The 230,686-nt window shown below is 41.9% G+C and carries 204 protein-coding genes, 2 tRNA genes and 14 pseudogenes (1 of these 220 cut by a window edge); 130 read left to right on the top strand and 90 right to left on the bottom strand.

Features of this window, described 5'->3' with window-relative positions; genetic code table 11:
• On the top strand, positions 1 to 267 hold the 3' portion of the coding sequence (gene uspA, locus AAC155_RS05095; protein ID WP_113041269.1) for a universal stress protein UspA. It extends 165 nt beyond the left edge of the window; the window shows 267 of its 432 coding nt (coding positions 166-432); its start codon lies off the left edge, out of view; its stop codon occupies positions 265 to 267.
• A gap of 261 nt (positions 268 to 528) precedes the next feature.
• Positions 529 to 1,872: an NADP-specific glutamate dehydrogenase gene (gene gdhA, locus AAC155_RS05090; RefSeq protein ID WP_113041267.1), complete on the top strand. Its 1,344-nt coding sequence runs from the start codon at positions 529 to 531 to the stop codon at positions 1,870 to 1,872.
• 37 nt (positions 1,873 to 1,909) lie between these two features.
• On the opposite strand, the gene rsmJ is transcribed toward gdhA, so the two are convergent.
• On the bottom strand, positions 1,910 to 2,653 hold the full coding sequence (rsmJ, locus tag AAC155_RS05085; protein ID WP_113041266.1) for a 16S rRNA (guanine(1516)-N(2))-methyltransferase RsmJ: 744 nt from the start codon (positions 2,651 to 2,653) through the stop codon (positions 1,910 to 1,912).
• A 6-nt stretch (positions 2,654 to 2,659) separates the two neighbouring features.
• A complete protein-coding gene (gene prlC, locus AAC155_RS05080; protein WP_113041265.1) occupies positions 2,660 to 4,702 on the bottom strand; it encodes an oligopeptidase A in 2,043 nt (680 codons plus the stop codon).
• 236 nt (positions 4,703 to 4,938) lie between these two features.
• Here prlC and AAC155_RS05075 point away from each other — a divergent pair.
• Both AAC155_RS05075 and AAC155_RS05070 read left to right on the top strand, forming a co-directional pair.
• Positions 4,939 to 5,033, top strand: a tRNA-Sec gene (locus AAC155_RS05075).
• Positions 5,034 to 5,196: 163 nt separating this feature from the next.
• Positions 5,197 to 6,389 (top strand): annotated as a pseudogene (locus AAC155_RS05070) (tyrosine-type recombinase/integrase).
• Between the two features lie 348 nt (positions 6,390 to 6,737).
• Here the strand turns inward: AAC155_RS05070 and AAC155_RS05065 are convergent.
• The 5 genes and pseudogenes from AAC155_RS05065 to AAC155_RS05045 all read right to left on the bottom strand — a co-directional run.
• Positions 6,738 to 7,649 (bottom strand): hypothetical protein, encoded by a 912-nt coding sequence (locus AAC155_RS05065; RefSeq protein WP_113041264.1) that lies wholly within the window; start codon positions 7,647 to 7,649, stop codon positions 6,738 to 6,740.
• Positions 7,624 to 7,962, bottom strand: a complete 339-nt coding sequence (locus AAC155_RS05060) for an Rrf2 family transcriptional regulator (RefSeq protein ID WP_113041263.1) — start codon at positions 7,960 to 7,962, stop codon at positions 7,624 to 7,626. The genes AAC155_RS05065 and AAC155_RS05060 overlap by 26 nt, the downstream gene beginning before the upstream one ends.
• Before the next feature lie 12 nt (positions 7,963 to 7,974).
• A complete protein-coding gene (locus AAC155_RS05055; protein WP_158536496.1) occupies positions 7,975 to 10,266 on the bottom strand; it encodes a S8 family peptidase in 2,292 nt (763 codons plus the stop codon).
• A 9-nt stretch (positions 10,267 to 10,275) separates the two neighbouring features.
• Positions 10,276 to 11,337 (bottom strand): AAA family ATPase, encoded by a 1,062-nt coding sequence (locus AAC155_RS05050; RefSeq protein ID WP_113041261.1) that lies wholly within the window; start codon positions 11,335 to 11,337, stop codon positions 10,276 to 10,278.
• A 250-nt stretch (positions 11,338 to 11,587) separates the two neighbouring features.
• Positions 11,588 to 12,055: pseudogene (locus AAC155_RS05045) on the bottom strand (helix-turn-helix domain-containing protein); the annotation flags it as partial.
• A 204-nt stretch (positions 12,056 to 12,259) separates the two neighbouring features.
• Here AAC155_RS05045 and AAC155_RS05040 point away from each other — a divergent pair.
• From AAC155_RS05040 to AAC155_RS04975, 13 genes and pseudogenes are all read left to right on the top strand, one after another.
• Positions 12,260 to 12,799, top strand: coding sequence for a hypothetical protein (locus AAC155_RS05040; RefSeq protein WP_191214742.1), 540 nt, complete (start codon positions 12,260 to 12,262; stop codon positions 12,797 to 12,799).
• A gap of 184 nt (positions 12,800 to 12,983) precedes the next feature.
• Positions 12,984 to 13,877, top strand: a complete 894-nt coding sequence (locus tag AAC155_RS05035; protein WP_113041260.1) for a GTPase family protein — start codon at positions 12,984 to 12,986, stop codon at positions 13,875 to 13,877.
• A 192-nt stretch (positions 13,878 to 14,069) separates the two neighbouring features.
• On the top strand, positions 14,070 to 14,759 hold the full coding sequence (locus tag AAC155_RS05030; protein ID WP_113041259.1) for a helix-turn-helix transcriptional regulator: 690 nt from the start codon (positions 14,070 to 14,072) through the stop codon (positions 14,757 to 14,759).
• Positions 14,760 to 14,820: 61 nt separating this feature from the next.
• Positions 14,821 to 15,102 carry a hypothetical protein gene (locus AAC155_RS05025; protein ID WP_228902798.1) on the top strand — a complete coding sequence of 94 codons (282 nt, stop codon included), beginning with the start codon at positions 14,821 to 14,823 and terminating at the stop codon, positions 15,100 to 15,102.
• Between the two features lie 42 nt (positions 15,103 to 15,144).
• Positions 15,145 to 15,966, top strand: a pseudogene (locus AAC155_RS05020) (DUF932 domain-containing protein).
• A 68-nt stretch (positions 15,967 to 16,034) separates the two neighbouring features.
• On the top strand, positions 16,035 to 16,505 hold the full coding sequence (radC, locus tag AAC155_RS05015; protein ID WP_113041258.1) for a RadC family protein: 471 nt from the start codon (positions 16,035 to 16,037) through the stop codon (positions 16,503 to 16,505).
• A gap of 12 nt (positions 16,506 to 16,517) precedes the next feature.
• A pseudogene (locus tag AAC155_RS05010) lies at positions 16,518 to 16,843 on the top strand (type IV toxin-antitoxin system YeeU family antitoxin).
• A 20-nt stretch (positions 16,844 to 16,863) separates the two neighbouring features.
• Positions 16,864 to 17,184 (top strand): TA system toxin CbtA family protein, encoded by a 321-nt coding sequence (locus AAC155_RS05005; RefSeq protein ID WP_113041257.1) that lies wholly within the window; start codon positions 16,864 to 16,866, stop codon positions 17,182 to 17,184.
• A 269-nt stretch (positions 17,185 to 17,453) separates the two neighbouring features.
• Positions 17,454 to 18,330, top strand: a pseudogene (locus tag AAC155_RS05000) (hypothetical protein).
• Between the two features lie 343 nt (positions 18,331 to 18,673).
• On the top strand, positions 18,674 to 19,297 hold the full coding sequence (gene ycaC / locus AAC155_RS04990) for an isochorismate family cysteine hydrolase YcaC (RefSeq protein WP_113041256.1): 624 nt from the start codon (positions 18,674 to 18,676) through the stop codon (positions 19,295 to 19,297).
• 898 nt (positions 19,298 to 20,195) lie between these two features.
• The gene (locus AAC155_RS04985) at positions 20,196 to 20,630 is read left to right on the top strand and encodes a hypothetical protein (protein WP_113041255.1); all 435 of its coding nucleotides are present in this window, start codon (positions 20,196 to 20,198) and stop codon (positions 20,628 to 20,630) included.
• Complete coding sequence (locus AAC155_RS04980) at positions 20,630 to 21,730, top strand: DUF6973 domain-containing protein (RefSeq protein ID WP_113041254.1); 1,101 nt, start codon at positions 20,630 to 20,632, stop codon at positions 21,728 to 21,730. Before AAC155_RS04985 ends, AAC155_RS04980 begins: the two co-directional genes overlap by 1 nt.
• Positions 21,731 to 21,846: 116 nt before the next feature.
• A complete protein-coding gene (locus AAC155_RS04975) occupies positions 21,847 to 22,296 on the top strand; it encodes a hypothetical protein (protein WP_113041253.1) in 450 nt (149 codons plus the stop codon).
• A 111-nt stretch (positions 22,297 to 22,407) separates the two neighbouring features.
• On the opposite strand, the gene AAC155_RS04970 is transcribed toward AAC155_RS04975, so the two are convergent.
• Entirely contained in the window at positions 22,408 to 23,307 is a 900-nt protein-coding gene (locus AAC155_RS04970; RefSeq protein WP_113041252.1) for a DNA-3-methyladenine glycosylase family protein, read from the bottom strand.
• 145 nt (positions 23,308 to 23,452) lie between these two features.
• On the opposite strand from AAC155_RS04970, the gene AAC155_RS04965 reads away from it, so the two are divergent.
• Together AAC155_RS04965 and AAC155_RS04960 are read left to right on the top strand one after the other, a co-directional pair.
• Entirely contained in the window at positions 23,453 to 24,487 is a 1,035-nt protein-coding gene (locus tag AAC155_RS04965) for an alpha/beta hydrolase family protein (protein WP_113041251.1), read from the top strand.
• An 885-nt stretch (positions 24,488 to 25,372) separates the two neighbouring features.
• Positions 25,373 to 25,678, top strand: a complete 306-nt coding sequence (locus AAC155_RS04960) for a Cro/Cl family transcriptional regulator (RefSeq protein ID WP_113041250.1) — start codon at positions 25,373 to 25,375, stop codon at positions 25,676 to 25,678.
• Positions 25,679 to 26,237: 559 nt separating this feature from the next.
• On the opposite strand, the gene AAC155_RS04955 is transcribed toward AAC155_RS04960, so the two are convergent.
• Entirely contained in the window at positions 26,238 to 27,206 is a 969-nt protein-coding gene (locus tag AAC155_RS04955; protein ID WP_113041249.1) for an IS30 family transposase, read from the bottom strand.
• A 370-nt stretch (positions 27,207 to 27,576) separates the two neighbouring features.
• On the opposite strand from AAC155_RS04955, the gene AAC155_RS04950 reads away from it, so the two are divergent.
• From AAC155_RS04950 to AAC155_RS04875, 16 genes and pseudogenes are all read left to right on the top strand, one after another.
• Positions 27,577 to 27,867, top strand: a complete 291-nt coding sequence (locus AAC155_RS04950; protein ID WP_113041248.1) for a hypothetical protein — start codon at positions 27,577 to 27,579, stop codon at positions 27,865 to 27,867.
• A gap of 725 nt (positions 27,868 to 28,592) precedes the next feature.
• Positions 28,593 to 29,693 carry an amidinotransferase gene (locus AAC155_RS04945; RefSeq protein WP_113041247.1) on the top strand — a complete coding sequence of 367 codons (1,101 nt, stop codon included), beginning with the start codon at positions 28,593 to 28,595 and terminating at the stop codon, positions 29,691 to 29,693.
• 5 nt (positions 29,694 to 29,698) lie between these two features.
• A pseudogene (locus AAC155_RS04940) lies at positions 29,699 to 30,730 on the top strand (fatty acid desaturase family protein).
• Positions 30,714 to 30,854, top strand: a complete 141-nt coding sequence (locus tag AAC155_RS04935; protein WP_158536495.1) for a hypothetical protein — start codon at positions 30,714 to 30,716, stop codon at positions 30,852 to 30,854. Before AAC155_RS04940 ends, AAC155_RS04935 begins: the two are co-directional and overlap by 17 nt.
• Positions 30,851 to 31,663 carry a 2OG-Fe(II)-dependent halogenase WelO5 family protein gene (locus AAC155_RS04930; RefSeq protein ID WP_113041246.1) on the top strand — a complete coding sequence of 271 codons (813 nt, stop codon included), beginning with the start codon at positions 30,851 to 30,853 and terminating at the stop codon, positions 31,661 to 31,663. Before AAC155_RS04935 ends, AAC155_RS04930 begins: the two co-directional genes overlap by 4 nt.
• Before the next feature lie 283 nt (positions 31,664 to 31,946).
• Positions 31,947 to 32,828: a DMT family transporter gene (locus AAC155_RS04925; RefSeq protein WP_113041245.1), complete on the top strand. Its 882-nt coding sequence runs from the start codon at positions 31,947 to 31,949 to the stop codon at positions 32,826 to 32,828.
• A gap of 245 nt (positions 32,829 to 33,073) precedes the next feature.
• Positions 33,074 to 34,666, top strand: a complete 1,593-nt coding sequence (locus AAC155_RS04920; RefSeq protein WP_113041244.1) for a serine hydrolase domain-containing protein — start codon at positions 33,074 to 33,076, stop codon at positions 34,664 to 34,666.
• A 210-nt stretch (positions 34,667 to 34,876) separates the two neighbouring features.
• A complete protein-coding gene (locus AAC155_RS04915; protein ID WP_113041243.1) occupies positions 34,877 to 36,466 on the top strand; it encodes a serine hydrolase domain-containing protein in 1,590 nt (529 codons plus the stop codon).
• Between the two features lie 370 nt (positions 36,467 to 36,836).
• The gene (locus AAC155_RS04910) at positions 36,837 to 38,429 is read left to right on the top strand and encodes a serine hydrolase domain-containing protein (protein ID WP_113041242.1); all 1,593 of its coding nucleotides are present in this window, start codon (positions 36,837 to 36,839) and stop codon (positions 38,427 to 38,429) included.
• 300 nt (positions 38,430 to 38,729) lie between these two features.
• The gene (locus AAC155_RS04905; protein WP_113041241.1) at positions 38,730 to 40,325 is read left to right on the top strand and encodes a serine hydrolase domain-containing protein; all 1,596 of its coding nucleotides are present in this window, start codon (positions 38,730 to 38,732) and stop codon (positions 40,323 to 40,325) included.
• A gap of 299 nt (positions 40,326 to 40,624) precedes the next feature.
• Positions 40,625 to 42,217 (top strand): serine hydrolase domain-containing protein, encoded by a 1,593-nt coding sequence (locus AAC155_RS04900; protein WP_191214745.1) that lies wholly within the window; start codon positions 40,625 to 40,627, stop codon positions 42,215 to 42,217.
• A gap of 329 nt (positions 42,218 to 42,546) precedes the next feature.
• The gene (locus tag AAC155_RS04895) at positions 42,547 to 44,139 is read left to right on the top strand and encodes a serine hydrolase domain-containing protein (RefSeq protein ID WP_113041239.1); all 1,593 of its coding nucleotides are present in this window, start codon (positions 42,547 to 42,549) and stop codon (positions 44,137 to 44,139) included.
• A gap of 463 nt (positions 44,140 to 44,602) precedes the next feature.
• Positions 44,603 to 44,953 (top strand): hypothetical protein, encoded by a 351-nt coding sequence (locus AAC155_RS04890; RefSeq protein WP_229015597.1) that lies wholly within the window; start codon positions 44,603 to 44,605, stop codon positions 44,951 to 44,953.
• 8 nt (positions 44,954 to 44,961) lie between these two features.
• Positions 44,962 to 45,507 (top strand): hypothetical protein, encoded by a 546-nt coding sequence (locus AAC155_RS04885; protein WP_240002814.1) that lies wholly within the window; start codon positions 44,962 to 44,964, stop codon positions 45,505 to 45,507.
• Complete coding sequence (locus tag AAC155_RS04880) at positions 45,435 to 45,941, top strand: deaminase (protein ID WP_316250771.1); 507 nt, start codon at positions 45,435 to 45,437, stop codon at positions 45,939 to 45,941. The genes AAC155_RS04885 and AAC155_RS04880 overlap by 73 nt, the downstream gene beginning before the upstream one ends.
• Before the next feature lie 84 nt (positions 45,942 to 46,025).
• Positions 46,026 to 46,205 (top strand): hypothetical protein, encoded by a 180-nt coding sequence (locus AAC155_RS04875; protein ID WP_113041238.1) that lies wholly within the window; start codon positions 46,026 to 46,028, stop codon positions 46,203 to 46,205.
• A gap of 190 nt (positions 46,206 to 46,395) precedes the next feature.
• On the opposite strand, the gene uxuA is transcribed toward AAC155_RS04875, so the two are convergent.
• From uxuA to AAC155_RS04860, 3 genes are all read right to left on the bottom strand, one after another.
• A complete protein-coding gene (gene uxuA, locus AAC155_RS04870; protein WP_113041237.1) occupies positions 46,396 to 47,574 on the bottom strand; it encodes a mannonate dehydratase in 1,179 nt (392 codons plus the stop codon).
• 84 nt (positions 47,575 to 47,658) lie between these two features.
• Positions 47,659 to 48,420, bottom strand: coding sequence for an FCD domain-containing protein (locus AAC155_RS04865; protein WP_113041236.1), 762 nt, complete (start codon positions 48,418 to 48,420; stop codon positions 47,659 to 47,661).
• Positions 48,421 to 48,538: 118 nt separating this feature from the next.
• Positions 48,539 to 49,519 carry a TRAP transporter substrate-binding protein gene (locus AAC155_RS04860; RefSeq protein WP_113041235.1) on the bottom strand — a complete coding sequence of 327 codons (981 nt, stop codon included), beginning with the start codon at positions 49,517 to 49,519 and terminating at the stop codon, positions 48,539 to 48,541.
• 297 nt (positions 49,520 to 49,816) lie between these two features.
• On the opposite strand from AAC155_RS04860, the gene AAC155_RS04855 reads away from it, so the two are divergent.
• Genes AAC155_RS04855 through AAC155_RS04830 form a run of 6 tightly spaced genes read left to right on the top strand, consistent with a single transcriptional unit; the run spans position 49,817 to position 56,182 of the window.
• Positions 49,817 to 50,323: a TRAP transporter small permease gene (locus AAC155_RS04855; RefSeq protein WP_011144575.1), complete on the top strand. Its 507-nt coding sequence runs from the start codon at positions 49,817 to 49,819 to the stop codon at positions 50,321 to 50,323.
• A 27-nt stretch (positions 50,324 to 50,350) separates the two neighbouring features.
• The gene (locus AAC155_RS04850; RefSeq protein WP_113041234.1) at positions 50,351 to 51,652 is read left to right on the top strand and encodes a TRAP transporter large permease; all 1,302 of its coding nucleotides are present in this window, start codon (positions 50,351 to 50,353) and stop codon (positions 51,650 to 51,652) included.
• Positions 51,653 to 51,691: 39 nt separating this feature from the next.
• Positions 51,692 to 53,173 (top strand): fructuronate reductase, encoded by a 1,482-nt coding sequence (locus tag AAC155_RS04845; protein WP_113041233.1) that lies wholly within the window; start codon positions 51,692 to 51,694, stop codon positions 53,171 to 53,173.
• Positions 53,170 to 54,594, top strand: a complete 1,425-nt coding sequence (gene uxaC, locus AAC155_RS04840) for a glucuronate isomerase (protein WP_113041232.1) — start codon at positions 53,170 to 53,172, stop codon at positions 54,592 to 54,594. Before AAC155_RS04845 ends, uxaC begins: the two co-directional genes overlap by 4 nt.
• Complete coding sequence (locus AAC155_RS04835; RefSeq protein WP_113041231.1) at positions 54,591 to 55,535, top strand: sugar kinase; 945 nt, start codon at positions 54,591 to 54,593, stop codon at positions 55,533 to 55,535. Before uxaC ends, AAC155_RS04835 begins: the two co-directional genes overlap by 4 nt.
• Positions 55,536 to 55,552: 17 nt before the next feature.
• Positions 55,553 to 56,182, top strand: coding sequence for a bifunctional 4-hydroxy-2-oxoglutarate aldolase/2-dehydro-3-deoxy-phosphogluconate aldolase (locus AAC155_RS04830; protein WP_113041230.1), 630 nt, complete (start codon positions 55,553 to 55,555; stop codon positions 56,180 to 56,182).
• An 82-nt stretch (positions 56,183 to 56,264) separates the two neighbouring features.
• Here the strand turns inward: AAC155_RS04830 and AAC155_RS04825 are convergent, their stop codons facing one another.
• Both AAC155_RS04825 and AAC155_RS04820 read right to left on the bottom strand, forming a co-directional pair.
• Positions 56,265 to 56,753 (bottom strand): GNAT family N-acetyltransferase, encoded by a 489-nt coding sequence (locus AAC155_RS04825; RefSeq protein ID WP_011144581.1) that lies wholly within the window; start codon positions 56,751 to 56,753, stop codon positions 56,265 to 56,267.
• Positions 56,744 to 57,016: a type II toxin-antitoxin system TacA family antitoxin gene (locus tag AAC155_RS04820; protein ID WP_011144582.1), complete on the bottom strand. Its 273-nt coding sequence runs from the start codon at positions 57,014 to 57,016 to the stop codon at positions 56,744 to 56,746. Before AAC155_RS04820 ends, AAC155_RS04825 begins: the two co-directional genes overlap by 10 nt.
• 1,262 nt (positions 57,017 to 58,278) lie before the next feature.
• Between AAC155_RS04820 and cpmA the strand changes: the two genes are divergently transcribed.
• From cpmA to cpmH, 8 genes are all read left to right on the top strand, one after another.
• Entirely contained in the window at positions 58,279 to 59,784 is a 1,506-nt protein-coding gene (gene cpmA, locus AAC155_RS04815; RefSeq protein WP_011144584.1) for a carbapenam-3-carboxylate synthase, read from the top strand.
• A gap of 2 nt (positions 59,785 to 59,786) precedes the next feature.
• Positions 59,787 to 60,536 carry a carboxymethylproline synthase gene (gene cpmB / locus AAC155_RS04810; RefSeq protein WP_011144585.1) on the top strand — a complete coding sequence of 250 codons (750 nt, stop codon included), beginning with the start codon at positions 59,787 to 59,789 and terminating at the stop codon, positions 60,534 to 60,536.
• A 13-nt stretch (positions 60,537 to 60,549) separates the two neighbouring features.
• Positions 60,550 to 61,371, top strand: a complete 822-nt coding sequence (gene cpmC / locus AAC155_RS04805) for a (5R)-carbapenem-3-carboxylate synthase (protein ID WP_011144586.1) — start codon at positions 60,550 to 60,552, stop codon at positions 61,369 to 61,371.
• Positions 61,372 to 61,447: 76 nt separating this feature from the next.
• Positions 61,448 to 62,632 carry a carbapenem biosynthesis protein CpmD gene (gene cpmD / locus AAC155_RS04800; protein WP_011144587.1) on the top strand — a complete coding sequence of 395 codons (1,185 nt, stop codon included), beginning with the start codon at positions 61,448 to 61,450 and terminating at the stop codon, positions 62,630 to 62,632.
• A complete protein-coding gene (cpmE, locus tag AAC155_RS04795) occupies positions 62,619 to 62,873 on the top strand; it encodes a carbapenem biosynthesis protein CpmE (protein WP_011144588.1) in 255 nt (84 codons plus the stop codon). The genes cpmD and cpmE overlap by 14 nt, the downstream gene beginning before the upstream one ends.
• 7 nt (positions 62,874 to 62,880) lie before the next feature.
• Positions 62,881 to 63,729 carry a carbapenem biosynthesis protein CpmF gene (gene cpmF / locus AAC155_RS04790; protein WP_113041229.1) on the top strand — a complete coding sequence of 283 codons (849 nt, stop codon included), beginning with the start codon at positions 62,881 to 62,883 and terminating at the stop codon, positions 63,727 to 63,729.
• Positions 63,719 to 64,255: a carbapenem biosynthesis protein CpmG gene (cpmG, locus tag AAC155_RS04785; RefSeq protein WP_011144590.1), complete on the top strand. Its 537-nt coding sequence runs from the start codon at positions 63,719 to 63,721 to the stop codon at positions 64,253 to 64,255. The genes cpmF and cpmG overlap by 11 nt, the downstream gene beginning before the upstream one ends.
• The gene (gene cpmH / locus AAC155_RS04780) at positions 64,252 to 64,803 is read left to right on the top strand and encodes a carbapenem biosynthesis protein CpmH (RefSeq protein ID WP_113041228.1); all 552 of its coding nucleotides are present in this window, start codon (positions 64,252 to 64,254) and stop codon (positions 64,801 to 64,803) included. The genes cpmG and cpmH overlap by 4 nt, the downstream gene beginning before the upstream one ends.
• A gap of 164 nt (positions 64,804 to 64,967) precedes the next feature.
• Here the strand turns inward: cpmH and AAC155_RS24390 are convergent.
• A pseudogene (locus AAC155_RS24390) lies at positions 64,968 to 65,109 on the bottom strand (IS5 family transposase); the annotation flags it as partial.
• Positions 65,110 to 65,370: 261 nt separating this feature from the next.
• Here AAC155_RS24390 and AAC155_RS04770 point away from each other — a divergent pair.
• Positions 65,371 to 65,925: a hypothetical protein gene (locus tag AAC155_RS04770; RefSeq protein ID WP_011144592.1), complete on the top strand. Its 555-nt coding sequence runs from the start codon at positions 65,371 to 65,373 to the stop codon at positions 65,923 to 65,925.
• 222 nt (positions 65,926 to 66,147) lie between these two features.
• Here the strand turns inward: AAC155_RS04770 and AAC155_RS04765 are convergent, their stop codons facing one another.
• Positions 66,148 to 67,035, bottom strand: coding sequence for a hypothetical protein (locus AAC155_RS04765; protein WP_113041227.1), 888 nt, complete (start codon positions 67,033 to 67,035; stop codon positions 66,148 to 66,150).
• Positions 67,036 to 67,387: 352 nt separating this feature from the next.
• On the opposite strand from AAC155_RS04765, the gene AAC155_RS04760 reads away from it, so the two are divergent.
• Both AAC155_RS04760 and AAC155_RS04755 read left to right on the top strand, forming a co-directional pair.
• Positions 67,388 to 67,621 carry a ribbon-helix-helix protein, CopG family gene (locus AAC155_RS04760; protein WP_229000188.1) on the top strand — a complete coding sequence of 78 codons (234 nt, stop codon included), beginning with the start codon at positions 67,388 to 67,390 and terminating at the stop codon, positions 67,619 to 67,621.
• Positions 67,618 to 68,016: a type II toxin-antitoxin system VapC family toxin gene (locus AAC155_RS04755; RefSeq protein ID WP_113025947.1), complete on the top strand. Its 399-nt coding sequence runs from the start codon at positions 67,618 to 67,620 to the stop codon at positions 68,014 to 68,016. The genes AAC155_RS04760 and AAC155_RS04755 overlap by 4 nt, the downstream gene beginning before the upstream one ends.
• A 295-nt stretch (positions 68,017 to 68,311) precedes the next feature.
• On the opposite strand, the gene glpD is transcribed toward AAC155_RS04755, so the two are convergent.
• The 7 genes from glpD to gntX all read right to left on the bottom strand — a co-directional run bounded on the left by glpD (position 68,312) and on the right by gntX (position 73,595).
• Positions 68,312 to 69,814: a glycerol-3-phosphate dehydrogenase gene (gene glpD, locus AAC155_RS04750; RefSeq protein WP_113041226.1), complete on the bottom strand. Its 1,503-nt coding sequence runs from the start codon at positions 69,812 to 69,814 to the stop codon at positions 68,312 to 68,314.
• A 240-nt stretch (positions 69,815 to 70,054) separates the two neighbouring features.
• Complete coding sequence (locus tag AAC155_RS04745; protein WP_112895580.1) at positions 70,055 to 70,813, bottom strand: DeoR/GlpR family transcriptional regulator; 759 nt, start codon at positions 70,811 to 70,813, stop codon at positions 70,055 to 70,057.
• A 17-nt stretch (positions 70,814 to 70,830) separates the two neighbouring features.
• The gene (gene glpG, locus AAC155_RS04740) at positions 70,831 to 71,679 is read right to left on the bottom strand and encodes a rhomboid family intramembrane serine protease GlpG (RefSeq protein WP_113041225.1); all 849 of its coding nucleotides are present in this window, start codon (positions 71,677 to 71,679) and stop codon (positions 70,831 to 70,833) included.
• A 9-nt stretch (positions 71,680 to 71,688) separates the two neighbouring features.
• Positions 71,689 to 72,024 (bottom strand): thiosulfate sulfurtransferase GlpE, encoded by a 336-nt coding sequence (gene glpE / locus AAC155_RS04735; protein ID WP_113041224.1) that lies wholly within the window; start codon positions 72,022 to 72,024, stop codon positions 71,689 to 71,691.
• Positions 72,025 to 72,043: 19 nt separating this feature from the next.
• The gene (locus AAC155_RS04730) at positions 72,044 to 72,190 is read right to left on the bottom strand and encodes a hypothetical protein (RefSeq protein WP_158536494.1); all 147 of its coding nucleotides are present in this window, start codon (positions 72,188 to 72,190) and stop codon (positions 72,044 to 72,046) included.
• Positions 72,191 to 72,276: 86 nt separating this feature from the next.
• Positions 72,277 to 72,852 (bottom strand): Fe-S biogenesis protein NfuA, encoded by a 576-nt coding sequence (gene nfuA / locus AAC155_RS04725; RefSeq protein ID WP_112878442.1) that lies wholly within the window; start codon positions 72,850 to 72,852, stop codon positions 72,277 to 72,279.
• A 59-nt stretch (positions 72,853 to 72,911) separates the two neighbouring features.
• On the bottom strand, positions 72,912 to 73,595 hold the full coding sequence (gntX, locus tag AAC155_RS04720) for a DNA utilization protein GntX (protein WP_113041223.1): 684 nt from the start codon (positions 73,593 to 73,595) through the stop codon (positions 72,912 to 72,914).
• 39 nt (positions 73,596 to 73,634) lie between these two features.
• On the opposite strand from gntX, the gene bioH reads away from it, so the two are divergent.
• From bioH to AAC155_RS04700, 4 genes and pseudogenes are all read left to right on the top strand, one after another.
• A complete protein-coding gene (gene bioH, locus AAC155_RS04715; RefSeq protein ID WP_113041222.1) occupies positions 73,635 to 74,411 on the top strand; it encodes a pimeloyl-ACP methyl ester esterase BioH in 777 nt (258 codons plus the stop codon).
• 280 nt (positions 74,412 to 74,691) lie between these two features.
• Positions 74,692 to 75,024 (top strand): type II toxin-antitoxin system RelE/ParE family toxin, encoded by a 333-nt coding sequence (locus tag AAC155_RS04710; RefSeq protein WP_112895583.1) that lies wholly within the window; start codon positions 74,692 to 74,694, stop codon positions 75,022 to 75,024.
• The gene (locus AAC155_RS04705) at positions 75,017 to 75,319 is read left to right on the top strand and encodes a helix-turn-helix domain-containing protein (protein WP_112895584.1); all 303 of its coding nucleotides are present in this window, start codon (positions 75,017 to 75,019) and stop codon (positions 75,317 to 75,319) included. Before AAC155_RS04710 ends, AAC155_RS04705 begins: the two co-directional genes overlap by 8 nt.
• Before the next feature lie 39 nt (positions 75,320 to 75,358).
• A pseudogene (locus tag AAC155_RS04700) lies at positions 75,359 to 75,706 on the top strand (pimeloyl-ACP methyl ester esterase BioH); the annotation flags it as partial.
• Positions 75,707 to 75,853: 147 nt separating this feature from the next.
• Here AAC155_RS04700 and AAC155_RS04695 read toward each other — a convergent pair.
• Positions 75,854 to 76,060: a hypothetical protein gene (locus AAC155_RS04695; protein WP_113041221.1), complete on the bottom strand. Its 207-nt coding sequence runs from the start codon at positions 76,058 to 76,060 to the stop codon at positions 75,854 to 75,856.
• A 370-nt stretch (positions 76,061 to 76,430) separates the two neighbouring features.
• On the opposite strand from AAC155_RS04695, the gene AAC155_RS04690 reads away from it, so the two are divergent.
• Both AAC155_RS04690 and AAC155_RS04685 read left to right on the top strand, forming a co-directional pair.
• The gene (locus AAC155_RS04690; protein ID WP_113041220.1) at positions 76,431 to 77,609 is read left to right on the top strand and encodes an MFS transporter; all 1,179 of its coding nucleotides are present in this window, start codon (positions 76,431 to 76,433) and stop codon (positions 77,607 to 77,609) included.
• Positions 77,610 to 77,812: 203 nt separating this feature from the next.
• Positions 77,813 to 77,989 (top strand): hypothetical protein, encoded by a 177-nt coding sequence (locus tag AAC155_RS04685; RefSeq protein ID WP_158536493.1) that lies wholly within the window; start codon positions 77,813 to 77,815, stop codon positions 77,987 to 77,989.
• A gap of 19 nt (positions 77,990 to 78,008) precedes the next feature.
• Here AAC155_RS04685 and AAC155_RS04680 read toward each other — a convergent pair whose 3' ends face one another.
• The 6 genes from AAC155_RS04680 to greB all read right to left on the bottom strand — a co-directional run bounded on the left by AAC155_RS04680 (position 78,009) and on the right by greB (position 84,637).
• A complete protein-coding gene (locus AAC155_RS04680; RefSeq protein WP_113041218.1) occupies positions 78,009 to 78,248 on the bottom strand; it encodes a FeoC-like transcriptional regulator in 240 nt (79 codons plus the stop codon).
• A 9-nt stretch (positions 78,249 to 78,257) separates the two neighbouring features.
• A complete protein-coding gene (feoB, locus tag AAC155_RS04675; RefSeq protein WP_113041217.1) occupies positions 78,258 to 80,570 on the bottom strand; it encodes a Fe(2+) transporter permease subunit FeoB in 2,313 nt (770 codons plus the stop codon).
• Positions 80,571 to 80,622: 52 nt separating this feature from the next.
• Entirely contained in the window at positions 80,623 to 80,856 is a 234-nt protein-coding gene (gene feoA / locus AAC155_RS04670) for a ferrous iron transporter A (RefSeq protein WP_112879608.1), read from the bottom strand.
• A complete protein-coding gene (locus AAC155_RS04665; protein WP_158536492.1) occupies positions 80,834 to 81,031 on the bottom strand; it encodes a hypothetical protein in 198 nt (65 codons plus the stop codon). The genes feoA and AAC155_RS04665 overlap by 23 nt, the downstream gene beginning before the upstream one ends.
• 237 nt (positions 81,032 to 81,268) lie before the next feature.
• Positions 81,269 to 83,593, bottom strand: coding sequence for a Tex family protein (locus AAC155_RS04660; protein ID WP_113041216.1), 2,325 nt, complete (start codon positions 83,591 to 83,593; stop codon positions 81,269 to 81,271).
• 570 nt (positions 83,594 to 84,163) lie between these two features.
• Positions 84,164 to 84,637: a transcription elongation factor GreB gene (greB, locus tag AAC155_RS04655; RefSeq protein ID WP_011144611.1), complete on the bottom strand. Its 474-nt coding sequence runs from the start codon at positions 84,635 to 84,637 to the stop codon at positions 84,164 to 84,166.
• 1,039 nt (positions 84,638 to 85,676) lie between these two features.
• Between greB and ompR the strand changes: the two genes are divergently transcribed.
• From ompR to AAC155_RS04605, 10 genes are all read left to right on the top strand, one after another.
• The gene (gene ompR, locus AAC155_RS04650; RefSeq protein ID WP_113041215.1) at positions 85,677 to 86,396 is read left to right on the top strand and encodes an osmolarity response regulator transcription factor OmpR; all 720 of its coding nucleotides are present in this window, start codon (positions 85,677 to 85,679) and stop codon (positions 86,394 to 86,396) included.
• A complete protein-coding gene (gene envZ, locus AAC155_RS04645; RefSeq protein ID WP_113041214.1) occupies positions 86,393 to 87,724 on the top strand; it encodes a two-component system sensor histidine kinase EnvZ in 1,332 nt (443 codons plus the stop codon). The genes ompR and envZ overlap by 4 nt, the downstream gene beginning before the upstream one ends.
• A gap of 216 nt (positions 87,725 to 87,940) precedes the next feature.
• Positions 87,941 to 88,981, top strand: a complete 1,041-nt coding sequence (pstS, locus tag AAC155_RS04640) for a phosphate ABC transporter substrate-binding protein PstS (protein WP_113041213.1) — start codon at positions 87,941 to 87,943, stop codon at positions 88,979 to 88,981.
• Positions 88,982 to 89,112: 131 nt separating this feature from the next.
• Complete coding sequence (gene pstC, locus AAC155_RS04635; protein ID WP_112879602.1) at positions 89,113 to 90,069, top strand: phosphate ABC transporter permease PstC; 957 nt, start codon at positions 89,113 to 89,115, stop codon at positions 90,067 to 90,069.
• Position 90,070: 1 nt separating this feature from the next.
• A complete protein-coding gene (gene pstA / locus AAC155_RS04630; RefSeq protein WP_113041212.1) occupies positions 90,071 to 90,961 on the top strand; it encodes a phosphate ABC transporter permease PstA in 891 nt (296 codons plus the stop codon).
• Positions 90,962 to 90,987: 26 nt separating this feature from the next.
• A complete protein-coding gene (gene pstB, locus AAC155_RS04625) occupies positions 90,988 to 91,764 on the top strand; it encodes a phosphate ABC transporter ATP-binding protein PstB (protein WP_113041211.1) in 777 nt (258 codons plus the stop codon).
• A 14-nt stretch (positions 91,765 to 91,778) separates the two neighbouring features.
• Positions 91,779 to 92,498: a phosphate signaling complex protein PhoU gene (gene phoU, locus AAC155_RS04620; RefSeq protein WP_113041210.1), complete on the top strand. Its 720-nt coding sequence runs from the start codon at positions 91,779 to 91,781 to the stop codon at positions 92,496 to 92,498.
• Positions 92,499 to 92,664: 166 nt separating this feature from the next.
• Positions 92,665 to 93,501, top strand: coding sequence for an ABC transporter substrate-binding protein (locus AAC155_RS04615; RefSeq protein ID WP_113041209.1), 837 nt, complete (start codon positions 92,665 to 92,667; stop codon positions 93,499 to 93,501).
• Positions 93,502 to 93,586: 85 nt separating this feature from the next.
• Complete coding sequence (locus tag AAC155_RS04610; RefSeq protein ID WP_112895597.1) at positions 93,587 to 94,324, top strand: amino acid ABC transporter permease; 738 nt, start codon at positions 93,587 to 93,589, stop codon at positions 94,322 to 94,324.
• Between the two features lies 1 nt (position 94,325).
• A complete protein-coding gene (locus AAC155_RS04605; RefSeq protein ID WP_113041208.1) occupies positions 94,326 to 95,069 on the top strand; it encodes an amino acid ABC transporter permease in 744 nt (247 codons plus the stop codon).
• A gap of 361 nt (positions 95,070 to 95,430) precedes the next feature.
• Here AAC155_RS04605 and cdiI read toward each other — a convergent pair whose 3' ends face one another.
• From cdiI to AAC155_RS04585, 5 genes are all read right to left on the bottom strand, one after another.
• Complete coding sequence (gene cdiI / locus AAC155_RS04600; RefSeq protein ID WP_146747585.1) at positions 95,431 to 95,781, bottom strand: ribonuclease toxin immunity protein CdiI; 351 nt, start codon at positions 95,779 to 95,781, stop codon at positions 95,431 to 95,433.
• On the bottom strand, positions 95,778 to 101,081 hold the full coding sequence (locus tag AAC155_RS04595; protein WP_158536491.1) for a DUF637 domain-containing protein: 5,304 nt from the start codon (positions 101,079 to 101,081) through the stop codon (positions 95,778 to 95,780). Before AAC155_RS04595 ends, cdiI begins: the two co-directional genes overlap by 4 nt.
• A 29-nt stretch (positions 101,082 to 101,110) precedes the next feature.
• Positions 101,111 to 102,790: a ShlB/FhaC/HecB family hemolysin secretion/activation protein gene (locus AAC155_RS04590; RefSeq protein WP_113041207.1), complete on the bottom strand. Its 1,680-nt coding sequence runs from the start codon at positions 102,788 to 102,790 to the stop codon at positions 101,111 to 101,113.
• Positions 102,791 to 102,964: 174 nt separating this feature from the next.
• A complete protein-coding gene (locus tag AAC155_RS24385; RefSeq protein ID WP_113041206.1) occupies positions 102,965 to 103,066 on the bottom strand; it encodes a helix-turn-helix domain-containing protein in 102 nt (33 codons plus the stop codon).
• Between the two features lie 84 nt (positions 103,067 to 103,150).
• Positions 103,151 to 104,614 (bottom strand): ArnT family glycosyltransferase, encoded by a 1,464-nt coding sequence (locus AAC155_RS04585; protein ID WP_113041205.1) that lies wholly within the window; start codon positions 104,612 to 104,614, stop codon positions 103,151 to 103,153.
• Between the two features lie 193 nt (positions 104,615 to 104,807).
• Between AAC155_RS04585 and yihI the strand changes: the two genes are divergently transcribed.
• From yihI to AAC155_RS04570, 3 genes are all read left to right on the top strand, one after another.
• Positions 104,808 to 105,317, top strand: coding sequence for a Der GTPase-activating protein YihI (gene yihI / locus AAC155_RS04580; protein WP_113041204.1), 510 nt, complete (start codon positions 104,808 to 104,810; stop codon positions 105,315 to 105,317).
• Positions 105,318 to 105,510: 193 nt separating this feature from the next.
• Positions 105,511 to 106,884, top strand: a complete 1,374-nt coding sequence (gene hemN / locus AAC155_RS04575) for an oxygen-independent coproporphyrinogen III oxidase (protein ID WP_113041203.1) — start codon at positions 105,511 to 105,513, stop codon at positions 106,882 to 106,884.
• Between the two features lie 428 nt (positions 106,885 to 107,312).
• Entirely contained in the window at positions 107,313 to 107,792 is a 480-nt protein-coding gene (locus AAC155_RS04570; protein WP_112895327.1) for an Hcp family type VI secretion system effector, read from the top strand.
• Positions 107,793 to 107,855: 63 nt separating this feature from the next.
• Here AAC155_RS04570 and AAC155_RS04565 read toward each other — a convergent pair whose 3' ends face one another.
• From AAC155_RS04565 to AAC155_RS04555, 3 genes are all read right to left on the bottom strand, one after another.
• Positions 107,856 to 108,080 (bottom strand): hypothetical protein, encoded by a 225-nt coding sequence (locus tag AAC155_RS04565; RefSeq protein WP_040151315.1) that lies wholly within the window; start codon positions 108,078 to 108,080, stop codon positions 107,856 to 107,858.
• An 8-nt stretch (positions 108,081 to 108,088) separates the two neighbouring features.
• Positions 108,089 to 108,841, bottom strand: a complete 753-nt coding sequence (locus AAC155_RS04560) for a hypothetical protein (protein WP_113041202.1) — start codon at positions 108,839 to 108,841, stop codon at positions 108,089 to 108,091.
• A 603-nt stretch (positions 108,842 to 109,444) separates the two neighbouring features.
• The gene (locus AAC155_RS04555; protein WP_228901250.1) at positions 109,445 to 109,765 is read right to left on the bottom strand and encodes a hypothetical protein; all 321 of its coding nucleotides are present in this window, start codon (positions 109,763 to 109,765) and stop codon (positions 109,445 to 109,447) included.
• A gap of 648 nt (positions 109,766 to 110,413) precedes the next feature.
• Between AAC155_RS04555 and AAC155_RS04550 the strand changes: the two genes are divergently transcribed.
• Positions 110,414 to 113,620 carry an Eco57I restriction-modification methylase domain-containing protein gene (locus AAC155_RS04550; RefSeq protein WP_113041200.1) on the top strand — a complete coding sequence of 1,069 codons (3,207 nt, stop codon included), beginning with the start codon at positions 110,414 to 110,416 and terminating at the stop codon, positions 113,618 to 113,620.
• Positions 113,621 to 113,645: 25 nt separating this feature from the next.
• Positions 113,646 to 114,935, top strand: a complete 1,290-nt coding sequence (locus AAC155_RS04545) for an ISL3 family transposase (protein WP_113041199.1) — start codon at positions 113,646 to 113,648, stop codon at positions 114,933 to 114,935.
• 7 nt (positions 114,936 to 114,942) lie between these two features.
• On the opposite strand, the gene glnG is transcribed toward AAC155_RS04545, so the two are convergent.
• From glnG to glnA, 3 genes are all read right to left on the bottom strand, one after another.
• On the bottom strand, positions 114,943 to 116,400 hold the full coding sequence (gene glnG / locus AAC155_RS04540; RefSeq protein WP_113041198.1) for a nitrogen regulation protein NR(I): 1,458 nt from the start codon (positions 116,398 to 116,400) through the stop codon (positions 114,943 to 114,945).
• 9 nt (positions 116,401 to 116,409) lie between these two features.
• Positions 116,410 to 117,459: a nitrogen regulation protein NR(II) gene (gene glnL / locus AAC155_RS04535; RefSeq protein ID WP_113041197.1), complete on the bottom strand. Its 1,050-nt coding sequence runs from the start codon at positions 117,457 to 117,459 to the stop codon at positions 116,410 to 116,412.
• Positions 117,460 to 117,612: 153 nt separating this feature from the next.
• Positions 117,613 to 119,022: a glutamate--ammonia ligase gene (gene glnA, locus AAC155_RS04530; protein ID WP_113041196.1), complete on the bottom strand. Its 1,410-nt coding sequence runs from the start codon at positions 119,020 to 119,022 to the stop codon at positions 117,613 to 117,615.
• 408 nt (positions 119,023 to 119,430) lie between these two features.
• Between glnA and typA the strand changes: the two genes are divergently transcribed.
• Positions 119,431 to 121,269 (top strand): ribosome-dependent GTPase TypA, encoded by a 1,839-nt coding sequence (gene typA, locus AAC155_RS04525; protein ID WP_113041195.1) that lies wholly within the window; start codon positions 119,431 to 119,433, stop codon positions 121,267 to 121,269.
• Positions 121,270 to 121,354: 85 nt separating this feature from the next.
• On the opposite strand, the gene AAC155_RS04520 is transcribed toward typA, so the two are convergent.
• The 3 genes from AAC155_RS04520 to AAC155_RS04510 all read right to left on the bottom strand — a co-directional run bounded on the left by AAC155_RS04520 (position 121,355) and on the right by AAC155_RS04510 (position 124,249).
• Complete coding sequence (locus tag AAC155_RS04520) at positions 121,355 to 121,924, bottom strand: disulfide bond formation protein B (protein WP_113041194.1); 570 nt, start codon at positions 121,922 to 121,924, stop codon at positions 121,355 to 121,357.
• Positions 121,925 to 121,938: 14 nt separating this feature from the next.
• Positions 121,939 to 122,091 carry a DUF5993 family protein gene (locus AAC155_RS04515; RefSeq protein WP_041380504.1) on the bottom strand — a complete coding sequence of 51 codons (153 nt, stop codon included), beginning with the start codon at positions 122,089 to 122,091 and terminating at the stop codon, positions 121,939 to 121,941.
• A gap of 703 nt (positions 122,092 to 122,794) precedes the next feature.
• A complete protein-coding gene (locus AAC155_RS04510; RefSeq protein WP_113041193.1) occupies positions 122,795 to 124,249 on the bottom strand; it encodes a carbon starvation CstA family protein in 1,455 nt (484 codons plus the stop codon).
• A 156-nt stretch (positions 124,250 to 124,405) separates the two neighbouring features.
• Between AAC155_RS04510 and yihX the strand changes: the two genes are divergently transcribed.
• The 3 genes from yihX (at position 124,406) to fabY (ending at position 126,504) form a co-directional block, all read left to right on the top strand.
• Positions 124,406 to 125,032: a glucose-1-phosphatase gene (gene yihX, locus AAC155_RS04505; RefSeq protein WP_113041192.1), complete on the top strand. Its 627-nt coding sequence runs from the start codon at positions 124,406 to 124,408 to the stop codon at positions 125,030 to 125,032.
• 44 nt (positions 125,033 to 125,076) lie between these two features.
• Positions 125,077 to 125,514, top strand: a complete 438-nt coding sequence (gene dtd, locus AAC155_RS04500) for a D-aminoacyl-tRNA deacylase (protein WP_112878920.1) — start codon at positions 125,077 to 125,079, stop codon at positions 125,512 to 125,514.
• A 72-nt stretch (positions 125,515 to 125,586) separates the two neighbouring features.
• A complete protein-coding gene (gene fabY / locus AAC155_RS04495) occupies positions 125,587 to 126,504 on the top strand; it encodes a fatty acid biosynthesis protein FabY (RefSeq protein WP_112878919.1) in 918 nt (305 codons plus the stop codon).
• Positions 126,505 to 126,552: 48 nt separating this feature from the next.
• Here fabY and AAC155_RS04490 read toward each other — a convergent pair.
• The 3 genes and pseudogenes from AAC155_RS04490 to AAC155_RS04480 all read right to left on the bottom strand — a co-directional run.
• Positions 126,553 to 126,738, bottom strand: a pseudogene (locus AAC155_RS04490) (NUDIX hydrolase); the annotation flags it as partial.
• A 21-nt stretch (positions 126,739 to 126,759) separates the two neighbouring features.
• Positions 126,760 to 126,924 (bottom strand): hypothetical protein, encoded by a 165-nt coding sequence (locus tag AAC155_RS04485; RefSeq protein WP_158536490.1) that lies wholly within the window; start codon positions 126,922 to 126,924, stop codon positions 126,760 to 126,762.
• A gap of 22 nt (positions 126,925 to 126,946) precedes the next feature.
• Positions 126,947 to 128,656 (bottom strand): AsmA family protein, encoded by a 1,710-nt coding sequence (locus tag AAC155_RS04480; RefSeq protein WP_229015689.1) that lies wholly within the window; start codon positions 128,654 to 128,656, stop codon positions 126,947 to 126,949.
• 401 nt (positions 128,657 to 129,057) lie between these two features.
• Here AAC155_RS04480 and AAC155_RS04475 point away from each other — a divergent pair, with 401 nt between their 5' ends.
• The 3 genes from AAC155_RS04475 (at position 129,058) to gltS (ending at position 132,390) form a co-directional block, all read left to right on the top strand.
• Positions 129,058 to 129,201 (top strand): hypothetical protein, encoded by a 144-nt coding sequence (locus AAC155_RS04475; protein WP_158536489.1) that lies wholly within the window; start codon positions 129,058 to 129,060, stop codon positions 129,199 to 129,201.
• Between the two features lie 48 nt (positions 129,202 to 129,249).
• Entirely contained in the window at positions 129,250 to 130,803 is a 1,554-nt protein-coding gene (locus AAC155_RS04470) for a 4-hydroxyphenylacetate 3-hydroxylase family protein (RefSeq protein WP_113041189.1), read from the top strand.
• Positions 130,804 to 131,181: 378 nt separating this feature from the next.
• Positions 131,182 to 132,390, top strand: coding sequence for a sodium/glutamate symporter (gene gltS / locus AAC155_RS04465; RefSeq protein ID WP_112895311.1), 1,209 nt, complete (start codon positions 131,182 to 131,184; stop codon positions 132,388 to 132,390).
• Positions 132,391 to 132,562: 172 nt separating this feature from the next.
• Here gltS and AAC155_RS04460 read toward each other — a convergent pair whose 3' ends face one another.
• A complete protein-coding gene (locus AAC155_RS04460) occupies positions 132,563 to 133,468 on the bottom strand; it encodes a LysR substrate-binding domain-containing protein (protein ID WP_158536488.1) in 906 nt (301 codons plus the stop codon).
• A gap of 164 nt (positions 133,469 to 133,632) precedes the next feature.
• Between AAC155_RS04460 and AAC155_RS04455 the strand changes: the two genes are divergently transcribed.
• The 4 genes from AAC155_RS04455 to AAC155_RS04440 all read left to right on the top strand — a co-directional run bounded on the left by AAC155_RS04455 (position 133,633) and on the right by AAC155_RS04440 (position 138,079).
• Positions 133,633 to 134,802 (top strand): MFS transporter, encoded by a 1,170-nt coding sequence (locus AAC155_RS04455; RefSeq protein WP_113041187.1) that lies wholly within the window; start codon positions 133,633 to 133,635, stop codon positions 134,800 to 134,802.
• Complete coding sequence (locus AAC155_RS04450; protein WP_113041186.1) at positions 134,789 to 135,760, top strand: TauD/TfdA family dioxygenase; 972 nt, start codon at positions 134,789 to 134,791, stop codon at positions 135,758 to 135,760. Before AAC155_RS04455 ends, AAC155_RS04450 begins: the two co-directional genes overlap by 14 nt.
• A gap of 154 nt (positions 135,761 to 135,914) precedes the next feature.
• Positions 135,915 to 136,682, top strand: coding sequence for a Fic family protein (locus AAC155_RS04445; RefSeq protein ID WP_113041185.1), 768 nt, complete (start codon positions 135,915 to 135,917; stop codon positions 136,680 to 136,682).
• A 563-nt stretch (positions 136,683 to 137,245) separates the two neighbouring features.
• Positions 137,246 to 138,079, top strand: a complete 834-nt coding sequence (locus AAC155_RS04440; RefSeq protein WP_229015582.1) for a class I SAM-dependent DNA methyltransferase — start codon at positions 137,246 to 137,248, stop codon at positions 138,077 to 138,079.
• Between the two features lie 275 nt (positions 138,080 to 138,354).
• On the opposite strand, the gene AAC155_RS04435 is transcribed toward AAC155_RS04440, so the two are convergent.
• The 3 genes from AAC155_RS04435 to AAC155_RS04425 all read right to left on the bottom strand — a co-directional run bounded on the left by AAC155_RS04435 (position 138,355) and on the right by AAC155_RS04425 (position 139,580).
• Positions 138,355 to 138,762 (bottom strand): type II toxin-antitoxin system RelE/ParE family toxin, encoded by a 408-nt coding sequence (locus AAC155_RS04435; protein ID WP_113041183.1) that lies wholly within the window; start codon positions 138,760 to 138,762, stop codon positions 138,355 to 138,357.
• Positions 138,763 to 138,764: 2 nt separating this feature from the next.
• Positions 138,765 to 139,034: a type II toxin-antitoxin system Phd/YefM family antitoxin gene (locus AAC155_RS04430; protein ID WP_011144651.1), complete on the bottom strand. Its 270-nt coding sequence runs from the start codon at positions 139,032 to 139,034 to the stop codon at positions 138,765 to 138,767.
• A gap of 279 nt (positions 139,035 to 139,313) precedes the next feature.
• Positions 139,314 to 139,580, bottom strand: coding sequence for a type II toxin-antitoxin system CcdA family antitoxin (locus tag AAC155_RS04425; protein WP_113041182.1), 267 nt, complete (start codon positions 139,578 to 139,580; stop codon positions 139,314 to 139,316).
• Between the two features lie 235 nt (positions 139,581 to 139,815).
• On the opposite strand from AAC155_RS04425, the gene AAC155_RS04420 reads away from it, so the two are divergent.
• The 5 genes from AAC155_RS04420 to AAC155_RS04395 all read left to right on the top strand — a co-directional run bounded on the left by AAC155_RS04420 (position 139,816) and on the right by AAC155_RS04395 (position 143,922).
• The gene (locus AAC155_RS04420; protein ID WP_011144653.1) at positions 139,816 to 140,070 is read left to right on the top strand and encodes a type II toxin-antitoxin system RelB/DinJ family antitoxin; all 255 of its coding nucleotides are present in this window, start codon (positions 139,816 to 139,818) and stop codon (positions 140,068 to 140,070) included.
• Positions 140,060 to 140,350: a type II toxin-antitoxin system RelE family toxin gene (locus AAC155_RS04415; protein WP_011144654.1), complete on the top strand. Its 291-nt coding sequence runs from the start codon at positions 140,060 to 140,062 to the stop codon at positions 140,348 to 140,350. Before AAC155_RS04420 ends, AAC155_RS04415 begins: the two co-directional genes overlap by 11 nt.
• Before the next feature lie 124 nt (positions 140,351 to 140,474).
• A complete protein-coding gene (locus AAC155_RS04405) occupies positions 140,475 to 140,696 on the top strand; it encodes a hypothetical protein (RefSeq protein ID WP_146748055.1) in 222 nt (73 codons plus the stop codon).
• A 786-nt stretch (positions 140,697 to 141,482) separates the two neighbouring features.
• Positions 141,483 to 142,661: an RCC1 domain-containing protein gene (locus AAC155_RS04400; protein ID WP_229015583.1), complete on the top strand. Its 1,179-nt coding sequence runs from the start codon at positions 141,483 to 141,485 to the stop codon at positions 142,659 to 142,661.
• 82 nt (positions 142,662 to 142,743) lie between these two features.
• Positions 142,744 to 143,922, top strand: a complete 1,179-nt coding sequence (locus AAC155_RS04395) for an RCC1 domain-containing protein (protein ID WP_113041181.1) — start codon at positions 142,744 to 142,746, stop codon at positions 143,920 to 143,922.
• 632 nt (positions 143,923 to 144,554) lie between these two features.
• Here the strand turns inward: AAC155_RS04395 and AAC155_RS04390 are convergent.
• The gene (locus AAC155_RS04390) at positions 144,555 to 144,815 is read right to left on the bottom strand and encodes a hypothetical protein (protein ID WP_011144656.1); all 261 of its coding nucleotides are present in this window, start codon (positions 144,813 to 144,815) and stop codon (positions 144,555 to 144,557) included.
• A 93-nt stretch (positions 144,816 to 144,908) separates the two neighbouring features.
• Positions 144,909 to 145,187 (bottom strand): hypothetical protein, encoded by a 279-nt coding sequence (locus AAC155_RS04385; RefSeq protein ID WP_011144657.1) that lies wholly within the window; start codon positions 145,185 to 145,187, stop codon positions 144,909 to 144,911.
• A 323-nt stretch (positions 145,188 to 145,510) separates the two neighbouring features.
• Between AAC155_RS04385 and AAC155_RS04380 the strand changes: the two genes are divergently transcribed.
• Together AAC155_RS04380 and AAC155_RS04375 are read left to right on the top strand one after the other, a co-directional pair.
• Complete coding sequence (locus tag AAC155_RS04380; RefSeq protein ID WP_158536486.1) at positions 145,511 to 145,708, top strand: hypothetical protein; 198 nt, start codon at positions 145,511 to 145,513, stop codon at positions 145,706 to 145,708.
• 214 nt (positions 145,709 to 145,922) lie between these two features.
• Positions 145,923 to 146,108 carry a hypothetical protein gene (locus tag AAC155_RS04375; RefSeq protein WP_146748053.1) on the top strand — a complete coding sequence of 62 codons (186 nt, stop codon included), beginning with the start codon at positions 145,923 to 145,925 and terminating at the stop codon, positions 146,106 to 146,108.
• Here the strand turns inward: AAC155_RS04375 and recG are convergent.
• Positions 146,093 to 148,174: an ATP-dependent DNA helicase RecG gene (recG, locus tag AAC155_RS04370; protein ID WP_113041180.1), complete on the bottom strand. Its 2,082-nt coding sequence runs from the start codon at positions 148,172 to 148,174 to the stop codon at positions 146,093 to 146,095. The two genes, AAC155_RS04375 and recG, sit on opposite strands and share 16 nt — an antisense overlap.
• 441 nt (positions 148,175 to 148,615) lie before the next feature.
• Here recG and AAC155_RS04365 point away from each other — a divergent pair, with 441 nt between their 5' ends.
• The 12 genes from AAC155_RS04365 to AAC155_RS04310 all read left to right on the top strand — a co-directional run bounded on the left by AAC155_RS04365 (position 148,616) and on the right by AAC155_RS04310 (position 160,312).
• Positions 148,616 to 149,182 carry a tyrosine-type DNA invertase gene (locus tag AAC155_RS04365; RefSeq protein WP_011144659.1) on the top strand — a complete coding sequence of 189 codons (567 nt, stop codon included), beginning with the start codon at positions 148,616 to 148,618 and terminating at the stop codon, positions 149,180 to 149,182.
• A gap of 425 nt (positions 149,183 to 149,607) precedes the next feature.
• Positions 149,608 to 150,237, top strand: a complete 630-nt coding sequence (locus AAC155_RS04360; protein ID WP_113041179.1) for a fimbrial protein — start codon at positions 149,608 to 149,610, stop codon at positions 150,235 to 150,237.
• Positions 150,238 to 150,365: 128 nt separating this feature from the next.
• Complete coding sequence (locus tag AAC155_RS04355) at positions 150,366 to 151,106, top strand: fimbrial biogenesis chaperone (RefSeq protein ID WP_113041178.1); 741 nt, start codon at positions 150,366 to 150,368, stop codon at positions 151,104 to 151,106.
• Positions 151,090 to 151,716: a fimbrial protein gene (locus AAC155_RS04350; protein ID WP_229015584.1), complete on the top strand. Its 627-nt coding sequence runs from the start codon at positions 151,090 to 151,092 to the stop codon at positions 151,714 to 151,716. The genes AAC155_RS04355 and AAC155_RS04350 overlap by 17 nt, the downstream gene beginning before the upstream one ends.
• 67 nt (positions 151,717 to 151,783) lie before the next feature.
• Entirely contained in the window at positions 151,784 to 152,506 is a 723-nt protein-coding gene (locus AAC155_RS04345) for a fimbrial protein (RefSeq protein ID WP_113041177.1), read from the top strand.
• A gap of 50 nt (positions 152,507 to 152,556) precedes the next feature.
• Entirely contained in the window at positions 152,557 to 153,246 is a 690-nt protein-coding gene (locus tag AAC155_RS04340) for a fimbrial protein (RefSeq protein ID WP_113041176.1), read from the top strand.
• A gap of 62 nt (positions 153,247 to 153,308) precedes the next feature.
• On the top strand, positions 153,309 to 154,046 hold the full coding sequence (locus AAC155_RS04335) for a fimbrial biogenesis chaperone (RefSeq protein WP_228985051.1): 738 nt from the start codon (positions 153,309 to 153,311) through the stop codon (positions 154,044 to 154,046).
• Between the two features lie 36 nt (positions 154,047 to 154,082).
• On the top strand, positions 154,083 to 154,877 hold the full coding sequence (locus AAC155_RS04330) for a fimbrial biogenesis chaperone (protein WP_113041175.1): 795 nt from the start codon (positions 154,083 to 154,085) through the stop codon (positions 154,875 to 154,877).
• A 75-nt stretch (positions 154,878 to 154,952) separates the two neighbouring features.
• Positions 154,953 to 157,691, top strand: coding sequence for a fimbria/pilus outer membrane usher protein (locus AAC155_RS04325; RefSeq protein WP_229015585.1), 2,739 nt, complete (start codon positions 154,953 to 154,955; stop codon positions 157,689 to 157,691).
• A gap of 117 nt (positions 157,692 to 157,808) precedes the next feature.
• Positions 157,809 to 159,182 (top strand): hypothetical protein, encoded by a 1,374-nt coding sequence (locus tag AAC155_RS04320; RefSeq protein ID WP_113041173.1) that lies wholly within the window; start codon positions 157,809 to 157,811, stop codon positions 159,180 to 159,182.
• A gap of 131 nt (positions 159,183 to 159,313) precedes the next feature.
• Entirely contained in the window at positions 159,314 to 159,805 is a 492-nt protein-coding gene (locus AAC155_RS04315) for a CaiF/GrlA family transcriptional regulator (protein WP_046974762.1), read from the top strand.
• Positions 159,806 to 159,838: 33 nt separating this feature from the next.
• Positions 159,839 to 160,312: a hypothetical protein gene (locus AAC155_RS04310; protein ID WP_146748052.1), complete on the top strand. Its 474-nt coding sequence runs from the start codon at positions 159,839 to 159,841 to the stop codon at positions 160,310 to 160,312.
• Here the strand turns inward: AAC155_RS04310 and spoT are convergent.
• Genes spoT through gmk form a run of 3 tightly spaced genes read right to left on the bottom strand, consistent with a single transcriptional unit; the run spans position 160,244 to position 163,332 of the window.
• Positions 160,244 to 162,361 carry a bifunctional GTP diphosphokinase/guanosine-3',5'-bis pyrophosphate 3'-pyrophosphohydrolase gene (gene spoT, locus AAC155_RS04305; RefSeq protein ID WP_113041171.1) on the bottom strand — a complete coding sequence of 706 codons (2,118 nt, stop codon included), beginning with the start codon at positions 162,359 to 162,361 and terminating at the stop codon, positions 160,244 to 160,246. The two genes, AAC155_RS04310 and spoT, sit on opposite strands and share 69 nt — an antisense overlap.
• 17 nt (positions 162,362 to 162,378) lie before the next feature.
• On the bottom strand, positions 162,379 to 162,654 hold the full coding sequence (gene rpoZ, locus AAC155_RS04300) for a DNA-directed RNA polymerase subunit omega (RefSeq protein WP_011144672.1): 276 nt from the start codon (positions 162,652 to 162,654) through the stop codon (positions 162,379 to 162,381).
• A 54-nt stretch (positions 162,655 to 162,708) separates the two neighbouring features.
• Entirely contained in the window at positions 162,709 to 163,332 is a 624-nt protein-coding gene (gene gmk, locus AAC155_RS04295; RefSeq protein WP_113041170.1) for a guanylate kinase, read from the bottom strand.
• Between the two features lie 459 nt (positions 163,333 to 163,791).
• On the opposite strand from gmk, the pseudogene AAC155_RS04290 reads away from it, so the two are divergent.
• Positions 163,792 to 163,953 (top strand): annotated as a pseudogene (locus AAC155_RS04290) (zinc ribbon domain-containing protein); the annotation flags it as partial.
• A gap of 79 nt (positions 163,954 to 164,032) precedes the next feature.
• On the opposite strand, the gene AAC155_RS04285 reads toward AAC155_RS04290, so the two are convergent.
• The 4 genes from AAC155_RS04285 to AAC155_RS04270 form a co-directional block, all read right to left on the bottom strand.
• Positions 164,033 to 165,205: an RCC1 domain-containing protein gene (locus AAC155_RS04285; RefSeq protein ID WP_113041169.1), complete on the bottom strand. Its 1,173-nt coding sequence runs from the start codon at positions 165,203 to 165,205 to the stop codon at positions 164,033 to 164,035.
• 236 nt (positions 165,206 to 165,441) lie between these two features.
• Positions 165,442 to 166,803: an RCC1 domain-containing protein gene (locus AAC155_RS04280; protein WP_113041168.1), complete on the bottom strand. Its 1,362-nt coding sequence runs from the start codon at positions 166,801 to 166,803 to the stop codon at positions 165,442 to 165,444.
• A 752-nt stretch (positions 166,804 to 167,555) separates the two neighbouring features.
• Complete coding sequence (locus tag AAC155_RS04275; RefSeq protein ID WP_113041167.1) at positions 167,556 to 168,245, bottom strand: hypothetical protein; 690 nt, start codon at positions 168,243 to 168,245, stop codon at positions 167,556 to 167,558.
• 537 nt (positions 168,246 to 168,782) lie between these two features.
• Complete coding sequence (locus AAC155_RS04270; RefSeq protein WP_229015586.1) at positions 168,783 to 169,703, bottom strand: hypothetical protein; 921 nt, start codon at positions 169,701 to 169,703, stop codon at positions 168,783 to 168,785.
• An 800-nt stretch (positions 169,704 to 170,503) separates the two neighbouring features.
• On the opposite strand from AAC155_RS04270, the pseudogene AAC155_RS24380 reads away from it, so the two are divergent.
• Positions 170,504 to 170,683: pseudogene (locus tag AAC155_RS24380) on the top strand (hypothetical protein); the annotation flags it as partial.
• 126 nt (positions 170,684 to 170,809) lie between these two features.
• On the opposite strand, the gene AAC155_RS04265 reads toward AAC155_RS24380, so the two are convergent.
• The gene (locus tag AAC155_RS04265) at positions 170,810 to 171,484 is read right to left on the bottom strand and encodes a hypothetical protein (RefSeq protein WP_113041166.1); all 675 of its coding nucleotides are present in this window, start codon (positions 171,482 to 171,484) and stop codon (positions 170,810 to 170,812) included.
• A gap of 977 nt (positions 171,485 to 172,461) precedes the next feature.
• Positions 172,462 to 172,740 (bottom strand): helix-turn-helix domain-containing protein, encoded by a 279-nt coding sequence (locus AAC155_RS04260; RefSeq protein ID WP_046974769.1) that lies wholly within the window; start codon positions 172,738 to 172,740, stop codon positions 172,462 to 172,464.
• 549 nt (positions 172,741 to 173,289) lie between these two features.
• On the opposite strand from AAC155_RS04260, the gene AAC155_RS04250 reads away from it, so the two are divergent.
• A complete protein-coding gene (locus AAC155_RS04250) occupies positions 173,290 to 173,643 on the top strand; it encodes a hypothetical protein (protein WP_229015587.1) in 354 nt (117 codons plus the stop codon).
• On the top strand, positions 173,640 to 174,230 hold the full coding sequence (locus tag AAC155_RS04245) for an AAA family ATPase (RefSeq protein ID WP_229015588.1): 591 nt from the start codon (positions 173,640 to 173,642) through the stop codon (positions 174,228 to 174,230). Before AAC155_RS04250 ends, AAC155_RS04245 begins: the two co-directional genes overlap by 4 nt.
• 56 nt (positions 174,231 to 174,286) lie before the next feature.
• Here the strand turns inward: AAC155_RS04245 and AAC155_RS04240 are convergent, their stop codons facing one another.
• Positions 174,287 to 174,445, bottom strand: coding sequence for an antitoxin PaaA2 family protein (locus tag AAC155_RS04240; protein ID WP_158536484.1), 159 nt, complete (start codon positions 174,443 to 174,445; stop codon positions 174,287 to 174,289).
• A gap of 307 nt (positions 174,446 to 174,752) precedes the next feature.
• Here AAC155_RS04240 and ligB point away from each other — a divergent pair, with 307 nt between their 5' ends.
• Positions 174,753 to 176,495, top strand: coding sequence for an NAD-dependent DNA ligase LigB (gene ligB / locus AAC155_RS04235; protein WP_113041164.1), 1,743 nt, complete (start codon positions 174,753 to 174,755; stop codon positions 176,493 to 176,495).
• Here the strand turns inward: ligB and AAC155_RS04230 are convergent.
• Positions 176,489 to 177,106 (bottom strand): trimeric intracellular cation channel family protein, encoded by a 618-nt coding sequence (locus AAC155_RS04230; protein WP_113041163.1) that lies wholly within the window; start codon positions 177,104 to 177,106, stop codon positions 176,489 to 176,491. The two genes, ligB and AAC155_RS04230, sit on opposite strands and share 7 nt — an antisense overlap.
• Before the next feature lie 133 nt (positions 177,107 to 177,239).
• Here AAC155_RS04230 and AAC155_RS04225 point away from each other — a divergent pair, with 133 nt between their 5' ends.
• On the top strand, positions 177,240 to 178,529 hold the full coding sequence (locus AAC155_RS04225; protein WP_113041162.1) for a DUF3748 domain-containing protein: 1,290 nt from the start codon (positions 177,240 to 177,242) through the stop codon (positions 178,527 to 178,529).
• 62 nt (positions 178,530 to 178,591) lie between these two features.
• Here the strand turns inward: AAC155_RS04225 and AAC155_RS04220 are convergent, their stop codons facing one another.
• The 3 genes from AAC155_RS04220 to AAC155_RS04210 form a co-directional block, all read right to left on the bottom strand.
• Positions 178,592 to 178,912: a YceK/YidQ family lipoprotein gene (locus AAC155_RS04220; protein WP_112878610.1), complete on the bottom strand. Its 321-nt coding sequence runs from the start codon at positions 178,910 to 178,912 to the stop codon at positions 178,592 to 178,594.
• A 234-nt stretch (positions 178,913 to 179,146) separates the two neighbouring features.
• Positions 179,147 to 180,400 carry a valine--pyruvate transaminase gene (locus tag AAC155_RS04215; protein ID WP_113041161.1) on the bottom strand — a complete coding sequence of 418 codons (1,254 nt, stop codon included), beginning with the start codon at positions 180,398 to 180,400 and terminating at the stop codon, positions 179,147 to 179,149.
• Between the two features lie 205 nt (positions 180,401 to 180,605).
• Positions 180,606 to 181,163 (bottom strand): DNA-3-methyladenine glycosylase I, encoded by a 558-nt coding sequence (locus AAC155_RS04210; protein WP_113041160.1) that lies wholly within the window; start codon positions 181,161 to 181,163, stop codon positions 180,606 to 180,608.
• A gap of 195 nt (positions 181,164 to 181,358) precedes the next feature.
• Between AAC155_RS04210 and glyQ the strand changes: the two genes are divergently transcribed.
• The 4 genes from glyQ (at position 181,359) to AAC155_RS04190 (ending at position 185,289) form a co-directional block, all read left to right on the top strand.
• The gene (gene glyQ / locus AAC155_RS04205) at positions 181,359 to 182,273 is read left to right on the top strand and encodes a glycine--tRNA ligase subunit alpha (RefSeq protein ID WP_113041159.1); all 915 of its coding nucleotides are present in this window, start codon (positions 181,359 to 181,361) and stop codon (positions 182,271 to 182,273) included.
• Between the two features lie 9 nt (positions 182,274 to 182,282).
• Complete coding sequence (gene glyS, locus AAC155_RS04200) at positions 182,283 to 184,352, top strand: glycine--tRNA ligase subunit beta (protein ID WP_113041158.1); 2,070 nt, start codon at positions 182,283 to 182,285, stop codon at positions 184,350 to 184,352.
• 119 nt (positions 184,353 to 184,471) lie between these two features.
• The gene (locus AAC155_RS04195; RefSeq protein ID WP_021325378.1) at positions 184,472 to 184,732 is read left to right on the top strand and encodes a type II toxin-antitoxin system RelB/DinJ family antitoxin; all 261 of its coding nucleotides are present in this window, start codon (positions 184,472 to 184,474) and stop codon (positions 184,730 to 184,732) included.
• Positions 184,733 to 185,212: 480 nt separating this feature from the next.
• A tRNA-Pro gene (locus AAC155_RS04190) sits at positions 185,213 to 185,289 on the top strand.
• A 100-nt stretch (positions 185,290 to 185,389) separates the two neighbouring features.
• Here AAC155_RS04190 and AAC155_RS04185 read toward each other — a convergent pair.
• The 5 genes from AAC155_RS04185 to AAC155_RS04165 all read right to left on the bottom strand — a co-directional run bounded on the left by AAC155_RS04185 (position 185,390) and on the right by AAC155_RS04165 (position 189,490).
• Positions 185,390 to 186,466, bottom strand: a complete 1,077-nt coding sequence (locus tag AAC155_RS04185; RefSeq protein WP_223121375.1) for a methyltransferase domain-containing protein — start codon at positions 186,464 to 186,466, stop codon at positions 185,390 to 185,392.
• 132 nt (positions 186,467 to 186,598) lie between these two features.
• Positions 186,599 to 186,979 carry a PadR family transcriptional regulator gene (locus AAC155_RS04180; protein WP_046974781.1) on the bottom strand — a complete coding sequence of 127 codons (381 nt, stop codon included), beginning with the start codon at positions 186,977 to 186,979 and terminating at the stop codon, positions 186,599 to 186,601.
• 203 nt (positions 186,980 to 187,182) lie between these two features.
• Positions 187,183 to 188,406 (bottom strand): cytochrome P450, cyclodipeptide synthase-associated, encoded by a 1,224-nt coding sequence (locus AAC155_RS04175; RefSeq protein WP_113041156.1) that lies wholly within the window; start codon positions 188,404 to 188,406, stop codon positions 187,183 to 187,185.
• A gap of 85 nt (positions 188,407 to 188,491) precedes the next feature.
• Entirely contained in the window at positions 188,492 to 189,268 is a 777-nt protein-coding gene (locus AAC155_RS04170) for a tRNA-dependent cyclodipeptide synthase (RefSeq protein ID WP_229015589.1), read from the bottom strand.
• Positions 189,269 to 189,337: 69 nt separating this feature from the next.
• Complete coding sequence (locus tag AAC155_RS04165; RefSeq protein ID WP_158536483.1) at positions 189,338 to 189,490, bottom strand: hypothetical protein; 153 nt, start codon at positions 189,488 to 189,490, stop codon at positions 189,338 to 189,340.
• 878 nt (positions 189,491 to 190,368) lie between these two features.
• Here AAC155_RS04165 and AAC155_RS04160 point away from each other — a divergent pair.
• From AAC155_RS04160 to AAC155_RS04125, 8 genes are all read left to right on the top strand, one after another.
• Positions 190,369 to 191,298, top strand: coding sequence for an EamA family transporter (locus tag AAC155_RS04160; protein ID WP_113041155.1), 930 nt, complete (start codon positions 190,369 to 190,371; stop codon positions 191,296 to 191,298).
• A gap of 586 nt (positions 191,299 to 191,884) precedes the next feature.
• Positions 191,885 to 193,492, top strand: coding sequence for a dipeptide ABC transporter periplasmic-binding protein DppA (gene dppA, locus AAC155_RS04155; RefSeq protein WP_113041154.1), 1,608 nt, complete (start codon positions 191,885 to 191,887; stop codon positions 193,490 to 193,492).
• 118 nt (positions 193,493 to 193,610) lie between these two features.
• A complete protein-coding gene (gene dppB / locus AAC155_RS04150) occupies positions 193,611 to 194,630 on the top strand; it encodes a dipeptide ABC transporter permease DppB (protein WP_113041153.1) in 1,020 nt (339 codons plus the stop codon).
• Between the two features lie 10 nt (positions 194,631 to 194,640).
• Positions 194,641 to 195,540: a dipeptide ABC transporter permease DppC gene (dppC, locus tag AAC155_RS04145; RefSeq protein WP_046974787.1), complete on the top strand. Its 900-nt coding sequence runs from the start codon at positions 194,641 to 194,643 to the stop codon at positions 195,538 to 195,540.
• A 12-nt stretch (positions 195,541 to 195,552) separates the two neighbouring features.
• The gene (gene dppD / locus AAC155_RS04140; protein ID WP_113041152.1) at positions 195,553 to 196,533 is read left to right on the top strand and encodes a dipeptide ABC transporter ATP-binding protein; all 981 of its coding nucleotides are present in this window, start codon (positions 195,553 to 195,555) and stop codon (positions 196,531 to 196,533) included.
• Positions 196,530 to 197,549 (top strand): dipeptide ABC transporter ATP-binding subunit DppF, encoded by a 1,020-nt coding sequence (dppF, locus tag AAC155_RS04135; RefSeq protein ID WP_113041151.1) that lies wholly within the window; start codon positions 196,530 to 196,532, stop codon positions 197,547 to 197,549. The genes dppD and dppF overlap by 4 nt, the downstream gene beginning before the upstream one ends.
• Positions 197,550 to 197,908: 359 nt before the next feature.
• The gene (locus AAC155_RS04130) at positions 197,909 to 198,616 is read left to right on the top strand and encodes a HAMP domain-containing protein (RefSeq protein WP_113041275.1); all 708 of its coding nucleotides are present in this window, start codon (positions 197,909 to 197,911) and stop codon (positions 198,614 to 198,616) included.
• Positions 198,617 to 198,794: 178 nt separating this feature from the next.
• On the top strand, positions 198,795 to 200,285 hold the full coding sequence (locus AAC155_RS04125; RefSeq protein WP_113041150.1) for an insulinase family protein: 1,491 nt from the start codon (positions 198,795 to 198,797) through the stop codon (positions 200,283 to 200,285).
• 42 nt (positions 200,286 to 200,327) lie between these two features.
• Here the strand turns inward: AAC155_RS04125 and AAC155_RS04120 are convergent, their stop codons facing one another.
• Both AAC155_RS04120 and yhjD read right to left on the bottom strand, forming a co-directional pair.
• Positions 200,328 to 200,534 carry a 2-hydroxymuconate tautomerase family protein gene (locus AAC155_RS04120; RefSeq protein ID WP_011144704.1) on the bottom strand — a complete coding sequence of 69 codons (207 nt, stop codon included), beginning with the start codon at positions 200,532 to 200,534 and terminating at the stop codon, positions 200,328 to 200,330.
• A gap of 55 nt (positions 200,535 to 200,589) precedes the next feature.
• Positions 200,590 to 201,582 (bottom strand): inner membrane protein YhjD, encoded by a 993-nt coding sequence (gene yhjD / locus AAC155_RS04115; protein ID WP_113041149.1) that lies wholly within the window; start codon positions 201,580 to 201,582, stop codon positions 200,590 to 200,592.
• Positions 201,583 to 201,764: 182 nt separating this feature from the next.
• Here yhjD and AAC155_RS04110 point away from each other — a divergent pair, with 182 nt between their 5' ends.
• Complete coding sequence (locus AAC155_RS04110) at positions 201,765 to 202,448, top strand: DUF6973 domain-containing protein (protein WP_113041148.1); 684 nt, start codon at positions 201,765 to 201,767, stop codon at positions 202,446 to 202,448.
• A 238-nt stretch (positions 202,449 to 202,686) separates the two neighbouring features.
• A complete protein-coding gene (locus tag AAC155_RS04105; RefSeq protein ID WP_113041147.1) occupies positions 202,687 to 203,235 on the top strand; it encodes a hypothetical protein in 549 nt (182 codons plus the stop codon).
• A gap of 338 nt (positions 203,236 to 203,573) precedes the next feature.
• Here the strand turns inward: AAC155_RS04105 and AAC155_RS04100 are convergent, their stop codons facing one another.
• The 3 genes from AAC155_RS04100 to AAC155_RS04090 all read right to left on the bottom strand — a co-directional run bounded on the left by AAC155_RS04100 (position 203,574) and on the right by AAC155_RS04090 (position 211,006).
• The gene (locus AAC155_RS04100; protein WP_113041146.1) at positions 203,574 to 208,016 is read right to left on the bottom strand and encodes a hemagglutinin repeat-containing protein; all 4,443 of its coding nucleotides are present in this window, start codon (positions 208,014 to 208,016) and stop codon (positions 203,574 to 203,576) included.
• Positions 208,017 to 208,081: 65 nt separating this feature from the next.
• Positions 208,082 to 209,749: a ShlB/FhaC/HecB family hemolysin secretion/activation protein gene (locus AAC155_RS04095; RefSeq protein WP_113041145.1), complete on the bottom strand. Its 1,668-nt coding sequence runs from the start codon at positions 209,747 to 209,749 to the stop codon at positions 208,082 to 208,084.
• 666 nt (positions 209,750 to 210,415) lie between these two features.
• Entirely contained in the window at positions 210,416 to 211,006 is a 591-nt protein-coding gene (locus tag AAC155_RS04090) for an inclusion body family protein (RefSeq protein ID WP_113041144.1), read from the bottom strand.
• 511 nt (positions 211,007 to 211,517) lie between these two features.
• Between AAC155_RS04090 and AAC155_RS04085 the strand changes: the two genes are divergently transcribed.
• The 6 genes from AAC155_RS04085 (at position 211,518) to AAC155_RS04060 (ending at position 223,107) form a co-directional block, all read left to right on the top strand.
• Positions 211,518 to 212,246 (top strand): LuxR family transcriptional regulator, encoded by a 729-nt coding sequence (locus AAC155_RS04085; protein ID WP_113041143.1) that lies wholly within the window; start codon positions 211,518 to 211,520, stop codon positions 212,244 to 212,246.
• A gap of 364 nt (positions 212,247 to 212,610) precedes the next feature.
• Entirely contained in the window at positions 212,611 to 213,021 is a 411-nt protein-coding gene (locus tag AAC155_RS04080; RefSeq protein WP_113041142.1) for a CorA family divalent cation transporter, read from the top strand.
• 36 nt (positions 213,022 to 213,057) lie between these two features.
• Complete coding sequence (locus AAC155_RS04075; protein WP_113041141.1) at positions 213,058 to 213,885, top strand: hypothetical protein; 828 nt, start codon at positions 213,058 to 213,060, stop codon at positions 213,883 to 213,885.
• Positions 213,886 to 214,053: 168 nt separating this feature from the next.
• Positions 214,054 to 221,913, top strand: coding sequence for a type I polyketide synthase (locus AAC155_RS04070; protein WP_113041140.1), 7,860 nt, complete (start codon positions 214,054 to 214,056; stop codon positions 221,911 to 221,913).
• Positions 221,913 to 222,935, top strand: a complete 1,023-nt coding sequence (locus AAC155_RS04065) for an arylesterase (RefSeq protein ID WP_113041139.1) — start codon at positions 221,913 to 221,915, stop codon at positions 222,933 to 222,935. Before AAC155_RS04070 ends, AAC155_RS04065 begins: the two co-directional genes overlap by 1 nt.
• Before the next feature lies 1 nt (position 222,936).
• Positions 222,937 to 223,107 (top strand): hypothetical protein, encoded by a 171-nt coding sequence (locus AAC155_RS04060; protein WP_228902698.1) that lies wholly within the window; start codon positions 222,937 to 222,939, stop codon positions 223,105 to 223,107.
• Between the two features lie 305 nt (positions 223,108 to 223,412).
• Here the strand turns inward: AAC155_RS04060 and AAC155_RS04055 are convergent, their stop codons facing one another.
• From AAC155_RS04055 to AAC155_RS04010, 10 genes and pseudogenes are all read right to left on the bottom strand, one after another.
• The gene (locus AAC155_RS04055) at positions 223,413 to 223,658 is read right to left on the bottom strand and encodes a hypothetical protein (protein ID WP_240002813.1); all 246 of its coding nucleotides are present in this window, start codon (positions 223,656 to 223,658) and stop codon (positions 223,413 to 223,415) included.
• A gap of 588 nt (positions 223,659 to 224,246) precedes the next feature.
• Positions 224,247 to 224,780: a hypothetical protein gene (locus AAC155_RS04050; RefSeq protein WP_113041138.1), complete on the bottom strand. Its 534-nt coding sequence runs from the start codon at positions 224,778 to 224,780 to the stop codon at positions 224,247 to 224,249.
• Positions 224,781 to 224,782: 2 nt separating this feature from the next.
• Positions 224,783 to 225,022 (bottom strand): AHH domain-containing protein, encoded by a 240-nt coding sequence (locus tag AAC155_RS04045; protein WP_113041137.1) that lies wholly within the window; start codon positions 225,020 to 225,022, stop codon positions 224,783 to 224,785.
• Between the two features lie 514 nt (positions 225,023 to 225,536).
• Positions 225,537 to 225,788 carry a hypothetical protein gene (locus tag AAC155_RS04040; RefSeq protein ID WP_229015786.1) on the bottom strand — a complete coding sequence of 84 codons (252 nt, stop codon included), beginning with the start codon at positions 225,786 to 225,788 and terminating at the stop codon, positions 225,537 to 225,539.
• A 128-nt stretch (positions 225,789 to 225,916) separates the two neighbouring features.
• Positions 225,917 to 226,294, bottom strand: coding sequence for a hypothetical protein (locus AAC155_RS04035; RefSeq protein ID WP_113041136.1), 378 nt, complete (start codon positions 226,292 to 226,294; stop codon positions 225,917 to 225,919).
• Between the two features lie 264 nt (positions 226,295 to 226,558).
• A complete protein-coding gene (locus AAC155_RS04030; RefSeq protein ID WP_113041135.1) occupies positions 226,559 to 226,789 on the bottom strand; it encodes a hypothetical protein in 231 nt (76 codons plus the stop codon).
• A 66-nt stretch (positions 226,790 to 226,855) separates the two neighbouring features.
• Positions 226,856 to 227,170: a hypothetical protein gene (locus AAC155_RS04025; protein ID WP_113041134.1), complete on the bottom strand. Its 315-nt coding sequence runs from the start codon at positions 227,168 to 227,170 to the stop codon at positions 226,856 to 226,858.
• A 453-nt stretch (positions 227,171 to 227,623) separates the two neighbouring features.
• Positions 227,624 to 227,830, bottom strand: a pseudogene (locus AAC155_RS24375) (RHS repeat-associated core domain-containing protein); the annotation flags it as partial.
• 124 nt (positions 227,831 to 227,954) lie between these two features.
• Entirely contained in the window at positions 227,955 to 228,272 is a 318-nt protein-coding gene (locus tag AAC155_RS04015) for a hypothetical protein (protein WP_113041133.1), read from the bottom strand.
• 10 nt (positions 228,273 to 228,282) lie between these two features.
• A pseudogene (locus AAC155_RS04010) lies at positions 228,283 to 228,858 on the bottom strand (EndoU domain-containing protein); the annotation flags it as partial.
• On the opposite strand from AAC155_RS04010, the gene AAC155_RS24370 reads away from it, so the two are divergent.
• Positions 228,847 to 228,933 carry a DUF7706 family protein gene (locus tag AAC155_RS24370; RefSeq protein WP_441343299.1) on the top strand — a complete coding sequence of 29 codons (87 nt, stop codon included), beginning with the start codon at positions 228,847 to 228,849 and terminating at the stop codon, positions 228,931 to 228,933. The pseudogene AAC155_RS04010 and the gene AAC155_RS24370 sit on opposite strands and share 12 nt — an antisense overlap.
• 39 nt (positions 228,934 to 228,972) lie before the next feature.
• Here AAC155_RS24370 and AAC155_RS04005 read toward each other — a convergent pair whose 3' ends face one another.
• Positions 228,973 to 229,323 (bottom strand): hypothetical protein, encoded by a 351-nt coding sequence (locus AAC155_RS04005; RefSeq protein WP_113041132.1) that lies wholly within the window; start codon positions 229,321 to 229,323, stop codon positions 228,973 to 228,975.
• Between the two features lie 392 nt (positions 229,324 to 229,715).
• Positions 229,716 to 230,686: pseudogene (locus AAC155_RS04000) on the bottom strand (RHS repeat-associated core domain-containing protein); the annotation flags it as partial.

The following is a 230,686-nucleotide window of genomic DNA, read 5'->3' as shown; positions in this document are numbered from 1 at the left end:
GGTGATATGCAGCAACGTATTACTGACGAGACCCGCAGTGCGCTGAAAGCTCTCTCTGCAAATTCAGATTATGACATTCAGGAAACCCTGAGTGGTAGCGGTGATCTGGGGCAAGTACTCGTTGATGCAATTAAGAAATATGACATAGATATGGTTGTTTGCGGTCATCATCAGGATTTCTGGAGCAAATTGATGTCTTCTGCTCGTCAGTTAATTAATACGGTGCATGTTGATATGCTGATTGTTCCTCTGCGTGATGATGAATGACAACAGATTGAAAAGTTATTCGATAAAATCGCCTGCTTATGCAGGCGTTTTTTTGGGTGAAATGGAGTGTTGTTTGGTTTATACCCGATGCAATCAAGAAATTTTTTTTACCTTTCTGCAAAAAAACTTCTTGAAAGATGAATATAGAACAGTGATATATTCAAAGGGCAAACACAACTTACCTCACATTTTCGACAAAAATAATTATTAGAAAATGGCTGGGGTCCCATCACAACCGAAGTAGAAATAAGGAATAACTAAATGAGCTGTTTACTATCTTTGTCTTCATTTCTTGGATCGATTCAACGCAGGGATGAATATCAACCAGAATATCTCCAGGCTGTTCGGGAAGTATTCACCTCTCTTTGGCCGTTTCTTGAACAAAATCCAAAATACCGCGAACACAGCTTATTGGAGCGTATGGTGGAGCCAGAAAGGGTTATCCAGTTTCGGGTTTGTTGGGTCGATGATCAGGGTAAAGTTCAGGTAAACCGTGCATGGCGAGTGCAGTTCAACTCAGCCATTGGGCCATATAAAGGTGGTATGCGTTTTCATCCATCGGTGAATCTCTCTATTCTGAAGTTCCTGGGCTTTGAACAAACCTTGAAAAATGCGCTGACAACCTTACCAATGGGTGGAGGTAAAGGCGGTTCAGATTTTGATCCTAAAGGAAAAAGCCAAGGCGAAGTGATGCGTTTTTGCCAGGCATTAATGACAGAATTGTACCGACATTTGGGGCCAGATACCGATGTGCCCGCAGGTGATATTGGTGTGGGTGGCCGTGAAGTGGCTTTTATGTCAGGGATGATGAAAAAGCTTTCTAACAACACGGCTTGTGTATTCACTGGCAAAGGTCTCTCTTTTGGCGGTAGTTTGATTCGCCCGGAAGCAACTGGTTATGGTCTGGTCTATTTCGTCAATGCCATGTTAAAACGTCATGGCATGGGGTTTGAAGGTATGCGCGTATCGGTTTCCGGTGCTGGTAATGTCGCGCAATATACGATTGAAAAATGTATGGCATTGGGAGCGAAAGTGGTAACCGCTTCGGATTCCGGCGGTACCTTAGTCGATGAGGAAGGTTTCACACCAGAGAAGCTGGCTCATCTTGAAGAGATAAAAAACCAACACTATGGCCGAGTGGAAGAATATGCCAGAGAGCGGGGTCTGACTTTCTTGAAAGGGTTACAACCGTGGTCTGTGCCGGTTGATATCGCTTTGCCATGTGCTACCCAGAATGAACTGGATTTAGATGCGGCTAAGGTTCTTATCAAGAATGGCGTTAAAGCTGTTGCTGAAGGGGCGAATATGCCAGCAACTATTTCAGCAACTGAAGCCTTTATTGAAGCCGGTGTGCTATTTGCACCAGGTAAAGCAGCCAATGCGGGTGGCGTGGCAACATCTGGTTTGGAAATGGCACAAAATGCGGCCCGTTTAGGTTGGAAGGCTGAAAAAGTGGATGCACGTTTGCATCACATCATGCTAGATATTCACCACGCCTGTGTTGAGTATGGTGGCGAGGGTAAACAGACCAATTATGTTCAGGGTGCGAATATTGCTGGATTTGTGAAAGTTGCCAACGCCATGCTTGCTCAAGGTATTCTGTAGGCTAAAAGATATCAGCCGCAATATACGGCTGATTTTTTTAACAAGGATAAATGTCAAAACGGTGGTTTTTCGTGGTGATAGCTGCTGATGCAGCAACTCCAGCTAAGGGTTCTGCATAATCAGGCCGCTTTACCACGACGCGGCGTTTTGCCAAAGCGCGTGCAGGGGATAGCAAACTATCAGCATCTTCATCAGCGCCAACCAGAGATTGGAACACTCGCATCTCTTTTTTAACCAGTGCACTTTTCTGCCTATGTGGATACATAGGATCAAGATAAACGACATCGGGCTGTGGCGTAATATCGGCCAGCGCTGTAATGCTGGAGGCATGGAGCAGTGTCATGCGTTCTTGCAGCCAGCTACCAATTTCTTCATCCTGATAACCCCGTTGCAGCCCATCATCCAGCAATGCTGCGACTACAGGATGGCGTTCCAGCATTCTTACATGGCAACCTAGTGATGCCAGTACAAAGGCATCGCGCCCCAGGCCTGCGGTAGCATCTACGACTGTTGGCAGATAATCTTTTTTGATCCCGATGGCCTTAGCGATAGCTTCACCGCGTCCGCCACCAAAGCGGCGGCGATGGGCCATTGCACCTGATACAAAATCGACATAGATGCCACCTAGCTTTGGTTCATCTCGTTTGCGAAGTTCAAGGCGTTGAGGGGTAAGGACCAACGCCATAATAGCGCTTTCGTTATGCACTAACTCCCAGCGCTCTACCAGTTGAGATAAGGCGCTGTTATCAGCGCCTTGTTCACAGATTAAACAGATTCCCACCTTAAATTATCCTTTAATACCGGCCTTGCGCAGCATTGCATCCAGTTTTGGTTCACGGCCACGGAAGCGTTTGAACAGCTCCATTGGTTCTTCGGAACCACCACGGGACAAAATGTTATCAAGGAAAGATTGCCCGGTTTCGCGGTTAAAAATGCCTTCTTCCTCGAAGCGGGAGTAAGCATCGGCTGCTAACACATCAGCCCATAGATAACTGTAGTAACCCGCGGCATAACCACCGGAGAAGATGTGGGTGAATGAATGTGGGAAACGGCCCCATTCAGGTGAAGGCACTACCGAGACCAATTTTTTCACTTCCTTTAAGGTCTTCATGGTCTGAGCACCTTTCTTTGGATCATACTCAACATGCAGACGGAAATCGAACTGACCAAACTCAAGCTGACGCAAGATCCGCATAGCCGCTTGATAGTTTTTCGCTGCTAAAAGATTATCCAACATGGATTGTGGTAGAGGCTCTTGGGTTTCATAGTGACCAGAGATAAATGCCAGTGCTTCTGGTTCCCAACACCAGTTCTCCATGAACTGGCTTGGCATTTCGACTGCATCCCACGGTACACCGCCAATACCGGAAACGCCGGCAGTTTCAATCTGGGTCAGCATATGCTGTAGACAGTGACCGAACTCGTGGAACAGCGTATTGACTTCATTGTGGGTGAACAACGCTGGTTTATTACCAACAGGTTTATTGAAGTTGCAGTTCAGATAAGCGACAGGTTTTTGCAGTTCACCGTTGGAACGACGCATTCTGCTGATACACTCATCCATCCAAGCGCCACCACGTTTATTCTCGCGTGCGTACAGATCCATATAGAAGCTACCGCGCAGCTCATTGGTGTCATCGTACAGATCAAAGAAACGGACATCTGGATGCCAAGTTTCTACATCATGGCGCTCTTTGGCGGTAATACCATAGATACGGCGAACAACTTCGAATAACCCTTCAACAGCCTTTTGTTCAGGGAAATAAGGACGTAACTGCTCATCATTGATAGAGAACTCGTACTGTTTTTGTTTTTCGCCATAGTACGTCATATCCCAAGCTTCCAGCTTGTGGGCACAATGATGCCATTTAGCAAAACCTTTTAATTCATCTACTTCTTCTTCGCCCTGTGGATGCGCGCGTTTTGTCAAATCATTCAGAAAATCCAATACTTCCTTCGGGGTTTTTGCCATCTTGGTTGCAAGGGATTGTTCAGCATAATTTTTGAAACCAAGCAATTGAGCCTGTTCGTGACGCAGCGCAAGGATTTCGGCGATCACTTCGCTGTTATCCCATTTACCTGCATTTGGGCCTTGATCGGATGCGCGGGTATTGTAGGCGTGGTAAATTTCCCGACGCAGTTCACGGTTATCTGCATAAGTAATAACCGGCTGGTAACTTGGTGCTTCTAAAGTCAGTAGCCAGCCTTTTTGTCCTTTAACTTCTGCTTGTGCTTTAGCGGCGGCAATCGCGCTTTCAGGCAGACCAGACAGATCTTTCACATTAGTAATTAATTTAGTCCAGCCCATAGTGGCATCGAGCACATTATTGTTGAATTGCGAACTTAAATCTGACAAACGTGCACTGATCTCGCCATAACGTTTCTGCTTCTCTTCGGGCAGACCAATACCTGATAGTTTAAAATCACGCAGTGCATTTTCGACAACTTTGCGTTGAGGCAGAAAGAGCTTCTCAAACTCAGCACTTTCACGTAATGACTTATAGGCTTGATATAATCCCTTGTGCTGACCTAACCAGGTACTGAATTCGGACAGTAATGGCAAACTTTCTTCATAGACGGCGCGTAATTCTGGGCTGTTCTTAACTGCATTCAGATGATTGACTGGTGACCATGCACGGGATTGTTTATCCCCTGCTTCGGCCAATGGTTGACACAGATTATCCCAGGTAAAAACGGTATTCTCGGCCAATATTTTTTCGACGGTTTGGCGATAATTGGCAATGACTTCCTTTACAGCCGGAACAACATGTTCTGGTTTAATAGAAGAAAATTTTGGTAAACCTGATGGAACGAGTAACGGATTAGTCATATAAAGCGTCCTGTTTATGTGTTGGATACATTGCTGAGCGGAGCAACCCTGTATCGTAATGGGTATCGGCTAATAAGATGTAGGTAAAATTTGGCAAACACAACGCGAATGTTGAGCTTATGAACAATAAAATTTAATGCTTTTTAGCAAATTGAGAATGATTTCAGCAAACGGATTCAGAAGCCAGATAATATGCGCTATGATGAGTCGCTTTTCATAATTCTTTGTATTTATATGGAAGATCATCGTCCCCGGTGGGGCGGCTGGACTTCAAATCCAGATGGGGCCGCCAGCGGTCTCTGGCAGGTTCGACTCCTGTGATCTTCCGCCAATTAGCCTTCCCTGAATTCCACCACAGTCAATAAATCCCTTATACTACCTGCCATTGCAATCAGTTATGTTCTCCTGAGGTCAACTCATGTCTACCAGAATCAAGTACATTCTGGGGGCATTATGGGGGGTATAAAAGATGCCCCTATTTTGAGGTGCCCCCAATGAAGTTAACAGCCCGACAAGTTGATACTGCTAAACGAAAGAAAAGCCTTACAAGTTATCTGATGGCGGTGGCCTCTACCTTGAGGTAGCAACCAGCGGCTCACGTTACTGGCGTTTGAAGTATCGTTACGCAGGTAAAGAAAAACGTCTGGCTTTTGGTGTATATCCAGAAGTCTCCTTGGCTGAAGCGCGTGATAAACGTGAAGCTGCAAAAAAGGTACTGGCAGCAGGTAACGATCCTGGTGAAGTAAAGAAAGCAGAAAAAATCGCTCAGAAGCTAGGCTTTGAAAACACTTTTGAGGCAATTGCGAGAGAGTGGCATCAGTTGAGAGGTGATCGCTGGTCATTGCGCTATCGGGACGAAATTATGGATACCTTCGAGAAAGATGTTTTTCCCTACATTGGTAAGCGTCCCATTGCAGAGATAAAACCGATGGAGTTACTTGAAACTCTGCGCCGAATGGAAAAACGTGGAGCGTTAGAAAAGATGCGCAAAGTCAGGCAACGCTGTGGTGAAGTATTCCGTCATGCGATCGTGACCGGACGCGCTGAATATAATCCAGCCCCTGATCTCGCTACTGCCCTTGCAACACCAAAGAAAACAAATTTTCCCTTCCTGACTGCCGAAGAACTACCGCACTTCCTTAGCGATCTTGCAGGGTATCCCGGCAGTATTATCACCAAAACGGCAACCCAAATTATCATGCTTACAGGTGTACGAACTCAGGAGTTACGTTTCGCCCGCTGGGAAGACATCAACTTTGAAAAGCGACTCTGGGAGATACCAGCTGAAGTAATGAAGATGAAACGACCACATACCGTTCCGCTGTCAGATCAGGTAGTGGCACTTTTTGAATCACTTAAGCCAGTTACCGGCATGTACCCTCTTGTTTTCGTTGGACGTAATGATCGTACTAAGCCGATCTCAAAGGAAAGCATTAATCAGGTGATTGAGTTATTAGGATACAAAGGAAGGCTGACGGGGCATGGTTTTCGTCACACAATGAGTACCATTCTGCATGAAGAAGGTTTTAACTCGGCGTGGATTGAAACTCAGCTTGCTCATGTGGATAAGAATGCGATTCGTGGGGCTTACAACCATGCGCAATATCTGGATGGAAGGAAAGAAATGATGCAGTGGTACGGAGATTATATTACTAAGTTAAGTAATCAAAGGTTATTAAAATTTTAAAGGTTGATTTTTAATTATATACTCAAGATACTTCAAAGTGCATGTTTGAAAAACGATTATGTTGTTGAATTTAAATGTTTTTATATCTGACGACTCAAGCATCTTGAAGTTCATTCGGTATAGATTAATAAGAAGAAAAAAATATTTCTCCATTCTTAATAAATGTTCACATCTATTAAGATGAAATTTAATGAAAAATAAAATTTAACATTGCAAAAGAGATCAAAGAAATTCACGAAAATTATATTTATTAAACTTTTTAAACACGTTGAATCTTATTTTTAGAATCTTCCAACCAATACGTGCCTTTACTGGCACGATTGATCGTCTAATAGTTTTCGACTTCCTCTAGGAGGTCGCCAATGGCGCTTCTTGCGCTTCTTGTGTTTTATTTTTTGCCTCAGCCACTATATCACTAAAAGAGCTTTCAAAATCATTCTCTTCACTTTCGATAATCTCTTCATTAGGAGTGGTCGATTTTGCATTAACTTTTAGATCAGTAACAATAGATGAAAACAGTTTTTTTCCTACAATGTTGTATAACTGCAAACCAATCGCCAATTTTTTCGACTCAAGACTCACATCTGAAGCTTTAATTGATTCCAACTCTTTAAACAGAGTATCAGATTCATCACCTGGAACATTTTGCATAAGCTGTAAGCAAAATGGGTGGACCTTTGATGATAAATCTTCATAACTGACATCATTAAGAATTTCAGTTATATCCTTAGATCTCCGCCCCGCTTGGTCTCGATCAACTTGCCTATCAATAATGTCTATCATTTTTTTTAATATCAAGTTGAGGCCTAAATCAATTTGTGATTGGGAATTTTCGGACCCAAGCTTAAGAAAGGAGCTACGCATTACAAAAAAACTACCAATAGAGGCATAAAGAACATTAGCGACTTGCTTACTCGCTTCATTCGTTGTTGTAAGATTTAGGCTTTCAGAAACTTGTTGATTGACACCAAAGGTATGTAATAAGAATAACCCAGCACAACAAATCAAGCCGTTAATGAATAAATAAAATGCCCCTGGAAGGCATTTCATTACTGAAACAGGTTCATCTTTATATCTTGAACCTAACTCGATAGCACTTAACAGAACACCAATTATAAAAACACAAAAGTATTCCATAATCCCCTCAAGACTGAAGAAGTTAGCAGGAGCAATCATCAATAAAATCAGCAAGATAGCCCTAGTCGGAAATGTGCTATCATCATATTTTTTGCTGTTATTTCGTAAGTTTAAGAATGGCATTCAGGCCTTCTCTGGTAAGTCTTATATTTAAATTATCTGGGCCAACATTATTAGAATCCCCGACACGTTCATGATTTATGATGCTGACGGATATATATCCTGATTTTTTTAAACCTTTAACAATTGTTGATAATGCATTGTAATTAATACCCATGATAGATTTTATTTGCTTAATTGTTGTAGTTGAGTTTGCATCATGAGATGTTAATACACCAATACATTTCAAAGCCTTATTTGAAAGCTCTTCATAAAAATCTAGGGTGCTTTTAGCCTCACTGTCTCGTAAAGCGGAGTAACTCATAATTCGTTTCATAAATTCTCCAAGTTAAACAATAACTTCTTCTTTAACATTAATGTCTAATGGCTTTAACAAATTATATTCATTGACAATATAATCATACAGTTTAGTCGTTTTTTTAGTTTTTAAGGTGACGACCAAAGAATAATTTAACTCTGGCAATGAACGCATTTCTTTATTGGATAATGCGTGACCTTCATCTCTAGTTAAATAGCGAATATCAAGACATGGCTCTAAGATACTTGTTGAGAAAAATGAATCACTCACTTTATAACATGTTTCCCACTTATGGGCGTCTCTTCTAAGTGTTTGTTCGTTACCATAAATTTTTGTTTTACTAAAAAGAGTTCTAGTAGCAGCTTCGGATGGTAATTTACCCGTAACTTTATCTAAAGTAAATTTTTTGCTATGCGGACGAAAAGTGACTTCAATTCCCGCGCGTGAATAACTCACTGGATGTTGATGATCGACCTCAGTATAAAAACAAATCGTTGCCTCCAATGCGACATTCGTCTTTATTTTTTGTAAAATACTAGGACACGGAATAGCGGCTCTTACACCACTACTTTTGTTCAAAATACCTTGGTAAATAATTGTAACTGAATCATCAGAACAAAATACAAAATTATGTAAATTTTTATCAACCCGCCCCCAACCACAACCTTTTTTATCATTGTTAGATTCCGCAGAGTGGATTAACAAACTTCTCAAAGTGGCAGGAGGTAACTTACCTAGAGTCATTCGATCTAATCGTGCAGCTAATCGAGTAACCAAGGGTGCTGCAAAACTTGTCCCATATTTCTTTTTCTCCTCAAAATCGTATAAACCAATAAGTCTAAGTTTTTCTCCTTGGTCAGAATTGCATCCACCAAAAAAAACAACATCCGGTTTAACATATCCTGGACGTCGACCAGGGCCGATACTACTATAATTTGCTCTAGACCATTTGTTTTTCTGAGAGTCAGTTGCGCCAATACTCATACCGTTAAGGATATCGGCCGGAGGCTGAATTCGAGCTAAATCCTCATCCTCTGGAAAATCATTAAGCATTCCTCCAGTGTTACCAGCCGCAATTATTAAGAGCACAGAACCATCAGCAGCAATTTTATCTAGAGTCGATGTCCAGAGATTCGGCTCATCATCTGGGCAAGGAACTTCCGGCCCTAAGCTTATATTGGCTATTTTATACTTTCTTTTAGAAAGGACTGAGCATATACGGTCAAGAACATCTACTAAACCAATATCTTCATCATCTTTTTCGCAATAGATTTTGTAGTGATCTAATGGAATGATTTCATGTTCATCTGAAGAAAGTTCTTCCATCGTTCCATACATCACAGCGGATGTTACAAGCTCGCCATGAGTAAATATTTTAGAATCACCATCGTTACTTCCTGTCAGATCAAAATATCTAAGATGCGTAGTTGATAGCTGGCTAGATATTAAACCGCCATCAAAAACTGCAACCAATGGTTGAGCATTTGCATTTTGAATCTCATGTTTAGATACAGCGATAGATTCTTTACCAGATACTTGTTTTTTTGCATCTGAGTTAACATCATCCATATCTAAAAAAGAATTAAATAAATTTATTTTAGATGCAGGCCTAACAACACGCACGAATACAAATTTAGCTAGTTCACTTATTTTAGAACAGTCAATTTTAACAAAACAAAATGCTAACCCACCAATAAACCTTATCTTACTTTTATCTATTTCACCATCCATCTTTTCGATAAAAGATATAAAACTTAAGACTTTATCTTTCTCTGTCTCGTCGGCATGCAAAACCACCTCATAAGTGTTATATTGCTCATCTTCTTTTGATTTTATTTTATCTTTGAATGAATATAATCGTAGCTCCTCTATTTTACCAATATCAGTACTAACCTCCTCGCTGAGATTATTTTCTTCAATATCGGCAAGAAGCTTCTCAAAAGAAGATTTTTTCCCGGATAAAAAATATAGCGAACTTGAGACGGATTGAGTCTTTTGAACTTTATTAACAGCAGTCTCAGGTTTAACAAAAACCTCTTTGCTACCAATACTAGTCAGTCCGTAGTCATTTAGCAAAGCTTTAGGATAATAGCTCTTAGCTAAAAAACTTGGATGAAGGGTTAAAGCTGTTACAATCGTATCATTAGGCTTGGCGTCAGCAGGAAGTTCATCTGCTTCAATCAGTGTATTTGCTAGTTTTGTTGCAACACGCCTAGAAGATATGTTGTAAGGATAAGGGTGAGGTTCATCACCAGGTGGTCTTCCTGAATAATCATTCGGAATAGCATATTTTTCACCATTACCTAAAATAACTTTTTTCATGTACATCCCTTATTCAGAAAGAGCTTTTTTTATCGTAGGCCTAGAAATATTTAATATTTCGGAAACCTTACGTTGTGAAACATTTGCTGTTACTAAATGCACAGCAATATTCTTTTTTTCTTCCAGCGTGAAATTATCTTTTTCTCCATTCTTTAAAAAAGATGTCGCTAATTGTGAAATCATATCTTTATTATCCAAAATAACTGATTTTTGGATAAGATTTATATCATTTCTGATATCACTATATGACATACCCTTGAACAAAATTGATAAATCAGCTATTTTTTTATTACCGGTTAAATTTAACAGAAACTCTTTTATTTCCTTGTCTTGCGGATATTTAAAATCGAGTTTTATTTCGAACCGTCTCCAGATCGCAGGATCAAGAAGCTCAGCATGATTAGTAGCCGCTATTAATATAGAAGTGCTAGGCCAATGATCTATTGCTTGTAATAACACAGTGACCAGTCGTTTAAGCTCGCCAATATCGCGTTCATCATCTCTTTTCTTTGCTAATGAATCAAATTCATCGAGCAATAAGATACATGGAGTATTAGATGCCTCTTTAAATATATTTATTAAATTATTACCTGACTGCCCTAATAAACTACTCATTATGGCAGCTAAATTTACTACTTTAATCGGCAATCCCATTTCACGAGCTAGCCATTCTGCTGTAAGTGTTTTTCCAACACCCGGCGGCCCTTTAAAAATAAGAGTTTTGATTGGCTCTAATTTATGTTGAGCTAGTTTTCTCGCATTTTTGTGCTCTTTAATAACTTGGCTTAGAGCCTCTTTGTTTTGTGAGCACAGCACTAATTTATTCAATTCATCATCATTCTTTTTTGCATCGAATAAAAACGTGTTATTTTCCTCACCTTTTATGAGGTGCGGATTGATCCTTTCTGGCGCTGAGCGTAATGAATTACCAATCATTTTTGATAATTGCTTACTTGACTCGGGGTCAGTTGTGCGCAGCTCACTGCTTAAAATATTAGCAATGATTTTCACTTGCTCCAACTTGCCTGACAGCGCTGAGTCCACCAACCGCACAATCAATTTACCATTCACGTAACCACCAATTCATTGATTTATAATGCAAAAAATAAAACATGGTATATTATAGTTCTTTTTCCTCATAAAGTTTACCAATTTTGTATACATTTTATGGCGAGAACGTACGGACAGTTACGCAGGAGTTCGATGCTGTCCTCTTATAGGACGCCCCCTCAGATGAAGAATGCAGTAAACTCACCTGGGACGGTTATCTATCAAGTTACAACTCTTAGGTATACTGCCCAAAACATCTTGATATGACGTTTTCAGGATCAGGTTGTTTCACCGTGGGTGCCGCTCTGCGCCAGACAATCCCCGCCTGAGCAAAGTAACGATAGAGGACATTTTGCGTCAGAGAGAGGTTGAGTCATTCATTAAGGGTATGAGTCATGAGCTCAAGGCTCCAGCGAGAGCGGAGATAGCCTAATTCTTGGGGGGATTGCTGTAATAAGACAAGCAATAAGTTATAGAGAGGGGAGAGATCCCAGACAGCAGGTCGGCCAACGGGTAAACTTTTGAGTCCTTCGAGCCCATATAACGTAAACCACTCAACCCAACGATTGACGGAAGAACGCGCGGCGTGAAGGGTTTTAGCAACATAAGTCACCGTCAATCCCTCATTGAGCATCAATAGCGCCGTCAATCGACGGGAATAGTTCTTATCGCGAGTTTTATGGATAAGTTTTCTCATTTTCTGGCATTCATCTTGAGGTATGGGTGCTATGATAGGCATCACTCAGTCCGTGTTGGGGTTTGGGATTTTTCGCAATTGATCAGATCGCAAAAATCGGACTGAGTTCCCTTCCAGTGATCTACTATTTTGAAAATTTATTTAGTTACACGATTTGGAAAAAAGGTAGTAGACGAAGAACTTTCATCAATTGGCAAACTAAAGTACTTTTATGGCAATTACGCTAAACAGCTGGAGTTTAGGGGGATGCATCATGAATTTCCCCTACTAAAGCTGTTAATTGAGGAATTATTACGCTTAGGGCACCATGACATTGTTAAATTTCTTCAAGGTATTCGGCGAGATTACGAGGGTCTTCTTCCTATCTATGTTGAATTAGTGGCTGCTATCATGTTTTATGCGATCTTAACAGGTGATCGTGACCGCTTCCTGATGCGTTTCATGAGGATTCAGCGTTGGTTTGACGATACGGCTTTATCCACAAGGCATCCATTTCGGGCATGGGGCAGGGACAACTACGAAAGATGCATGTACCTACTTCTAAGGCGATATCTACGGCACTTTTTTGGCGCAGCTATTGAGAGTCCCCAAGAAATTGTTGATCTCTACAACAGCTTTTTCTCACTTCAGGTTGTTGACGTCGGGGAGATGAGCCAAATCGTTAGCTTTTTCTATTTCATGGGCAGGCAGAGCAAAGAGACTACCTTTTTTATCATCCCAGAGTATGTGTTTGACACACTACCAGGGTCAGGCGACGCCTTCGGAAGTGGTCTTAAACTAAGTTGAAGAGGTGATGCAATACCATACACAAATAGCGCCAAAATTGTCGTTTTTGGCGCTCATTTTTCCACGCTTTGTGGCGACAATACAGTAAGTTAACTTACCACTACCATTCCAAAAAATTTCACACCCTCATTACCCCTTTGAAGTACCGAAAGACTTTCAGGTAATACATTCAAAGGAGCGCCTTATGTCCAAACACACTGATTCACAGGATGCGGTAAACGCATTCCAAGCCTGCCTTAGCTTCCTACCCTTCTCTACAACTGAACGCATCCTGAAGCAATTAAAGCAATCCATCGACTACGAGCCAGTGATTGGAATTATGGGTAAAACCGGCGCAGGTAAAAGCAGCCTTTGCAACGCACTATTCCAGGAGCAAATTTGTCTGACTAGCGAGCTTATGGCTTGTACCCGTGAGCCACAGCGCTTGGTCCTCACTGTGGGCGAACGCAGCATAACCCTTATCGATCTTCCTGGTGTGGGCGAAACTCCTGAGTTCGATGCTGAGTATATGGCGCTCTATCATCGTTTGTTTGTTGAACTGGATTTGGTTATTTGGGTATTACGGGCTGAAGACCGCGCTCGGGCAATAGATATTACAACGCACCGATTATTACTTTCTAATGGCGCTGATGCATCACGTTTCTTATTTGTGATAACACAGGCTGAATGTATTCCTCCGTTGCCAACTAACTCTGAGTGCAGGGATCGGCCTTCTCCAACACAATGCCTTTCATTGGCCGCCATCAGCGCCCAAATTGCGGGTCAGTTTCCCTCTTCTTATCCGGTAATAGCAGTTTCCGCTCATACTGGCTACAACCTGACTGTCCTTGTAGAGCTTATAGTGCATGCATTACCGATACAGGCTAGCAGCGCCTTTTATCGCCAATTGAAACCAGAGAACCTAACCACAGAGAGCAACGATGCTGTACGCCAGCGGTTTGGCGAGATGGCAGGAACTGCATTTGATACGGTGATAAACCCTGACTCTTTCCCATCAGGCTGGACCATCTTTTTGAGAACACTGCGCCAAAAACTAGTGCAACTTGCCGCCGTGTTGTGGGACAGAGTCTTTGGCTAACTCCATCTCCGTCAGGTTGTGTCGCTATGATGAATGTTTATCAGACAAAACCTTTCTTAACAATGCGTTATCGTGCCGCACTATTTTTCAGATTTCAGTACTTTAACCTATCTTTGCCGACATAACGTGTCCGGCCTGTGCTGCATAATAACCGAATGAAATAGAAACATATTTATTGCCCTGAGAGGCCATATGTCCGTCAACGAGCAAGACTCACGTTACGACCGACTGGCGATCAGATTATCGGTCATTATTAGCCGCCTGCTTTCGGGAGAAACACTCTCACTCAAATCTCTGGTGGATGAATTCGGTGTCTCTGAACGCACTTTACAACGTGACTTCAATCAGAGGCTAATCCACCTGGATATTCTGGATGAAAATGGACGATACCGTTTGAATGATTGCCAACCACCCGATTATTCATCTGGCGCATTCTCGTTTATCCGTACCACAGGGATTGCGCGGATAATCCCGGTGCAAGACAGGCAACTAATGAACCTGCTAATGAACGAGTCCGGGACTTCACCTTGTCTGATCTGGCATGCCCCCTTGAAATCCCATGTCGCGTTACCCGAGTTCTTTTCCCATCTTGTGCAGGCTATCAGCCAGAAACGACAAATCACTGTGTTGGTTGAAGGGGAGTGTCATGAAGCATTGGAGCCTTACCGTCTTATTCACTATGTGGAGGAATGGTATCTGGTGGTGTGCCAGTCGGGAAAAATCCGTGTGTTTGCTCTGACCAGTATTGGCGCTGTCACGCTTGATGAGGGGCGCTTTAAACGTCGCGAAGATATTTCATACCTGACTGCTGGTGAGTGCTTTATTGCGGCACTACCGCATTTTCCTCTTATCAGTGATGTTATTAACACATTTCGCTATTAGTCCCAGCTATCAGGAAGACCTGATTTAGCCTGTATATCTTATCTGTTATGGAGAACCTTTAATGAAAATAATCATACCTCTTAAAACTACGATACTGACAGTGATGTTAGGTGCCTCAGCTTTTAATGTTTCCGCAGCATGGCAAGTGAGTGGGACTTTTTGTCAGTCCTACACTGATGATGGACGAGTACTTGTTCGCGTAAGACCCGCAACAATAGGTTTGATTGAGCAGCAACCGCAATGCAACGGACGGGGCTCTACCGAACTATCAGGCTGTGCAAACCACCACTGCGACAAAAGATATCCAAAACATTATCAGCATGCTGAGGCCATACATCCCTAGGGAAGTATGGCCTTTTCGCTTTTATGCCCGAAGGAATTAATTATGACCCGATTAGCCAGCCGCTTTGGTGCGGTCAATTTAGTGCGCCGTGATCGCCCGTTAACCCAAGATGAACTGGCGCATTACGTTCCGAGTGTCTTCAGTGAAGAAAAGCATGAATCCCGCAGTGAGCGTTACACTTACATCCCTACCATTACCCTCCTCGACAACCTTCAACGCGAGGGTTTTCAACCGTTCTTTGCCTGCCAGACCCGCGTGCGAGATCTGAGTAAGCGAGAGCACACCAAACACATGCTGCGCCTGCGTCGCGAAGGACAAATTACCGGCAAACAGGTGCCAGAAATAATTCTGCTCAATAGCCATGACGGTTCAAGCTCATACCAGATGCTGCCGGGATTGTTCCGTGCGGTTTGCTAGAACGGGCTAATATGCGGTGAGAGTTTTGGCGAAGTGCGCGTACCGCATAAAGGAAATGTGGTGGAGAAAGTGATTGAAGGAGCTTATGAAGTGCTCGGAATATTTGACCGGGTAGAAGAGAAGCGCGATGCCATGCAGTCACTTCTGTTACCGCCACCCGCTCAGCAGGCAATGGCGAAAGCTGCATTAACCTATCGCTTTGGTGAAGAGCATCAACCAGTGACGGAATCGCAGATACTTTCGCCACGCAGATGGCAGGATGAAAGCAACGACCTTTGGACTACCTACCAACGCATTCAAGAAAACCTGATTAAAGGTGGGCTATCGGGACGAACCATCAAAGGTAAACGCGCACATACCCGTGCAGTGAAAGGTATCGACGGTGATGTGAAGCTCAATCGAGCACTGTGGGTTATGGCTGAGAATATGCTGCAACTTGCTTCATAAACTCTATCATGAAGGCTCTTTTGCCCCTACGACTAAACTCGTAGGGCTTTTTGCTTTAAGGAACAATTATGTCTGCACTCAATTTATTCCCGGAATTTCCTGTAAACGAGCAACGTGTTATTCACCGCGCACTGCGATTGCTGGAGAAGTATCAGCGTCAACCCAGTGAATCATTTACTAGCACCAGCGTTACTAAAACCTGGCTTCAACTCAGGATGGCACACCTTGAGCGTGAAGTTTTCATCGTGATGTATCTCGACAATCAGCACTGTTTGTTGGAACGAGAAACACTGTTTACCGGCACTCTGAGCCATACCGAGGTGCATCCCCGCGAAGTGGTGAAATCGGCCCTGAAGCATAATGCTGCTGCGGTAATTCTGGCGTACAACCATCCATCTGGTACGACAGAAATCAGCCAGCAAGATAAAAATATTACTCAGCGGATCGTGAAAGCGCTGGCGCTGGTGGAAGTGCGTGTGCTGGATCATCTCGTAGTCGGGAATGAGACAATTTCATTTGCTGAGCTGGGATTACTTTAAAAGGAGGTTTTCATGTCATTAATACCAGCCCATGAATGGGGACTACAAAGAGAAATTGTTCCACGGTTTGGTGCCAGATTAGTTCAGGAAGGCAACCGGCTGCATTATCTGGCTGACAGGGCTGGTTTAATGGGCAATTTCAGCGATACGGAATGCTTCAAATTGAATGACGCATTTCTGCACTTTATCAGCCAGATGGAATCGATGCTGACCACTGGTGAACTGACCCCCTGCCATCATCACTGTGTCACGCTCTACCACAACGGTTTTACCTGCGAAGCCGACACCTTGGCAGTTGCGGCTACGTGTACATCGCCGCTTATCCCACTCAACGCTAACTAATTTCACGAGAGCAAACATGAATACTCAACCTGCAACAACTCCACAGGCGGCGAAGCCATGTCTGTCGCCCGTGGCTGTCTGGCAAATGTTACTGACAAGCTTGCTGGAACAGCACTATGGCCTGACGCTAAACGACACGCCGTTCAGTGATGAAACTGTTATTCAGGAACACATTGAGGCCGGTATTACTCTGGCCGATGCCGTAAATTTTCTGGTTGAACGCTATGAGCTAGTTCGTATTGACCAAAAAGGCTTCTCTGTGCAAGATCAAGAACCTTGGTTAACATCTATGGATGTCCACCGAGCGCGATTTAAACTCAACATGGAACGTTTATAATTTAACCAGTTAACTGACAAGGAAAAACATGTGGGGGCATAATTGGGGGCATACTCACAAATCGCATAGAAAAATACTCAATAAATTCAACATGATTATCCATCTAATGCGACTCCTGTGATCGCCAATTGAGTTCTTTTGAACACCATCAAACTCAACAAATTGTTGTAACATTAATTGGGTAACGTGTGCATCGTTCAACGGATCGCCATTTGCATCTTCCTCTCATTGCCTTAAACTTTTCCTATCTTTGGTACAAGGAAAATCACATGTCGCACTACTGGTGGAAGGATCTTCTCGACCGGAACAACACTTGGCAGGGGCTGGAACTGCATAATCAGGCGGATCCCGCTGCGGTTGCAGCGATGGAAATGTGTAGCGGCCATAATGGCCGCATGACACTGTATATTCGCGAGACGCCGCTATTCTGGGCCTCGATGTTAAAAGATCATTCCGGCGTTTGGCTGGTGTTTAACACAGATCATCTGGACCAGCACGCACTGTTGCCGCCCATGACTTCGCAGGAGGTGGGGTCGATTCAACGTGCTGGGCCGCAAGCATGGACCGGTGGATGGTGCCGCTATTTTGCCCGTCATCTGCTAGAGTCCTCCGTTACGCTTTTGCCCGCCCGCCGCTGGTTGTTGCGGCCCATGTCACCCGTCGCGCCCACTGCGCCTTATACCCTTGAACGACAGATACCGGTTGAGTGCTGGTGTTTTCACGCGCCTGCCAGCGCCGGGAATATCGGTTGTGACTGGGCACTATACGGCGAAGATTTCCCCGATCTGATAACCCCTAAGCGCATCTCGCTGGTGGATTGGTGGTGGGGCGGCAATCGAAGAAGGGATCCCACCGCAGTTCCTAGTGCTCAGCGAACTCAGTGAACGGACGTTCGTGCCGGATCCAGAGTATCAGGTACGGGTGCTGCGGGCATTAGAAGTGCAGCAACGCAATAACTTCGGCTGCAATATCGATGGCATTAACCAGACACTAATCAATCTATATGATACGCGCTATCTCTATGCATCTACCCATAGCCGTGCCGTGCTGGGTGATGGCGAATCTTGGGAGAGGGAAGTGAAGGACTACCTACATAGACATCAGGCCAATGACTTTCTGGAGAAGATCCTACATCGGATCGCGTAATTCAGGGTAGGGAGACAACATTTATGCGTCTATGCGTCATGTTTTCAATGAGTACCGGGACACTATCCTCGCGTTTGTCGGCATCATTATCGTCAGCATCTCACTCGGTTTTGCTCTTTGGCAGGAGAGGGTAGAGATCAAACATCATCATGTTTCCGTTGAACCGCGAATAAATGCTTATTTCTCCAATGATGGTCGGAAAAATATGTGGGGGCATAATTGAGGACTCACGTCAAAATTGCATAGAGAAATAACCAATAAATCCAACTGAATGGTCTACGTTTAAGTAAGAAATGTTTCATCTGATTTTTTAGTAAAAACATCCCCAATGAAGGAGGTTAATATGGGTGTACCTTACGTCCGACTCGATAAAAATAAAGTAGCCGTTCTGCTGGTTGACCACCAGACCGGATTGATTTCTCTGGTACGTGATATTGAGCCTGACAAATTTAAGAATAACATTCTGGCATTAAGCGATCTTGCTAAGTACTTCCACCTTCCTACAATTCTTACCACTAGTTTCGAAACCGGACCAAATGGGCCACTGATCCCTGAGTTAAGGGAGCAGTTCCCTGATGCGCCTTACATTGCCAGACCTGGTAACATTAATGCTTGGGACAATGATGACTTTGTTAAGGCTGTTAAAGCAACAGGTAAAAAGCAGCTTCTTATTGCAGGTGTTGTCACCGAAGTGTGCGTAGCATTTCCGGCATTGTCAGCGATTGAAGAAGGGTTTGATGTTTTTGTTGTAACCGATGCATCAGGTACATTTAATGAAATGACACGAAACGCAGCATGGGATCGTATGTCACAAGCAGGGGTTCAGTTGATGACCTGGTTTGCAGTTGCGTGTGAGCTGCATCGTGACTGGCGAAATGATATCGAAGGACTGGCAAATCTATTCTCCAGCCATATTCCAGATTACCGTAACCTGATGACCAGTTTTAATCTTCTGACAAAGGAGTAACAACGATGTCATGCAACAGGAAGGGCTGAGTCATGATTACATTAATGGATAATTATGTTACAGGAACCCTATCCGATTACAGTGATAATCCTGCCTTGCAGACTTTCCGGGGATATTATTGATTCTAATAACTGACAGTATATAGTTAAAGGATCTCTATACAGAGGTCCTTTTTTGTTTTCATGAGAGGGGAATGTAAAGATGTAATATCCTTATAATTACAGTTCCATCTTATTAGGTAATTAAATTATTCATAGGATTATATACTGTGAAATATTATTGTGTTTTCATTGGAATGGATAGCGTAAATGAAACAATTAGGAAAAGTGAAAAATAATTTATTGAGCGACCAAGTTATAAATTCCATACTACATAGACTATTTTACATGAATATGAGTTTAATGATGATTATATAATAGGTAGAGTAAAAGGAATATGTATGTCTTATTTTTTATACAGCAGTTAATGTTGAGGGAAATAAGAAATTAAGAATGCCTCAGATTGAGGCATACATTAAAATTAGAGAATATTTTAATCAACTAGATAATAAAAAGGCATTAGCTCGAATACTTGAAGAAGTTAAGAGGATGATAAAAGTAAACGAGATTATAGAAAGAATGGTAGCTTTTTTTAGTGAGAGATGTTCAGCCTGATGAACTCATAACTGCTGTTTTTGAGAGTGAATACGATAGCATCGAAAACATTAATAAATATAATGAATTATTTTTTAATAAAGAAAGTTATTTTATAGTATAGGCAAAATTATTTTCACTTATTATGCTAATGCAATGTAGTATGTAAATTTTAATTTCTGCTGAGAAATTTATGTAATAGATTTTCTTAGCTAGTAAAAGATTTCATTAAATTTAAAAGTAAAATTAAAGAGAGATAGTTTTTTATGAGTAATAATGATAAACCTAATGTTGCGGTTGGTGGTTCAATGAATACTAAAATAGGTCCATATGATGTTCATATTGAAGGTGTTCACCCAATTTCATATTATGAAGGTAGTTCTCCCTTTGATTCTAATGATCAAAAAATTGAAATTCAGGATAAATTACAATTAGATTCAGAAACAAGTTTTTTGCCAAATTTTTCAGCAACTGGTGGTTACATGAGTTCTGGGCAAATGGTAAAGGCACTAACAGATGGTGCTAAATATGCTCCAATGGGAGGCATTGGCTTTGCGGATATAGTTAATACTTATAAAGATAAATATAACAAAGAGAATTGCCCTATTTGTGAAAAAAAAGATTGTCCGGTTTTAAAAAGAGATTGTGAGAATATATTGAGGGGGATAAAAAATTTGGCTCAGAGAAAAAAGCATTTTTGATGGGTAATCCAAATATCACCAGACCAATTATGGCTAATAGATACGTTTTTAATTCAACATTACCTGTTGTAATGAGTTATGTATCTAAGTTTGAAGGAAGAATTAATTCAAATGTAAATACTCTGAGAGAATTTTTTGATGATCGATTCTTTTTAGAGCAGAAGATAAATTCATTTAGATTACTACCAGTTAAAATTCAAGCTGTTTTACAAATATTTGTTTATGGAAGGGATGCAAGAGATTCAAAATATGATAAATTTTATAATAACCTTAAAGGATCTATAGGAGAAGTAAATTATAATAAAGCTATAAAAGAGCTACATGATAATATGCCGCTGACAGAAAGAAATCTTTTTGTTTTAAATGAATTAATAAAAGCAAATGGTAATATTAATAATGAGGTAGGGAAAATAAAAAAATTAACTACATACTTAGCTGATTTTGATAAAAAATATGGGTATGGAACAGGAGAAGATGCTAGCTATTCTGAAGACTGGTATGGTGCTTATACTGGTGAGAGCAATAACTTGCCTCAGAAAATGAAGGAAATCTTATTTGCGATGCGGCACCCTATTGCAGCCTATGATATTGGGCTCTACGAAAGAGGTGCTACCAATATCACGACTAATGCGGTACGTTTTTCAACCCAGGGGAATAGTAAAACGAACCCCAATGGTACATTACTGGATAATAAATATAAGGAAGGCTCCCAGGTCAATGCTTTCCGGCATACACTATGGCAAGCTACCATTGCTGCTCGGTATGGTGAGGAAGTCGCACTCCATGCAGGCAATGCTCATGAAAGTAATCCTAAAATAGATCTTAACATCCGGCAGTTTGCTGCCCTTAAGGACGCTGATCAGACAATTGATTTACTCAATAACCAGATAGGGCGTAGGATTGGCCTACAGAGCGGGAACTCGTCAATGAAAGCGCAGGCCAAGGCAGTGTTGAATCGCTTTCATAAAGAGGGACTGTATGTTACCAAGAAAAATGCGATGGGGTTTGAGATTGTCAAAGAAAAAATCACCGATGAGCAGTTTTCTTATATGAACTCGGTATTTGAAAGAGGAAATGAAGATGGCTTTTCACCTGAGTAACTATTGGCGATGCAATTGGAACAGCAGAAAAAATAAAATCATTTTTTTTTTCATGTACATTGCTGATAGTTTTTTTTGTGTTCAATAGTAACCGACAGTTTAGCATTGTGAAGAGTATGTTTGATTATGCTGATAAACATTGCCAGCAAAGCACAGACTGCGTGGTTAACATCAGCAAAATCACGCCGTTTAAATGGGACACTTTGTATGTTATTGATAGTGGCTGGAATCTTGACGAAATTAAGTCTGTCATTGGTGCTGAGTTAAAGGAAAGGACTGATATCTTTTCCAAGATTATCTTTGTTAAGGATGGGCAAGTGGTTTATTTCGAAGAGTATTATTATTATCCGGATTCAGGGGATGAAAAAATTTTGGTTCTCGATTTTGATTATGAGAATCAGGAAAAAGGGCTTATAGCTTATTATCGTGTTCCCAGAGAAGCTCCCAAAATTGTCATAAAAATGAAAGGAGACCCATCAGTAGAGGACAAAATTTACTATTTATTTTCTTCCGCTAATGAGCAGCAGGTTCAGAGGAACCCCTCATCATTCCGAAAACCATCATGATGCCTTGATGTTAAAAAAACGCATCATAATACCCGGTGATATTTGCCGGGTTTACTAAATAATAGCAACAATACACCATACCAGCTAAAGAAATGAAAACTAACAACAATATCAATACCCTGCACTTGATTCTTGTTGCCATAAATGTGCGGCTAATAGGGCTTTCCAGGGGGCGAAATCTGCCAACCATTTTTCTGCTTGTTCTGCGGAAACTTTTTCATTTTGATTGAATAATCTTTGGATATTACGTCTTACTGCGACGTCGCCATGCAATGAGCCATTTAAATAGTTAAATCCTCGTAACAGGGAATAGTTAATTGTCCACATACCAATGCCTTTTATAGCGAGTAGATTATCTATCAATTGCTGAATATCTGTCTCACTATTAGAGATTGCTAATGTTAATTCACCAGATTCAATTAATTGACTTAAGCGGAGTAATGCCTTGGCTTTGCTGACGGAAAATCCGCATTGGCGTAATTCATCTTCTGAATGGTTGACAATTTGTCTGGCGGTTGGAAAGCACCATAGCCCGGAAGAGTGCTGAACGCCCATTGCCTGAATAAATCTCCTGCGAATAGAGATGGCTGCACTGACGCTGATCTGTTGGCCTATAACCGCCCAACTTAATGCTTCAAACGGTGTGGCCGATTGATAAATTTTTAGACCTGATTGTCTGGCAATAAGTGAACCAATAACCGGGTGTTCTTTATATAAACACTCAAATAGATGAACTGGCTGTAGAAGCCCTAGCATATGTGATGCTAAAGTAGATAAGCGCTCATCAGGGCCTGTTGTGTCACCATCAATCTTAAGTTGTATATGTGCGGTTTTTGCATTAATCGCTATGGTTAATTCCGCAGGTTTGTCATCCCACATCATCCCTTTTTGAATTTTATTCTGTTCCACAATTTCAGCGATATTTTGTTTATCCCTTTGATGAAGAGCGAAAAAATCGTGGGTATGATAATTATCGGGTAATGTAATTTCTGTGGATAAAGTTGTTTGCATTTCTTCTCTCCAAAGGTATGGGTGTTTTAGTTAGCACTTTGGATAAAAAATCACTGAACCTTGTTTTTAAATTTTAAAATTTTTTCTGACAGGAACAATATCGTTAATTTGTGGTCTTTGTATATGTTAGTTAAAGGAGGGATTAATGAAAGCATATTATTTTAATTTACGACAGAGAATTTTGACATTTGCTCTGCTTTTTTCATGTTATATAGGTTTTGCTTACTCAAATACAAATGCGCATAAACAGTTTTTCCGTCATGATGGTAGTGAAATAACTTACTATCTTAAGCAAAGAGGTGGTAAGAATCTATTGGTGCTGATACAGGGCTCTGATTGTAATAGTATCGCCAATAATAAGTTTGTGAATAATACATTCAGCGATATTTATCCCGATAGTGATGTTCTGACTGTGGAAAAATATGGCATTAATGCATCACTCCCTTGGTCTGATGTTGTTGAGCGTTCAGATTGTCCTAAGGCTTATATTCGGTTGGATACGCCAGAGCAGCGAGTTAAGGATTATATTCAGATCATTGATTATCTGAAACATCAGAATAAATATAAAAAGATCGTCATTTTGGGTGGAAGTGAAGGAGCAGTGGTTGCTAATTTAATAACATCACAAGTCAATTATATTCATAGAACCGTGTCACTGAATGGTGGAGGTCGGTATTTCGCTGATGATGTTATTCATAGTATGAGGAGTGAGGTGCCACCAGAGCATATCGATGAAGCAATTAAAGAATTTAGGGATTTTCAGCAAAAAATAGCTACCGGGAATAATATGGGTCATATAGAGATGAGTAATCACGGTGCTAATTGGTGGAGAATCTCACTTGGTATTGATCAATATAAAGTGTTAAGTCAAACTAAAAGACCTATCTTGATTATTCAAACACTAAATGATAATTCCGTCAGCGCTGGCTCAGCGATAAAAATGGAAGAACAATTAAAGAAAGATAATATTACCTTTTATCAATACCCAGGTCTAAGTCATGGATTTAGGAATAGTGAAGGTGTTTTGCAGATTACTCCTATAGTTGAAGATATAAAGAATTGGTTATCTATACCCGTCGTCTTTCAAGTTGCCTCTTTGTTGGCTGCACTCACTCACCCCGGTCACATAGTTATCTATGCTCCCGGGGATTCGCTCCCTTGCCGCCGCGATGCATCTTGAAATCCATAGGGTATATACCCGTTATCCTTCAAGTTGCCTCTTTGTTGGCTGCACTCACTCACCCCGGCCACATAGTTTGTTATGCTCCCGGGGATTCACCCCCTTGCCGTCGCGATGCATCTTGAAATCCATAGGGTATAGGGATTATGGATAACCGTCTGTTATCTAAAATAGTATTAATTCGCCGATTTTTTCATATTGGGAAGTGATATTAAATTTGGAAATAAAACGTGGTATAGTCAAAATTGACACCACGTTTTTTTGTATTATTTTTGCGTAGTGATTGTTATTAATTCCATATCTCATTTGTTATTATAATGGGTGAATGGGATGTAATTATAATATTTACTATAAATCATCACTTGATTAATATACCGCTTGTTATTTCTACAAAATATAGTGTTAAAACGTTATGAATTATTTGTTGTTTATGAAATGATGTTCTCGACTTTAGCTTTTGTAGAGTAGAGGGAAATAGCTGTTTATTTTTCATTATTTTTCATTATTTTTCATTATTATTTATCTCTGTCATTATATTCGATTGAAAAAATTACTGAAATATCCTGCTCATTACAGGATGTAATATCTTTTTTATTTTCCATTGGGTAATAAAATATTGATTTTAAATTAATTAAATTTATTTTTTTATTTTATTGACAATACATTAATGGCATCTATAGTTATATGTATTAGATAAAGCATCAATATGGCATCAAAAATGCTATAGATATTATCTAAATGCTGGATAAATTCCTGATAAACACCTTATTTTCTAGTGAAAATGGTTACCGTTTTGTGTGGGCAAGATAAATAGCTTATTGTATATATTTTTGAGTGATATAAGTTATTTATCAATTAGTTAGATTAAATTTTGGAGTTTATATTATGATAATTAAGAAAGATATTTTATTAAATGAAGAGCTAATTGTCGATGATGAGCTTAAAGTGGGTAAAGTAGAGAAGGTCAATATTGATATTCTGTCACCCAGCTCAGTTATCGTTAGTCTAAATATTTTAGGCGTAGTTGATGATTTTCATCTATTACTCATTGATGGTGATAAAGATAAAGACAAGATTGTGCTGCTCTATCTTTCTCTTTTACGTGTTCTTCATGAAAAATTAGAAGTGAAAGTAAAAATCGCAAAAAGTAATCTTACTAAGATAAAATATATAGTAGGAGTTGAAATTTAAGAAGTATTTGTTAAATTTCTAAATGAGTGCGTAGAATAATATATTCTGTAGAATAATTGAATTTTGTTTGAAAGATATAATCATATAGAGCTGGTTTTATTAAATTCAAAAAGATATTTTCTGCTAGATGCACTTAGTCAAAGGCAGAATGGTAATATTATCGCTCTGCCTTTTTCTATTTTAATGAATTGTTATGGAATTAAAGAAATAATATCAGACAAATAAACGCAGTTTATTTGTCTGTGGTAATAATGATATAGAGGGAAGCTAAACTATCTCTATTTTACATACTATTAGTTTAATCTAAACGTGGAGAGCTATGAGTAATATTACCTGAAGGTCGGTATATAGTTATATGATCAATACACCAATTATAATTTCTATGATTTATTTTTTAACTCTGTGATTATACCAATAAATTTACCTTTTTAAGAAGGGTGATAAATATCCATATTATTATAATTTATATATGTAACTGTTAGATGTGGAAAAAGTTAATGATATATCAAAGTTCTCGTATGAAAGATCTGCTTGGATTCACATAATAAGTGCAACATCGTTAATCTGGAAGTAAACATGTTCGTATTCCCTTAAATAATTCATTTGGTGTTTTCCCACCTCGTGTTTTTCGGGGGCGATTATTTAACCGATTTGACACAAAATTTATTTCCTGCTCAGAGATTTTATTAAAATCGGTTCCCTTTGGAAAGTATTGTCTAATTAACCCATTGATATTCTCGTTGATCCCTCTTTCCCAAGGCGAATAAGGGTGGGCAAAGTAAATTTGGGTTTCTAATGTTTCACTGATGATTTCATGATCTGCGAACTCCAAGCCGTTATCGAATGTGATAGTCTTAACCTTTTGTTTTAACGGGTATAATACTTTCACTGCCGCTTTCACGACTTCTGATGCCCGTTTACTATCAACTTTAACAATAATTGTATACAGCGTTTTGCGGTCAACTAGTGTTAATAATGCACTTTTTTTATCTTTCCCAATTATCGTATCCCTTTCCCAGTCGCCAATACGGGCTTTTTTATCAACGAGTTCCGGACGCTCATCAATACTGACCCGATTTTTAATTTTGCCTCTTCTTTCATAGCGACCATAGCGTTTGCGATAGGGTTTTCTGGCTATTCGCAGATGTTGCCATAAATCACCCCCCTCTATTTTATCTTGATAAATCAACCTATAAATCGTCTCATGATGCAACGATATCCCTTTATGTTGCTTCAGATAATCAGCCACCTGTTCAGGACTTAAGTCTTTCCAAATTAATCGTTTTATCCATTTTTTTACTTCCGGCGTTATTTTCACGGCTTTCTTTGCAAAATGACGACGAGCCAATCCCTTCAAATGAGCCTGTTCAGGGCAGTATATCTGGACTTCTTGATTTCTCTTCAATTCTCTGCTGATGGTCGACGGGCTTCGCTTAAGTGACTCAGCAATGAAAAGCGGTGAAAAACCGGCTTCTTTTAAACTGGAAATCTGGTATCTTTCTGTTTCGGTCAGTTGTGTATAGGCCATAGCGCATTCTCCTGTGGCGGGAAAGATGCCTACTATAGCAACTGACCGCCCTTCTGAAAAATTGCGCTTATTAGTCGAATCCGCCCTGCATTTCTATTTTCTGTGACAATGTAGACGTATTTTAAAATTAAGCTATCACCTTTATTTGACAACGTATGAATGGCATCTATAGTTATATGTGTTAGATAAAGTATTAATGTAGTATTAAAAATGCTAACTACTATATCTGATGCGTAGATGACCTATTAATGCATATTGATTTTATAGTAGAAGTGTCCTTTATCTTATATTCCACAAGTAAACAGTTTGTTGTTCTGCATCTTGGGTAATATAAGTCTATTTATAAATTAATTATATTTTGGAGTTTGATATGGATAGTACAATTGTCAGTAATGCTGATATTGATAAAGGTCAAAATTCTGGTAAAATAGTTAAAATTGAACTTGCCCTCGCGAAAAGTAAGACAGAGAGAAATGTAGTAAAATTTTATATCTCAGGCGATGTTTGTGTATTGGATAGTGATGCCTTGACGGGCGATGATTTTACTCAGGCTTATCTTATTCTTGTACACGCTTATTATAAGGGTGAGAAAGTAACGATTGATGTTGATCAAACTAACTCTCAAGTAAATATCATTACTGGAATAAAAGTTGGTGTATAGTGGTCTATTAGTTCAGATAAATTATAATTTTCTGATTAATAGCCTCACTAAATACAGAGATATTACAAGCAGGAATTAAGAGAAGTATTTCCTTGGTAGAATGAAATTAATTTTATTAAAATGTAGAAAGATTCTCTACTAAATGCACTTAGTCAAAGGCAGAATGATAATATTATCGCTCTGCCTTCCTCTATTGGAATTAATTATTGAAAAATAAAACAACAATATCTCATAAATAAATTCCACTTTACTTATCTTCGGTAATATTATTATAAGTAAATAATTATATAGCAAACAATCACATTAACTCTATTTTACAATGCTTAAATTTAATTCCTTTACAAATTTAAATGTCCATATATTATTGCTCGAAGAAAAACTTATATTTTTATTTTAAAGTGATAAAACCACAGTGAAACTATAAAGTTGTTTTTTATATTATTACCTTAATTGAAAGTTTTATGATGAAAAAATAAATTTTTTAACAGTTTCTTACTGTTTTAAATAGCTAATGTTATGATTTTTTGTTGGATTTGTCAGATCTAAAAAAATCATAGTTAATTTGAATTTTTAAACGGAAAGAAATGTAAATCTATAATATTATGTATGATGATATATTGAAATTGAATTTTTTCTAAGAGATTTATATTGATTAAAACAGGGTCGCAATTAATACAATTGTTATAGTTTTAAAGCGACATAATATTAAAATATCAGGAGACGACATGCTTGATTCGAATTTAACAGATAATGATAGTAAGAATTCTTCCCCAGTTTGTTCTTTTAATGAATGGGATCCACTTGAGGAGGTTATTGTCGGTGTCGTTGATGGCGCCAGATTTCCCGGTTGGCATATGGCGATAGAGCCAATACTACCACCGAATCAGATTGCTAATTTTCATCGGTATGCAGGTCGGTCATTTCCGCAAGAGCAAATTGATGCAGCATCTAGAGAATTAGAAGAGTTTGTCCATATTCTTGAAGGTGAAGGCGTGACAGTACGTCGTCCGGATCCGCAAGACCAATCTCAGGTATTTGGTGCGCCAGGCTGGAGTAGTACAGGGTTTTATTGTGCAATGCCTCGCGATGTGCTGTTAGTTATTGGAAATGATATTATTGAATGCCCGCTAGCATGGCGTTCTCGTTATTTTGAGACAGCGGCATATAAGACTTTACTTAAAGATTACTTTAAGAAAGGGGCAAAATGGAGCGCCGGGCCAAAGCCACAGTTGACCGAGGAACAATATAATTTCGAATGGCATCAGCCTAATAGCAAGGAGCGTGTTCCCCTTGCGATAACTGAGTTTGAACCGACTTTTGATGCTGCGGATTTTATTCGATGTGGGCGAGATATCATTGCTCAAAAGAGCCATGTTACAAATGAATTTGGTATTGAATGGCTTCGTCGTCATATAGGTGATGAATATCGTATTCATGTTTTTGAATTTAACGATGATAGCCCTATGCACATTGATGCCACTTTTGTTCCTATGGCGCCAGGAAAACTGTTAATTCACCCAGAAAAAGTATTAAAAATTCCTGAATTGTTTAGGAACTGGGATGTATTACATGCGCCGAAACCGGTTATTCCTGATGACCATCCTCTGTATACGACCAGTAAATGGATCAACATGAATATTCTGATGTTGGATGAACAGCGAGTGATTGTTGAAAAGCAGGATGAACCAATGATCGCTGCGATGAAACGCTGGGGCTTTACGCCTATTCCATGTAATTTCAGGAATTTTAATACGTTCGGCGGTTCCTTCCATTGTGCAACAGTGGATGTAAGACGGCGTGGAACTTTACAGTCTTATCTTGACTAGGAATAATGATGGCTATCTGGAGATATTCCCTTTGGGATGCAGCAATGTTTGCATTAAGTATCTTGCATACGGTAGCCACTATTACGCTAGTTGTTTATTGGAATGGTTTCACTATTATGGGGTGGTTGACTCATGTTATTCTCCTGACATTGATGATAACTTACAACATAATGGTGATCTCGCATTTTTTTACCCATACTCCCTGGTTTGTTTCTAATACCATGAATATGTTTGTGTCTATATTGAATTCAATGAATATTGGGCAATCTATACAGTCTTATCATTTGTCCCATGTTCGTAATCACCACAAATATAATAACGACCGGGGAGTCGGCGAAAGTGGACCTCAGGATACTTCTTCAACCTTTATCAATGGAAAAGAAATAGGGGAACATAATGCTCTTTGGCGTTATTCTACCATTGGTGGAATATTTACTCTTTATAACAGTTTAATTCGTATGTTATGGGCTATATTTATATGGCATAAACCGCTTAGTAAAGCTGATAGAGGATATGAAAAACTTCTTTCAAGAGTAAAAGTTAGGAGAATGAAAGAGTTGTGGCAATTGAGACTGGATAGATTATTTCAAGCGATGTGGGTTATTATCTTATTCACTTGGTCTTGGGAATAGAGCTTATTTTGCTATCTACCTTCTCTATATTTTGCCTTTGTTCTGGTTAATATACAAAATTATTATGAGCATTATGGTGCATTGCCGGAAAATAAATTTGCAAATTCAGCGAGTTACTATGGTCGTGTCTATAATTTTTTGATGTTTAATGATGGCTATCACCAAGAACATCATATCTCAGGAAACACGCATTGGAGGCTATTACCTGATTTACGTAGGAAATATTCGACTCAGCTTTCTGCACAGAAGAGGGTTATTAGTCCGGTACCTGCAATATTGGGTTTTTTACATAGACGTAGATCGTTACTTCATAGATCTATAAACCCTATGGATTTCAAGATGCATCGCGACAGCAAGGGAGTGAATCCCCGGGAGCATAGCGAACTATGTGACCGGGGTGAGTGAGTGCAGCCAACAAAGAGGCAACTTGAAAGATGACGGGTATAAACCAAAAATAATGGGTGAATCGACTATAATGCAAAAAAATTCGAGATTAGAGGAGCAACGCTGGCAGAATCGGAGTTTATGATATATGAAACATCAAACAATATATCTATACACGCACTTTCTGCCCTTTTGGATGGTCGCCTTGCGGCTTGTCGGGTTCGTAATTTTCTTCCGTCAGAACAAAGCAGGAAAATAATTGAGAACTTTTGGCGTTCCCCGGCACGGACTCCTCGTTACGGAGAAGGTATTGAAGGTGTTGAGGGATATTTCATTGGAGCATCGCATATTGAAAAAGATACCCGCCAATATATTGAAGAAGCGGAACATTTCCGTTCTTCAATTAATGAGGTGTTTCAAGATACGATCAATCCAATTGATCATTTCATTGATCAAGTAATTCATTTTAGTAGTAATACCCTACGGGTAATACGTCCTGCAATGTATCATGGTGTTGCGGCGGGTAATGTAAAAATTGTGTATTGGAATAATTTTGGCGAATTTCTTTTATTACCTCATGATGATCTTGCACAGTTAAGTGATCCGAGCCAGAGTGATTTTGAGATCCAACAGATTAATCGTGTTATGGCGGTAAATTTTTACGCTGACGTTCCTCAAAATGGCGGACAATTAAAAGTATGGAATATTCAACCTGATGACCAATCGCGTAGTGCCCTTGGTTTAACTTACAGTGGTTTTCCATACCCGTCGGAGTTATTGGAAGATCATGCAAGTATGGTGATTAATATTGAGGCGGGAGATTTGGTATTACTGAATGGGAACTTGGTCCATGCGGTACTGAATAGTAATACTATCTCTGCACCAGAACGGCGTTTACTGATGACCTGTTTTATGGGATTACAGCAAAATGGTGATCTTATTTGGTGGACCTAACGTAACGTGCTCATGGAGATTGAAAACTGCTCACAGATATTTATCTATACCCTATGGATTTCAAGATGCATCGCGACGGCAAGGGAGTGAATCCCCGGGAGCATAGATAACTATGAGACCGGGGTGAGCGAGTGCAGCCAACAAAGAGGCAACTTGAAAGATGACGGGTATATAATCGTATAATATGATTGCCTCTGAGAGAGGGTTGATATTTAATCGGTGTTAGATTTGGCTGCTGCGTTGACTTGTGTACATTAAATGTAAGACAGGGTGTGGATTCTCTATGATTTCTAAAGCTCAATGGATCTCTTATAGCTCGACTTTGATTTTTGTTTTATTGTGGAGCAGTGGTGCGATTTTTTCTCGGTGGGGACTCGATCATAGTACCGCGTTTGCCATTCTCACGATGCGTTTTGCTATTGCGCTTATTTTTTTGATATTTCTGGGATTATTATTCAGGCATAAGGGCTATTATTTACCTGAGCATGGTACTCGCAAACAGATAGCAGGCACCGGTATTTTGTTAATTGGCGGTTATTCTATTTGTTACTTTTTTGCTTTGGATAATGGGATCACGCCTGGCGTTTTGGCTACAGTTATGGGAATTCAACCGATTATCACATTGTTGGTGATCGAACGTCGTTTCTCGGTTGTACGTTTAGCGGGTTTATTATTAGCATTACTGGGTTTGGTATTAGTGGTGTATCAAAGCTTGGTGCTGTCTCGGTTTTCTATTGCTGGTATTACTTTTGCCTTAGCCGCATTGGCTTGTATTAGTATTGGTGCGATTTTACAGAAACGAATTCATCAAGCTCCCTCTGCGGTTTTACCCCTGCAATATAGTGTTAGCCTACTACTTTGTTTATTGTTTGTTCCTTTCCAACCTTTTGAGTTTCAACTGGTGCCTGGCTTTATTATTTCATTGCTATGGTTAGGGTTAATTATCTCTGTTGTGGCTCAATTATTACTTTACCGACTCATTCGGGCAGGTAATTTGGTGAATGTAACCAGTCTTTTTTATCTCGTTCCTGGTGTAACCGCTGTAATGGATTATTTGTTTCTGGGAAATTCATTACCTGCTCTAAGTTTGTTGGGAATGGTAGCCATTTTATCAGGACTTGTATTAGTCTTTCGTACAAAGAGAGTCTCTCTTGCCACTGAATAAATCTGGGTTACCGGGCTTACAATTAGTCCGGTAATTGCTTTTTTATGAATGTTGAAATCAGTACTAGCACGAATTCATCTGTTCTGATGAGTAACCACAGTTACTTTCTGTTTCTCTTTATATATTAAATGATAATCATTATTACTTGGATGTTGGTTATTTCCGTCTTACAGTACTCACAACATATTTATTGCTATCAGACTGCATATATATGTCTTGTTTTATAATCTTATATAAGGAAATTCATGATGAAATCGATGATATCTAAAGATAATATTAATTTATTTATCAAAAAAATAGATGAACTGGTTAATATTGAAAATGAAAAAAAAGGTGGGGCTTTCGCAGTTGCTATTATCCACGATGATAAGATAATTTATCAGCGTCATATCGGGCAGGCGAGCATTGAACATGCTGTGGCTATACAGCCTAATACTAAATTCTATTTGGCGAGTGCTTCAAAACAATTCACGGCTTTTTGCATAGCCTTGCTGGAGAAAGAAGAAAAGCTCAATGTCAAGGATAAAGTCAGTCAATATTTGGATTATTTACCCGAGCATTTCTCTGATATTACCATTGAGCATCTTATTCATCACACCAGCGGGTTACGGGATGTATTTTTACTTTATAGTCTGGCAGGTAAAAACTCAAGTTTTGACTACTGCAATGCTGATTTAGTGAAAAAACTGATCCAACGACAACAGACACTAAACGCTCCCATTGGGGAATATAATATTTATAGCAACACGGGCTATTATTTGCTGGGGGAAATCATCAGAGTGGTTTCAGGTAAGTCGTTAAAAAAATATTCAGAAGAAAATATTTTCGCTCCATTAGAGATGAAAGATACCATTATCTGTGATGATATAACCGAGATTATCTCTAATCGGGCGATGGGTTACACTTATAATGAGAATTCGCAACAGTGGATAAGAAGCGATATCAATAATTCTGTGACGGGTAGTGCAGCGGTTCACTCCACCGTGAATGATTTATGTCGTTGGGCTAAAGCATTTTATTCGCCATCTATTGTTCAGGATTTACTGCCTCAATTATCTCGTACACCAGATTTAACCAATGGCAATCGTAACAACTATGCTTACGGTTTGATTATCGACCAACGCGCAGGGCAAAGGATAATACAACACAGTGGTACCTATGCTGGCTTCAGGGCTAATATTTGTATTTTACCAGATGCTAAATTAGGTATCGCGATGACTGCTGCAACCGATGTTGATGTTGGTAAATGGACGGATAAGCATATTGATATATTGTTTAATACCGAAGCTGAGCCAGAAAAACCACATTGCTTAACCAGTGATATTGATATCACCGGTATTTTCCGAGGGATAGAGCCTTACCCTTATATTATTACTAAAGAAGATGTTTATCTTTTAGGTAATTTATTTACAAAAGGTAACCCGATTATTTTTAACTCTGACGGTACATTCCAAGAACAAGGAAGTAAAATCCAGTTCAGGCCCGTCATTGAAAATGACAGTGTTATCGCATTGGAACATATTGATGAAATTGGTAACGTTTTTTATTTGAAAAAGATGAACAATGAAGATAGTGTTGATATTCAGTTATTGTCAGGGCGATATTATAGTCACGAAACAGAGGCAGTAATTAATATTATAGCGTCTGGTGATGATATTTATATTGATGGGATTATCCATCCGGTAAAAAAAGAGGTTTTGCGACGTATTTATGGGAATAGTTATTTCTCTCCCAGTACTGAATTTGTTGTTGATTTTGAATTTGATCCTGACACGAATAAATCTCGTTTTTATATCGGTAATTCACGTTGCTTGAATGTGGAATTCGTTGAAATTTAGTCACAGGTTAGTAAATATATACCCTATAGATTTCAAGATGCATCGCGACGGCAAGGGAGTGAATCCAACAAAGAGGCAACTTGAAAGATGACGGGTATAGAATTAATATTATGAGGACCTAAAGATATTTTCTATTAGATACACTTTGTTCCAGGCAGAACGATTATATTTATGTTCTGTCTGTTTTTTATAAATATTAGGAGATTAATCATGAAACTGACAATATCCACAGATAATATTAAATTATTTATCAAGAAAATAGATGAATTAGTTAATATTGAGGATAAAAAAAAGGGTGGCGCTCTCGCCGTTGCGGTTACCCACGGTAATAAAACCATTTATCAGCGTTATATTGGGAAAGCGAGCATTGAACATGCTGTGGCTATAAAACCTAATACTAAATTCTACTTAGCGAGTGTTTCAAAACAATTCACGGCTTTTTGTATAGCTTTGCTGGAGAAAGAAGGAAAGCTCAACGTCAAGGATAAAATCAAACAATATTTGGATTATTTACCCGTGCATTTCTCTGATATTGCCATTGAAAATCTTATTCATCATACCAGTGGGTTACGGGATATGTTTTTACTTTATGGTCTGGCAGGTAAAAATTCAGATCTTGACTACTGCCATGCTGATTTAGTCAGAAAACTGATTCAACGACAACAGGCATTGAATGTCCCCACAGGGGAATATTATCTTTATAACAACACGGGCTATTATTTGCTGGGGGAAATCATCAGCGTAGTTTCAGGCCAGCCGTTGAAAAAATATGTAGAAGAAAATGTTTTCGCCCCATTAAAGATGAAAGATACCTTTATCTGCGATGATATAACCGAGATTATCTCTGACAGGGCGATGGGTTACACTTATAATGAGAATTCTCAACGGTGGATAAGAAGCGATATCAACAATTCTGTGGTGGGTAGTGCAGGGGTTCATTCCACCGTGAATGATTTGTGCCGTTGGATGAGAGCGTTTTATTCGCCATCGATTGTTCAGGATCTGTTGCCTCAATTATTCCGTACACCAGATTTGACCAATGGAAATCGTAACAATTATGCTTACGGTTTGATTATCAGTCAACGCGAAGGGCAAACGATAATACAACACAGTGGTGCTTATGCTGGCTTCAGAAATAATATTTGTATTTTACCGGATGCTAAATTAGGTATCGTGATAACCGCTGCAATAGGTGTTAATGTTGCTAAATGGGTGGATCAGTATATTGATATATTGCTTAATACCGATGTTGGGCCAGAAAAGCCGCATTACCTAACCGATAATATTGATATCACCGGTATTTTCCGAGGGATAGAGTCTTATCCTTATGTTATTACCAAAGAAGATGTTTATTTTTTAGGTAATTTATTCGAAAAAGGTAACCCGATTACTTTTAATCCTGACGGTACATTCCAAGAGCAAGGAGGTAGAACCCGGTTCAGACCTATCATTGAAAATGACAATGTTATCGCACTAGAACGGATTGATGAAAATGGTAATGTTTTTTATTTTAAAAAAATGAATGATGAAGAGAATATCGATATTAAACTATTGTCAGGGTGCTATTATAGTTACGAAACAGAGGCGGTAATTAATGTTATATCGGCTGATGAAAATGTTTATATTGATGCGATTATCCATCCGGTAAAAAAAGAGGTTTTGCGGCATATTTATGGGAATAGTTATTTATCCCCAGGAACTGATCTTATTGTTGATTTTGAATTTGATCCAGATTCAAATAAATATCGTCTCTATGTCAGTAATTCGCGCTGCTTGAATTTGGAATTTGTTTCGGTTTAATTAACAGGTTAGTAAATGCAAATTTAGGACAGTATTTCGTTAGTAGGATAGGATTGATACTATTGTGAGAGTCTGGAGATATTTTATATTAGATGCACTTCATCCTAGGCAGAACGGTTATATTTATGTTCTGCCTGTTTTTTGTAAACATTAGATCTAAAATGATTTCTGAAATCAAATAACTATTTATAAAAGTTAGCTAATTTTGATTTTCACCCACAGTTACTTTATATTGTCATCCATACATTAAATGATAATCATTATCACTTGGGTGTTTCTTGTTTACGCCTTATAGTTCTGCCCGCATATGTTGTATCACCAGATTGTATATATGTGCCCTGCTTGTATAACTTTAAATATTAGGAAATTAATGGTGGAACTGACAATATCTACAGATAATATTAAATTATTTATCAATAAAATAGATGAACTGGTTAATATTGAAAATAAAAAAAAGGGAGGGGCTCTTGCCGTTGCGGTTACCCACGGCGATAAAACCATTTATCAGCGTCATATTGGGCAAGCTAGCATTGAACATACTGTAGCTGTAAAACCTGATACTAAATTCTATTTAGCGAGTGTTTCAAAACAATTCACGGCTTTTTGCATAGCTTTATTGGAGAAAGAAGGAAAGATCAGGGTTAAGGATAAAGTCGGACAATATTTGGATTATTTCCCCGCAGAATTTTCTGACATTACCATTGAACATCTTATTCACCATACCAGCGGGTTACGGGATAAATTTTTACTTTATCACCTGGCAGGTAAAAATTCAGACTTTGATCACCGTCATATTGATTTGGTGAGAAAATTGGTCCAACGGCAACAGGCACTTAATTTCACGTCTGGGGAGTATTATCTCTATAGCAACACGGGCTATAGTTTACTGGCGGAAATAGTCAGCGTAGTTTCAGGTAAATCGTTGAGGAAATATGCAGAAGAAAATGTTTTTGCCCCATTAAAGATGAAAGATACCTTTTTCTATGATGATATAACCGAGATTATTCCTGATCGGGCTATAGGTTATGCTTATAATAAGAAGCTGCACCAGTGGGTAAGAAACGATATCAATAATTCTGCTGTGGGTGGTGGTGGGCTTCACTCCACCGTGAATGATTTGTGTCGTTGGATGAGAGCATTTTATTCACCATCGATTGTTCAGGATCTGTTGCTTCAATTATCCCGCACACCAGATTTAACCAATGGCAATCGCAACAATTATGCTTACGGTTTGATTATCAGCCAACGCGAAGGGCAAACGATAATACAACACGGTGGTTCTTATGCTGGCTTCAAATCTCACGTTTATATTTTACCAGATGCTAAATTAGGTATCGCGATTACCGCTGCAATAGGTGTTGATGTTTCTAAATGGGTGGAACAGAATATTGATATCTTGTTTGGCACCGATATTAAGCCAGAAGAACTGTATTGCCTAACCAGTGATATCGATATCACCGGTATTTTCCGAGGGGAAGAGCCTTATCCTTATATTATTACCAAGGAAGAGACTTATTTGTTAGGTAATTTATTCGAAAAAGGTAACCCGATTATTTTTAACTCTGACGGTACATTCCAAGAGAAAGGGGGTAAAATCCGATTCAGACCCATCATTGAAAATGACAGTGTTACTGCACTGGAACAGATTAATGAAAATGGCAATGTCTTTTATCTTAAAAAGAGGATTGATGACGGAGGTATCGATATTCAGCGATTGGCAGGGCGATATTATAGTCATGAAACAGAAGCAACGATAACTGTTTCCCCTTCTGGCGATGGGATTTATATTGATGGGGTAGTTTATATTGGTAAAAAGGAGGTCTTGCGGCGGATTTACGGAAATAGTTATTTTTCTCCCAGTACTGAACTGATTATTGATTTTGAATTAGACCCTAATAGCAATAAACCTCATATCTATATCAGTAATTCACGTTGTTGGAAGATAGAATTCGTCACAGTTTAATTTATAAAATGATAAATTAGAATTAGGAGCGATATGGTTATAGTAGAATGGAATTAATACTATTGAGGAGATAGAGATATTTTCTATTAGGTGCACTTTGTTCCAGGCAGAAATATTATATTTAGTTCTGCCTGTTTTTTTAAACATCAGCTCCGATAATTACTTTATATTGCCATTCACATATTAAATGATAACCATTATCACTTGGGTATTTCTTATTTACGTCCTACAGTACTGTTTGTATATGTATTGATATCAGGCCGTGTATATTTTATTTTGTAACCTTAAATAAGGAGTTTCATGATGAAATCTACTATATCTACAGATAAGATTAAGTTATTTCTCAAGAAAATAGACGAATTAGTTAATATTGAAAATAAAAAGAAGGGTGGCGCTCTCGCCGTTGCAGTTATCCTCGGCAATAAAATCATTTATCAGCGTCATATCGGGAAAGCCAGCATTGAACATGCTGTGGCTGCAAAACCTAATACTAAATTCTATTTGGCGAGTGTTTCAAAACAATTCGCAGCTTTTTGCATTGCCTTATTGGAGAAAGAAGGAAAGCTCAGCGTCAAAGATAAAGTTGGGCAATATTTGGATTATTTCCCGATAGAATTTTCTGATATTACTATTGAACATCTTATTTATCATACCAGTGGATTACGTGATGAATCTTTACTTTATCGCTTGGCAGGTAAAAACTCGCGTTTTGATTACCATGATATTGATTTGATAAGAAAACTGACGCAGCGGCAACGAGCGCTTAATTTTACGCCTGGCGAATATTATACTTATAGCAACACGGGCTATCATTTGCTGGCGGAAATCGTCAGTGTGGTTTCAGGTAAATCATTGAGAAAATATGCAGAAGAAAATATTTTCGCTCCGTTAAAGATGAAAGATACTTCTTTCTATGATGATGTCACAGAGATTATTTTTGATCGGGCGATGGGTTACACTTATAACAAGGAACCGAACCGGTGGGCAAGATATGATCTCAATGGTTCGGTGGTAGGTGGCACAGGGGCTTATTCTACGGTGAATGACTTGTGTCGTTGGATAAGAGCATTTTATTCACCATCCATTGTTCAGGAACTGTTGCCTCAATTATCTCGTACACCAGATTTAACCAATGGCAATCACAATAATTATGCTTACGGCTTGATTATCAGCCAACGAGAAGGGCAAAAAATAATACAGCATGATGGTTCCTATGCTGGTTTCAAATCTGATGTTTGTATTTTACCTGACGCTAAATTAGGTATCGCTATTACCTCTGCAACGAATATTAATGTCATTCAATGGATTGAACAGTGTCTTGATGTGTTGTTTAACACGAATATAATTGAACCGGAAAAACCACATTGTCTAATCTGTGATATCGATATCACAGGAATTTTCCGAGGAGCAACGCCTTATCCTTATATTATCACCAAAGAGGATTGCTATTTATTGGGTAATTTATTCGGAAAAGGCGAACCGATTACTTTTAACTCTGATGGCTCATTCCAACAGCAGGGAAGTAAAACCCGATTCAGACCTATCATTGAAAATAATAGTGTTATCGCATTGGAAAAGATTGATGAAAATGGCAATGTTTTTTATTTTAACAAGATGACTGATGACGATGTTATCGATATTCAGAGATTGTTATGGAATTATTATAGTCATGAAATAGAAGCAACGGTGACTATTTCTGCTTCTGGAGATGAAATTTATATTGATGGGGTTACTTATTCTGAGAAAAAAGAGGTTTTACGGCGGATTTACGGTAATAGTTATTTCTCCACGAGTACTGAATTTGTTATCGATTTTGAATTTGACTCTGATATGAATAAGCCTCACCTTTATATCAATGACTGGGGTTGCTGGAGGGTAGAATTTGTTGCAGTTTAATTTTTAAAGTGATAAATCAGAATGAAGAATGGCATTGTTATAACAGGGTGTAATTAATGTTGTTGAGGGCCTAAAGATATTTTCCATTAGATGCATTTTGTTCCAGGCAGAAATATTATATTTAGTTCTGCCTGTTTTTTAAACATCAGCTTCGATAATTACTTTATATTGCCATTCACACATTAAATGATAACCATTATCACTTGGATATTTCTTATTTACGTCTTACAGTACTGTTTGTATATGTATTGATATCAGGCCGTATATATTCTATTTTGTAACCTTAAATAAGGAGTTTCATGATGAAATCTACTATATCTACAGATAAGATTAAGTTATTTCTCAAGAAAATAGACGAATTAATGAATATTGAAAATAAAAAGAAGGGGGGCGCTCTCGCCGTTGCGGTTATCCTCGGCAATAAAATCATTTATCAGCGTCATATCGGGAAAGCCAGCATTGAACATGCTGTGGCTGTAAAGCCTAATACTAAATTCTATTTGGCGAGTGTTTCAAAACAATTCGCAGCTTTTTGTATTACTTTGCTAGAAAAAGCAGGGAAGCTTTGCGTCAAGGATAAAGTTGGGCAATATTTGAATTATTTCCCTGCGGAATTCTCTGATATTACCATTGAACATCTTATTCACCATACCAGCGGGTTACGGGATGAGTTTTTACTTTATGAGCTGGCAGGTAAAAATTCGGACTTTGATCACCGCCATATTGATTTAGTCAGAAAATTGGCTCAACGGCAACAAGCGCTTAACTTTACTCCTGGGGAATATCATCTGTATAGTAATACCGGCTATAATTTGCTGGCGGAAATAGTCAGAGTGGTTTCAGGTAAATCGTTAAGAGAATATGCAGAAGAAAATGTTTTTGCCCCATTAAAGATGAAAGATACCTTTTTCTATGATGATGTCACTGAAATTATCGTTGATCGGGCAATGGGCTACACTTATAACGAGGATTCATGCCGTTGGATAAGAGATGATCTCAACGATACAGTGGTCGGTGGTTCAGGGCTTCATTCTACGGTAAGTGATTTGTGTCGTTGGATCAGAGCCTTTTATTCACCATCGATTGTTCAGGATCTGTTGCCTCAATTATCCCGCACGCCAGATTTAACCAACGGTAATCGCAACAATTATGCGTACGGTTTGATTATCAGCCAACGCGAAGGGCAAACGATAATAGAACACGGTGGTTCTTATGCTGGCTTCAAATCTCATGTTTGTATTTTACCGGATGCTAAATTAGGTATCGCGATTACCGCTGCAATAGGTGTTGATGTTTCTAAATGGGTGGAACAGAATATTGATATCTTGTTTGACACCGATATTAAGCCAGAAGAACCGTATAGCCTAACCAGTGATATCGATATCACCGGTATTTTCCGAGGGGAAGAGCCTTATCCTTATATTATTACCAAGGAAGAGACTTATTTGTTAGGTAATTTATTCGAAAAAGGTAACCCGATTATTTTTAACTCTGACGGTACATTCCAAGAGAAAGGGGGTAAAATCCGATTCAGACCCATCATTGAAAATGACAGTGTTACTGCACTGGAACAGATTAATGAAAATGGCAATGTCTTTTATCTTAAAAAGAGGGTTGATGACGGAGGTATCGATATTCAGCGATTGGCAGGGCGATATTATAGTCATGAAACAGAAGCAACGATGACTGTTTCCTCTTTTGGCGATGGGATTTATATTGATGGGGTAGTTTATATTGGTAAAAAGGAAGTCTTACGGCGGATTTACGGGAATAGTTATTTCTCTCCCAGTACTGAACTGATTATTGATTTTGAATTAGATACTGATGCCAATAAACCTCATTTTTATATCAGTAATTCACGTTGTTGGAAGATAAAATTCGTTGCGGTTTGACGGATAGAATGGAATTGACATTATTGAGATTTTAAAGATATTTTTATTTAGATATACTTTTTACCCGGCAGAACTATCATATTTATGTTCTGCCTGTTTTTTGAAAATATCAGCACCAAAATGATTATTGACAGCGAATAACTGTTTGCAAAGGTTAACCAATTTTGATTTACAGCCGTAGCTACTTTATATTGCCTTTAATATATTAAATGATAACCATTACCACTTGGATGTTTCCTGTTTACGTCTTACAGTACTGCCCACATATATATCGCTATTAGGCTGAATATATATGTTTTGTCTTATAACCTTAAATAAGGAAATGCATAATGAAATCTACCATATCTACAGATAACATTAATTCTTTTCTCAAAAAAATAGACGAACTAGTTAATATTGAAAATAAAAAAAAGGGTGGAGCATTCGCTGTTGCTGTTACCCACGGCAATAAAACTATTTATCAGCGCCATATAGGAAAGGCTAACATAGAACATACTGTGGCGGTAAAACCTAATACTAAATTCTATTTGGCGAGTGTTTCAAAACAATTCACCGCTTTTTGCATAGCTTTGTTGGAGAAAGCAGGAAAGCTCAGCGTCAAGGATAAAGTTGGACAATATTTGGATTATTTCCCTGCGCACTTCTCTGATATTACCATTGAACATCTTATTCACCATACCAGTGGATTACAGGATCAATTTGGGCTTTATAATCTGGCAGGTAAAAACTCGGACTTTGACCACCGTCATATTGATTTGGTGAGAAAAATGGTTCAACGGCAACAAATGCTTAATTTTATGCCTGGAGAATATTATCTCTATAGTAATACGGGCTATAATTTATTAGCGGAAATAGTCAGGGTGGTTTCAGGTAAATCATTGAGAGAATATGCGGAAGAAAATGTTTTCGCCCCATTAAAGATGAAAAATACCTTTTTCTATGATGATATAACCGAGATTATCTCTGATCGGGCAATGGGTTATGCTTATAACGAGGCGTTGCGTCAGTGGAGAAGATATGATCTCAATGATGCGGTGGTTGGTGGTTCAGGGCTTTATTCTACGGTAAATGATTTGTGTCGTTGGATAAGGGCATTTTATTCGCCATCGATTGTTCAGGAATTATTGCCTCAGTTATCCCATATGCCAGATCTAACTAACGGCGATCGTAACAATTATGCCTACGGTTTGATTATTAGCCAACGTGAAGGGCAAACGATAATGCGACATGGTGGTTCTTATAGTGGTTTCAAATCAGAAACGTGCATTTTGCCTGATGCTAAATTAGGTATCGCTATTACCTCCGCAGCAAATACTAATGTCTATAAGTTTATCAGGCAGTGTCTTGATGTGTTGTTTAATACTGGTGTTACTGAACCAAACAAACAGCCTTGCCGGACCAGTAATATTGATATTACCGGTATTTTCAAAGGAATGGAGCCTTTTCCTTATATTATTACCAAAGAAGATTGCTATTTATTAGGTAATTTGTTCGAAAAAGGCAATCCGATTATCTTTAACGCGGATGGAACATTTCAAGAAGAAGGTGGGCAAATCCGCTTCAAACCTATCATTGAAAATGAGCGTGTTATTGCATTGGAACAGATTAATGAAAATGGCAATATTTTTTATTTGAAAAAGATGATCGATAAAGGTGATATCGATATTCATCGATTGTCAGGGCGTTATTATAATCATGAAACAGAATCGATTATCAATATTGAAGTATTAGGTGATGAGATTTATATTGATGCAATTATCTTACCGGGAAAGAGAGAAGCTTTACGGTGGATTTATGGGAACAGTTATTTTCTTCCGGCGACAGAGTTGATTATTGATTTTGAATTTAACTCTGATACAAATGAACCTCGTGTTTATGTTAATGATGGATATTGTTGGAAGATAGAATTCGTCTTGGTTTAATTGATAGGGTTGTAAATATGAATTAAGAACCGTGTTTTTCTAGAAGGATAAGAAAATTAGATTGAGATCATAAAGATATTTTCTATCTAATCTATTTATTTTCAGGCAGAACTATTATGACGATGTTCTGCCTGTTCGACATGATTTTGATATTTTAATTGCTTCATGGATTGTTTTTGGTTTATATTCTCATCGCTCTTGATATGTTAAGGATACACCTTTCCTCTAATTAGAGATACAATTTAGTCTTTATTATAATAGAAGGGAGGTAAATTTATGAAAAAGGGTAAATTATGTGATGTTAATTCATATTTCCTAATCAGAATGTACAGGGTATAGTAAATAAAAAGACTATATTTAGCTACGAAATTATATTTGTTTGAATGTTATTGCCCGTTTTTTACAAATGTAATTAACGGTTATTTTAAATAGAGTAAAACGATAATAGGCAGAAATACTTAACATGATTAATATAAATAAAACATATCCATATGAGGATGATCAGATACCTTGTGATTTTGATTCTGAGGTCGTTATTGCGTTAGTTGGCGCTGTAGGAACAGATTTGGAAATAATTAGAGATTCTATAACAAAGAAACTTAATGCGTTCAGGTATGATGTACAGGAGATAAGAATATCTTCTGAAATCATTTCGGTATTAAGAGATATTCCGTCAACAAGGGATAATTATGAAAGGATAAGTTGCTTAATGTCGGAGGGTAATTATTTAAGAGAGTCTAGTCAGGATAGTTCTATACCCTATGGATTTCAAGTTGCATCGCGACGGCAAGGGAACGAATCCCCGGGAGCATAGATAACTATGTGACCGGGGTGAGTGAGTGCAGCCAACAAAGAGGCAGCTTGAAAGATGACGGGTATATATTAGCATTGGCTGCGGCAGCAAAGATAAATAAAGGAAGAAGAAAGAAAAACACTTTACCAACACCATCGGTCAGGAAAGCATATATTATAAATTCTCTTAAACACCCGGATGAGGTCAATGCATTAAGGGATATTTATGCAAATGGCTTTTTCCTGATAGGTGTATATACTGGTGAATCACAAATATTAAGAAATCTTATTGTTGATAAATGTATTGATGAGGTAAAGGCTAAAAAATTGATCGATCGTGATTCTAATGAGGGGAATAAATGGGGACAGCATACCAGAGATACTTATGAGTTATCAGATTTCTTTATAAATTATGATGGAAATAAAAATAGGACCGACAATAATATATGGAGAATATTAGATCTTATTTTTGGTAATCCATATGTCACACCAACCTTTGATGAATATGCTATGTTTATGGCTTTTTCTGCTTCTTTACGATCAGGGATCTTTCCCGTCAGGTTGGTGCGGTATTAACCAAAGATAAGAATATAATCTCAACTGGAGCTAATGATGTACCACGATTTGGCGGAGGATTATATTGGCCTGATTATGTAGGAGATGCAATTGAAAATGCTGAAAATGGTAGAGATTATAAGATAGGTGAGGATTCAAATGCGAAACAGAAAAGGTTAATTATTGAAGATGTACTTAAAGGTATTGTAGATGAACAAAAGGAAGTATTTAAGGAATATCTCCTAAAAAGTAAAATAAAGGATATTACCGAATATGGCAGGGTTGTGCATGCTGAAATGGAGGCAATCTTGGCATGTGCAAGAAGTAACATTAGTACTCATAATGGAATATTGTATTGTACTACATTCCCTTGCCATAATTGTGCAAAACATATCGTTGCCAGTGGTATAACACGAGTTGTCTATATTGAACCCTATCCTAAAAGCAAAGCTTAGGATGCAGATGCTACCATTATCTTATGTAGAAAAAGAGTCACAATCAGTAATTAACGTGGATAACTTAATAGAGGAGTTAGGAAAATGACCGAGAGAGAAGAGTTTCTAGCTTATTTAGCCGAAATGAGAAAAATAGTTGAGCAATGGCCAGATTGGAAAAAAGTTGGATTGAGAACTCCTCGTAATCCACATATATCCCGTAGAGATAATATTGCGTTAAAACCTGGAGGTTATACGACTTTCACTAAAAACAAATTGGTATAACTTATTCTTACTTAATTGAAAAACAGAGAGTTTGATAAGGGTTTTCTCACTGTTAGAAAACTAATTAAAATAATAGAATAAGGTTTTATTTCAACACCTTGATAGACACATCGATGTGGGAAAATATAAAAAGTAACCCTTTTTAGGGTTACTAGTAAATATAGTGAATAACTTAAACTCATTACTTATTTTAAAAAAACGCTCGCCTTAAACCTAATTCCAGACCGCGAATTTCTGCCAGACCTTTTAATCGGCCAATGCAGGAATAGCCGGGATTAGTCTGTTTTTTCAGGTCATCAATTATTTGATGACCATGATCAGGGCGCATAGGTATCAAACGGTTATCTCCAGCCTTCTTACGGCGATATTCTTCACGCAGGATTTCCATCACTACATTATACATATCCACATCACCTGCCAGATGAGCGGCTTCATGGAAAGTTTTACTGTTTTCTTCCCGTTGGGTGGAGCGCAGGTGAGTGAAATAGATTCGATTACCATAGCATTTAATTATCTCGACCAAATCATTATCACCACGAACGCCATAGGAGCCGGTACACATGGTAATACCGTTAGCCGGGCTTGGTTCAATGGTTGCTAACCATTCAATATCTTCAATAGTGGAAATAATACGTGGTAAGCCCAGAATAGGACGCGGCGGATCATCCGGGTGAATTGCCAGACGTAAACCATATTCTTCACATACAGGAACAATCTGGTGCAGGAAATAAGCCAAATGTTCACGCAGTTTATCGCGGGTAATATCTTTGTAGCGATCTAATTGCGCCTGAAATTCTGCTAACGTATAGCCCTCTTCGGCCCCCGGCAGACCGGCAATAATATTAGTGGTGAGTTTCTTAATATCAGCAGCAGACATGTTGTCGTAATAGACTTTTGCCTGAGCTTGTTCTTCGACGGTGTAATCAGCTTCTGCATCTGGACGTTTGAGGATATAGATTTCAAATGCGGCAAAGGCAATTTGATCAAAACGTAGGGCTTTAGAACCATCAGGGAGTGAGTATTCCAGATCGGTGCGTGTCCAGTCCAGCACAGGCATAAAGTTATAGCAGACGGTATCGATGCCACATTCCGCCAAATTTTTCAGTGAAGTTTTGTAGTTATTAATCCATTGCTGATAGCGACCGGTCTGAGTTTTAATCTCTTCATGGACAGGTACACTTTCAACAACTGACCAGATAAGCCCCTTATTTTCGATGAGGGTTGTACGGGCCAAGATTTCGTCTTTGTTCCAAACGTGTCCGTTAGGAATATGGTGTAATGCGGTAACGATGCCAGTTGCACCAGCCTGACGGATATCATCTAAAGAAACAGGGTCATTTGGGCCGAACCAACGCCAGGTTTGTTCCATTGTTATCTACCTTTGCATAACTTCAGAATGAAAAAAATCCACCAGAATAATTGGATATAAAAAATTATTAATTATGTCGTTAAATTAATTACGCCTCTTTGCTATTTCATAGGGATATGAATTAAAGAGATAACCGTCGAAATAGGGATCGTCAACATCAGACAATTCCAGTAAACGTAATTTCACATTCTCCAAATGTTGCCACATTGCTTGTTTGGCCGCCGCCGGATCTTTTTTGATCATGGCGGATAAAATGATCTGATGGTCATGCAGCCATTCTTTACGATAATCTTTATCGGTAATTCGAGTGTGCAGTTTCTGCCACATGGGATTATTTTCTCGCCATGCCCAAGATTGTTTAAGCAGTTCAACTAACATGCTGTTATGGGTTGCTTCCGCAATCGCCAGATGGAATTCTCTGTCGCCGGATTCATCTTCACCGGAGGCTAAATCTTCGGATTCCTTTTGCAAGGCTCGACGCATATTCGCAATGTTATTTGGTGTCACTTGCATGGCGGCAAATTCGGCAATATTACTTTCCAGTAATTGGCGAGCTTGTAATAACTCAAAAGGTCCTGCTGCGTTAACTGAGAATGAAGAGGAAGTGGGTAGGTGAGGGCGGTTAATAATATAGATCCCGGAACCTTTGCGGACTTCAATAAGGCTTTCTAGTTCGAGCATAATTAATGCTTCACGCACAACGGTTCTGGAAACCTGTAGTAATTCAGCAAGTTCTCGCTCCGGTGGTAAGCGATCCCCGATACGATATTGCTGGTTGGCAATCATCTCTCTTAATGAAATGCCAACTTCTTGGTAAGGACGTTTTGGCTCAAGTAAATGCTTCATGGTGTCACTATTGTTGTCGTGATTATCGATGGTATTGTATGGATAATAGTCAAAAATAGAAATTGGTCAACCAAAAATGCCGCTCAAGGGCGAAGGCCATTTGGCCTTCGCCAATGATTTATCTGACTGCGCGGATGCGCTCTACCATACGGTAAAGCATTGGGTCGCTTTTCTTAATGTCGTCGTACATCGGTTTGACCGCCTCTTCAAACGATTTTTGATCCACATCGACGAACTTAACGCCAATTTTCTCTGCATTCTGGCGCTCTTTCTCCTCTGATTTTTCCCATAATTTCGTCATATATTGAGAAGAGTTAATGGCCGCGTTTATAAGAATTTTTTGTTGTTCTGCTGACAGCTTATTTAGCGATTTAGTCGAAATAATAAGGACGTCTGGCACCATAGTATGGTTATCCAGCGAGAAGTATCGGGCAACTTCACTGTGACGGCTCAGGCTAAAAGAGGGAATATTATTTTCTGCGGCATCTACCACACCCTGTTGTAGAGCAGTATACAGTTCGCCGTAAGCCAGCGGAGTTGGGTTACCACCTAAATTTTTCACCATTGAAATGGCTGTTGGGCTAGGCTGAACCCGAATTTTCATGCCTTTTAGATCCTCTGGCGTGCGGATAGGTTTTTTGGCGTAGAAGCTACGAGCGCCGGCTTCATAGTAGGTTATGCCAATAAAGCCACGGTTTTTGCTGGATGCCAGAATCTCTTTACCAATCTCACCGTTTTTAATTTTTTCGTAATGGGCTTTATCGCGGAACAGATAAGGTAAGTTAAAAGCAGAATAAGCGGGCGAAAAAGCTTCCAGTTCTGCGGCATTGGATTTGACTAAATCCAATGCGCCATTTTGCATCAGTTCCATCGATTCCCGCTGGTTACCCAATTGTGCGTCTGGATAGATACGAATACGAACATCACCATTCGTTTTTTGGCGAACTTCATCTGCAAACTGAGTCATTGCCTTGTGCACTGCATGATCGCGGTTATGGTTATGGCTGAGTTTTAATGTTGTTACTGCCGTAACTTGTGACGCGCTTAAGGCAAATATCGCACCGATTACAGTAGATAAAATACGCTTAGAATTGCTCATTGTTCGTTCTCCAATTGTTGTAAATAGGTTACGGGCACAACTGAACTGATGGTCAAACCATAAGCATCACTTCGGATTTCGTCAAAAAGTAAAAGTAATTTGGTTGACCAATGTCACAAAATAATCGGCACAAGTGGTGAACCAGTCAGTTTGTGATCCCGCTCACTGGATGTTTTTTTGACCTGGATCTTATAATCCAAGTAACGTAAAGCTTCCTTTACTGATTTTGGTCAGACAGTTTGTCCTATTTGGTCGATCAAATAGGGCGCACGTTGAGGCCAATAAGGACAAAGCCCCGTGAAAAACCTTGTGTATTGCCTCAATAAAGGTTTGGCATTTTTTACCGTCAGCCTTTCCGTTTTTTTGGTGTTTTGTGTCACATGGCAGGTGGTTTCCCGCTATGTGTTTGGTACGCCAAGTACGGTAACGGATGAACTCGCTCGTTATCTGTTTATGTGGGTCGCCATGATTGGCGCGGCATATACCACAGGTCAACATCGCCATTTAGCTATCGACCTGTTAACGATGAAACTTAAGGGAATAGGCAAAAATAGTGTGGGTTTGGTGATCCAGGCCGCGATCATGCTGTTTGCTTCGATCGTGCTGGTGTATGGCGGATCGGTACTGGTGATCTCAACCCTTGAAACCGGGCAGATCACGCCCGCGCTGGGATTACCGATGGGATATGTCTATTTATGTCTGCCAATTAGCGGTGTTCTGATGATCTGCTATGTGCTAGTAGACATTGTTGCTCTTATTCGGAATTTTTCAGGTAAAGACGCGGTTATTTCTGAAAATCAATAAAGTCACCAGGCAGAAGGGGATGGGCTTATGGATTGGCAAGTGGTTTTAGCGTTGTTCGGTAGTTTTGCCGTGTTGCTGGCACTGGGTGTACCGGTATCCTTTGCGATTGGTTTGTCATCATTACTGGCAATTATGATGACTTTACCAATGGAAGCGGCGATTACCGTGGTTGCTCAACGTATGGCAGTCGGTGTTGATAACTTCTCTTTGCTCGCTATCCCGTTCTTTATTCTGGCGGGAAATATTATGAATCAAGGGGGAATCGCTGCCCGTCTAATTAATCTGGCGAAAGTCATGGGCGGCCGTTTGCCCGGTTCTCTGGTGCACGTCAATATTATAGCGAATATGTTTTTCGGTGCGATTTCGGGCTCAGCAGTGGCATCGGCTGCGGCGGTCGGCGGAACGATGGCACCAATGCAGAAAAAAGAGGGTTATGAGCCGGAATACTCCGCTGCTGTAAACATTGCTTCCTGTCCTGCCGGTTTGTTGATCCCGCCAAGTAATACTTTGATTGTTTACTCACTGGTTTCTGGTGGCACATCAATTGCCGCACTGTTTTTGGCGGGTTATATTCCCGGTATTTTGATGGGGGCATCTTTGATGATTGTGGCGGCAATCATTGCCAAGCGCCGTGGTTATCCGGTATCACCCAAGCCGACATGGAACGAATTTTTCACCACATTAGTTCGTGCATTGCCTTCTCTGATGCTGGTTGTGGTTATTATGGGAGGGATCATTGCCGGTATTTTTACCGCCACAGAAGCCTCGGCGATTGCTGTGTTGTACAGCTTTATATTGGCAGTATTGATTTATCGTGAAGTCAGTATCACTAAACTACCCAAAATCATTCTGGATTCTGCGGTGACCACTTCCATTGTTTTGTTGCTGATTGGTGCATCAATGGGCATGTCTTGGGCAATGGCGAATGCGGATCTGCCCTATTTAATCGCTGATGCACTCATGGCGTTTTCTGAAAACCCTCTGGTTATTCTGCTGGTCATTAATCTGGTTCTGTTGTTGGTCGGAACCTTTATGGATATGACACCGGCGATTCTGATTTTTACGCCGATTTTCCTGCCAGTAGCGCAGAATATGGGCGTTGATCCGGTACATTTCGGCATCATTATGACCTTCAACCTAGCTATTGGTATTTGTACACCGCCGGTAGGGAGTGCGCTGTTTGTGGGTTGTTCTATCGGTGAGGTCAGCATTAATAAGGTATTGAAACCGTTAGTTCCCATGTATTGCGCTTTGGTTATCGCGTTGATGTTGGTGACCTTCATACCGCAACTGAGCTTGTGGTTGCCTCAGATGTTACTGAATTACTAAGCATTCAGGTCATCCGCGTCATTAAACAGGAATTGTTCTATGATCCGTAATATAGCCAACAGCAAAATTAATCCCGCTATTTCTCTGCCTTCTTATGATCGTCAGAAGTTGGTTGCCCGTATTGTCCATCTGGGATGTGGCGCTTTTCACCGCGCACATCAGGCGGTTTTTACTCATCATATGTTGGAAAAAACGGGCAGTGATTGGGGAATTTGTGAAGTCAGTTTGTTCTCCGGTCATCGGTTGATTCAGCAACTTAAACAGCAGGATTGCTTGTGTACCATTGCGGAGAAAGGGGCAGAGAAAACGGAGCTAAAAATTATCGGCTCTATGATTGATGCCTTGCATCCTGAGTTTGTGGGTCAGCAAGGTATTCTGGAAACTATAGCGCAGCCGCAAGTGGCGATTATTTCTCTGACGATTACCGAAAAAGGGTATTGCATCGATGCAGCCAGCGGCAAGCTGGATGTGAATAATGCATTCATTCAACGGGACTTAGCTAACCCAACCGAACCGACATCGGCCATTGGTTATATTGTCGAGGCGCTTCGTCTGCGTTATGAACGTGACTTGCCGCCATTGACGGTGATGTCCTGCGATAATGTCAGAGAAAATGGCAAAGTTGCCCGTGAAGCGGTGGTGGATTTTGCCCGTTTGCGTGATGAAAAGTTAGCCCAATGGATTGAACTGAATGTGACTTTTCCATGCACAATGGTTGACCGGATTGTTCCTGCGGCCACATTAGAATCGTTGGAGGAGATAGCTGAACAGTTGGGGGTCTATGATCCGTGTGCAATCACCTGTGAACCTTTCCGTCAGTGGGTGATTGAGGATAATTTTGCCAATGGCCGCCCAAACTGGGATGTGGCAGGAGCTCAATTCGTTAAAGATGTGGTGCCTTTTGAAACCATGAAATTACGGATGTTAAACGGTAGCCACTCATTTTTAGCCTATCTGGGCTATTTGGCAGGATATACATATATTGCTGATACAATGGCGAACCCCGATTACCGGCAAGCTGCCTTGGATCTGATGCTGAAAGAACAAGCGCTAACTTTGACGATGCCGGTAGGAACCGATCTTTTCCAGTATGCTCATCTGTTGATTGAGCGTTTTAGTAACCCTAACCTTAAGCATCAAACCTGGCAGATAGCAATGGATGGCAGCCAGAAGCTGCCACAACGTATGTTTGATTCTGCCACTTATCATCTGGCAAACGGCAGCGATTATCGCCATTTAGCCTTGGGTATCGCCGGGTGGATGCGTTATGTCAGCGGAAAAGATGAACAAGGCAAATTGATTGATGTGCGTGATCCACTCGTTGAGCAATTTAAATCTATTTATCAGCAATATGGGTTATCTGCTGATGTAGTACCCGCGTTGTTGGCGATTTTTGGCAACCCAGTGTTAGCTAATCCGCATTTTGTCCGGGCAGTGACCGCAGCTTATCAATTATTATTGGATTGCGGCGCTCGTCATGCTGTGGCGGCACTCGATTTAGCTCACAGGAAAAAGAGATGAAAAATTTTATGGGTGAAGATTTTCTTCTGAACAATGAAACTGCCCGTCAGCTATATCATGAACATGCCGCAGATATGCCGATTTATGATTATCACTGTCATCTTAATCCGCGTGAAATTGCTGAAAATCGCCGGTTTGATAACCTTGGTCAGATTTGGTTGGAAGGGGATCACTACAAATGGCGGGCTATGCGCTGTGCGGGTATTGATGAATCACTGATTACCGGCAAGCAAACCCGTGATTATGAAAAATATCAGGCATGGGCAGAAACAGTACCGTTGACCTTAGGAAATCCGCTTTATCACTGGACACATCTAGAATTACGTCGTCCATTTGGTATTAGCGGGATATTGTTTGGGCCGCAAACCGCGGATGAAATCTGGCATCAATGTAATGAAAAGCTGGCAACCCCGGCGTTTTCAGCGCGTGGCATCATGCAGCAAATGAATATACGTATGGTTGGAACCACGGATGATCCGGTAGATTCTTTGCAATATCACCGCCAAATCGCGACAGATGAGAGTTTCGATATCGAAGTATTACCAAGCTGGCGTCCTGATCGGGTATTTAAAATCGAGCTGGCGGGTTTCATTGACTATATCAAACAGCTTGAAGCCGTGGCTGATGTATCGATTGCTGCTTTTGCTGATGTGTTGAACGCGTTGGAGCGTCGGCTTGAGCATTTTGCTGCTCATGGCTGCCGGGCTGCTGATCACGGCATAGAAAATTTGCGCTATGCTCCTATTCCTGATGAAACGGTATTAAATGGCATCCTGCAAAAACGGCTGGCAGGGGGCATTCTCTCTGAGCTTGAAATTGCACAGTACACCACGGCGATTCTGGTCTGGCTTGGCCGGCAATATGCCGCCCGTAGTTGGGTGATGCAAATGCATATCGGCGCTATTCGCAACAATAATAGCCGGATGTTCCGCTTACTTGGCGCGGATAGCGGCTTTGATTCCATTGGTGATAACAATATTGCTTGGCCGCTATCTCGCTTGCTGGATAGTATGGATGTGACGGATGAGTTGCCGAAAACGATTCTTTACTGTCTGAATCCACGAGATAACGAAGTGATTGCTACGATGGCCGGTAACTTTCAAGGTGGCGGTATCGCCGGTAAAGTGCAGTTTGGTTCGGGCTGGTGGTTCAATGATCAGAAAGATGGCATGTTGCGTCAGCTTGAACAACTTTCCCAACTTGGGTTGCTGAGTCAATTTGTTGGTATGTTGACCGATTCTCGTAGCTTTCTTTCATACACGCGGCATGAATATTTTCGCCGCATTCTGTGTAATGTGTTAGGGCAATGGGCAGAAAAGGGCGAAATTCCTAACCACAAAGCCATGTTAGGGCAGATAGTTGAGGATATTTGTTTTAATAACGCCCGCCGTTATTTTGCTTTGCCGGGAGAAAATCTATGAAGCAGATTGCACTCCTTGGTGAATGTATGATCGAACTTAATGGTGCCCCTTTTTCGACCATGCATCAGACTTTCGGTGGTGATGTCTTGAACAGTGCGGTTTATTTAGCACGTGCAAGCCGACAGAAGATTGCTGTTCATTTTGTGACTGCGTTGGGCTTGGATTCGCTCAGTGAAGGGATGATCACACGTTGGCAAGACGAGGGTATTCGCACCCATCTGATTTTGCGTGATCCGGTTCGCCAACCGGGACTGTATTTGATTCAACTTGATGGACAGGGAGAGCGCACCTTTCTGTACTGGCGTAATAATTCCGCTGCCCGTTATATGGTGCGCCATCCTGATTTCTCTTCGGTTATGCAAGCATTACAGCAGATGGATGCCATTTATCTCAGTGGTATCAGTTTGGCTATCTTGCCTGTTGATGATCGTGAAAAGCTACTAAACTTGCTGGCTGAGCTGGCTGCTCAAGGAAAAACCATCATTTTCGACAGTAATTATCGTTCGGCATTATGGCAAAGTGTGGAGGAAACCCAAGTTTGTTATCAGAAATTACTCGCCTTTACCTCATTGGCACTGGTGACAGATGACGATGAATGTAAGCTGTGGGGCGATAAATCGGTTACAGCAACCATGATTCGTCTTAAACAAGCAGGCGTTAAAGAAGCCGTGATTAAAGCGGGGGCTGCCGGTTGCTATTATCAGCATTTGGTACAGGATACTCCGATTGAGCTGATCCCAACGGTGCCGGTTGTTAACGTGGCCGATACCACGGCGGCGGGAGACGCCTTTAATGCTGGGTTTCTGGCAGGATTTCTGACGGATTGTCCGATACAACAAGCGGCAATTATGGGGCATTGTCTGGCTGGTACCGTTATTCAGCATAAAGGGGCGATTATTCCAATCAGTGCAACTCAAGCAGTGACTGACAGTTTCTTTTAACAGCGGAGAGAAAATTGATGAAACAGATGATTGAACAGTTACGCCAGTTAAAAATTGTACCTGTGATTGCTGTTGACCGAGCGGAAGATATTATTCCGTTGGGTAAGGCATTGGCTGACAACGGCTTGCCGGTAGCCGAAATTACTTTCCGTTCTACGGCAGCGGCGGAAGCTATTCGTTTGTTGAGAGCAGCTCAGCCGAATATGCTGATTGGTGCAGGTACTGTTCTGAACCGTGATCAGGTGGTTGCTGCAAAACAGGCTGGCGCTGATTTTATGGTTTCGCCGGGTTTTAATCCAAATACGGTCAAAGCCTGTCAGCAATTGAATATTCCTATTATTCCGGGTGTGAATAATCCAAGTGCGATTGAAGGTGCAATGGAATTGGGGCTAAAACTATTGAAATTCTTCCCGGCAGAACCTTCCGGCGGTTTGCCAATGATTAAAGCGATATTGGCACCTTATACTGAATTGCAAATTATGCCGACTGGGGGAGTCGGACCAAATAATATTCGCGATTATCTTGCTGTACCGCGTATTGTGGCGTGTGGTGGTTCATGGATGGTTAGTCAAGCGCTGGTGGAGAGCAGAAATTGGCAGGAAATCGGTCGCCTGACTCGTGAAGCGGTGGATTTGGTGAATACTTAAGGAATAGTGGTTCTTGTCTTGGGATAAAATATTATTCCGACAATAATACCAAAGGGAAAAAAAGGGTTTAGTAAAAATTCTTTCACTTCTGTTTGCCTAATGGAAGCATCAGCGTGTATGGCTCCAACGGTGACTGGACGAAGCCAAGACGCGTATAGAACGTTCGCGCGCTCTCATCAAGTGCGTGGACGATTATAGCTGAAATGCCCACTTGTTCTGCCGTGCTGGCGACACGCTTCCAAGCATCTTGGAGAAGCAATGCCCCGAGCTTCTTCCCCTGATATTCCACATCGACAGCCAGACGGCCAAGAAGCACTACAGGGATAGGATCTGGCATATTGCGTTTAAGCGATGGTGTAGATTCAATATGATTAATTGAACCGGCGCTTAGACAATAATAACCGATAACGTCTTTTGTGCCTTCCTTGCAAATAACAAATGTGCGGCTCGCGCCGAGCTTATTATTTTTTAAAGCCCGGCGTGAAAGCCATTCGTTTAATGTTTCATGCTGGCAATAAAAATCATTTATATTATGTTCAGCCGTTAATATTTCAGGTGTGCTTATTCCCACGGTGCTTTATATCCCATCAGTTTTTTAAAACCTTCATTATCAGAAAGCGGTTGCTCCAGCATCTGCATGAACATATGGTATTTTTCGTCGTTAACGAAAAAGTGGCGCTGATCGAGTATGGCATCTTCGGCTGCGCGGCAGGCAGCGTCCAAGATGAAATCAGTTCGGGTCTTTGAGAGCAGGTTTGCTGCATGGTCAATAAGCTCCCGCTGGAAGGCTTTCGCCCGGATGTTGATCGGGGTTTCTTTAGGTTGTGTTCTCATAAATCACCTGTGTAGCAAATTGGTAGATAGTCATTATAGCAGTTGTATATCTAATAGATATACATTTAGCGTCTCCATTTGAAATCTTATGAAACGTAAGCATGCTGGGTTATCCAAAATATAGTGGCTGGTCTTCTGCTGACTGGCGTCGGCCTAATTTATATGAACGTTAGACACCAGAACAAACTTTGTTAGAATTACTGACAGTGAGCTTGATACCTGAAAATATCTTAATGCGGTTGAAACTTAAGTTTGGGGTTAAATTTGAACAACTAGAAAACCTTGATCGAATGATTTTAGCGACAGTGGCTGTAGAAGGATGGATTAGGTTATGTCCCTCAATTAAATTATGGCTTTAAGAAAAAGGTCGTAACGAGCCATAACATGTTGTTTCCGAAAGTCAGAGCCAGATAGATTATTCTATCTCAGCCTATTGCGGGACACAGCCTAGTACTACAGCCGTACTTACTTTTTTCAACAGAAAAGACACCCATAGAAAAGCTTAATTCATGCGGTTTCTCAGAGTTGTGAGCATCAAGGAAAATGCAACTTTCTAGTATCTACGGCTGTAGTACTAGTACGTTGTTGGGTATGCTCTCGGTGAACTACCTTAACCAGAACAACCATACATTACATGTAATTGGTCGACCTGACTGAACGGTAGTTATATTTGATAAATCCATAATTAATCTACAATAATTAGTGAGCGCAAGGATTTGTTAATTTCTTAATAGACAATTTTGTTATATTTAATTTATATAACTATTAGTTGGCTTCTTTTGCTAAGGACACATACCTGATGATACCGCGCGTGATAAATACGATTGCAATTTACCCATTTTTTCTTTGAATCTGTAGCACGGTAACCAATTCTGCACAGTTAGACGGTATATTTTGCACTCATTAAACGGGGTTAGCTTCTCTATCATAATGCACAGTACAGAATAAAATTCCTAATCAGATGAAAATGATTGGAATGCATACAACTATGATTTTAGCTGAACTTGTACCTACTTGGATCCATGAAAGATACATAATATATCAGAGGGAATGTAACCATGCGTGATTGTCACTGGTACAATAATATTGCGATTTCTATATTTAAAAACAAATAGTTAATTAGATATATAAATAATTTTAATTTTAATGATCAAATGCATTGATAAATTAATTTAATATGATACTATTATTAACACCAGATTAATTTTTAGAAGTATAACTATTTAAAATACTTTTATAAAGTTATAAAAAGGAATTTAAAATTGAGCTCAGAGTTTTGCTTTGTTAAATATGGTTTTGATAAAAATTTAAATAAATTAATAAATGAATTTCAATTTGATGAATTATCTACTGGAACCATACTCTTCCGTAGTACAACAAAGGTATCTAAATTTAAAAGTGAAAGATATACTGCTTTTTTAATTGGTAATATATATAACATATCTACCATCAGATCCATTCTTGGAAAAATAGAAGGAAGATCTAGTGTGCTTAGTGATGTGGAAATTTTATTATTAAGTAGAGATAAATTTGGTAATTCCATTATTTCTATAGCAGAAGGAGATTATTGCCTTTTTATTGAGGATAAAAAGGGAAATATAGAAGTAATAACAGAGTCTAGAGGATTAAATTTAGTAAATTTAGTACAGACAGATTTGATTTGGATTACTAATAGTTTGAAGATTGTTGGTAAGGTAGAGGGAGATAAAGCTTTTGATTTCAAACCTGAAAGCGAAGTTATTAAGAACTCACTAAAACCAGATAATTTTTCACCAATAAGAAATGTGTCCAGATTAAAGCCTGGTACAATAAATAAATTAACATTTGATGAACAGAGATATCTTCATTTGGAAGTTGAATATGTAATATCTCCTGTAGAGGAAAATTCTTTTGATATAAAAGAAAGTGTTCTTCTTGAAATAATTGATTCTGATTTGAGAAACTCTATTTCCCGGTTATCTAAAAATAATGAAACTATAGGTGTTCCACTATCAGGAGGGTTAGATTCGAGTTTAGTTACTGCTTTAGCATCAAAGTATTTTGATAAAGTAAAAACATGGTCTATAGGAACAGAATTAAGCAATGAATTTGAATTTTCTAAAATTGTTTCTGATTATCTTGGTACAGAGCACGAAGTTAAAATTCTTAGTGAAGATGAAGTTATATCAGGTGTAGTAAAAGCTATTTATTATAATGAAATATTTGACGGATTATCTTCTGAGATTCAATCAGGATTATTTAATGTTTATGAATTAGCAAAAGGAAAAGTTAATTCATTGATAACAGGATATGGTTCTGATCTATTATTTGGGGGTATATTAGACCCCGAAAAATCCTATATTGAACCAAATAAAATATTGTCTGAGCAAGTTTATAGAACTAAATGGACAGGAGAATTTTCAACTCATGGAGCAGGAAATTATGGGTTGAATGTTTATCATCCATTTTGGACTAATAATCTTATATCTTTATGTCATAATTTGGATCCATACTTTAAAATAAGAGATAACGAAGTTAAAAATATTTTACGAGAGTATGCAAATAGTATAAATATCCTCCCAAAAGAAATAGTGTGGAGAAAAAAAATAGGTATTCATGAAGGATCATCTGTTAATAAATCTTTTGCAACAATGATAGGAACTGAAGTAAATAACTATCAAGATAAAACAAGGTTTAGTTATTCTATATATAAAGAATTTTTGACAGGAAGATTGTCAATTGAGGAAGCAAATTCAACCAAGTTGTGTGAAATCATAAGAAGGAATTAGATATGGTAATAGAAAGAGATTTTAGCTCAATTAGGGTAATTATTCTTAACCATGAAAATAAGCATAATCCATTTAGTGAAAGTTTAGAAAACTCAATTAAAAAATCTTTAATTAAAGCTGATCAAGATGACAATGTTAAAGCCATTGTTGTTTATGGTGGGGAGAATCGTTCTTTTTCTTCAGGGGGAGATTTCAGTGAAGTTAAAAATCTATCAGGAGAAAGTGTGGAACGTTGGATAGATAGAGTGATTGATCTATATTGTGCTGTTTTAAACGTAAACAAACCAACAGTAGCTGCGGTAGATGGTTATGCTATAGGAATGGGATTTCAATTTTCTTTAATGTTTGACCAAAGAATTGTATCAAGTGAAGCTAAATTTATAATGCCTGAATTAAAACACGGTATTGGTTGTTCTGTAGGTGCAGCTATACTTAGTTTTACACATGGACATAATATAATGAAAAAAATTGTATTTGAATGCGAAGAGATTTCATCAGAAATGTGTATTGAATACAATATTGCAAATCAAGTAATAGATAAAGAAATTCTTTTAGAAACAGCAATAGAACGCGCTAATTTACTAGCAACATATCCGAAAACAGCATACTTAAACACAAAAAAATTTATGAACAAAAAATTCGTTGATATCTTGGAAGATAGCAGAAAAGAATCAAAATTAGTTCATAAAAATTCGTTTGGCTCTAGAGATTCTCAAAAGCATTTTAAAAAAGTACTTGGTGAGAAATATTAATAAGGATAATTAAATGAATAAAAATTTACAATGGTCGCCAATAATGAAGTCAGGTTTTGGTGCTAACATTAGTGCAGATGATTTTTTGAAAGTTTCTGCTGAAGAAATTAAAAATCTTCTAATGAGGCAAGGCTTTGTTGTAGTCAATAAAATAAACCTTAATGCTGATGAATTTCGTGATATATACAGCAAATATGGAACAATAGTTGAATATGCAGATGAAAAAATAGATGTTGGTTTTGGGTATCGTGATACATTAAAACTTGAGGGCGAAAAAGGAAAAGTTGTCACTGGACGTGGACAACTCCCATTTCATGCTGATGGTGGGTTATTGTTATCGCAAGTAGATCAGGTTTTTTTATATGCCGCAGAAATAAAAAACATGAAGTTTCGAGGAGCAACTACTGTTTGTGATCATGTTCTTGCATGCAAAGAAATGCCTAAGCATTTATTACATGTTTTAGAAAATGAAATTTTTGAAGTAAGGGTTCTGGAATATGGCTACTATGTAGATGTATCTCCTGCTGGATGGTTTCAAGTTCCTGTATTTACTGACCTTGGATGGGTGAGAAAAATGCTAATATATTTTCCATTCGATGAGGGACAACCAGCCAGCTGGGAGCCAAGAATTATTGGGTTCACAGATGAAGAAACAAAGAGATTTTTTGCTGAGCTTACTGAATTTATGAAAAATCCCCGCTATTATTATAAGCATTATTGGGAAAGAGGTGATTTAATTATAATGGATAACAGAAGAGTTATTCATGAAAGGGAAGAATTTGATGACGATAATATCGTTCGTCGTCTTTACCGTGGGCAAACTGCTGATATTTAAATTCCTCCCCCTTCATAGAAGGGGAGGTAAAAATAAAGTGACATATGAGTTGTTATAACTATAGAAATTACAAATAATGGCTAATAAAAAATCAAACAATAATAAGGTTTTTAAAGACGAAACATCACTGTATTCTAGATATAGTATATCAACCCTTTTTCTTAAGTTTTTTGTAACTTTATTGTTAACAAATAAAATCACAAAAAAAATTTCTTTATGGATGATGAGATTTATTTTAAATAAAAAAAATAAGTTTTTTATTAGGTTTTTAAATGGGGTTTATTTTGGTGGTGAAAGTATAGATGAAGCAAAGGCTAATGTGATTTTTCTATCAAAAAATAATATTCATAGCATATTAGATTATGCAATTGAAGGGAAAAACGACGAAATTTTCTTTGATAATGCGCTAGAGTCAACATTAAAATTAATTGATCTCGCTAGCAAAGAGTCCAATATACCATATGTTGCCATTAAGCCTTCATCACTAGGAGATATTCATCTTTATGAAGAAAAAATGAGAGGTTGGAATTTTTTTGGAGAAAAAATTAATTCTTGGAGTAGGATATTAGAACGTTATGAAAAAATATTTCATTATGCAGAAATTAAATCAGTTAAAGTTATGATTGATGCAGAGCAATCTTGGATTCAGGCAGCAGTAGACAAGATTGTCATAGATAGCATTATTAAACACAATAAAATATTACCTATTATAACATTAACAATACAATCCTACAAAAAAGAATCCATTGATCTTCTGATGTTACTACATAAAATTGCTATTGATAATAACATTAAAGTTGGTATTAAGATTGTTAGAGGAGCTTATTTAGAAGAAGAGATTAAAAATAAAGAAAAATCAATTGGAACATTTTTTTTAAATAAAGAAGAGACTGATTTAAATTATAATTATTTAGTTGAATACATATCAAAAAGAATTGAGTATTTTTATCCTTTTTTTGCAACTCATAATGAAAATAGTATATCAATCATATTAAATAAGAATGAATTAAAAAATAAATCATTTTGGATTGGACAATTGTACGGGATTGGAGATCATATTTCATCAAAATTAGCTTACAATGGTATTAGGACGTGTAAATATTTGCCATATGGGCCAATTGATAAATCATTGCCATATTTATTAAGAAGGATAAATGAAAATGCAGTGGCTTCAGATACCTTTGTTACAGAAAACAGAAAGATAATGAAAGAGATTATTTTAAGATTAAAAAATACGGGAGATAAAAATGGATGTCTTTAAATTAAAAATTGGAAATGATTCTTTTGATATATCATCGAATGAAACGATTTTGAAATGTGCTTATAAGAATGGAGTTAAATTAAAATATCATTGCGCTTCTGGATATTGTGGCAAATGTCAAGTAAAGCTTATTTCTGGTGAAGTTAATTTAGATCATTCTGGTGGAATATCTAGAGATAAAATATCTTCTGGATATATACTGACTTGCTGCTCATACCCGAAAAGCAACATTGAAATATAGGAAAAAAATGAAATATATTTATTTGTTTTTATTTATAATAATGTCATCAAAAGCATATTCATTTGATAACATGAAACTCAGCTTTGTTGAAGGCGGTGATTTTTACGTTGGTAGTGTGTTTGGCGCTCAAAATTATGAATCTCATTCTAATGTTACATTAAATTCTTTTTATATCATGAAGAATGAAGTTACTTATTCAGAATATAAAGAGGTATATGAATGGGCTATATTAAATGGTTATGATTTTGATGATGGATGTAATGGGTCACATTATGAAGATTGTCTTCCTCCTGAGCAGGATGAAGGCAGGCATCCTGTGACTAGTATTAAATGGTTAGATACCATTCTTTTTTCAAATGCATTAAGTGAGAAATTAAAACTCACTCCAGTATATTTTCAAAAAGGAAATAAAATTATTAGAAAAAAAGACAAAAACTTAGAGATCTTTATAAATACAAACGCTAATGGCTATCGTTTACCTACCTTAAATGAATGGCATGTTGCAGCAAGGGGCGGAGAACCTGCCTTACGATTAGGAAGATATGGATACTATCACTCTGGAAGCAATGATTCTAAGAAGGTGGCATGGTATCCAGAGTTTAATACAAGTAATTTTGGAACACAGGTTGTAGGTAAATTATCTCCAAACGACTTAGATTTATACGATATGAGTGGAAATGTTTCTGAATGGGTCTATGATAGTTATGAACTTGGTACAGTTAAGTTGTACTATTTTTGTGGTGGAAGTTATCTTTCCCATGCAAACAGCTTATCCAGTTGTGATAACCATAGTTCAGGATATATTATGCCAGATGTTGGATTTAGATTAGTTAGGAGCTATTTAAATGAAAAATAAATTTTACCTTATTTTTATTTTACTTTTCTCGTTTGAGGCATTTTCTCATTGCGGAAATAAGGTAAATCTAAAGGATGGAATCAATCTTATAGATTTGAATGGTGATGGAAAAAAAGATGTAATTTTTTATGCCAAATTTGAAAACAATACATCTCATCCAAGTAACACATTAACTGTTTTTATAAAAAATAAAAATGGGAAATTTAATATAGTTCCACTCCCAAATGATACTGGTTTTACTTGGTTTGATTTTAAATTATCTGCTTCTGAAATAAAAATACAAGATTACGAGCTAGGGGTAAAAAATGGAGTTTATTATATTATTTTTTTTCGCAAAAAAAATAATGATGATGACATATTTGGAGAATACCCAGTAGAATTTATTAAATATGATATAAAATATAACAATGAAGTGCCTGGTATTTCAAATTATTATTGGGATTATACTAAATCCTATCTTACAAAGAAAAAATATAAAAATGTTAGTGATGCCATGACAGAATATAATATGGAGTGTAGTTTATGAAATTTTTTTTATTTTTTTTTTTTTTTGTTTTTTTATCTTTTTTTTGTCATTCAGGAGAAAATGAATCTTTTAGAAAAAAAATACAAAAAAAAATTGACGATAAAATATTATTATGCCTAGGTGAGATTGAATGGCCAGTATCAATTAATGAAGATTCTATATGGGCTAATGCGAACATGGAATCTCTTGTTGATGCTGGATTAGTAAGGTTGGATTTTAAAAGAGGAAAAAATAAATTATGGAATTTAACCAATTTAGGGAAAAAAGAATTTAATAAAAATGGTGATTTTTGTTACGGTAGAATGATGTTAAAAGACATTCTAAATATAAATTACATAAATAAAAAAAGAGGATTTATAGTTTTTAACTACTATGTACACTTATTACCTGAATGGGCTAAGAACAAATCAATAAGGTTTGCATATTCTTATCTAGATAATATTATCACAGGCATTGACAATGAAAAATATCAAATTGAATTTGAAAAATCTGACACTGGGATTATTAAAATAATAAGTGATCCTATTCAACTTGAAATTCTTTACTAATTTTAAGCAATAATAGGGTTCAGAAACAACGGAATAGTACACGCCGTTAAGTAACTATTTAAATTACAGCCTCAATTTTTCAGAAAGATGGTCTGTTGCTTGCGCTGGATCACTCTGTTGATTTTTCTGAGGCATAAATCCGATTTCTAGGTTATGTCCCTCAACTAAATTATGGCCTTAAGAAATAAGCAGATACAACCTAATTTCACCATAGCGTGCTGTCTTTTCATAACGGGTGGCGATGCGACGATGCTCTTTGAGTCGACCAATACATCTTTCTACAACATTTCTTCTTCGATACGTTTCATGGTCGAATTTAACCTGTCCATCTGACCACGCTTTTTCATTTGATTTATAGAGAATTATCACTTTTATTCCCTGACTTTTTAACCGGTTATAAGGGGAGCAATCACTCCCATGCTTCATCAGGAAGGTCGTAATGAGCCATAACATGTTTTTTCCGAAAGTCAGAGCCAGATAGATTATTCTATCTCAGCCTATTGCGGGACACAGCCTAATCATCAGCGGGCCTGTGAGTTAACAACGCTACACTCCCGAGAAGTCACTTTGGCCTTTCCTCGCCTTGAGAATAAAGGATTTTTAGTCTCATCAGGTGAGAAGCGTAATAAGTCTTATACATTGCCGGGTATGTCGTTACCAAGCCCTGAAGAACTTTTCTCTGCTGGAACAATAAATAATATTAATAATAAATTGGACTTACCCCATAAGGAATCTAGCTTGCCTCATTCATATTCAGGTATTCAAATCCACCGAGATGAGTTAGGGCGTCTTGCTCCTTCATCGTTTAGCCTGCCATTTATTGATGACTTAAAGTACATAACATCCGATTTAAGAGAAAAATTGCGAGAAATTGCTAAACCAGCTTATGAAAATCGTCGATTAGATCTAGAACAAATGCAATCGATTATTATGAAACTTTGTCAATCTCACTATATCCGTATTGATGTGTTAGGCATACTACTTAATCGTTCTGCAAAGAATCTCAGACAGCGCCATATAAAACCACTGCTTAATAAGCAGAATCTAATGATGGCATTTCCACAGACACCGAATCATCCCAATCAAGGATATACTGTCAAAGATGTATTACAGAAGGATTGATATTTCTTATGGTAGAACAATAGAGAAGTATTTAATTTATTTATACCCGTTATCTTTCAAGTTGCCTCTTTGTTGGCTGCACTTACTCACCCCGGTTACATAGTTATCTATGCTCCCGGGGATTCGCTCCCTTGCCGTCGCGATGCATCTTGAAATCCATTGGGTATATAGGATAAAACAACCAGCAGAAGATAGAAATAAAGTAGGTCGAGATTCATGACTTTATACTCTGCAATAAGTCGTTACTTGAATAAAATCAGCAGATTCACCGATTTTTATTTCAACATTTACGTCTTTGACTTCATTAATATTATTTATATGTGTGCCTCCGCATGGGATAGTGACTACCTTAGAGTCAATAGTCGATTTCCATAATCTAGTGTCATTAATCTCTTTTGATTTATATTCAATGGTTATTTCCGCACCCTGAGATAACCAATTATTGAGTGTGTTATTAACTTCTCTATTAATTTTATCCAGATTTTCAATTAATATATTTTTATCAAATCCTTTCTTTCTGAGTGATTTACCAAATCGATAAATATCAACGGATCGAAGCTCTGTAATAGAAGATTGGTAAATGGCGGCTTTATCTAAATTATAGTTTCCCAAATCATCGGTATCGTATACTTTGGACCATATATGATGTGTTGCTTTATTTAAAGCAAGGGACATAAAGTGGGCCATAGAGTGTGCAGCACTTACCTTATACCTTGTTTCATCGTTCACAGATAGAGTTACCGTTTTCCCTATGAGGTCTCTTTCTGAAATTCCGTGTAAATCAGGTAAGTAGTGTGCTGGCATAATTTTTTCTGGTGACGTTGCTTGTTTCGTTATTTCCTGGTCTATATATAAATGACCATCAATAAGGCCCGCAGTGTAAACTTTTGTCACAGCAAGTTCTTTATCGCCTATTGAAATTATTCCATTATCATGTAGTTGGTCTGGCCACTTATAGTTCTTCGGGTAGAATGGACTATCTTGGGTTATCAAAAGGGTGCCATCTTCGTATCTCATAAGCCCGATAATGTTGGATTCTAATGTCAGGGTCCCTAGCATAAATGAAGCTTCTGCTTTTAATAGTTGATCAATATTTATATCAGTAGTCATGTAACATCTCGCTAGTTATAATTTTGGGGCATCTATTGCTACCAGATTGTTTGTTAAGTTCATTCCCTAACAATAACTTAACAATTTGTTTTTATTTGAATTTTTATCTAATCAAAGATAGGGTTAAACAGTACCGATATGTATGTAACAGCTTTATTTATAGGTTATTTTAGGTATTGTTGCAAATGGAAAAGTCACATGTTTTAAATGTTTTGTTTACATGATCAATAGATATTTTCAGAGTAAAATCTGTTGATTAGTTATCACAATAATTTTTTGGATCAAAAAATAGACAATCGAACTAATGAGGTATATGATACATATACCTGATATCTGATAAGGGGAAATAAATATGGTTGCTATGGTAAGAATTAATATAGATCTGCCAGAAGAAACAATTAGAAAGCTCGAGATTTTAAAGGAGCGTTCTCCCGATAAGTCACGTGCTGCACAGATCCGGAAAGCAATAGATGCTTACCTTGATGCTAATATTTCAGAACAGAATAACAGTGCTTTTGGTTTGTGGGGGGATAAAAAATTGGATGGGTTGGAATATCAAAATAATTTACGCAAGGAATGGCAATGATTGCTATGAAGTCGTTATTTGATACTAATATATTGATTGACTATTTAAATGGATATGAACAAGCCGCGGAGACATTGAGAAAATATGGAAATAGTCCAGCTATTAGTTGTATAACATGGATGGAGGTTATGGTAGGAGCTAAGAAGCTGGACAAGGATAAAGAAAACGCAACAAGAATCTTTTTAGATAGCTTTGAGATTCTCAGTGTCACGAGTGACGTAGCAGAATGTGCAGTAGTTATCCGACATGAGAAAAAGATAAAGCTGCCTGATGCAATAATCTGGGCAACAGCTCAGCGAAATGGGCGGTTATTGATTACTAGAAACCCTAAAGATTTTAAAGATAATGCTGGTGTTATTCTTCCTTACGAACTGTCTAGCTCAAAAATAGATTAATATTTTTATAGACTTCTTCATGGTATAAAAGAATCAAAAGTATTGTTTATATAAGAATCTTAAAATGTTCGTGGTTAATTGCTCCAACAGGGAACATGAGGCAGTATTTTACACTGAATATATATAATATTTGGCTAATTTATGTGTCAATCAGGAATTGGAAAGATTGATATAACGTTGGAGGGAGAAATTGGATATAAATTCTACGCAATAAAAACCGCGAGAAAAGTTTTAATATTCTCGCGGTAGTCGTGTTTCCTAAACTGGAAGATCAATGATTTTCTGTGAAGAAAAATCAAATCTCAGTATGTGGTTTAGCATTTTCCGCTAACCATGCTGCAATGCGTTGCTTCTGCTCTTCTTTCAGCCACATACCCAGTTTGGTACGGCGCCAGATTGCGTCATCCAGTTCAACAACCCACTCATTATCGACCAGATAACGAAGCTCTGCTTCATACAAACCGTGACCGAAGGATTCACCTAGGTCGGTCAGATTACTGGCACCTTGCAGAATCAGTTCGCTGTTGCTGCCGTAAGTACGCGCATAACGTACAGCAACACCTTCCGGTAACCAGTTGTAACGTTTACGCAATAAACGGGCATAACCATCACGATCGCAGCCTTCCAAGTTACCACCCGGTAACTGACCATTTTTGGTCCAGGCTTTTCCGGCATTGGGATAATATTGCATGAGCTTTTCGGTTGCGTGTTCTGCCAGCTTACGGTAAGTAGTTAATTTACCGCCAAACACAGACAGTAATGGTGCTTTGCCCTGTTCATCATGAATGTCAAGGGTATAGTCGCGCGTAATTGCCTGAGGTGAATCGGATTCATCATCGCACAGTGGACGTACGCCAGAATAGGTCCAGACGATATCGTCACGGCTAAGTTGTTTCTTGAAGTGGTCGTTGTAAACTCTCAGCAGATAATTAATTTCCTGATCGTCAATCTTCGCTTCTTTTGGATCACCTTGATATTCCACATCGGTGGTTCCGATAATGGAAAATTCATCCATCCAAGGAATAACAAATACGATACGGTGATCTTCGTTTTGCAGAATATAAGCTTGCGGCTCATCATGCACTCTTGGCACCACAATATGGCTGCCTTTGATCAGGCGAATACCATAAGGTGATTTCAATTTCAGGCCATCGTCAAAAAATTCTTTAACCCAGGGGCCGGTAGCATTAACCAGACCTTTTGCACGCCAAGTATAGGTCTTACCTGTACGCAGATCTTCGGCTTCAACCATCCAACCCTCTTGTTCGCGCCATGCACGGGTCACTTTTGTTCGGGTACGGACTTCCCCGCCACGTTTTTTGACTTCTTGAGCGTTAAGGACAACTAAACGAGCATCATCAACCCAGCAGTCAGAATATTCAAAGCCACGGACCAATTCTGGTTTCAGAACAGAATTGGCACCGAATTTTAGCCCTTTACTGCCAGGTAGGCTGACACGTTTGCCCAAATTGTCATAGAGGAACAGGCCAATACGGATCATCCATGCTGGACGCAAATGTGGCTGGTGCGGCAGGCGGAAACGCATCGGAAAAGCGATGTGTGGTGCAAGGTTCAGTAAAACTTCACGTTCTGCCAGCGCTTCGCCGACCAAACGGAATTCATAATGTTCCAGATAACGTAAGCCACCGTGGATCAGTTTTGAACTGGCGGATGATGTGGCTTTGGCTAAGTCTTGTGCTTCCAGTAACAGAACAGAAAGCCCCCGGCCAGCAGCATCGGCTGCAATCCCGGCGCCGTTGATTCCGCCGCCGATCACAATCAAGTCTTTAGTCTCCATGCATCCCCCTAAAATGTTCGTAATAGTTCTTTAATGCTCGTTTTCGCTCAAGATTGTAATCAGAAATCGATCAATAGCCAACTATTTGCTAAGAAAAAACATGTTCACGTGATATAGATAACAAATATTACCTTATCCATATGATTTGTATGGTATTAATGAAGAAGCTAAAAGATGGTGTAATTGTGGAACGGCAAGGAGATAGGGGATAGTGCTATCCCCTGAATATAGAAAAAATTCTTAGCAGAGTTCGAGCTGCACGTTATGTTGCTCAATCACTTTCTGGATGCTTGGAGGGGGAAGTTGGTCAGTAAATAGATGATCAATGAGGTTCATGTTACCCAGATTAACCATAGCATTGCGGCCAAATTTAGAATGATCAGTGACTAACATAACACAACGGGAGTTTTCGATAATTGCGCGCTTTATGCGTACTTCATGGTAATCAAATTCCAGTAATGAGCCATCCATGTCAATGCCACTGATGCCGAGAATGCCGTAATCGAGCCGAAACTGGGAGATAAAATCCAGTGTGGCTTCACCGATAATCCCGCCATCACGGGAACGAATCTCCCCACCCGCCAGAATTAAACGAAAGTCTTCTTTTGTCATCAACAGGGTAGCGACGTTGAGGTTGTTAGTGACAATCCGCAGAGCTTTATGATTTAACAATGCGTGAGCAACAGCTTCTGGTGTCGTGCCAATATCAATAAACAGCGTTGCGCCATCCGGGATATGGCTAGCAACGCGTTGTGCAATACGTGCTTTCTCTTCTGACCACATGATTTTGCGATCGTGATAAGCAGTATTAACTGAACTTGATGGCAACGCGGCACCGCCGTGATGCCGCTGTATTTTGTTTTTATCTGCCAAATCGTTCAAATCACGGCGGATAGTCTGGGGGCTGACATTAAAGTGTTCAACCAACTCTTCAGTGCTGACGTAGCCCTGAAGGCGCACCAGCTCAACTATTGCATCATGCCGTTGAGTTTGCTTCACGATAGTCCTCTAAGTTTCTAAAAATGTCGGTTATTATTTTTGAATGTATGACGGTTATCCCATAACGCCATCAGTAAACCGATAATTAAACCGGAGAAATGGGCGGCGTTGGCAATCGATAGCCCAAATGCATCGAAGTATCCAACAATTAGCCAGAAGAGCGAAAAAGTCATCAAACCACGGGGAACACCGATACCACGTTCGGGCGCACGTTCACCGGTTAGCCAGACATAACCAATTAAAGCGTAAACAACACCAGAAAGGCCGCCAAAATGAGAACCACTGAATAATGATTGTCCCCAGCCGCTGAAAACAGCGGAAACAATCATAATGACAAACAGTTTTCCTGTACCGAGGTGCTTTTCTGTTTGTCCGCCAAGATACCACCACCACATGAGATTAAAGATGATATGCAGTAGTGAGAAGTGCAGTAAGCCGTGAGTGACCCAACGCCATAGTTCCATATGTTGGCTATCGTCAGGCCATGCCAGCCAGGACATCACCTGATCATCACCGGCGAATTGCATCCAGAGATAAACAACAATATTTAGGAACAAAACCGTGATGGTTAACGGACCTGCCTGACGACTTAAATATTGCCAATTTAGATTATTGTGGTACTTCAATGGGTGATTCACATCGCCGGATTGCCAACTGGCCGCTTGATAACGTTCATTTAACGGATCACGAGTAAATTGCTCCAGCTCCTGCTGAACCATAGTGAGCTTAGTGTCATCTTCCAGCCACAGCTCGACGTGTTGCCCATCGTGGCCGGGACGCATAGTCAGGTGTACCTGACGGGTTGCCATATAATCGATAAAGGCTTGCGCCAGACGCGGATTTGAAATAGAAATTACACGGATCATGAGGTGTTGTTATGCCGGATTAGGTAAGGAGTCAACAGCGTGAGGATAGTCTCTGCGCCAAGCTTCAAAACCGCCATTAATGCTGTAGACAGCTTCAAAACCCATGTTCAATAAATACTGAGCGGCACTCTGGCTGCTATGACCGTGATAACACATGACCATAACTGGCTGCTCGAAATTGGCCTGTAACATAAATGCATTCAATGTGTCGTTGGTTAAATGAAAAGCGTTACATGCATGACCCGCCCGGAAACTCTGTGGATCGCGGATATCCACCATAATGGCGGATTGATCCTGCCAGTGTTGATAAGCCTGTTCAGGGCTGATGGTTTGAAAATGTTCCATATATATTTTGACTTGCTCTTTAGAACTTATACCCGTTATCTTTCAAGTTGCCTCTTTGTTGGCTGCACTCACTTACCCCAGTCACATAGTTATCTATGCTCCTGGGGATTCGCTCCCTTGCCGTCGCGATGCATCTTGAAATCCATAGGGTATAGAGATTATCCAATTAGGTTATTATTGTAATCATGTTTTCCCGACGATTATCCGAGCGGGAAAATTTGTTATCAGTAATACGTTATCAATAATACGTTATCAATAATAAGAGTGTTCACCGCGTTGATGTTCAGTCAAATCTTTTACGCCTTTTAGTTCTGGGAACATGTTCAGCAACTCTTTTTCAATCCCTTCTTTCAAAGTGACATCAACCATTGAACAGCCATTGCAGCCGCCGCCGAATTGAAGGATAGCAAAACCATCATCCGTGATTTCCATCAGGCTAACGCGGCCACCGTGACCGGCTAACTGTGGATTAATTTGTGACTGCAAAACGTATTCCACACGTTCGACAAGTGGGGAATCATCAGAAACTTTACGCATTTTGGCGTTAGGGGCTTTTAATGTTAGCTGAGAGCCTAACTGATCGGTGACAAAATCAATTTCTGCTTCTTCAAGGAAAGGGGCGCTCAGTTCGTCAACGTAAGCTGACAGTTGATCAAATTTCAATTCAGTATCTGTTGCTTCAACAGCATCAGGCGGGCAGTAAGATACGCCGCACTCAGCGGTAGGTGTGCCTGGATTGATGACAAATACACGAATTTGTGTACCCGGTTCTTGGTTTGCCAGTAATTTGGCAAAATGAGCTTGTGCTGCTTCAGTAATATTAATCATATCATTTGCTCAATAGTTGACTGCTATAGTTGGTTATAATACGCCCATTCTCGTATTGACTACAAGGTTCGACAAATCGCCCAGACCTGTACTGAACGGGCGCCAGCACGAATTAACAAACGGGAAATTTCAGTCATGGTCGCGCCGGTGGTGATCACATCATCAAGTATGGCGACATGTTGTCCCGCAACGGGGCCACAAAGCTGAAATGCTTTCCTGAGATTAATTTTACGCCGTGCTGCCGATAAATTTCTTTGTGGTAGTGTAGCATGCGTCCGCTGTAGAAAGCTTTGCTGGTAATCGCATTGTAGCCATTCTGATAGCTGTTTTGCCATTAATACACTTTGATCAAATCCCCTTTTCCAGCGCCGGCGTCGATGCAGTGGCACACTGAGCAGAATGTTGGGTTTATACCATCGTCCATCACGATAGCCTTGTTGCCAATGTAGCAGAAACAGGCGTGCCAGAACTGACGCAAGTTGTGGGGTGCTGTGATATTTATAGCGACGAATCAGGCCACTCAAGGGTGGGCAATAATCGGTAATCGCTATCATATTCTCCCATAGAGGAGGTTTTTTGAGGCAGCGTCCACAAGGCAGTGAAGGGAGTTCTGAGGGCAGAGCGCAACATGGACACATGTTTGTCAAACGTTTCAGCCGCTTGTGGCAAAAGCTGCATACTCCATGATGTGGAAACCAAAGAGGCTGATGGCATAGCCAACAGTACCCAACCATTGTTAGCATAGGCTTCTTCCTTGATGGCAAATAAAGTTGAGAATAACAATGGCTGATCTGTTTTGGCAGACTTCTGCGGGAGATTCGCGTGATCTTGTGTTGCTGCACGGATGGGGGCTGAATGCAGAAGTTTGGCGTTCCATTGAAATGCGATGCGCTTCGCATTTTCGTTTACATCTGGTGGATTTACCGGGTTATGGCCGTAGCCAGAAATATGGCCCGATGAATCTTGCTGACATGGCGGATGAAGTTTGGCGATATGCGCCTGAAAATGCGCTATGGCTAGGTTGGTCGTTGGGCGGTCTGGTTGCCAGCCGGATTGCCCTTGACCATCAGGATAAGGTTGTCGGATTAATTACCGTGGCTTCTTCACCGCATTTCAGCACAGAAAGTGACTGGCCGGGGATTAAACCGGAAGTCTTGAGCGCTTTCGAACATCAGCTTAGTGAAGATTTCCAGCGCACAGTTGAGCGTTTTCTTGCTTTACAGACATTAGGTACTGACAGCGCCCGTCAAGATGCGCGATTACTGAAATCTGTTGTGCTGGCGCAGCCGATGCCTTCTGTTGAAGTGCTGCATGTTGGCTTGGAAATTTTGCGTACCGAAGATTTAAGGCAGCCTTTGGCTGAGCTTACCATACCGTTCCTGCGGATTTACGGTTATCTGGATGGGTTGGTGCCAAAAAAAATCCTCAACATTCTTGATGAAAAATGGCCGAGTTCAGTTTCAGCCATGATGCGTCATGCCGCTCATGCGCCTTTTATTTCTCATCCAGATGAGTTTGTTGGATTGCTGACTGAATTTGTTAGTAGAGAAGCGCTGTGAGTTTGATGAGTTCTTAAAATAGTAAAGCTTCTCCCGCGTGGATGCGGTGATTCAATTAATTTTTTCGTTGCATAGTAAAAAGCTGCCGCTCTTGTCGGTGAATTGATGCTATAGCGGGCGTTGGTGCTGTTGGTGCGCATAATTTTTTGAGTGATTTTATTGGGAGCACATATCTGTGCTCGTTGCCTATAAATAGATGGCTTGCTTTGCTCATAAAAGTAATCTATTTTGATTACTTTTGGTGTGCATGTTAAGATAGTAAATTAAATGGATTAATTTTATGTTTTCAGCAAACATTATAAGAGCGGCGTTCAAGGAGCTTTCTAAGCTACCTGTTGGTCTCAAAGTTTCAATGATTGAAGCCATAGAAGAATTAGAAGCTGCTGGAACAGATTTAAAAGAGCCTAAAGTTAGAGACATTGGAAACGGGCTTAAAGAGTTAAGAGTGAGTGCTTCTGAGGGTATTGCGAGGGGATTTTTCTTTTTTGCAGTTGGACAACAGTTTTATGTTGTTCATATACTGCAAAAGAAAACCCAAAAAACGCCGAAGAAATCGCTCGATCTAGCAAACCAACGAATGCAAGAAGTTAAACGGAGTCTTAAAAATGTCTGATAATGATTATGATATTATCCCGTTTTCTGAAGCTAAAACGCTTCTTTTGGAAGACGCCGCGACTCTGGAAGCATATAACGATATCCAGATCCGTAAGGCGTTGATGAAACAGCTTAAAGATGCACGTAAAGCGTTACATCTTACTCAACAAGATGTTGCTCAGAAGATTGGCACTCAGAAGCAAAACATTAGTCGTATGGAAAATGGTAAGAGTGTACCAAATCTGGATACTTTAAGCCGCTACGCTGCCGCGCTTGGAGGAAGATTTGTTTTCCAAATGCCTGTAAATCAATAGACTGTATGTGTTTAGTTATGACTTATGACTCTTTGGACCCTTGCTTTACAGACATTAGGCACTGACAGCGCCCGTCAAGATGCGCGATTGCTGAAATCTGTTGTGCTGGCGCAGCCGATGCCTTCTGTTGAAGTGCTGCATGTTGGCTTGGAAATTTTGCGTACCGAAGATTTAAGGCAGCCTTTGGCTGAGCTTACCATACCGTTCCTGCGGATTTACGGTTATCTGGATGGGTTGGTGCCAAAAAAAATCCTCAACATTCTGGATGAAAGATGGCCGAGTTCAGTTTCAGCCATGATGCGTCATGCCGCTCATGCGCCTTTTATTTCTCATCCAGATGAGTTTGTTGGATTGTTGACTGAATTTGTTAGTAGAGAAGCATTGTAAGGTCGATGAGATAACAGATTTTTATTAGCGTGGTTTGAAAAAGTAAATCGTCCGCCGTGTGAATGCGGCGGTTCAATGTTAGTTCTTCTGACGATTAGACAAATCATAGGGATTCAATTTGTTACTAAGAAAGGCAAATTCTACCTTTTAATTCCATATATTTTCCTTGTCCCATCCTGCGGGTATTCCCATTGAATGAGTTAAAATACTTATATAACTGTATTTATTTATAAGATTTTTAAATTCAACTTCGAATTTTTCTGATGGGCTTATCAAAGTCTTAGACATTATTTTTAAAACAATCAATGTAGTATATACCCTATGGATTTCAAGTTGCCTCTTTGTTGGCTGCATTCACTCACCCCGGTCACATAGTTATCTATGCTCCCGGGGATTCGCTCCCTTGCCGTCGCGATCCATCTTGAAATCCATTGGGTATATATGTATTTAAATGATTTTTAAAGACAATAATGAAAGATATTCGGCGATTAAAAAACATAAGTTCCCTCACAATAATAAGATTTTTACTGTAACAGCTAATTTACATATAAAAAGATTATTGCTTATATTTAAATTCTCTCACGGTAAATAAGTAAATATCAACCTAAAGTTTAAAAAGGAGACATTATGGACTATCAACCTCTGGCCAGCTAATATAAAGCTTTAAAAACCAAGGATAGGTGTAAATATTTATTTATACCTATTATCATTTGGATGATAACTGATGAAAAAGTACATTAGTATAGGTGTCCACGAACTTGATACTTATCTTGATTACGCTATCTTAAGCATCATAGCTATATACAGCTTGCATGCTACTCCGTCCGAAATGGGGATATTGGGTGCTTGTTTCGCTGTTCCGTTTTTGGTGGCAAGTGGATTATTCGGCAAGCTGTTTGACAACAGAAATATATTAAGTTGGAGGACATTGCTATTCTTTATTAATGGCATTACCATGCCTTTCCTATCTGTAGCTGATCCAATTATATTTCTTTATGTCATTACATTAATCAAGACAACCTGTCGGTGTGGACTTGGAATATCAAACACAAAATTGAATGTAGATGATAATGAGTCTCAAAGATTTTATGAAATTTATGGATATATAATCAATTTTAGCAGAATAGTCATTCCCTTGTTTGTTGTATATTTAAACACGAATTATGGATTATGGTTTGTCCTGTTATTATCAATGACATTTAACCTAGTCGGTATGTTGACATCATACTTTGATGATACTTTTCGGCTTGATGTAAATGCAAGCGTAAGTTCTGCTGCTGTAGAACGTTTTTCATTCATACAGCAATTGAAAAATAAACCGGATTTATATTTACTTGTTTCGGCTTATACTTTGTCAAACTTAGCCTTTTTTCTTAGTAACGATATGCTCGGTATCTTCTTTGAGAGGATTGGGCAAAATGAAAGTAGCATAGGTTACATAATTTCACTTCTCGGGGTCGGTGGCATAGTAGGAACACGAGTTTCTGGTTGGTTACTTAAAAAATTGTCAGCCAAGAATGTTTTGTTATTTTCCATTATGATTAATTTTGTGGCCTTTTGGGGATTTGGTTTTTTAGACGCAAAAACACATCATTATGTCACATACTATTTGTTGGTTTTCCTTGTTGGTACGGCCTCAGGTGTCACATTTTTCGCAATTAGATACGGTGTAAGAAATGTTATTGGTTTTGAACACGTAGGGAAAGCTACAGGAGATATACAGAAGATTTCATCTGTAGTGGCAATTTTGATGCCAATTATTGGTGGGTATATTGCAAAACTCATCTCTATCGAATTCACTTTTAAATTAACAAGCATCCTGCTTGCGGTGACATTCCTATATTTTTTATTTAAAAAATATAAATTAACTGAGGAAAGAAATAAATATGTACAACCAAAATAAGCTTAGCAATATTGATTTTATCAATGCAAAACACTATGACTTGTACTTGAAAGGAAAAACCAAGTAAACATGGGATAGCAATCTTAACTGGGACTTGGCCGGGAAAAATTTAATCCCTGAGAATTTAAAGGCAGAAATCGATGCTGCCTTTGAGAAATTAGCGGCGGGCAAATCATAATTCTTATCTCGCCCAAGTAGCAAAATTGCGAAATGGAAGAAAAGAAAGCCGCAATAAGAGCTATACCTTATGGATTTCAAGATGGATCGCGACGGCAAGGGAGCGAATCCCCGGGAGCATAGAGAACTATGTGACCGGGGTGAGTGAGTGCAGCCAACAAAGAGGCAACTTGAAAGATGACGGGTATAAACGAAACGCATAAAACCAATACAATTAAATGATTAACATCCCCCAGCGATCCGATAAACCGCTGTATCACATTTCTGTGTTTCAGGGCATTGTTTGCAACTGCCGCTTAGGCAAGCAGTTGCATCAACTTTTTCCAATTTGCCCATCACTGTAAGTTGTTCAAGCATAGCGGCAATTATCTGTACGGACGCGCAAAGCTGGTGGCTCAACAGTTTGGCATCTGCCCGTCCATTCAGAGCAACGGCATCCCTTACTTGTAATAGGCTAATCATTTTCAATTCCTAGTGACAGTTTCCGCTGGAGCAGTGGCAGCTATTTCCCGGGTTGCTGATTAACTTCATCGTCACACGGCTGCGTGCCCGCCGTAGGAAGTAGAACACCAGTGCGTTAAATATGACGACGGTCAGAATGGTAATCAGGCCGCTTTGTGGATGTTGTGAGAAAGTCACCATCTGGTAAAACAGGGCTGAAATTGAATAAGCCACGTTCAGTCCCCACAGAATAGAGAATGTCATCCAGCCACGGCTTGTTTCGCGAGCAATCGCGCCCATCACCGAAACACAAGGCACATATAACAGAACAAAGATCAGATAACTGTAAGCTGAAATAGCGGAGCCAAATTTGGCGCTCATGGTTCCCATAGAACCGCTATCCATCTCACCGTCACCTTTATTAGCTTCGATTGGGTTGGCAAGCACGCTCAGAGTGAAGGTATCTTTCAAACTATCCCAAGTTTCACCAACTGCATCTTTCAGTTCAGCAAACAGGTTGAACTCATCTGCATTAAACGGTTCATTAGCAATGTTTTCTGCGGTATACAGCGTATTGAGTGTCCCAACTACCACTTCTTTTGCCATTGCACCAGTTATCAGACCTACGGTTGCTTGCCAGTTATCAGAGTGAACGCCAATTGGCTGTAACACGGGCGTAATAGCCTTGCTGACTGAAGCCAGAGCGGATTGGTTGATGCTATCTACCGCCTTGCCAGAAAATGAGAAACTGTTAAGAGCGCCGATGAACATACTGGCGATAACGATCACTTTACCGGCACGGATGACAAAACCTTTCAGGCGTTGCCAGGTTTGCAGAAGCAGAGTTTTTAGATGTGGAATGTGGTAAACCGGAAGCTCCATAATGAATGGTGAGGCTTCGCCGCGCATAATGGTGTATTTCAACATCAGGCCAGTCAGAATAGCGACGACAATACCCAATATATAAAGGGAAAAAACAAAAGTTGCCCCATTTTTGCCAAAGAATGCGGCGGCAAATACAGCAAAGATGGCTAATCGTGCACCGCAAGACATAAAGGGGGCCATCATTATCGTGATCAAACGTTCACGCGGAGCATCCAGCGTTCTTGCCCCCATAATGGATGGGACGTTACAACCGAAGCCAACGATCAACGGGACAAATGATTTGCCCGGTAGCCCAAGAATTTGCATCAGACGATCCATGACAAATGCAGCCCGCGCCATGTAGCCAGAATCCTCAAGGAAAGAGAGGAATAAATACATCATGCCGATTTGTGGTACCAGCGGCAAAACTGTGTTGATACCACCACCGATGCCTTGCGCGAGGAAAACCGTCAGCCATGCTGGAAAGCTTAAGGTATGCCCAAGCCATTGAACCCCATGAATGAAAATAGCGACAGAACCACTGTCAAAGATAGGTTGTAGCGCACCACCGATATTAATTGCCAGCACGAACATTAAATACATAACCGCCAGAAAAATAGGTACGCCTAACCAACGATTAAGGATAATTTTATCGATTGCTTGGGTGAGCTTATTTGGCATGGCTTTTTGGGTATCAATCACGGCCATGCACAATGTATTGATGCTTTGATAGCGCGCATCGGCAATCAACAGTTCGGGTTCGTCATATTGCTGTTGTTGCAAGCGTTCCTTGGATTCAGCCAGCATTGAGGTAGCAAGACCGGAACGTTCCAGGCTGTAAATATCCCCTTCAAGCATTTGAAGCGTTAACCAACGGCGTTGTTGAGCATGAAAATTGTCTGAAATCGCACCAGATAACGTCTCAATTTCTTGCAACAGGCAATCAGGGTAGTGAATCAGTGACTGCCCGGAATTCTGCTTATGGCGGTCAATTGCCCGTTTCAGCTCATTTACTCCCGTTGCTCGGGTTGAAACCATTGGAATGATTGGACAACCCAGGCTCTGCTCCAGTTCGGCAATATTAATTTGGATATGCTGACTGTCAGCGATATCCAGCATATTAAGCGCAACGATGCATGGAATGCCTAATTCCAACAGTTGTAACGTCAGATAGAGATTTCGTTCAAGGTTAGAAGCATCTACGACGTTAATCAGCATGTCAGCATCACCGCTCAGGATATAGTGGCAGGCTATCTGCTCATCCAGTGATGTTTGCTCAGAAATCGTGGTTAGAGAGTAGGTTCCCGGCAGGTCAACTAACTCAATTTTGTGTTCCGCGGTGGTAAAACGACCAACTTTTCGTTCTACTGTAACGCCAGCCCAGTTGCCTACACGTTGTCGGGCGCCAGTAAGTTGGTTAAATAATGTTGTTTTGCCGGCATTGGGGTTGCCAATTAGGCCAATGGTCAGTGCTTTCATGTTCTTGGTGCCAGATTAAATTAAGAGTAACTGTTTCGTTGCTTGCAACGGATTATGCGTTGCATTGAACGCTGTCTAATGTGAGAAATTCCAAGTCTTTTTTTCTCAGAATCAGGCTGACTCTGCGAGTCTCAATTTGTATCGGATCACCTAAAGGCGCTAAGCGGACAACATGAAACGAAGAACCAGGCAACATACCTAATGACAGCAATTTCTGTCGGTAAGCCGGGCTGATCTTCGGAGAAAAACCAATGATCTTGTAACTATGGTCTGGAAGAAGTTGCATATAACCTTCCGGGATCTGTGGTAAGTAAGATATACCCGTTATCTTTCAAGTTGCCTCTTTGTTGGCTGCACTCACTCACCCCAGTCACATAGTTCGCTATGCTCCCGGGGATTCGCTCCCTTGCCGTCGCGATGCATCTTGAAATCCGTAGGGTATAATATCGAAAATTAGTCATACTCATTATTATGAAGTATGATTTGCATCCAATTCATAATAATTGTAAATGAGAATAATAACCAACATTAATTTCAATGTTAATCCTATTTTCATTTTTGGTGTTAATTTAATCACTTAGTCACTCAGAGTTGATATGAATCTGTGAGTTTGGATTCTTTCTGGCAGGAACCAAAAAACGTGCACTGCCGAAGCAGTGCATCTGTTTACAGTGATAGAAGTTACAGTGACAGGAATCTTAACGTTTTTTTCCAAATGCGGCAGCTAGCGCATCACTCATAGCACTGTTTCCGGCTGAGGTAGAAGAACGGGAAGTGTTACGGTTCCTGTCATTACGTTCAGGACGGCGGTCAGCTTGTGCACTGTTATTGCGGCGTGAGGGAGTTTCTCCCGGTTGCTCATCAAGACGCATGGTCAGAGCAATGCGCTTGCGGTTCAGATCAACTTCCAGCACTTTTACTTTAACGATATCACCCGCTTTTACCACGGTGTGAGGATTTTCTACAAAGCGATTGGACAGCGAAGAGATATGAACTAAACCATCTTGATGAACGCCGATATCGACAAATGCACCAAAGTTAGTCACGTTAGTGACTGCACCTTCCAGCACCATTCCCGGATGCAGATCATTCATGGTTTCCACGCCTTCCGTGAAAGTCGCGGTTTTAAACTCGGGTCGTGGATCGCGGCCAGGTTTTTCCAGCTCTTTCAAAATATCGGTAACGGTTGGAACACCAAATCGCTCGGTGGTGAAATCCTGAGGTTGCAATCCACGTAATGAGGCAGGGTTACCCATCAATTCTTGGAGTTTCTGCTCAGTGGCCGCCAGAATTTTTTCCACTACCGGATAAGCTTCTGGATGAACGGTCGATGCATCCAGTGGGTTATCACCGTGATTAATCCGCAGGAATCCAGCACATTGCTCAAAAGCCTTTGGCCCAAGACGATTGACTTTTAGTAATTGTGTTCGGTTATTGAAACGGCCGTTCTCATCACGCCAGTTGATGATATTCTGGGCAATCATGCGGGTCAACCCGGCAACTCTGGTTAGCAGTGGAACAGAAGCGGTATTGAGATCCACGCCGACGGCGTTTACGCAATCTTCAACGACGGCATCCAATTTTTTGGCAAGCTGACTCTGGCTGACATCATGTTGATACTGACCGACACCGATGGATTTCGGATCGATTTTCACCAATTCGGCCAGTGGATCTTGCAAGCGACGGGCGATAGAGACTGCTCCACGTAGTGAAACGTCCAGATCAGGAAATTCCAGTGCCGCCAACTCGGAGGCAGAATAAACCGATGCCCCTGCCTCACTGACAATCACTTTTTGGGCTTTTATCTCTGAGAACTGCTTTTGCACATCCGCGAAGAAACGTTCTGTTTCACGGGAAGCTGTTCCGTTACCGATGGCGACCAGTTCCACTTGATGTTTGAGACACAAGGCTGCCACGCTTGCAGCAGCTTTAGCCGCTTGCCCGGTGTGTGGATAGATCGTGTCTGTGGCAATCAGTTTGCCGGTTGCATCGATAACAGCTACTTTGACACCGGTACGCAGACCGGGATCGAGCCCCATTGTTGCACGCATACCCGCTGGCGCGGCCATCAATAGATCTTGCAGGTTGCGGGCGAATACTTTGATGGCTTCATCTTCCGCTTTCTCTCGCAAGGTACTCATCAATTCAGTTTCAAGATGCAGCAATACCTTAACGCGCCAGGTCCAGTTCACTACGGCTTTACGCCAGCTATCTGCCGGTGCATTATTCAGGCGCAGATTAAGATGCTGCGTAATAATCTGTTCGCAATAGCTCTCTTTTGGTGGTTCATCAAACTGGGGATCAGCATTTAGTGAAAGTTGCAGTATTCCTTCATTACGACCACGGAACATAGCTAATGCGCGGTGAGAAGGGATTTGTGCAATAGGTTCATGATGATCAAAATAGTCGCGGAATTTAGCGCCTTCTTCCTCTTTTCCTGCAACGACTTTAGCGACCAAATGGGCATTCTTCCATAGATAGTCACGTACTTTCGCCAATAACGCGGCATCTTCGGCAAAACGTTCCATTAAGATATAACGCGCGCCATCCAGAGCCGCTTTGGTATCAGCCACACCTTTATTGATATCAACAAAGGTAGCGGCAACCTGCTCTGGTTCTTGCTGTGGATCTTGCCACAAGGCGTCCGCTAGTGGTTCAAGACCCGCTTCAATAGCGATTTGTCCACGAGTACGGCGTTTCGGTTTGTATGGCAGATAGAGATCTTCCAGCTCTGTTTTGCTGAGAGTTCCATTAATGGCTTCTGCCAGCTCTGGGGTCAGTTTGCCTTGCTCATCAATGGATTTAAGAATGGTCTGGCGGCGGTCCGACAGTTCGCGCAGATAACTAAGGCGGGTTTCAAGTTGACGGAGTTGGGTGTCATCCAGACCTCCGGTAACTTCTTTACGATAGCGTGCGATAAAAGGGACAGTATTCCCTTCATCAAGCAGGCTAATCGCAGAAAGTACCTGTTGCGGCCGCGCTTGTAGCTCATTTGCAATAATTTGGCTCAGAGATTCATTCATGTTGCATTTTCTTCTGGTGGATAAGCTTCAAATATTCATAAAACCCCCTTTATACGTTCTGAGAGCAATAATTTCCAGTTTACGTCTAATCTTATTTTGACGAGTTACGCCATAGCAACCGCGATTGAACTCAAATGTGAAAAGTTGTCGCTGGAACCATAAGTGTGTTATCGGATTTGCTATGAGCTGTTTCTGAATATACGAATTAAATTAAAAGGACAGTTAGAATAGGAAGAACTTGAGTTTCATCGTATTGTCCCAGAAGCAGGTAACTAATGAATTACAAATCTACTTTTGATTTTCGTTAAAAATGGAGGGATTACTTAAAAAATTTATTTAATGGAATACGAACATGTTTACTTCCAGATTAACAATGTTGCACTTACTGCCTATCTCAATAGGACTATTTTATTTGCCATTTTGAACCTGGGCAGTGCTCAAAATCCTCACGTACTACGTGTACGCTCCGGTTTTTCCGCGCTGTCCGTGTTCAAACTGCCTGCAACAATTACGCCTATTGAGATAGGCTCTTAATTATGTGAATCTACCCATTTTAAATTTTTTAATGGGCTATTTCGTATATTCGATCTCATTCACGTACCACAACACTTTTCCTGTTGGTGTATGAACGATTGCACTGTCTCCAACTTCTTTCTTCAATAAAGCCCGGGCCATTGGAGAATCGATGGATATGTAGTCTTTGCGACCAAAAATTTCGTCGTACCCGACAATACGGAAGCGTTTAATCTCACCTTGATCATTTTCGATCTCTACCCATGCACCGAAGAACACTCGTCCATCTTGTTGAGGGGAGTAATCAACACACCGCAATTCTTCTAAGCTTTTGGTTAGATATCGGACTCTGCGATCAATCTCCCGTAGCCTCTTCTTGTTATATTGATAATCTGCGTTTTCACTCCGGTCACCGAGGCTTGCTGCCCAAGTCACTTTTTTAGTCACTTCTGGACGCTCTTCACGCCAGAGATAATCCAGTTCTTCCTTTAATTTGTTGTAGCCTTCACGGGTTATCAGTTTAGTTTTCATTTTATCGTGATGTAGATACCGTAGTTAATCTCATAAGTGTATACCCGTTATCTTTCAAGTTGCCTCTTTGTTGGCTGCACTCGCTCACCCCGGTCACATAGTTTGCTATGCTCCCGGGGATTCTCTCCCTTGCCGTCGCGATGCAACTTGAAATCCATAGGGTATATAAAACAGTCCATTTTGGTCGATGTCAAATTAAGACTCGGTTTTTAGTCATTAATCAATAAAGCCCGGCGGTTTTGCAAGATTAACGTATTAGTGACATTCAGGTCGTCGTTGGTTGAATAAATTTATCACTGTTGATGGATTCGGCTGCGTGACAAGCGAATACGATACGCTCCCACTGAGGTGAGTACGGATTTAAAACGAGAGATAAAGGGTTAACAGACGGTTTCGAGTTAGCATTATCGGTAACAAGATTGCTTTACCTGTCTGCTCATTATGATATTTGGCTCTAATATTTATAACGTTCATCATATAATTTATGGTTCTGTGTACTGAATAGTATGTATGCTGTGAATCTTGCTGGTGATGAAACAGGCTGTTAAGGTTTAAGTGAAGAAAAAACAAGCGAAATTGTTTACTATAGTCAGGAAAGGTGACGAAAATTCGACCGTCGCGTGATTTCTTGTTCAAACGTTGGTGAGCTGAACATTATCGATCCAGATCCTCGTTAGTAAGGGAAAACCGTGGCGGGGGTAAGCAGATAATATGCAGCAAAGGGCATTTTTCGTTTAGTCTGCCTGATGAATTTAATCCAGCTAATAAATAGATTTCTATCGATTTGCCGGTAACCAGGGCGCTAATTGGTGGGTTGGTGGATAGCAAAATAACGGTAGAAATTCGATAGTTGACAGTGAATTACTGCGTTCTCATTGTCAGTAATAAACCACTAAATTAATCATTCGAATTAATAACTGTGGAAATAAGTCCTATTAGGAATAGTCTCAAAATACAGATATCTGATTTCTATCTTTGGGTTAATCTCTTTCAAAATGATAAATTTATCAAAGCATGTAGTGTTTTTTGGAGTTTGATAATGCAAGTAGATAACAAGATCCTTGTGGTGGATGATGATATGCGTTTACGAACGTTATTAGAGCGTTATCTGACAGAACAAGGTTTTCAGGTACGTAGTGCTGCTAATGCGGAGCAGATGGACCGCTTACTGACACGGGAATCTGTTAGCTTAATCGTATTGGATTTAATGTTACCAGGAGAGGATGGGCTTTCTGTCTGCCAAAGGCTGAGAAACCAAAGTAATCCGGTACCGATTATTATGGTGACGGCGAGAGGAGAAGAGGTAGATCGTATTGTTGGGCTAGAAATTGGCGCTGATGATTATATTCCGAAGCCATTTAATCCCCGTGAGCTATTAGCGCGTATCCGGGCGGTATTACGTCGTCAGGCGAATAAGTTATTGGGCCTACCGGCTGAGGATGATGCGATTATTAATTTTGGTAAGTTTAGCCTCAATTTGAGTACGCGGGAAATGTTTCAGGGAGATGAACATATTCAATTAACCAGTGGAGAATTTGCTGTATTGAAAGTACTGGTTTCTTATCCTGGCGTGCCATTGTCCCGTAATAAACTGATGAGCTTAGCGCGTGGCCGGGAATATAGCACAATGAAGCGATCGATTGATGTCTTGGTTTCACGTCTGCGTCGTGTGATTGAAGAAGATCCTACACATCCTCGTTATATCCAGACTATCTGGGGTCTGGGTTATGTCTTTGTGCCAGACGGAATTCGTGTATGAAATTATTGCGATTCTCCCCTCGCAGCACGTTTACCCATACTTTATTCTTGATTATGGCTATGCTGTTTATCAGTTTGGTAACCAGCTACTTGGTTGTTGTGAATTTCGTTATCATGCCAAGTTTGCAGCAGTTCAATAAGGTATTAGCGTATGAAGTTCGTACCCTAATGGCTGAAAAGTTGAAGCTAGAGGATGGCTCTTTTCTGGTGATATCGCCAGTAGTTCGCCGGGAGATTTATCAGGAGTTGGGTATTACGCTCTATTCTGAATCTGACGCGGAGATACAAGGTTTACGTTGGGCCAGACGTTATGATTTCCTGAGTGAGAAGATGGGCGAGTACCTTGGTGGTAAGGCTGATCTTCGTCTGGAGATAAACACAGATAGCCCTATACTTTGGCTTAATTCTTATCTGGCCCCCGATATTTGGGTCAGGGTTCCTTTGACTGAGATCGAACAAAATCAATTCTCTCCTATTTTCCGCTATGCACTGGCAATTCTATTACTGGTATTTGGTTGTGTCTGGCTTTATATCCGTTTTCAGAACCGACCTTTACTGGAAATGGAGTATGCCGCCAAGCAAACAGGTAAAGGTATTATGATGCCAGCGGTGCGGGAAGCGGGTTCTCTGGAAGTTCGTGCAGCTATTCGCGCATTTAACCAAATGTCCTCCGGGATAAAGTTATTGGAAAGTGACCGCACGATATTAATTGCCGGAGTAAGCCATGATTTGCGTACGCCGCTGACACGTATCCGACTAGCAACAGAAATGATGAGCAAGGAAGATGCTTATCTGTCTGAATCTATCAATAAAGATATTGAAGAGTGTAACGCCATTATTGAGCAATTCATTGACTATCTCCGTACTGGGCAGGAAATGCCAATGGAATTCTGCGAGCTGAATTCTATTCTCAAAGAGGTGATTTCCGCAGAAAATGGCTATGAGCAGGATATTGAAAACCATCTGTCTCTTAACCCAATAACTGTTAACGCCAATCCGATTTCTATTAAACGGGCATTGGCTAATATGTTGGTTAATGCCAATCGTTATGGTAACGGCTGGATTAAAGTGAGTAGTGGTCAGACAAATAAATTTGCTTGGTTTCAGGTAGAAGATAATGGCGCTGGCATCAAACAGGAAGATTTGCCACGGTTATTTCAGCCATTCGTTCGCGGTGAAAGAGCACGCAGTAGTAGTGGAACAGGGTTAGGTCTGGCGATTGTTCAGCGAATTATTGATGCTCATGACGGGAAAATTGAAATGGGTACCAGCCCTAAAGGGGGATTATCTATCCGTGCTTGTATTCCTGTCGTGGAAGATAATTTTTAACGGTTTGATAATCATCTCCTAATATTTGATTTTAATGGTGTGTGGAGATGACAGTTTTATGTCAGTCTCAGGTTAAGTTTCCATTACGCTGTCATAAAAATGTCATAATTAAGACATTTTGCTGTAATTAAATTGACCTATTTTTCCTCCTGCACCTTATTTTGATTTGACGAATATATTTCCTTGTTGATTCTCAATATCCCATTAGGAGGGATTATGAAACTGATGCGTACCATCATAGTCGGCATAATGGCAGCGACGTTTTCTTTGACAACCCTGTCTGTATTTGCTGCCACTAGCTTAACCGGGGCAGGTGCGACATTTCCCGCACCGGTGTATGCCAAGTGGGCGGATTCTTATCAAAAAGAGACAGGTAATAAAGTCAATTATCAAGGCATTGGTTCCTCCGGTGGCATAAAACAAATTCTGGCAAATACCGTTGATTTCGGGGCTTCCGATGCCCCTTTATCTGATGAAAAGTTAGCTGCTGATGGCTTGTTTCAGTTTCCAACCGTCATCGGTGGGGTGGTACTGGCGATTAATATCCCGGGGATTAAATCCGGTGAATTAACATTAGATGGTAAAACTTTAGGCGATATTTATTTAGGTAAAGTGAAAAAGTGGAATGATCCAGCAATTACTCAATTAAATCCGGGAGTCAAACTGCCGGAGCAAGATATTGCTGTGATACGTCGTGCTGACGGTTCCGGTACCTCCTTTGTATTTACTAGCTACCTCTCTAAAGTGAATAAAGCGTGGCAAGAAAAAGTTGGCATGGGTTCCACCGTAAGCTGGCCTATTGGTTTAGGCGGTAAAGGTAATGATGGGGTTGCCGCATTTGTTCAGCGTCTGACGGGGTCCATTGGTTATGTTGAATATGCTTACGCTAAACAGAATCATCTGGCTTATACCAAATTGGTATCTGCTGACGGCAATATTGTTAGCCCGACAGGAAAAAGTTTCAGTGCCGCAGCGAAGAAAGCAGAATGGCATAAAACGTTTGCTCAGGATTTGACAAACCAGCAAGGTGAAAATGCGTGGCCGATGACTTCCACCACATTTGTTCTGGTTCATAAACAGCAGAAAAATGCAGTGAAGGGGGCAGAAATATTGAAATTCTTTGACTGGGCTTATGAGAAAGGCAGTAAACAGGCAAATGAGCTAGATTATGCAACCTTGCCCAAAGAGGTGATTGAGCAAGTTCGTGCGGCTTGGAAAACCCAGATAAAAGATAGCAATGGTAACGTCCTGTATTAAGTCGTGTTGATAGTGATTGTTTTAAATATCGATTATTTTAAATATCGATTGCTTTAAATATCGATTAAATTTGTCGTTTTAATTTCTCCCCCGTTTAAGGGGGAGTTAACCCCGAAATGAGAATAAGCTCTATGGCCGAACAAAAAACGGCAATGAAAGCACCCAGTAAAAATGGCGATATTATTTTCAGCGCACTGGTTAGGCTAGCTGCGCTGATAACTTTATTTTTGCTAGGAGGCATCATTATCTCGCTGATTATTGCCTCCTGGCCTAGTATTCAACAGTTTGGCATCTCTTTCCTCTGGCAGAAAACATGGGATGTTCCGGCAGAGCGATTTGGCGCCTTGATACCGATTTACGGTACATTGGTTACTTCGCTGATTGCGTTGATTATCGCAGTGCCTGTCAGTTTTGGGATTGCCCTGTTCCTAACGGAATTGGCGCCTAACTGGCTGAAACGTCCGCTTGGTATTGCCATTGAGTTACTGGCTGCCATCCCAAGTATTGTGTATGGCATGTGGGGGTTGTTTGTTTTTGCGCCGTTGTTTGCCACCTATTTCCAGCAGCCCGTCGGCAATCTCCTCGCCAGCATGCCAATTGTGGGCGAATTGTTCTCCGGCCCTGCCTTTGGCATTGGTATTCTGGCGGCGGGTGTCATTCTCGCTATCATGATTATCCCTTATATTGCTTCGGTTATGCGTGACGTCTTTGAACAGACGCCGGTGATGATGAAAGAATCCGCTTATGGTATCGGCTGTACTACTTGGGAAGTTATCTGGCACATCGTGTTGCCTTACACCCGAAATGGCGTGATTGGTGGTGTCATGTTGGGGCTTGGTCGTGCGTTGGGAGAAACGATGGCGGTGACTTTTATTATCGGTAACACCTACCAACTCGACAGTTTTTCACTGTTTATGCCCGGCAACAGCATCACTTCCGCGCTGGCGAATGAATTCGCGGAAGCAGAGTCTGGTTTGCATACCGCATCATTGATGGAACTTGGTCTGATTCTATTTGTGATCACCTTTATTGTGCTGGCGCTATCGAAATTGATGATTATGCGTCTGGCGAAGAATGAGGGGCGCTGATATGACAACCGTAGGCAGACAAAAGCCTATTGACGCCAATGTACGTAGCCGTAGCCGTAAACAGGCATGGCGCCGTCAAAAAAATCGCTTCGCTCTGCTGTTATCAATGGCGACCATGCTGTTTGGTTTGTTTTGGCTGGTATGGATTCTGTTCTCCACCGTCACCAAAGGTTTCGATGGCATGTCATTGGCGTTGTTCACCGAAATGACGCCACCACCGAATACGGAAGGTGGTGGTTTGGCAAATGCCATTGTTGGCAGTGGATTACTGATTCTGTGGGCGACGGTTATCGGTACGCCTCTGGGGATCATGGCAGGTATCTATTTGGCGGAATATGGCCGCCGTTCATGGCTGGCAGAGGTGATCCGCTTTGTAAATGATATTTTGCTGTCAGCCCCTTCTATTGTTGTCGGTTTATTTGTTTACACTGTCATTGTGACGAAAATGCAGCACTTTTCCGGTTGGGCGGGGGTGATTGCTTTGGCGTTGCTACAGGTGCCGATTGTGATCAGAACTACGGAAAACATGTTAAAACTGGTTCCTGATAGCCTGCGCGAAGCCGCCTATGCCTTAGGCACACCGAAGTGGAAGATGATTTCAGCCATTACGCTGAAAGCATCCGTATCCGGCATTATCACTGGTGTGCTGCTGGCCATTGCCCGAATTGCTGGAGAGACGGCGCCATTACTGTTCACTTCGCTTTCCAATCAGTTCTGGAGTACCGATCTGAGCCAGCCAATTGCTAACTTACCGGTTACCATTTTTAAATTTGCCATGAGTCCATTCTCCGAATGGCAGCAACTGGCGTGGGCAGGCGTATTATTGATAACCCTGTGTGTATTGCTGATTAACATTGTGGCGCGTGTGCTATTTGTCAAGAAAAAGCACTAACTGATATTTTCAACAGAGAGAAGTAAATGAGCATAGTTAATGATATCGCTAGCAGCAAAATTCAGGTCCACAATCTGAACTTTTACTATGGCAAATTTCATGCGCTGAAAAACATAACGTTGAATATTGCAAAGAACAAAGTTACCGCTTTTATCGGTCCGTCGGGTTGCGGTAAGTCTACATTACTACGAACTTTCAACAAAATGTATGAACTGTATGGTGAGCAGCGGACAGAAGGTAAAATTTTGTTGGATGGCAATAATATCCTGACTGATAAACAGGATGTGGCGCTGCTACGGGCAAAAGTTGGCATGGTATTCCAAAAACCAACGCCATTTCCGATGTCCATTTACGACAATATCGCGTTTGGTGTCCGTCTGTTTGAAAAACTCTCCAGAGCAGAAATGGATGAACGTGTTCAGTGGGCTTTGACAAAAGCCGCTTTATGGAATGAAACCCGGGATAAGTTGTATCAGAGCGGATACAGTCTATCTGGCGGGCAACAGCAACGTTTGTGTATTGCGCGTGGCATTGCGATCCGGCCAGAAGTTTTGCTGTTGGATGAACCTTGTTCAGCCCTCGACCCGATTTCTACCGGTCGAATTGAAGAGTTGATCAGCGAATTGAAATCTGAATATACCGTGGTGATTGTGACGCATAATATGCAACAGGCCGCGCGTTGTTCAGACCACACGGCGTTTATGTACCTTGGTGAATTAATTGAATTCAGTGATACAGACACATTGTTTACCACACCAAAAATGAAACAAACTGAAGATTATATTACTGGTCGTTATGGTTAATTACGGGGCATAACATGGACAATCTGAATCTCAATAAGCATATTTCTGGTCAGTTTAACGCTGAACTGGCACATATCCGTACCGAACTGATGGCAATGGGTGGGCTGGTGGAGGAGCAACTCTCCAAAGCCATTACCGCGATGCATAATCAGGATGCCGCATTGGCGCGTGAAGTGATTGAGGATGATCATAAGGTCAATATGATGGAAGTGGCTATTGATGAAGCGTGTGTTCGCATCATAGCTAAGCGTCAGCCAACGGCCAGTGATCTGCGGCTGATTATGTCAATTTCGAAAACAATCGCTGAACTGGAAAGAATTGGTGATGTGGCAAATAAAATTTGCCAGACGGCACTTGAGAAATTCTCACATCAGCATCAACCACTGTTGGTTAGCTTGGAATCCCTTGGCCGTCATACCATCCAGATGCTGCATGATGTGTTAGATGCCTTTGCCCGCATGGATCTGGAAGAAGCGATTCGTATCTATCACGAAGATAAAAAGGTGGATAAAGAGTATGAAGGTATTGTCCGCCAGCTTATGACTTATATGATGGAAGATCCTCGAACCATCCCAAGTGTACTGACCGTCCTGCTTTGTGCACGCTCTATTGAACGAATAGGTGATCGTTGTCAAAACATCTGTGAATTCATTTTCTACTATGTTAAAGGGCAGGATTTCCGGCATGTAGGTGGTGATGAATTGGAAAAACTGTTGACGAAAGATAACGAATAGCTTGCTAACCACTTGGTCAATAATCTGAATGCTGGTATTTTTACCGGCATTTTTTTGCCTTATAATTGCTGATAGTTATAAATATAGTTATTTATATTATTTCATGCACTATAGTGAAATTGATAGCTTGGAATAATAAAGAATTAATTATTGTCAGGAGAGTTTAATGAAATCTCGCGTTCTTATTACGGCGTTATTGGCTGGGTTAACATTGGTTACTGGTGCTGCAAAGGCGGATAAACTGGATGATATTAAAAAAGCCGGCGCAGTGCGGATAGCTGTTTTCGACAGTAACCCGCCGTTTGGTTTTATTGACCCGCAAACCAAAAAACTGGCGGGTTATGATGTAGATATCGCAAATGCGATTGCGAATGATCTTGGGGTTAAATTGGTGTTGCGTCCAACTAACCCGGCAAACCGTTTACCCCTATTGGCATCAAAGAAAGTTGATTTGATTGCCGCCAACTTTACCGTTACTAATGAGCGTGCTAAGCAGGTTGATTTTTCAATCCCTTACTTTGCCACTGGGCAGAAATTTATTGCCCGTAAAGGGGTTTTAAAATCGCCTGAAGACATCAAAAACTTACGTATCGGTGCTGATAAAGGAACAGTACAGGAAATTACACTGCGTGAGCATTACCCGACAGCCAAAGTGATCTCTTATGATGACACACCTCTGGCATTTGCTGCGTTACGTAATGGCAATGTACAAGCCATCACTCAGGATGATGCTAAGTTAGTCGGTCTATTGGCTAATGTGCCGGAAGCCCAAAAAGCTGAATTTGAGATCTCTCCTTTTAGCATCACCCGTGAATATCAGGCAGTGGCTGCGGCGAAAGGACAAGAGCGCTTGGTTGAGGCGGTGAACCAAACTTTGCTGAAACTGGAAAAAGAGGGTGAAGCAGCGGAAATTTATAACCGTTGGTTTGGCCCGGAAACCAAATCGGCTCAACCGAGAGGTGACTTTAAGTTTGCGCCTTTGGAGCAGCAAACAGAGTCCTAATACTAATAAGTGATAAACCCTTGGTAACTAGCCTCGCCTGTTGTTGCGGGGCTTTGTCATTAGTAATACCGGGTAATTGTAAGATATGTTTGAGTTATTTGTTACAGAACAGTTGCTTGCTCCCCAATATTTGGGGTGGCTTTGGCAAGGTTTCCTGATTACGCTGTGGATATCCGCTTGTACCGTTGTCGCTTCCACCTTGCTAGGATTTGTATTGGCTGCTGCTCGTGATAGCCAATTGAAAATTCTCCGTTGGCCGGTAACCGCTTACACCACGCTATTTCGCAATACGCCTTTGCTGGTGCAACTGTTTTTCTGGTATTTCGCCTCAGGGCAAATACTGCCGCAAGAGGTGATGCTTTGGCTGAACACGCCTCATGAAATCAATCTATTAGGTCTACCATTGGCCTGGCCTTCATTCGAATTCCTGGCTGGATTTATTGGTTTGACTCTCTATTCAGCGCCATTCGTGGCAGAAGAGCTACGTGCTGGTATTCAGGGTATAGGGCGCGGGCAAAAATATGCAGCTCATGCACTGGGGCTCACTGGCTGGCAAGCAATGCGTTATGTGGTATTACCACAAGCGTTGAAGATCGCAACGCCGCCATTGCTAGGGCAATATATGAATATTGTGAAAAACTCGTCACTGACAATGGCAATTGGCGTGGCTGAGTTGTCATATGCTTCGCGTCAAGTAGAAACCGAAACATTGAAAACGTTTGAAGCATTCGGTGTTGCAACGGTGCTATATATCGCCATCATTGCCGTTATGGAAGGTTGGGGGCAATGGCGTCAACAACAAGCTATAACGAGAGGACATTAAAATGGATTTTTCAGTCATTGTAGAAAACTGGCGCTATCTACTGTTAGGTACGTTTCCTGATGGTCCTCTTGAAGGGGCGGCGTTGACGTTGATTATTAGCCTGATAGCCGGGGCGATTTCTATTGTATTGGGTACGGTTGCCGGTATTGCTTTGGCAATGCTGAAAGGCTTCTGGGTTAATTTGTTAGCCGCGGTATTGGGCTTTTTCCGTGCAATTCCAGTCATTATGCTGATTTTCTGGACTTACTTCCTGTTGCCTGTGATGCTTGGTGTGGAAATTCCAGAAATTACCACGGTGGTTTGTGCTCTGGCGCTGATTACATCGGCTTACTTGGCTCATGGGGTAAAAGCGGGGATTATTGCGATTAGTGCCGGTCAGTGGCAAGCAGGGCTATCATTAGGTTTTAACCGTTGGCAGGTACTTTGGTACATTGTTTTGCCACAAGCGTTGCGTATGATGGTACCTTCCTTTATTAATCAGTGGATTGCGCTGATAAAAGATACCTCTCTGGCTTATATTGTTGGCGTGGCGGAATTATCATTTCTGGCAACTCAGGTTAATAACCGCAGCATGGTTTACCCGACAGAAGTCTTTTTATTTGTCGCGTTAATTTATTTCGTGATGTGTTTGGCATTGGAATTGACAGCAAACTATCTTGTTCGCCGATTTACTCTACAGCGTAGGAAAATATCGCTTTTCCGTTTCTGGCGGAAAGAAAAATTAGTTTTGGCTCCCCAATATTAGTTTTTCTCTTTACTTAATTATCTCTATCTAAGGCATAATCTCCCTATTTTAACGATAGGGAGATGGTTAATGTTAATTTAAATCAGTAACTTTATGAGAATAAGGAAAGAATATTAAAATAACAGAATAAATAATCTTTTTAGATAATATGATGGTAATTAGCCTGAAAAATATTACAATAATTGTGCTCTTTATTCTTCCCAACAATCGAAGCAACCGAAGCTTTACCGCCGATGGCACCACCAATACCGGCAGATTCTACCGCCTCTTTGGCTATCAGTGCACCTTTTTCCCAAGCGGGCCATATGATTGTTCAAACGTTAAAAAAGATCCTAGCATTCAATGCTAGGATCTTTCTGGTTTAAGGGAGTTGAGCAAGTAAGGATTTTACTTGCTCTGTATCTTCTGGATGTAATTGAAGATATTTCTCACAGGCTAGTTTTACATACTCAAAGCAAGTAGATTCGGGAACTATGATTTCACCTTCCCATACTCCGAACATTACTCCTTCGAAATGATATTCAGGATCAGGATCATCTAAGTTTGGGAAAGTACAATAGGTTTCATTAACTCCACACCCGTCCTTTTTTAGAACAAGCGGTAAAGCCCATAAAAATTCACCTTGGGAGTATATAGAATTAAAAAACTCCTTCATAACCCACTTAGAATCATTATCATAATCTATTTTTTCGAAAAGACGTTTATTACTCATTGTGTCACCGGGAAAAAGTTAGTAACTGCACCTGTTTTTTGATCTAAATAAACTTGAAACTTCACACCACCTGCGGTTGATTCATATTCTCGTAGACTTTGAGAAACTGCATTTTTATAACCATTAGAAACAGCCTGCTGTCCAAGATCTAACATTTTTTGGTCGGAAAAAATGTTTGGATCATATACTGTTTTCTTGAATATTTGGTTTTTGTAGCCAATAACATTTCCGGTTCTATCTTTTGCTGGTATTTGATACTCAATTTGCGTAATGCCTTTAACACTAGTTGGTGTCTGGTTAACAATTTTAATTCCATTTTCAGATGCCGCTTGATTGAAAGCATTAGCATTATGTGTACCACTTATCCCTTTTTTAGATATTCCATCAAATGTGGCTAAGTGATTTTTCTGGTTAATATTAAAATGAATTCCTTCTGGGTAAGTAGTCGTTCCCTTTCCAGCTGTGCCCTGATAAGGCTGTTTATTCTTCCCAACAATCGAGGCAACCGAAGCTTTACCGCCGATAGCACCACCAATACCGGCAGATTCTACTGCCTCTTTGGCTATTAGTGCACCTTTTTCCCAAGCGGGCAACGAGTTATATAACAGCCCTAAATCGTTTTGGTTTTCTGTCGTCACAAACTGGCTGAGACGATGAGTATCTTCAGCCGATAAGCCAAACATCCATCTCAGACCACTGATGGCATCCGCTGTTTTTATCCCACCTTCCATTTCAGCCTGATAGGTCAGTGTGCATAACCCACCGTTCCCGGCACAGTGAGACAACATTTCTGCCCGTTGTGTAGCGCTCAGTTTGTTGTATTTGTTCCAGATTGCTTCGGTAGGCGTTCCTTGCTTATTGGCTTCCTGGAGTTCTCTGACCAGATTGTAGGCATTCATGGAGTTCAGGTGGTTAAAGAGAATAACAATTTCCCCGGCATTAGCCCCACTGTTAGCCCCTTTGGCGCTGTTGGTCGCAATGGCACCTGCGACGCTGCCAATGATTTTGCCACCCGCCTGAATTTTCATTGGATCATTGAATGTTTTATCCAATGTTATCGCGGCCAGTTCTGCGGCTAATGCTCCAGCCGCCGCCCCTTTGGCATCACCGCCGCCAATTTCCGCAGCAAGGGCAGAAACCGCCGCATGGCTAATGGCTTTTCCGGGTAAATCTAACACCTGACCGTTAGCCCCAATCAACCCGGCACCTTCGGCGTTAATCTGGCTGCCAATATTGGCAAGTAATGCGGTGGTAAAATTGTCCTTAAAACTACCGCCATTGATGGTTGTACCAAGGCTGGAACTGATAATGGATTGACCGGCGATCCGTTGAGCCACTTTGCTCCAGTCGCCATTGCTCAGTTTAGGTAATGTCGCTTTTGCCGGGTCAATTTGAGCGCCATTGGCGGCTTTATCCCATCCCATGACGTTATCAAAACCCGCCAGTGCGCCACCAAGCGCCATTGAGGTAATGGTTGATTTAACGGTATCGCTGCTACCCAACACTTTTAGTGCTTTGGATAGATCACCCTGATTATCCACAATAGCAACCGCCGCCTGTGCCGTCAGTGATGACATTCCTGCGGTTAATGCCCCACCCGCAACGCTATTACCCGCATAAGATGCGACAGATGCCGCCAGAGAACTGCCTGCGGTTGCTGCCGCTGCCGCAATCGCAATCACCGCAGAAACCACCGGGTTTAAATGCTGGCTTTTGTGATCCCAACTGTCATAAGCATCCTTCACCACATTCCACTGGGTATCTTTATTTTCGTTGAGTCCTTTCAGCCAGGCGGTCTCCGGTGTATTCCCCAATACAGTCAGGACATTTTGTAATGACTGACCATTTTTCGCTTTGATATCCGCGCTGACACCTTTAGCCGCTTCTACGGTCAGTTTTCCGCCAATATGAATAGAGGGAAGAACCCACTTATCTTCGGTATAACCTTTATCCCTTTGCTTAATATAAAAGCCTTTGGAATAGGTAATAGTCTGTTCAAAAGCGGTATTTTTTACCGCTTTAAAATTGACTTTACCGTGAGTGCTGGTCAATTTGGCGTTTTTATTAGTGGCAATTTGACTGGCTTCGTAAGTGCTGTCATCCCGACTTAACAGATTAATATCACCACCCGCGGTAAATTCAGTGACTTTATTAGTGACATCATGACGGGTACGTTTAGCGGTTTTCTTCCTGCCATACCAATTACGACTTGTCTCTGTGTTCTCATAATGGTTAGATTCTTCCATCGCCTGAGCGTACAGATAGCCACCTTTCGCCGCGATATCCATTGCCCCTTTGGCCGCCAGTTTAGTGGCCTGAAAAAGAATACTGCCGTTTGAAAGCACGGTTAGCACACCACCACTGGTTAATTCAGTACTTTGTTGAGTATAGGTTTCTGTGATGCTGTTATCTTTGAAATAATCAGCGCGATCTTTGTAGAAGTGATTCCGAGCCGATTCGAAACGTATATCACCACCAGAGGTAATCGTTATATCACCATCAGAAAGTAACTTTGAACCCACAGTGGTAATGGCTCCATTGGCAGCCATTGTCAGCTTTTTAGTACCACGGATTTGTGTGCCATAATTTCTGTCATCTTTATGTTCATCATAATGCTCAGGTCTGTCATCGTCATTGTAAGCAATAGCAGAGTAAAGCAGGGGCAGGAGTGTGATATTCCTTCCAGAGGACAATAATACGTTACCGTTTGCCTGTATCTGAACCGCCTTTCCGTTAATATCTGTACCGCTGATGACACTGATATTATTCCCTGCGGTTAATTGGCTGCTTAATTCTCCTGAACGTGATGAAGGGAATAATTTACTCAGTGAAGGAGATAATTCACGGGGAGCCAGATCAATACTTTTTGCAGAAGTTAAATTGATGTCTTTTTCTGCGGAGAAACGAATACTCTTAGCCGATAAATTTCCACCGGCATTAATCACAATAGAACTTTTTGCATCCAGCTTACCCACTTTAGATAACATGTTATTAAAAAGTTCTTGTTCTTTAATGAAAGAGATAATACTGCCAATTCGTTTATGTGATAATAGCACCGCATTGTTATTATCAATAGTGATATCATTATTTGCCGTTAAAGTAATATTATCACTTTTAGTTAAAAATATGTCCCGAAAAATAATATTCTTACCTGCGTTTAGCAATAAATCACCTGTTGCCTCAATGCGGCTGATTATTCTATTACCATCATGGTTGAAATATCCGACAGTCTCATTGCTTTGCAATTTCAAATCAGCATTACGGCTAATAACAGTAATGTTTTTTCCCTTGATTTTACTCTGCAATACATCAATATTATTAGCGGTGATCATGGATACATCACCACCCGAAATAACTTCCCCGGTGTTTAATGTAACAGCGTCAGTTGCTAAAATCGTGATGTTGTTATTAGCTTTGATAATATTATTGTTGTTGATTTTCCCTGAATTTAAGACAATATTTTTAGCAGATAACGCATCATAACCCCCTGCAACGGTGATTTGGGACATTTCATTGATGTCATAAGGGGGTGGTGTGCGAATATTAATATTATCTTTAAAATCAGCGACAAGATTACCGGCAGCAACAACACTGGCGGGTTCAATAATATTGCTTTCATCCTCCCATGTTTTAACGTTTCCTGATCTGTCAAAGTCTGTCCTGATATATACGTCGCCACGGGAAGACACACTACCTTCGGTTTCCTTCTCAGTATATACAATATAATTATTTAGCACGCCGGTTATTTTGCTTTCATTAATAAAATTAATTCCTGTTAAGAAAATATCTTTTCCGGCACTCATCTTACTGACAAAATTCAATAACTCATCACTGTTGATATAAATGCTCTTTCCAGATGCTATCACTCCAGGTTGCTTACTGTCAGAATTGATGGTTTCAGTTCTGGCGTGATTTATATGAATTCCCCCATCTGTAGTATTATCTCTACCAAAATCAACACGCCCAAACCATTTATCAGGAAGTGGAGTGATTAATGCAGCTTCATGAATAACCGGGTCTCCAAAATCACAGGTTTTCGTTTCATTAATAATCAGGTTTTTATCTGTTGAATCTGGTATTAACTCCTTGTTTTTAACAACAAAAACATCACGTGTATTATTAAGTTTTTGGGTCCTGACAACCAAATCCCCCTTTACCGTCTTTATCGTCGCAGATTTATTCTCAATCAGATGACCTTTATTCCCCTGAGCATCTTTCTGTATCCACATATTATTATTGGCTTGCAGCAAGGCTTTATTATCGCTATTACGCACAGTATCGCCAAATATCCGCATATCCCGGCCAGCAGTCACGCTACCTTTATTATCCAGCGTGGTATTTTCCAGGATAATATCCTGTCCCGCCTGCACGTTAATATTGGGTGAAATATGGGTTTCTTTGCCAATAATATTCAGGTCCGTTTTAGCGTTAATATTTCCCAGTTCAATTTTGCCATTGGCGTTTAAAGTAATATCACGCTGGTGACTGGTTAACTCTTTTAAATTAACGCCAACGCCCTCTTCAGTGGCAACCAGTCGGATTTTATTGGCATACATGCCGCCTAACGCTTTGGTGTCAACCGCTAATTGAGGTTTAACACCTTCGCCAGCGGCAGGTTTAACTGTGCCATCTTTTAAGCTGATTCGGTTAGCGCCTTGCGTCAGGGACAGGTTATTCGCCTGAATTTTTCCATTTAATTCCGTTGCCCGGCTGATAATATCGACATAATCCGTCGTCTTGCCATCTAACCCTTTACCGCCAATAGTGATTTGGCCTGTTTTAACCTCCAATGCTTCCAACGCGTCCTGTTTATCAAATTGGGGTTTACCCGTGGTCAGTGTTGCACTCGAAGTATTAATAAAACCACAGCCATCACAAGTAATGCCGTTGGGGTTGGCAATCATCATATTGGCTTTATGGCCGAAAATCTCCAACTGGCCTTGCAGGTTAGATTGTCCGCTGCCGGTCACTTCATTAATAATCAGTTCCGCCGCTTTTCCATGCAGATTAGGGTTAGCGTTAAGTTGCCCGGCCAGTTGCGATTGAGCCGCTTGCGTGGCGTTATTAAGCACAGCACCTTGAGTGGCGACATTGAACTCTTTATAGGTGTTGTGGGATATCCCCGCGTCATTCGGCGTGGCAATATTGACAACCGGGACATTGCCCTGATTTTGTACCTGCGTATGGTTATTATCCGGTGTGATCCCCGCGGCAATCGCCGGGTGAAGCGGCTGAATGGCGGTAAGGTAAATTAAAAGATAACTCGTGCCTCTCGCCACCGAGCTGTTGCGTTTACTCATCATACTATCCCTTTTGTTTAATTTAAGTGTTACAAAGTCAGTGATGCTGACCAATAAGTGACCCAGTGATCCGGTTTTAGGTGATCAGGGTGAATGAGGGGCTTCCCAATAGTGATGGTTTGGTTGAATCCAGGGTGAGTCAGTGATAAGCCCAGAGCCGCGCCGGTGACATTGCCGCCCTCGATTTGTCCGGTTTTTTTCTGTAACCAGCCAGTATCCAGCGCTCCGGTTAAAATGAGTTCGCCTGGAATAGGAAGTTTTGATACCCGCCAGTTTAGCTCGTTGCGCCAATATCCGCCGCGGTTGCCGGTGAGATATTGTTCTTTGAATCCCCGAACGGAATATTGTCCGCCCAGTGAGAGACGTTCGCTGGCGTAAAGGTTGTCTGGCGTGGTCTGGCCGTAAATCGATGACAGGTAATAAATGGAGTCTGTGACAGGCATGAAATAGCTGGCGCTAAGGCTGAATTTGCGAAATTGACTACGTGGCGCATCTGAGAAACGCGGATCGTCTTTGGTGGCGCCAAATGTTTGTAAACCGTGGCTTACCGTCGGGTTGAAAGTGACATAGCTTCCTGCCAGCACAGTACTGTAATTAACGCCAAGGTTGATTGTGCTCAGTGTCGGGCTGCTGATGGATAATGTTTCTTTTGCCAGTAAATTGGTGGTCCGACGGCGTGTCAGCCCCATATCCAACGCCAGTTTCTGTTTTCCATCACGATATAACGTCCGGTTTACTGCCAGCCGGTGAGTCTGACTGTCGCCGGTGTAGCGATAGGTTTGTGAACCCGTCGGGATATTCTGAAAAGAATCATTCCATGCATATTGATAACTGAATAACCAGTAACCATAAGGAATCGTCACATTGGCAGAGAGGCTGCGGCTTTGATGGCTATTGCGGAAGTCACTGTTACGGCTGGCGGATAATGACCACTGATCAGCAAGATGTAATGGATTATCCAGATTCACGCTGGTATTGATTTGCCCGGCGCCGGTACTTCTTTGACCACTGTTATCCGCTCCCAAACTGGCACTAATGGGTAAGCGAATCGATGTTCGTTTTAAAATAACCGTGGAATAACCCGATTGTTTTCCCGGCTGAATATCAATGGTCACTTGTTGAGACGGCAGGCGATTTAAACGCTCCATGCCTTGTTCAATATCTCGCAGGTTAAGCGTTTTACCCACTATGCTCGGAAAAGCCATTTTCAACGAGAGAGGTGTTTCACCGTCCAGGCTGACTGATTCAATTTTGCCTTCATTGACCGTAATAATGAGAATACCGGAGGATAAATCCTGTGCGCTGAGTCTGGCTTGGGAAGTGACATAACCCCGTTCAATATAGGCATTAGTGGTTTTTCGTACCAATGCATTAATGTCCTGCAAAGATAAGCAGTGGGATAAATAAGGGCGTGTTAAGTGCTGTTTGACTGATCGAGGCAGGCTTTTTGCACCGTCAAATTCAATTCGGTGAATGGTGTGGCAGATAGATCCTGCTGTACTCGGTGCTACATCGGGTGATGGAGGTAAAGTGATGTTGTTGCGCAGCGTTTCCCTTTGCTGTTGGGCTTGTTGCAGTAATGCTTTTTGTTGTTGCGTGATCGTTTCTTGAGCCGCAGGGCTGATCGGTGTTGAGGCATAGAGCAGTTCAGAAATTGCCAGCAGGATAAGTCCTGTCAGGCTTCGGTGATAAAGAAAACGGCTTCCCATAAATAATCTTAATAGCTTGATAATAACATTATTAAACTATTCTAATGTGGTATTATTTTCTTGTCTGAATGGATAGTGTAAAATGTGATCGAGATCGGTTATTTAATCCTGATAATGGGGAATTTAATATATTAAATTCCACAAAGTGGCGATAGGGCTGGAGATATTATCTCCTTACTTCAACTCTAGCTCTTTCAGTTTTCGTGTAATAGTATTGCGTCCCGAACCTAGCAATCGTGCAGCATCTGCGTGAGCATTATCCGATAGCTGGGGCAATTTCTATTGTATTGGGTGCGGTTGCCGGTATTGCTTTGAAATGTTGAAAGCCTATTAAATCAGGCTTTCAACTTGCAGAGAAAATTACTGATATTTTTCCGGTGACACAAAACCTACACAGACTATTGTTGGCTTAGTTTCAGGTTCGGGCTGGAAAAGAAATTCTTCCTTACTATTTATTCTTAATGTTGACCAGTCTTGCAGAACGCTGTGAAAATCTTCTTGTTCGCAGGTTTTTCCCTTTGCACCTACCAGAATAGCGCCGTCACGTATAATATCGCTTGCTTTAACATGGCGGTTATAGATATTGGGTGCCTGTTCTCCTGATATCCAAGGTTGAATAGTCTCTGGCTGACTTGGCGCGTAAACAGTCAGCCACTGATGCAAGTATTCGCCCCCGACATAATGGAGCGGTGTCGAATAGCGTTGATGCCAGCGTTGTTCCAGTTGCCAGGAAAAATCTTTGATACCTTCGAATTTATGGCCGGCACCGCGAATATTGGCTGCCATAATCAGTACATATCCCATCAGAATCAACCCTGCGACGACAATCAGCCCTCTCAGGGTATTGCGTAATGATTTCTGTGGAAAACGAGTAATAGAACCAACCAACAGCGCTGATGAAACGGACATAAAGGGGTGCAGCCATTCTGTCATTCTTCCCCCCTTATTGAATGAGAACCAGCAGTAGATAATCAGTAATGGCAACAAGATGATAATGTTTACCAATCGGTTCGGTTGCTCCTTCGGCCAGCTAATACGGCCGCCAAGCTGATAGATAATAATGCCAACGATAATCAGCGGATAAAATACCGATAATAACGATCGGGTAGTGTGTAGATTAAATCCACTATCTATTTGTGAATCTACCCATTTGAAAGCGGCAAAATCATTGTTCCATAGCCACCAGAAGTTAGGCAGGACCAGCACAAACCAGATAACCAGTGCGAGATAAAGCGCGGGTTGGCGGTAACATTGGCGAATTTTAGGTACAAACAGGGTCAATAGAAAAACTGAACCAACCAATGCCAATGTGGAATATTTTCCCATTGTTGCCAGCCCAGAACTAAGGGCAAACGCCAACCACCAACGTGGATTGTCATATACGGCTCGTAGAAAGAACAACATAATCCACGGCCAGAGCATAATTAGCAGATAATTATCGTTATATGGGATAATATCGAAGTTAATAATACCAGACAGATTCAATGTCAGCATGGCGAGCCATGCCAGCTCTTTTTTTCCTGTTAGCCGAAATGCCAGATGCCATACACCGAGCATGCTAATCGCGATAGCAATAAAGTGAATGAAATACCAGTAAAAACTCAATGAAACACCGCTTATATGGATAGCAGGCAGCATCATTACACCCACTAACCACGGATTTTTAGGTGAACCCCATTCGCCGTTTTTTCCCCAGTTCAATGCTTCGACGGCATCATAAGGGACGGTTGGGTCGAATGAATAACTCACTATCATCCATAACAAAGCATAACCAACTACCCACAAGTAAACGGATTTATAGCAAGAAGTATCAAAAATAGGCATATCGATTTATCATTTATTGAAAGCTAAGAGTAATAGAATATTTGTTGATGGTTAAACCATGCATGAATGATAAGAGATTTTTGGCTATTTTTTTTAAAAGATAAAGAGTTATTCACGGCGCTTTTCTATACGTGCAGTTTCTGCTAGATTCCGGCGCAGCAATACCCTGATAAACCAAACTGAGTAACAGGCTATGAACCCGTTAAAGAAAAAAGCACCAGCCAAAGTATCCGCTAGTAAACAGAAAAGAAAAAACCGCGAAGAATTGAATGCGGAAGGGCGTGCACGTAAGCGTGAGAAAAAACATCGTGGCAATCCGCCCGGTAACCGCAATCAGGAACAGAGCGGTGATAAACATCAGTCAGGCAAACAGCAACGTGATCCACGTCTTGGTAGTAAAGTGCCTGTTCCGCTGATCGTCGGGGAACAACCGACAAAACCTGTCGTTGCTAATAAAGTCGAGACAAAACCACGTCTGTCGCCACAGGAAGAGTTAGCAATGTTGGAAAACGACGATCGTCTGGATGCATTGTTAGAGCGTCTGGAAAATGGCGAAAGTCTGTCTAAAGAAGAGCATGCTTATGTTGACACTACGCTGGATCGGATTGACGCTCTGATGGAAGAGTTAGGTATTAAACTGGATGAGGAAGAGCGTGAAGAAGAGAAGCAGGATGACATTATGCAACTGCTGAAAGGTAACTAATTTAATCTCTCATGATCAGAGGCGGGTTAATCCTAATAACCATACTAATAGTATGTTATTTGTTATGGTTATTGGGTAAACTGTGGCGATTATCGCGGCGTAAAACCCGGCTGCGCGGAGCCACCATAGCGCAACATATTAAGCATATGAAAGCGTTACGTTTTGATGGGCAAAAACATCGGAAGGAATGAGCATGTCTGAGCAAGCCATCGTTTGGGATCTGCCTTTGATCCAGAAATACAATTATTCCGGCCCTCGTTATACTTCATATCCTACGGCGCTGGAATTCAATCAACAGTATGACAATGCAGCATTTATCCAGGCTGCTGCCCGTTACCCTGAACGACCGCTTTCTCTCTACCTCCATATCCCATTTTGCCATAAGCTCTGTTATTTCTGTGGTTGTAATAAACTGGTCACCCGTCAGAAGCATAAAGCGGATGAATATTTGCAATGGCTTGAACGGGAAATTCGTGGCCGGGCAAAGTTATTTTCTGGTCGTAAAGTGAGTCAGATGCATTGGGGCGGTGGTACGCCAACTTATCTTAATAAAGACCAAATCAGTAAATTGACGGGATTATTGCGTCACCATTTTGATTTTCTGCCAGATGCTGAAATTTCTATTGAAATTGACCCACGTGAAATTGAACTGGATATGATCGATCACCTGCGTAGTGAAGGTTTTAACCGTCTGAGCATGGGTGTGCAGGATTTCAATAAAGAAGTACAACGTCTGGTGAACCGTGAGCAGGATGAGGAATTTATCTTTGCTTTGGTCGCGCGTGCCCGTGAAACGGGTTTTAATTCCACTAGTATTGATCTGATTTATGGCCTGCCGAAACAAACACCAGAAAGTTTTGCATTTACTCTGGAGCGAGTATTAACGTTATCACCGGACAGAATGAGTATTTTCAATTATGCTCATTTGCCGAGCTTATTTGCTGCTCAACGTAAAATTAAGGAACATGATTTACCAAGTGCTGAACAAAAGCTGGATATATTGCAAGAAACAATCGCAACGCTGACAAACAATGGCTATCAGTTTATTGGCATGGACCATTTTGCTCGCCCGGATGACGAACTGGCAGTCGCTCAACGGGAAGGGAAGTTACATCGCAATTTTCAGGGCTATACCACTCAGGAAGAGTGTGACCTGCTAGGCTTGGGCGTTTCTGCTATCAGTATGTTGGGCGATAGCTATTGCCAAAATCAAAAAGAGTTAAAAAGCTATTATGCGGAATTAGAAAAACAGGGGCATGCCTTATGGCGTGGTTTAACGCTGTCCCGAGATGATTGTATTCGTCGTGATGTTATTAAAGCGCTTATCTGTAATTTCCGTCTAAATTTTACCGATATTGAGCAGCAATATGGGCTGAGTTTTACCTGTTATTTCGCGGAAGATTTGCAATTATTAACGCCACTGGTTGAAGATGGGTTGGTTGAAGTGAATGAGAAACAGATTTGGGTAACGCCACGAGGCCGGTTACTGATTCGTAATATCTGTATGTGTTTTGATATTTATTTGCGCCGGGAAGTTAGCCAGCGTCAGTTTTCAAGAGTGATTTGATTGTTCAGAACATGGTTTTTAAATAAAAGGGCAATTACATAAAATTGTAAACAGAGTCCGCCTTGCAGAACATGTTCGATTGCACCTCGGAAGAAAACGTCGCGCTGTTGAAATAGGTCTATTACTTAGACAATCGTGTGACCGAATTGACGGCACCGCCCCAATAGTTCGAGAGTTTTTACAAACAGAACAGGCGATGAGGCAGCAGAAATTAGAGCAACCAGCGCCGAAAAATAAATTTTATCGTAATTATGGGCCGAATATGTGATTTCAACTGCTCGTGAGCTATGTTTCGGAGGGAGACACAGTTAACTTTTCACTGAAAAAGTCCTTCCTGTATTCATAAGTTTTTTTATATGTTAAGTTACTTTTTTAGCCCAAAAATTGAGTTAACATCATTTGAATAAGAAACTAGGACGGTAATCTTTATGTCATACATGATTTATCTAACATTAAATGGTAAGAAACAAGGCTTAATATCAGCTGGATGCTCAACCCTCGATTCTATAGGGAATCGATACCAAAAAGGGCATGAAGATCAAATACAGGTACTCAGTCTAAATCACACAATAACTCGTAACCAGAACGTAAGTCATCATCCTATACAATTTATCAAACCCGTTGATAAATCATCCCCATTGTTAGCTATGGCTATAGATTCTAACGAATCATTAAATGGTGCTTTTATTTTTTATAGGACGAGTCAGACAGGGCAGTCAGAGCTTTTTTATGAAGTAAAAATTACGGAAGCAACTATTGTTGATATTTCCTGTACTTACCCAAATTCAATTAATAGTAATGAGTTAATGCCGTATGAGAAAATCTTTCTTAAATATAAATCCATTACATGGAACCATGTAACAGCAGGAACATCAGCCTATAGTATATGGGATGAACGGGTTTATTAAAAGTAGAAGACCACCTCCCTGGGAGGTGGCTTAAGGATGACAATTAAAGTTAAGCATATATACTTAGCTTTTTTTTCTTTCACTTAAATATGTGAGAACAAAGAATAGAACAACAATTACAATACTTCCTATTAAAGATATAATCCACCATTCATCGGGGAAGAAATACACTGATATAATTCCCCATATAAAAATGGCTACAACAGGCATATTTGACCACAATAATTCTTTAATAAATACACAAAAAAGATCTTTGAACCATCCTTTACTAAATATTTTATTTTTCATATATAAACTCAATTACCCATCATATTTGCAAGTACGCGAGCAACTTCTTCTTCGCTGATCTGCTTATTCTTGAATCCTTCTATTAAATAAATTCCCTTTTCTAATTCAGGTTCAACTATAAAATATAACATTTCCAGTTTTTGAAAATACAAAGCCCAATAGAATTGTGGACATGTTATTTTAAGTCTATTTGCTGATATTGATGCTTTCTCGTAATATCCGTAAAATTGAGCGATATTTAACAATCCACTTATAAATCGTTTGGCTACATTTTTCACTATAGTTTTTTTAATTAAATTTAAATATATAGCTTCTGCTATTATAGCTGACACACTTAATTTAATTGATTTACCTATTGCCACTTTAGCGGAAAATTTTAATATTTTCCCATATATTCTTTCTTTCTCTTTTTCTTCATTACCTTTAAATACTTCATCAATATATATTTCTGTTATTCTCGAAATGAATTTTCTTTTATTTTCATTTTTAAGATCCATCAGATTTAACTTCATTCTGTGATCTTCTTCTTTTATCCTTCCGTATACATCTTCATAACCGTCAAAAAAATATGAAAATTGCCAGAGCTTACGTCTCATACCTAAGCCTATAGTATCTACGACCTCTTCACCTAATTCTATAGTGTCATTTACTGCCCTTTCGAGACTGAGGCCTGCTACACGTTTAGCTTCTTCTATTCTCCAAAGCAAATCATTTTGCCGATCTACCTCTTTCCAGAGGTCATTTTCGATACTAGATTCCATACATAAGCTCCAACTCAATGATTAATTAAATTTTCTTCGAATTTCAGTGTTAATAGCCTACCATCAGAGATACGCATATTAACCCTCTCTGTATTTGTAGATGATAATAATTGAAAGCAGAACATCATCATTACAGCTAGTTTGTCCTCAGCTATGACTGAACTATTAACTAGAACATTATTTATTCGTTGCATTAATTTATCTCTGTCATCCATACGCTATCTCTATTATTAATTAAAAAAATTAATATAACATATTTAAATAAAAATAACCATATTAATCAAATAACAAAAATTTACTCAAAGAGTACTCGATAAGATATTAAGTTTCCGTAAAATAAAAATTCCGAATATTTTAATTTATTCTATAAAAATAATTAACGTTGTGTAATGAAATTCTGTTACTCTTTGTCGCCATCTTCAGTGTGAGACTGTAATTTAAATTGTGTAATTACTTGTTCCTGATATATTCCTTACAGCAACGCGGACAGGTAAATTATGGACGAACTGAACCAGGTGTTTAGTCCCAACATTAAGAAGTCGTATGATTTCAGCTTTTCTATGAATGTATCGTCTGTTGAGAAAGAGAATTACGGCTGTAGTACTAGTCTGATGTATTATATTTCAGGCTTTTGGTGAGTACGCAATAAGCTAAAACAACAATAACCGGCCAAATAAGTATAAGGACCGAAACCCATAATGACCAATGCCATACATTTACCACCAAAACTAAGCTACATATAAAAATAGCAATAATAAGAGGCAAAAACTTAACAAGTAGACAAAAAACGTAAAGAGAAGCTATAGCAGCGGCCACTTTGGCTGGAATCTCCCACAATCCAAAGTAATCACGGAAAATATAAAAATTGATCGACAATACTTGCATCATACCAACGAAAAGAGAATAAAACAAAATAATCGCCATAATAATCCGGCACCACTTCATCATCTTAAACCAACCTTTTAATTACTAGTTTGAATTTAAATCACAACGAAGGCTGTGATTTTTTTAATTAGGTTATTGCTCACTTGGTGAGACAATATGTTGTTACATCGCCGAACTTTACAGACTCAATTCAGCGATCTTCTGTGAGTATTTTTACTGTGCGTTACAGGCACTCAAGATACCTCTGTATTCGATCAGAGTTAAATAGCAACATACTCCTGCGTTGGTTGTGTGCCCCACATTCTCAAAAGGTATATATCAGGATTTCTGAGGTTATTGGTTTCTCCTTATCAGGAAAAGTTGTTCTTTCAGATATGCTCTGTTCACTTGGACAAAATTGTCGTTTTCAACCGGAGGGTGATAGATGCTGCTCAATCTTGCCTTTTGTCGATTCTATTATCTCGATTGATCGTAAATTAATCACGTTTGATACTGGTTTTATCAGATAAAATACAGCCAGTCAATCAGTTATGACGATCCCTAACTTGCCGAATTGTTGACACGGCATTCTGTATTGGTCAGCCTTATCTGGTTAAATTTTTTAAAATCGGATTATACGGTTGATGCTATTATTGTTCAGGTTCATAATTGGGAAAATTTTTACACCGGTTTATAAGGTGGTACGTAATGGGCCAAGAGGCATACGAAGCTATTCAGGAAAAGCGCCTAAAGCCTTGGAAAGGTGAAGAGGAAGTTCGATACATTTGGATGAAGGCGATAGAAGATGCTACTGGATTTCATTTGAATGCTGAGCGCGGGCGTAAAGACTCAAGCCATAATCACGTAATCATTGAATTCAAAGCGCCAGGTTTGTTTCGTGGCAAGAAGGACAGCCCTGGCTTCAAAAGTGCCACAGAAGAACGACTTTTGCCATATATACAGTGTGAGTCAGCGAAAACAGGAATTCCTGAATCTGATTTCATTGGAATAGCTATTGACGGTGAACACATTTGTTTTGCTCAGGTCCATGGTGATCAGATTCATACTCAACACTTAATTCCCTTTTCAACCTATGCGGTCGATTTGGTGATTGACGCTTTTGTCTCCGATACGCGAAAAGCCTTAACAACTGAGAACCTATTGGCTGATTTTGGACATGGGTCAGCAGATGCTCGTGAATTTATGCAGGCTATGTCTGATGGCCTGCTTTACTACTTAAAACAGCAAGGCAACAACAAAATTAAAATGCTTTTTGAGGAGTGGAGAACTTTGTACGGCCAAGTTGCTGATATGTCAATTTCACAAACAGAGGCTATTAACAAAGAGATTGCATTTATTTGGAATGGTTTTCGGGAAGATTCTACATCGGCACGGCTATTTGTCATTCATACTTACAATTCGATACTCATTAAACTGTTAGCTGCCGAGATTGTATCAGCACATGGATTAACATCGTCGACTCAACCTGCTCAGAGTATGTCGGCTCAAAAAGATGATGACGAGTTGGTGAATTATTTGGACTACTCTGTCGAGAAATCGGCCATTTTCAGGGAAGCAGGCATTAACGGTTTTGTCGAAGAGGCTATTTTTAGCTGGTATATTGGCCTTGCTAGAGACAAGGTTGTTCCGGCGTTACTACCTTCCTTGAGGCGGTTGCTCTCGGTTTTATCGTTATATCGGCTTGATCACTTATCTAGGACAAGGGATGTTTTGCGAGATCTATACCAAGGTCTTGTTCCTGGCAAACTCCGGCAGAGCCTTGGTGAATTTTACACCCCAGACTGGTTGGTTGATTTTACGCTTCAGAGAGCTGCTAACAACACATTATTAGAGAAGCGTGTGTTAGATCCTACCTGTGGATCCGGGGCATTCTTACTGGCGGTGATTCGCAAAAAACGTGAGCTGGCGGCAATACAGGGGTGGAGTGTGTCTAAAGTTATCAAAAACCTATGTGATAGTGTATGGGGTTTTGATTTGAACCCGCTTGCTGTTCAGACTGCTCGTGTAAATTTCCTGATGGAAATTGCAGACCTTCTCGCTGCATGTCCAGGAATGGATATTGAGGTTCCTGTACTAATGGCTGATGCCATTTATTCACCTGCGGAGATCCCCTCTGGAAAAAATAGAATTGTTGAATACAACATTGGAAGTCAGGTAGCCAAACTGAATATTCACTTGCCTGTTGAGTTAGCTTTAAACAGGGAGCGCCTCGATTTTGTTTTTGAACGAATGGGCAAAGATGTTGAGCAGGGATTAGAGTTCGACAAATCCAGCCAAAAACTGACAGCAGCAAGTATAGTCACCCAAGAAGAGCTATCGAACTGGGACAAACCACTCCGACATACCTATGATCAAGTGTTAAATCTACACAGAAAACAATGGAACGGTATTTGGTTTCGGATTGTCAGGAACTTCTTCTGGTCAGCGGCAGCAGGTAAATTTGATTTAGTTATTGGCAATCCTCCTTGGGTTAGATGGTCAAAGCTACCTGACCTTTATCGTGAACGTGTTAAACCAACGTGTGAAGACTATGGTATTTTTTCTAAGACCAAACGCCATGGTGGGAATGAACTTGATATATCTGCCATGATAACCTATACGGTCTCCGATAAATGGCTGGATATAGGTGGCAAACTAGCGTTTGTCATCACTGGCACACTTTTTAAGAACCCATCATCAGCAGGTTTTAGAACATTTAAACTAGATTCACAGCGAGAGGATTCACTTTATCTTCAACCATTGTCTGTTGATGACATGAAGGAATTAAAACCATTTGAAGATGCAAGCAACCACACGTCTGTTGCGCTGTTTCGAAAATCCATCGTCACCGCACAATACCCCGTAGCTTACAGGGTATGGTCAGCTAATCCTGGTCACAGGAAAGCTATTAGGCCCTGCACACCTCTTAATAACGTGCTGAAAGCTATTTCTCATACGACAAAAGAAGCGTTTCCGGTTGGTGATGAAGGTTCTCCGTGGGCGATACTCGCTCCTGGGCGCTTCAATGCGATTAAATATCTATCATTACAGTGTGAATGGACTAAAGGGCGGAAGGGGATTACCACGGATCTTAACGGAGTTTATTTTGTTCCAATCTTGCAAAACAATGGCACTCTCGTTCAGATTCAAAGCCGCCCTGAAGCTGGACGGAAAGACATTGGGCCACAGAAAACTCAATGGGTAGAGCCCGATATGCTTTACCCTTTAATTAAGGGAGCGAGTGATTTCGATGAGTGCTACTTGAAACTTGATGCTCCAGATTATGATGATGTTGAACAAAGGCTGTTTACATTCGTACCAAACACAGGTATTTCAAATGCTGAGTACGAGAGTGCGGATGCACAGTTGCATTCCCCGAAGATGAAAAAAACCTTAGCATGGTTTAAGGGATTCGAGAGACTGTTGCTGGAACGTTCTACCTATCGTCGCCAAATGAAAGGTGCTCCTTACCATGCTGTTTATAATGTTGGTGATTACACCTTCAAACCATGGAAAGTGATATGGCCGGAAATGTCCTCATCGTTTTATGCAGCGGTTGCAAGCTTTCAGAATGTACCTGTTGTTGGCGAACGTGTTTATATTCCAGATCACAAAGTATACTTTGCATCCTTTGATAACAAAGAAACAGCGTATTATTTGTGCGGATTACTGAATTCATTAACTGTTCAAGAATGGATTAACAGTCACAATGTATCCATTCAAGTTGCGGATGTGTTCAAACATCTATCATTACCTAATTTTGATATTACCAACACGATGCACACTAACCTTGCAGAGCTTGTTGAGGAGGCTCACCAGTGTCACGACAAAACAGAACGCCAGAAAATTATCAAGCGAATAAAATCGGTCGCGGAGAATGTTTTGATCGCTTGGAGTGTAACGCTCGTAGAATAACTGACAAAGAATAAGTTGGCTATTTATGGCAAACATCATTAACTGGCCTGATTATGTCGTCCTGTCTGTCTCCGAACTGGAGCATGATTACCAGGTACATGTAGGAACTGCCAGCCCACCTACTCACTGCATCCACTGCAAACATTCTCGAATCGTTGGCTTTGGCCGTCGTGATGAGGTGATCATGGATACTCCTGTCAATGGCAAGCGGACAGGGATTATACTGAATCGCCGCCGCTACCGCTGTCAAGTATGTTGTAAGACGTTTATGGAACCAGTACCGCACAAGGATGGTAAGCGGCAAATGACTCACCGCTTGATCCAATACATCGAGCGCGAGAGTCTACGGCGCACCTTCTCCAGCGTAGCAGAGGACGTAGGCGTGGATGAAAAGACTGTTCGTAATATATTTCACGACTCCTGTGAGCGACTGGAAAAGACCCTCAATTTTGAAATGCCTAAATGGCTGGGTATTGACGAAATCCATATCATAAAACCCCGGTGCGTTATCGCCAATATCGAGCTGCAAACCATTGTTGATATGCTCGATAACAATAACAAAGCCTCTGTTATGCGCTACCTAACTAAACGAAAAGATCGCTATCAGGTGCGCTATGTAGCTATGAATATGTGGCGACCATACAGAGATGCAGTGGCTACTATGATCCCTGACGCTACGGTTATCATCGATAAGTTTCATGTTGTCCGTATGGCGAATGAGTCACTAGAAAGAGTGCTAAAGGTCATCAGAGGCGGCTTGAACGTTCAGCAGCGTCGAAGACTGATGAAAGATCACTTTGTGTTGCTGAAACGTCGCCACGAGCAGACAGATGCCGAATATATGCGATTATCTGACTGGATACTCAACTATCCTGAGCTGGGTTATGCTTACGAGCTGAAAGAGTCATTTTTCGACATCTGGAACTTCAAAAATAGGTACGAGGCACAGCAAGCTTACTATGTTTGGCTTAGACAGATAACACCTGAAATGAAGGTGCATTTTGACCCACTCGTTAAAGCTATAGATAACTGGCACGATGATGTTTTTGCTTACTTCGACCACCCGATCTCCAATGCTTATATAGAGAGTCTGAACAACCTGATTAGCGTGGTGAATCTTGTTGGTCGTGGTTACAGTTTTGAAGCATTGCGAGCTGATATACTGTTTACTAAGGGCTTTCAGAAGAGAAAGAATCTCCACTATCAACGTCAACGGATTCCTGAGCAGGTATGCGGACCAGAGTCGGAAACGTTAATGAATTACGGTGTAGATATATCAGCACTGGTAAGAGAGATAGAAACGGGGCGATTATAGCCTTGTTTCAACACTCCAACCCAAGTTCTTTTAACTTCCGTGTAATAGTATTGCGTCCCCAACCCAGCAATCGGGCAGCATCTTGTTTATGGCCTTTGGTATGCTTAAGTGCACAATCAAGTAAGGTACGCTCCAATAATGGTAATGCTTCAGATAGCAGATCCTGCTGACCATTTTCCAAGGCATTTGTTGCCCACTGGGCAAGTAGCTGCGACCAGTTTTCCGGTATGGTATTGGTAGGTGTTCTATTTGCGGGTACGGTATTTACAGATGTTGTTGTGCCGATTTCGGTATGATGGGGTTCAAATAATTCAGACGGCAAATCTTGTACTAGTACCTCTTGGCTTGCCGCCATGACTGTCAGCCAACGGCAGATATTTTCCAACTGGCGAACATTGCCCGGCCAGGGTAAGCGCATTAAGGCCATTTCTGCGTCAGGATGGAGAATCTTTGTTTCTACGCCCAACTCTTTGGCGGTCTGTTGTAGGAAATGACGCGTCAGGCGAGGGATATCCTCCACTCTGTCACGTAACGGCGGTAATTGCATACGAATAACATTGAGGCGGTGATAGAGATCTTCACGGAATTTTCCTTGCTCTACCAAACGTTCTAGATCCTGATGGGTTGCCGCGATAATTCTCACATCCACTTTTACGGGAGCATAACCGCCAACTCGGTAGAACTGACCTTCCGCCAATACCCGTAACAGACGGGTCTGAATGTCCAGAGGCATATCACCAATTTCATCAAGAAACAGTGAACCGCGATTAGCCTGTTCAAACCGCCCATGACGTACCTGATTAGCGCCGGTGAAAGCCCCTTTTTCATGACCAAACAACTCTGACTCAATTAAATCTTTAGGGATGGCTGCCATGTTAAGGGCAATAAATGGCTCATTGGCCCGTGGGCTGTGACGGTGCAGCGCATGGGCCACCAGCTCTTTTCCGGTACCGGATTCGCCATTAATCAGGACGCTGATAGAGGAACGGGAGAGGCGGCCGATAATGCGGTAAACGTCCTGCATGGCAGGCGCCTCTCCTATCATGTCAGAAACGGGTGTGACGACCTGCGGGTTTTTAGTTGGCTGATTCTGATCGCGGGAGTGGCTAAGTGCCCGTTCCAGCAAAGCAACGGCTTCATCAATATCAAAGGGTTTTGGTAAGTAGTCAAAAGCCCCTTGCTGATAAGCACTGACCGCAGCATCCAGATCAGAATGAGCGGTCATAATGATGACTGGCAGCAACGGGTTGCTCTGTTTGATATTATTCAGCAGGTTTAGCCCATTCATTCCCGGCATACGGATATCCGAAATCAGTACATCAGGCGTGTTTTGGGCTAGTGCGGTCAGGGCGCTATCAGCGTCTGCAAAACTGGTACATTCCATCCCCGCGTTACTTAACGCCCGCTCCAGTACCCAGCGGATTGAACTGTCATCATCGACGATCCAGATTTTTCCCTGTTGCATCGTTATCCTCTATTTCTTAATTGGTAAGTAGATAGAAAATGCTGTGTGTCCCGGCCAACTGGTGAATTCTATTTTGCCAGAGTGTTGGTCTATTAAATTGCGAGCAATGGATAGACCAAGACCTGTTCCACCTTCATGAGCACTGACCATTGGGTAAAACAAGGTGTCCTGAATTTGTGGTGGGATACCCGGCCCGTTATCTTCCACGTCAATTCTGGCAGCCAGACGATAGCGCTTGCCATGCAAGGTAATTTGAAAAGCAGTACGAGTGCGGAGAGTAATGGTTCCCCCCTGTTTTTCTAGCGCTTGTAAGGCATTACGGGTGATATTTAGCAATACCTGTTCAATTTGATCAGGATAGTGGGCCAATTCTGGCAAACTGGGATCATAATCTTTTACCAGTGTGACGTTATCCGGCATTTCCAGCGAGACTAACTGAGAGACCCGTTCAGCAACATAATGAATGCTTTGTTTAATTCGTTCACCCGGATGTTGTGGGCCAAGCAATCTGTCTACCAGATGGCGCAATCGGTCGGCTTGTTCAATAATCACCTGGGTGTATTCCTGCAAAGCAGGATCAGGCAGTGCTTTTGACAGTAATTGTGCGGCTCCTCTCAACCCACCAAGGGGGTTTTTGATTTCATGTGCCAGCCCCCGAACCAATTCCCGTGCGGCTATCTGCTGAGCTTGTTGTACCTGCTCTTGGCTTAACCGGCGTTGACTATCCATAGGCGCCAGTTCCAGCAAGATGAACTGCTCGGAAATGGGTTGGGCACTGAGCGACATAATGTGAAAGCGGTTCTCAACCACTAATGTTACTTCGTTATCAGTAAAACTCTGACCACTGACCAGACTAGAGCGCATCAATTCTGTATCCAGTGAAAAATAGCTGAACAGCACTGGAAGAGGTGTACCGAATAATTTACGGGCACTCTGAGCGAATAATTGTAGTGCTGCGTGGTTGGCATAGCGGATGACGAGATCAGTATCCAGTACCAGTACACTGTTAATGAGCGAATTTAATATTTGCCCGCTATCGGGCAGATTTTCCGTTTTCATCCACACTCCTGCACTTTTTTGGTGCACTGTATCATGTTCGAGCGTAAAACCCAGTCAAAGCCTGAAATGTAGATGGTAGGAAAAGGGCCCATCCAAAGATGGGCTAAAGGTTTCACGGCAACAAAAAATGATCAGCGGAAACGGCGCTGCTAATTACACACTGTAATAGAGTTCAAATTCCAGTGGATGTGGTGTCAGACGGACACGCTCTATTTCACTGTTTTTTAAGTCAATATAAGCATCAATGGCGTCATCGGTGAAAACACCGCCACGGGTCAAGAATTCGCGATCGGCATCCAGTGCTGCCAGTGCTTCATCCAGAGAAGAGGCGACAGTGGGGATCTCTTTGGCTTCTTCCGGTGGTAGGTCATACAGGTTTTTATCCATCGCATCACCGGGATGGATTTTATTGATGATGCCGTCAAGGCCAGCCATCAATTGAGCGGCGAATGCCAGATAAGGGTTAGCCGCCGGATCAGGGAAACGTACTTCAATACGGCGAGCTTTGGTGCTGGCAACAACGGGAATACGGATAGATGCCGAACGGTTACGGGCAGAGTAGGCCAGCATCACCGGTGCTTCATAGCCCGGAACCAAACGTTTATAAGAGTTGGTTGTCGGGTTGGTAAACGCGTTCAGCGCACGAGCATGTTTGATAATACCGCCAATGTAGAATAGCGCCAGTTCAGATAGACCGCCGTATTTGTCACCGGCAAACAAGTTAGTACCGTTTTTAGACAGAGACATATGGCAGTGCATACCGGAACCATTATCACCAACCAGTGGTTTTGGCATAAAGGTTGCGGTTTTGCCAAAATTGTGCGCGACATTATGTACGACGTATTTGTAAATCTGGGTTTCGTCCGCTTTTTTGGTCATGGTGTTAAAGCGGGTAGCGATTTCATTTTGGCCTGCTGTTCCTACTTCATGATGGTGAGCCTCTACAACCAACCCCATCTCTTCCATCGTCAGGCACATCGCTGAACGTAAATCCTGCGAAGAATCAACAGGAGGCAGCGGAGCATAACCGCCTTTTACCGCAGGCCGATGGCCTTTGTTACCGCCTTCGTATTGCGTCCCGGAATTCCATGCAGCTTCGATATCATCGATGTAATAGTAAGAATGAGACATGGCATTGCCGAAGCGCACATCATCAAACAGGAAAAACTCAGGTTCTGGTCCACACAGGACAGTATCGGCAATTCCGCTTGAACGCAGGAAGTTTTCAGCACGTTTGGAGATGGAACGGGGATCACGATCATAACCTTGCATGGTGCCCGGTTCCAGAATGTCACAACGTAGGATCAATGTGGCATCGTCAAAGAAGGGATCAAGCATGGCTGTACTTGAGTCTGGCATCAGTACCATGTCAGATTCGTTAATCCCTTTCCAACCGCTGATTGAAGATCCGTCAAACATTTTGCCATCTTCAAAGAAGTCTGCATTAACCTGATGAGCAGGAATGGTCATATGTTGTTCTTTGCCTTTGGTATCAGTGAAACGCAAATCAATAAACTTCACCTGATGCTCTTCAATCATGGTTAAAACATGTTCAACGGACATACTTGGTTTCTCCTGGTTTGTGTCGGTCTTGATAAAATGGTCGTGGTTAAGACTAAAGAAAACACAGTCACATCGTTTTACTTTACACGTTTGCAAACTTATAGTTGTGAAAATCAATTCAATCACGAAAGCATTTGCGAAAAGCGTGCCAACTTTTTAACGCCTTGCCATATACTGTGTTGTGAGTATACCCGTGATGGGATAGCTTGATATTTGGGAATGTTGCACTAAATTGGTGCAATTATGTTACTGCGAAGCACAATATTAGTGCATTTGTGCCGAAAGTGCGTCTGTTTATGGGCGTGAAAGGGATCACAATTTCATTGTTATCAAGTTGTTAAGCATAGATTATTGTGATCCTGTTTAGTCCTTCGACCAATGTGTGTACAATAGCGCGCCATTTATAAAATGCCTGAGGCAAAGTTTGTGATCGAAAAATTGCGTAATATCGCCATCATCGCGCACGTTGACCACGGTAAAACTACCCTGGTTGACAAGCTGCTGCAACAATCCGGTACTTTCGGTGACCGTGCGACAGCGACAGAACGTGTGATGGACTCCAATGATTTGGAGAAAGAGCGGGGAATTACTATTCTCGCAAAAAATACCGCCATTAAATGGAATGACTACCGTATTAATATCGTAGACACTCCGGGACATGCCGATTTCGGCGGTGAAGTAGAACGTGTTATGTCCATGGTTGACAGTGTACTATTGCTGGTCGATGCTATGGACGGGCCAATGCCTCAGACCCGTTTTGTGACACAGAAAGCGTTCGCTCATGGTTTGAAACCGATTGTGGTCATTAACAAAGTTGACCGTCCTGGTGCACGCCCTGATTGGGTTGTGGATCAGGTGTTTGACCTGTTTGTCAATCTGGGTGCGACTGATGAGCAACTGGACTTCCCCATTATCTATGCATCGGCATTGATGGGAATTGCCGGTACCGATCATGATGATATGGCGGAAGATATGACGCCGTTGTATCAGGCGATTGTCGATCATGTAGAGCCACCGAAAGTTGACCTTAATGGTTCATTCCAGATGCAGATTTCTCAGCTGGACTATAACAATTATGTTGGTGTTATCGGGATTGGCCGTATTAAGCGCGGTACTGTTAAGCCAAACCAGAACGTCACAATTATTGATAGTGAAGGTAAAACCCGGAACGGCAAAATCGGTAAGGTACTGGGCCATCTAGGGTTGGAGCGTATTGAGAGTGAGCAAGCGGAAGCGGGCGACATCGTTGCGATTACCGGCTTGGGTGAGCTGAATATTTCCGATACGCTGTGTGATACTAATGCTGTTGAAGCGCTGCCACCGTTGGCTGTTGATGAGCCGACGGTAAGCATGTATTTCTGTGTTAACACCTCCCCTTTCTGTGGACGTGAAGGTAAATATGTCACCTCACGTCAAATCCTTGAGCGTCTAAAGAAAGAGCTGGTTCACAATGTCGCCCTGCGTGTCGAAGAAACCGAAGATCCGGATGCGTTCCGTGTTTCTGGCCGTGGTGAATTGCACTTATCTGTTCTGATTGAGAACATGCGCCGTGAAGGTTTTGAACTGGCGGTATCCCGTCCGAAAGTTATCTTCCGTGAGATCGATGGTCGTAAGCAAGAACCCTTCGAGCAAGTAACGCTGGATATTGAAGAGCAGCATCAGGGAGATGTGATGCAGGCTTTGGGTGAGCGTAAAGCAGATCTGCGCGATATGTTACCAGACGGTAAAGGTCGTGTGCGCCTTGATTATATTATTCCAAGCCGTGGTCTGATTGGCTTTCGTACTGAGTTCATGACGATGACCTCCGGTACCGGTCTGCTGTATGCAACATTCAGCCACTATGATGATATTCGTCCGGGTGAAATCGGTCGCCGTCAGAACGGTGTGATGATTTCCAATGGTCAGGGTAAAGCGGTTGCTTATGCACTTTACAGCTTACAGGATCGCGGTAAGTTGTTCCTTGGTCATGGTGCAGAAGTGTATGAAGGCCAGGTGATCGGTATTCATTCTCGTTCTAATGACCTGACAGTTAACTGTCTGACAGGTAAGAAACTGACTAACGTCCGTGCATCTGGTACTGACGAAGCGACAACCCTGTCTCCACATATTAAGAAAACCCTGGAGCAGGCTTTGGAGTTTATTGATGATGACGAGCTGGTGGAAGTGACCCCGGTATCTATTCGTCTGCGTAAACGCCATTTGACGGAAAACGAACGCCGTCGTGCGTATCGCAGTAAAGAAGCATAATCTTTCCTGCAATACCAATGCTTAGGGCGCCAATGGCGCCCTGAGTTTTCTGGGACTTGTCTGTTCAAATTGAACAAATCGAAGATTATTTACCGAGCAATTGATAGAACGTTGGGTTGTCATCACACTGCCCACCGCCACACTCCAAAATAGTGGAGATTAAATTTGCGGTAATTAATATGACAAATAATCCGATAATAATCTGACCGATGGCAGACGTCTTTTGCTTTTCTTCGGTTGTTTTTTCCAGGCTTTTCAATATCAGCATGACTGATATGCCGATAATCGCGATAACTGAGCAGATAAGGGCCCAAGTATAGAAATGTATACCAAAAAGCGCGGAACCATAACCGAGATCACCGGGTGTGATATGTAAAAATACTTGTCGGATCGCAACAATGCCAGTCACGACACAGCCGATAAGTGATAAGCCATAGTGCGCACTTTTGATACCAAAACGCAGATTAAACAGGAAACCAAACCCTATCATGATCATGCCTGCTCGCTGTAGCAGACATAACGGACAAGGGAGTTCGGAAAGGACCAATTGATAATAGAAAGCAAGGGTTAGAACAGCACTGATAGCAAATAACCCAATGAGGTTAAATATCATGCCGAAGCTGATCTGTTGTTTTGTTGCTAATACCTGATTCATCAGATTGTCTCCCGTTAAAAAGATAGATTTAACGAATCAGTTGCATGATGGATAAACCAAGCTACAGTCGTCACTGAAAGAAGACCCCATAGGGTATAACTCGTTTTATACTTTCCATATAGGGTGGTGATAACCGCAAATAATGCGAGTAAAAAAGGCAAAAACATATACATGGTTGATTCTCCAGTTTTCTAAAAACATTTAAGACCTTTCCCAGTAGTAGATTGCTTTCTTTAGGGTAGGGAATTTATCGAACTCAGTTTAGGATCGTTTACTTCGATACAAGCGATCAATTATTCAAAGATAGGTTGTCCATTAAAAGAAAAGCTTTGGTGCCATTAATGGGCGTTGCTCTCTTTGGTATCGCATTTAAAAACGTACAAACCTACATTTATTAAAGCAAAGTTTTAGTATTCGAGTGGTGTATGATTTAACACACTATACGTAGTGTGCTGCTAATAACAATTGTAGTCAATCTTGTTTATGTTTGCCACCATTCAGCAGGATTAGCGTGATTATCATTTGGCGAGAGTTTCAATGAGTTGTTTTTTTATTTAATAGTTAAGCAGGAAACGATTAAAAACGACAAATCGTATCTTTGCCTGGAAACTTCCCAATTTTCTACAATTAATCCTTTACCCAGATGAATTCCTTTTCATTGTTTTTCACGATAATGAGCCGTGAGCTTGGCATAACTTGCAATATGTAGACACTCATTGTTCTGGCTGTAACGCTTAAATTATCAATATCCATGTGATATCTCGCCTGATATTTTCAGGAGGAATAAGTGTTTCTTATCATGGGCAATAAAAACCCCTCAACTTTTTATCGTGAGGGGTTGTTGTGATATTTAATTTCTATCTTGGGTTTTTACTCATTTAATGCTTTGGCTTTTATATTATCGGAAGCTGATTGGGCGCGGACTTTTGCAAAGAAAGCAATTGTGACAACCGCCATTGCTGCCAGGCCGATAACAACAGAGATATTCCAGTTTAGCGCAAAACCTTCTGGTGCAAATGCCAGATAGGTAAAGCACACCGCGGTCATAAACATGGCTGGTAGGGTGGTAATCCAATGGAATTTATTACGGCGCAGCAGCCATGCGGAAGCAGCCCATAACATGACCATTGCTGTGGTTTGGTTCGCCCAACCGAAATAACGCCAGATGATATTGAAATCGGTTTTTGTAATCAGATAACCGACAATAAACATTGGCACACTTAATAACAGACGTTTGGTCATTTGTTGCTGAGGGATATTCAGGAATTCAGCAATAATAAGCCGGGCAGAACGGAATGCGGTATCGCCAGAAGTAATTGGCAAAATCACCACACCGAGGATTGCCAGAATACCGCCGACAGTACCTAACAGAGACGTGGACACTTCGTGAACAACCAGAGAGGCTGTACCTTGATCAATCACGGCCTGTAATGCGTTAGTATCTTCATAGAAGCTCAGGCCCAATGTACACCAGATTAGTGCGATAATACCTTCACCAATCATTGCACCGTAGAAAACGAAACGGCCATTTTTTTCATTCTGCATGCAACGTGCCATCAGTGGAGATTGAGTGGCGTGGAAACCAGAAATAGCGCCACAGGCAATCGTGACAAACAGCAATGGCCAGACCGGCAGATCTTTCGGATTAAAGTTAGTGGTAAAATCCAATCCTTGTGAATAGAAAGGCTTATCGCTCATCGCTAAACCGACCATCAGCGCAACAGACATAAACAGCAGCAATGCACCAAACAGTGGGTAAAGGCGACCGATGATTTTATCAATAGGCACCAGCGTTGCGAGAATATAGTAAGCAAAGATAACACCGACCCAGATAGCAATGTTATCCCAACCCATTGCCTCTTTCAGCAAGTTATTCAGTAAGCCGGCTGGACTCAAAACAAAGACGACTCCAACTAGCATCAGCAGAATAACCGCAAATATGTTCATGAAATGCTTCATCGCTTTGCCCAGTTCGTTACCAACGATAACGGGCACGGATGCACCGTGGGCACGCACACTGAGCATACCGGAGAAGTAATCGTGTACTGCACCGGCAAAGATACAGCCTAATACAATCCACAGCATGGCAAGCGGGCCATAGAGGGCACCAAGAATTGGGCCGAAAATAGGACCAACGCCGGCAATATTTAGTAACTGAATTAACCAAACTTTTGGGGTGGACATAGCAACGTAATCAACACCATCAGCCATAGAAAGAGCGGGGGTTTTTCTTTCTGGTCGAATAGTGAATATCTTTTCGACAATCTTGCCATATATGAAATATCCAGCCAGAAGAAGGCCGATACAGAGGAGGAACCACAACATAACTATAACACCTTACTCGACTTTTTTAATCTGGATGCTACTTTATCGTTTCGTAAGAAAAATACCGTGAAGTGATTCGCTTTTTACTTGTCCGTACTGTTTTCTCATTGAAAATACGATTAAAGTAAAAAGTTATTAATTAGCCAGGGGGTAATTATGTTATATATCTTCGATATGGGTAATGTGATTATTGAGATTGATTTTAAAAGAGTTTTAGCGGTATGGAGTAATTTGAGCGGGACACCTCTTGCGACTTTGACTAAAAGTTTCTCTATGGGAGAAACGTTTGAAAAACATGAGCGTGGTCAAATTACTGATCTGGAATTCGCTGATACTTTATGCCAGGAAATGAATATTTCACTCAGTTTTGAGCAGTTTGCTGCTGGATGGCATGCTATCTTTATTAATATTCGACCTGAAGTCATTCAGATAATGAAAAAATTGCGTGAGGCGGGACATCGGGTTGTCGTGTTATCCAACACGAACCGTTTGCACCTGGATTACTGGCCGCATAATTATCCTGAGATTGCGGCATCCGCTGATTACCTCTATTTATCGCAGGATTTGGCAATGCGTAAACCTGAACCTGATATTTTCAAATATGTGCTTGAAACAGAAGGTTTTTCACCGGATCAGGCGGTGTTTTTTGACGATGTGCTGGAAAATGTGGAAGCGGCCAGGGCGTTAGGGATCAATAGCATTCATGTTGTTGATAGGCAGACAGTGCCAGATTATTTCGAAGCAATCGGTTTTTCTGAACAAAATGAGGGATTGAACGGATAATAGAGGATAGTGTGCTGATGCTACTATTTGAGTAAAGGAAAAATATGATCGCGTTAATCCAGCGGGTAACACAGGCAAATGTTGTTGTTAAGAACGAAGTTGTTGGGGAAATTGGTCACGGCCTGCTGGTGTTGCTAGGTGTTGAGAAAGGAGATGATCAACAGAAGGCAAAACGGTTGTGTGAGAAGGTGATAGGGTATCGGATATTCAGTGATGAACAGGACAAAATGAACTTGAACGTCCAACAAATCGGAGGCAGTTTGCTAGTTGTCTCCCAGTTTACACTGGCTGCCGATACTCAAAAGGGCATGCGACCCAGTTTTTCCGGTGGTGCTGCCCCAGATAAGGCCGATGAACTATATCGCTATTTTGTTGAACTATGCCGCCAAAGTGGTGTAAAAACAGAAATCGGGCGGTTTGCGGCCGATATGAAAGTCAGCCTGACAAACGATGGGCCAGTCACTTTCTGGTTGCAGGTCTAGCAACCAAAAATAGCCAGTAGAACGCAACCATCCCCGATTAAACATCATGATCAAAAGAAAGGGGCAGTTTCTATGTATCATCTGCGAGTACCTGAAACAGAACAAGAACTGGAAGCATATTATCGATTTCGTTGGGAAATGTTGCGTAAGCCACTGCATCAACCTGTAGGCTCTGAGAAAGACGGTTACGACACGATGGCTCATCACCAGATGGTTGTGGATGAGAAAGGGAACCCGGTGGCGGTAGGGCGTTTATATATCAATGCGGATAGTGAAGGGGCAATCCGCTTTCTGGCAGTGCATCCCAACATGCAAGGTAGAGGGTTAGGAAAATTAATCGCAATGGCCTTGGAATCTGTTGCCCGCCAGGAGGGTGTTAAACGGGTAGTATGCAGTGCTCGTGAACATGCGGTGGAGTTTTTCAGTAAATTGGGGTTTGAAAACCGTGGGCTAATTGCTAGCCCACAAACGACACCCATTCGCCATTTTCTGATGATAAAGCCGGTTGCAACACTTGATGATATTCTTCACCGGCCAGATTGGTGCAACGAACTGCAACAGGCTTGGTACAAACATATTCCCCTCAGTGAAAAAATGGGGGTACGAATTTCTCAATATACCGGTCAGAGCTTTATTACCACCATGCCGGAAGCCGGGAATCAAAATCCTCACCAAACTATCTTTGCTGGCAGTCTGTTTTCTCTGGCAACCCTGACCGGTTGGGGATTGATTTGGCTGTTGTTGCAGGAACGTCAACTAGGTGGTGATATCATTCTGGCTGATGCCGATATCCGTTACAAAAAACCGGTTGTTGGCAGGCCAAAATCTGTTGCCGATCTTAAAAATATGAGCGGCGATTTGGCTCGTTTGGCACAAGGTAGTAAAGCGAGAGTGAAGTTGGATGTGATTGTTAGTGGTGATCAGGGAATCGGTGCGGTATTTACGGGTACCTATATGGTATTGCCAAATGCTTATACGGCTATCGCTTAGATTTCTCAGTGGCATTAAATATGCCACTGGGGGGGCACGAGATAGTGTTTGTAATAGATTTTCTCCTTTTTCTACACCGCCAGAAGGAATTTCCCAGAGATTTGGCGGGGATTCATCAGGAGCTCGTTGTAAGAACAGAATATGACTATTTTGGTCTCTGATGATGCCACCGACAACAATACGGTCATAATTTTGCAGTTTGTTTTCAATGGATTCAGGCAGTATACACGTCATTTTTTATACCTTGTTACAACTTCATTGGTAAAATTTAATTGCGTTTTTAATGTCACCGATATTAATGCGGTTTTTCGGCTGATACTGTTCGGAGATTTTATTAACGGATTGAAATAGCAAATAACTATTATACCCGTCATCTTTCAAGTTGTCTCTTTGTTGGCTGCACTCGCTCACCCCGGTCACATAGGTACCCGAATATTCGTTACTATAGCTTAACAACCGGACAAGTTTCACAGTTTGGTGTGGATATTTTCCCCTTATCAATGACTTGAGTTTCGCTACCTGATTGTTTATCCGTGGCAGTCAATGAACCATCGATAGAACTTTTAATATTATCAGCAGCAAGATCTCCCTGTATTAACAGCGTGAAATTGCCTTTACCCTGTAATTTCAACGGCACCCACCGCCATTGAGGCAAAATCGTTAAATCTGCATCTATTCCCCGGAAATCTAAAGTAAATGGCTTCTGTACCTGTTGATCTACTGTACCCTTCACTTTCAGTAATCCGTTATCAACAGAAGCATCTAATTGATCGAGGATCAGTGTATCTCCTTCTGTATGTAATTTAAGGTAAGGGCGACGTAATTCAACTTTGTTAAATGTTGCGCTAGTGGCACTTAGATTCGAAGAGCCATGCCAGATTCCCCATTTCCCTTCTTTCAGTAATTCCATGTCATAGATATAACCACTGAGGGCAGTAAGCTGGAATGGAAAATCGGGGTTAATATCAATCAGTAAGCTGTTGTTAATTGTCAGCTCGTTAATGGAAAATCGCGATATCCATTTAGGCAATGATTTTTTCAGCAACTGATGCCAGTTTTGTGGCAAGGTATAAGTTAAACCGGCAACCGTAGCATTGGTGATGTTGAATTGTTTTGTTTGGTGATTCCATTGCCCTTTGACGTGGAATAACCCCTTTTCCCAACGGGAAGTGAGATTGGAAATAGTGAGTTCATTGTCTGCAAGAAGAAGGTGACCAATAACATCGGTGAAATGAAGATCATTCAGTGTAATATCCATAACGTTGAAATCAATGATGCCCTCTTTTGCCTGCCAGCTCCCGTTAGTCAACCCGACATTTTTTACTGAGACATCCAGATAGTTAGCAGACCAGTTTTTACCTTCCAGTTTGGCATTAGTGAGACTCAGATCTTTGATACTGATTGCGGGTAATTTGTTCGTTTTTCGCAATAACTCCTCAAGTGTCATTGGCGTTTGCCAACGAATATTGCTGATAAGTAAATTATCCCACTGCCAGCTACCATCAGGCAGACGTTGCCCATTACCTGATACCGAACCCTGTGCCAATGTTGCACCAAATGAACGGAGAGTGAGGGTATTTTGCTGGTTATTTCCTCGTATAATGACTTTTTCGAGAGAAATATCATTGAAATTCAGTTTATCAGCGCTGAATTGAAATTCCCCATTCCCTGCCAACGTATTTGATTGTGGGTTCCAGGGAGTGATACCGCCAGTGATGTTTTGCCCTTGAATTTGCCAGCTTGCATTTTCTGACTGAATAGCCATCTGATTAAGTTGCAGAATGTTGGCGCTAAAAGGTAAGGATTGCTGCTGGCCTTTGATTGTTAATTGGCCCTGTTGCAATAACAGACGATGAAAATGGCGCGGGGAAGTAAGTTGCTGCCAGTTGAAATCGAATGCGACAACTTGAGCCGCTAAAATGAAAGTCTGTTGCTGATTGCTAATGACAATATTGGAAAATGTCAGGGTGCCCGGTTGTGACCAGTTATGTTCGATATTACCTATTTGAACCTGATAACGGCTGTGATGACTCAGCCATTGACTAAGCTGATGTGTTCCCCAGTTTGTCTGCATCACGACATAAACCGTGATTACTGCCAGTATTACCAGTAATAACAGGGTAACCAGCGATTTTCCTAACCATTTCATCATCAGACTCCAATCGGCTTATAGCTTCCTTTGTATAATTTAACAATAAAAATATCAACAAGTCACTATATTAGTTGTTATTTCTAATAATTTCAGGGTATGAAATGAAAAAGTAATGAATTATTCGTTATCGTTTTATTCTATTAAAATAAACTTCGGAGATTAATCTTTAATTAATTGTATTTTTGTTTTTCGTGCTAAGTTTTATTAATTATTTGGAATATTTTTATGAATTTGTTAATAATTATATTGTGTGATTAATATAATTATTAAATCTATATTTTATTGCATGACAATATAGCCAATGACATCCGAATGAATTAATGTATTAATGGATGGCTATAAATGGAATAATGATATTTTTTCGTCATTCCTTTCTATTCCTTTCTCAATTTGATTGATGCTTGAAATATACCTTATGGATTTCAAGATGCATCGCGACGGCAAGGGCGCGAATCCCCGGGAGCATAGGTAACTATGTGACCGGGGTGAGCGAGTGCAGCCAACAAAGAGGCAACTTGAAAGATAACGGGTATAACACTGCATAGTTTATTTTCACCCATCTTCTGGTAAATAAATAATGTAAGGAATCTACTATGTCAGAAAATATGAAACAAAAATCGTCGGATGAAGGTAATATCCGCACAACCCGCCCACTTAATGGAAAGGAATTTCTGGATGGGCTAAATGATGGCCGGGAAGTCTGGGCTTATGGTGAACGCATTCACGATGTTGTTAACCATCCTGCTTTTCAAAATCCGGCCCGAGCTGTTGCGAAACTCTACGACGCTTTGCACGATCCTGCTTATCGTGACGTACTGACTACGGCGACAGATACGGGGAGTTGTGGTGTGACACATCCTTTTTTCCGTATACCGCGCTCACAGCAGGATTTAATTGCTGATCGTGATGCTATTGCCGCGTGGGCTCGCATGAGTTATGGCTGGTTGGGTAGAAGCCCTGATTATAAGGCTTCGTTTCTTACCTCGCTCGGCGTAAAACCGGAAATTTATGGTGATTTTGCTGATAATGCAAAAAACTGGTATATCCGTTCGCAAGAAAGCGTGTTTTACTGGAATCATTCGATTATTAATCCGCCAATAGATCGTCATTTATCACCTGATGAAATTGGGGATATTTGTATTCATGTTGAAAAAGAGTGTGATGATGGATTAATTGTCAGCGGCGCTAAAGTTGTTGCCACAGGATCGGCGATTAGTCACTACAACTTTATTGGTCATTACGGTTTACCAATAAAGAAACGGGAATTTGCGTTGGTCTTTACCTTGCCGATGAATACCCCGGGAGTGAAATTAATTTGTCGTCCCTCTTACGCCATGGCGGCTGATAAAATGGGCAGCCCTTTTGATTATCCGCTCTCGTCCCGATTTGATGAGAACGATACGATAATGATTCTGGATAAAGTGAAGGTTCCTTGGGAAAACATATTTATCTATGGAGATGTAGATAAAGTTTCGTTATTTTTTGCTGAATCGGGTTATTTTCATCGGGCTATGTTGCATGGTGTGACTCGACTGGCGGTTAAACTTGATTTTCTTTCTGGGTTACTTATTAAGGGTGTTGAAGCTACGGGTACGAAGGATTTTCGTGGCGTGCAAGCACGGGTTGGTGAAGTATTGTCATGGCGTAATATGTTTTGGGCGCTCAGTGATGCGATGATTAAATCCCCGGAGCCTTGGAGTGGAGATGCCCTATTGCCTCGATACGAGTATGGGATAGCTTATCGTTGGTTTATGACGCTGGGTTACCCGCGGGTAAAAGAAATTATTGAACAGGATCTAGGTAGTTCCTTGATTTATATTAATTCTCATGCCCGCGATTTTTCCAACCCGGAACTGTCTCCTTATCTTGATAAATACATGCGTGGCTCCAATGGTTACAGTGCAGTTGAGCGAGTCAAGCTCATGAAACTGATTTGGGACTCTATCGGTACGGAATTCGCTGGCAGGCATGAATTATACGAGCGCAATTATTCCGGCAACCACGAAGCTATCAGAATCGATGTGTTATTGGCTTCCCAAGCCACGGGCTTAGTGGATCAATTGAAAGGGTTTGCTGAGCAGTGTATGAGTGAATACGATCTCGATGGTTGGGTTGGTAACGATTTTATTTGGCCTTCCAACCGCTAGGAGATAAATCATCATCACGCACGATGATGAAATATACGTGCGTGATGAGTTGATTATGTGTAACCCGATATCAGATTTGTAGAAAGATGACTTCTCCTGAGGAAACACCAGATTAAGAGGTTCGGATGAGGTGAGCATGGTGTGAAATTCCAGACTGACAAAGAACGCATTTAATGATCGACTGCGTAAAGCAATCGTTTGCGTAAAAACTCTGTTCGTTGCCATGATTCGCCCTGGTCACATTTTTATATGTTTTAACTTGTGTTTGTTGCAGATTTTTTTTCTAATCCAGCGTTGCCTGCTTTTGGCGTTTTCTAAAGGATGAGTATAACGTCGTAATAACTTACATAATTTTAACAATATAGTTGGGGTACATAGATGTATCATCTTGATGTTTATGGCACGCTTGTGGCGTCCGCATTAGTACTATTACTTGGGCGCAAACTTGTACAATCAGTCCCATTTCTTGAAAAATACACCATTCCTGAGCCGGTCGCCGGTGGTCTGTTAGTTGCTCTGATTCTTTTAGCTGTTAAACAAACAACAGGCTGGGAAATCAACTTTGATTTATCTCTTAAAGACCCTTTGATGTTAACTTTCTTCGCCACTATCGGCTTGAATGCTAATCTTGCTAGCCTGAAAGCGGGTGGTAAGGTTCTGTTCACGTTTGTCTTCGTCGTTGTTGGCTTGTTGCTGGTTCAGAACACGGTGGGTATCGCCCTGGCTGAACTGTTAGGTCTGGACCCATTAATGGGCTTACTGGCGGGTTCTGTTACGCTGTCTGGTGGTCACGGTACGGGTGCTGCTTGGGGTAAACTGTTTAGTGAGCGTTATGGTTTTGAAAATGCAACAGAAGTGGCAATGGCTTGTGCGACTTTCGGTTTAGTACTGGGTGGTTTGATTGGTGGACCGGTTGCCCGTTTTCTGGTGAGAAACACAAAAACCCCGGGGCTAAGGGCCGATGATACCGAAGTGCCAACGGCATTTGAAAAACCTTATACCGGGCGGATGATCACAGCACTGGTGATGCTGGAAACGATCGCCTTGATCGCTATCTGTCTGATGGCAGGTAATTTTGTATCTGAACTTCTGCAAGGTACATGGTTTGAATTACCGACGTTCGTCTGTGTGTTATTTATCGGGGTTATCCTCAGTAACAGTCTGTCGGTGTTAGGTTTCTACCGGGTCTTTGACCGAGCGGTTTCTGTATTGGGTAACGTGAGTCTTTCCCTGTTTCTGGCAATGGCATTAATGAGCCTGAAATTGTGGCAGATGGCATCGCTGGCATTACCCATGCTGGTCATTCTCACCATCCAAGCCATCGTCATGGCGTTGTATGCGATTTTTGTCACTTATCGGGTGATGGGTAAAAACTATGATGCTGCGGTGCTGGCGGCGGGTCACTGTGGTTTCGGTTTAGGGGCGACACCTACCGCCATTGCGAACATGCAGGCGATTACCGATCGCTTCGGGCCATCCCATGTGGCGTTTCTGGTGGTGCCGATGGTCGGGGCATTCTTTATCGATATCGTTAATGCGATTGTGATTAAACTCTATTTGCTGTTACCCGTTTTCCCGGCGGTGTAGGGATAAATTAGCAAGATCCTGCGCCAGCTATGCAGTTGGCGCAGTATTGTTGTTGTGTTCTGCTGTAATGCATAATTCAAATTTTCCACTACTGTTCAATTTTGTTACTAATGTAATTGGGGATATAACTATTAATGGTAGTAGGGGAAATATTTTTGCAGAATATTTAACTTTATTTCTGTTGTTTTTCTGAATTTATCGCCAATTTTCGGAATATTTTGTCTAAATGTTCTGCCAAAGAATTTCCCTGTACACTGACGAGCATTAAGGATTGTGTTGCTCCTGTTTCCAGAAGAGGAATCGCTACCAAGCCGTGAGCAATTTTCGCTACACTGGCAGGTAGGATTGCTACACCAAGGTTAGCGGAAACAAAGCAAATCATATTGGCAATATTGGGCACTTCAAGAAAATGAGATAGTGAAAAGCCCGTTTTTTCTGATAATGACTCTATTTGGCGCCGTAAAAAAGTCCTGTGACTGGCTGGTTGTAAAAGCAATCGTTCTCCTTGTAGTTCATGAAGTTTAATTCCTTTTGCAGAGGCTAGAAAGTGCCCCTCAGGTAGTAGCACATAAAGTGGTTCCATTCCTAAATAAAGAATCCTTAACCCTTTAACCGATTCATTACTTAAATCAGCTCTAAGTATTGCTGCATCGAGATTCCTTGAGCGTAAAGCGGTCAAATGCGTAAATGCATTACCTTCGCAGAGCTGTAATTCAAGCTTGGGACGTTCCTTCAGCAAAACAGATAAAGCAGAGGTTAAAGCAGATGAAAAGATTGAACTGGCAGAATATCCGATGCGCAAGATACCGATTTCTCCGGTTTCTGCCTGTCTGACTCTATTGATGCTATGTTGGGCTGTCGCCAAAACTCTTAAGGCCTCATCTAAAAAGACTTCGCCCGCTTTGGTTAGTTGGACGCCATGAGTATTTCGGTGAAACAACTTCACATTCAAAGAAGATTCAAGAGATTTAATACTTTGGCTTAAAGGGGGTTGTGTAATGTGTAAGCGTTCCGCTGCGCGCCGGAAATTCAAAGTTTCTGCTACGGCAATAAAATAGCGTAATTGTTTAAGCTCCAACACTTAATTCCTCTGATTTGGTGTGAAAGTAAATTTACCTTGTATTTGATTTCATGTTCACTCTTATGTTTTGGCTATCACCGTGAGTGAATATTAGACTTTCCCGTTTCTAATGATCTTATATAGATTATTCTCATCATTAATTTCATTCTCTTCAATAAGTTATGAGATTGTTTCTGTTCATTTGTTCGACGGCTGCTTTTTTTAATCTATACCAGCTTCAAGCTCTATATCCGTGGCTGACTGCAAGATTTGGTGTCATGCCAACGACAGCAGGATGGTTAAATATGGCTAGTTTGTTGGGAATGATGATGACAGCACCTTTTGTGAGCCAATGGGTATGGAAATTTGGTACAGCATATGCCCTCAAAGCTGGATTGTGTGGTCTTATTTTACTAAATTTATGTATTGGTTTTAGTGACTCAATACAACAACTTTTTATAATCCGCATTATGCAAGGTTTCATTGTACCCGCTGTATTAACAGCTAGTATGGTTCTCATCAGTCAAACTGAAAGTGAGCATAAACGTACTCATGTTGTGAGTTGTTATGTCGCAGGGACAGTGTTAGGCAGTACTCTGAGTCGATTTTATCCTGCTATTGCTACAGATGTGGTGGGATGGACACTGGGGTTTTTTACCTGTGCTTTCTGGCTTACATTGGCGCTTATACTGGTTATTCATAGATTGGGGCACGTCTCTGTTACCTCTGAAGACAATACTAATCCGCCAGAGTATGTTCTGCGCTCTATTTTTCCGCTTGTAATAAAAGAAAAATGGTTACTGATCGCCTTGTTATCTGGATTTGGTCTGCTATTTACTCAAAGCGCTATTTTTACGGCTTTAGGATTACGTCTTGCTGCCACTCCTTTTAATCAGCAACCTACACATATCGGATTGATTTATTTGGCCTGTTTACCAGCCCTGATAGTGATATTACTGAGTCCGTATCTGCACAGAAAATACAGCCAAAGTGTACTGGTAATAGGAGCAGGTATATTGCTGTGGGCATCTATTGTCATGATGGGGTATTCAATCGTTGTTGTCCTGTCAGGAGTCATTATTTTTGCAATATGTACCTATTTTATACAAACATTGACGACCAGACTTGTCAGTCAGGTCCATTATATTCCTGTCACTTTTGCCAGTGGACTTTATCTGAGTTGTTACTACGGTGGTGGCGCTTTAGGAGCGATTTTTTCAGGTTATGCTTTTTATCAATCAGGCTGGTATGGAGTGATGAAGTTCTTAGCTATCGTTCACCTGATTATCATTTTGGTACTTTTTTTGTTTATCCATCTGCGAAAGGAAATCCATCCTAATGTGCACCCTTAATCTTGACCATTCCTATCCTCCCTCGATAGGCTATCTTATCAAAGACATTGATATCCTGGAAGTTCACGATTTTTCAGCAATTGATTGGGAAAATATACTTAGCCAAATGAATCATTTGGGCAGGAACCAGTGGCTATCCAGAGCAGAACTAAATGAAAACCTACTCACTGAATCGTTTAGAATAAATCTGTTTAATAAAATTCCAATGCTTTGGGAGATCGAAAAAACATTAAGAAATGCGGCCTTACAGGGGTATCATATTATTCACATCAGACAGTTAGGATTAGCAGGAAAGTCGGCGGATGAGCAGGCTATCTGCTTTTACGTTATTGCTTTAATGATAGGTTTTCCTTTAGCGGCAAATAAAGTTACGGGACAAGTTGTTTGGGATATCAGAAAGCAGATGAATAATGATGCTCTGTATCAAACTTTTTCAGAAGGGTCGGATGAAGCAACCTATCATACCGATACCGCCTTTTATAATGAACCGGTTAAATATTTTGGTTTATATTGCCGAAAATCCGCTTCTTGCGGCGGTGGGGTTAATCGTTTTTGCAATGCGCTGGCGCTGCGAGATAAGCTCTCTAGAGAGCCTAATACATCATGGATGATTAAGTTGATGACAGAGCGCACCGCTATATTTCAAGTCCCTACCTCGTTCACGAAAAGTGGTGGTATCGAAACCATTGAAGCTAAGGTTTTTGGTTACAAAACTCCCGTCCGCTTAAGACTGGATTCTATTGAAAGTGGATTTGAGATAAAAAATGACCTTTCTGGTATTGCTTTGACCACTGCTATTCGCGAGTTTCTAAGGCATGTTGATAAGCCTGATAATCATATAGAAATGCAGCTTGAGGAAGACAGCGCGATCTTTGTGAATAATCATGAATTATTACACTATCGCAGTAGCTTTATTGATTATCAACGGCATTTAATGAGAATTTGGATAAAAGTGTAAGTTGTTAACGAATATCTGGGTTTGCCGGATTGACACAGAGACTTATTTAATCTGTGATTACATCTTTCAAGTGGGAGATTTTATCATGTTAACTCTAGAGTGGAGCAACTTTAGAGTTCCTCACATTCAAGATTGTGAAATAGAATGAACAACGATGAAGCTTTTTAACGCTCTGGGGTTTAGTTGGGACCGATCTTCGGTTCCTCTTATTGTTCCGATCTATTCTATTGAGCGGGTATGCTTCCGTTTTCACCGGATGCTACCAGAATTTGTTTGGGATGCTAGCGTTCTTGAAGGTAATCCTTTTACTTTCCCCGAAGTGAAAACATTATTGGATGGTGTAACCGTCGGTGGTAGGAAGGTTTCTGATCAGGAGCAAGTACTGAATCTTGCAGAAAGTTCCAAGCGCTTGTTATCTCTGGTGAAAAAAGGTCAATTTGAGTTGACCAAGGCTATGTTTACTGAACTTCATAGCATAGTTGCTCGCAATGAAGCCTTGGAATGGGGAATATTCCGTGGAGAAGGGCGGGAGACCAACTACACCCCAGATGTTAGTTTGGGTGAGTGTGGGCGGCATATTCCGTTACCTACCGCATCAGGCGCTCCAGAATTGAACCGCATTTTTCAAGCCGGTATGGCGGTATTGGATGAATGTCCGCCTTTTGAAAAGGGAATTGCATTCTTCCTTTTTGGTGCGTTACAGCAATTCTTTTTTGACGGTAATAAACGTACTTCCCGTTTCATGATGAATGGTATTTTGATGTCAAACGGTATAGACGCCATCAGCGTGCCTGCGGCGAAAATACATGAGTTCAACGAAAAGATGGTACGCTTCTACCTGAGCAAAGATGCCACTGAAATGATGGCATTCCTTGTGGACTGTCACCCGGAAGCAGAGCAAATTCGAGCAGCGAATAGATGAAATAATATTGGCAACCGGACAGGAGTAGTCATTCTGATAATAATACTTCTATCGCCTCTACCTATGTGACTGGGGTGAGTGCAGCCAACAAAGAGGCAACTTGAAAGATAACGGGTATATAAGTACCGAAGGTGAGGGAGGATGTCAAATAAAGGCATAACGACGGATCATTGGTATTTTTCTATTGTTCAAACGACATAATTATTATAAGAATAATAGTTTCCAAAAAACATATCATAGGTGTTTTATATTTATTTTCTCCTCATATTTATCCGAAAATTAACCAATATTAAAAAATTATATCTAATTCATCACTAACATATTAATATAAATAACGTTTCATGATTCTGCCACGCGCGAATTTACTAACCTATTGTTATAGGTGAAATTATGAGTGATGTAAGATGTGGCGCTATTTTGGAATCTTATTTATAACAAGAGAAAAACTTTCAGTAATTATTAATTCGTACTAAATAATATATTTCTTCGATAAATATACCCTATGGATTTCAAGATGCATCGCGACGGCAAGGGAGTGAATCCCCGGGAGCATAGGTAACTATGTGACCGGGGTGAGCGAGTGCCGCCAACAAAGAGGCAACTTGAAAGATGACGGGTATAAAGTATTTTGGCCTTTAGCTAAGGATAACAACATGAAAGATAACACTTTATATGGCCCTATTGCACATCTTTACGAGAGCTTTTCAGATGCTACTGACCATATCAAAGTAGAAATCAGAACTATCTTCAACCTGGCAGGAGATATACACGGGAAATCAGTGTTAGATTTAGCCTGTGGATATGGTCTCTTTAGTCGAGAATACAAAAATCGTGGTGCGTCAAAAGTCATTGGAGTCGATATATCAGAAAACATGATAGCGATTGCGAAAAGCAAATCACAACAATACGGTGACGATATCGAATTTCACGTAAGAAATATCTGCAAGATGGAGTCGGAGTCATTTGGCAAGTTTGACATAGTTAATGCAGCCTGGTTATTTTGCCATGCAGAATCTCTTGAAGACCTTGAAACTATGTTCCGTGTCATTGCCGCTCATCTCAAGCCTGCCGGTAAATTAATTGCGTATACCTTTGAACCTGATTATCGATTAGAGAAAGGGAATTATGAGAATTATTGTATAAAAATTCTGAGTGAAGAGCCGGTGAAAGACACCACTCTCGTGAAAGCTGAATTTCTTACCACACCACCCAGCCCTTTCACTATGTATCGTTGGAGTCGTGAACAATATCAAACAGCGATCCAAAAGGCGGGGTTCAAACAATTTAAATGGCAAAAACCCATGCTGTTAGAAAGCGATGTTGAGGCTCATCCCCCAGGTTTTTGGGATGATTTCCAACGAAATTGTCTTGATACAGCTCTTGTTTGTCAGATTTAACCAGATAATCCCCAAGATCCACTCTCTTTCCTATACCAATCCCCCGGTGAAAATCGAGGGATTTTTTTGAATTTCCTTCGTCCTGCAAAACAACTTTTCCTGACCTCCAGCCGGGATTTTGGTGAGAACCGGATGAAATAGTTCGACAACTCAGGTTTCTGAGGAAAACGGCGCTCGGGTAACTCACTCAAGCATCTGATACAAAAGTTTAGCTGCTTATTTTATTGCGAATTAAATAAAGTATCCCACGTTTTATGCTCTTCATTATATACCCGTCATCTTTCAAGTTGCCTCTTTGTTGGCTGCACTCGCTCACCCCGGTCACATAGTTCTCTATGCTCCCGGGGATTTGCTCCCTTGCCGTCGCGATGCATCTTGAAATCCATAGGGTATAGATGATTATGTGGATCTTGCGTTTGATGCAATACCGCCAACACTTCAATACCCGTCGGAACTTCCCGGTAGTAAATAATGTGGCTCTCTACGGGGAAACTTAGCACACCAAAATAAAGATCCTCACTGCGATCACGACCGGGGGATGGGTGACGATCAAGAATTTCCGTCATAGTCACACGTAACGAAGTTGAATAAGCTTCCGCAACATTCGCCCCCCATCGGCGCATAGAATAGAGTTTGATTGCACGAATATGTTCTCTGGCTTTCTTAGTAAACCGGACACTCATCCTTAAGCCCTACCCTCAAGTTCATCAACTGTCAACGGTGCAAATACATCATCAATACTGTGCAATTCGCCACGATCAGCTTGTGCAATAGATTCAGCCAGAACGGCTTTTAAATTCTGTAACTTGAGCTGTGCGAACTGATCATACTCTTCGGGAGAGATAACCACGGCCACACGTTTACCATGCTTACTAATTTCTACAGGTTCACGCTGAACTTTCATAAGCAGATCACCAAACTGGTTCTTAGCTAGTTGTGCGGGAATAATTTCCATACATCACCTTCCGTCTAAAATGGCTCGAATAGCTATTATAGCTAAAAGTGCATGGAGCTACCAATAATTAAAATAGCCAACCGCCAACCAAGATGACTTTTGGGTATCTTTTGCTCTTAACGCGTCTATTTGAGGCAATTCTTTGCTACCGTTGTCACTGACTTTGTAATATTGTCCGTGAATTATAATCGTCTAATAGGTCATTCTGAATGTCGATAATGAAAGGGTATTACTCCCTCGATTTAGGGGATTTATTGCGGTAAACAGCATACTGAGCCATCAAATAACCCCGTATTCATCATCATCGGTAAATAGCCCTGCACCACGCTCAAATTCATTGAAAGCGTGGATACCGGCTTTGTTTTCAGTTTTCCATAGCTGTCTTCTTTTCTCACGAACAACATCGGACAACATTTTGTCTAGTGTCGCTGATAAGTTGATCCCTAAATCACGGGCTTCATCTACCACTTTAGCGGTCAAATACACATTTGTACTACGTTTACCGGATTGTTTTCGTTCTACGGTTGAGACGCATTGTCTTTTCATCAGATACCTCATCTATGCGCATATACCTTATAGATTTCAAGATGCATCGCGACGGCAAGGGAGCAAATCCCCGGGAGCATAGAGAACTATGTGACCGGGGTGAGCGAGTGCAGCCAACAAAGAGGCAACTTGAAAGATGACGGGTATATACTCCACTTATAGCAAAAAATTTTTATTGCATTACAAATGTTATGCAATAGAATGTAATACAAATGTCATTACAGGAGATAACGTTATGAGTACTATTCAGATCAGAGTTGATGAAGAACTTAAAAAAAGTGCGTATCAGACATTTGAGAAACTGAACTTATCGCCATCTGATGCGCTACGTCTCTTTCTGCGATATGTTGTGGAGAATGAAAAGCTGCCGTTCACTGAAGTTTCCGTTATGGTGGCAGATCATGATGAAGATGCAGACATCTTAGCAGTGGTACGTGACCGTCTTAAAAATCCCGCTAGACGTATCAGGGTAAACCTTGATGATATTTAATATCGATTTCGATGAACGAGCCCTGAAAGAGTGGTACAAACTGGATCAGAGCATACGCGACCAATTTAAAAAGAAGCTACGGAAGTTACAGAACAATCCCTATATTGATTCAGCCAGATTACACGGTAATCTGGCTGGCTGCTTTAAAATTAAACTCCGTTCTTCAGGCTTTCGTCTGGTTTACCAAGTGATAGAAGAAGAGATCGTAATATTGGTGATCGCTGTTGGTAAACGGGAAGATGCGAAAACTTATGAAATAGCTTGTAAACGAATTGTATAATAAATATACCGCAATGAAATCGCCCTAACGCTGGGTGATAAGATTGAGGGTTTCTGTCTGGCAATGCAGAGCGTCCAGCGTGATGATATTCCAATAAAGTAAAAATAATTCAATGAGTTGTCTGGTGTCTGGTTCTTCTTTACCTTTGTTTTACGATAAAAAAGTCATTATCCGCTTACTTTCGCCTTTACTGATGAGGAGTGTCTCAACAACATATACCCAATGGATTTCAAGATGGATCGCGGCGGCAAGGGAGCGAATCCCCGGGAGCATAGATAACTATGTGACCGGGGTGAGAGAGTGCAGCCAACAAAGAAGCAACTTGAAAGATGACGGGTATAAATGAGCGTCAATTTACCCGCGCCATTTGGTTCCACAATGATTATCAATTAGTTTCCGAGAAACTTCGTCATTCAGGACTTAAAGCACATAGTGAATATGATTAGTTAATCTATTAAGTGTTATTTTGTTATTGCCGGCCATTAACCAATGACTGAGAAAAATATAATAATTCAACCTATGGAGTATTCACTTTAAATTTTATCACTCCCGCTCTCTACGAAATAGTTTTTAATGTAAATCCTAAAGAAACAAAGTAACTCATTTCTTTATAAATAGAAAATATATTGCGCCCCTTTTGGTGATTTTTATTCTTTGCTTTACAGTTAATACTTAGTAGATTAAGTTACATGTTTGCGTATTAATAAAAGTAGCAGTAAAGATGTACATCCCCTCTAAATTCTGTTGCCCAAGTCTCATAATTTTAATTTTTACGCTTTATCGATAAAAAATAATCTAAAACCAACTACCAAAAAATCAATTTGGTATTAATCTATAGTTATCAGTCGATAATTTTTTTCTATTATCTTCTTCATCAAAGAATAGCTAGTATCAAATTGCAGTAGAAATTCAGCTTAACCCGCAAGGGATAGGTTTTATGGCATAGATTCCCCTGTGGGTAAGAAGGTTAATCCGATATCACCATCATTAGGAGAATAATATGAATCAAAATAACGAGCCCTCACCAAGCATGGATGCCGAAGGTAATCCTATCAAGCAATATTGGTAACCGGACCGAAATAGCTCCTCTGAGAATAATACTTCCATCGTCTCTAATAACGAGTCAACCGCCATGTTATTGCCTACCGGCAGAGTGATCGCTTGGGGAAATGATTATAGTAGCCAAATCCCGCCTGACATTGCCGAATTGCAGGATATCGTCAGTATCAGTGCAACAAGTGAGGCTTTCGCGGCTCTGCGAAAAAACCGTAGCGTGGTCACTTGGGGGAACGAGGATAAAGGTGGTCAAATTCCACCAGAAATTGCCAAATTGCAGGATATTGTCAGCTTGAAGGCAACAGATTCTGCTTTTGCGGCCCTGCGAGTAAACGGTAGTGTGGTTGCCTGGGGCGATGAGAATTTCGGCGGTCAGGTTCCACCAGAAATCGCCAAATTGCAGGATATTGTTAGCTTGAGTACAACAGGCTCCGCTTTCGCGGCTCTACGGGAAAACAGTAGTGTCGTCGCTTGGGGAGATGAATATTCTGGCGGTCGGATACCGCCTGAGATTGCAGAGCGGCAAGATATTGTCAGCCTGAGTTCAACAGTAAACGCATTTGCCGCCTTGCGGGCAAATCGGAGCGTGGTCGCCTGGGGACTTGAGAATTGGGGCGGGCAGGTTTCGCCAGAAATTGCCCAGTTGCAGGATGTTGTCAGCCTGAGTGCAACAGATTCTGCTTTCGTCGCCTTGCGGTCAAACCGCAGTGTAGTTGCCTGGGGCTTCAAAAATTCGGGCGACCAGGTTCCGCCTGAAATTGCTAACTTGCAGGATATTGTCAGTATCAGTGCAACAGGAACTGCATTTGCAGCCCTACGGGCAAATCACAGTGTCGTCGCTTGGGGAAGCAAATATTCGGGTGGCAGTGTTCCGCCCGAAATTGCCAAATTACAGGATATCGTCAGTCTGAGCACAACATATGGTGCTTTCGCGGCCTTGCGGGCAAACCGCAGTGTAGTTGTCTGGGGAGGCAATGGTATTTCAGCTCCGCCCGAAATTGCCCAATTGCAAGATATTATCAGTATCAGTGCGACAGAAACCGCGTTTGCCGCCCTACGGGCGAATGGTAGCGTCGTTGCTTGGGGATATGGCAGTTATCAAGGCAACCAAATTCCAGCCGGGATAGCCCGATTACAAGATGTCGTCAGCCTAAGTGCGTCAAGAAGCTCATTCTCTGTATTGCGGGCCAATGGTCGGAAAGTAGCTTGGGGCTCTGCTTACGACAATAACTTGCATCATGAATATGAAAATTAATTAACCCATTGGGCAAAGGTCTTACGGTACAAACCTCTTGTGGGTAAGGTAAATCCAATATGACCTTATTTAGGAGAATAAAATGAACCAAAATGACGATTTCTCACTAAACGGGGATACTCTCATATACCAGCCGTATTATTATGGAGTGACAATAGATAATTATTCTAGACGTAGTACTCCCATTATATCTAATGCGATAACAACCGTGATGTTATTGCAAAATGGCAGCATGATCTCTTGGGGAGGTAATGGAACCAAAGTGCCACCCGAAATTGCCAAATTACAGGATATTGTTAGTATAAGTGTAACACGTTATGCTTTTGCAGCTTTGAGAGCTAACCATAGCGTGGTTGTCTGGGGCCATGAGGATTACGGCGGCCAGATTCCACCAGAAATTGCTCAATTGCAGGATATTGTTAGTATAAGTGCAACATCAGGCGCATTCGCTGCCCTACGTTCAAACCGTAGTGTAGTCGCTTGGGGGATACAGTCCGGCGGTCAACTCCCACCAACAATTGCTAAGTTGCAGGATATTGTCAGCCTAAGTGCAGCAGGAGGTGCTTTCGCAGCCCTACGAGCAAATCGCAGTGTGGTTGCTTGGGCTGGTGACTGGTGTCCAGGAAACGGTGGTGAAGTTCCCCCTGAAATTGCCAGATTACAGGATATTGTCAGCCTGAGCGCAACAGATTCTGCATTCGCAGCCCTGCGGGCAAATCGTAGTGTAGTTGCTTGGGGGAGAGCTGGTGAGGGTGGATTAATTCCGCCCGAAGTCGCTAAATTGAAAGATATTGTTAGCCTGAGTGCAACAAACGGTAGTTTCGCCGCCCTACGGGCAAACCGCAGCGTAGTATCTTGGGGGGTTGCCCATGTTCCACCTGAAATTGCTCAACTGAATGATATTGTCAGCCTGAGTGCAACAGATTTTGCTGCATTCGCAGGCTTGCGAGCAGACGGTAGCGTGGTCTGCTGGGGAGGGAGAGAAGGCGGTATCCCATCCGAAATCGCCAAATTGAAGGATCTTGTTAGCTTGAGTCCAGCAGGTAATTGTGCTTTCGCAGCCTTACGGGCAAACGGTAGCGTGGTCGCTTGGGGACTCCAAGGCTTGAATGTCCAAGTCCCCCCCGGAATAGCCCGATTACAAGATATTGTCAGCCTGAGTTCATCTGGACGTTCATTCTCAGTCCTACGGGAGAATGGAGAAAGATTAGCTTGGGATGTTGGTAACGATAATATAGTACACAGTGAATATGATGATTAATCCATTGTCATTATAAATTACTAAAAAACACTAAAACCAAGGCTGAGCCGTAATATATCGGTTCAGCCTATCGTTTATTCCATTTGAAATATTAGCTCTCCCGCTCTTGTTATTACCAAACTAACTCACTTTTTTATAAACAGAAAAAATATTACGCCATCCTTGGCGATTTTTATTATTTGCTTTGCTATTAATGCTTAGTAAATTAAGTTACATGTTCACGTATTAATAAGAACATCCATAAAGATGTACATCTTTATTAAATTATTCTGCTCAAGCCTCATAATTTTAATTTTACTCATTATCGATAAAAATAATCTAAAACCAACTACCAAAAAATCAATTTAGTATTAACCTATAGGTATCAGTCGATAACTTTTTTCTATTATCTGATTCATCAAATATTGGTGCTAAACACCCAGTCTGGAAATTCTGTCAGCGGAAGTTGATAAAACAACTGATTAATTATAAAGAGGCTGGAAATATCTTTATCAATCAAGCAGAAAAACAAGCATTAGGGGAGAAAGTAGCAAACCGTTGAATATAAATAGCTCAGGAATGGAGATTCCATTCCTGATTATGGTGATTTAATTTTGTCTAACACTCAATTAAATCGGATGACAAGCTCTCATTTATTTCTCTTGATGAGATATATTGGTGCCGCTATCTTGTACATAATCATCAAAAATAATAATAAAACTGTTATGAGAAGCAGAATATGATTTTTCAATACCTTTCTGTATGACTGACAATATAAAACCATGCGTATCGGAGAGATCCCACACCTTGACATCTTCACAATCAAGAGCTAAATATTCCTCTCTACCTTCCTCTCCACATTTATTAACCGAAACTTTAACCGGTTCAGTTGAGAGATTTTTAACATAAATCATAAATCCTCCACTATATCAATAATGAATATTTTTATTAAATTCAATGATGTAAGAAAAATTAAATTAAAAAAACTAGTGCGATAATAAAATTTTTTAGACAGCTGGTATCGAATATAAGGAGTCTATCCGGCTACCGTTATTTTCAACATAGCTAGTATAAATAATTATGTAGCCATTTGATTTTATTGAATACAACATTGTGGCACTATCTTTACGTGCTAATGACATTAAATAACCGCGCTTATCTGATCTACCCCATTGAGCCACCTCTCCTGGAGGAATATCAATATATTCATCATCACCTTCGTCACTACTCCATTTACTAATTGCAACTTTAACCACATTATCTGAAATATTTTTGGCATAAATCATATTAAATTCTCCATTATATCAACGTAGATTTATTTAGCTCTGATTTAAAAACATCCTAACACGTACCATAATGAAATATAAGTATAGATAAGAAAACCAATAAAACTACTATTATTTGCGTGACCTCCATCAAGGTTTTATAATTCGAAAAGGAAATATTTAAAATTACATTCATTGGGTTAATAGAAATATTTACTATTTAAGCTTAGTAACTCAATATTACATTAATTAAAATTTCCTATCATAGATTTATCTATACCCTATGGATTTCAAGATGCATCGCGACGGCAAGGGAGTGAATCCCCGGGAGCATAGATAACTATGTGACCGGGGTGAACGAGTGCAGCCAACAAAGAGGCAACTTGAAAGATGATGGGTATATTTCCGTTTTAACCTTTGAGCATAACATTGCGCTAATACCGCACATGTCATCAACTGAATTTGATGAAAAATGTCGTAACAGCCTGTCACCGCAATTAGCTGATAAAAGACTTCGGATAGTGACACGTCGTATCAATTAATCCGAGGTATTAGATTCGACTTTTTTAAGAAAATAATAAGAAACTATTTATAGTTTATGGGGATATATTCTAACGCTGGTGCTAATTTAGGAATAATTGTATTTCTATTTTCCATTCCTTTGGAAATAATACATTATCAATTTAATAGAATAATTAAAAGAAAGCTCTATAGCAGAGCATCTTAATGATTGGATAAAACCAAATATCCCTATTTTTGGCAGCGTTGAGAAACGAAAAGCCCGCTCTGATATATACCCTATGGATTTCAAGATGGATCGCGACGGCAAGGGAGCGAATCCCCGGGAGCATAGGTAACGATGTAACCGGGGTGAGAGAGTGCAGCCAACAAAGAGGCAACTTGAAAGATGACGGGTATGTTCTCAATCACGCATTACCATAATGTACCCGTTCCGGTAACCAGCGTTCAATCAAGGCACGGGTATGTTCAGGATAGTGTTGGTGAATATGCCGGGCAATACGCTGAATTTCCGGCAACATTCCCTGATCTCTTAGCAAATCAGCTACCTTAAATTCCGCATTCCCAGTTTGGCGTGTTCCTAATAGCTCCCCGGGGCCGCGAATTTCCAGATCTTTCTGCGCGATAACAAAACCATCGTTACTGTCTCTAAGCACTTGCAGGCGAATTCTGGCAGTACTGCTTAGCGGAGTTTTGTAAAGTAAAACACAATGAGAAGCGATAGCGCCACGGCCAACTCGGCCGCGTAATTGATGAAGTTGCGCCAAGCCGAGCCGTTCCGGGTTATCGATGATCATCAAACTGGCATTCGGCACATCCACGCCCACTTCGATAACCGTTGTGGCGACCAAAAGCTGTAGTTCTCCACGCTTGAAAGCCTCCATCACTGCCTGCTTTTCTGCGGCTTTCATTCGGCCATGTACCAACCCGACTTTCAGTTCCGGTAAAGCGAGCGTCAATTCTTCACTGGTGGCTTGTGCCGCTTGAGCTTCCAGCACATCGGAATCTTCAATCAGCGTACAGACCCAATAGGCTTGTCTGTTTTCATCAAGACAGGCGTTTCTGATCCGTTTGATAATTTCTTCACGGCGCGTATCCGGGATCGCAACGGTTGTGACTGGTGTCCTCCCCGGTGGTAATTCATCAATAATAGAAGTATCGAGATCCGCATAAGCAGTCATGGCTAAGGTACGGGGAATCGGGGTGGCCGTCATAATCAATTGGTGAGGATGAAAACCCTGTTCACGTCCTTTTTCCCATAAAGCCAGACGTTGATGCACACCAAACCGATGTTGCTCATCAATAATCACCAGCGCCAGACCGGAAAACTTCACTTGTTCCTGAAACATGGCATGCGTACCAACAATCATGGCGACTTGACCGTTGGCAATGGCTTCTTGTTGTTTCTGACGCGCTTTCCCCTTTTGCTTACCTGCCAGCCAGCCGACCTGAATACCCAAAGGTTCCAGCCATCGCCGGAATGTATTTGCATGCTGTTCTGCCAGTAGTTCAGTCGGTGCCATCAAGGCGACCTGTTTACCATGTGCAATGGCACGCAACGCAGCTAATGCGGCAACCAGTGTTTTTCCTGAACCTACATCGCCTTGAATCAGTCGCATCATGGGAACATCTTTTGCCAGATCCTGTTCAATTTCTGAGACAACCCGTTGTTGCGCATGGGTTGGAGAAAATGGCAGGCGATTAAGGAATTGCGGTTTTAACTTGTCCTCAGTCGGCAATGATTGAGCGTGATAACGTTGTACGCCAGCTCTGACGGCTAACATACTCAAATGGTGAGCCAAAAGTTCTTCCAGAACCAGACGGCGATAAGCTGGATGTTTGCCGGTTTCCAGATCCACCAGCGCAATATCTGGTGTTGGGCGGTGCAAGGTATGCAGTGCTTGCGGCAGACTAATAATAGAGCGGCTAAGTTCTTCCGGTAAAAGTTCATTGATTGTACAGGTATCCAGTAATTTCAGTGCTTGATCAATGAGATTACGCAGCGTCGCCTGACGAACACCTTCTGTTGTCGGGTAAATCGGTGTTAATGTCTCTTGAAGCTGTACATTTCCAGTATGATTTTGAATCTTATACTCAGGATGAATAATTTCGGCACCCTGACTGCCTCTTTTGATTTCACCATAGACAACAACCTGTTTCCCTTTCGCGAGATTGTTTCTCATTGCCGCCGAAAAGTTAAAAAAGCGCAGTGTGAGCACGCCGGTACCATCGCTAATTTTGCAGATCAGGGTTCGACGACGACTAACAACAACATCGGTACGCAGGATTTCACCTGTGACGGTGGCGGAAATACCGGGTAAAAGATCATTAATAGTATAAAGGCGTGTCTGGTCTTCATAACGCAGCGGGAAATGCAGCAGCAGATCCTGCAAATTAACCAGCCCTATTTTTGCTAATTTTGCGGCCTGATTTGCCCCGACGCCACGTAGGGAAGTCAGAGGGATGGCATCAAGCAATGGGCCTCTCATAAGGTTTCTTTTATCTCCGTTAGATTGCATGGTAGTCCATCAGGTTTCGCAGGTCACGGCCTGAGCCTGTTTACCATCCATAATAATACAGACGAGTTTAACGTAATCAATGGAATATTTTCCTTCGTAACTGGTTGAAAACCATATCAATACCTTAAGAGTAAGCCGCTATAACGAAAAAGGCGATTTGTAACGACAGGTTCTTGTAGCCTGTTTTGAATAATCTGTCCTGTCAGTAAAATGTAAACTAACGTGCTTGTGAGGTGAAAAAATAATCAAAAAAGGTGTTTAAATTTTGCTCCATATCTGTATAACCTCTTGTAGCCTCGGTGAACAATAGGCCATCGTTTTGGGTAGCGGTGTCTATTTTATCCTAGCTTATGTCTGTTCTAAGCGGGATATAGCCGGGTTGTACTATCAATATATTTTGGAGAAATAATCATGGGCCAAAGAAAATATCTGACTCAATCAGAAGTAGAAAGCATGTTGGAAATGGCAAAAGTTGGGCCTAATCCAGAACGGAATTACTGTCTGGTTTATATGAGCTATATCCACGGCTTTCGTGTTAGTGAAGCCAGGCATTTACGGTTATCTGACATGGAATTAAAAGAAAAATGTTTATATATCAGGCGGTTAAAGGGAGGGTTTTGTACTAACCATCCCCTGTTGCAGCGTGAGGTTAAGGCGATTAAGGCATGGCTTAAAGTGCGCAAAACTTTACAGGGCGCTGATAGTGATTGGCTGTTTTTGTCGCGTTGTGGGAAACCGCTTACTCGCCAGCGTATCTATCAGATTATCAACCAGTTAGGACAACGGGCGAATATCGCGGTAGATCCGCATCCGCATATGTTGCGTCATGCCTGCGGTTTTGCTCTTGCAGATCGAGGGATAGATACCCGACTGATACAAGATTATCTTGGACATAAAAACATTCGCCATACGGTACGCTATACAGCCAGTAATGCTGAACGTTTTCAAGGAGTTTGGAGTATAAAAGGTAGACGTTAAGGTATGACAGTTAGGACCATTTTGACAATTGGTATACAATTGCCTAGGAATTATACTAAAAGTTTTCTAATAAAAAAAGAGATAGATTTGTATATATTTGTAAAACGCAACTATCCTACCACAAAAACATTTCGATAATCCACTCTTTTTATTCCAATATGTAAAAACATCACACTTCCTTCGTTACTTTAAAGAAATTACTGTTACTAATTTCGGATTAAATAATTAAATATCCTTAAAATTTGCGAAATAACTATAGTTATATCCATATTGCTTTGTTTTTGCACAGAAAAATTTTTGTATACCAATTGTCAAAATGGTCCTAATTGACAAATATTTGTACAGCTAGATGTCTCTGTTTGTCAAAACGTGATGCATGAGTTTGAACCAGATTTTAGTTAAGTAGTTAAAAAGAGATTAATGAAATGAAAAGACAGATATTAAAGATAAGCGTCGTGGCGGCGTTGGTTTTGGGGGCAGCTTCGGCTGCTTTGGCAGATGAGGTGGTGAATAAAGGGGGGCATAATGCCACAGTAACTGTTACTGGTACTGTCTCGGATGTGACATGTGACATTACCAGTGGTGTAAAAAACGGTGATGTGAGTTTGGGTAACCATAAGCCAGATGAATTCAAGACTGGTGCGGATAAATTTGCGGGCATGCGTGTTGTTAATGGATATGAAACTTTTACTGTTGGTGTCAGTGGCTGTGATGGTACTGTTACGGCAAAAAAATCACTTAAGCTGCTGGTGTCAGGGACTACGATAGCAACAAGCACTGACATATTTAATGATGGTCAGGGTAATGCGGAGGGGCAAACTCCAAATGCGGGTGTTGCATTAACCTATAAGGTTGATGGTTCTGCTGATGGAACGGAAGAGCTTCTTAAGAAAGACAGCCGTATCGTATTAGCTTCACCAAGTGGTACAACTCCTCAAGCGGCAGACTTTAATAACAAGTCTGTGGTCTTTAAAGCTTATATGGCGTCAACGGTTGATAAACCATCTCCTCAGCACATTCATGCTCCTCTTAACTTTTCCATAGCGTATGAATGATTGTTGATTCAATAACCAGCCTGAGGAGCCTTTCTTCAGGCTTCTTCGATGAAAAATCCTAGATGATTGGATGATGCCTTTTATTAGGCAACTACTGGCTGGTTGAGCCAAGATATGAGAAACAAAAAATGATTAATAAACTCCGACTTCCTAACATAATAATAAAAGGCTTGGTATTGAGCGCGTTTTTGTTCGCGCCACAGAGTCTGGCTGAAGGCGGGTTTGGCATCAATGCTACACGTATTATTTTTCCACAGGATAAAGCTGAAACAATAGTCTCGGTGCGCAATACAACAACCAATATCCCTTACCTAGTGACAACTAAAATTACTCGCACCGTTGATGGCAAGGGTAAAACACCATTTTACGTCACGCCTCCTTTATTTCGTTTGGACCCTAAAGGAACCAATGTCCTGCACATCTTAGGTGATACCAGCAAGTTGCCGACTGACCGGGAGAGTGTCTTTTATTTTAATGCTGCTGCTATTCCCAGCAGTAAGCCTTCTGGGCAGCGTCTTGAAGGTGACAAGATTGCGGGTGGAGTAGTCTATGCCATCGGCAATACCATCAAACTATTTTATCGGCCAACGGGGTTAGTGGGTACGCCAGAGCAGGCATACAAAGCGCTGCGTTTTACCCATGCTTCCGGGGGCGTTCAAGTTAGTAATAATTCGCCTTATCACATCAGCTTTACCCAGATTAAAGTTGATGGTGTACCGGTGAAGTTTTCTGACAGTCATCCGCAAATGCTGGCACCTTTTAGTAGCCATGTTTATCCCGCTCAGAATAGTCAGAATAAAAAGAAGGTGGAATGGGCGGTGATCGACGATCTCGGCGGTGGAGAGAACTTCGATGGTGAAATTCAGTAAAGCCGGTATCTCAAGGGTTCAGCATCTACGCAGGTACCTGAATTACATCGGCATGGGTGGGGTTCTGTGGCTCTTTTCTGGTCCCTTGTGGGCAGCGAATTCTGTTGGGGCCACATTTAGGGCCGAAATTACACAAGGCACGTGTGATGTCATTGTGGACAGCAATAATATCGAGCTGGGCATAGTGCAGTTTGCAGACTTGGTATTAGGAAAAGTTAACAGGGAAATTCAGATTACGCTGAGAAATTGCACGAGTGTGGTCAATAGCAACAGTATTACTCCCACGATTACCGTTACCGGAAATCATGTTGGTACGAATGATAAGAGCTTGTTTCGTGATAAAGGGGCAGATGAAAAAAACGAAGCTTCAACGGCAGTGGGCATCACTGTGCAATTGAAGAAGTTTAGTGGAACAGAATGGTCCCCAGATTTAAAGGACGATGAACCGTTTCATCTGGCTAATAAAGGCACAATCGTAAACGATAAAACGCCTACTGTGCCGGTGAAATTTTCACTGGTATGTGCTTTGGCAGGCGGGCAGACGGTAGCGGTCTGCAAAAAGGCAGGAAAAATCAAGGCTACACTGACGTTTACGTTTAATTATCGTTGATGTATCGGCATTGCAGCGTGATATCGCGTTAACAGAAGAGTGATAGGGTTAATTTGAGGTGAGCACGATGTTTGGGACAGCGACAGAACAAAAAAAAAGCAGGCTGAATGACCCGTCGACCTTCCTGCCCAAGGGTAGAAACCCGGTATTGCAGGTTGTGATGCGCTGCTTCTGCTGGGGTTCTGTAATGGTTCTGCTGTTCTTGGCAAGCAGCGTCATGGCTGATGACTCCAAGACCGGGCCCAAGTACCCACCGACGATCACGAGTGGGATAGACGTACAGGTGAATGTAAGTGTTTTTCCTGATCCTTGTGACATAGAGATCGGTGGTGGTGATATGAAGGGTTCGGAGCTGAATTTTGGTTCCCTGCTGGCGGCGGAGGAGTTTAGTCATGAAGGGGATGTATCAGCCCCCAAGTCATTTAAGCTGAAATTAAAGAATTGTGGCGATCCGGAGAGTCTCGGCCTTACACCTAGGATCACTGTATCTGGAAATACCATCGACGGTGAATATGGTTCAATATTTAGTGATCCTAGTTCCGGTGATTCTGGTACCTCTGAGGGGCTGGGGTTTATTATTTTAATCGAAGAAAATGAGAAGAAGAAAATAGGGCTGAATGATCACTTGTCAATCAATCATCAGGAAATGGAGCTCCCGTTCCAGGTTGAATTTGATGAGGGCAGTGTTGAGATGTATGTAATGGTAGCAATTGCACGTGGAAGAGATAGTAAGATTATTCAACCCGGCACGCTGATTGCGCACGTCACATTTACATATTCTTATCCGTGAGGTGTGATTTATCACGGATGATAAAAATTGGGAGAGGTGGAAAGAGTTAGATGAAAACGAAAAATAGCAATCTTATAAACAGTGAATTAATGGCATATCACAGCAGGGCAAAATATGTGTTGCTCTTCATGATGCTGATTGGATGGACCATCGGTTGTGTGACGACTTTTCCAGTGCAGGCGAAGGATCCAGATACGAATCGTACAATCAATTTCAGAGGCATGTTATTGCCTCCGACCTGTGTGTTGAGTGTGAATGGGTCCAGCTTTGCCGATTTTTATAATTATTATATCGATCCGGTCTATGCCAGTGAACTTAGAAATAGCAAATATATCGCAAGAGATCCCTTAGAACTGAACTTTATGTTTAGTGACTGTGATCTAGGCGAATCAAAACCCGCTTTCTACATATGGAGTGATGTGCCTGCCATAACAGATCCGGAGCTTTTCATGGATGGTTCTTCTACTGCCAAAGGAGTAGGAGTTAGGATATTAGACGAAAAAACTAACAAGTTTGTACAGGTAAGGAATGAGACTGACCCGTATAGGGTAGACCTCTCAGACAGTGTAAAAGGAAATGGTGGGAAATTGGAGGGAACAATGAGGAGGTTCAGGGCGTATGTGGGAGGTGTGGGCGATGAAAAGAATCCAGCAACGTGTAAAACAGAGAGTAACGATACCAATGTATTATGCGGAGGAGTTGCGGCTGTGAAGATACATTTTGAGTTCGTGTATCAGTAGATGGTGTTAAGCCGGGTGTATTCAAGGGATTTTATCTGATTCTCTGAGATGAAGTGGGATATATGAAAAAGATGATAGTCATGGGAATGCTGGCGATATGGGCGGTTATGGCATCGTCACCAGCACATGCGGGTCTTATGTTGAGGAAGACACGTATTATTTATCATCAGGGCGACAAGGTGCAAAGCATGTCATTGCAGAATTCAGGCGATGAGGTGTATCTAATACAAGCTGCTGTGACTCCGGGAGATAACTCAAATACCCGTTCATCGGAGTTTACCGTGTTGCCTCCGTTGTTTCGCATGGAGGGTAATAGCTTGAACGTGATGCGAGTTATACGTACCGGCGGTGATTTCCCAGCTGATCGAGAGTCTCTGTTTCGTTTTCGTATTAATGCGATTCCGGCGAAGAAAACACTAGATGAGAGCAAGGCCAATGGCAATGGAAAACCAGGAGAGATTGGTGCATCTCTGTCTATTGCGCTGGGGATGAATATTAAACTTATCTACCGGCCAGATAAGCTGCCGATGACACCGGAGCAGGCCTATGGCCGACTGACATTTATACGAGCAGGCAATACTGTCGTAGTGACTAACCCAACACCGTATTACCAGACTTTTGCCCAATTGAAATTTGATGGCAAGGCAGTAGATCTTAACAAAGCCCCGTCAATGTTGGCCCCTTTCGGCCAGATGACTTTTTCCTTGGCAGGTACGGCGGGAAGTAAAGTGACATGGTCGATGATCACCGATGCCGGTGGAGTGAGTAGACTACAGAGCGGTACGTTACGGGCCGACTAAGTATGTTTTTATATTTTGAAATTGGAAGAGCATGACATGGTGGAGCGTAATATTTCAATAAAACAGATCGTTATAACTGTGTCATGTATTCTGGCAATAATATTACCGGTATTGCCACTCAGGGCAGCAGAGAGTCTGAAGGGGTTGCATCTCAATGACACTCGTGTGATTTATCCTGAATCATCCAGCAACGGAGTCTCTTCGACACTCATTAATAACAGCGACAACAATTATCTCATTCAGTCAATCGTACAAGAACTAAACCCAGAGACCGGTTTACCGCTGGGGGCTAAGGCACCATTTATCGTTATTCCGCCGATTGCAAAGGTGGGGGCAGATGAACGGCTGGTGTTGAAAATCCTTCGTATTGGTGGGGTTTTGCCGAAAGATCGAGAATCTCTGTTCTTTCTGAATCTGCATATGTTGCCTTCTGAGAAACAATTACCAGTATCTAGAGATGGCTCTGGCAAGATGAAAATGGTGACAGCTCTGGCGGTGAAATTGTTCTACCGTCCTGAAGGGATACCAAAAGAGGGGGTTGCCGGTGCGGTGAAACAGTTAAGCGCGTCAGTAAAAGAGGATGTTGTGATGCTGGCTAATCCGTCACCGTTTTGGATAACGTTGCAGACTTTGCAGGTCAGTTCGTTTGCCGTACCGGGCAAGGATTTGTTTAGGATGGTGCCACCCTTTGGTCAGCAGAGCTGGTCGCTGCCGGCAGGTAAAGTGTCTCTTGGTAGTCATGTCACTGTATCGTGGCGTGCTATTGATGAGTTTGGGTTAGACACTGATGAAGAGAGTAGATCTATTGCCGTATCCGGCAGTGGTCAATAGCGATGTTGCAAGATATCGACAGAATAGATATGAGCAATGAACCTCTATATGTTAAATAAGAGATGGTAATTAAGAATGAAAGTGTTGATTCCGGCAATAAGCTGTCGTTCAAAACGGCCGTTTACTTGTTGTCGTTGTGTAAATCAAGGTATTTCTACCTCTCTTACCCTATCAAAGCACCAAATGGGGGGTTCTCTCGTTTTTTGTCGGGTGATGCTGGTATTTCTGACGGGATGGAGCGCTCAGGCAACAGCGCGTGATTATTTTGATCCGGCTTTATTGGGCTTTGGTTCGAATTCCGGTCAACCGGTAGACTTATCACAGTTTGAGACCGTAGGAGGTCAGGCACCGGGAACTTACCGTGTTGATATCTACGTGAATGGTACTTTTTTTGATACGCGTGATATTACGTTCCAGCGTCATAGCGAGGGTAATGCCGAGCTGACGCCGGTACTTACCCCAGATTTGTTGGAAGCGGCTGGTGTTAATATCAGCGGCATACCAGCGTTGAAAGCATTGCCGGTGGATAAGCCGATAGAGAGTCCGTTGGGTAAATTGATTCCCCAAGCGGCGGCCCGCTTGAACTTTTCCCAGATGCGGCTGAATGTGAGCGTACCCCAAATAGCGATGAAGCCTTCAACGAATGGCTTGGTTGATCCGACGTTATGGCAGGAGGGCATTCCGGCTTTTTTACTGAACTACAGCATCAATGGCAGCCAGAATCAACGCTCACAATTTGGTAATAAACAGACTAATCAGAGTCTGTTCGGTAGCTTCAATTCTAGATTGAATCTGGGGGCCTGGCGTCTTCGGAATACGGCTACTTATTCTTATAGCAGTCAAACTGATAACCGGTATGACTCATTCGATGACGCAGTGAAAAAAACGACCGAATCCCAGCAACGTTGGAACTTTCAGCAAACCTATTTGCAGCGGGACGTGGTGGCGTTACGCAGTGATTTGACGATAGGGGATACCTCGACCGGTAGTGTGGCAGGTCAGGTATTTGATGGTTTTCCTTATCGTGGTATTGGGCTTGCCACTAGTGACCCGATGATGCCCGGCAGGCTGAGTGGTTTTGCGCCGATTATCAGTGGGATAGCTAAATCCAATGCTCAGATTACGGTGACGCAGAATGGCAGTGTGATTTATCAAACCAACGTGGCACCCGGTCCATTTCGTATCACAGACTTAGTGGGCAGCAGTGTCGGAGGCGACTTGCAGGTAACGATAACTGAGGCCGATGGTACTCACCATGGGTTCACTCAGGCTTATTCCAGTCTGCCTATGATGTTGCGGCAGGGGCAATTCAAGTACGAAGTGGCCGCCGGGCGTTATTACAGTAGTGGATATGGCAGCGGCATACGTAAGCCGGTGTTTGGTATGGCCTCGATGATTTACGGTCTGCCTGGTAACGTCACGTTATACGGTGGTGGCCTGGTGGCGCAATCGTACCAATCCGCGGCGCTGGGAACCGGGCTCTCTCTGGGCATGATGGGGGCGTTATCTGCGGATATCACGACTTCCCGGACTCGGTTACAAAATACGCCTGACATCCTGCGTGGGGAATCTTACCGCGCTAAATATTCGAAAAGCATGCTGACCACTGGCACGACGGTGGATTTAACCGCGTACCGCTATTCCACACGTAATTACCTGAGTTTTTCGGATGCGAACACTCAAGGCTACAGTGTTTGGGGAGAACTCCCTTCTTGGATGTCTGAGCGGCGACGCAGTAGTTGGCAGATGCGACTGAGCCAGTCATTGCCCGGTAACTATTCTCTGTGGCTCAGTGGTCAGCGGGATAACTACTGGGGAAGCTCTAAAACTAACACCACCCTATCGATGGGATTGAATGGTTCTTTCTACCGTGTGGGCTGGGGGCTTAATTACAGCATTGATCGCATGCGCGGTAACGGCGACTGGCCTGAAAATCGGCAAATTTCGTTGAACGTAAACGTTCCTCTGAGTCTGTTTGGCTCCTATGCGGCGCTGAATAATGCGTATGCTAACTATAGTTTTTCCCGTGATAGTACGGGACGCAGTAATAACCAGTTGGGCATAGGCGGATCGGTGCTGGATGATAATAGTCTGTCTTGGAACGTATCGCAGAGTCAGGCGAATAAAGGGAGAGGGCGCAGCGGGTCAGTGTCAATGGGATATCTTGGTTCCTTTGGGCAAGCCAACTTGGGATACAACTACGATTCATGGGGGGGACGCGGTGTGAACTACGGGTTTAGTGGAGGGCTGATTGCACATCAGCATGGCGTTACTTTGGCATCGCGTATTGGTGATGCTGCTGTATTAGTGCGGACATCGGGGGTTGCAGGTATTCGTGTGATGAATTCCAGTTCGGTGACTACTAATCGCTGGGGATATGCGGTTGTGCCTTATGCCCAGACGTACAGCCGTAATAGTATCAGTTTAGATCCGTCATCGCTGCCGGAAGGGGCTGACATGGCACAGGGTAGCAAGAACGTATTCCCGACGAGTGGCGCGGTTGTGATGGTGGATTACCCCGTGCGTATTGGGCAGCAGTTGCTGATGAATTTGACCTATAACGGTAAGCCCGTGCCGTTTGGGGCAATGGCGGGGCTTAAAGGGGATACAGACACAAATCTGGCCGCGATAGTCGGGGAGGGTGGACAAGTGTATCTGAGTGGTATGCCACCCAGCGGGGTACTGAAAGTGAAGTGGGGCAGTACACCGGACAAGCAGTGCGAGGTGACATTTAACCTGGGGCCCCCTCCGGTAAAGGCGAAGGCAGATAAACGCTGGAATCCAATGAGGCAATTGAACGAAACCTGTCGTTAAGATGAGGCAATGTGTTGTGGTTCTGCACTGACAACCTAATGGGGAAAACCACAATTATTAGGAAGAGGACCCTCTGAAAGGCGGATGTGATTTGGTCGGGATGGGGTGTATCAACGAATGAAAATTTCTAACAGGACAACTGGGAAGTTACTCCCGGTTGGGCAGCCGATGAAGACGAATAAGACATTTATTAACAAGATAAAACAGGATATGAGTTGGATGATGGTTCATTGTCGCTGGTGGTCGATGCCGATATGGGTGGGGATGATATGCCTATCCGTGGGTATCTTTTCTTCTCCCACACTGTTCGCCGCGCCGACAATAAATTGGAATGCTGATCGCGCCATTGACGCTCTGGGGCCTGCTCGAAAGGTAAAGTGGAGTGACGGAATAATCACTTATCCAGCAACGGGTAAAGCGACCTTAAAAGATGTGTTTCCAACACTGTCTATGCAGTGGGGTAGTAGTAAAACGTTGGATCAGGTCGAGTTCCGGCTCAAAGCAGGGCACGGGGAAATTTTTAAAGTCCCGAGAGTGGTTTCAGGCCGTTACGAATGCTCAATTGAAGCCAAATTTACAAATGGTCGTCCAGGAGTAGCCATTCCCAAGGAAAACATGGCGGTGGATATCGATGGTACAGGGACAAAGTATTCTAAATCACCAGTAGCGCTCGTGGCGAGAACTACTGGTAATCAGGATGATGAGAGTGTAGCAAAGGCAGAACTAAGTGACCTTTCTTTTGATGTGTCTTGTCAAGGGGTAAATTTTTCATGGGAGCGAAAGGCCGATGAAAAAGTTGAATTCGAAACCCAGAATGTTCATGCACCTGTGGGTATTTTAATTGATGGAGGGGATTTTATGTGGTGGTCCAGACCAATTCTTCCGACTATCAAAGACCCTGTAACAGTGATATCCCCTCCGGAGTGTATTTTTGAAAGTCAGTCTAGTGAGGATTTTGATTTAGGAGAGATTCGCCGGGAGCCGTCGGACGCGATATTCCCAAAAGAGTTACACCGGGCAACGGTAGAGACAGCTGATCTATTGATAAGTGTTTTATGCGATACACCCAATAAGGACGATACAGGCGTAGCCATTGTGAATTTTTCTACCGAGCATCTCGGTGTTGATGGTAAAAGTATAGTGATGGACACCTCTAAGACTGGGGGTAAGGACTTCGGTAACGCGTTGGAGATAAAAGTGTTGCCGCGAGTTCTAGGCATACAGACTAAGCTTGTAGGCGGCAACCAGATTGGTCAGCCAGTAACATTTGGTTCAGCGACTGACCCTAAAAGTGTGCTGGTTTTTAATGTAGATGATAAGTCAGCCGTGAAAAAAATTAAACGTGATGAGCACGGCAACGAAATAGGCGAGTATTATTCTCATCATTCTTTCAACAGGTTTTCTGTGCAGCTTTGGCAAACGAAGGCGATAGACCCCAAGCTTTCTGGTGAGTTCAAAACGTCTATGGAGGCAACTCTAGTCATGAAATAACGCTGTGTTGGCAAGGTATTTAAATATGGCATGGTGGCTTAGCCGCCATAGGTACTTCATCTCAATAAATCACACTATTTCATTTCTCATGTGGTAACAAATTGACCCGTTAGTCACCAGTGGAGAGTAAAATGACAATCAATGTTAATGATTCAATGCTGCTTCAGATAAGCGGCAGCCAGACCGATTTGCCTGGAGGTCAGACTATTACCGGCAAACAAAGTAATCATGGGGATTTTCGGCTGCCAGCCTGTTTGTCTCATTTGAAGGATACACCGTTGTACATGGCAGTCGCGTATTGGGGATTATTGAAGGGGAGTGGATTTACCAAAAGTGAAATCAGCCAGGTGTTCCGAGTGACAGAACGCCGGGCAACAGATGTGATGAATTATATCTACAATGAGCGACGTGATGTGATCGCCTGTGAAAAAGTCTTCTTTCGTGAGAAGCAAGGAAGTCGCCGGCAGATGCTGATTGTTACGGCCGTCGTTGAACCCATGCCTCAGAAGGGTCAGGCGTCGGTAACGAAAACGGTGAAGTCGACGCGCTCCCGGACATCATCACAAGCTAATCATATGCGCACTTGGTTTTTGCAGCGGGCTAGTGGTCCGTTTATCTTCTGAGTCGTATCACACATGAGGCTGTCTGGCGGGACCATGATGGGAGATGAGGTTTTATCGGTTCTGTGTGTGATGCCTTATGGGATGCTGATAAGTCGGATGGTACTGGTCATCAGTATCGTATTGCTGACTGTTTGTGGGTTTTTATTGGGCAACAAAATTCGCTACTCGCGGTATCCCCGTATGCTGTTAGCGTATTGGTGCCGAACATGGATTTTGCCGCTGTTATTTATCGCTATCGGATTGGTATTGATGTTTGGTGTGGGTGAGGAGGGTTGGTTAGACCGCATATTGGATGAGGTTGATTCAGTATTGATTGGTCTGTTCTTTGATAACCGGGATGACGTGCTGTCAGCCCCGTATCCGCCGCCGGTGTCTTGTGGATCGGCGGTGGATAGCGCTGTTGATTGTTCACCTGCTGATTTGCACGGGCTATCCGGTTTAGTTTCTGTTACGACTGACTCGCATCACATCCGGCATGATCCGAATTTTGCGCATAATATTCGCTAACTGAATACGGTCTTTAGTCGTGAGCCGGATAAAAGCACAGTAAACCCGGCCGTCTTTCTCTTCGGTATTCATACTCTGAATATTGGAATTGGCTGCATTAATGGCGGCGGTCAGATTTGCCAGCGCCCCTTGATGGTTAAACATGTCCACTTTTATTTCGGCGGTGAAATCGTTATTGATCTCGTGATCCCACTCGACGGCCATAAATTTTTCGGGTTCTTTCTGATAACCACGGATATTACGGCAAGACTCATGGTGGATAACCAACCCTTTGCCGGGACTGATATGGGCGATGATAGGGTCACCGGGGATGGGCCGGCAACATTTGGCAAACGTAATCAGCACACCGTCAGCGCCTTTGATGGGTAATTTACGGGCGCCATTGTTGTGATAGGTATTTGTGGTATTTTCTGGCGGCGCGCCTAGCAAATTACGGGCGACGACGATACTCATGGTATTGCCAAGCCCGATTTCAGCCAGCAGATCGTCTATTGTCGAGAGTTTCATTCTCGTCAATTCTTTATTGATACTTTCCGGCGGAATATCAACCAGTTTCTTCCCACTACCCAACGCGTGATTTAACAGGCGACGCCCCAGCCCAATGGAGTCTTCCCGCTTGAGGTTTTTCAACAATTGACGAATTTTAGCGCGGGCTTTTGAACTGACGACAAAGTTCAGCCAGGCGGCATTTGGCCGGGCACCCGGCGCGGTAATAATTTCAACGGTTTGGCCGCTGGTAAGAGACTGAGATAATGGATATGGCTGGCGATCAACCCGTGAGCCAACGCAGGCGTGACCAATATCGGTATGTACGGCGTAAGCAAAATCAACCGGGGTGGCACCGGCGGGTAATTCCACAATGCGCCCTTTTGGGGTAAAAACGTAAATCTCATCAGGAAACAGATCAGATTTAACGCTTTCGATAAATTCAAAAGAGCTACCGGCACTTTGCTGTAATTCCAGCAGACTTTGCATCCAGCGCTGCGCACGGACTTGCGCGGCGGTACCGGATTCACCTTGTTCTTTATAAGCCCAGTGTGCCGCGACGCCCATTTCGGCCATTTGATCCATATCTTCGGTGCGGATCTGGACCTCGACTGGCACCCCATGAGGGCCAATCAGGGAAGTGTGCAGGGATTGATAGCCATTGGCCTTAGGGATGGCAATGTAATCTTTGACTCTGCCCGGGCGGGGTTTATACAGGCTGTGCATCTGCCCCAAAACCCGATAGCAGATATCAACATTATTAACGATGACCCGAAAAGCATAGATATCCATAATTGAATGAAAACGTTGCTCTTTGAGGTGCATTTTCTGGTAAATAGAATAGAGATGTTTTTCTCTGCCGCTGACTTTGCATTCAATGCCGGCTTCAGTCAGCCTGCCTGCGATTTCAGACAGAATTTTCTGGATCATCTCCTTACGGTTACCCCGGGCCGCTTTTACCACTTCTTTGATAACCCGGTAGCGGTTAGGGTGAAGGGCCTCAAACCCCAGCTCTTCTAACTCTGTTTTCAGATGATGGATACCCAAACGATGGGCTAAGGGGCTGTAGATCTCTAACGTTTCCCGGGCGATACGGCGGCGCTTATCTGGGCGTAACGCGCCGAGCGTGCGCATATTGTGGGTACGGTCCGCCAGTTTGATCAAAATGACGCGGATATCCTGCACCATTGCCATGACCATTTTGCGGAAATTTTCCGCTTGTGCCTCTTTTTTATCGCGGAAATTCAGCTTATCAAGTTTGGAGACCCCTTCGACTAACCCGGCAACCACCGGGCCGAAAGGTTGGGCGATATCCTGAAAGGTGGCGGGCGTGTCTTCAATAACATCATGCAACAAGGCGGCCATCAGCGTTTCATGGTCGAGACGCATCTCGGCTAAAATGCAGGCAACTGCGACAGGATGAGTAATGTAGGGCTCACCGCTGGTACGGGTTTGCCCTTCATGGGCATCCCGCGCAACAGAGTAAGCCTGCTTGAGGAGCTCAATCTGAGCCCCGGGCAGGTATTTTTGGGCAAGCTGATTCAGGCTTTCGAACAGATACAAGGCAGACCTACCGTAGATTAACGACGACTTTCCGCGATAGCGGAAACCGCCTGCATTTCTGCGGCTTCCTGCTCTTGTTGTTCCTGGCGTTCACGTACGTCCAGAATTTTACCGTTGATCAGGCCCTCTTCCACTTCACGCAGAGCGATAACCGTGACTTTATCGTTCTCTTCAGCAACCAGAGGATCTTTACCACCTGTTTGCAGTTGACGTGCTCGACGAGCGGCGACCAACACCAGGTCAAAACGGTTACCAATTTTTTCTACAGCGTCTTGAACAGTTACGCGTGCCATATGTGTGCGACTCCACAGGTAAAGAAATGACTGGGCATCATACTGAAACTTGGTTCAGTCTGCCAATAATTTGCTGATTAAAGCATCATGCCGTTGTGCCTGGCGCTCCCGATGCAGGCGTTCTGAACGGATGATGGTGTGCAGATCGGCCAATGCAGTATTGAAATCATCATTAACGATTAAATAATCATACTCGTTATAGTGAACCATTTCTGCAACGGCTTGATCCATGCGTTTTTCAATAATATCTTCACTATCCTGCCCTCGACCGCGCAGACGGCGACAGAGCTCTTCTTTTGACGGCGGCAGGATAAAAATGCTGCGGGCAGAGGGCATTTTTTTGCGGATCTGCTGCGCTCCTTGCCAATCGATATCAAGAAAAACATCAACCCCACTGGCAAGGGTGTCTTCAATCACTTTCCGGGATGTACCGTAATAATTATCAAAAACACGGGCGTGTTCCAGAAATTCATTATTATCGATCATCTGGCGAAAGGCTTCTTCGGTGATAAAAAAATAGTGTTCACCCTGATTCTCACCGGGACGCATTGCACGTGTGGTATGGGAAACAGAAACCTGAGTATCATACAGAGGTTGAGTCTTTAACAAAGCCTGAATCAGGCTTGATTTACCCGCTCCGCTTGGCGCGGAGACAATATATAACGTGCCTTGGATCATGGTGGTATCTTGGTTGATTGGATAATAATTAAATAAGGCAGAATAAAATTCTTATAACAGTATACACGTACCCATTCACACATGTCGCGTTGCCGATGCATTTCCGCCGAAATTTTCTTAGGGGAAAAATTGCCAATGGATATTTTGTATCGCCAAGGGTTGACTTCTTTAGTTAAAATTTTGCTCTATGTATTATCACAACTGTTGTTGAATGAAACAAAAATGGTGTATTTACTGTTTTATGTGTCATCGTCGCTTGGTCGAAAAGGAGGCATGGATGAAATACAGTGAGTTCCGCCGATGGCTAATTTCTCAAGGAGTTTTAATTGTTAAGAAGCACTATAATATCCGACGCATTGAGATGAAAAAGCGCGTAATTTTGAGCGTTTTTACTGTCTTAAAAGGGCAGTGCTAACCGCGGCAAGGCCCGATTACGTCTGGCGGCAGTCCATGAGCGGGCGGATCTGGCAATGCCCTTGCTGTCGAGTCGAACATAACCGCGATATCAATGCGGCGATCAACATCCAGCGCAAGGGCATAACAGCATTACAGGCGGCGGGACTTGTCGTTTCTGCCCTCGGAGGCCAGCGTAAATCCGTCATAAAGACGGTTGCGACCTGAGAAGTGGGAAGCCTCGCTGTTTTTTTACGGCGGGGAGCAGTCACCGGGTTACAATGAAAGAGTATGGCTTAATCGGCAATTAATCGTATTCACCATGTGCTTTAATATCCCCGCCTCCCCAGCCAACTCGTTTGCCATTTGTTCGCAAAGCCGTAAAGGCGCTCCCCGATGAGTCTACGCTGACAATATCCTGCAATTTAGCGATTTCGGGTGGAACAAACCCACCGGTACTTGGCTTCCCCCAGGCAACGACACTACGGTCCGCCCGCAGGGCCGCGAAAGCAGAATTTGTTGCACTCAGGCCGACGATATCGTTCAATTGAGCAATATCGAGTGGGAGTATGCCACCATTATCTATATTTCCCCAAGCAACGACACTACGGTTTGCCCGTAAGGCCGAGAAAGCAGAATTTGTCGAACTTAGGCTGACAATATCATTCAGCCGAGCAATTTTTGATGGGACATCATTCCTATCACTCCTTCCCCAGGCAACAACGCTGCGGTTTGCCCGTAGGGCAGCGAAAGCATCATCATTTGCACTTAAACTGACAATATCATTCAGCTGAGCAATATCTGATGGGACATAATGGCTATAACCCTCTCCCCAGGCAACAACGCTGCGGTTTGCCCGTAGGGCAGCAAAAGCATTATCATTTATACTTAAACTGACAATATCATTCAGCTGAGCAGTTCTTGATGGGACATAACTATGACTACTGGTCCAACTAATAATGCTGCGGTCGGCTCGCAAGGCGACGAAACTATCATATGCTGAACTTAAACTGACAATATCGTTCAGTTGAGTAATATCAGGTGGGAGTTCGCCACCGTAGTCCGCATCCCCCCAAGTAACGATGCTACGGTCGGCTCGCAAGGCGGCGAAAGCAGCATATGTTGAACTTAAACTGACAATATCGTTCAGTTGAGCAATCTCAGGTGGGATTTTGCCACCGTAGCCCGCATCCCCCCAAGTAACGACGCTACGGTCGGCTCGCAAGGCGGCAAAGGCGTATTGTGTGGCACTTAAACTGACAATATCGTTCAGTTCAGCAATCTCAGGTGGGAGTTCGCCACCGTGGTCCGTATCCCCCCAGGCAACGATATGACCATTCTGTAATAATATGGCGGTTCCAGAGTTATTAGAGTCTATGACGCCATTGCTATCATAGCTGATAGCTTTGCTTCCAGATCGTTGTTTGATAAAAGTGTCTTTGGTCTCTGTGCTGAATGAGAACTCGTTATGTTGATTCATATTGCTCTCCTGATAAGGCTGTATCGGATTTATTTGTAGGAATTCTGTGCCGCAAAACCTATTTCTTCCCCGTCAAACTGGGTTTCTGCTTAAAGGATGTAAGCACCTGTATTGCGGTATTTGATTTGCTGGCGGTCAACGCAGTGTGTTAACCCGTTCATAACAGGTGAAGAGATTATGAGGATTAACTCAATTTTCAGGCCAGCGTCTCTCCTGCTAAAAAACACATTTACTGATTAATCGTATTCACCATGTGCTTCGGCATCTCCTCCTCCCCAACCTGCCCTGCGGCCATCTGCTCGCAAGGCTGCAAATGCAGAGTTTGATGCGCTCAGGCTAACGATATCCTTCAACTTAGCAATTTCCGGTGGCACATAACCACCGCGACTTGGTTGTCCCCAGGCAACGACGCTGCCATCTGCCCGCAGAGCTGCGAAAGCACTACATGTTGCACTCAGGCTGACGATATCGTTCAGTTGAGCAATCTTAAGTGGTAATGTTCCACCGGTGTCGATGTTTCCCCAGGCAACCACACTGCGGTTTTCCCGTAGGACTGCAAATGAGCCTGTAAATCGCGATAATGAACCTGTTGTTGAGTGTAGGCTGACGATATCTTTTAATGCGGCAATTTCGGGGGGTGGGATTAGGCCACTGCCCATATCATCTTCCCAGGCAACGATGCTGCGGTCGGCTCGCAAGGCGGCAAAGGCATACGGTGTGGCACTTAAACTGACAATATCCTTTAATGCAGCAATTTCGGGTGGAACCACTATTCCCCCCCAGGAAACGACGCTGTGGTCTGCCCGTAGGGCGGCGGCATAATCATAATTGGTAGTTATGCTAACGATATCTTGTAATTTGGCGATTTCTGGCGGGATAATTTCCACACCCCAAGAGACAACGCTGCCGTTCGCTCGTAGGGCCACGAAAGTATTATTTGTTGAGTGTAGGCTGACAATATCCTTTAATGCGGCAATTTCGGGTGGGGTTGGCAAAAAATCCAATCCCCAGGAGACGACGCTGCCATCTGCCCGTAAGGCGGCAAAAGATTGCTCTGTTGTGCTTAGGCTGATGATATTGTGTAGCGATAATCCACACATTCTTGGCAGAGCCGTGTTTAAAAAATCCACTGCTCCCCAAGAGGCTATGCTGCCGTCCGCCCGTAGGCCCGTGAAAACATCTCTTATTGGAATTGAACTCACGCTGACAATATTCTTCATCTTATCCACTGATTCTAAGGGGAGTAGGCCATTGATTAATGGACCCCAGATAGACACGCGGCCATCTGCTTGCAAGGCTGCAAATGCAGAGTGTGTTGCGCTTAGGCTGACGATACCTTGCAGTTTGGCAATTGATAGCGGGACTTTCTCTTGCCCATGCCAGGTTTTTCCCCACATGATCACTCTGCCATTTTGCAATAACATGGCGGTTTTCAATTCAATAGAAATGTTATTTTGCGGTAACGTATCGCTTGTCAATTCAATAGAGACGATGGAGGTATTGCCACCAGAGTTACTTTCTCTGCCTGATTTTAGGTTTTGCTGGGTAAAACGATCACCAGTAGCCATGTTTGATGAGAGATGGTCATTTGGGTTCATATTGGCTCTCCTAAATAAGGTTAATATTGGGTTTGCTTTTACCTATAAGATAAAATTGGTTTATCGCGAGTTAAGCTAGATTTATATTGCCACTGGGTAACATTACCTGTTATTTGAATAAAAAGATAATAGAAAAACACGATCAGTTTATAATTTTGTGGATGTATTCCAGTAAAGAAAATATCACATAAATTGAGGTGTTATACGAATGAAAGTATTGAAAGAATAACATGAAAAGGTAAGCGGATAATATGATTGAACGTGAATGATGTGACTCAGAAGAGTTAAACCCGACGTAATGATATTAAATGGTTAGTGTAAATGTTAACAGTTACAGTAATTGGTTATTTACTTCTTATTTGACGTGAGAAGTTATCGCTTTTTTAATTTTTATTGGAAAATCAGTATAATAACTGGAATTGAATATTGTGATATTTCAGGTTGATAAAAAACAAGGTGAATGATAACTCAGTATATTATCCGTATTCATTGGATATTCAACCGGGGATTGTTCCCCGGTTGTCTGGTTAAAGATTTTCATTGTGTTGCTATCGCTTCATCCCAGATAAATGACCTTTACTCTTACTGCCTATCCCAATAGAGCTATTTTATTTGCCATTTTGAACCTGGGCAGTGCTCAAAATCCTCACGTACTACGTGTACGCTCCGGTTTTTCCGCGCTGTCCGTGTTCAAACTGTCTGCAACAATTACGCCTATTGAGATAGGCTCTTAGTTTCTGCTGGTTATTATTTTATTCATTGGGTAAAAGGATAGCAGGATCTTTAAAATTGGGATTTAAATCAACGGGTGCAGACCAGAGCACAAGGCTATAGATCACATTTTGCATATCTTGGCTGTCTTGCATTATAATTAACGGCACCCCATTTTCCCAGTTATTTTCGAATTGAACTTGCTCTTCAGGTTTTCGCTGCCATGAAAAACCTGTTCCTTCGCAAGATACTTCGTAACACAGATCGAGTAGCTTAGACTCCATTACGTTACTGTCCCCTTTGAACCATTGGGGCTCATTATTTTCAACGATTGCATCCGTATAAAGTGTTATGGTGGCCTCTCCTGGCAGGCCATCTTTGCGGGAGGCTATTATCTCACAAGTGTACTTTCCTGTAACAACATGTGGAACAATGAAGATTCGGTTTTTCGTTTTAATCCAGAACATCATATCTTTTAACACTGCGGTATCAGGTAAACGTGTCCCTGGAAAATCGAAATGTGGATCACCTTTAGGAAAGACTAAGGTACTCGTCCCACTTTCTGGATAACGAACCAATTTATCGTTATTCTCTTTTCCATATATCTTCGGGTTTCCGAGAGCTAAAATGGCTTTTTCAGGAACCCAGTCTATGATTTGAGGATTACTCGTGATTTGAGGTTTACTAGGTTGTGTATACGTATGAACATAATATTCTTTAGAAGTTTTCATTTATTGCTGTAATCCCCTCCCGGTTAAATTATATCGACCTTTCAGAGATTCTCCTTTTTCCGATTATTATTTTCTGTATCCGGGTACCCGTGCAAGCTGTCACTACACGTTACCTCATTGGATTTTAGCTCTTACTGCCGTCAGTTTTTACTGGCGGTATTTCTACCGATAAGGTAAAACTTACTCTTGTGAGTTAAACCGGATTTATATTGTCACTGAATAACATTACCTGTTATTTGCATAGAAAGATAGTAGAAAAAAGTGATTGGTTGATAATTTGGCGGATGTGTTCCGGTAAAGAAAATATCACATACATTGAGATATCATACGAATGAAAGTATTGAAAGAGTAACGCGAACGAGTAAATAAATAATAGGGTTAAGCGTGAATGAGGCAGGTCTGGAGGAATTAATGTTCGAATGGTAATATTTAAATGGTTTACGTAAAAACTGACCGTTATGGAAACGGGTTATCTATTTCCAATGTACTTCGAGTGCTCAACCGGGGATTACTCCCCGGTTGTTCTATTAACGATTTTTATTTATTGCGGCTATCTGCCCTTCTCACCCCGGATAGATTATCTGGGTTATCACAGGGATCTGGCTTCGCTAGGTTAGCACTGCCCGTACTGCCCGTACTGCCCGTACTGCCCGTATTTCCCGTACTAGTAGGTTTCTGGATGGCTGGGTCTTTAAACCTATTATTCGGATTGTTGTCTGGTGGTGTCCAGAAAGCAACATTATGAATCCAATTGCAGGTGTCTTGCATTTCAATTGACGGTACCCCGTTTTCCCACTTACTTTCCAATTCAAATTTCTCTTCGGGTTTACGCTCCCATGAAAATCCGGTCCCTAGGCAGTTTACTGTGTAAGTCAGGTCGTTCACGTTAGATTCCATAACGTTTTTGTCTCCCTTGAACCAGTAGATGTCTGGATTGACAACGATAGCATCCGTATAGAGGGTCACTGTGGCTTCCCCTGGAGATCTATCTTTACGTTTGGCAACCATCTTACAGGTATACTTACCTGTAACCACATGTGGCACCTTGAAGATTCTGTATTGTGCTCTAACCCAGAACATGCCGTCTTTTAGCATCATCTCTTTTCCTATCGGTTTTGGAAAATTATGATTTTTTACTATCGGAAAGACATTCAATAAGGTACTGGTACCCACTTCTGGGTAACGAATTGGCTTACCGTTGTTGTCTTGCCCATTTATCACCGGTTTCCCGAGAGCTTTGATTGCCCAACTTGGGTTCCAATTGGGTGTAGCAGCGGCGAATACCGAGGTGGAAAAGAGCGCCCCTACAGACACGCACATCATCCATACCGGCCACTGGCGGTAATGTGCCGTTATCCGACCAATATCCTGTTTCATTCTGTTGATGAATGTGTTACCCGCATTCATGGGATATTCAGATGGGGATAGTTCCCCAGTTGTTACGTGAGAAATTTTCATTTATTGCTGTAATCCCGTCCCGGTCAAATGACATCGACCTTTCAGAGATTCCCCTTTTTCCGGTTATTATTTTCTGCATCGGGTACCCGTGCAGGTCGTTACTACACGTTATCTGTCTTAATGACAGGTTTTGTTCAATTAGTCTCTGGACTCCGGCTCTTATTCACTTCCTCTTGATCGGAGGAAACCCAAGTCAAATACCACTTTGCACTGACTGTCCGCATTACTTTATGTTGCTTTCCGAGCCTTTAGGTATATTTGCCTACCATTTTCTGTTATTACTATCGCCGCTAGATTTATCAGCTATTGCTGGCTGATACACATGAGATAATTCAATATGACTATTGTTTATTGAGTTGAAGCCGGAATGGAAAACCATCTCGGCCAATGTAACCTTGGCTATTTGTATCCCAAAAACTCAGATGGTAGCGTGTAGAATAGCGATGCATCTTGAAATCCATAGGGTATATATTGGATTTACCTTTTACCCACAGGGGAACCTATGCCATAAGACTTATCCCTTGCGGGTTAAACTGAATTTTTACTGACATGAATAATATTAGACATTATTTAAGTAAAAATCTAATAGAAAAAAGTTATCGGCTGATAACCTTAGGTTAATGCTACACCTGATTGTTGGTAGTGGTTTTTAGATTATTTTCCACGGATAGATCACAAGAGTGGTAATAATGAGATTTAGGCAGAGGGATTTAGCGGGGATATACATCTTTATGACTATTATTACGTGAACGAGTAACTTAATTTGGTAATAACAGCGGGCAGGTAAGCTAATATTTCAAATTAATGAGACGCTGAAATCGGCCAACATAATGAAGGATCACCAGCTTGCCCGCGCTATCGGGGATGCGAGCTGGAATAGCTTCCTCATGAAACTGGAATACAAAGCCGCAGCGGCGGGACTCGTCGTTTCTGCCCACGGAGGCCAGCGTAAATCCGTCATAAAGACGGTGGCGGCCTGAGAAGTGGGAAGCCAACCGGGGATTACTCCCCGGTTGTTCTGTTAAAGATTTTTATTTATTGCTGCTACCGGCCTTCTCATTCCAGATAGGTTATCTGGGTTATTACAGGGATCTGGCTTCTCCAGGTTAGCTATTAGGTCTCAGGATGGCTGGGTCTTTAAACTGACCATTTGGATTGTTGCTTGGTGGCGTCCAGAAAGCAACATCATAAATCCAATCGCAAGTGTCTTGCATTTTAATTGTCAGTGCCGCGTTTTCCCACTTACTTTCCAATTCAAATTTCTCTTCGGGTTTACGCTCCCATGAAAATCCGGTCCCTCGGCAGTTTGCTGTGTAAATCAGGTCGTTCACGCTAGATTCCATAACGTTTTTGTCTCCCTTGAACCTGTAGAGTATATAATTTACAACGTTAGCATCCGTATAGAGGGTCACTGTGGCTTTCCCTGGAGATTTATCTTTACGTTTGGCAACCATCTTACAGATATACGTGCCTGTGACCACACGTGGGACCTTGAAGATGCTGTTTTGTGCATTTATCCAGAACCTGCCTTGTTCCAGCGTCATATCGTCTACTCTCGGCTTTGGAAAATTACGATCTATTACTGTCGGAAAGACATTCAATAAGGTACTGGTACGTGATTCTGGGTAACGAATTGGCTTACCCCTGTTGTCTTTCCCATTTATCACCGGTTGCCCGAGAGCTTTGATTGCCCACGTTGGGTTCCAAGAGGGTGCAGCAGGATTAGGTTGATAATACTCTGATGGGGATAGCTCCCCGGTTGCCATATTAAAAATTTTCATTCTTTGTGATAACCCTGTCCCGGCCAGATTGTATTGGCCTTTTAAGGGCCCTCCTTTTTCAGATGATTATTCTCTGCATCGGGTCACCCGTGCAGGTTGTTATTACACGGTTTCGTTCATGTAAGAGTATTGCTGGAACTCATGTTTGAGGAGAAATCGTCTTGATTCATATTACTCTCCTAACTTAAGGTTATATCGGATTTACCTTTACCTACAGGGAACCTATGCCATAAAACCTATCCCTTGCGGGTTAAGCTGAATTTCTATTGCTACGAAGACATAAATAAGATTAGCAATTATTTTAAAAAAAAGATAATAGGAAATAGTTATCGGCTGATAACTTCAGATTAATGCTAAATTAATTTTTTGGTAGTTGATTTCAGATTATTTTTTTATCTATAAGTGGTAAGGGTTGAAATTATGAGACTTGAGCGACAGAATTTAGGGGGGATGTACATCTTTATGGCTACTCTTATTAATACGTAAATATGTAACTTAATATGCTAAGTATTAACTGTAAAGCAAGGAAGAAAAATCACTAGGGGTTTATTGTAATATCCGCTCTAGCCTGTTTATGAAAATGTCAGTTATTTTTGGGTTTTTAGGATTTACGTCCCAAACTATTTCGTAAAGTCATTGTCTTTTAATCTTTATTTGAAAGTTAATGTTAGTAATAACAGAGAGCGGCTGTGATGAGATTTAAAGTGAATACTCGACAGGCTGAACCGAGGTATTATGGCTCAGCCTTGGTTAATGGTTCACAATAACAAATTAATACTTAATAGATTAACTAATCGTATTCACCGTGTGCTTTAGTTCGAATGGCGAGGTTTCTCCCAGGCTAACTGATAATCATTGCAAAACCGAATGGAGCGGGCAAATTGATGCTCATTTGTGCTGTTGAGACGATCCTCATCGGTAAAGGAGAAAGTAAGCTGATGAAGCACACCCGAAGGTACTTTTCTATATCGTTTGGATTAAGTTGTTTTGAAGCCAAAATGTAATTCACAATTGCAAGCTCTGGCGTAGTTCAATAGTGTCTTAAGTGTTGGGTTTCCGTTTCCTTTTTCAAGCTTGGAAATATTCGCCTCTTTTGTTCCCATACGCTGTGCAACTTGGTTTTGCGTTAGACCAGCAGCATGCCGCATGCGTAATAAAGTATTAATTAGCTCGAATTCTGTCTCTAGCGCATCATACTCAGCTTTTACATCTGAGTTAGCTAATGCTTTGGATTTTAGGGATTTTAAGTTGCTCATTTTAGAACCTCTTTCATTCGTTTATAAGCGAGACCAAGATCCTTTTTAGGATACGAGCCTGAATTTTGGGTGGCATATTTAATATCGACCCTTGAACTTATCGTATGTGATAAGTTTATCGGTTATTAAACCTCTGTCTTCGATGAGAACCTCTGGGGCGGGAATCGTTGATGGCAGCCCTGAATCAAATATTAAATACATCAGGCTTTCACCATAAATATCCGCTTTGTGTAGTGTATGAAAAAGCCCGCTACCTTGGGATTTCAGGCAGTTATTCTTCGAACCGCTTCGCAAAGTTATTATTTCTGCCTTGGACAGCATCTCTTTATCCTCTATTTTGTTGTTATGCATGGATAGCCAAGGAGCAACGGATGCTTAATTTATTGATAAGGGTTGTTCGGAGTATGAATGGAATTTACACTGCATACTATGGTGTGTGATTTATCGACAGTTGTTACCTTAATATTCATTAGTTAGTTTTATACCCTATGGATTTCAAGATGCATCGCGACGGCAAGGGAGCGAATCCCCGGGAGCATAGCAAACTATGTGACCGGGGTGAGTGAGTGCAGCCAACAAAGAGGCAACTTGAAGGATAACGGGTATATCTGTCATAAGTTTGTGGTGCAAATTACAGGGGTTACAGCGATGAGGCTTGAATTGCAAAATTTAGCAAAAATGTCACCGGCGCAAGAGCGCGCTTTTATGGCTATCTTTGATGCTCAACTGGCAAATGACGATGGTTCAGAGGCGCGTGCTCACCTCAATGCTGGTGAACCAATTTATTATGCGGAGTTTGACACTCCAGCAGGGATGGTTATTAAGGAATATCCAGGTGGCCGTAGGGAACTGGTTAGTTTTATGAGTGGTACCGAGCAGGTAGTTGAGGTTTTGGAAGAGTGACGCATCGGCCTCAGCTATGGGTTATTGCGGGACCGAATGGAGCGGGCAAGTCGACACTGGTTCGACGTCATCTAACTGGCAAGGTTCCTGTAGTAAATCCCGATGATATAGCACGAGAACTCAGTCCGCATAATCCATCACTGAAAAATGCGGAAGCGGGTCGGTTAGCTATCAAACAACGAGCGGTTTTTCTCCAAGAATGCCGCTCGTTTGCTGTTGAGACGACTCTCACGGGTAAAGGCGAAATTAAGCTGATGGAGCAGGCTGTTAGTGCCGGTTACAAGGTTAATTTTATTTTCGTCGGTGTCCATGATGTGGGTTTGTCTGCCGCACGAGTGGCGCTTCGTGTAAGAGCGGGAGGGCATAATGTGCCAGTTGTCGATATATTCAGGCGCTATGATCGTTCTATAATTAACCTACCGCTGGCTATGAATATATCAGATAGGGTCTGGATTTTTGATAACAGCAATAAGCGCAGGCAGCTATTGTTGGCTCGGGACCGCGACAGAGTGAAGCAATTTCCAGTTATTTACCTGAATGGTTTAGGCGTGCAGTCAGTAACGAAATCATTTCTGCTCAGAAATTAAAAAAATCGTAATAGCCTCACGATCAGTCAGAGCCGTTGGCTTCCATTCCAACTCTATTATATCCCCTTAAGTAGGGCGGCTTTTTTGGCTGCAAACCGTGTTTTAACTTCCTCATGAGGAACGCTGGATTGGGGATCATCGATAGCTGACTGAACTTGCTTACGGAACCATGCATCATAGAGAGCAGCTTCATGTGCTCGTTTCAGTGCTTCCACACGTTCCGGTCAATTTGGTGTGGAGTCATCAATTGTTCCTGTGACCATAAACGTCTTCTTGGTTATTTATATGCGAGTATTCAGAGTAACATATGCATTTAATTATTAATTAAAATGCAATAAATAGTTAAATGATTTAGGCTTTCACCATAAATATCCGCTTTGTGTAGTGTATGAAAAAGCCCGCTACCTTGGGATTTCAGGCAGTTATTCTTCGAAGCGCTTCGCAAAGTTATTATCTCTGCCTTGGACAGCATCTCTTTATCCTCTATTTTGTTGTTATGCATGGATAGCCAAGGAGCAACGGATGCTTAATTTATTGATATTAATTCTGTTCATTGTTTTCAGTTCACCGATAGTTGCGGCTGAAATTTTTGTTTCGAATACAGAAAAGAATTGCCCCGAATGGTCGCAGGACAAATTACAACGTGAAACTAACAGCTTGATGCAACAGATGGCGCACTGGGATCAGCTCTATCGTCAGAAAGGGATCAGCGAGATCGATGATGAGGTTTATGATCAATTAATGTCGGAGCTGACTCATTGGCAATTCTGTCTGAAACAAGCACCCCATTCAGATTTTCCTGTGGAAGTTTTTCCTGATAATAAGCTTGTTCATCCGGTTGCTCATACCGGATTAAGTAAACTGAAAGACAAGCAGGAAATTAACCGATGGTTGCACGGTAGATTACCTGTCTGGTTACAGCCAAAGATTGATGGTGTAGCGGTAACATTGGTTTATCAGAACGGGAAACTTGTTTCATTAATCAGCCGGGGCAATGGTGCCGAAGGGGTAAATTGGACAGCAAAAAGTCGATATATTCCCGATATTCCGCAGAATATAGAAAATGCTCCACCTGATTTGGTATTGCAAGGAGAACTCTTTCTGCATAAAGAGGAGCATAGACAGCAATTATTGGGGAGTGATGGCGCTCGTAATCGGGTTGCGGGTTTGATGATGCGTAAGGACCATTCGTCAGAATTAAAACAAATAGGTTTGTTTATCTGGAGCTGGCCGGATGGCCCTGCGGAGATGGAAAGTAAATTGCGCAAACTGGCAGATATGGGGTTTCCATTGGCGCTTCGCTACAGTCATAAAATAGAGGAACCAGAGCAGGTGCAGAAACTGCGGATGTACTATTTTGAACAACCCATGCCTTTTGCTACAGACGGTATCGTGCTGAAACAGGAAATTGAACCTAAAGGAAACCAGTGGCGGTCTGGATCTAACAGTTGGGCTGTGGCATGGAAACACCCTTTACGCCATCAGGTTACACAAGTCAGGGAAGTTAATTTTACTATTGGCAGAACGGGCAAAATCTCAGTGGTTCTTGGGCTGGATAAGGTGAAACTGGATGATCGGCAGATAAGCAGAGTCAATATTGGTTCTGTTCGTCGTTGGCGGCAGTTGGATGTATTACCGGGGGATCAGGTGACGCTGACATTGGCAGGCCATGGTATCCCGAAATTAGCTCAGGTGGTATGGCGGATCAAAGAGCGTCAGGATATTCAGCCACCGGATAAGCAGCATTATCATGCACTAAGTTGTTTGACGTTAACGGTGGGTTGTGAACAACAATTTAATGCACGATTGAAATGGCTTGGTGAAAATCTGCAAATGACAGGTGTCAGTAGCGGTAGTTGGGTAATGTTGACCGAACGGAAGTTAGTCACTGATTTAACCGGTTGGTTAGCGCTTTCAGCTCAACAAATTGCGGCCTTACCAGGAATCGGAGATAAACGGGCACAGGCTATTTATTCGCAATTCAGCAAGGCAAAAAATCAGCCTTTTTCCTACTGGATGAAAGGGATTGGAGTGCCTTATATGGATAAGCTGTCTGATAATGTTTATCACTGGCAGCAACTGGAGCAGAAATTAGCCGCGGCAAAATTAAAACAACAGCTTACTGTCGGGCAGTTGAAAAAGTTGTCTGATTTTGTCAATGACAAGCAGATTAAAGCAATCGCGGAAAAACTGTCAGTGGCAGGGATAACGGGTTTTGACCGGGAAAACGGGGCCGTAGTTAACCCCGCTGATATGGCTCAGTGATCGGAGTGTTCGTAATTAAAGACCGGTAATCCAAGACGGTAGCGAATAGCAACCAATCTTGCTGTCAGACCGGCGATCAGGGTAATCAGAACAATGCCGTTTTGCGGTAACGATGTGTGCTGTAAGCCAATATATAACCAGGCGGCGGTAAAGGAGACACCTGCATAGATCTCTTTCTGGAAAACCAACGGAATGGTGTTACACAACATATCGCGTAACACACCACCGAAAACACCGGTAATAACCGCCGCAATGGAAGCAATGATAGGGCCATGGTTCATCTCCAGCGCAATCTGTGCGCCAAGAATGGAGAAGACAATCAAGCCAATGGCATCAAGGATCAGAAACAGGCGGCGCAAATGTTTCATCATCGGCGCAACCCAAGTGGTGATTACGGCGGCACAGGCAACGGTGACGATATATTCAGGATGCTTAACCCAACCGAGGGGATAATGCCCTAGTAGTATATCTCGAACGGAGCCACCGCCAATCGCCGTTACGGAAGCAATAATAATCACGCCGAACATATCCATTTTACGGCGGCCCGCAGCTAAAGCCCCGGTCATCGCTTCAGCTGTAATACCAATGATATAAAGAACACTTAGTAACATAGAAATGAAATGTACGTAGCATAAAAAAGTAAGAGTAATGTCGAAGTGGTAAAGTCTCGACTGAAATTTTTTAGTTCCATCCATTTCGGATTAATATTATTAATCCGAAAAAACCTGATGCAAGGATAATAAAATGGCCTTTCAGGAACGGCAAATCACGTTAGATAACCGTAGCCACCAGCTTACTAATATTAATGTCTGGACACCAGACAGCCAGTGGTTAGTTTATGATGTGCGTCCTCATGGTGCTTCTTTTACTGGTTTAACGATAGAAAAAATTCATGTACAGAGTGGAAAAACAGAAATTATCTATCAGGCAAAGGAGGGCGCTCATGTTGGCGTGGTGACAGTCAGCCCAACAGAACCTGTCCGATATGCGTTTATTCATGGGCCAGAATGCCCAGATGAGCAATGGCACTATGACTTTCATCACCGTCGGGGCGTCATTGTCAGTGAGGATTCTCCGGGAAAAGCGGTTACGCTGGATGCAATGGATATTACTGCCCCTTATACCCCGGGAGCGTTGCGCGGAGGCAGTCACGTTCATGTATTCAGCCCGGATGGTAGCCGCCTGAGTTTTACTTATAACGACCATGTTATGCATAAGCTTGATCCAGCGCTGGATTTGCGCAATATCGCCGTGGCTGTGTCCCTCAAGCCAGTTGAACCACCTAAACACCATCCCCGTGAATATGATGGTAGCTATTTCTCCGTTGTGGTTAGTACTACTACTTTTCAGCCGGAGCCGGGCAGTGATGATATTAACCGCGCCTATGAAGAGTGTTGGGTAGGTCAAGCAGGATATCGTAAAGCGGATGGTAATTGGCAGCGTTGGGCATTGGCATTTATTGGCGATACTATTTCTGCAATAGGGGAAAAAGTACCGGAAGTCTATATCGTTGATTTACCTGAACAGGATGCTGATTATGCGGTAGCAGGGGAAAAACCGCTGCAAGGTACGGAAACAACGTTACCTGCGCCGCCTGCCAGTGTAATGCAGCGTCGTTTGACATTGACCAGCCACAAACGCTGGCCGGGAGTCGTGAATAACCCGCGTCACTGGTTGCGTGCTTCACCGAATGGTGAACAGATTGGTTTTCTAATGAAAGACGATAATGGTATTGTGCAATTGTGGACAATATCGCCAAATGGTGGCGAGCTACGTCAAATAACTCAGAGTTACTGTGGCATCCAATCTGCTTTTAGTTGGGAAAGTAGCGGTCAGTTTGTTGCTTTTATTTGTGATAACAGTGTGATGCTGTGCGATGTGCGAAATAGCCAAATGCGGCGTTTGACAAAGCGTACAGAAAAAGCGCCTGCTGCGGAAGCGGTGGTGATTTCACCGGATAGTCATCATATTGCATTTATGCGTGAAGTCGATGGTTATATGCAAATTTTCCTGGTGGAAACCGGATTGAAATAAATATATTTGCCGTCAGTTCACTCTCCGCTGGTGGCAATAAATAAACCGGAACGGATTATCAATTAATTGGTTTTGGTTTGACGTTGTGCTTTTTCTATTTTTTCAATTCGCTCTTTTGGTGAACTTGTTGATTGATCTTCGTCAGATTTTATATAGTCATAAGGTAATAAGAGAGTATCTAATAGCGCAGAAAAAGGCAGATCAATCGCGAGTAATGGTTTCATTACCCAACCCGTATCTTTGTCTTTTAACATTTCAATGTTAGCTTTAGCTCCGGGATAATAACCGCGGCTAGGCCCTGAATGTGTCATGATGCTGGTACACCCGCTGATTAACAACCATCCTAATGTGACGCAAAATAGAATTAATTTATTACTCTTCATCGGTTCTATTGATCTCGTATGGCTAAGCCGCTGAAATAGTTTGCTCTTGCATAAGTTTGTTGGGTGATTTTTATTTTCCCAAATCTCTTAATGAAGAGCTTTGACATCAATCACTATAATCACGTCGTGCAACATTGACCATAGCACTGATATCAAAAAGTCGTGAATTTTTTATGTAACAGGATTTTTTTCTGTGTTTTAATTAACTTGAAATCCATAGGGTATACATTGATTTCAGGCTGCTTGCTGATGTGCCTGCTCAATTTCTTCTGCCAAAATCGCAATCCCTTTTGCAATACTTTCCGGATCAGGAACATAATTCATACGCATGCATTCATGAGCATGCGGCCAGTCTTGTTCCAGTCCGGGGAAGAAATAGTGACCTGGAACCATTAACACACCACGTTTTTTCAGTCTTTGATAAAGCGTTTCTGTGGTTATCGGCAGATTTTTAAACCACAGCCACAAAAAAATGGCACCTTCTGGTTTATGGATAAGGCAAAGTTCCGCCGGCAGATAACGACGGATAATCTGAATCACGTCTTGAACCCGTTGTTGATAGAACGGGCGGATAATTTCCTGTGACAAACGAAGCAGGTCATTGCGACGGATCATTTCCAATGCCATTGCGGGGCCGACACCGCCCGGCGCAAGGCTGATGATACCATTCATGTTACTGACGGCATTGATGATTTTATCGTTAGCGATAATGATTCCGCAGCGTGAACCGGGCAGCCCCAATTTGGATAGGCTCATGCACAGAATAGTATTAGGGTTCCACAATGGTGTAGCTTCGCTAAAAATAATACCTGGGAATGGTACGCCATAAGCATTATCAATGAGTAATGGAATCTGGTGTTGTTGAGCCAGATAGTCCAGCCGTTGCAATTCTTCGTCAGTGATGACGTTACCCGTTGGGTTGGTTGGGCGAGAAACACAGATCAGGCCAATATCTTCGGTAATATTGAGATGGTCAAAATCAACACGGTATTTGAATTGGCCTTCTGGCAATAATTCAATATTGGGTTTATTGGCAACAAATAAGCCTTCATCCAGCCCTGAGTCAGAATAACCAATATATTCCGGTGTCAGTGGAAATAGTACCTTACGGGTGGAGCCATCTTCACTGCGCCCGGCCAGCAGGTTAAACAGATAGAAAAATGCGCTCTGGCTGCCATTGGTCAGGGCAATATTTTGTGTACCAATTTCCCAGCCAAGTTTTTCGCGCAGCATCTCTGCCAATGCTCGAATTAGCGTATCTTTACCCTGAGGGCCATCATAGTTGCATAGTGTTTCCGTGAGTTGGCCGCTTGCGACCATTTCAGTCAGTAATTGCTGAAAATAGTCATCCATTTCCGGGATATGTGCCGGATTACCACCGCCCAGCATAATTGCACCAGGTGTCCGCAACCCTTGATTAAGGTCATTCATCAGGCGGGTTATACCTGCGTCTTGTGTAAACTTGTTACCGAATTGAGAAAAAATCATAGCCGTGTTCGTTGTCGGTGTGTTATTTAAATTAGAAGAAATAACACCATACCCTTCGCATTATCGAGGTGCAATCTGGAAAATTATGACTACTAATTATTTAATATGGCATTTAATTTAACATTTAAAATAAAGAGCTAAATGTTTGGTTAATATCCAGTTTTATTATTGGTGTTAATCTTGGCGCTATTGTAATTCACTGAATTTATTTTCTACATAAACAGTCAGTTATATGGTCATTGACTAAGCCTGTTGCCTGCATAAATGCATAGCAAGTGGTACTGCCGATAAATTTGAACCCTCTTTTTTTCAGTGCTTGTGATAACTCATCTGAAAGATCTGTTTTTACCGGCACCTCTGTGATGGTTTTCCACTGATTAATAATCGGTTTGTTATCAACAAACCGCCAGATAAAGGTGCTGAATTCTTCACCCTGTTGTTGCATTTTAAGATATGCCCGCGCATTGTTGATAATAGCGTTAATTTTGGCGCGATTGCGGACAATAGCAGGATCAAGCATCAGCCGTGCCACATCATTTTCATCCATGACGGCAATTTTTACCGGATCAAACTGATGAAAACATTGGCGATAGCCCTCACGTTTTTTCAGGATAGTCAGCCATGATAGCCCGGATTGCTGGCCTTCCAGACAAATCATTTCAAACAGCTTCTGGCTATTTTCTTGTGGTTTTCCCCATTCATTGTCATGGTAAGCCAGATATTCAGGATCAGAGGTCACCCAATGACAGCGTGTTAGTTCCATGATGATTATTCCCGATGTTGATGGTTAATAATTGACTGTACTTTAACTGTATATATATACAAGCAAAATAGCCAGATTAAGATTTTTTTATTTCAGGGCGGAATTGAGAGCGAATTCAGGGCTGTATATCTTAAGGTCAAAGGGTATACTGACCGACTTCCTTTCAAATTCATATGTATCGCGTGCGGATCCAACATGCAAAAGTTTGATACCAAGACCTTTCAGGGGCTGATCCTGACCTTACAGGATTATTGGGCGCGCCAGGGCTGCACCATTGTCCAACCACTGGACATGGAAGTCGGCGCGGGCACTTCTCATCCAATCACTTGCCTGCGTGCACTTGGCCCGGAGCCAATTGCGGCGGCTTATGTGCAACCTTCCCGTCGTCCGACAGATGGCCGTTATGGTGAAAACCCGAATCGCTTACAACATTACTATCAGTTTCAGGTCATTATTAAGCCGTCACCAGACAATATTCAGGAATTATATCTGGGTTCGCTGAAAGAATTGGGGTTGGACCCGACGGTTCATGATATCCGTTTTGTTGAAGATAACTGGGAAAACCCAACGTTAGGCGCTTGGGGATTGGGCTGGGAAGTGTGGCTTAACGGCATGGAAGTGACTCAGTTTACTTACTTCCAACAAGTAGGTGGCCTTGAGTGTAAACCTGTTACGGGTGAGATTACCTACGGTCTTGAGCGTCTGGCAATGTATATCCAGGGCGTGGACAGTGTTTATGATCTGGTTTGGTGCGATGGCCCGCTGGGTAAAACCACTTATGGTGATATTTATCATCAAAATGAAGTGGAACAATCTACTTATAACTTTGAGTATGCGGACGTTGATTTCCTGTTTAGCTGCTTTGAGCAATATGAAAAAGAAGCTCAGGAGCTGCTGGCGCTGGAAACGCCGCTGCCTCTGCCGGCTTATGAACGTATTCTCAAAGCGGGTCATACATTCAACTTATTGGATGCCCGTAAAGCTATCTCGGTGACTGAACGTCAGCGTTATATCCTGCGTATCCGCACCCTGACCAAAGCTGTTGCAGAAGCTTATTATGCCTCCCGCGAGGCACTGGGTTTCCCTATGTGTAAAAAGAATCAGAACTAAGAGGCTGTCATGACTCAACAGACTTTCCTGGTGGAAATCGGCACAGAAGAGTTGCCGCCGAAGGCTCTTCGTTCACTGGCTGAAGCATTTGCGGCTAATTTTGCGGCAGAACTGGATAACGCTAATTTGGCTCATGGTGAAGTGAGCTGGTTTGCCGCGCCGCGCCGTCTGGCGCTGAAAGTAGCCAATCTGGATGAAGCGCAGGCTGACCGTGAAGTGGAAAAACGTGGCCCGGCGATTGCTCAGGCATTTGATGCGGAAGGTAAACCGACAAAAGCAGCTGAAGGTTGGGCCCGTGGTTGTGGTATCACGGCCTCTCAGGCTGAACGTTTAGTGACAGATAAAGGCGAATGGTTACTGTATCGTGCGCTGGTAAAAGGCCGCCGTGCAACAGAGCTATTGTCGGGTATGGTCAATCACGCGCTGAGTAAGTTGCCAATTCCTAAACTGATGCGTTGGAGCGATAAAGAGACGCAGTTTGTTCGCCCGGTGCATACCGTTACCATGTTGTTTGGTGATGAACTGATTGAAGGCGAAATTCTGGGTATTAAATCCGCGCGTGTCATTCGTGGCCATCGTTTTATGGGTGAGCCTGAATTCACGATTGACAATGCGGAACAGTATCCGGCAATTTTGCAGCAACGCGGTAAAGTGATCGCGGATTATGAAACCCGTAAGGCGCTCATCAAACAGGATGTCGAACAAGCGGCGGTTAAACTGGGTGGCATTGCGGATATTAGTGACAGTTTGTTGGAAGAAGTTACTTCACTGGTTGAATGGCCGGTTGTGCTGACAGCGAAATTTGAAGAGAAATTCCTCGAAGTACCAGCAGAAGCACTGGTTTACACCATGAAAGGTGATCAGAAATACTTCCCGGTTTACGACAATGCGGGCAAGTTGATGGCGAACTTTATCTTTGTTGCCAACATTGAATCTTCTGATCCGCAACAAATCATTTCTGGTAACGAAAAAGTGGTTCGTCCTCGTTTGGCTGATGCGGAATTCTTCTTTAAGACGGATCGTAAACAGCGTCTGGAAGACAACTTGCCTCGTTTGGAAACCGTTCTGTTCCAGAAACAGCTTGGTACATTGCGCGATAAGACGGATCGTATTCAGGCTTTGGCTGGTTGGATTGCAGAGAAGATTGGCGCTGATGTTAATCACGCCACCCGTGCGGGTCTGTTGTCCAAATGTGACCTGATGACCAATATGGTGTTCGAGTTCACCGATACTCAGGGTGTGATGGGAATGCATTACGCTCGTCATGACGGTGAAGCGGAAGATATCGCTCTGGCGCTGAATGAGCAGTATCAACCGCGTTTTGCCGGTGATGAGCTGCCTTCTACGGGTGTTTCCTGTGCATTAGCCCTTGCAGACAAAATGGATACTCTGGCGGGTATTTTTGGCATTGGTCAGCATCCGAAAGGCGATAAAGATCCGTTTGCACTGCGTCGTGCTGCGCTGGGGGCTTTGCGTATTATCGTTGAGAAAAAATTGCCATTGGATTTACAGGCATTGACAGAAGAAGCGGTTCGTCTGTATGGCGACAAGCTGACGAATGCCAAAGTCACTGATGACGTGGTTGAGTTTATGCTTGGCCGTTTCCGTGCATGGTATCAGGAGCAGGGTTACAGCATTGATACCATTCAGGCTGTATTGGCGCGTCGTCCAACGCAACCCGCTGATTTCGATGCCCGTGTTAAAGCGGTCACTCATTTCCGTACATTGGATGAAGCCGCAGCGTTGGCCGCGGCGAATAAGCGCGTTTCTAACATTCTGGCTAAGTCTGAAGAGACATTGAACGAGAAAGTAGATGTTTCTACGTTGAAAGCGCCAGAAGAGGTGAAACTGGCAACGCATCTGATAGTTTTACAGGATAAGCTGGCGCCTTTGTTTGCCGAAGGGCACTATCAGGAAGCTCTGATTGAATTGGCTTCTCTGCGTGAAGTTGTCGATGCTTTCTTCGACAATGTAATGGTAATGGATGAAGACCAGCAGGTGCGCGTGAATCGCTTAACTTTGTTAAGTGAATTGCGGGACCTGTTCCTGAAAGTTGCGGATATTTCGTTACTGCAATAGTGACCTGAAATAGTCAATTCCGGCTGTTGTGAAATGCGATAGCCGGAACTTAATACCTCTAACCTTGATTTTGTGGCTCATTCGAGCTACATTTTATTTATAAATTAAAAGGGGGATTTATGGCTGCAAATGCATTTGTTCGGGCAAGAATCGATGAGACATTAAAAGCAGAAGCTACCGAAGTTTTGGCTGGTATGGGGTTAACCATATCTGATCTTGTGCGTATCACCTTGACTAAAGTTGCGAAGGAAAAAGCATTACCGTTTGAAATGAGAGTACCTAATAAATTGACTGCCGAAACTTTGGCTAAGAGTGATCGTGGTGAAGACATTCATCAAGCAAAGGATGCTGACGATTTATTCGATCAGCTTGGTATCTGATACGTTAGCCAAGATATTCAAGTCAATTTAAGCGTGATGTGAAATCCGCACAAAAACGTGGCAAAGATATGAACAAACAGGAAGACATTCTGACCTATTTGATGAATAAACCTTTCTAGGGGCACTGGGTAGCAGGTTAAAATAACTTACTGCCTATTTCAATAGGGCTATTTTATTTGCCATTTTGAACCTGGGCAGTGCTCAAAATCCTCACGTACTACGTGTACGCTCCGGTTTTTCCGCGCTGTCCGTGTTCAAACTGCCTGCAACAATTACGCCTATTGAGATAGGCTCTTAGTTAGAAAAAAGAAAGTCCAGATTTAGCTACAACATTATTTTTTACCTAATGACGTATTTCTGTGAAATCCGTGAGAAAGTGCGACATAACTGAGGTTCAGTTGTTTTTATCAGCAACTAATCTCTGGTTATCAAAAAGGTATTGACGGCCTGTAGCGAGCGCAGTAAGATTCGCCTCGTTTTCGGCGAGTAGCGCAGCTTGGTAGCGCAACTGGTTTGGGACCAGTGGGTCGGAGGTTCGAATCCTCTCTCGCCGACCAATTTAGAGTTCGGGGCTGTCAAATAAGCCGCAGACTTAAAGAAATAGAGAAGCCTTACAGTGATTGCTGTAAGGCTTTTTGCTATTTGGAAGCATTTACTCTAACAACCACAGCCACTTGGTGCATAAACTTGCATAACTTTGCTATCAGCATCAAAATGCTTCGCCCTTCCACCGTTGAAAAGGCCATAATGTTTTTTCCCATCACCTATTAAATCAAATAATGTATGGTAACGACTTTTGGTGATCATATCGGCGGTATTGCGGCATACAGGGACTGCTCTGCCTGTCTCAAAAATATGTTCTCGATCAAGCACAAACTGATCCGGTGCATCGGGTAAATTGCCTTTGTAAATGGCAACTTGACCATAATCCTCACAACGGTCTTCTAAATCTAATTTGAACAGCCTCAGCGTCATTGAATACAGTTTTGCGCCGCCTAGTTTTGCCTCAATCTCCTTATTGTTGATGGATTTCAAACTGCTATTAATGACACGAACATCATTAAAACCGGCTGTTCTTGCTAGCCGTATGAAATCTTCAAAGTACAATGCGTCACCGATACACTCACAAACCATCTGTTGGTCATTTTTCAGTGATTGGTCCAGTCTTCTATCTAAAAAAATGTCAGAAAAATAGATTTCACCACCCGATTTGAGTAAACGGGCCATACCAGCCAACACACTTGCTTTAGATACAGATAGATTGATGACACAGTTTGAAACGATAACGTCTATACTTTCAGGTGGTAAATTAAGTTGTTCTAGTGACTCGATATAGCCTTGCTGAAAATGCACATTGGTGGATGAATAGTTAAAGATTTGACGATGATAATCCACAAAACGTTGGGCAAATTCGATTTGTTCTGCCGTTGCGTCAATACCAACAACTTTACCCTCAGTACCTACGAGATGAGACAGAATAAAACAATCACGCCCACTCCCACATCCCAAGTCTAATACTGTCGTTCCTTCTAGCAAGGGAGGAAAAGGCGTACCACAACCATAAAAACGCCTCTGTACATCAGGATGAATAAGCTTAAGAATTTCTTTGATTCGGTCTGAAGTGGTGCTGTCCACTGTGCATACATTTACAGCAAGCTCCTCTCTACTAGACAGGGTTTTGCCATAATAGTGTTGTATGTCTTTGATTCGCTGTTTAATCGATTGTTCGTTCATATTTATTTCCTCCAAATTAAATCATTAATAGGCTGATATTACGTTTCGGTAATTTGGCGCCAGATTGACAATAGATTCCTCATATTCCTGATCAATGCATAGATGTCCAATGTATTAAGTCAAAAAAAATCGTCATTGCTGACGATTGATATGTGCGGCGACTTCCATCCAAGCTTCTACAGCGACAGTAAAAGCTGTCCGCCCTTTATCTGTTAATGTGTATACTTTGCGTCCACGGCCTGCAACGGTTTCATTGTGTACCGTTACATACTCCCCCTGCTCAAATTCACGCAGCACCGGATAAATTGTACCTTCGGTAGGTGAACAACACCCTTGGGTAGAATGTTCAACCTCTCGGGCAATTTCGTAACCATGCATAGGCCGTTGTTGTAGAACACTGAGAATGAAAAATTTGGATAAGCTCATCTTAATGATGCCATTCCAATACATTCGATCAGTGTAGTCCACTGTTGCTCGTCCAACTGTGTTAAGTGTTTTCTTTGGCTTGTTCATAACGGCATCGTATACCTTGAACATCAAGGTGTCAATGTATCAGGTAGCCCGTTTAATTTACTTTATTATTGACTTTACTTATCATCATGAGTCACCTCTTTTCGATAATAAAATGTAGATATTTCCTGATTGTTTCAAGGGATACTCACTTCTGGCATCCCTTATATTCCATCGCTTCCATAGTGATTTTCAGATAAAGGCGACTATTCCTTGATAGCAGACGATGCTATTGGATCAAAACTCAAAAGGAGTTTAGCGGATCCTCGTGTATACACGCCTGTTTCTTGATAATGATCGTTACTAGCAAAACGTAAATTGGGCAGGCGATCCAAAATAATATTGGATGCAACTTCCAACTGATTAAGTGAAAATGCAGCCGCAGCACAGGCATGAGTACCTGCACCAAAAGCTAAATGTCTTTTTCGATTTGCTTTCTGTTGAGAAGTTGTATTTTTTCTTCGATATAGATCAAATTCATTTGGTTTGTGAAAAACCGATGGATCGCGATTAGCTGCGCCAATCATACAAAATATTACAGCGCCTTTAGGTATATCGATACCAGAAATAGTGACGTCTTCACCCGCTTCTCTTGGAATTAGCTGTACCGGTGATGTCAGACGTAAAGTTTCTTCAAATGCATCTCGAACCAGACTGCGATCTTTGAGCACTGCATCAAACATACTTGGATTAGATATTAAGTGATTAAGCATCATTGCTAATATCTTGTCAGCAGGTTCTATAGCAGCTAATAGAATGTTTAAACACAGTGCTGTAATTTCACTCATGGACATCGCTGTATCTTGACAAAATATAGATATAATATCCTCACTGGGATTACACCGTCTCTGATCTATTATAGGCTTTAGTAAGCGAATTAATTTCTGACTACATTCAAGACTGTGCATTTTTTCTGGTTCTGTTTGGTCAAACTGGGTAATAAAACTGGCGATACCCTTGTGCCATTCAGCTATATCACGATAGTTATCACTTGGCAGTCCGAGAATACCTAATGTTACTAATACGGCATAATCGCGGCCAAAGTCATTAACAATATCTATATTTCCTTTTTCCATATAAGGTTGTAAGAGATCTTCAGTAATCTTTCGAATCATGGGTTCGTAGTAGCGATTAAAATAATCTCTTGAAAGTCCTTGCATTATGAGTTTTCGTTTACACGCATGCTCTTCACCTTCCATTTGAGCAAGAACGCGATCCCCCATAACCGGTTCGGCAAGTGCGGTTAATGGCTGAGTATTGAAAATTGAGGATTTTAAAATAGCGTCAACATCCTCATATTTGCCAATAAAATAGCTGTTTTGGGATTGTTCAAAATAAACTAAATCTTGTTTATGCAAGATGTCGTAAAAATCATAAGGATTTTTTATGAATTTAGGATCGTGAATACTAAAAGAACTTAATTTAGCCATTATTTTGCTTCCTTTCTAAAGATATTGGGTACTAAGAGCTTATTAACTTTAAATACAATTACTATTTCATCAGACTGTTTGTATTTTATGGTTGAGTGACGATTCCGTAACTTTGTCTATCTCCTACTTGTATAGGATAACGGCCGTTAAACAACCCTTTTCCGATTGGCCAAGGACGGTGATAAAGTAACGTAGAATACTTTACCCCAAGTAATCGAGGGGTATCGAGGTAAAAGGGAATTTCAGCGAAAATATATGGTAACGCTTTATATACTAATTGTAGGTCAATTGGACCAAAGTATTGCCCGGTACCTTTTAGTCTCCCTTTTATGGCTTGAAAGGCCATATTAAGGCAGATTTTTTTAAAAGATTCTGATTCATTAAACGCGTTTTCAACTTGTGTTTTAAGAGATTGGTAGTCATGGTTTAGTGCAAAGTCACAAAATTGAATAACTCTGATTTGCTTACTTTTTAACATTGCTGTGGAAATAGCATAATCAAGGTTACATAAAAGACGTCTAATTTCGCGCTGTGTTTTCTTGATAGCCTTAGCATTCTCAGCTCCACTAGCAACTAAAAGGCGTGAAGCTTCACGTTCACAAGGTAACAATATGTCAACTTGTCGGAAATAATAACTTGACCACTGAATAAGGTCCACTACATAGTCCTTTGAAAAACGTGAGTTAAAGGGGCTTATCCCTATTAGCGCGTGATCACCTTTTTGAATAATTTGGTCACAACGAGAGGTTTCACCTTGGACAGTAAATGATGGTGAATTCTCGTGTAGCAATGTTGAATGGACTGGTAATATTTGATTGTTCGTTTCTTTTAAATATTTTTTTTCAGTAGATAACATTTCCATTGACTTTCCATTTTTTAATGTAATCCTACATAATCTTGGTATAAATTGTTTAATTTTTATATAGACTTATTACATCTCCATTGAAATATTTATATACCCGTCGTCTTTCACGCTGCCTCTTTGTTGGCTGCACTCACTCACCCCGGTCACATAGTTATCTATGCTCCCGGGGATTCGTTCCCTTGCCGTCGCGATGCATCTTGAAATCCATAGGGTATACATAAATTTGATCTAACTTAATCTCGTAAAAATGTCAAAAACTATCGAAAGTCAGAGTTAGATAAATCACATTTCGAGCCGATAAACGAATTGATGTTAAATGAGTCTTTACCAATTCAGTCTGCTGTTGAAAAAGTGAGAAGAAAATCGGATATAAAAATGCATTGTCACCCTTGAGGACAAGACTGCATTTTTTAATAAGAAGGTTGTTCGGACAACAACGTTTAATGCTGTATTTTTAACTTTACGTCGATATGATTCGCCCGTAAAATTATCCGCTTTGGTAGATAAATTCAATAGTTAAAGAAAAAATAATTAAAAAAACATATACAAATTCCGCTATTTAACTTGAGGTTTGTTGAATCTTTTGTGCCAATAATTCCTGTATAAAAGTTACGTATATACTAATGATGACATGGTGTAAAAATAACATTTAATTACTATCAATGGTATTTAATGTTATCTTTATAACATTAATTTTATGATAAATAAGACTTGGTTTGTTTATCTGAGGAATATCTCTCATTCATTAAATGACTTGTTTGAAAAAACATAATAATGGTGTATGAATATTATCTTCTATGAACATCAAATGGAATGTAAATGTGAAATTAAATGACATAGGCAGCACAGTTTTACTCGAAATTAATAAGTTTAAAATAAACGGTAATCGAGTATTTTCGAAGTGTGAATATCAAAATTCTATAAGTAGACATAAGGATAGGATATTTTTGTATATATACCCTATGGATTTCAAGATGCATCGCGACGGCAAGGGAACGAATCCCCGGGAGCATAGATAACTATGTGACCGGGGTGAGAGAGTGCAGCCAACAAAGAGGCAACTTGAAAGATGACGGGTATAGAATAATAGGTGATATATGTCTTCATATAATGGCGTAATATATGGGGTTATTTTTTGCCTCATCAGTGCAGCATTTGATGTGTTTGTTGCGTATTTAACTCAATCGATAAATTCAGCTATTGTTATCTTTTATTGCTTTATATCATCTACTTTATTATTTATGATGATAAGTATTTTCAAAGGGATTGATCAATTAATTGTGAAAGTCCGCAAGAACACCTTATTGGTGTTAATTGTTAATATTTCAATTCTATTAAATTGGGGAGGATTAATCATTGCGCTGCGTTTTCTTGAGCCTGCAATAGTAGGTGTTGCTTCAGTGGCTTGTGGCCCTGCGATAACAATCCTCCTTTCATCTTTTATCGATAAAGACGAGGCAAAAACAGAAGAATTAGAAGTTGTCATATCTTGGTTAGTTCTCATTGGGGTAGGTGTGATGCTAGTGAATGCATTTTTAGGAAATAGTGGATTATCATCAACCTCATCTCAGGATAGGATTATTGGTATTGTTAGTGTGATAATTGGTGCTGTAGGAACGGTATTATACACTATTTCTTCTAAGAAATTATTCAAGGAAAAATGGCAAACATATGAGATATTGTCTGTTAGAAGTATTTTAATGGTGATACTTTCATTTTGTTATATTTCACTATCCGATGTTTCTCTTAGTTTGAATATTGATCTGATTCTTCCGATGTTGATTCTTGTTGCTGTCGGTCACTTACTTCCAATCTATCTCGTACTGAAGGCAATTAATGCCATTACTCCCCTTCATGTCTCTTTATTGTTTTTACTGATACCTGTATTTACGATTCTTTTCCAATATCTTGATTCACGCATAGCGTTTTCTGTTGAAAGTTTGATTGCAGCTTCGGTTATAGTTTCTTTATTAATTATTCTTGGGGTGAGCAAGATAAAAAAGACAAAAGGGTATAATGAGGTATAAATAGACAAAATAGTTCGCCGCTATCCTGTGTGACGATGGTAAGGCGATGGTAAATAGTATTAATAGCGATCTGATAATGACAACGGTCATTAATTTACTAGTTAATCATTAATGAAACCAGAAGCGATGAAAAGTAGATAAACTAGTAACAGGTTTTTGTATTTATTTATATTATTAATGTTATATTTATTTGACTTACTTTTCAGGTGCCGACTTTATTCGGCGCACAGCATTTTATGCCAGTTATCATCTTTTTCACTGAAATAATCGTTTACTAATTAATCAAACAACCACAATTTTTGCGCACAGGTTAATAGTGATTAATCCTGTAGTCATGGTCTTTTTATGGTCTTTTTGTCTATAAAACGTGCTCGTTGTCATATTTTTGTGCTAACTATGTTAATTATTAGTTTCCTTTGTGTTTTCCTGTTGTTTATGACATCTGTTGAGATCTTATTGACGCAAGAGACAACAGTTGTTTAATTGATAAGCTGAAAATAATAAACAAAACCTAAACAGCGCAGTTTCTGACAGAAAGTGCAGATTCTGACTGTACACAACACCATCACAAATGGAGTGCAAGAAAATGACAACTTTCTCTAAAAAAGCGAAGTTATTGAAGCTAGGGGTCAGCTTAGTTGCATTGGCAGTCACCGCCAGCGTTCAGGCAAAAACATTGGTTTACTGTTCCGAAGGCTCACCGGAAGGCTTTAATCCACAACTGTTCACCGCTGGCACAACTTATGATGCCAGCTCCAGACCGCTGTATAACCGTTTGGTTGAGTTCAAAACAGGTACAACTGAAATTATCCCGAGCCTGGCTGAAAAATGGGATATTAGCGATGACGGTAAAGTTTACATTTTTCATCTGCGCAAAGGTGTTAAGTGGCACGATAGCAAAGACTTCAAACCAAGCCGAGAATTTAATGCTGATGATGTGATCTACACTTTCATGCGGCAAAAAGATGCAAACCACCCATACCACAAGGTGTCAGGCGGCAGCTATGAATATTTCATTGGCATGGGTATGAGTGAGATGATCAATAAGGTTGAAAAAGTAGATGATTATACTGTGCGGATTGAACTGAGCCGCCCGGAAGCACCATTCCTGGCTGATTTAGGTATGGATTTCGCCTCTATTATGTCAGCAGAATATGCAGATAAGATGATGAAAGCCGGTACGCCAGAGAAAGTCGATCTGAATCCAATTGGTACAGGCCCGTTCCAGTTGGTGCAATATCAGAAAGATTCTCGCATTCTGTATAAAGCCTTCAAAGAATACTGGGGAGATAAAGCCAAAATTGACCGGCTAGTTTTCTCTATTACTCCTGATGCATCCGTTCGTTATGCAAAATTGCAGAAAAACGAATGTCAGATCATGCCATATCCAAATCCGGCGGATATTGCCCGCATGAAACAGGATAAAGATATCGTTTTGCTGGAACAGCCGGGTCTGAATGTCGGTTATGTCGCTTTCAATGTCATTAAAAAGCCATTGGATAACGTCAAAGTTCGTCAAGCGTTGACGATGGCAGTCAATAAAGACGCTATCGTTGAAGCGGTTTATCAGGGCGCTGGTCAGAAAGCCAAAAATCTGATCCCACCAACCATGTGGGGTTACGACAATGATCTTAAAGATTATCAGTACGATCCAGAAAAAGCGAAACAGCTCCTAAAAGAAGCAGGGATGGGAAGTGGGTTTACCATTGATCTGTGGGCAATGCCGGTACAGCGTCCATACAACCCGAATGCCCGTCGTATGGCTGAAATGGTCCAGGCTGACTGGGGAAAAATTGGTGTTAAGGCCAAAATTGTCAGCTATGAGTGGGGCGAATATTTGAAGCGAGCTAAAGATGGCGAGCATCAAATTGTCATGATGGGTTGGACGGGAGACAATGGTGATCCAGATAACTTCTTCGCGACTTTGTTTAGCTGCGCAGCTAAAGATAAAGGTTCCAACTACTCTAAATGGTGTTACAAACCGTTTGAAGATGCCATACAGCCAGCCCGAATCGTTTCTGAGCATGCTAAACGTGTTGAGCTTTATAAACAGGCTCAAGCTGTGATGCATGAGCAGGTTCCGGCCCTGATTGTGGCTCATTCCACGGTATATGAACCGATCCGTAAAGAGGTCAAAGGTTACGTCGTTGATCCTCTAGGCAGACATATTTTCAGCAACGTGTCTCTCGAATAATCCTGTTCTGACTTAAGGTGTTGATTAAATTGTGAGCCAAAGGGGGAAAGTCCTCCCCCTTATCAAGCCAAACGGCCTGAGAGCTGTAACCGGCATTTAAAAAAAGAGAGTTCGGGATATGTTGCAGTTCATACTCCGACGTCTGGGGTTGGTAATCCCAACGTTTATTGGCATTACTTTACTGACTTTTGCTTTTGTCCATATGATCCCCGGCGATCCGGTGACCATTATGGCCGGGGAACGTGGAATATCGGCTGAGCGTTATGCCCAGCTAATGGCCGAAATGGGGTTGGATAAACCACTTTGGCAGCAATACTTTCATTATGTAAGTAATATGTTACATGGTGATCTTGGTATCTCCATGAAAAGTCGTATCTCGGTGTGGGAAGAGTTTGTTCCCCGTTTCCAGGCAACGCTTGAACTGGGGATATGCGCCATGCTGTTCGCTATTTCTGTGGGTATTCCCGTTGGTGTCTTGGCGGCAGTAAAGCGTGGTTCTGTTTTTGATCATACTGCGATAGGACTTTCCCTAACCGGATACTCCATGCCGATCTTTTGGTGGGGGATCATGTTGATCATGCTGGTTTCTGTTCAGTTGGATCTGACACCGGTATCTGGTCGGATAAGCGACAGTGTTTTCCTTGATGACAGCTATCCGCTAACGGGTTTTATGCTAATCGACACACTATTCTGGGGTGAAACCGGTGATTTTAAAGATGCGGTGATGCATATCATTTTGCCTGCCGTTGTCTTGGGGACGATTCCACTGGCGGTGATTGTCCGTATGACCCGATCTTCTATGTTGGAAGTACTAGGTGAAGATTATATCCGTACTGCACGCGCTAAAGGTTTGAGTCGTATTCGTGTGATTGTGGTCCATGGGCTTCGCAATGCATTGCTGCCGGTTGTCACCGTTATCGGCTTGCAGGTGGGCATGATGCTGGCGGGGGCTATCTTGACTGAAACTATTTTCTCTTGGCCGGGGCTTGGACGCTGGCTTATCGATGCCCTTCAACGCCGGGATTATCCGGTGGTGCAGGGAGGCGTATTACTGGTGGCGATCATGATCATCTTGGTTAACCTGATAGTTGACTTGTTATACGGCATCGTTAACCCGCGTATCCGGCATAAGAAATAGGGAGCACATTATGTCTCAAGTGACTGAGCCTGCAAACAGTGCGCCTAAGATTATGACGCCGATGCAGGAGTTCTGGTATTACTTTAAGCGCAATAAGGGGGCCGTTGCTGGCTTGGTTTATATTGTGCTGATGTTGTTGGTTGCTCTGCTGGCTGGGGTGCTTGCCCCACACGGTGCGGCTGAACAGTTCCGCGATTCTTTGCTGACGCCACCGGCATGGCAGGAAGGGGGAAGTTGGCAGTTTATTCTGGGTACTGATGATGTTGGGCGTGATTTACTTTCACGTCTGATGTACGGCGCTCGGCTTTCATTGCTGGTAGGTTGTCTGGTGGTGGTGCTATCCCTGTTGATGGGGGTTGTTCTGGGAGTGCTGGCGGGTTATTTCGGTGGTGTGGTGGATATTATCATCATGCGTATCGTTGATATTATGCTGGCATTGCCAAGCCTGTTGCTGGCTTTGGTGCTGGTGGCGATATTTGGGCCATCCATTGTCAATGCTTCACTGGCGTTGACCTTTGTGTCTCTGCCACATTACATCCGTTTAACTCGCGCTGCGGTGTTGGTAGAAGTTAACCGTGACTATGTGACGGCTTCACAGGTGGCGGGAGCGGGTTCCATGCGCCAGATGTTTATCAATATCCTGCCTAACTGTCTGGCGCCACTGATTGTGCAGGCTTCTCTGGGTTTTTCTAATGCCATTCTTGATATGGCTGCTTTGGGTTTTCTGGGGATGGGGGCGCAGCCACCCACGCCGGAATGGGGAACAATGCTGTCTGATGTATTGCAGTTTGCACAAAGTGCCTGGTGGGTAGTGACGTTCCCCGGGGTGGCGATTCTGCTGACAGTGTTGGCGTTTAACCTGATGGGTGACGGTTTGCGTGATGCACTTGATCCTAAACTCAAGCAGTAGTGAGGTGGCGAAATGGCACTGTTAAATGTAGAAAAATTATCGGTTCACTTCGGAGACGAAGAAGCACCATTCCGCGCTGTTGATCGCATCAGTTACCGGGTGGAGCAAGGGCAGGTGGTCGGGATTGTTGGAGAATCGGGTTCAGGTAAATCGGTTAGTTCATTGGCTGTAATGGGATTGATTGATTATCCGGGTAGAGTGATGGCTGACAAGCTGGAATTTAACCAGCGTGATTTGACCAAAATTTCCGAACAAGAACGTCGCCAACTGGTTGGTGCGGAAGTGGCAATGATCTTCCAAGATCCGATGACCAGCTTGAATCCCTGTTATACCGTTGGGTTTCAGATTATGGAAGCGCTGAAAGTGCATCAAGGTGGCAATCGTCGTACTCGCCGCCAGCGGGCAATTGATCTATTGACTTTGGTCGGTATCCCTGATCCTGCATCGCGTCTGGATGTGTATCCGCACCAATTATCGGGTGGTATGAGTCAACGGGTCATGATCGCAATGGCGATTGCTTGCCGGCCAAAATTACTGATTGCTGATGAACCGACAACCGCTTTAGATGTCACCATTCAGGCGCAGGTTATTGAACTGTTGTTGGAGTTGCAACAACGGGAAAATATGGCGCTAATATTAATCACCCATGACCTGGCATTGGTTGCAGAGGCCGCTCATCACATTATTGTGATGTATGCCGGGCAGGTGGTGGAATCCGCCAAGGCATCGGAAATCTTCCGGGCACCACGTCATCCGTATACTCAGGCGTTGCTCCGGGCATTACCTGAATTTGCTACGGATAAATCCCGTCTTGCTTCTTTACCGGGTGTTGTGCCGGGGAAATATGACCGGCCTATCGGGTGTTTACTGAATCCACGTTGTCCATATGCAAATGACCATTGTCGTCAGGTGGAACCAGAATTAAGAACGGTAGGAGAACGTCAGGTGAAATGCCATATACCGTTGGATGATGTGGGGAGGCCGACAGTATGAGTGAGTATCTTTATCCGGCGCAGCAAATATCCACTGTGCCGTTATTAAAAGCGACAGATCTGAAAAAATATTATCCGATTAAAGGGGGACTCTTTTCACCGGCTAGAACGGTAAAAGCGTTGGATGGGGTCTCTTTCGAATTGGAAAAGGGAAAAACGCTGGCAGTTGTTGGTGAATCGGGGTGTGGTAAATCCACGCTGGGGCGATTGCTGACGATGATTGAAAAGCCAACCGACGGGGAGCTTTATTATCAGGGGCAAGATCTGCTGGTGCCCAATAAAGATTCTGAAAAGCTACGTCGTCAGAAAATCCAGATTGTGTTTCAGAATCCTTATGGTTCACTTAATCCGCGTAAGAAAGTTGGGCAGATCCTGGAGGAACCTCTGCGGATCAATACCAAGTTGAACGCACAGGAACGTAAAGAGAAAGTGTTGCAGATGATGGAAAAAGTGGGGCTAAAAACCGAACACTACAGCCGTTATCCGCACATGTTCTCCGGTGGTCAACGCCAACGGATTGCGATTGCTCGTGGCCTAATGTTGGACCCGGATGTGATGATTGCGGATGAACCGGTTTCTGCGTTGGATGTTTCGGTGCGGGCACAGGTGTTGAATCTGATGATGGACTTACAACAAGAGTTGGGGCTCTCTTATGTCTTTATTTCCCATGACTTGTCTGTGGTTGAACATATCGCTGATGAAGTGATGGTGATGTACCTTGGTCGTTGTGTGGAAAAAGGCCGTAAGGAGATGATTTTCAGTCATCCACGTCACCCCTATACACAGGCGTTATTATCAGCAACGCCAAGGCTGAATCCTGAATTACGCCGTGAACGGATAAAATTGACCGGCGAATTACCAAGCCCAATGAATCCACCGCCCGGTTGTGCATTTGCCGCTCGTTGTCGTCGGGCACTTAGCATTTGTACTCAGTTTCAGCCAAAATTGAATCAATATGGTGATCAACTGATCGCCTGTTTTGCGGTCGATCAGGATGAAAATGTTACGGTGGAATAATTGCTTGGCAATTATACCCTATGGATTTCAAGATGAATCGCGGCGGCAAGGGAGTGAATCCCCGGGAGCATAGCAAACTATGTGACCGGGGTGAGCGAGCGCAGCCAACAAAGAGGCAACTTGAAAGATGACGGGTATATTCAATAAAACATCTTTGGTGATATTGGGTTAGTCATTATCACCATTTAAATATTTACTTATATTTCTGATGGCCATTGATTGCTACCAAAGGCAATTATTTCAGAAAAATAACGACTTGGATAAGTGAAACGGGATCGCTAGCGATAAAATCAAGTATACTCAATTCCATTGATCACGTGTTATAACTGCGATATCCACAGGCATTGGTTTAAGTGAAAATGAAATTGCGCGTCAAACGTTCGTTAACCATTAAACAGATGGCCGCAGTGACCGGCGTCACGCTGGTGACCATTGCTATTTTTATTACGATCCAATTGTGTCATTTTATACAGCAACGTAAAGATGATTATGTCAGCCAGCTTAATAATGCGGCAGTTCAGGTACAGGCACCTTTAACGGAAGCACTACTTAATTCCGATCTCAGTAAAGCAAAAGAGTTGCTGATAGGGCTGCGCACTGTCGGTATTTTAGGACGTGCGGATGTGGTGTTACCGGAGGATATCCGGGTGATACGATTGAGCTTTGCTACCCATCGCTCAATCCCCGAACTGGCTAAACGCGTTTTTGGGATCCCTGTGGAAGTGAGTATTCCTCTTCATGTTTATGGTTCAGTATCGACAGATGCTAAACCGCTAGGGCATCTGATTTTGCAAGTGGATTCCAACCGAGTATATCGTTTTGTCATTAATACGTTGGCACTGATGCTGACAACTTATTTATTACTGGCCCTTATCCTTACGGTGTCGATAAGCTGGTGTATCAACCGGATTATTGTGCACCCATTACGAGACATTGCGCAGAATCTTAATAACGATCAACTATCAGAGCCAATGGCTTGCCCTAAATACCATCAGGATGATGAACTGGGTATGCTGATCAGGGGATATAATCGTCAATTTAATAAGCATAAACCTCCGTCATCATGAAACCATTCATGGCGGTTTGAGGTCTAATCCTCAGTTATAATCCTGACAGGATTTCGCCTGCTAAAATTCAGGTTTTTGCTTTTTCTACCGTTATTATTGGTCGAAGGGAACATATTCTGTCATCAATGGTTAAACCTTCGAAGGCTAAAACCAAGGATAGACATTTATAGGGGTTCACATGCAGGGTACGAAAATTCGTTATTTTATTGGTGGGATAATGCTGGCAGTTGCGGGCCAGACGCAGGCAGAAGCCTTGCAGCCTGACCCTGCCTGGAAACAAGGTAAATTGGAAAACGGTTTTAACTGGCAAATTTTGCAGACGCCACAACGTCCTAACGACAGAATACAGTTGCGCCTGGTCGTGAAAACAGGGTCACTGGCGGAGAAAACCCAACAAACGGGTTATACCTGGTTGATTCCGAAAGTCGTGCTTTTTAGTAGCAAAAGTTTATCTTCCACCAAATTAGAGCAGTTATGGAACAGTGCTATTGATCCAAAATACCCACTGCCTCCAGCTATTGTTTCATATGATTTCACACTCTATAGCTTGAGCTTGCCACATAATCGGCCTGAACTACTAAAAGACGCGTTGAACTGGTTGGCTGATGCAGCGGGCAAAGCGGTATTTACACCTGAGACTCTACAACATGCCATGAAAATGGCTGATACATCCGTTGCAACCTATCCACCCGATATACAAGATCCCGTGTGGCGTAGACGTTTGAAAGGTTCAACGCTGTTAGGGCACGATCCGGCACAAAACGCGCTTCAACCTATTGATTTGGAGAAGCTTAAGCAGTTTTACCGGCAGTGGTATACCCCTGACATGATGACGTTATACGTTGCGGGACATGTAGATAGCCGTACTCTGCCGGAAAATATCAATCTAGCGTTTTCATCATTGAAAGGTAAACGCCATACTCCGGCCACCATTGCCGCGTTGTCGCCAATGAAACCGGAGACCATAGGGATTATCAGCGATAAAAAGAAAGAAGATACTTTATCCTTGATTTGGGATCTCAATTGGCAGCCGATTAATGATTCGCATGTGCTTAATCACTATTGGATTAGTGATATTACCCGCGAGGCACTTTATCGCTATCTGCAACTTGGGCTGGAAAGAAAAAATGATAAAGCGTTGAAATTGGGGCTAGATTGTAAAGTCCAGTATCATCGTGCGAGTTGTGCCCTGAATCTCAACACGGCAGCCGGTAATTTAAAACCTGCAATGGAGTATCTGGCGGCTGAATTGGCCACACTACGCGATAAAGGATTGCCGAAGGGACAATTTGATGAGCTATATGCGCAAAAACAAGCACAACTCGGCCAGTTGTTTGCCATGTATGGTCATACCAGTACGGATATTCTGATTAATCAGCGTCTTTTGTCCCAACAGAGCAATGTGGTGGATATCGCCCCTGAGCAGTATCAGCGTTTGAGGCAAGCATTTTTAGCTTCCTTGACCCCTGAAATGCTTAATCGTGAGTTGAAGCAGATCCTTTCACAAGAGGTTGCATTTATTCTGATCCAACCGGAAGGGGAAGCGGAGATAGATGTCGACCAGTTAAGAAACAGCTTTAATCAGATTATGCCGCTGACACCACATAAGGATAAGGTTGATATTCCGGCACAACCACCGATATCTAAGCCTGAGGCAAAAGCTTCTTAGGCAACAAAAAGGGCGGACAATACCGCCCTTCATCATTGGAGGCTACTTTTTAGCCTCAGCTCTAAGTTCAGTCACATTCTTACCGCCGATTCCCCAATTATCAGTATCGACTTCATCAATAATGACAAAAGTTGTCGCCGGATTTTTTCCCAATACATCGGCCAGTAACTGAGTAGCACCTTCAATTAATTGCTTCTTTTGTTCTGCTGTAGCACCTTCACGGGTAATTCTGATATTAACAAACGGCATAAACAGCTCCTTATTCATCGGGTTATTATTAGCAGATCGCTCTGCCTGGGCACATTTATTCGGTATTTTTATGATTATTATCCGCGGTGGCTATCCAGGCAGCGCAGAATAGCGTTAAGCGGGCAAAGAGGTAGAAAAATGTCATCAGGCCGATAACAGAACCAAATGCGGCACCAGAGGGAGAATTAGCGAGGCGTGGTAACGTCATGGTCATAATATATTTGATCACTTCAAAGCCTATCGCTGCCATCAATGTTCCTTTCAATAGCGCTTTACGTTCTGGCTGGTGGCGTGGTAACACCCAGAATAGCCATAGGAAAAGCAGATAGTTGGCTGAAATAGAGATGGCTAATCCAATCAGGACCCAGGATGGACGTAGCCATTCAATGCCATCTAACCCTAACATCTTAACAATAGTTGCTTGGGCGGAGCCTGCGATAGAGGTCAGTGATAGCGTGATCACCAGCGCTAATAATAGCCCAATCAGAGAAATAGCATCACGAAAATATTTAAAATAGATTTTCTCATTATCTTCTTGATTTCGCACCCAGACAGGATGGAATTGTGCAAGAATGGCCTGACGTAAATTACTGACCCAATTCACACCGGAATACAGCGCAATTGCCAAACCGGTTAATCCCACGGTAGTACGTTGTTTAATTGCCGTATTGACACTATTTTTCAGCGTGTTGGCAAGAGTCGGATCACTAATACTGTTGGCGATACCATTAATCAGTTTTGCCAGCAAATCAGGATTAGAGGCCAGAATAAAACCCGCAATGGCGAAAGAGAGCATCAGGATTGGAATAAGTGATAAGAAGGAAAAATACGTTATTGCCGCGCCAAACTGATTACCCATCCGATCATTAAAACGCAGCGTTGCACGGATAAAGTGAGCGATAATAGGAATATTGCGGATATAATTTCCTACTCTGACCGTCAGGGAAATCGCTTTTTTACCGTGATGAATTCCCTTTTCCAAAGGCGTTTTGGATAACCTTTTCGGCTGATGTTGGGTTGTTTCCTGTTTTTCTGCATACTTTGGCATGTATAGCCTCAAATAGTTACCTTGCTTGAATATGAGTAATCTCATCATGCAATATTTCTACGAGATGATTCCGTTGTCAAATCTAAGTCACTTGTCAAAGTGATATGCCACCAGCCTAACGAGATGAGATTGGGAATAAATATCAAAGAGCTGTTAGGAATTTGTTTTTATATTATCGAGAAATGAAAGCTAAATTAAGTAGAGCACTCACTACAGAAGTCGCTCGATTAAAAAGAATCAAAGAAGATCTTGAAAAATCAAGAATAGAAATTAATGAAGCTATTCATGACGGTCAAAACACGGCAATCCCGCCTTCGGTGAAGCAATTAATTTTTGCCAAGTTGTACCCAAAAGAAGCATTGGAAATTGGCCTTTTCAGTAAGGGTTCGACAAATATCACCACTAATGCAGTGCGTTTTGCAACACAAGGTGATGAGAAAAAAGGGACATTCACTCAACCCAAGGAAATGCAGGGTGAAGGAACGCAGGTGAATGCTTTTCGACATACGATTTGGCAGGCGACTCTGGCAGCCAGATATGGGGAGAAAATTGCTAAACATGCAGGTGATGCACATGAAGTTGACCCTCGGGTTGATCTGAATATCCGGCAATTTGCAGTTCTCAATGACGCTGATCAAACTATTGATTTACTTAATAACCAAATAGGCCGTCATATTGGGTTGAATTCAAATACAACGTCAATGAAAACATTAGCGCTCATTGCATTAGAGAAATTTCATAAAGAAGGGTTGTATGTTGCCGTTAAGAATGCTCATGGCTACGAAGTTGTTAAAGAAAAAATTTCCAATGTACAATACGCTTATATGAAGTCTGTATTTGAAAGCCTTGATGAAAACGGTAAATGAAAAAGTATAACTCATTGAAAAATAATCTATAATAAAAACCTCAGATGAAAATCTGAGGTTTGTGTTAAAAATAGAAAAAATTATTACATATAGTTACTATGTATAAATTATACTATATACATCCTGGCATAAAATACATTCAAAATCCTCGAAAATAATTACTCATAAGTGACGTTTTATTATAATATAAGAAAGAAGTATGAGTGAAAATTAGCTATGCATAAGGGGAAAATTGAAGATGAAATTAATGAATAAAAATTTGTCTATTGTTTTAATCATATTTGCTATTTTTGTCTCTGTTTATTTTGTTTTTTTCAAAAAATGGGATGTTAGAGAGGCCATTGCCGATTTTGCCAATGAACATTGCAAAATAAATCAGGAATGCTTAATTGATTTAAATGAAATAACACCATTTCATTGGGATCGTGCCTATATCTTTTCTACAGGAACTCGTCCTAAATCTATAGAAAAGGCGATTGGTATGCATTATCAATTTATTGATGTCGGGGTAAAATTTATTTTTATCAAAAACAAAAAAATCGTTTATTCTGAAGAATATTTTCCTTATCCTGATTATCGTGACAAAAATCAAATTGTACCTAATTTTGCCAGTTTACTATATCCAGAGAGTAATTACCCTGAATATTATTTTTTAACAAAAGAAAACAGTCAACTGTTTATAAAAAGATATCATGGCACATCGAACAAACGTAAGCGTAATATGTTCTATGAGATATCTCCCTCAAATGAAAATCAATCTGAAAGAAACAACTCATATAGGAAGTAGTCGCTTATTTTTATAGAGAATATTGTTGGAAGTGTAAGGTGTCACGGTTTTGCTTTACAGTTAGCTGGCATTTATGATGGTTTAAAAGACATGTTAGCTCTACTATAGTATGAAAGTGGAAAAATATAGAGCCCTTTATGCTAACCTGTGACTTATAGTAGTTTTTAAGTTCTAAATTTCGTTTGTAAATTTTAAACATAATTATATTCCCAAGTCATTTATTAATTTTTTGATATTATGAAAAAGCATTAATATTGTCAATTGGAATTATTGAAATATTCAATATAGGTAGCAATAAAAAGATCCCTCATTTGAAGGATCTTTTATAAAAGAACAAATTAATCAGATTTACGATTAATTATTTCGCCATTAGTTGTACTACTTTCGGTTTCATTACTATAAGTTTTCACCAAAGGTATTTTGCCGGACAATACACCTTCCTGAACTGCTTTAACTATTCCGCTAACAGAATCAGGTAATGCAACATTGCCACCTTTACTATTGTCATAGCCGGTAACAGATTGTTGCTCCACATTTTGGGTATTAAGAATGACATTACCTTGCACATTGCCAATCTGCCCGCCAATCAGATGAGTATTTCCTGTTACATCTAAATTAACCCCTTGATTACCGGAAATAGCCGATTGTTCGCCGACATTTTCTCGATCTTTAATATCGACATTGCTCTTAAGTTTACCTGTAACCCCATTAATACCTTTAATATTATTAAGACTATTAAATGCGGAGGTTAATCTTTCCTGCCATCCTTTCGGTTGTGGCTCTTCGGTTGGATTTTTAGTTGGATCATCTGTCAATACCTCATCTTTCGACACATCGTCTTTAGACGAATTATCCTTAGTTGACTCGTCTTTAGGGATATCGTCACTTTTTACTTTGGATTCTTTGGTGTAATTAATACCAGCATCAACACCGGCATTTAACCCATGTTCAGTATCCTTACGGCTTTCAACTCGTAGATCACCACCAATACTGCCTTTTACCTGATCCGCCTCTATTCGTGCTCCGGCAACTGTTGTATCACCGCCGCTGTTGATAACGACATTTTCACCTTTAATATGGCTATTACGTTGGGTTGTTGCTTGCAGGCGATCAATCCCTACTTTGACTTCCCCGCCAAGGCTCTGTTTTGCGGTGGTGGTTGTACTGTCATCTTCCGCTTTCTTAATCGAGCTTGCATTACCTCCATTGCCTTTCAGGTTAAATTCCCAACTATCGTTGTTAATGCGATCCTGAGCGGATACCAGTTCAACATTACCTTGTTTAGCGTTCAAGTCGATTTGCTTACCGGTCACTTGAACACCTTGCAACGTCAAGTTATTGCCTGCACTCAGGTTGACACCTTGCTTACCGCCAATTTCACTTACCTGAGCTGTGGTACTATTTTTGCTATCTGTGTTGTAACCGCCGCCAAGACCGATATGAACATTCTTGCCCTCTGGCGAGTTTCCCCCTTTAGCAGATGCTTCTCCGTTATAACCGGTTGCTGTTTTCGTCGTGCTATTGGTGGCATTATCAAAATGGATATCACCTTTAGCATCTATATTAGCTTTACCAGAGCCAGCATTCAGAGATGTGCCTTGATATTCAGTATCCCTTTCGACGCGGATATTAATGTCATCCGCAGCGGTAATCCGGCTAGTGACTGCTGTGGTAGTCGCAGTATGGCTGCTTTGTGTGCCGCCTTTGCCTTTACCATTACCGGAGATATCTTCACCGGTGGTGGTATAAACACGTAGGTCAGCATTGCCGCGGGTTTCACTGTGGCTGCTTTCGTGGTGATTCTGTGCTGCTTTACTGTTATGGCTACCGGCAGTCAGTGTAACGTTACCTTTATCAGCACGATATTGAGTACCCTGATCATACAGCTCGCCATTGGTTCTGATAACAACATTGCCGGCCTGAACAGAGGTTACAACCGCTTCGGACTTTTTGTTTGCAGTCTGGATACTACTGCCGTTGGCGGCAATATCCGCCCCGAAATTAGGTGTGCCTTTTTTGGTTAAAGTGCCATCCAGCGCAGATTTAGCCGGTTCTTTAACCACTTTCTCAATCGGGCGAGTAACAGCGCTATAATCGACATTGACACCAATATCCGCGCCAACCTGTAGTTTATGGTTGGCATTTGATGTCGTATTCGATACGGCCAGATTGCTGACTTTGCCCGCCTCAACGGTATAAGTGCCATTGACTTCATGCTTTGTCCCTTCCTGAACCAATTCACCGTTGGTTGTAATATTCAAATCACCTGCGATCTGCGAACCGGAAACAACGGCAGTCGTACTGGTATGATTGTTGTTGTTACTTTCATAACTACCATGAATACCAGAACCGACTTTATCGATTCCTCCAGTAAGATAGGCGCCAACGTACTTTTTACTCTGAGATTTCTCTTCGGATTTTTTATTATCCGCGGCTAACAGATGAACATTCGCGCCGGTGATCTTCGCATCACCTGTAGTCGTCACCAGATTAGAACCACTCAGGGTGACATCTTTATCAGCATCGATAGTCATGCTACCTCCACTCAACGTGGAAGCTTGCTGTGTTATCGTCTGATTTTTTTGACTGTTACTGGTATGTTCAATGCCTATTCCGGCACGATACTGTTTATCCCCCTTTGGTTGGAAGTGGCTTTGCGGCTCCAGAGAAGTGCTTTGTTTATCAGCCTGTTTCTGTTCGCCATAAGAGAGCACGTTGATATTACCGGATGTGTTCAGGCTAAGCGCGCCGGTACTTTGCACCTGACTGCCAATAATATTGATATCTTCATCACTGAGTAATTTGAGCTCTGCTTCAGAAACCAATTCGCTGCCATGAGATTTCTGTTGCTGGCGATTGGTTCTTTTTGAGCTATTAGTGATGTTAAGTACTGTGCCCGTTCGCTCATCAACTTTGTGATTGATATGACTGACCGCATTATCGATGGTTAATTCGCCACTATTAGCATTTACAAAAGCACCTTGGACCGCCTTCACTTTGCTGCCGGTAATGGCGATACCCTCATAGCCTGACAGCAATAAACGCCCATTGGCTGTCAATTCAGATGCATGGTTGGTTTCTTTTAACTCACTGTTGTCTTTATTCCCACCGCCGCCGAGACCTCCCCAGTATTTTTTATCATCACGTATAGCCCGGCTATCAGCCGTTTTCTGAACATCGATTTGCAGTTGTTTACCAGCTTCTAATGTCAGATTTTGACCTGCATGGACTTTTGCCCCAAGAATTTCAGCACGAGTTCCTGCCTTAATATTAAGATTAGTTCCTGCTTGTAATTCACTGGCAATCAAACGCTCGGTCTGTTTACTCTCTTCCCAACTTCCGGTCTGCAATTTAGCCGTGTGATTTTTTTTGTGACCTGTTTCCGAGCTTTTTTCTGTCTCAGTCAGACCGGCAATTTGAACACCTTTTTTCGCTGTAACCGCTAGCTCACCTTTAGCATCTATTTTGCTGCCAAGGATCTTAACGTCACCTTCCGTCGCATTTAAGCTCGCATTTCCTTTGGCCTGGATATTGTTTCCTGCCTGATGCAGTTTTTCACTTTCCTGAGTGACCTCATGGCGCCAGGAATAACCCTGTTGGTTATTAATATTTTTAGTGGATTGCTTTAATTGCTGCCCATCTAAAGTGAGATTAGCACCACTCAGATTCACATCATCACCTACGATATCCGTGGCTGTAATCCGGTTATGACTATTGGCGACTAATGAAATATTTTTGCCTTCAAGCTTAGTACGAGCGAGTGACTGACTACTTTTACTATCATTGGTATAAGAACCGCTGAAATAGCTTTGGTAATTATTGCTACCATCACGGCTATATGATGATTCGCTGACTTTACCTTTTACCTCAATATCATTACCCAAAAGATCAACATTTCCACCTCGTAGATGTGCTGCTTCTAAATTGAGATTGCCGTGGGAATCAACAATAATCTCATCACTGGCAGTAAGAGTACCTTGTAAATTAACTCCACTGCCTTTTGCAGTATTGAGTAGACGGATACGTCCGGCTTGCATACTCCCCAGATAATAGCTGTCCAGCACACCGGTTAACGTTTGCTGAGAATTAATGACTTCTCCTGTGGCTGAGGTTTTATTTTCACCACTGATCGCATTAATCTCTTTTTGAGCGGTGACTGGGCCCCGGTTGTCAATTTTCGGGGCGATAAGATCAAGGATCGCATTGGCGATTAAACCATCCGATTTAATTTTCAGGCTATTCTGATTATTAAACGTACTGAAACCTTGCAAATTACCTTGTTCTATCAATGGATTACCTACAACCAGAGAAGCGCGGTTAGTATTGATAAAACCACATCCATTACAGGTGATGCCGTTCGGGTTTGCCAGTACATAATCTGCTGCTATACCAAACACTTCCTGTTGACCTAATAACAGGGAAGGGTTCCTGCTGATAACTTCATTCAGAATCAGGCTAGCAGCTTGACCATTCAAATTAGGGTTAGCGGCAAGCTGCCCCGCTAATTGTGATTGCCCCTCCTTAAGCGCATTATTTAGAACGACACCCATCTGGCCGACGTTGTAATCCAGATATTGGTTATGTGACAACCCGGAAGAGGAGGGCGTCACGATATTCACAACCGTTGCTTTACCTTCGGCAGCGAAAATATCGGGATGGTGTGCTGGATCGCCACCACCAACGATTTCACTGGCAAAACTGGTAGAACAAGAGACAAGAATGATTGCCATAGAAGCGGTAAGCTTGCCGGTAGGAGATAACCTGAATTTTTTGTTTTTCATACATTAAGTCTCTATCTATTTAGTTATATTGCTGTGTGTACAGCGTTGGGTACTGCTTAAAAACATCAAAAGGTGTAAGAAAAACGGACTAGCACCTGAATGGGTTCATCAGATGCTCGGCGATTAGAAAGTAACTTTCCTCGACTGGTTTCTAGATCGAATACCATGCTCTGGTATCTCAGTGTGGCGCCAGAACTGATTCCGGCGCTGCTTTGCCAGCCTTGTGGGCTGCGATATCCTTGAACCCGGCCAATATCAATACCGATACGCATTGATAATGTGCTGTTGGCGAGGGGAAACGTCCGGGACAGTGTATTTTGCAGATACCAGCCGTTATCCCCGGATAGTGTATTTTTGCTAAATCCCCGGACTGCATTCCGATCAGTGATATTCAGCCATTCGACGCCGGGCAAACCGCGCTGATTGTATTGCCCATAAAACAGGTTATTGAGCTGATAAGGCGAGTTGAACAGCATAAAACGCTGATGTAGATTGACCATCAACTTGCCTTTGGTGAACTGCTTATCGAGATAGGCGGTTCCGGTTTGTGCTCCAAACCAAGGCAAACCCTGTTCAACACTCAGATTGAGCGTGATTAATCCGGTTGGAATGATATGTAAATGATTAACACCGAGTTCAAAGACACTCAATGTTTGGCTACTGACACCAATCTTGGCATCGTTAAAGTAATTATTGTAATTCTTGTAAGTTAATTGCCCGCTGACACTATTAATCTGAGATTGATTACGATAGAAGGCAAAATCGGAACGCATGCCGATTTGCTGAGTATCACCATAAATCTTTATCGTTCTCATTTTTAAATGGGGATGGCTGGCATATTGGGAATAACTACCAAACCCACTGAATGTTGCTGCGCCATAGGGCACTGAATAAAGCAGAGTATAAGCACGGCTATACCGGTTGGATGGGCTATCTAACGTACTACTGGCATTCAGACTGATGAAATCGGATAAACCAAATGGGCTGTCAAAACTGACATTTGTGCGGACCAGCCATTTCCCAGTGCTCTTTTGCCCATAATTATCAGTTTTGATATTCAATAACCCAGGCTTACTGCGCTGATTATGTAATTTAATCACCGAACCACCATTCACCGCTCCCGGTAAAATATCTAGGGTGGTTTTATTGGACTGTAGCCGGTTAGCCTGATCTAAACCCTGATCGAGTTGTGTAATATTGAGTGGTTGTTTTTCCAGACCGGGAAATAACATCCTACTATTCACCCAGCGATCACCGCCTTCGATTTTTTCAATAAACCCTTCGATAACATTTAGCCCTAACTCTCCATCGGTATTAGGCGCAATAAACTGAACACGGGCGGTGATATAGCCTTTACTGATATAAAGATGAGTCAGTTCATGGCTGAGCCGATTGATATCATGACTACTGATACACGCCGGGGACAAAGCGCTGAGCGTACTTAAATCCCGAACAGAGAGCAGGGAGATCCCTTTAAGGTAAACACCGGTTAATGGCAGACATTGCTTAGATTCCGGCAAAACTGGCGCAGGAGTTGACTCAGAGACTGTATTAGCCTGCTGCTTTAGTTGCTGATATCGGCGTTGTTCTATCAGCTGGTTAATTTCCCTGGAACTATCTTGCAGAGTCCTTCTAGCCTCAGTCATTGGCAGATTATCATTTATCTCTGCCGGTGAGGCGATTATCTGAAAGGAAATACAACCTAATATGAGAATAGATATTCTTTTTATCATTAATTCACCGATAAGGATGATATTTTATGCCATAAAACATAAATATAGGGTGATAGCCTGATAGTAATGACATACATATTGGCTAATTTATTCGTTATTAAAGCACACTATTGGTTATATCTTGCTCTGATTAACGAGTGGCGTTTCTTTTATATCTCGATTTTCTATTAGAAATTTTAATTAGTTGGTTATTCGGATAATAATGAGTTAATAAGAGCCATGATTTTATTGCTTATTAATGAATTAACTTAAGTGGAATAAGTAACGGGTGGTGTTTTAAAAAAATAGATAAGGCTGTACTAGGAAGATTTTTAAATAAAGAAAAACTTAATCTAAGAAAGTAATAATAAGCTAAATTTTAATTTGCTGTTATTTAGCTTGATAGACGATAATGTCAGATGTAATAGTTCTTGTAAGTTATTTTAGCTAAACAAATAGATAATAGAAAGAATATCCTCTGAATTGATGACAGAATAATTGTCGGAAGATTGTTGAATTTATGGTGAGGAATAGAGTTTACCTGGATGTTATAAGATTTTATTTATAAGGCAATAATATTATTATATAAATTAGTGTTTGTTACAGACATTTAATTAAATTAAAAAATAAAAATACTGGAAAATTATTTTAGTAATTTTCCAGTAGAAAATGAAAGCATACAAATGCTTAGCTATTAGTTACTTCAATATATGGATCATATCGATAATAACCTAGGAGCTTTTTACCGTCATAAGCGGCAAAGAACCATGTATATTGTTCTACACCTGGTTTATGAGCTGTTGCTTGGAAATAACTATCTTGAGATTCAACAAAAATTATCTTAGGTTCATCCTCATTTGCATTAATACCTGAAGGGACCATTGGAACTTTTTTGCCCATAGGGTTCTGTGACCATATTTGTGATGGGACAGAGATGACATCGTCTCCTATACTAAGCTTTTTGAATTTATACAATATAATCGTATAGTCGAAATTATTAGATACCGTTGTAGCCCTCCACCTAATATTTGCATTAATGGGAACAGTGACACGGGCACCAGATGAACTCGCCACTTTCAATCCAAGCTCTGGAGTATAATTAGCTATATATACATGCTGACGGATAATTGTTGGATCTTTAGGGTCCAGAGAACTTTTAAGATTATTAGTACGAAGATATTCAATAATTGAATCAATATCAATAACAAAGGTTACATCAGCTGTAATAGAGTTCTTGGTTATAGCAATATCATCTTTACCCTGAATGACTTCACTCATCATAACACCTCTTACATATTTAAATTATTTATTGGGAATTGAAAGGTTATTTGCTTGCTCATTATTATTATTATAACTTTCTTTTTATATAATTAACTATTAAAGTTGAAACAGCTACTGGTATAAATCATAGTTTATATGGGAAAATTACTCATATATTTATCAGGTACTACTTCATATAGTTCAGTATTTTAGTTAATTTATTTTTGCGAAAAATAAAACATGAAAACTTTATATTAAGACATTAAATAATCATTTATATTTCATTGAAAGCGATTTAATATTCTTAATATGACTATAATATGTTTTTATATATATTGTTTTACCTGATTATTAAAATTTCAATCTTATTGATATAATTTCTTTTGTTTACGAAAAATACATTGTGGCTTATCAAATCTTGCTTCTGTATAACAGTAAATAATTATTTTCTTTATTAAGTGTAAATTTTGATACTATAATAAATATTAGGGTTCACTATCAATATTCTTAATTTTCAAGAGGACGTTGAATGAATATTTATCGACCATATACCTTACCCTATAATTTTCATAAATTAGATGTAGATGTACATTTTGTGGCTGAAATTTGTGAGCTTATTAACAAAATTTCGGGGTTTAGTTTGTTCTCCCTTTTATTAAAAGCGCGCTTTCCTATCTCTAATCGAGACGTATATTTCTTTAATAATTATCATGAATCTTGGAGAGCCCTTTATATAGAAAAAAAGTATTGGATGATTGATCCCGTTCTAAATTTCCGACCTGTGCCACCTTCTTTTTCAAAAATATGGGACTTGGATTTTTTTTCCAAATCTAATGGGCAAGAGCTTTGGTATGTTAATCAGAAATATGGATTTCGTTCTGGGATCACCTTTGGTCTTCCTGCATTTTCAGGAACTTATGGAATATTTTCTGTTGCGGGAAAAGATGGGCCTATTGATAACGAGACAATGTATAAATGTAGTGGAGAAATTTTAGGAGTATATATTAGGATAATAAGATACTTAACATCACACACAAAGTATTTACAATCGTTCTATATCGATAATACCTCATTTTCACATAGAGAATTAGAAGTATTAAGGTATACCGCAGATGGGATGACATCAATTGAAATTGCATCAACCATTTGTGTCACTAAAAGTACAGTTGATTTTCACCTAATGAATATCGTCAAAAAACTGGATTGTAAGAATAAATTCCAGGCAATAGCTAAAGCGGCATTACTTGGCTATATATAACTGATATACCCGTTATCCTTCAAGTTGCCTCTTTGTTGGCTGCACTCGCTCACCCCGGTCACATAGTTACCTATGCTCCCGGGGATTCACTCCCTTGCCGTCGCGATGCATCTTGAAATCCATAGGGTATATCTTTATTGGGCAACACGATGTAAATGAAAATGAGGTTAAGATTGACATGAACGGTATTACTATGCCACGATTAGAACAACCGATTCATTATTCTAAAACAAAACAATTTGCAGATTTCTAATTATATATCTCCAAGATTATATAATCATTTTTTCAAGGCGGATTTTTATAAAGGTGCTTATTATATCATAAGTATCTTCTTTATGTATTAATAATAATCAGGAGAAATACAGTGGCTAATCTCAGAGAAATACTGATTGCCTTTGGTTGGGGGGGTATTGTTGTCGGGATTATGATGGGTGGGTTAATAGGAATGTATGCTTTTAAAGGGCCATTCCGTGCACCTAAAGGTCATGAGAGCTATACAGACTTAAATCGTAGGATGCTCAGGCTAGCTCATATTGCTTTTATCATGTTGCCGTTGATTTCTATCTTATACGGTATGAACATTGACGATTTACAGGTTCCTTATATTTACAAGTATTACGCAACAATCTGCATGATGATTCTTTCTATCGGAATCCCTGTATTATTGATTGCCTCGTGTTTTTATTTACCGTTCAAGTATGTTCAGGTTATTCCTTTTAGCTGTGGGATGTTTGCATTAGTTGTAATGGCCGTGGGCAGGGTGTTAGCCCTGTAATCTATTAATCGTAGTCTTTATATTGAGATTTTAATCATGGAAAAATTACCGAGTGCGCGTCAACTCGGCAGGGATGCTATTGCTGCAACCGTCGAAAATAACCAATATCAGCGTAATCATCAGTTTGCAAAGCGATTAATCGATCGCATTGAAGCGCACCCGCTGATGAGAAACCCAATTTTGTTAAAGATGAATAGCGGTGAGTTCGACATCAGCCAGATGAGGATATTCCATCTGGAGTTTTATCACGCCTTCGCCCAAGTATTTACCGATGCGGTGATCGAAGCGTTGGGCTCAGCAAAACAGCTGGAAGGGCGTTTGGGTGCGCGGGCAAAAATGGCAGCTCGTTTTTTGCTGCAAATTAACCTGCTAGATGAGTTAGGTTTCCACCCAGGAACAGGCTCTGACAGTGGCTATAACGGGCAACCAGCACTGGCTCACTATGTGCAATTCTTCAACACCATCGAGCAATTGGGGATGAGTGAGAATGAGGTGAAAGCTTGGTTTCCGATGTCCAGTTCAGTGGCATGCCGCGCGACATTTGAAAATGCCTACGGTGACTACCCTCAGTTGGTGGCACTATTAGCCGTTGCTGAAACAGTGTTCCACGACTTTGCTACGCCTTGGGCGAAAAGCGTGGGTGTAGCGACAGATATTGATGTGTCTACCGGTTATCACAGTATTCACGTAGAGACCGAAACCGGTGGATCAATTGAAGACGGTCATTCTGAGGATGCTTGGATCTTATTCTGTCAGGCGATTACCGAAGATCGCTTTGATGAAATGGAACAGCGAGTAGACCTGTGGCTGAAAGTATGGAATGACTTCTGCAACGATCTGCTGGCGGGTCGTGCTGCAAAATAATTTCAGGCTAATTTAACTTTTCATATATATACCCTATGGATTTCAAGATGCATCGCGACGGCAAGGGAGTGAATCCCCGGGAGCATAGCAAACTATGTGACCGGGGTGAGAGAGCGCAGCCAACAAAGAGGCAACTTGAAAGATAACGGGTATAAAGAGCTAATCATTATGCCGTCCCACCAGTTGTTTAACAGGGGATTTAATTCCTTCAACCAACTATTGCCAGAACTTGCTGTTCAACATACCGACAAGACGGCATTTGAGTTTTTACGAAGTTCTAGGGAGATACAAAATCAAAGCTATGGGCAATTGCACCAACGCGCAGCATCATTAGCAAGCGCACTTCAGCAATATGGTCAGCGCGGTGATAGGGTTATTTTACTTTATCCAGACGGTGAAGATTTTATTGGGGCGTTTTTTGGCTGCCTTTATGCAGGAATGATTGCTGTCCCGGTCCCTATGCCAGCGAAATCCTCAGGAAATGCGTGGGAGCGTTTTATTGGCGTTTTACGCAATGCGAAAACAGAATTTATTGTAACAACCGGGAAAGGAACCGAAACGTTAATACAACTGACTTTACCGTCACCTCCACTTATTTTTACTTTTGATAAACCGGAAGCGATATCACTGCCTGCGGGATATCGCCTCCATTATCTTGAACGCCATTTTGCTGGGGTATTTAATCCTGCGCAGATGACTGACACCGATCTGGCATTTTTACAATACACCTCAGGCTCCACGGGTACGCCAAAGGGAGTGATGGTTACCCACGGCAATCTGTGGGCAAACTCACAGGCTATTCACCACTATTTTGGTCATCACAGTGAAAGCCGCGGCATGATATGGCTGCCGCATTTCCACGACATGGGGCTTATCGGTGGACTGCTACAGCCCGTGTATGGGGCGTTTCCATGCCGGGTGATGTCACCAATGATGCTGATGAAAAACCCGCTTAACTGGTTAAAACAGATCTCAGAATATCGTGCGACTACATCGGGGGGGCCCAATTTCGCGTACGATCTTTGCGTACGTAAAATTAGCCAGCAACAGGCTGAAGGTTTAGATCTCTCCTTCTGGGATGTGGCGTTTTGCGGGGCTGAGCCTATTCGTCCTGCTACATTGCGCCAGTTTGGTGAGCATTTTGCCCATACTGGCTTCGGTGCTAAGGCATTTTTACCCTGCTATGGCATGGCGGAAACCACGTTGATCGTTACCGGCATGGATAAAGGTCAGGGAATGGTCGTTACCAATGAAGATGAAAAAGATCCCGGTGTTGTCAGCTGTGGTCAGGCGTTGCCAAATACCGAAGTACGCATTGTCGACCCCGTTAACCTGCGTGCGCTGGAGGCTGGACAAACGGGAGAAATCTGGTTGCGTGGGCCCAGCATTGCGAGCGGTTACTGGAATAATGCTGCTGCGACAGCAGCTACTTTCCATGCTCAGATCGAGAATGAATCGGCACACTGGTTGCGCAGTGGTGATTTGGGGTTCCAACAGCGAGGATCGCTGTACGTTACTGGGCGTGTGAAAGAACTCTTGATTGTCAATGGTCAGAACCATTACCCAACAGATATTGAGGAAACGATCCGGAACGCTGATGCTCTGCTGGCCAATGCCACCGTCTGTGTTTTTGCCAGTGACATTGCGCAGACAGAGCAGGCCGTTGCCTTGCTGGAAATCCCGGAACGCGCCAAAGAGTTTGTTGATACAGCAGCGTTAAACGACCGCCTGAATGCAGCAGTGGCAGACCGGCATGGCATAACACTGGGTGAGTGGGTATGGGTTGGTCGACGGGCGATTCCACGCACGACCAGTGGCAAACTGCAACGAACTCGTGCCAAGGCAATGTACCAACAGGATGCATTAGTTGTGCAATGGAGCAGCCGAGCGGTTCAACCACAACCGGCCTGTACAGATGGTGGTCTGTTTCACAGTGTGCCGGCGCTAGCGTCATTTATTGCAGGTATTATCAGTACGGCGGTTAACAGGACCGTTAACCAACAGCATTGGGATGATGCGTTCACGACATTTGGGCTGAACTCGTTGCAAGCCGTTGGTGCGATAGGTGAGTTGGAACAGCATCTGGGCCGTGAGCTTTCTCCATCGTTGATTTACGATTATCCGACCATCAATAAACTGGCCGTGGCACTGTTGCAGCCTGCGGAGCAAAAAGCCGCGGCTACGGTGGCTATCACTGACGATGCTATCGCGGTGATAGGAATCGGGGTTGAATTGCCGGGGCACAGCGGCGTTCAGGCGTTATGGTCGTTGCTACAACAAGGACAAAGTACGACCGGAGATATTCCCGCTCACCGTTGGGCTGGCTCGGCGTTAAGCGGTTTTAATTGTAAAGGCAGTTTCTTTGACACCGTAAGTGAGTTTGACGCTGGCTATTTTGGGATTTCGCCGCGTGAGGCTGAGTATATTGATCCGCAACATCGCTTGTTGTTAGAAACCGTGCAGCAGGCATTAACTGATGCGGGGTTAAAGGCTTCCACCTTGCGGGGAAGTGATACCGGGGTGTTTATTGGTATCAGCGCCAGTGATTATGCTTTGCTCTCGGGCGCTCGGGTTTCTGCCTATAGCGGGTTGGGTAATGCGCACAGCATTGCGGCTAACCGCATTTCCTATGTTTATGATTTCAAAGGGCCAAGTGTCGCAATTGATACGGCCTGTTCCTCTTCTCTGGTCGCGATTGACACGGCGATACAAAGCCTGCGTTCGGGGCGTAGTACGCTGGCTATCGCTGGCGGCGTGAACTTGGCTCTGACACCGCATTTACAGACCGTCTTTACGCAGGCGCATATGTTGGCGCCAGATGGCCGGTGTAAAACCTTCGATGCACGGGCCGACGGATATGTGCACGGTGAAGGATGTGGCATCGTCATTTTAAAACCACTGGCACAAGCACTGACCGATGGTGACCGGGTTTATGCCACTCTGGTAGCGAGTGCCATCAATCAGGATGGTCGTAGCAATGGGATCACTGCGCCGAATGGCCTATCACAACAGGCGGTTATCGCACGGGCGCAGGCCGAGGCGGGCATCAATAGCAACCATATCGATTACGTGGAAGCACACGGTACCGGTACGGCATTGGGCGACCTGATTGAATTTCAAGCGCTGGAGGCGGTGTTCGCGCAACGCCATCAACCCGCAGCGGTGCAGGTGGGGTCGATCAAGACGAACATTGGTCATCTGGAAGTCGCCGCGGGCGTGCTTGGGGTTGTGAAAGTGGCCTTAATGCTGCACTACCAACAGCGTGTACCTCATTTAAATTTCAAACAAATCAATCCTCATATTGCCGCCATTAGCCGCCGAGTTTCGGTAGCGGGGAACCGCAGTTGTGCATGGGAGTCGGCTGAGGGCCAACGCTATGCAGGTGTCAGTAGTTTTGGCTTTGGGGGAACCAATGGTCACGTGATCCTGCGTGACTGTCCGCAGGCGGCAAAAGGTGAAGAGGAAGCGTTACCGTTAACGTTACTGCTGGTGGCCTCGCATGAAGAACAGGGTTTTAACGCCCAGCGTGACGGTGTATACCGCAGCTTGCAGTTGCAACATGATGCTGACGTCTCGGCGTGGTGCCGTCTGGTCAATACCCGTTATGACCACCCACGCTACCGTGGGTTTGCCTTTGGGGCCAACCGCCAGCAATTGGCCGAGAACCTGATGCAAATCAGCGGTAGCAAAGCGGGCAAAGCGCAGCCTCAGGTCTGGTTATTCCCTGGGCAGGGAACGCAACAAATTGGCATGGGGTCAGCCTTGTATCAGCATCTGCCATATTATCGCAAGTGCTTTGACCAACTGGCTGATACGGTTTTACAACGTTATCAAATCGATATCCGCCAGGCGCTACATGCTCAAGACGACAGCTGGCAGCGCTGTGCTAAAACTTGTCAGTTGTCCCTGTTTGCGTGCAGCTATGCCATAGCAGAGAGTTTTATGCAGCTTGGGTTACGCCCAGCGGCCGTGATTGGTCATAGCCTGGGTGAATATTGCGCCGCGGTTATTGCTGGTCAAATATCGTTGGAGCACGGGCTGGCAATGGTTCACCAACGCGCCCACTTGATGGGCAGTCTGACCCAACATGGCGCGATGGCCGTGGTGTTCAGCGGTGAAGATGAGGTTCGTCGCTACATCGCCCCATGGGCAGGAGAGGTTGCCATTGCTGCGTTTAATACGCCGACGCTGACAACCATTACAGGGAGTACTGCGGCGATTGAAGCCTGCCTGAAAGACATTTCTGGGCTGGGCGGTCATGCCCGGCGTATTAAAACCGCCAACGCATTCCATTCTCACCTGATGGACCCGATCTTGTCAGAGTATCAACTCTGGCTAACGCAACACATTGATTTTAAAGAAGGGAATCTGCCTTTCTACAGCAATCTTGACGGCAAGGTACGTCAATATACGACGGCTGACTACTGGGTCCAGCAAATTCGGCAACCGGTTCACTTTTTGCAAGGAATTAGGGCACTGTTTGAAGAAGAGAAATATACGTTTGTGGATCTGAGTGCAGACAGTTCGCTGGGCAAATTTGTTGTTGTGACAGACCGTGGGCAACACGTATTGGCCGCGGCTGACCATCGACATGAATATCAATCACTGCTGACGCTGCTTGGCTCATTGTGGCAACACGGGCATGACATCGAGTGGTACAGGCTGTACCTCGCAATGGGCCGTGAGGCGTTGACGCTGCCAGCTATCCAATTTTGTAAAAAAACCTACTGGTTGGCGGATGAAAAGTTAATGCAGCCATCATCTTCACATGAGGACGTTATGTCACAACACCACCAATTACGGAGCGAAATAAAAGCGATTATAGCCGGGTATCTTGGGGCGCAGCCTGAGGATTTGGATGACGATCTGCCTTTTCTGGAAATGGGCGCGGATTCGTTGGTTCTGTTGGATGCAATCAATACCATTAAAGATCGTTACGGGGTCGCGATCCCTATGCGCTCACTGTTTGAAGAGTTAAATACGCTGGATGCGGTGCTCCACTATGTCGTGGAGCATGCCCAGGTGGCGGAACCCGTTGCTCCGGTTAATGAAAATCGCGGTGCTATGCCCGTTGTGCCATGTGCAGAACCCACGGTAACACCTACATCGGTTCATGCGGGCGAACTCGGGGGGGCGGTATCGGTTGCGGCTCCTGAAACACTGCAAGGCTTGATTGCACGGCAGTTAGAGATCATGTCACAACAGCTTCGCTTACTCAATGGCGGCATAGTTCAACCCGCTCCGGCACTGCCCGCTGTAGAGGCCAGCGCACCAGTGGCGACACTCCCGCAGCCACTGGTGGCTAAACCTACGGTTACGGATAAGGCACAGACCAATGCAACACCGACTAAAGCCGGTGCGCACAACAGTTGGTTAAAAAAGGAAACCCAAAAGGCTTCGCTGGGGGCTAAACGTGACAGACATATTCAGCAACTGACTGAGCAATTTGTCAGGAAAACGGCAAGTTCGAAACATAATGCTCAACAATTCCGCGCCGTCTTGGCCGATAACCGAGCATCTGCGGGCTTCCGTTTATCCACAAAAGAAATGCTCTATCCTTTGGTCGGAGTGCGTTCACAAGGTGCCCGTATCTGGGATGCGGATGGCAATGAATACATTGACTTCACTATGGGATTTGGTGCCAACCTGTTAGGGCATGCGCCGGAATGCGTGCAGCAAGCCGTTGCCGCGCAGTTGTCCCAAGGCATGCAAATTGGGCCACAGAGTTCCCTTGCTGGTGAGGTGGCAACGTTGATCGCAGAGCTGACGGGTCAGCAGCGCGTGGCTTTCTGTAATTCTGGTTCTGAAGCGGTAATGAGCGCCATACGCTTGGTGCGCGCTGTGACAGGCAAAAATAAAGTGGCGCTGTTTAGCGGTTCTTATCACGGTGTGTTTGACGGCATTTTGGGACGCCAACAGGGAGGGGAGACACCAGAGCACGCGATACCTATTGCTGCCGGTACACCAGCGTCACTGGTAGAGGATCTGCTGGTACTTGAGTATGGCAGTGAAGAGAGCCTGGTACTGATTGCTAAATATGCCGATCAATTAGCAGCGGTCATCGTTGAGCCGGTACAAAGCCGGTATCCCAACCATCAACCGCGCGAATATTTGCATGCGCTGCGTAAATTGACGGCTGAACACGATATCACCTTGATGTTCGACGAGGTGATTACCGGTTTCCGTTTGGCTGCCGGTGGTGCACAGGCGTATTACGGCGTGAAAGCAGATATTGCTACCTATGGGAAAATTGTCGGTGGCGGTATGCCAATTGGTGTTATTGCTGGCTCTGCACGCTTTATGGACAGTATCGATGGTGGCTTCTGGCAATATGGTGATGAGTCTTGGCCACAGGCCGAGCTGATTTTCTTTGCGGGGACGTTCTCCAAACACCCGCTGACCATGGCTGCGAGCAAAGCCGTACTCGAATATATCAAGAACCACCCTAGACTCTATGACGATATCAACCAGAAAACGAACGACCTCGCGCAAACGCTCAACACCTGGTTTGCGACGACGGGAACTCCGATCGAAATTGTTTCCGCTGGCAGTTTATTCCGTTTCAAATTTAGCGGTAACTACGACATCTTGTTCCATCATCTCATGTTGCGCGGCATCTTTATTTGGGAAGGCCGTAACTGCTTTGTGTCCACTGCGCACACCACACAGGATATTGAGCTGTTTATCACTGCGGTTAAAGAAAGCCTCAATGCCATGCGTGCCGATGGCTTCTTCGGTGAGGATGGTTTGCAACCTAATACATCTTACCCTGCCACTGACCGCCAACAGCGTTTTACACTGCTGGCCGCTGAGGGGGAGTTGGGGCTACGCGCGGGTAACATTGGTTGCGTCATCGAAACGGCTCGTCAGATCGATGGTTCCATGATGCGCCAAGCCTGGACTCTATTGAGTGAACGCCATGAAGCATTGCGTATGCAGTTCAACGGCACTGGCGAGTTGCAGGTCATGGCATCTTGCGTAGGTGGCGTAGATTTTACCGAAGAATGCAGTGAACAGGCAGAAAATAATGGCCGATTGGCGGCGTTTGCGGCTCAATCGTTCACCTTGTTAACTGCTCCATTGGCTCGTGTATTACTGTTACGGCATGTCGGCGGCTCAACGCTGGCTTTGGCCGCGCACCATACCGTTGCAGATGGTTGGTCATTTATGGTGATGCTGCGCGAATTACTCCATATATATGATTCCATCGTGGCAGGGCAGTTGCCTGAACTGGCAGCAGCGCCAAGCTATTTGCGCTTTATACATGCGGAAAAGACGGCAAATACTGCCCTTATTGCCCAGTGCTTGGCTAAACTACCAACACTGCGTTTGAACCCTGCGCGTACGTTACTGGTTATTCAGCAAGTAGCACCATATCAAGGTAAGCGCTTAAAAGGGAGCGTGGATTACCCAGAATTACCGTCTCAGTTACGGAAAGCTGCCGTAAAGCTACGGGTAACTCGTTTTGTGATGTTGAGCGCCTTGTTTGTGTTGGCCTTAGAGAGGTTTATTGGTCACTCTTTGCTGCCTGTTGCTGTACCGAATTCCGGTCGGGATTTTGAACGGAGTGGAGGGCTTGTGGGGCAATGTGTCAGTTTGATGCCGTTTTGTTTTGACAGTGCCGCCAGCTCGTCACTGTCTGAATTTGTTGCTGCGATACATCAAGCTGCGTTGGCTCAGCGTGATGCGCCAGCATTACCAGCTCATTGTTTCCATGGCGAAAGCGCACAATTCCCTGTGCTGGCCACGTTCAATGTTGAACCTCATGCACCGCTGACCGAAATGCGCCAGTGGCAAGCTAGCCTGTCAATGCTACCTGTCAGTGCAGTTGAGTTCCCGCTAATGGTGAACGTAGTGGAAATGGCTGAAGGGTTGTCAATCGAGCTGGACTATCAGGAGCGTTACTTCTCTGCGCATATAGCTGCTGAGTTGCTGGAACATTACCTGGCTGTGATCAATGTCTTGGCGGAGCAGGGCGTGGACGCAGTGAATCAGCAATTTTATTCACCTGCTGAAGTGGAAGCCTGATGAAAAAGCTGATGGGTATTGCACTGGTTATTGCTGCGTTGGCGTATACGATCAATCTGCTGTTTGATGCGGGCGTTTTCTACCGCGTTCAAGATATTCACATGCAGCAGTGTAGAAAAATAGAGGGTGTCAACGGAGCTGAAGATATCGTGCCGTTGCAAGATGGCGGTGTGTTAATTAGCAGTCTTAACCGCCATGGTAATGCGTCAGGTGCCCTCTATTACTTACAACCGGGACAGGCACCTTTGCTGCTGCCAGGGGATTATCCAGCGGAATTTTTCCCGCATGGTATAGACGTATGGCAACAGGAGGGAAACACCTGGGTTTACGTGGTGAATCATCGTCATCAAGAGGACCGTATTGACGTTTTCCGTTTTGAACGTGCAGCAATGCGGCTGATTTATCAACCTGCGTTGTCACGCAGTGTTGGAAAAAATATCAATGATATCAGTGTCATTGATAAAACCCGCTGGTTGCTCACACGGGATCACGCGTATTCCGGTCTGCTCGGCCGCATTGAAGATTACCTGCGCTTGCCACTCGCACGCGTATTACTGATCGATGATTCTGGGGTGCACACATTGCTCGATGGGTTGCACTTTGCGAACGGTATTTATTATGACCGACAACGGGAACGGCTGTATGTGGCGGAAACCACAAGCGGTGCCGTAAGCAGTTGGGCATGGCAACCAGGTGGGACGGCACCTATGTTACTGAGTCGGGCAACCGGCTTGCACGGGGTAGACAATATTATGCCTGATGAAAAAGGGGACAGATTATTGGTGGCCGCACACCCACAACTGCTGAAACTGGCGGCGTACCAAAAGGATGCGCAAGTGCGTTCACCATCTCTGGTCTGGCAGTTGGCGATTGCCTCAAATGGGGAAGCAGAACGCGCTCAGGTGATTCACCAAAGCCATGGTCAGATGTTGGCGGCAATCAGCGTCGCGGCACCGTTGGCTGACCAAGTGGTGATGGGCAGTGTTTTTGATAATGGGCTGCTGATGTGCAGGGGAAACTAGCATGTTGAAAAAATGGTTCTCCCGCCGCTCGACCTTCACCGGCACGTTAGAGGGGCAGACGTTTACCCTGGCAACAGTTGAAACGGTACTCGAAAGCGCTCTGAAAGCCGGTATATCACTGCCTTATAATGTTGTGGTGAAGGTTCTGGTCTGGCGGTGGGTTTGGTGTTGAAAATAACTCATGTCTTTTTGTCTTTCTTTATACCGCACGGCATAACTCCTTTTTTGAACATAGAAAATATGGCTTCTAATTTAGCGTCTTGATTAAAAGAAAATAAATATCGATAAATGCTTATCATATTTAACATGTCATTACATTCGTCATTTACTTCATTTACTTCATTTACTTCATTTACTTCATTTAGAAAAATATCGTATTTGATGTTATCAACTAACTCTTGTTTCTTTCTTATAAGATATCATTTTCTTTTTCTCATATTTTCTTTAACTTGATCCTGGGTAGATATTTTTACTCTATCAAGGATATTCTTTTGTTGCTTTATTATAATCCTCATGAAGATAAAACTCGGATACCAGATCAGAGAAAAAATCACTCCAAACTATATAGTTACATGGTATGTCTTGATCGAAAAAAAGCTTTAATGCCCTATCTTTATTATCAATAATTTTATATTCATTAAATTCTTCAATAGAACCGGATAAAAAATCCGAACTTTTAAAAAATTCAACAGGTTCCATATAAAAATTTATTATCTCACCCATATTAAATTATCCTAAAATTTTACTCCAGAGATCAAAAACTCTTTGTCTGCCTATTTGATTTACGTCTTTCCCAAAAATATTAGTGTTATACCTATCTTTGGATCTAATAATATTACCATTCTCCATGCCTTTTTTAGCTATATTTTGAATGTTAGCTACTTGTTTCGATATGGTATTAATTAATTAATTGATTGATTTAGATTTATTTTATCCAGAGCATTGCATCAATATATCCGTGATGATTACCTTGATGCCTTGCCATTGCACTAACCCGTCGGCGTTGGCGTGGCATTCACCACGGTAAGAAAGAAGCCAGCCGGAAGCGATTCCGGCTTTTTGTTGTTTCAGAAAGAAAATAGAATAAAATAGCTAAAATATAGCTTATATATATATTTTATATGAATCTTATATTTTTCTGTATTATTCCTTTGTTTATATTATTATTTATTTTATATTTTTGTGATTTTAAGTTATATATTTAATATATAAGGCCAACCCTGTGAAATATTTATTTTAAGCATAAAAATAACAAGGCTGGAAAGATCACGGGGATCTTTCCGGCTTTTTCATGAGAATATGTTTTCTATATCAACTAGTTTTTAATATCATTGGATTAAAGGCGACTATTTTTTCATCCTTAGTCATTCCGCATGGATACAACCCTTCTTTATATATCTCAAAGATCTTTTCCAAGATTGATTCCTTTTGTTCGCCTAATATATACCTTTGAATAGATAACATTTTTAGTTGATAATAGACTTCATCTAAAATTTCAAAATAAAAATCATCGTATTCTGTATTTGTTTTTTTTATTTTAGATTTTCTATAAATTAATGTCTTTTCCTCTTGTAAGTCACTGTATTCTTCGTCAATATCTTCTAAGTAATCTTCAGCTTCAGAATAGTTATCTTTTAAAGAAAATTTACCAACGCTATTTTCTATAAGATCTTGCCAGACTAAATATCCATCTGGTAAATCTTGACTTAATGATAATCTGAGGTATTTGTCTTTATCTTCCAATAGGATAATATCAGAAGGTGCTTTTACTCCCCCTGACAAAAGATTATCTGAAAATAAAAAACTCATTGGTTCAGTTATAAACTTCTTATTTTCGCTTTTCATTATTATACCCCTAAAATTTTATTCCACATTTCTAAAGCACGTTGATTGCCTATTTTGGCTTTTCCTTTCGAGATATCTTTAGCTCTTATTGGTGTTCCATTCATCATTCCTTTCTTAGCTAAATTTTGTATATCAGCAACCTGTTTTGATATCTCATTAACAGACTGATTTAAGTTTATTTTGTCTAGTGCATTTTTAATAGCCCTAGAGTAACCATTGTGATTGCCTTGATGCCTTGCCATTGTACTAACCAGTCGGCGCTAGCTTACCGTGAATATTCACCACGGTAAGAAAGAAGCCAGCCGGAAGCGATTCCGGTTTTTTACTGTTTCAGAGAGAAAATAGAATAAAATATCTAAAATATTGACTATGTATATATTTACTATGAATCTTATATTTTTCTGTATTATTCCTTTGTTTATCTTCTTATTTATTTTATATTTTTGTGATTTTAAGTTATATATTTAATATACCGAATGAACTTCAAGATGCTTGAGCTGTCAGATATAAAAACATTTAAATTCAACAACATAATCGTTTTTCAAACATGCACTTTGAAGTATCTTGAGTATATATAATTCCAACCATGTAAGCTATTTGTTATTAAAAATAAAAAAGCTGAAAGATCACGGGGATCTTTCCGGATTTTTAAAATGGATAGGCTAAATAATTTTGGCTTGTAATATGCAAGTTAATTTATCTTTTACATATCTTTTAATATTTCATCTAGCCAACTACTATTTTTCCTCTCACATTCTATATTTCCGACGAAGAAAAATAGATCACTTTTTTTATATCTAAATCATATTTAAAATCAGGAATAGCAAAAAGATAACTTATTTTATCTATATTGTTTTCTTTTAATTTTATTGTAACTGGCCGAGTTATAAAATCAAAACCTGGATCTAAGGCAGGATTATCTTCTCTATCTATTTCTCCTAATTCACCTTGTTCTTTTCCATACCAAATAACAATTGCATGATCATAATCTGTTAAACTATTTTTCAAATTAAAATCACGCTCAAATTTTCAACCTTTATCCGTATTAATAAAATTATTTAAAATGGATGTATAGTCGGTTGAAGTTGAACACCAAACAGCATATTGTTCTTTCATAGTCATATCAGTACACCTAATTAAAAAGGCAAGTCAAGTGGGCCAAAAGTAAGTCGTCTACTAGACCATTTTCTTATAGCAGCTAGATATCCATTGATGTTTTTTGCATTATCGGCCATTGCTATCAGTTCGCGGTGAGCTAATGAAGATTGAAGAGAAACACTACCGGAATGAGGGATTGTATGCGTTCCCATAACGCCATTATCATACAAGAATTTAACTTTACCTGTAGAAGTTCTCCATTTCATATATTCATTAAATGTTACTCCCATTTCTTTGAATTTATCAGTCTGAGATACTGGCAACCATTCATGAAATCCTCCATCTTTAGAGTCACCATTTTTGCGGAGACGATCCTTTATGTTGTCTCTAAATCTAGGATTATCCCAAGCCTTCATAAATTGCTCTTGAGTTGAGTTATTGCAGAAATTTTCAAAGCCTTTTTTACCTCTTCCCCAGCCTCTCAGATATGCACTATATCCAGCTAATCCATGTGTATCTATCCATCCAGCCCGAGAGGTCTATCCAGTTCGCCGGAGTATTACCTTCAATCTGCTCTAGCATACAGTGGATATTCGCCACGGTAGATATCATAAGAAGGCCGGAAGATCTCGAAGGAACTTTCCGGCTTTATTTATTATTTAATGCAACGTAAAACTAAATTATTGCTTTTTCATTGATGTAATTATTACATCTGGTTTCTTGTTTTTTTTACTTTTAATAAAATCACTAAGGTGCTCATGACCAAATTTATCGCCATTAAGCTCAATTAGAGAAATAGAGTTATTTATGAATAAAACTAATTCCTTAAGTTCATCAACAGATGCTTGAAATGTGATTTCATTCAAGCTAACCAAGTCACTATCTTCTGACTCATAACCATATATTTTCATGTATTAAAAAGCCGGAAAACTCTTATTATCTTCCGGCTGTAATTGTTTTTGATAAAAAATATTTAATTAAGGCAGTAAATTATAAATATCATTTTTTATTTTATCAAACTCCTCATTGGCTTTAATTCTCTCCTTGAAATCATCTTTCCAAATAAAATAATCAGAAAAACTACCATTTCCTCTTAACATAGAACCAAATGTGCGGTTAGCGCTTTCAATTGCATCTTTTGCATTTTCAAGGCCATTATAATTTGGCGGGGTGAGAGAGGTGATAATTATATTGATGCCATTTATCCAATTTCTCTCACCATTGTTATACATGATTTCCCATAATGAAGTGAAAAGTAGTCGTAATTTTTCAGCTTGTTCAATAGAATCCATATATCACCTCAAAGGCCAATCTTGTAATACTTTGACACCATCTATTTTCCAAGGTTCTTTAACAAAAATTTGCATTTTATTCTGTCCTCCTAAATATATACCACCTTGATATCCCACAGGCCCTTCAAAAATAGTAGTGCCTTTAGGAATTTTTACTTTATATACGGCATTTATCGGTGATTTACCTGTTAATTCTCCAGCTTCATTAAACCATTGAGGTTTAACCGCTGTATCTATTCTCACATGGGCGACAGATGTTGGCGGTGAAGTGGTGAACAATTGCCCTAAAGCATTTTGCCCGCCGCCGCCATTTCCTCCACGATAAAGAATAAGATCTTCGTCTAATACCCTAGAGTTATATTTACCACCGGCAAAATTACCCGCAGGAGCCCAACGAATATCATATGGATGATGAGATAATGGACCAGGATTATTCACCATGTCATATTCATAATCCTTTTTGTTACATCCTGCCAGTCCCAGAGGATCAATCCAATTGACCGGATCATGGACATAGCTGTACGGGTTAAATCCGCCACTAAGATTCAAAGGGTCCGGCGATAAGTACTGGCCTGTATCACTCTCGTAATAACGGTGCCGATTATAAAATAAACCGCTTTCCTCGTCTTCATACTGACCCGCGAACCGCAGATTACACGTCAGGTTTCGCGGGTCATTGACCGTCAGCACCGGCCAGCATTTACTCTTGGTATTTCTTCCTTCAATTGAGAGTCAAGTAGAACAGGGCCGGAAGATCACGCGGATCTTTCCGGCTTTCTAGTGTTTATTTTCTACTCAAAAGTAATTCTTTCCACCTTTCAAGATAGCTTCTGAACTCTTCTATCGTTGAGATTGTTAAGCTCTCTTCGGTGTACTCATTAAAAATCTCGACGCTATCCAGTTTGATAGTGACAGTATGGGCATTGCCAGTGCCTTCCCATTGCAGTAATTCTCCATTTTTAACCGATTCACATAAATCAAGATATTCATTTACACCACGTAAACTACCTTGAATATCACCACTTAAAAAGTCTGCCAATACATGATATTCATAACCAAGATCCACTTCGGGGTATCCATCTTTATCAATAAAAAATCTCATACATCCTCTACTAATCAATGTATTTTGGGAACGCGGTATTTATATTGCCTGAAGCGTCAAGCCATCCTTCTATCTTAATTCCACTAGGAGAAGTTCCTGACCATTTTCCATTCGGCTGTATGGTGCCGTTTTTATAAGCTCCTCTGATCTCTGACATTACCTGTTGTCGATTCCAAGATTGAGGGAAAAATGTTGAATCAGATCCTTTTGCTACCCATTGGTTTGTTCTAGCATCAAACACTTCAACTCTTCCTTGATAAACACCATGTGCATTTGGAGGATTTGTAATTTCAGTGATACGGGCTTTCCTTTGATGACCTATACTCGCTTCGTGGTGAAAACCGACTGCTCTTCCTCTCCGATTTATTTCACCATGAAAAACATGCTCAGCATTAATTTGAGGATCACAACCAGCCAGCCCCAGAGGATCAATCCAATTGACCGGATCATGGACATAGCTGTACGGGTTAAATCCGCCATTAAGATTCAAAGGGTCCGGCGATAAGTACTGGCCTGTATCACTCTCGTAATAACGGTGCCGATTATAAAATAAACCGCTTTCCTCGTCTTCGTACTGCCCGCAAAAGAAGCGTATCAGATCAAAGATGCCATCGGTAAGCTTCAATCCGCTCTGGCTTACCGAGGGTATTCGCCAAGATAGATCATAAGTAAGGCCGAAAGATCTTTCAGCCTTACTTTTTTAATTAAAAATACCTTTATTCTCAGCTTTTTCTATGAATAAGTCTTGTAAACTTCCTTGTATTTCTTCGTCTTCATAAGTTAACGTAAAATCACCATCTATATTGGGTGGAAAGTGAGAACCATCAATGGTTCCAAATATAGTTGATGATGTGTCAGATATTACTACCTTGAAGAAGTCGAAAATAGCTGTTTTGTCTTGTTCATCTAATTTTGATAATGCCTTTCTGGCTTTAGCATACACATCATCATTATTATCTATTGGACTGGTTAAACTATTCTGATAACGGGGTAAGTTGTCATCAAATAATTCACTAAAAATAGATTCTATTATTTTCTCATCATTTTTCATATAGTTACCTTTTAAATTCATTTAAATCTAACTTCTGGATACATATCTTTATTCATATTAATAAGCTCTTTAAGCTTACTATTTGGAATTTCTGGGTAAACTCTTCTTAGCTCTTTTATATCTCTGGCAATCACACTTCTTACATTAGTAAATTCTTTACCTGTTGCTGGGTTTATTCGGCTTCTAGATACAATTCCTAATCCATCTTTAGAAACTGTATGTCCAACTTTAGGAACTAGCATTGATGGTCCCGTTTTAGGATCATAATTCTTCACTAGATCTTTCATTATTGCTTTTTGACCAACATGATGGGAATCAAGTGCTAGATTTTTTCCTTTAACTGAATCCCTTAAGTTCCCATAGCTGTCAATATCCCATTTCTTAGGATCTGAACATCCAGTCAGCCCTAATGGGTCGATCCAACCCGTCGGATTATGCACGTAACTGTAAGGATTTACTCCTCCTGCTAACCCCAAAGGATCTGTCGATAAGTACTGGCCTGTTTCATTATCGTAATATCTAAAGCGATTATAGCATAAACCACTCTCCGGGTCCGCATATTGACCACAGAACCGCAGATTACACGTCAGGTTGCGCGGGTCATTGACCGTCAGCACCGGCCAGCATTCCGGCTCGCCCCAGGTGAGTAATCGTCCGGCCCATATCAGCTCCCCGGCTTCGGTCAGAATTTCCCGCACCGTTCCTTGGTGATCACTCACCACATAGTATAGCTGACCTTTTTCATGCCGTGCCAGCGGCGTCAGGGCGCCCGGCTCATACAGCCAGTGAATGCTGTTCTCATACCCGACGGTGCCGTCCGCATACACCGGCGTCTCTTCAATCAGCTGCTCCCCGCTCCACAGGTAATCATAGCCGATTATCGCGGTCGGTTTCACCGGCGGTCCGGCGGTGTCTGTCTCCTTCCGCTTGCTAATCCGTCGCCCGAAGGCATCATAGCCATAGCGCCAGCGGGTGCCTTCCGGGCTGATAACCCCGGTCAGCCGGTCTTGCGCATCCCAGCGGTAGCGCCAGGTCCGCGGCCGGTAGCCCCGTCGCTGCTCGGTCTTCTCTGTCCGTCGCCCGTTTTCATCGTAGCGATAAGCGCAGGCCCCGTGCTGAATCACCCGCCCCGCCTGCTGGGTGTGGTAGCTCTGGCGCAGGTCTTCACTGAGTCGTTCCGGTACCCGTTTTTGGTAATGCAGATGCTGGCCGGCATCATACACAAACTGTTCGTCGCAGGCTCGCGGCCCGCCAAACTGGGCGGTCACCACCTGGTCATTGGCATTGTAGCCGTAGCGCGTCTCGTCCCAGCGGGTGTCTTCAATGCAGGCCACGTTGTAGGCCGGGGTGTAATGCCAGTGGC

The organism is Photorhabdus sp. HUG-39, assembly GCF_963878365.1.
GTDB lineage: Bacteria > Pseudomonadota > Gammaproteobacteria > Enterobacterales > Enterobacteriaceae > Photorhabdus > Photorhabdus kayaii.
The sequence above is the reverse complement of the archived record's forward strand: the minus strand, read 5'-3'. Positions and strand labels throughout refer to the sequence as shown.

Excerpts from the sequence above, each read along its gene's own strand:
- AAC155_RS04955 (WP_113041249.1), bottom strand. The coding sequence starts at position 27,206 with ATGGCCTATACACAACTGACCGAAACAGAAAGATACCAGATTTCCAGT.
- glnG (WP_113041198.1), bottom strand. The coding sequence starts at position 116,400 with ATGCAACAGGGAAAAATCTGGATCGTCGATGATGACAGTTCAATCCGC.
- gmk (WP_113041170.1), bottom strand. The coding sequence starts at position 163,332 with ATGATCCAAGGCACGTTATATATTGTCTCCGCGCCAAGCGGAGCGGGT.
- AAC155_RS04980 (WP_113041254.1), top strand. The coding sequence starts at position 20,630 with ATGGGTAATCCAAATATCACCAGACCAATTATGGCTAATAGATACGTT.
- ompR (WP_113041215.1), top strand. The coding sequence starts at position 85,677 with ATGCAAGTAGATAACAAGATCCTTGTGGTGGATGATGATATGCGTTTA.
- AAC155_RS04765 (WP_113041227.1), bottom strand. The coding sequence starts at position 67,035 with ATGACTACTGATATAAATATTGATCAACTATTAAAAGCAGAAGCTTCA.
- AAC155_RS04510 (WP_113041193.1), bottom strand. The coding sequence starts at position 124,249 with ATGTTGTGGTTCCTCCTCTGTATCGGCCTTCTTCTGGCTGGATATTTC.
- glnL (WP_113041197.1), bottom strand. The coding sequence starts at position 117,459 with ATGAAAACGGAAAATCTGCCCGATAGCGGGCAAATATTAAATTCGCTC.
- phoU (WP_113041210.1), top strand. The coding sequence starts at position 91,779 with ATGGACAATCTGAATCTCAATAAGCATATTTCTGGTCAGTTTAACGCT.
- dtd (WP_112878920.1), top strand. The coding sequence starts at position 125,077 with ATGATCGCGTTAATCCAGCGGGTAACACAGGCAAATGTTGTTGTTAAG.
- prlC (WP_113041265.1), bottom strand. The coding sequence starts at position 4,702 with ATGACTAATCCGTTACTCGTTCCATCAGGTTTACCAAAATTTTCTTCT.
- AAC155_RS04270 (WP_229015586.1), bottom strand. The coding sequence starts at position 169,703 with ATGAAAATTTCTCACGTAACAACTGGGGAACTATCCCCATCTGAATAT.
- AAC155_RS04830 (WP_113041230.1), top strand. The coding sequence starts at position 55,553 with ATGAAACAGATGATTGAACAGTTACGCCAGTTAAAAATTGTACCTGTG.
- AAC155_RS04435 (WP_113041183.1), bottom strand. The coding sequence starts at position 138,762 with ATGAGTGTCCGGTTTACTAAGAAAGCCAGAGAACATATTCGTGCAATC.
- AAC155_RS04225 (WP_113041162.1), top strand. The coding sequence starts at position 177,240 with ATGGCCTTTCAGGAACGGCAAATCACGTTAGATAACCGTAGCCACCAG.
- AAC155_RS05035 (WP_113041260.1), top strand. The coding sequence starts at position 12,984 with ATGTCCAAACACACTGATTCACAGGATGCGGTAAACGCATTCCAAGCC.
- AAC155_RS04755 (WP_113025947.1), top strand. The coding sequence starts at position 67,618 with ATGATTGCTATGAAGTCGTTATTTGATACTAATATATTGATTGACTAT.
- dppF (WP_113041151.1), top strand. The coding sequence starts at position 196,530 with ATGAGTGAGTATCTTTATCCGGCGCAGCAAATATCCACTGTGCCGTTA.
- AAC155_RS04265 (WP_113041166.1), bottom strand. The coding sequence starts at position 171,484 with ATGAAAATTTTTAATATGGCAACCGGGGAGCTATCCCCATCAGAGTAT.
- AAC155_RS04545 (WP_113041199.1), top strand. The coding sequence starts at position 113,646 with ATGGCAAACATCATTAACTGGCCTGATTATGTCGTCCTGTCTGTCTCC.
- AAC155_RS04695 (WP_113041221.1), bottom strand. The coding sequence starts at position 76,060 with ATGCAGCCAACAAAGAGGCAACTTGAAATCCATAGGGTATATACTACA.
- AAC155_RS04850 (WP_113041234.1), top strand. The coding sequence starts at position 50,351 with ATGGATTGGCAAGTGGTTTTAGCGTTGTTCGGTAGTTTTGCCGTGTTG.
- AAC155_RS05030 (WP_113041259.1), top strand. The coding sequence starts at position 14,070 with ATGTCCGTCAACGAGCAAGACTCACGTTACGACCGACTGGCGATCAGA.
- AAC155_RS04220 (WP_112878610.1), bottom strand. The coding sequence starts at position 178,912 with ATGAAGAGTAATAAATTAATTCTATTTTGCGTCACATTAGGATGGTTG.
- AAC155_RS04355 (WP_113041178.1), top strand. The coding sequence starts at position 150,366 with ATGATTAATAAACTCCGACTTCCTAACATAATAATAAAAGGCTTGGTA.
- AAC155_RS04820 (WP_011144582.1), bottom strand. The coding sequence starts at position 57,016 with ATGAGAACACAACCTAAAGAAACCCCGATCAACATCCGGGCGAAAGCC.
- AAC155_RS04610 (WP_112895597.1), top strand. The coding sequence starts at position 93,587 with ATGTTTGAGTTATTTGTTACAGAACAGTTGCTTGCTCCCCAATATTTG.
- AAC155_RS04185 (WP_223121375.1), bottom strand. The coding sequence starts at position 186,466 with ATGAACGAACAATCGATTAAACAGCGAATCAAAGACATACAACACTAT.
- AAC155_RS04260 (WP_046974769.1), bottom strand. The coding sequence starts at position 172,740 with ATGAGCAACTTAAAATCCCTAAAATCCAAAGCATTAGCTAACTCAGAT.
- AAC155_RS05055 (WP_158536496.1), bottom strand. The coding sequence starts at position 10,266 with ATGAAAAAAGTTATTTTAGGTAATGGTGAAAAATATGCTATTCCGAAT.
- AAC155_RS04760 (WP_229000188.1), top strand. The coding sequence starts at position 67,388 with ATGGTTGCTATGGTAAGAATTAATATAGATCTGCCAGAAGAAACAATT.
- AAC155_RS04470 (WP_113041189.1), top strand. The coding sequence starts at position 129,250 with ATGTCAGAAAATATGAAACAAAAATCGTCGGATGAAGGTAATATCCGC.
- cpmD (WP_011144587.1), top strand. The coding sequence starts at position 61,448 with ATGGCTAATAAAAAATCAAACAATAATAAGGTTTTTAAAGACGAAACA.
- envZ (WP_113041214.1), top strand. The coding sequence starts at position 86,393 with ATGAAATTATTGCGATTCTCCCCTCGCAGCACGTTTACCCATACTTTA.
- AAC155_RS04905 (WP_113041241.1), top strand. The coding sequence starts at position 38,730 with ATGATGAAATCTACTATATCTACAGATAAGATTAAGTTATTTCTCAAG.
- AAC155_RS04835 (WP_113041231.1), top strand. The coding sequence starts at position 54,591 with ATGAAGCAGATTGCACTCCTTGGTGAATGTATGATCGAACTTAATGGT.
- AAC155_RS04120 (WP_011144704.1), bottom strand. The coding sequence starts at position 200,534 with ATGCCGTTTGTTAATATCAGAATTACCCGTGAAGGTGCTACAGCAGAA.
- cpmH (WP_113041228.1), top strand. The coding sequence starts at position 64,252 with ATGAAATTTTTTTTATTTTTTTTTTTTTTTGTTTTTTTATCTTTTTTT.
- glyQ (WP_113041159.1), top strand. The coding sequence starts at position 181,359 with ATGCAAAAGTTTGATACCAAGACCTTTCAGGGGCTGATCCTGACCTTA.
- AAC155_RS04310 (WP_146748052.1), top strand. The coding sequence starts at position 159,839 with ATGATGGGAGATGAGGTTTTATCGGTTCTGTGTGTGATGCCTTATGGG.
- AAC155_RS04415 (WP_011144654.1), top strand. The coding sequence starts at position 140,060 with ATGATATTTAATATCGATTTCGATGAACGAGCCCTGAAAGAGTGGTAC.
- AAC155_RS04215 (WP_113041161.1), bottom strand. The coding sequence starts at position 180,400 with ATGATTTTTTCTCAATTCGGTAACAAGTTTACACAAGACGCAGGTATA.
- AAC155_RS04690 (WP_113041220.1), top strand. The coding sequence starts at position 76,431 with ATGAAAAAGTACATTAGTATAGGTGTCCACGAACTTGATACTTATCTT.
- AAC155_RS04565 (WP_040151315.1), bottom strand. The coding sequence starts at position 108,080 with ATGAAAAATAAAATATTTAGTAAAGGATGGTTCAAAGATCTTTTTTGT.
- AAC155_RS04170 (WP_229015589.1), bottom strand. The coding sequence starts at position 189,268 with ATGGAAATGTTATCTACTGAAAAAAAATATTTAAAAGAAACGAACAAT.
- AAC155_RS04320 (WP_113041173.1), top strand. The coding sequence starts at position 157,809 with ATGAAAATTTCTAACAGGACAACTGGGAAGTTACTCCCGGTTGGGCAG.
- AAC155_RS04900 (WP_191214745.1), top strand. The coding sequence starts at position 40,625 with ATGATGAAATCTACTATATCTACAGATAAGATTAAGTTATTTCTCAAG.
- AAC155_RS04045 (WP_113041137.1), bottom strand. The coding sequence starts at position 225,022 with ATGGCAAGGCATCAAGGCAATCACAATGGTTACTCTAGGGCTATTAAA.
- AAC155_RS04595 (WP_158536491.1), bottom strand. The coding sequence starts at position 101,081 with ATGAGTAAACGCAACAGCTCGGTGGCGAGAGGCACGAGTTATCTTTTA.
- AAC155_RS04340 (WP_113041176.1), top strand. The coding sequence starts at position 152,557 with ATGAAAACGAAAAATAGCAATCTTATAAACAGTGAATTAATGGCATAT.
- yhjD (WP_113041149.1), bottom strand. The coding sequence starts at position 201,582 with ATGCCAAAGTATGCAGAAAAACAGGAAACAACCCAACATCAGCCGAAA.
- hemN (WP_113041203.1), top strand. The coding sequence starts at position 105,511 with ATGTCTGAGCAAGCCATCGTTTGGGATCTGCCTTTGATCCAGAAATAC.
- rpoZ (WP_011144672.1), bottom strand. The coding sequence starts at position 162,654 with ATGGCACGCGTAACTGTTCAAGACGCTGTAGAAAAAATTGGTAACCGT.
- pstB (WP_113041211.1), top strand. The coding sequence starts at position 90,988 with ATGAGCATAGTTAATGATATCGCTAGCAGCAAAATTCAGGTCCACAAT.
- yihI (WP_113041204.1), top strand. The coding sequence starts at position 104,808 with ATGAACCCGTTAAAGAAAAAAGCACCAGCCAAAGTATCCGCTAGTAAA.
- AAC155_RS04095 (WP_113041145.1), bottom strand. The coding sequence starts at position 209,749 with ATGATAAAAAGAATATCTATTCTCATATTAGGTTGTATTTCCTTTCAG.
- yihX (WP_113041192.1), top strand. The coding sequence starts at position 124,406 with ATGTTATATATCTTCGATATGGGTAATGTGATTATTGAGATTGATTTT.
- AAC155_RS04175 (WP_113041156.1), bottom strand. The coding sequence starts at position 188,406 with ATGGCTAAATTAAGTTCTTTTAGTATTCACGATCCTAAATTCATAAAA.
- AAC155_RS04895 (WP_113041239.1), top strand. The coding sequence starts at position 42,547 with ATGAAATCTACCATATCTACAGATAACATTAATTCTTTTCTCAAAAAA.
- dppB (WP_113041153.1), top strand. The coding sequence starts at position 193,611 with ATGTTGCAGTTCATACTCCGACGTCTGGGGTTGGTAATCCCAACGTTT.
- AAC155_RS04555 (WP_228901250.1), bottom strand. The coding sequence starts at position 109,765 with ATGGCGATTATTTTGTTTTATTCTCTTTTCGTTGGTATGATGCAAGTA.
- AAC155_RS04280 (WP_113041168.1), bottom strand. The coding sequence starts at position 166,803 with ATGAACCCAAATGACCATCTCTCATCAAACATGGCTACTGGTGATCGT.
- recG (WP_113041180.1), bottom strand. The coding sequence starts at position 148,174 with ATGAGAGGCCCATTGCTTGATGCCATCCCTCTGACTTCCCTACGTGGC.
- glpD (WP_113041226.1), bottom strand. The coding sequence starts at position 69,814 with ATGGAGACTAAAGACTTGATTGTGATCGGCGGCGGAATCAACGGCGCC.
- AAC155_RS04335 (WP_228985051.1), top strand. The coding sequence starts at position 153,309 with ATGAAAAAGATGATAGTCATGGGAATGCTGGCGATATGGGCGGTTATG.
- gltS (WP_112895311.1), top strand. The coding sequence starts at position 131,182 with ATGTATCATCTTGATGTTTATGGCACGCTTGTGGCGTCCGCATTAGTA.
- AAC155_RS04425 (WP_113041182.1), bottom strand. The coding sequence starts at position 139,580 with ATGAAAAGACAATGCGTCTCAACCGTAGAACGAAAACAATCCGGTAAA.
- gdhA (WP_113041267.1), top strand. The coding sequence starts at position 529 with ATGAGCTGTTTACTATCTTTGTCTTCATTTCTTGGATCGATTCAACGC.
- AAC155_RS04945 (WP_113041247.1), top strand. The coding sequence starts at position 28,593 with ATGCTTGATTCGAATTTAACAGATAATGATAGTAAGAATTCTTCCCCA.
- AAC155_RS04030 (WP_113041135.1), bottom strand. The coding sequence starts at position 226,789 with ATGAAAATATATGGTTATGAGTCAGAAGATAGTGACTTGGTTAGCTTG.
- AAC155_RS04480 (WP_229015689.1), bottom strand. The coding sequence starts at position 128,656 with ATGATGAAATGGTTAGGAAAATCGCTGGTTACCCTGTTATTACTGGTA.
- AAC155_RS04330 (WP_113041175.1), top strand. The coding sequence starts at position 154,083 with ATGGTGGAGCGTAATATTTCAATAAAACAGATCGTTATAACTGTGTCA.
- AAC155_RS04550 (WP_113041200.1), top strand. The coding sequence starts at position 110,414 with ATGGGCCAAGAGGCATACGAAGCTATTCAGGAAAAGCGCCTAAAGCCT.
- AAC155_RS04070 (WP_113041140.1), top strand. The coding sequence starts at position 214,054 with ATGCCGTCCCACCAGTTGTTTAACAGGGGATTTAATTCCTTCAACCAA.
- AAC155_RS04275 (WP_113041167.1), bottom strand. The coding sequence starts at position 168,245 with ATGAAAACTTCTAAAGAATATTATGTTCATACGTATACACAACCTAGT.
- AAC155_RS04065 (WP_113041139.1), top strand. The coding sequence starts at position 221,913 with ATGAAAAAGCTGATGGGTATTGCACTGGTTATTGCTGCGTTGGCGTAT.
- AAC155_RS04930 (WP_113041246.1), top strand. The coding sequence starts at position 30,851 with ATGATATATGAAACATCAAACAATATATCTATACACGCACTTTCTGCC.
- AAC155_RS04075 (WP_113041141.1), top strand. The coding sequence starts at position 213,058 with ATGGAAAAATTACCGAGTGCGCGTCAACTCGGCAGGGATGCTATTGCT.
- AAC155_RS04060 (WP_228902698.1), top strand. The coding sequence starts at position 222,937 with ATGTTGAAAAAATGGTTCTCCCGCCGCTCGACCTTCACCGGCACGTTA.
- AAC155_RS04050 (WP_113041138.1), bottom strand. The coding sequence starts at position 224,780 with ATGAAAAGCGAAAATAAGAAGTTTATAACTGAACCAATGAGTTTTTTA.
- AAC155_RS04360 (WP_113041179.1), top strand. The coding sequence starts at position 149,608 with ATGAAAAGACAGATATTAAAGATAAGCGTCGTGGCGGCGTTGGTTTTG.
- AAC155_RS04860 (WP_113041235.1), bottom strand. The coding sequence starts at position 49,519 with ATGAGCAATTCTAAGCGTATTTTATCTACTGTAATCGGTGCGATATTT.
- AAC155_RS04160 (WP_113041155.1), top strand. The coding sequence starts at position 190,369 with ATGTCTTCATATAATGGCGTAATATATGGGGTTATTTTTTGCCTCATC.
- cpmC (WP_011144586.1), top strand. The coding sequence starts at position 60,550 with ATGAATAAAAATTTACAATGGTCGCCAATAATGAAGTCAGGTTTTGGT.
- cpmF (WP_113041229.1), top strand. The coding sequence starts at position 62,881 with ATGAAATATATTTATTTGTTTTTATTTATAATAATGTCATCAAAAGCA.
- AAC155_RS05040 (WP_191214742.1), top strand. The coding sequence starts at position 12,260 with ATGCATCATGAATTTCCCCTACTAAAGCTGTTAATTGAGGAATTATTA.
- AAC155_RS04660 (WP_113041216.1), bottom strand. The coding sequence starts at position 83,593 with ATGAATGAATCTCTGAGCCAAATTATTGCAAATGAGCTACAAGCGCGG.
- cdiI (WP_146747585.1), bottom strand. The coding sequence starts at position 95,781 with ATGAGTAATAAACGTCTTTTCGAAAAAATAGATTATGATAATGATTCT.
- feoB (WP_113041217.1), bottom strand. The coding sequence starts at position 80,570 with ATGAAAGCACTGACCATTGGCCTAATTGGCAACCCCAATGCCGGCAAA.
- AAC155_RS04710 (WP_112895583.1), top strand. The coding sequence starts at position 74,692 with ATGTTTTCAGCAAACATTATAAGAGCGGCGTTCAAGGAGCTTTCTAAG.
- AAC155_RS04110 (WP_113041148.1), top strand. The coding sequence starts at position 201,765 with ATGAAAGCTAAATTAAGTAGAGCACTCACTACAGAAGTCGCTCGATTA.
- AAC155_RS04910 (WP_113041242.1), top strand. The coding sequence starts at position 36,837 with ATGGTGGAACTGACAATATCTACAGATAATATTAAATTATTTATCAAT.
- AAC155_RS04130 (WP_113041275.1), top strand. The coding sequence starts at position 197,909 with ATGAAATTGCGCGTCAAACGTTCGTTAACCATTAAACAGATGGCCGCA.
- AAC155_RS04365 (WP_011144659.1), top strand. The coding sequence starts at position 148,616 with ATGGGCCAAAGAAAATATCTGACTCAATCAGAAGTAGAAAGCATGTTG.
- pstC (WP_112879602.1), top strand. The coding sequence starts at position 89,113 with ATGGCCGAACAAAAAACGGCAATGAAAGCACCCAGTAAAAATGGCGAT.
- AAC155_RS04390 (WP_011144656.1), bottom strand. The coding sequence starts at position 144,815 with ATGATTTATGTTAAAAATCTCTCAACTGAACCGGTTAAAGTTTCGGTT.
- AAC155_RS04430 (WP_011144651.1), bottom strand. The coding sequence starts at position 139,034 with ATGGAAATTATTCCCGCACAACTAGCTAAGAACCAGTTTGGTGATCTG.
- AAC155_RS04515 (WP_041380504.1), bottom strand. The coding sequence starts at position 122,091 with ATGTTTTTGCCTTTTTTACTCGCATTATTTGCGGTTATCACCACCCTA.
- AAC155_RS04875 (WP_113041238.1), top strand. The coding sequence starts at position 46,026 with ATGACCGAGAGAGAAGAGTTTCTAGCTTATTTAGCCGAAATGAGAAAA.
- AAC155_RS04230 (WP_113041163.1), bottom strand. The coding sequence starts at position 177,106 with ATGTTACTAAGTGTTCTTTATATCATTGGTATTACAGCTGAAGCGATG.
- AAC155_RS04085 (WP_113041143.1), top strand. The coding sequence starts at position 211,518 with ATGAATATTTATCGACCATATACCTTACCCTATAATTTTCATAAATTA.
- AAC155_RS04165 (WP_158536483.1), bottom strand. The coding sequence starts at position 189,490 with ATGTATACCCTATGGATTTCAAGATGCATCGCGACGGCAAGGGAACGA.
- AAC155_RS04450 (WP_113041186.1), top strand. The coding sequence starts at position 134,789 with ATGTGCACCCTTAATCTTGACCATTCCTATCCTCCCTCGATAGGCTAT.
- AAC155_RS04100 (WP_113041146.1), bottom strand. The coding sequence starts at position 208,016 with ATGAAAAACAAAAAATTCAGGTTATCTCCTACCGGCAAGCTTACCGCT.
- cpmE (WP_011144588.1), top strand. The coding sequence starts at position 62,619 with ATGGATGTCTTTAAATTAAAAATTGGAAATGATTCTTTTGATATATCA.
- ycaC (WP_113041256.1), top strand. The coding sequence starts at position 18,674 with ATGGGTGTACCTTACGTCCGACTCGATAAAAATAAAGTAGCCGTTCTG.
- AAC155_RS04915 (WP_113041243.1), top strand. The coding sequence starts at position 34,877 with ATGAAACTGACAATATCCACAGATAATATTAAATTATTTATCAAGAAA.
- AAC155_RS04680 (WP_113041218.1), bottom strand. The coding sequence starts at position 78,248 with ATGATTAGCCTATTACAAGTAAGGGATGCCGTTGCTCTGAATGGACGG.
- AAC155_RS04005 (WP_113041132.1), bottom strand. The coding sequence starts at position 229,323 with ATGAAAAATGATGAGAAAATAATAGAATCTATTTTTAGTGAATTATTT.
- AAC155_RS04445 (WP_113041185.1), top strand. The coding sequence starts at position 135,915 with ATGAAGCTTTTTAACGCTCTGGGGTTTAGTTGGGACCGATCTTCGGTT.
- AAC155_RS04420 (WP_011144653.1), top strand. The coding sequence starts at position 139,816 with ATGAGTACTATTCAGATCAGAGTTGATGAAGAACTTAAAAAAAGTGCG.
- AAC155_RS04350 (WP_229015584.1), top strand. The coding sequence starts at position 151,090 with ATGGTGAAATTCAGTAAAGCCGGTATCTCAAGGGTTCAGCATCTACGC.
- dppD (WP_113041152.1), top strand. The coding sequence starts at position 195,553 with ATGGCACTGTTAAATGTAGAAAAATTATCGGTTCACTTCGGAGACGAA.
- AAC155_RS05065 (WP_113041264.1), bottom strand. The coding sequence starts at position 7,649 with ATGCCATTCTTAAACTTACGAAATAACAGCAAAAAATATGATGATAGC.
- AAC155_RS04025 (WP_113041134.1), bottom strand. The coding sequence starts at position 227,170 with ATGGATTCTATTGAACAAGCTGAAAAATTACGACTACTTTTCACTTCA.
- AAC155_RS05060 (WP_113041263.1), bottom strand. The coding sequence starts at position 7,962 with ATGAAACGAATTATGAGTTACTCCGCTTTACGAGACAGTGAGGCTAAA.
- AAC155_RS04950 (WP_113041248.1), top strand. The coding sequence starts at position 27,577 with ATGGATAGTACAATTGTCAGTAATGCTGATATTGATAAAGGTCAAAAT.
- AAC155_RS04920 (WP_113041244.1), top strand. The coding sequence starts at position 33,074 with ATGATGAAATCGATGATATCTAAAGATAATATTAATTTATTTATCAAA.
- AAC155_RS04055 (WP_240002813.1), bottom strand. The coding sequence starts at position 223,658 with ATGGGTGAGATAATAAATTTTTATATGGAACCTGTTGAATTTTTTAAA.
- AAC155_RS04985 (WP_113041255.1), top strand. The coding sequence starts at position 20,196 with ATGAGTAATAATGATAAACCTAATGTTGCGGTTGGTGGTTCAATGAAT.
- AAC155_RS04455 (WP_113041187.1), top strand. The coding sequence starts at position 133,633 with ATGAGATTGTTTCTGTTCATTTGTTCGACGGCTGCTTTTTTTAATCTA.
- AAC155_RS04585 (WP_113041205.1), bottom strand. The coding sequence starts at position 104,614 with ATGCCTATTTTTGATACTTCTTGCTATAAATCCGTTTACTTGTGGGTA.
- AAC155_RS04520 (WP_113041194.1), bottom strand. The coding sequence starts at position 121,924 with ATGAATCAGGTATTAGCAACAAAACAACAGATCAGCTTCGGCATGATA.
- bioH (WP_113041222.1), top strand. The coding sequence starts at position 73,635 with ATGGCTGATCTGTTTTGGCAGACTTCTGCGGGAGATTCGCGTGATCTT.
- cpmB (WP_011144585.1), top strand. The coding sequence starts at position 59,787 with ATGGTAATAGAAAGAGATTTTAGCTCAATTAGGGTAATTATTCTTAAC.
- AAC155_RS04925 (WP_113041245.1), top strand. The coding sequence starts at position 31,947 with ATGATTTCTAAAGCTCAATGGATCTCTTATAGCTCGACTTTGATTTTT.
- AAC155_RS04970 (WP_113041252.1), bottom strand. The coding sequence starts at position 23,307 with ATGCAAACAACTTTATCCACAGAAATTACATTACCCGATAATTATCAT.
- AAC155_RS04385 (WP_011144657.1), bottom strand. The coding sequence starts at position 145,187 with ATGATTTATGCCAAAAATATTTCAGATAATGTGGTTAAAGTTGCAATT.
- AAC155_RS04705 (WP_112895584.1), top strand. The coding sequence starts at position 75,017 with ATGTCTGATAATGATTATGATATTATCCCGTTTTCTGAAGCTAAAACG.
- AAC155_RS05005 (WP_113041257.1), top strand. The coding sequence starts at position 16,864 with ATGAATACTCAACCTGCAACAACTCCACAGGCGGCGAAGCCATGTCTG.
- AAC155_RS04965 (WP_113041251.1), top strand. The coding sequence starts at position 23,453 with ATGAAAGCATATTATTTTAATTTACGACAGAGAATTTTGACATTTGCT.
- AAC155_RS04590 (WP_113041207.1), bottom strand. The coding sequence starts at position 102,790 with ATGGGAAGCCGTTTTCTTTATCACCGAAGCCTGACAGGACTTATCCTG.
- AAC155_RS04960 (WP_113041250.1), top strand. The coding sequence starts at position 25,373 with ATGATAATTAAGAAAGATATTTTATTAAATGAAGAGCTAATTGTCGAT.
- AAC155_RS04035 (WP_113041136.1), bottom strand. The coding sequence starts at position 226,294 with ATGAAGGCTTGGGATAATCCTAGATTTAGAGACAACATAAAGGATCGT.
- uxaC (WP_113041232.1), top strand. The coding sequence starts at position 53,170 with ATGAAAAATTTTATGGGTGAAGATTTTCTTCTGAACAATGAAACTGCC.
- dppA (WP_113041154.1), top strand. The coding sequence starts at position 191,885 with ATGACAACTTTCTCTAAAAAAGCGAAGTTATTGAAGCTAGGGGTCAGC.
- greB (WP_011144611.1), bottom strand. The coding sequence starts at position 84,637 with ATGAAAACTAAACTGATAACCCGTGAAGGCTACAACAAATTAAAGGAA.
- fabY (WP_112878919.1), top strand. The coding sequence starts at position 125,587 with ATGTATCATCTGCGAGTACCTGAAACAGAACAAGAACTGGAAGCATAT.
- AAC155_RS04845 (WP_113041233.1), top strand. The coding sequence starts at position 51,692 with ATGATCCGTAATATAGCCAACAGCAAAATTAATCCCGCTATTTCTCTG.
- glpG (WP_113041225.1), bottom strand. The coding sequence starts at position 71,679 with ATGATCCGTGTAATTTCTATTTCAAATCCGCGTCTGGCGCAAGCCTTT.
- AAC155_RS04400 (WP_229015583.1), top strand. The coding sequence starts at position 141,483 with ATGTTATTGCCTACCGGCAGAGTGATCGCTTGGGGAAATGATTATAGT.
- pstS (WP_113041213.1), top strand. The coding sequence starts at position 87,941 with ATGAAACTGATGCGTACCATCATAGTCGGCATAATGGCAGCGACGTTT.
- AAC155_RS05025 (WP_228902798.1), top strand. The coding sequence starts at position 14,821 with ATGAAAATAATCATACCTCTTAAAACTACGATACTGACAGTGATGTTA.
- glpE (WP_113041224.1), bottom strand. The coding sequence starts at position 72,024 with ATGGAACATTTTCAAACCATCAGCCCTGAACAGGCTTATCAACACTGG.
- AAC155_RS04180 (WP_046974781.1), bottom strand. The coding sequence starts at position 186,979 with ATGAACAAGCCAAAGAAAACACTTAACACAGTTGGACGAGCAACAGTG.
- dppC (WP_046974787.1), top strand. The coding sequence starts at position 194,641 with ATGTCTCAAGTGACTGAGCCTGCAAACAGTGCGCCTAAGATTATGACG.
- AAC155_RS04090 (WP_113041144.1), bottom strand. The coding sequence starts at position 211,006 with ATGAGTGAAGTCATTCAGGGTAAAGATGATATTGCTATAACCAAGAAC.
- AAC155_RS04605 (WP_113041208.1), top strand. The coding sequence starts at position 94,326 with ATGGATTTTTCAGTCATTGTAGAAAACTGGCGCTATCTACTGTTAGGT.
- AAC155_RS04395 (WP_113041181.1), top strand. The coding sequence starts at position 142,744 with ATGAACCAAAATGACGATTTCTCACTAAACGGGGATACTCTCATATAC.
- cpmG (WP_011144590.1), top strand. The coding sequence starts at position 63,719 with ATGAAAAATAAATTTTACCTTATTTTTATTTTACTTTTCTCGTTTGAG.
- uxuA (WP_113041237.1), bottom strand. The coding sequence starts at position 47,574 with ATGGAACAAACCTGGCGTTGGTTCGGCCCAAATGACCCTGTTTCTTTA.
- ligB (WP_113041164.1), top strand. The coding sequence starts at position 174,753 with ATGCTTAATTTATTGATATTAATTCTGTTCATTGTTTTCAGTTCACCG.
- AAC155_RS04570 (WP_112895327.1), top strand. The coding sequence starts at position 107,313 with ATGTCATACATGATTTATCTAACATTAAATGGTAAGAAACAAGGCTTA.
- AAC155_RS04105 (WP_113041147.1), top strand. The coding sequence starts at position 202,687 with ATGAAATTAATGAATAAAAATTTGTCTATTGTTTTAATCATATTTGCT.
- AAC155_RS04210 (WP_113041160.1), bottom strand. The coding sequence starts at position 181,163 with ATGGAACTAACACGCTGTCATTGGGTGACCTCTGATCCTGAATATCTG.
- AAC155_RS04865 (WP_113041236.1), bottom strand. The coding sequence starts at position 48,420 with ATGAAGCATTTACTTGAGCCAAAACGTCCTTACCAAGAAGTTGGCATT.
- AAC155_RS04615 (WP_113041209.1), top strand. The coding sequence starts at position 92,665 with ATGAAATCTCGCGTTCTTATTACGGCGTTATTGGCTGGGTTAACATTG.
- AAC155_RS04325 (WP_229015585.1), top strand. The coding sequence starts at position 154,953 with ATGAAAGTGTTGATTCCGGCAATAAGCTGTCGTTCAAAACGGCCGTTT.
- AAC155_RS04890 (WP_229015597.1), top strand. The coding sequence starts at position 44,603 with ATGATTAATATAAATAAAACATATCCATATGAGGATGATCAGATACCT.
- AAC155_RS04975 (WP_113041253.1), top strand. The coding sequence starts at position 21,847 with ATGTTTGATTATGCTGATAAACATTGCCAGCAAAGCACAGACTGCGTG.
- feoA (WP_112879608.1), bottom strand. The coding sequence starts at position 80,856 with ATGCAACTTCTTCCAGACCATAGTTACAAGATCATTGGTTTTTCTCCG.
- AAC155_RS04560 (WP_113041202.1), bottom strand. The coding sequence starts at position 108,841 with ATGGAATCTAGTATCGAAAATGACCTCTGGAAAGAGGTAGATCGGCAA.
- AAC155_RS04125 (WP_113041150.1), top strand. The coding sequence starts at position 198,795 with ATGCAGGGTACGAAAATTCGTTATTTTATTGGTGGGATAATGCTGGCA.
- radC (WP_113041258.1), top strand. The coding sequence starts at position 16,035 with ATGTCTGCACTCAATTTATTCCCGGAATTTCCTGTAAACGAGCAACGT.
- AAC155_RS04195 (WP_021325378.1), top strand. The coding sequence starts at position 184,472 with ATGGCTGCAAATGCATTTGTTCGGGCAAGAATCGATGAGACATTAAAA.
- pstA (WP_113041212.1), top strand. The coding sequence starts at position 90,071 with ATGACAACCGTAGGCAGACAAAAGCCTATTGACGCCAATGTACGTAGC.
- AAC155_RS04015 (WP_113041133.1), bottom strand. The coding sequence starts at position 228,272 with ATGAGATTTTTTATTGATAAAGATGGATACCCCGAAGTGGATCTTGGT.
- AAC155_RS04665 (WP_158536492.1), bottom strand. The coding sequence starts at position 81,031 with ATGACTAATTTTCGATATTATACCCTACGGATTTCAAGATGCATCGCG.
- gntX (WP_113041223.1), bottom strand. The coding sequence starts at position 73,595 with ATGCTAACAATGGTTGGGTACTGTTGGCTATGCCATCAGCCTCTTTGG.
- AAC155_RS04345 (WP_113041177.1), top strand. The coding sequence starts at position 151,784 with ATGTTTGGGACAGCGACAGAACAAAAAAAAAGCAGGCTGAATGACCCG.
- typA (WP_113041195.1), top strand. The coding sequence starts at position 119,431 with ATGCCTGAGGCAAAGTTTGTGATCGAAAAATTGCGTAATATCGCCATC.
- glnA (WP_113041196.1), bottom strand. The coding sequence starts at position 119,022 with ATGTCCGTTGAACATGTTTTAACCATGATTGAAGAGCATCAGGTGAAG.
- glyS (WP_113041158.1), top strand. The coding sequence starts at position 182,283 with ATGACTCAACAGACTTTCCTGGTGGAAATCGGCACAGAAGAGTTGCCG.
- AAC155_RS04315 (WP_046974762.1), top strand. The coding sequence starts at position 159,314 with ATGACAATCAATGTTAATGATTCAATGCTGCTTCAGATAAGCGGCAGC.
- nfuA (WP_112878442.1), bottom strand. The coding sequence starts at position 72,852 with ATGATTAATATTACTGAAGCAGCACAAGCTCATTTTGCCAAATTACTG.
- AAC155_RS04285 (WP_113041169.1), bottom strand. The coding sequence starts at position 165,205 with ATGAATCAACATAACGAGTTCTCATTCAGCACAGAGACCAAAGACACT.